This window comes from Achromobacter sp. 77 (assembly GCF_020541125.1).
GTDB classification, from domain to species: Bacteria; Pseudomonadota; Gammaproteobacteria; order Burkholderiales; family Burkholderiaceae_B; genus Achromobacter; species Achromobacter mucicolens.
In genome coordinates, this window is sequence record NZ_CP059848.1 from 2,490,367 (window position 1) to 2,713,640 (window position 223,274).

214 protein-coding genes and 2 pseudogenes (1 of these 216 running past the window's edge) are annotated in these 223,274 nt (G+C 67.1%); 109 read left to right on the plus strand and 107 right to left on the minus strand.

Annotated features, from left to right (window positions below):
- On the plus strand, positions 1–133 hold the 3' portion of the coding sequence (gene ftrA, locus H4P35_RS11480; protein WP_226849090.1) for a transcriptional regulator FtrA. It extends 896 nt beyond the left edge of the window; the window shows 133 of its 1,029 coding nt (coding positions 897–1,029); its start codon lies beyond the left edge, outside the window; it ends in the stop codon at positions 131–133.
- Positions 134–148: 15 nt separating this feature from the next.
- Here ftrA and H4P35_RS11485 read toward each other — a convergent pair whose 3' ends face one another.
- Complete coding sequence (locus H4P35_RS11485) at positions 149–1,327, minus strand: MFS transporter (protein ID WP_226849092.1); 1,179 nt, start codon at positions 1,325–1,327, stop codon at positions 149–151.
- Positions 1,328–1,484: 157 nt separating this feature from the next.
- Between H4P35_RS11485 and H4P35_RS11490 the strand changes: the two genes are divergently transcribed.
- Entirely contained in the window at positions 1,485–2,036 is a 552-nt protein-coding gene (locus H4P35_RS11490; RefSeq protein WP_056316975.1) for a Dps family protein, read from the plus strand.
- A gap of 91 nt (positions 2,037–2,127) precedes the next feature.
- On the opposite strand, the gene H4P35_RS11495 is transcribed toward H4P35_RS11490, so the two are convergent.
- From H4P35_RS11495 to H4P35_RS11505, 3 genes are read right to left on the minus strand one after another with little or no spacing between them, the layout of a single operon-like run.
- A complete protein-coding gene (locus tag H4P35_RS11495; RefSeq protein ID WP_226849094.1) occupies positions 2,128–2,628 on the minus strand; it encodes a RidA family protein in 501 nt (166 codons plus the stop codon).
- A complete protein-coding gene (locus tag H4P35_RS11500; RefSeq protein WP_226849095.1) occupies positions 2,616–3,497 on the minus strand; it encodes a PhzF family phenazine biosynthesis protein in 882 nt (293 codons plus the stop codon). Before H4P35_RS11500 ends, H4P35_RS11495 begins: the two co-directional genes overlap by 13 nt.
- Positions 3,490–4,458: a tripartite tricarboxylate transporter substrate binding protein gene (locus H4P35_RS11505; RefSeq protein WP_226849096.1), complete on the minus strand. Its 969-nt coding sequence runs from the start codon at positions 4,456–4,458 to the stop codon at positions 3,490–3,492. The genes H4P35_RS11500 and H4P35_RS11505 overlap by 8 nt, the downstream gene beginning before the upstream one ends.
- A 219-nt stretch (positions 4,459–4,677) precedes the next feature.
- On the opposite strand from H4P35_RS11505, the gene H4P35_RS11510 reads away from it, so the two are divergent.
- Positions 4,678–5,481: a helix-turn-helix transcriptional regulator gene (locus H4P35_RS11510; RefSeq protein WP_180099292.1), complete on the plus strand. Its 804-nt coding sequence runs from the start codon at positions 4,678–4,680 to the stop codon at positions 5,479–5,481.
- A gap of 26 nt (positions 5,482–5,507) precedes the next feature.
- On the opposite strand, the gene H4P35_RS11515 is transcribed toward H4P35_RS11510, so the two are convergent.
- Positions 5,508–6,008, minus strand: coding sequence for a hypothetical protein (locus tag H4P35_RS11515; RefSeq protein WP_180099293.1), 501 nt, complete (start codon positions 6,006–6,008; stop codon positions 5,508–5,510).
- A 135-nt stretch (positions 6,009–6,143) separates the two neighbouring features.
- Positions 6,144–7,025: a transcriptional regulator GcvA gene (gene gcvA, locus H4P35_RS11520; RefSeq protein ID WP_152384245.1), complete on the minus strand. Its 882-nt coding sequence runs from the start codon at positions 7,023–7,025 to the stop codon at positions 6,144–6,146.
- 127 nt (positions 7,026–7,152) lie between these two features.
- Here gcvA and H4P35_RS11525 point away from each other — a divergent pair, with 127 nt between their 5' ends.
- Positions 7,153–8,136, plus strand: a complete 984-nt coding sequence (locus tag H4P35_RS11525) for a tripartite tricarboxylate transporter substrate binding protein (RefSeq protein ID WP_152384246.1) — start codon at positions 7,153–7,155, stop codon at positions 8,134–8,136.
- A gap of 18 nt (positions 8,137–8,154) precedes the next feature.
- On the plus strand, positions 8,155–9,528 hold the full coding sequence (locus H4P35_RS11530) for an amidase (RefSeq protein WP_226849097.1): 1,374 nt from the start codon (positions 8,155–8,157) through the stop codon (positions 9,526–9,528).
- Positions 9,529–9,546: 18 nt separating this feature from the next.
- Here H4P35_RS11530 and H4P35_RS11535 read toward each other — a convergent pair whose 3' ends face one another.
- Positions 9,547–10,731: an NADH:flavin oxidoreductase gene (locus H4P35_RS11535; protein WP_226849098.1), complete on the minus strand. Its 1,185-nt coding sequence runs from the start codon at positions 10,729–10,731 to the stop codon at positions 9,547–9,549.
- Position 10,732: 1 nt separating this feature from the next.
- Positions 10,733–11,128: a RidA family protein gene (locus H4P35_RS11540; RefSeq protein ID WP_056317001.1), complete on the minus strand. Its 396-nt coding sequence runs from the start codon at positions 11,126–11,128 to the stop codon at positions 10,733–10,735.
- A gap of 147 nt (positions 11,129–11,275) precedes the next feature.
- Here H4P35_RS11540 and H4P35_RS11545 point away from each other — a divergent pair, with 147 nt between their 5' ends.
- Positions 11,276–12,169 (plus strand): LysR substrate-binding domain-containing protein, encoded by an 894-nt coding sequence (locus H4P35_RS11545; RefSeq protein WP_226849100.1) that lies wholly within the window; start codon positions 11,276–11,278, stop codon positions 12,167–12,169.
- Here the strand turns inward: H4P35_RS11545 and H4P35_RS11550 are convergent.
- From H4P35_RS11550 to H4P35_RS11580, 7 genes are all read right to left on the minus strand, one after another.
- Positions 12,159–13,298, minus strand: coding sequence for a diguanylate cyclase (locus tag H4P35_RS11550; RefSeq protein WP_226849101.1), 1,140 nt, complete (start codon positions 13,296–13,298; stop codon positions 12,159–12,161). The two genes, H4P35_RS11545 and H4P35_RS11550, sit on opposite strands and share 11 nt — an antisense overlap.
- A 37-nt stretch (positions 13,299–13,335) precedes the next feature.
- Positions 13,336–13,626, minus strand: a complete 291-nt coding sequence (locus tag H4P35_RS11555) for a hypothetical protein (protein WP_056317005.1) — start codon at positions 13,624–13,626, stop codon at positions 13,336–13,338.
- 72 nt (positions 13,627–13,698) lie between these two features.
- The gene (msrA, locus tag H4P35_RS11560) at positions 13,699–14,412 is read right to left on the minus strand and encodes a peptide-methionine (S)-S-oxide reductase MsrA (protein ID WP_062841317.1); all 714 of its coding nucleotides are present in this window, start codon (positions 14,410–14,412) and stop codon (positions 13,699–13,701) included.
- Between the two features lie 34 nt (positions 14,413–14,446).
- Complete coding sequence (gene msrB, locus H4P35_RS11565; RefSeq protein ID WP_175211473.1) at positions 14,447–14,956, minus strand: peptide-methionine (R)-S-oxide reductase MsrB; 510 nt, start codon at positions 14,954–14,956, stop codon at positions 14,447–14,449.
- Positions 14,957–15,015: 59 nt separating this feature from the next.
- Positions 15,016–15,342 (minus strand): pentapeptide MXKDX repeat protein, encoded by a 327-nt coding sequence (locus tag H4P35_RS11570; RefSeq protein ID WP_226849103.1) that lies wholly within the window; start codon positions 15,340–15,342, stop codon positions 15,016–15,018.
- 41 nt (positions 15,343–15,383) lie between these two features.
- Positions 15,384–16,172, minus strand: a complete 789-nt coding sequence (locus H4P35_RS11575; protein WP_226849105.1) for a molybdopterin-dependent oxidoreductase — start codon at positions 16,170–16,172, stop codon at positions 15,384–15,386.
- 12 nt (positions 16,173–16,184) lie between these two features.
- Positions 16,185–16,811, minus strand: coding sequence for a cytochrome b/b6 domain-containing protein (locus tag H4P35_RS11580; RefSeq protein WP_226849107.1), 627 nt, complete (start codon positions 16,809–16,811; stop codon positions 16,185–16,187).
- Between the two features lie 141 nt (positions 16,812–16,952).
- Here H4P35_RS11580 and H4P35_RS11585 point away from each other — a divergent pair, with 141 nt between their 5' ends.
- Together H4P35_RS11585 and H4P35_RS11590 are read left to right on the plus strand one after the other, a co-directional pair.
- Positions 16,953–17,672, plus strand: coding sequence for a response regulator transcription factor (locus tag H4P35_RS11585; protein ID WP_128828220.1), 720 nt, complete (start codon positions 16,953–16,955; stop codon positions 17,670–17,672).
- Positions 17,669–19,147 (plus strand): HAMP domain-containing sensor histidine kinase, encoded by a 1,479-nt coding sequence (locus tag H4P35_RS11590; protein ID WP_226849109.1) that lies wholly within the window; start codon positions 17,669–17,671, stop codon positions 19,145–19,147. Before H4P35_RS11585 ends, H4P35_RS11590 begins: the two co-directional genes overlap by 4 nt.
- A gap of 8 nt (positions 19,148–19,155) precedes the next feature.
- On the opposite strand, the gene H4P35_RS11595 is transcribed toward H4P35_RS11590, so the two are convergent.
- From H4P35_RS11595 to H4P35_RS11625, 7 genes are all read right to left on the minus strand, one after another.
- Positions 19,156–21,726, minus strand: coding sequence for a PEP/pyruvate-binding domain-containing protein (locus tag H4P35_RS11595; protein WP_226849110.1), 2,571 nt, complete (start codon positions 21,724–21,726; stop codon positions 19,156–19,158).
- Positions 21,723–22,370, minus strand: coding sequence for a TetR/AcrR family transcriptional regulator (locus tag H4P35_RS11600; RefSeq protein ID WP_175155352.1), 648 nt, complete (start codon positions 22,368–22,370; stop codon positions 21,723–21,725). Before H4P35_RS11600 ends, H4P35_RS11595 begins: the two co-directional genes overlap by 4 nt.
- Positions 22,371–22,445: 75 nt before the next feature.
- Positions 22,446–23,405 (minus strand): DMT family transporter, encoded by a 960-nt coding sequence (locus H4P35_RS11605; protein WP_226849111.1) that lies wholly within the window; start codon positions 23,403–23,405, stop codon positions 22,446–22,448.
- Between the two features lie 80 nt (positions 23,406–23,485).
- Positions 23,486–24,355, minus strand: a complete 870-nt coding sequence (locus H4P35_RS11610) for an AraC family transcriptional regulator (RefSeq protein ID WP_226849112.1) — start codon at positions 24,353–24,355, stop codon at positions 23,486–23,488.
- Positions 24,356–24,429: 74 nt separating this feature from the next.
- Positions 24,430–25,728, minus strand: a complete 1,299-nt coding sequence (locus tag H4P35_RS11615; protein ID WP_226849113.1) for an RNA polymerase sigma factor — start codon at positions 25,726–25,728, stop codon at positions 24,430–24,432.
- A complete protein-coding gene (locus tag H4P35_RS11620) occupies positions 25,725–26,132 on the minus strand; it encodes a VOC family protein (protein ID WP_226849114.1) in 408 nt (135 codons plus the stop codon). Before H4P35_RS11620 ends, H4P35_RS11615 begins: the two co-directional genes overlap by 4 nt.
- Positions 26,133–26,173: 41 nt before the next feature.
- The gene (locus tag H4P35_RS11625) at positions 26,174–26,587 is read right to left on the minus strand and encodes a YciI family protein (RefSeq protein ID WP_226849116.1); all 414 of its coding nucleotides are present in this window, start codon (positions 26,585–26,587) and stop codon (positions 26,174–26,176) included.
- Between the two features lie 213 nt (positions 26,588–26,800).
- Between H4P35_RS11625 and H4P35_RS11630 the strand changes: the two genes are divergently transcribed.
- Complete coding sequence (locus H4P35_RS11630) at positions 26,801–26,953, plus strand: hypothetical protein (protein ID WP_172802141.1); 153 nt, start codon at positions 26,801–26,803, stop codon at positions 26,951–26,953.
- Between the two features lie 42 nt (positions 26,954–26,995).
- Here the strand turns inward: H4P35_RS11630 and H4P35_RS11635 are convergent, their stop codons facing one another.
- The 6 genes from H4P35_RS11635 to H4P35_RS11660 form a co-directional block, all read right to left on the minus strand.
- Positions 26,996–27,349: a YciI family protein gene (locus tag H4P35_RS11635; RefSeq protein ID WP_226849118.1), complete on the minus strand. Its 354-nt coding sequence runs from the start codon at positions 27,347–27,349 to the stop codon at positions 26,996–26,998.
- A gap of 90 nt (positions 27,350–27,439) precedes the next feature.
- A complete protein-coding gene (locus H4P35_RS11640) occupies positions 27,440–27,631 on the minus strand; it encodes a helix-turn-helix transcriptional regulator (protein ID WP_056317041.1) in 192 nt (63 codons plus the stop codon).
- Positions 27,628–28,014: a hypothetical protein gene (locus H4P35_RS11645; protein ID WP_226849120.1), complete on the minus strand. Its 387-nt coding sequence runs from the start codon at positions 28,012–28,014 to the stop codon at positions 27,628–27,630. Before H4P35_RS11645 ends, H4P35_RS11640 begins: the two co-directional genes overlap by 4 nt.
- A gap of 180 nt (positions 28,015–28,194) precedes the next feature.
- Positions 28,195–29,283, minus strand: a complete 1,089-nt coding sequence (locus H4P35_RS11650; RefSeq protein WP_226849122.1) for an OmpA family protein — start codon at positions 29,281–29,283, stop codon at positions 28,195–28,197.
- A complete protein-coding gene (locus H4P35_RS11655; protein ID WP_223575682.1) occupies positions 29,280–30,176 on the minus strand; it encodes a motility protein A in 897 nt (298 codons plus the stop codon). Before H4P35_RS11655 ends, H4P35_RS11650 begins: the two co-directional genes overlap by 4 nt.
- Positions 30,177–30,389: 213 nt before the next feature.
- Positions 30,390–30,965 (minus strand): GNAT family N-acetyltransferase, encoded by a 576-nt coding sequence (locus tag H4P35_RS11660; RefSeq protein ID WP_226849124.1) that lies wholly within the window; start codon positions 30,963–30,965, stop codon positions 30,390–30,392.
- Between the two features lie 110 nt (positions 30,966–31,075).
- On the opposite strand from H4P35_RS11660, the gene H4P35_RS11665 reads away from it, so the two are divergent.
- Genes H4P35_RS11665 through H4P35_RS11675 form a run of 3 tightly spaced genes read left to right on the plus strand, consistent with a single transcriptional unit; the run spans position 31,076 to position 33,844 of the window.
- On the plus strand, positions 31,076–32,980 hold the full coding sequence (locus tag H4P35_RS11665) for an NYN domain-containing protein (RefSeq protein WP_226849126.1): 1,905 nt from the start codon (positions 31,076–31,078) through the stop codon (positions 32,978–32,980).
- A 50-nt stretch (positions 32,981–33,030) separates the two neighbouring features.
- The gene (locus H4P35_RS11670) at positions 33,031–33,537 is read left to right on the plus strand and encodes a DUF523 domain-containing protein (RefSeq protein WP_226849127.1); all 507 of its coding nucleotides are present in this window, start codon (positions 33,031–33,033) and stop codon (positions 33,535–33,537) included.
- A complete protein-coding gene (locus tag H4P35_RS11675; protein WP_226849128.1) occupies positions 33,527–33,844 on the plus strand; it encodes a hypothetical protein in 318 nt (105 codons plus the stop codon). The genes H4P35_RS11670 and H4P35_RS11675 overlap by 11 nt, the downstream gene beginning before the upstream one ends.
- A 47-nt stretch (positions 33,845–33,891) precedes the next feature.
- Here the strand turns inward: H4P35_RS11675 and H4P35_RS11680 are convergent, their stop codons facing one another.
- Positions 33,892–34,494 (minus strand): hypothetical protein, encoded by a 603-nt coding sequence (locus H4P35_RS11680; protein WP_226849129.1) that lies wholly within the window; start codon positions 34,492–34,494, stop codon positions 33,892–33,894.
- A 225-nt stretch (positions 34,495–34,719) separates the two neighbouring features.
- Between H4P35_RS11680 and H4P35_RS11685 the strand changes: the two genes are divergently transcribed.
- Positions 34,720–35,325, plus strand: a complete 606-nt coding sequence (locus tag H4P35_RS11685; protein WP_226849130.1) for a TetR/AcrR family transcriptional regulator — start codon at positions 34,720–34,722, stop codon at positions 35,323–35,325.
- A gap of 12 nt (positions 35,326–35,337) precedes the next feature.
- Here H4P35_RS11685 and H4P35_RS11690 read toward each other — a convergent pair whose 3' ends face one another.
- Complete coding sequence (locus H4P35_RS11690; RefSeq protein ID WP_142055566.1) at positions 35,338–36,312, minus strand: tripartite tricarboxylate transporter substrate-binding protein; 975 nt, start codon at positions 36,310–36,312, stop codon at positions 35,338–35,340.
- 435 nt (positions 36,313–36,747) lie between these two features.
- Here H4P35_RS11690 and H4P35_RS11695 point away from each other — a divergent pair, with 435 nt between their 5' ends.
- Positions 36,748–39,165 (plus strand): mechanosensitive ion channel domain-containing protein, encoded by a 2,418-nt coding sequence (locus H4P35_RS11695; RefSeq protein WP_226849132.1) that lies wholly within the window; start codon positions 36,748–36,750, stop codon positions 39,163–39,165.
- Positions 39,166–39,228: 63 nt separating this feature from the next.
- Here H4P35_RS11695 and H4P35_RS11700 read toward each other — a convergent pair whose 3' ends face one another.
- Both H4P35_RS11700 and H4P35_RS11705 read right to left on the minus strand, forming a co-directional pair.
- Positions 39,229–40,629: a GAF domain-containing protein gene (locus H4P35_RS11700; protein WP_226849134.1), complete on the minus strand. Its 1,401-nt coding sequence runs from the start codon at positions 40,627–40,629 to the stop codon at positions 39,229–39,231.
- Positions 40,626–41,117, minus strand: coding sequence for a hypothetical protein (locus H4P35_RS11705; RefSeq protein ID WP_152384274.1), 492 nt, complete (start codon positions 41,115–41,117; stop codon positions 40,626–40,628). Before H4P35_RS11705 ends, H4P35_RS11700 begins: the two co-directional genes overlap by 4 nt.
- A 202-nt stretch (positions 41,118–41,319) precedes the next feature.
- Here H4P35_RS11705 and H4P35_RS11710 point away from each other — a divergent pair, with 202 nt between their 5' ends.
- Positions 41,320–42,060, plus strand: a complete 741-nt coding sequence (locus H4P35_RS11710; RefSeq protein ID WP_152384275.1) for a hemerythrin domain-containing protein — start codon at positions 41,320–41,322, stop codon at positions 42,058–42,060.
- Between the two features lie 43 nt (positions 42,061–42,103).
- Here the strand turns inward: H4P35_RS11710 and H4P35_RS11715 are convergent, their stop codons facing one another.
- Positions 42,104–42,808, minus strand: a complete 705-nt coding sequence (locus H4P35_RS11715; protein ID WP_226849136.1) for a hypothetical protein — start codon at positions 42,806–42,808, stop codon at positions 42,104–42,106.
- A 98-nt stretch (positions 42,809–42,906) separates the two neighbouring features.
- Here H4P35_RS11715 and H4P35_RS11720 point away from each other — a divergent pair, with 98 nt between their 5' ends.
- Positions 42,907–43,686: a hypothetical protein gene (locus H4P35_RS11720; RefSeq protein WP_226849138.1), complete on the plus strand. Its 780-nt coding sequence runs from the start codon at positions 42,907–42,909 to the stop codon at positions 43,684–43,686.
- A gap of 197 nt (positions 43,687–43,883) precedes the next feature.
- Positions 43,884–44,798: an MBL fold metallo-hydrolase gene (locus H4P35_RS11725; RefSeq protein WP_226849139.1), complete on the plus strand. Its 915-nt coding sequence runs from the start codon at positions 43,884–43,886 to the stop codon at positions 44,796–44,798.
- Here the strand turns inward: H4P35_RS11725 and H4P35_RS11730 are convergent.
- The 7 genes from H4P35_RS11730 to H4P35_RS11760 form a co-directional block, all read right to left on the minus strand.
- Positions 44,782–46,182 carry a M20 family metallopeptidase gene (locus H4P35_RS11730; RefSeq protein ID WP_226849140.1) on the minus strand — a complete coding sequence of 467 codons (1,401 nt, stop codon included), beginning with the start codon at positions 46,180–46,182 and terminating at the stop codon, positions 44,782–44,784. The genes H4P35_RS11725 and H4P35_RS11730 overlap by 17 nt on opposite strands.
- Positions 46,179–47,159 carry an ABC transporter ATP-binding protein gene (locus H4P35_RS11735; protein WP_226849141.1) on the minus strand — a complete coding sequence of 327 codons (981 nt, stop codon included), beginning with the start codon at positions 47,157–47,159 and terminating at the stop codon, positions 46,179–46,181. The genes H4P35_RS11730 and H4P35_RS11735 overlap by 4 nt, the downstream gene beginning before the upstream one ends.
- Complete coding sequence (locus tag H4P35_RS11740) at positions 47,156–48,145, minus strand: ABC transporter ATP-binding protein (protein ID WP_226849143.1); 990 nt, start codon at positions 48,143–48,145, stop codon at positions 47,156–47,158. Before H4P35_RS11740 ends, H4P35_RS11735 begins: the two co-directional genes overlap by 4 nt.
- 2 nt (positions 48,146–48,147) lie before the next feature.
- On the minus strand, positions 48,148–49,056 hold the full coding sequence (locus H4P35_RS11745; protein ID WP_081101081.1) for an ABC transporter permease: 909 nt from the start codon (positions 49,054–49,056) through the stop codon (positions 48,148–48,150).
- A 1-nt stretch (position 49,057) separates the two neighbouring features.
- Positions 49,058–49,975, minus strand: coding sequence for an ABC transporter permease (locus H4P35_RS11750; RefSeq protein WP_056317093.1), 918 nt, complete (start codon positions 49,973–49,975; stop codon positions 49,058–49,060).
- 63 nt (positions 49,976–50,038) lie between these two features.
- Positions 50,039–51,640 carry an ABC transporter substrate-binding protein gene (locus H4P35_RS11755; RefSeq protein WP_226849145.1) on the minus strand — a complete coding sequence of 534 codons (1,602 nt, stop codon included), beginning with the start codon at positions 51,638–51,640 and terminating at the stop codon, positions 50,039–50,041.
- 23 nt (positions 51,641–51,663) lie between these two features.
- Complete coding sequence (locus tag H4P35_RS11760; protein ID WP_223575669.1) at positions 51,664–52,422, minus strand: GntR family transcriptional regulator; 759 nt, start codon at positions 52,420–52,422, stop codon at positions 51,664–51,666.
- A gap of 200 nt (positions 52,423–52,622) precedes the next feature.
- Here H4P35_RS11760 and H4P35_RS11765 point away from each other — a divergent pair, with 200 nt between their 5' ends.
- The 3 genes from H4P35_RS11765 to H4P35_RS11775 all read left to right on the plus strand — a co-directional run bounded on the left by H4P35_RS11765 (position 52,623) and on the right by H4P35_RS11775 (position 56,052).
- Entirely contained in the window at positions 52,623–53,819 is a 1,197-nt protein-coding gene (locus H4P35_RS11765; protein ID WP_226849146.1) for an alanine--glyoxylate aminotransferase family protein, read from the plus strand.
- Between the two features lie 22 nt (positions 53,820–53,841).
- Entirely contained in the window at positions 53,842–54,894 is a 1,053-nt protein-coding gene (locus tag H4P35_RS11770) for a serine hydrolase (protein WP_062841539.1), read from the plus strand.
- 147 nt (positions 54,895–55,041) lie between these two features.
- Entirely contained in the window at positions 55,042–56,052 is a 1,011-nt protein-coding gene (locus H4P35_RS11775) for an aldo/keto reductase (protein WP_108696802.1), read from the plus strand.
- Between the two features lie 70 nt (positions 56,053–56,122).
- On the opposite strand, the gene H4P35_RS11780 is transcribed toward H4P35_RS11775, so the two are convergent.
- Positions 56,123–56,692 (minus strand): TetR/AcrR family transcriptional regulator, encoded by a 570-nt coding sequence (locus tag H4P35_RS11780; RefSeq protein ID WP_226849147.1) that lies wholly within the window; start codon positions 56,690–56,692, stop codon positions 56,123–56,125.
- Positions 56,693–56,902: 210 nt separating this feature from the next.
- Between H4P35_RS11780 and H4P35_RS11785 the strand changes: the two genes are divergently transcribed.
- Genes H4P35_RS11785 through H4P35_RS11795 form a run of 3 tightly spaced genes read left to right on the plus strand, consistent with a single transcriptional unit; the run spans position 56,903 to position 62,711 of the window.
- On the plus strand, positions 56,903–58,081 hold the full coding sequence (locus tag H4P35_RS11785; RefSeq protein WP_226849148.1) for an efflux RND transporter periplasmic adaptor subunit: 1,179 nt from the start codon (positions 56,903–56,905) through the stop codon (positions 58,079–58,081).
- Between the two features lie 39 nt (positions 58,082–58,120).
- Entirely contained in the window at positions 58,121–61,270 is a 3,150-nt protein-coding gene (locus tag H4P35_RS11790) for an efflux RND transporter permease subunit (RefSeq protein ID WP_226849149.1), read from the plus strand.
- 4 nt (positions 61,271–61,274) lie between these two features.
- On the plus strand, positions 61,275–62,711 hold the full coding sequence (locus tag H4P35_RS11795) for an efflux transporter outer membrane subunit (RefSeq protein ID WP_226849150.1): 1,437 nt from the start codon (positions 61,275–61,277) through the stop codon (positions 62,709–62,711).
- A gap of 74 nt (positions 62,712–62,785) precedes the next feature.
- Here the strand turns inward: H4P35_RS11795 and H4P35_RS11800 are convergent, their stop codons facing one another.
- Both H4P35_RS11800 and H4P35_RS11805 read right to left on the minus strand, forming a co-directional pair.
- Positions 62,786–64,126, minus strand: coding sequence for an MFS transporter (locus tag H4P35_RS11800; RefSeq protein ID WP_223575663.1), 1,341 nt, complete (start codon positions 64,124–64,126; stop codon positions 62,786–62,788).
- 73 nt (positions 64,127–64,199) lie between these two features.
- The gene (locus H4P35_RS11805; protein ID WP_180099335.1) at positions 64,200–65,861 is read right to left on the minus strand and encodes a GMC family oxidoreductase; all 1,662 of its coding nucleotides are present in this window, start codon (positions 65,859–65,861) and stop codon (positions 64,200–64,202) included.
- A 136-nt stretch (positions 65,862–65,997) separates the two neighbouring features.
- Here H4P35_RS11805 and H4P35_RS11810 point away from each other — a divergent pair, with 136 nt between their 5' ends.
- On the plus strand, positions 65,998–66,852 hold the full coding sequence (locus H4P35_RS11810) for an IclR family transcriptional regulator (protein WP_056317121.1): 855 nt from the start codon (positions 65,998–66,000) through the stop codon (positions 66,850–66,852).
- A 30-nt stretch (positions 66,853–66,882) separates the two neighbouring features.
- Here the strand turns inward: H4P35_RS11810 and H4P35_RS11815 are convergent.
- Positions 66,883–67,311 (minus strand): annotated as a pseudogene (locus tag H4P35_RS11815) (VOC family protein).
- A 102-nt stretch (positions 67,312–67,413) separates the two neighbouring features.
- On the opposite strand from H4P35_RS11815, the gene H4P35_RS11820 reads away from it, so the two are divergent.
- From H4P35_RS11820 to H4P35_RS11870, 11 genes are all read left to right on the plus strand, one after another.
- Positions 67,414–67,758 carry a GFA family protein gene (locus H4P35_RS11820; RefSeq protein WP_226849152.1) on the plus strand — a complete coding sequence of 115 codons (345 nt, stop codon included), beginning with the start codon at positions 67,414–67,416 and terminating at the stop codon, positions 67,756–67,758.
- Between the two features lie 87 nt (positions 67,759–67,845).
- A complete protein-coding gene (locus H4P35_RS11825) occupies positions 67,846–68,253 on the plus strand; it encodes a carboxymuconolactone decarboxylase family protein (protein WP_226849154.1) in 408 nt (135 codons plus the stop codon).
- A gap of 13 nt (positions 68,254–68,266) precedes the next feature.
- Positions 68,267–68,878: an LON peptidase substrate-binding domain-containing protein gene (locus tag H4P35_RS11830; RefSeq protein WP_056317130.1), complete on the plus strand. Its 612-nt coding sequence runs from the start codon at positions 68,267–68,269 to the stop codon at positions 68,876–68,878.
- A gap of 27 nt (positions 68,879–68,905) precedes the next feature.
- Positions 68,906–69,832: a hypothetical protein gene (locus tag H4P35_RS11835; RefSeq protein ID WP_226849156.1), complete on the plus strand. Its 927-nt coding sequence runs from the start codon at positions 68,906–68,908 to the stop codon at positions 69,830–69,832.
- A 156-nt stretch (positions 69,833–69,988) separates the two neighbouring features.
- Positions 69,989–70,669, plus strand: coding sequence for an RraA family protein (locus tag H4P35_RS11840; protein ID WP_226849158.1), 681 nt, complete (start codon positions 69,989–69,991; stop codon positions 70,667–70,669).
- Positions 70,666–71,868 (plus strand): aminotransferase class I/II-fold pyridoxal phosphate-dependent enzyme, encoded by a 1,203-nt coding sequence (locus tag H4P35_RS11845; RefSeq protein WP_056317138.1) that lies wholly within the window; start codon positions 70,666–70,668, stop codon positions 71,866–71,868. Before H4P35_RS11840 ends, H4P35_RS11845 begins: the two co-directional genes overlap by 4 nt.
- A gap of 122 nt (positions 71,869–71,990) precedes the next feature.
- Positions 71,991–72,812, plus strand: coding sequence for an ABC transporter substrate-binding protein (locus H4P35_RS11850; protein ID WP_175155374.1), 822 nt, complete (start codon positions 71,991–71,993; stop codon positions 72,810–72,812).
- A gap of 122 nt (positions 72,813–72,934) precedes the next feature.
- The gene (locus H4P35_RS11855; protein WP_056317142.1) at positions 72,935–73,624 is read left to right on the plus strand and encodes an amino acid ABC transporter permease; all 690 of its coding nucleotides are present in this window, start codon (positions 72,935–72,937) and stop codon (positions 73,622–73,624) included.
- Entirely contained in the window at positions 73,617–74,306 is a 690-nt protein-coding gene (locus tag H4P35_RS11860) for an amino acid ABC transporter permease (RefSeq protein ID WP_056317143.1), read from the plus strand. Before H4P35_RS11855 ends, H4P35_RS11860 begins: the two co-directional genes overlap by 8 nt.
- A gap of 11 nt (positions 74,307–74,317) precedes the next feature.
- Positions 74,318–75,052: an amino acid ABC transporter ATP-binding protein gene (locus H4P35_RS11865; protein WP_062841528.1), complete on the plus strand. Its 735-nt coding sequence runs from the start codon at positions 74,318–74,320 to the stop codon at positions 75,050–75,052.
- Positions 75,053–75,116: 64 nt separating this feature from the next.
- The gene (locus H4P35_RS11870; RefSeq protein ID WP_162256755.1) at positions 75,117–76,073 is read left to right on the plus strand and encodes a LysR family transcriptional regulator; all 957 of its coding nucleotides are present in this window, start codon (positions 75,117–75,119) and stop codon (positions 76,071–76,073) included.
- A gap of 155 nt (positions 76,074–76,228) precedes the next feature.
- On the opposite strand, the gene H4P35_RS11875 is transcribed toward H4P35_RS11870, so the two are convergent.
- From H4P35_RS11875 to imuA, 4 genes are all read right to left on the minus strand, one after another.
- Entirely contained in the window at positions 76,229–76,612 is a 384-nt protein-coding gene (locus tag H4P35_RS11875; RefSeq protein WP_108005591.1) for an I78 family peptidase inhibitor, read from the minus strand.
- A 121-nt stretch (positions 76,613–76,733) separates the two neighbouring features.
- Positions 76,734–79,973 (minus strand): error-prone DNA polymerase, encoded by a 3,240-nt coding sequence (locus H4P35_RS11880; RefSeq protein WP_226849160.1) that lies wholly within the window; start codon positions 79,971–79,973, stop codon positions 76,734–76,736.
- A gap of 1 nt (position 79,974) precedes the next feature.
- Positions 79,975–81,447, minus strand: a complete 1,473-nt coding sequence (locus H4P35_RS11885; protein WP_226849161.1) for a DNA polymerase Y family protein — start codon at positions 81,445–81,447, stop codon at positions 79,975–79,977.
- Positions 81,377–82,081: a translesion DNA synthesis-associated protein ImuA gene (gene imuA, locus H4P35_RS11890; protein WP_056317163.1), complete on the minus strand. Its 705-nt coding sequence runs from the start codon at positions 82,079–82,081 to the stop codon at positions 81,377–81,379. The genes H4P35_RS11885 and imuA overlap by 71 nt, the downstream gene beginning before the upstream one ends.
- 167 nt (positions 82,082–82,248) lie before the next feature.
- On the opposite strand from imuA, the gene ypfH reads away from it, so the two are divergent.
- Positions 82,249–82,953: an esterase gene (gene ypfH, locus H4P35_RS11895; protein ID WP_062841523.1), complete on the plus strand. Its 705-nt coding sequence runs from the start codon at positions 82,249–82,251 to the stop codon at positions 82,951–82,953.
- Positions 82,953–83,735, plus strand: a complete 783-nt coding sequence (locus H4P35_RS11900; protein WP_226849162.1) for an IclR family transcriptional regulator — start codon at positions 82,953–82,955, stop codon at positions 83,733–83,735. Before ypfH ends, H4P35_RS11900 begins: the two co-directional genes overlap by 1 nt.
- A 36-nt stretch (positions 83,736–83,771) precedes the next feature.
- Here H4P35_RS11900 and H4P35_RS11905 read toward each other — a convergent pair whose 3' ends face one another.
- From H4P35_RS11905 to queE, 11 genes are all read right to left on the minus strand, one after another.
- The gene (locus H4P35_RS11905) at positions 83,772–84,566 is read right to left on the minus strand and encodes an SDR family NAD(P)-dependent oxidoreductase (RefSeq protein WP_062841522.1); all 795 of its coding nucleotides are present in this window, start codon (positions 84,564–84,566) and stop codon (positions 83,772–83,774) included.
- Position 84,567: 1 nt separating this feature from the next.
- Positions 84,568–85,545 (minus strand): tripartite tricarboxylate transporter substrate binding protein, encoded by a 978-nt coding sequence (locus tag H4P35_RS11910; RefSeq protein ID WP_062841521.1) that lies wholly within the window; start codon positions 85,543–85,545, stop codon positions 84,568–84,570.
- A 60-nt stretch (positions 85,546–85,605) separates the two neighbouring features.
- Positions 85,606–87,330: a thiamine pyrophosphate-binding protein gene (locus H4P35_RS11915; protein ID WP_226849163.1), complete on the minus strand. Its 1,725-nt coding sequence runs from the start codon at positions 87,328–87,330 to the stop codon at positions 85,606–85,608.
- A gap of 13 nt (positions 87,331–87,343) precedes the next feature.
- The gene (locus H4P35_RS11920) at positions 87,344–88,177 is read right to left on the minus strand and encodes a hypothetical protein (RefSeq protein ID WP_180099347.1); all 834 of its coding nucleotides are present in this window, start codon (positions 88,175–88,177) and stop codon (positions 87,344–87,346) included.
- A 158-nt stretch (positions 88,178–88,335) separates the two neighbouring features.
- Entirely contained in the window at positions 88,336–89,757 is a 1,422-nt protein-coding gene (locus tag H4P35_RS11925; protein WP_226849164.1) for an efflux transporter outer membrane subunit, read from the minus strand.
- Positions 89,758–89,826: 69 nt separating this feature from the next.
- Entirely contained in the window at positions 89,827–90,741 is a 915-nt protein-coding gene (locus H4P35_RS11930) for an HlyD family secretion protein (RefSeq protein ID WP_128829468.1), read from the minus strand.
- 2 nt (positions 90,742–90,743) lie between these two features.
- Complete coding sequence (locus H4P35_RS11935; protein ID WP_226849166.1) at positions 90,744–90,956, minus strand: DUF1656 domain-containing protein; 213 nt, start codon at positions 90,954–90,956, stop codon at positions 90,744–90,746.
- Positions 90,953–93,004 carry an FUSC family protein gene (locus H4P35_RS11940; protein ID WP_180099349.1) on the minus strand — a complete coding sequence of 684 codons (2,052 nt, stop codon included), beginning with the start codon at positions 93,002–93,004 and terminating at the stop codon, positions 90,953–90,955. Before H4P35_RS11940 ends, H4P35_RS11935 begins: the two co-directional genes overlap by 4 nt.
- On the minus strand, positions 93,001–93,474 hold the full coding sequence (locus tag H4P35_RS11945; protein WP_062841515.1) for a MarR family winged helix-turn-helix transcriptional regulator: 474 nt from the start codon (positions 93,472–93,474) through the stop codon (positions 93,001–93,003). The genes H4P35_RS11940 and H4P35_RS11945 overlap by 4 nt, the downstream gene beginning before the upstream one ends.
- A gap of 256 nt (positions 93,475–93,730) precedes the next feature.
- Positions 93,731–94,174, minus strand: coding sequence for a 6-carboxytetrahydropterin synthase QueD (gene queD / locus H4P35_RS11950; protein ID WP_056317193.1), 444 nt, complete (start codon positions 94,172–94,174; stop codon positions 93,731–93,733).
- A 28-nt stretch (positions 94,175–94,202) separates the two neighbouring features.
- Positions 94,203–94,835: a 7-carboxy-7-deazaguanine synthase gene (gene queE / locus H4P35_RS11955; protein ID WP_056317195.1), complete on the minus strand. Its 633-nt coding sequence runs from the start codon at positions 94,833–94,835 to the stop codon at positions 94,203–94,205.
- Between the two features lie 210 nt (positions 94,836–95,045).
- Between queE and arfB the strand changes: the two genes are divergently transcribed.
- From arfB to H4P35_RS11975, 4 genes are all read left to right on the plus strand, one after another.
- Entirely contained in the window at positions 95,046–95,462 is a 417-nt protein-coding gene (gene arfB, locus H4P35_RS11960) for an alternative ribosome rescue aminoacyl-tRNA hydrolase ArfB (RefSeq protein ID WP_062841513.1), read from the plus strand.
- An 8-nt stretch (positions 95,463–95,470) separates the two neighbouring features.
- Positions 95,471–96,163, plus strand: a complete 693-nt coding sequence (locus tag H4P35_RS11965; RefSeq protein ID WP_226849168.1) for a DUF2238 domain-containing protein — start codon at positions 95,471–95,473, stop codon at positions 96,161–96,163.
- Positions 96,164–96,232: 69 nt separating this feature from the next.
- Positions 96,233–96,580 (plus strand): helix-turn-helix transcriptional regulator, encoded by a 348-nt coding sequence (locus tag H4P35_RS11970; protein WP_226849170.1) that lies wholly within the window; start codon positions 96,233–96,235, stop codon positions 96,578–96,580.
- A gap of 51 nt (positions 96,581–96,631) precedes the next feature.
- Positions 96,632–97,687 carry an alkene reductase gene (locus tag H4P35_RS11975; protein WP_226849172.1) on the plus strand — a complete coding sequence of 352 codons (1,056 nt, stop codon included), beginning with the start codon at positions 96,632–96,634 and terminating at the stop codon, positions 97,685–97,687.
- 3 nt (positions 97,688–97,690) lie between these two features.
- Here H4P35_RS11975 and H4P35_RS11980 read toward each other — a convergent pair whose 3' ends face one another.
- Positions 97,691–98,527 carry a CPBP family intramembrane glutamic endopeptidase gene (locus H4P35_RS11980; protein ID WP_226849174.1) on the minus strand — a complete coding sequence of 279 codons (837 nt, stop codon included), beginning with the start codon at positions 98,525–98,527 and terminating at the stop codon, positions 97,691–97,693.
- A 162-nt stretch (positions 98,528–98,689) separates the two neighbouring features.
- Between H4P35_RS11980 and H4P35_RS11985 the strand changes: the two genes are divergently transcribed.
- Positions 98,690–99,064 carry an MAPEG family protein gene (locus H4P35_RS11985; RefSeq protein ID WP_152384304.1) on the plus strand — a complete coding sequence of 125 codons (375 nt, stop codon included), beginning with the start codon at positions 98,690–98,692 and terminating at the stop codon, positions 99,062–99,064.
- A gap of 60 nt (positions 99,065–99,124) precedes the next feature.
- On the opposite strand, the gene H4P35_RS11990 is transcribed toward H4P35_RS11985, so the two are convergent.
- The 10 genes from H4P35_RS11990 to H4P35_RS12035 form a co-directional block, all read right to left on the minus strand.
- On the minus strand, positions 99,125–99,559 hold the full coding sequence (locus H4P35_RS11990; RefSeq protein WP_180099353.1) for a carboxypeptidase-like regulatory domain-containing protein: 435 nt from the start codon (positions 99,557–99,559) through the stop codon (positions 99,125–99,127).
- 128 nt (positions 99,560–99,687) lie between these two features.
- Entirely contained in the window at positions 99,688–100,485 is a 798-nt protein-coding gene (locus tag H4P35_RS11995; RefSeq protein WP_226849176.1) for an NRDE family protein, read from the minus strand.
- Positions 100,486–100,488: 3 nt separating this feature from the next.
- Complete coding sequence (locus H4P35_RS12000; RefSeq protein ID WP_226849178.1) at positions 100,489–102,468, minus strand: FUSC family protein; 1,980 nt, start codon at positions 102,466–102,468, stop codon at positions 100,489–100,491.
- Positions 102,469–102,488: 20 nt separating this feature from the next.
- The gene (locus tag H4P35_RS12005; RefSeq protein ID WP_056317222.1) at positions 102,489–102,971 is read right to left on the minus strand and encodes a YbaK/prolyl-tRNA synthetase associated domain-containing protein; all 483 of its coding nucleotides are present in this window, start codon (positions 102,969–102,971) and stop codon (positions 102,489–102,491) included.
- A 63-nt stretch (positions 102,972–103,034) separates the two neighbouring features.
- On the minus strand, positions 103,035–103,760 hold the full coding sequence (locus H4P35_RS12010; RefSeq protein WP_062841504.1) for a response regulator transcription factor: 726 nt from the start codon (positions 103,758–103,760) through the stop codon (positions 103,035–103,037).
- Positions 103,761–103,891: 131 nt separating this feature from the next.
- Positions 103,892–105,358 carry an efflux transporter outer membrane subunit gene (locus tag H4P35_RS12015; RefSeq protein ID WP_226849179.1) on the minus strand — a complete coding sequence of 489 codons (1,467 nt, stop codon included), beginning with the start codon at positions 105,356–105,358 and terminating at the stop codon, positions 103,892–103,894.
- 4 nt (positions 105,359–105,362) lie between these two features.
- A complete protein-coding gene (locus tag H4P35_RS12020; protein ID WP_128829460.1) occupies positions 105,363–106,508 on the minus strand; it encodes an ABC transporter permease in 1,146 nt (381 codons plus the stop codon).
- Positions 106,505–107,452, minus strand: coding sequence for an ABC transporter ATP-binding protein (locus H4P35_RS12025; protein ID WP_152384308.1), 948 nt, complete (start codon positions 107,450–107,452; stop codon positions 106,505–106,507). Before H4P35_RS12025 ends, H4P35_RS12020 begins: the two co-directional genes overlap by 4 nt.
- Entirely contained in the window at positions 107,449–108,402 is a 954-nt protein-coding gene (locus H4P35_RS12030; RefSeq protein ID WP_217618454.1) for an HlyD family secretion protein, read from the minus strand. Before H4P35_RS12030 ends, H4P35_RS12025 begins: the two co-directional genes overlap by 4 nt.
- Before the next feature lie 2 nt (positions 108,403–108,404).
- Positions 108,405–109,184: a TetR/AcrR family transcriptional regulator gene (locus tag H4P35_RS12035; RefSeq protein WP_226849181.1), complete on the minus strand. Its 780-nt coding sequence runs from the start codon at positions 109,182–109,184 to the stop codon at positions 108,405–108,407.
- A 162-nt stretch (positions 109,185–109,346) separates the two neighbouring features.
- Between H4P35_RS12035 and H4P35_RS12040 the strand changes: the two genes are divergently transcribed.
- The 3 genes from H4P35_RS12040 to H4P35_RS12050 all read left to right on the plus strand — a co-directional run bounded on the left by H4P35_RS12040 (position 109,347) and on the right by H4P35_RS12050 (position 111,815).
- Entirely contained in the window at positions 109,347–110,396 is a 1,050-nt protein-coding gene (locus tag H4P35_RS12040; RefSeq protein WP_226849183.1) for an NADP-dependent oxidoreductase, read from the plus strand.
- Complete coding sequence (locus H4P35_RS12045) at positions 110,393–111,073, plus strand: type 1 glutamine amidotransferase domain-containing protein (RefSeq protein ID WP_056317241.1); 681 nt, start codon at positions 110,393–110,395, stop codon at positions 111,071–111,073. The genes H4P35_RS12040 and H4P35_RS12045 overlap by 4 nt, the downstream gene beginning before the upstream one ends.
- A gap of 142 nt (positions 111,074–111,215) precedes the next feature.
- Positions 111,216–111,815 (plus strand): HD-GYP domain-containing protein, encoded by a 600-nt coding sequence (locus H4P35_RS12050; RefSeq protein WP_226849185.1) that lies wholly within the window; start codon positions 111,216–111,218, stop codon positions 111,813–111,815.
- 4 nt (positions 111,816–111,819) lie between these two features.
- On the opposite strand, the gene H4P35_RS12055 is transcribed toward H4P35_RS12050, so the two are convergent.
- A complete protein-coding gene (locus tag H4P35_RS12055; protein WP_226849187.1) occupies positions 111,820–113,418 on the minus strand; it encodes a glycerol-3-phosphate dehydrogenase/oxidase in 1,599 nt (532 codons plus the stop codon).
- A gap of 92 nt (positions 113,419–113,510) precedes the next feature.
- Positions 113,511–114,302 carry a DeoR/GlpR family DNA-binding transcription regulator gene (locus H4P35_RS12060; protein ID WP_056317250.1) on the minus strand — a complete coding sequence of 264 codons (792 nt, stop codon included), beginning with the start codon at positions 114,300–114,302 and terminating at the stop codon, positions 113,511–113,513.
- A gap of 221 nt (positions 114,303–114,523) precedes the next feature.
- On the opposite strand from H4P35_RS12060, the gene H4P35_RS12065 reads away from it, so the two are divergent.
- The 7 genes from H4P35_RS12065 (at position 114,524) to H4P35_RS12095 (ending at position 121,722) form a co-directional block, all read left to right on the plus strand.
- The gene (locus H4P35_RS12065) at positions 114,524–115,609 is read left to right on the plus strand and encodes an ABC transporter ATP-binding protein (protein WP_226849188.1); all 1,086 of its coding nucleotides are present in this window, start codon (positions 114,524–114,526) and stop codon (positions 115,607–115,609) included.
- Entirely contained in the window at positions 115,609–116,697 is a 1,089-nt protein-coding gene (locus H4P35_RS12070; RefSeq protein WP_056317253.1) for an ABC transporter ATP-binding protein, read from the plus strand. Before H4P35_RS12065 ends, H4P35_RS12070 begins: the two co-directional genes overlap by 1 nt.
- The gene (locus tag H4P35_RS12075) at positions 116,694–117,584 is read left to right on the plus strand and encodes a carbohydrate ABC transporter permease (protein ID WP_056317256.1); all 891 of its coding nucleotides are present in this window, start codon (positions 116,694–116,696) and stop codon (positions 117,582–117,584) included. Before H4P35_RS12070 ends, H4P35_RS12075 begins: the two co-directional genes overlap by 4 nt.
- A complete protein-coding gene (locus H4P35_RS12080; protein ID WP_056317259.1) occupies positions 117,577–118,389 on the plus strand; it encodes a carbohydrate ABC transporter permease in 813 nt (270 codons plus the stop codon). The genes H4P35_RS12075 and H4P35_RS12080 overlap by 8 nt, the downstream gene beginning before the upstream one ends.
- A gap of 27 nt (positions 118,390–118,416) precedes the next feature.
- Positions 118,417–118,725 carry a DUF2160 domain-containing protein gene (locus tag H4P35_RS12085; protein ID WP_056317261.1) on the plus strand — a complete coding sequence of 103 codons (309 nt, stop codon included), beginning with the start codon at positions 118,417–118,419 and terminating at the stop codon, positions 118,723–118,725.
- Between the two features lie 119 nt (positions 118,726–118,844).
- On the plus strand, positions 118,845–120,575 hold the full coding sequence (locus tag H4P35_RS12090; protein ID WP_063953969.1) for an ABC transporter substrate-binding protein: 1,731 nt from the start codon (positions 118,845–118,847) through the stop codon (positions 120,573–120,575).
- A 175-nt stretch (positions 120,576–120,750) separates the two neighbouring features.
- The gene (locus H4P35_RS12095) at positions 120,751–121,722 is read left to right on the plus strand and encodes an alpha/beta fold hydrolase (RefSeq protein WP_226849189.1); all 972 of its coding nucleotides are present in this window, start codon (positions 120,751–120,753) and stop codon (positions 121,720–121,722) included.
- Between the two features lie 68 nt (positions 121,723–121,790).
- On the opposite strand, the gene H4P35_RS12100 is transcribed toward H4P35_RS12095, so the two are convergent.
- A complete protein-coding gene (locus tag H4P35_RS12100; RefSeq protein ID WP_226849461.1) occupies positions 121,791–122,846 on the minus strand; it encodes a sensor domain-containing diguanylate cyclase in 1,056 nt (351 codons plus the stop codon).
- A gap of 111 nt (positions 122,847–122,957) precedes the next feature.
- Positions 122,958–123,854 (minus strand): NAD(P)/FAD-dependent oxidoreductase, encoded by an 897-nt coding sequence (locus tag H4P35_RS12105; protein WP_226849191.1) that lies wholly within the window; start codon positions 123,852–123,854, stop codon positions 122,958–122,960.
- Between the two features lie 248 nt (positions 123,855–124,102).
- On the opposite strand from H4P35_RS12105, the gene H4P35_RS12110 reads away from it, so the two are divergent.
- The 3 genes from H4P35_RS12110 to H4P35_RS12120 all read left to right on the plus strand — a co-directional run bounded on the left by H4P35_RS12110 (position 124,103) and on the right by H4P35_RS12120 (position 127,998).
- Positions 124,103–124,924 carry a glucose 1-dehydrogenase gene (locus tag H4P35_RS12110; RefSeq protein WP_062841487.1) on the plus strand — a complete coding sequence of 274 codons (822 nt, stop codon included), beginning with the start codon at positions 124,103–124,105 and terminating at the stop codon, positions 124,922–124,924.
- Between the two features lie 8 nt (positions 124,925–124,932).
- Positions 124,933–126,753 (plus strand): glycoside hydrolase family 15 protein, encoded by a 1,821-nt coding sequence (locus tag H4P35_RS12115; protein ID WP_175235271.1) that lies wholly within the window; start codon positions 124,933–124,935, stop codon positions 126,751–126,753.
- Between the two features lie 117 nt (positions 126,754–126,870).
- Positions 126,871–127,998, plus strand: a complete 1,128-nt coding sequence (locus H4P35_RS12120; protein ID WP_226849193.1) for an acyl-CoA dehydrogenase family protein — start codon at positions 126,871–126,873, stop codon at positions 127,996–127,998.
- A 26-nt stretch (positions 127,999–128,024) separates the two neighbouring features.
- On the opposite strand, the gene H4P35_RS12125 is transcribed toward H4P35_RS12120, so the two are convergent.
- Complete coding sequence (locus H4P35_RS12125) at positions 128,025–128,417, minus strand: DUF2784 domain-containing protein (RefSeq protein WP_226849195.1); 393 nt, start codon at positions 128,415–128,417, stop codon at positions 128,025–128,027.
- Positions 128,418–128,578: 161 nt separating this feature from the next.
- Between H4P35_RS12125 and H4P35_RS12130 the strand changes: the two genes are divergently transcribed.
- Positions 128,579–128,959, plus strand: a complete 381-nt coding sequence (locus H4P35_RS12130) for a nuclear transport factor 2 family protein (RefSeq protein WP_152384322.1) — start codon at positions 128,579–128,581, stop codon at positions 128,957–128,959.
- A gap of 25 nt (positions 128,960–128,984) precedes the next feature.
- Here H4P35_RS12130 and H4P35_RS12135 read toward each other — a convergent pair whose 3' ends face one another.
- The 4 genes from H4P35_RS12135 to H4P35_RS12150 form a co-directional block, all read right to left on the minus strand.
- Positions 128,985–129,560 carry a restriction endonuclease gene (locus H4P35_RS12135; protein WP_226849196.1) on the minus strand — a complete coding sequence of 192 codons (576 nt, stop codon included), beginning with the start codon at positions 129,558–129,560 and terminating at the stop codon, positions 128,985–128,987.
- A 33-nt stretch (positions 129,561–129,593) separates the two neighbouring features.
- Complete coding sequence (locus H4P35_RS12140) at positions 129,594–129,851, minus strand: RNA-binding S4 domain-containing protein (RefSeq protein WP_226849197.1); 258 nt, start codon at positions 129,849–129,851, stop codon at positions 129,594–129,596.
- A 24-nt stretch (positions 129,852–129,875) separates the two neighbouring features.
- Complete coding sequence (locus H4P35_RS12145) at positions 129,876–130,607, minus strand: DUF502 domain-containing protein (protein ID WP_226849198.1); 732 nt, start codon at positions 130,605–130,607, stop codon at positions 129,876–129,878.
- Positions 130,608–130,754: 147 nt separating this feature from the next.
- A complete protein-coding gene (locus H4P35_RS12150; protein ID WP_056317296.1) occupies positions 130,755–131,222 on the minus strand; it encodes a winged helix-turn-helix transcriptional regulator in 468 nt (155 codons plus the stop codon).
- Between the two features lie 135 nt (positions 131,223–131,357).
- On the opposite strand from H4P35_RS12150, the gene H4P35_RS12155 reads away from it, so the two are divergent.
- From H4P35_RS12155 to H4P35_RS12170, 4 genes are all read left to right on the plus strand, one after another.
- On the plus strand, positions 131,358–132,659 hold the full coding sequence (locus H4P35_RS12155) for a D-amino acid dehydrogenase (protein ID WP_226849199.1): 1,302 nt from the start codon (positions 131,358–131,360) through the stop codon (positions 132,657–132,659).
- Between the two features lie 130 nt (positions 132,660–132,789).
- Complete coding sequence (locus tag H4P35_RS12160) at positions 132,790–133,935, plus strand: DNA repair exonuclease (RefSeq protein WP_226849201.1); 1,146 nt, start codon at positions 132,790–132,792, stop codon at positions 133,933–133,935.
- The gene (locus H4P35_RS12165) at positions 133,932–136,589 is read left to right on the plus strand and encodes an AAA family ATPase (RefSeq protein WP_226849203.1); all 2,658 of its coding nucleotides are present in this window, start codon (positions 133,932–133,934) and stop codon (positions 136,587–136,589) included. The genes H4P35_RS12160 and H4P35_RS12165 overlap by 4 nt, the downstream gene beginning before the upstream one ends.
- A gap of 416 nt (positions 136,590–137,005) precedes the next feature.
- Positions 137,006–137,893 carry a DMT family transporter gene (locus H4P35_RS12170; RefSeq protein WP_226849205.1) on the plus strand — a complete coding sequence of 296 codons (888 nt, stop codon included), beginning with the start codon at positions 137,006–137,008 and terminating at the stop codon, positions 137,891–137,893.
- Between the two features lie 27 nt (positions 137,894–137,920).
- Here the strand turns inward: H4P35_RS12170 and H4P35_RS12175 are convergent, their stop codons facing one another.
- Together H4P35_RS12175 and H4P35_RS12180 are read right to left on the minus strand one after the other, a co-directional pair.
- Positions 137,921–138,889, minus strand: a complete 969-nt coding sequence (locus H4P35_RS12175) for a FapA family protein (RefSeq protein ID WP_226849207.1) — start codon at positions 138,887–138,889, stop codon at positions 137,921–137,923.
- Positions 138,890–139,302: 413 nt separating this feature from the next.
- Positions 139,303–140,289, minus strand: a complete 987-nt coding sequence (locus H4P35_RS12180; protein WP_056317310.1) for a tripartite tricarboxylate transporter substrate binding protein — start codon at positions 140,287–140,289, stop codon at positions 139,303–139,305.
- Between the two features lie 557 nt (positions 140,290–140,846).
- Between H4P35_RS12180 and H4P35_RS12185 the strand changes: the two genes are divergently transcribed.
- The 17 genes from H4P35_RS12185 to H4P35_RS12265 all read left to right on the plus strand — a co-directional run bounded on the left by H4P35_RS12185 (position 140,847) and on the right by H4P35_RS12265 (position 157,396).
- The gene (locus H4P35_RS12185) at positions 140,847–143,762 is read left to right on the plus strand and encodes a monovalent cation/H+ antiporter subunit A (protein WP_226849209.1); all 2,916 of its coding nucleotides are present in this window, start codon (positions 140,847–140,849) and stop codon (positions 143,760–143,762) included.
- Entirely contained in the window at positions 143,762–144,106 is a 345-nt protein-coding gene (locus H4P35_RS12190; protein WP_056317316.1) for a Na+/H+ antiporter subunit C, read from the plus strand. The genes H4P35_RS12185 and H4P35_RS12190 overlap by 1 nt, the downstream gene beginning before the upstream one ends.
- Complete coding sequence (locus H4P35_RS12195) at positions 144,103–145,734, plus strand: monovalent cation/H+ antiporter subunit D (RefSeq protein ID WP_226849211.1); 1,632 nt, start codon at positions 144,103–144,105, stop codon at positions 145,732–145,734. Before H4P35_RS12190 ends, H4P35_RS12195 begins: the two co-directional genes overlap by 4 nt.
- The gene (locus H4P35_RS12200) at positions 145,734–146,216 is read left to right on the plus strand and encodes a Na+/H+ antiporter subunit E (RefSeq protein WP_056317320.1); all 483 of its coding nucleotides are present in this window, start codon (positions 145,734–145,736) and stop codon (positions 146,214–146,216) included. Before H4P35_RS12195 ends, H4P35_RS12200 begins: the two co-directional genes overlap by 1 nt.
- Complete coding sequence (locus H4P35_RS12205) at positions 146,213–146,494, plus strand: K+/H+ antiporter subunit F (protein ID WP_056317324.1); 282 nt, start codon at positions 146,213–146,215, stop codon at positions 146,492–146,494. The genes H4P35_RS12200 and H4P35_RS12205 overlap by 4 nt, the downstream gene beginning before the upstream one ends.
- Positions 146,491–146,832 carry a monovalent cation/H(+) antiporter subunit G gene (gene mnhG / locus H4P35_RS12210; protein ID WP_056317327.1) on the plus strand — a complete coding sequence of 114 codons (342 nt, stop codon included), beginning with the start codon at positions 146,491–146,493 and terminating at the stop codon, positions 146,830–146,832. The genes H4P35_RS12205 and mnhG overlap by 4 nt, the downstream gene beginning before the upstream one ends.
- A gap of 158 nt (positions 146,833–146,990) precedes the next feature.
- Positions 146,991–147,524 carry a hypothetical protein gene (locus H4P35_RS12215; protein ID WP_152384333.1) on the plus strand — a complete coding sequence of 178 codons (534 nt, stop codon included), beginning with the start codon at positions 146,991–146,993 and terminating at the stop codon, positions 147,522–147,524.
- A 91-nt stretch (positions 147,525–147,615) separates the two neighbouring features.
- Complete coding sequence (locus H4P35_RS12220; protein ID WP_056317330.1) at positions 147,616–148,464, plus strand: HAD family hydrolase; 849 nt, start codon at positions 147,616–147,618, stop codon at positions 148,462–148,464.
- Between the two features lie 61 nt (positions 148,465–148,525).
- Positions 148,526–148,975, plus strand: coding sequence for a tRNA adenosine(34) deaminase TadA (tadA, locus tag H4P35_RS12225; RefSeq protein WP_062841205.1), 450 nt, complete (start codon positions 148,526–148,528; stop codon positions 148,973–148,975).
- The gene (locus H4P35_RS12230; protein ID WP_226849213.1) at positions 148,972–150,033 is read left to right on the plus strand and encodes an LD-carboxypeptidase; all 1,062 of its coding nucleotides are present in this window, start codon (positions 148,972–148,974) and stop codon (positions 150,031–150,033) included. Before tadA ends, H4P35_RS12230 begins: the two co-directional genes overlap by 4 nt.
- Before the next feature lie 121 nt (positions 150,034–150,154).
- Positions 150,155–151,759, plus strand: a complete 1,605-nt coding sequence (locus H4P35_RS12235) for an ABC-F family ATPase (RefSeq protein ID WP_056318719.1) — start codon at positions 150,155–150,157, stop codon at positions 151,757–151,759.
- A gap of 182 nt (positions 151,760–151,941) precedes the next feature.
- Positions 151,942–153,168, plus strand: a complete 1,227-nt coding sequence (locus tag H4P35_RS12240) for an MFS transporter (protein WP_226849215.1) — start codon at positions 151,942–151,944, stop codon at positions 153,166–153,168.
- A 105-nt stretch (positions 153,169–153,273) separates the two neighbouring features.
- Positions 153,274–154,044, plus strand: coding sequence for an ABC transporter ATP-binding protein (locus H4P35_RS12245; RefSeq protein WP_062841186.1), 771 nt, complete (start codon positions 153,274–153,276; stop codon positions 154,042–154,044).
- 67 nt (positions 154,045–154,111) lie between these two features.
- Positions 154,112–155,110, plus strand: a complete 999-nt coding sequence (locus H4P35_RS12250; protein WP_056317339.1) for an ABC transporter substrate-binding protein — start codon at positions 154,112–154,114, stop codon at positions 155,108–155,110.
- Positions 155,107–155,880 carry an ABC transporter permease gene (locus H4P35_RS12255; RefSeq protein ID WP_056317341.1) on the plus strand — a complete coding sequence of 258 codons (774 nt, stop codon included), beginning with the start codon at positions 155,107–155,109 and terminating at the stop codon, positions 155,878–155,880. The genes H4P35_RS12250 and H4P35_RS12255 overlap by 4 nt, the downstream gene beginning before the upstream one ends.
- Positions 155,881–155,896: 16 nt before the next feature.
- Entirely contained in the window at positions 155,897–156,727 is an 831-nt protein-coding gene (locus H4P35_RS12260; RefSeq protein WP_226849217.1) for a transporter substrate-binding domain-containing protein, read from the plus strand.
- Between the two features lie 81 nt (positions 156,728–156,808).
- Positions 156,809–157,396: a YigZ family protein gene (locus H4P35_RS12265; protein ID WP_226849218.1), complete on the plus strand. Its 588-nt coding sequence runs from the start codon at positions 156,809–156,811 to the stop codon at positions 157,394–157,396.
- Positions 157,397–157,504: 108 nt separating this feature from the next.
- Here the strand turns inward: H4P35_RS12265 and H4P35_RS12270 are convergent, their stop codons facing one another.
- Together H4P35_RS12270 and H4P35_RS12275 are read right to left on the minus strand one after the other, a co-directional pair.
- Entirely contained in the window at positions 157,505–157,879 is a 375-nt protein-coding gene (locus tag H4P35_RS12270) for a co-chaperone YbbN (protein WP_006388150.1), read from the minus strand.
- A 167-nt stretch (positions 157,880–158,046) separates the two neighbouring features.
- Positions 158,047–159,069, minus strand: a complete 1,023-nt coding sequence (locus H4P35_RS12275) for an LLM class flavin-dependent oxidoreductase (RefSeq protein ID WP_226849219.1) — start codon at positions 159,067–159,069, stop codon at positions 158,047–158,049.
- A gap of 237 nt (positions 159,070–159,306) precedes the next feature.
- Between H4P35_RS12275 and H4P35_RS12280 the strand changes: the two genes are divergently transcribed.
- Positions 159,307–159,660: a VOC family protein gene (locus H4P35_RS12280; protein ID WP_175235280.1), complete on the plus strand. Its 354-nt coding sequence runs from the start codon at positions 159,307–159,309 to the stop codon at positions 159,658–159,660.
- 102 nt (positions 159,661–159,762) lie between these two features.
- Here H4P35_RS12280 and H4P35_RS12285 read toward each other — a convergent pair whose 3' ends face one another.
- Complete coding sequence (locus H4P35_RS12285; RefSeq protein ID WP_175155407.1) at positions 159,763–161,055, minus strand: NCS2 family permease; 1,293 nt, start codon at positions 161,053–161,055, stop codon at positions 159,763–159,765.
- Positions 161,056–161,165: 110 nt separating this feature from the next.
- On the opposite strand from H4P35_RS12285, the gene tsaD reads away from it, so the two are divergent.
- Positions 161,166–162,197: a tRNA (adenosine(37)-N6)-threonylcarbamoyltransferase complex transferase subunit TsaD gene (gene tsaD, locus H4P35_RS12290; RefSeq protein WP_226849220.1), complete on the plus strand. Its 1,032-nt coding sequence runs from the start codon at positions 161,166–161,168 to the stop codon at positions 162,195–162,197.
- 51 nt (positions 162,198–162,248) lie between these two features.
- On the opposite strand, the gene plsY is transcribed toward tsaD, so the two are convergent.
- On the minus strand, positions 162,249–162,887 hold the full coding sequence (gene plsY / locus H4P35_RS12295) for a glycerol-3-phosphate 1-O-acyltransferase PlsY (RefSeq protein ID WP_062841181.1): 639 nt from the start codon (positions 162,885–162,887) through the stop codon (positions 162,249–162,251).
- Between the two features lie 94 nt (positions 162,888–162,981).
- Between plsY and surE the strand changes: the two genes are divergently transcribed.
- From surE to rlmD, 7 genes are all read left to right on the plus strand, one after another.
- Positions 162,982–163,740: a 5'/3'-nucleotidase SurE gene (gene surE / locus H4P35_RS12300; RefSeq protein ID WP_056317363.1), complete on the plus strand. Its 759-nt coding sequence runs from the start codon at positions 162,982–162,984 to the stop codon at positions 163,738–163,740.
- Entirely contained in the window at positions 163,725–164,549 is an 825-nt protein-coding gene (locus tag H4P35_RS12305) for a protein-L-isoaspartate(D-aspartate) O-methyltransferase (RefSeq protein WP_175235283.1), read from the plus strand. The genes surE and H4P35_RS12305 overlap by 16 nt, the downstream gene beginning before the upstream one ends.
- Positions 164,550–164,565: 16 nt before the next feature.
- Positions 164,566–165,423 carry a peptidoglycan DD-metalloendopeptidase family protein gene (locus H4P35_RS12310; protein WP_180099379.1) on the plus strand — a complete coding sequence of 286 codons (858 nt, stop codon included), beginning with the start codon at positions 164,566–164,568 and terminating at the stop codon, positions 165,421–165,423.
- Positions 165,420–166,199, plus strand: a complete 780-nt coding sequence (locus H4P35_RS12315; protein WP_056317371.1) for a 3'-5' exonuclease — start codon at positions 165,420–165,422, stop codon at positions 166,197–166,199. The genes H4P35_RS12310 and H4P35_RS12315 overlap by 4 nt, the downstream gene beginning before the upstream one ends.
- A gap of 192 nt (positions 166,200–166,391) precedes the next feature.
- On the plus strand, positions 166,392–167,057 hold the full coding sequence (locus H4P35_RS12320; protein WP_226849222.1) for a hypothetical protein: 666 nt from the start codon (positions 166,392–166,394) through the stop codon (positions 167,055–167,057).
- A 352-nt stretch (positions 167,058–167,409) separates the two neighbouring features.
- A complete protein-coding gene (locus tag H4P35_RS12325; protein ID WP_152384343.1) occupies positions 167,410–168,162 on the plus strand; it encodes a TorF family putative porin in 753 nt (250 codons plus the stop codon).
- A gap of 230 nt (positions 168,163–168,392) precedes the next feature.
- Positions 168,393–169,886 (plus strand): 23S rRNA (uracil(1939)-C(5))-methyltransferase RlmD, encoded by a 1,494-nt coding sequence (gene rlmD, locus H4P35_RS12330; protein WP_152384344.1) that lies wholly within the window; start codon positions 168,393–168,395, stop codon positions 169,884–169,886.
- Positions 169,887–169,923: 37 nt separating this feature from the next.
- Here the strand turns inward: rlmD and cueR are convergent, their stop codons facing one another.
- Together cueR and H4P35_RS12340 are read right to left on the minus strand one after the other, a co-directional pair.
- Entirely contained in the window at positions 169,924–170,316 is a 393-nt protein-coding gene (gene cueR, locus H4P35_RS12335) for a Cu(I)-responsive transcriptional regulator (protein ID WP_056317380.1), read from the minus strand.
- On the minus strand, positions 170,313–172,595 hold the full coding sequence (locus H4P35_RS12340) for a heavy metal translocating P-type ATPase (RefSeq protein ID WP_226849224.1): 2,283 nt from the start codon (positions 172,593–172,595) through the stop codon (positions 170,313–170,315). Before H4P35_RS12340 ends, cueR begins: the two co-directional genes overlap by 4 nt.
- Before the next feature lie 153 nt (positions 172,596–172,748).
- Between H4P35_RS12340 and H4P35_RS12345 the strand changes: the two genes are divergently transcribed.
- The 3 genes from H4P35_RS12345 to H4P35_RS12355 all read left to right on the plus strand — a co-directional run bounded on the left by H4P35_RS12345 (position 172,749) and on the right by H4P35_RS12355 (position 175,399).
- Complete coding sequence (locus tag H4P35_RS12345; RefSeq protein WP_226849225.1) at positions 172,749–172,949, plus strand: heavy-metal-associated domain-containing protein; 201 nt, start codon at positions 172,749–172,751, stop codon at positions 172,947–172,949.
- Between the two features lie 175 nt (positions 172,950–173,124).
- Positions 173,125–173,853: a glutathione peroxidase gene (locus H4P35_RS12350; protein WP_056317387.1), complete on the plus strand. Its 729-nt coding sequence runs from the start codon at positions 173,125–173,127 to the stop codon at positions 173,851–173,853.
- A 115-nt stretch (positions 173,854–173,968) separates the two neighbouring features.
- Positions 173,969–175,399, plus strand: coding sequence for a dihydrolipoyl dehydrogenase (locus H4P35_RS12355; RefSeq protein WP_226849226.1), 1,431 nt, complete (start codon positions 173,969–173,971; stop codon positions 175,397–175,399).
- A 93-nt stretch (positions 175,400–175,492) separates the two neighbouring features.
- Here H4P35_RS12355 and H4P35_RS12360 read toward each other — a convergent pair whose 3' ends face one another.
- The 3 genes from H4P35_RS12360 to H4P35_RS12370 form a co-directional block, all read right to left on the minus strand.
- Complete coding sequence (locus H4P35_RS12360) at positions 175,493–176,383, minus strand: 23S rRNA (adenine(2030)-N(6))-methyltransferase RlmJ (protein ID WP_226849227.1); 891 nt, start codon at positions 176,381–176,383, stop codon at positions 175,493–175,495.
- A 13-nt stretch (positions 176,384–176,396) separates the two neighbouring features.
- Positions 176,397–177,146 carry a glycerophosphodiester phosphodiesterase gene (ugpQ, locus tag H4P35_RS12365; protein WP_175155415.1) on the minus strand — a complete coding sequence of 250 codons (750 nt, stop codon included), beginning with the start codon at positions 177,144–177,146 and terminating at the stop codon, positions 176,397–176,399.
- A 62-nt stretch (positions 177,147–177,208) separates the two neighbouring features.
- On the minus strand, positions 177,209–178,501 hold the full coding sequence (locus H4P35_RS12370; RefSeq protein WP_226849228.1) for a M20/M25/M40 family metallo-hydrolase: 1,293 nt from the start codon (positions 178,499–178,501) through the stop codon (positions 177,209–177,211).
- Between the two features lie 350 nt (positions 178,502–178,851).
- Between H4P35_RS12370 and H4P35_RS12375 the strand changes: the two genes are divergently transcribed.
- Positions 178,852–180,816: a SurA N-terminal domain-containing protein gene (locus H4P35_RS12375; RefSeq protein ID WP_056317398.1), complete on the plus strand. Its 1,965-nt coding sequence runs from the start codon at positions 178,852–178,854 to the stop codon at positions 180,814–180,816.
- 16 nt (positions 180,817–180,832) lie between these two features.
- On the opposite strand, the gene H4P35_RS12380 is transcribed toward H4P35_RS12375, so the two are convergent.
- Complete coding sequence (locus H4P35_RS12380; RefSeq protein WP_056317400.1) at positions 180,833–181,480, minus strand: arylesterase; 648 nt, start codon at positions 181,478–181,480, stop codon at positions 180,833–180,835.
- Here H4P35_RS12380 and H4P35_RS12385 point away from each other — a divergent pair.
- Complete coding sequence (locus H4P35_RS12385) at positions 181,479–182,156, plus strand: ABC transporter ATP-binding protein (RefSeq protein WP_056317404.1); 678 nt, start codon at positions 181,479–181,481, stop codon at positions 182,154–182,156. The two genes, H4P35_RS12380 and H4P35_RS12385, sit on opposite strands and share 2 nt — an antisense overlap.
- Positions 182,157–182,160: 4 nt before the next feature.
- Here the strand turns inward: H4P35_RS12385 and fabV are convergent, their stop codons facing one another.
- Together fabV and H4P35_RS12395 are read right to left on the minus strand one after the other, a co-directional pair.
- Complete coding sequence (gene fabV / locus H4P35_RS12390; RefSeq protein WP_226849230.1) at positions 182,161–183,351, minus strand: enoyl-ACP reductase FabV; 1,191 nt, start codon at positions 183,349–183,351, stop codon at positions 182,161–182,163.
- A 106-nt stretch (positions 183,352–183,457) separates the two neighbouring features.
- Positions 183,458–184,432 (minus strand): DMT family transporter, encoded by a 975-nt coding sequence (locus tag H4P35_RS12395; protein ID WP_062841165.1) that lies wholly within the window; start codon positions 184,430–184,432, stop codon positions 183,458–183,460.
- A 93-nt stretch (positions 184,433–184,525) separates the two neighbouring features.
- Between H4P35_RS12395 and H4P35_RS12400 the strand changes: the two genes are divergently transcribed.
- From H4P35_RS12400 to H4P35_RS12430, 7 genes are all read left to right on the plus strand, one after another.
- Positions 184,526–185,413 (plus strand): LysR family transcriptional regulator, encoded by an 888-nt coding sequence (locus H4P35_RS12400; RefSeq protein ID WP_180099389.1) that lies wholly within the window; start codon positions 184,526–184,528, stop codon positions 185,411–185,413.
- 344 nt (positions 185,414–185,757) lie between these two features.
- A complete protein-coding gene (locus H4P35_RS12405; protein WP_062841164.1) occupies positions 185,758–186,804 on the plus strand; it encodes a TRAP transporter substrate-binding protein in 1,047 nt (348 codons plus the stop codon).
- Between the two features lie 130 nt (positions 186,805–186,934).
- Positions 186,935–187,555, plus strand: a complete 621-nt coding sequence (locus H4P35_RS12410; RefSeq protein ID WP_226849232.1) for a TRAP transporter small permease subunit — start codon at positions 186,935–186,937, stop codon at positions 187,553–187,555.
- Entirely contained in the window at positions 187,552–188,835 is a 1,284-nt protein-coding gene (locus H4P35_RS12415) for a TRAP transporter large permease (RefSeq protein WP_108005640.1), read from the plus strand. The genes H4P35_RS12410 and H4P35_RS12415 overlap by 4 nt, the downstream gene beginning before the upstream one ends.
- A 68-nt stretch (positions 188,836–188,903) precedes the next feature.
- Entirely contained in the window at positions 188,904–189,587 is a 684-nt protein-coding gene (locus H4P35_RS12420; RefSeq protein ID WP_056317422.1) for a DUF2848 domain-containing protein, read from the plus strand.
- Between the two features lie 90 nt (positions 189,588–189,677).
- The gene (locus H4P35_RS12425; protein WP_108005722.1) at positions 189,678–191,027 is read left to right on the plus strand and encodes an amidase; all 1,350 of its coding nucleotides are present in this window, start codon (positions 189,678–189,680) and stop codon (positions 191,025–191,027) included.
- Positions 191,028–191,056: 29 nt separating this feature from the next.
- Positions 191,057–191,863 carry a putative hydro-lyase gene (locus H4P35_RS12430; protein WP_056317425.1) on the plus strand — a complete coding sequence of 269 codons (807 nt, stop codon included), beginning with the start codon at positions 191,057–191,059 and terminating at the stop codon, positions 191,861–191,863.
- 68 nt (positions 191,864–191,931) lie between these two features.
- On the opposite strand, the gene H4P35_RS12435 is transcribed toward H4P35_RS12430, so the two are convergent.
- From H4P35_RS12435 to H4P35_RS12455, 5 genes are all read right to left on the minus strand, one after another.
- On the minus strand, positions 191,932–193,233 hold the full coding sequence (locus tag H4P35_RS12435; RefSeq protein WP_226849235.1) for an alpha/beta hydrolase: 1,302 nt from the start codon (positions 193,231–193,233) through the stop codon (positions 191,932–191,934).
- 195 nt (positions 193,234–193,428) lie between these two features.
- Positions 193,429–194,499: a porin gene (locus tag H4P35_RS12440; protein WP_226849237.1), complete on the minus strand. Its 1,071-nt coding sequence runs from the start codon at positions 194,497–194,499 to the stop codon at positions 193,429–193,431.
- Between the two features lie 332 nt (positions 194,500–194,831).
- Positions 194,832–196,133, minus strand: coding sequence for a TRAP transporter large permease (locus tag H4P35_RS12445; RefSeq protein WP_226849239.1), 1,302 nt, complete (start codon positions 196,131–196,133; stop codon positions 194,832–194,834).
- Positions 196,126–196,626 carry a TRAP transporter small permease gene (locus H4P35_RS12450; RefSeq protein WP_223575598.1) on the minus strand — a complete coding sequence of 167 codons (501 nt, stop codon included), beginning with the start codon at positions 196,624–196,626 and terminating at the stop codon, positions 196,126–196,128. The genes H4P35_RS12445 and H4P35_RS12450 overlap by 8 nt, the downstream gene beginning before the upstream one ends.
- Positions 196,627–196,633: 7 nt before the next feature.
- Entirely contained in the window at positions 196,634–197,608 is a 975-nt protein-coding gene (locus H4P35_RS12455; RefSeq protein ID WP_226849241.1) for a TRAP transporter substrate-binding protein, read from the minus strand.
- A gap of 293 nt (positions 197,609–197,901) precedes the next feature.
- Here H4P35_RS12455 and nudC point away from each other — a divergent pair, with 293 nt between their 5' ends.
- From nudC to H4P35_RS12470, 3 genes are all read left to right on the plus strand, one after another.
- Positions 197,902–198,672, plus strand: a complete 771-nt coding sequence (gene nudC, locus H4P35_RS12460) for an NAD(+) diphosphatase (RefSeq protein WP_226849243.1) — start codon at positions 197,902–197,904, stop codon at positions 198,670–198,672.
- A gap of 137 nt (positions 198,673–198,809) precedes the next feature.
- Positions 198,810–199,319, plus strand: coding sequence for a winged helix DNA-binding protein (locus H4P35_RS12465; protein ID WP_056317441.1), 510 nt, complete (start codon positions 198,810–198,812; stop codon positions 199,317–199,319).
- A gap of 88 nt (positions 199,320–199,407) precedes the next feature.
- Positions 199,408–203,031 (plus strand): hydantoinase B/oxoprolinase family protein, encoded by a 3,624-nt coding sequence (locus H4P35_RS12470; RefSeq protein WP_226849245.1) that lies wholly within the window; start codon positions 199,408–199,410, stop codon positions 203,029–203,031.
- Between the two features lie 25 nt (positions 203,032–203,056).
- Here the strand turns inward: H4P35_RS12470 and H4P35_RS12475 are convergent, their stop codons facing one another.
- Complete coding sequence (locus H4P35_RS12475; protein WP_226849247.1) at positions 203,057–204,091, minus strand: C45 family peptidase; 1,035 nt, start codon at positions 204,089–204,091, stop codon at positions 203,057–203,059.
- Positions 204,092–204,259: 168 nt separating this feature from the next.
- Between H4P35_RS12475 and glnH the strand changes: the two genes are divergently transcribed.
- The 3 genes from glnH (at position 204,260) to glnQ (ending at position 206,529) form a co-directional block, all read left to right on the plus strand.
- Positions 204,260–205,012, plus strand: a complete 753-nt coding sequence (gene glnH, locus H4P35_RS12480) for a glutamine ABC transporter substrate-binding protein GlnH (RefSeq protein WP_226849249.1) — start codon at positions 204,260–204,262, stop codon at positions 205,010–205,012.
- Between the two features lie 135 nt (positions 205,013–205,147).
- A complete protein-coding gene (gene glnP, locus H4P35_RS12485) occupies positions 205,148–205,804 on the plus strand; it encodes a glutamine ABC transporter permease GlnP (RefSeq protein WP_056317451.1) in 657 nt (218 codons plus the stop codon).
- Positions 205,801–206,529, plus strand: coding sequence for a glutamine ABC transporter ATP-binding protein GlnQ (gene glnQ / locus H4P35_RS12490; protein ID WP_226849251.1), 729 nt, complete (start codon positions 205,801–205,803; stop codon positions 206,527–206,529). The genes glnP and glnQ overlap by 4 nt, the downstream gene beginning before the upstream one ends.
- Before the next feature lie 54 nt (positions 206,530–206,583).
- Here the strand turns inward: glnQ and H4P35_RS12495 are convergent, their stop codons facing one another.
- The 3 genes from H4P35_RS12495 to gmk are packed head-to-tail and all read right to left on the minus strand — an operon-like array spanning position 206,584 to position 209,781.
- Positions 206,584–208,878, minus strand: a complete 2,295-nt coding sequence (locus H4P35_RS12495; protein WP_056317456.1) for a bifunctional (p)ppGpp synthetase/guanosine-3',5'-bis(diphosphate) 3'-pyrophosphohydrolase — start codon at positions 208,876–208,878, stop codon at positions 206,584–206,586.
- A gap of 22 nt (positions 208,879–208,900) precedes the next feature.
- On the minus strand, positions 208,901–209,104 hold the full coding sequence (gene rpoZ / locus H4P35_RS12500; RefSeq protein WP_006219679.1) for a DNA-directed RNA polymerase subunit omega: 204 nt from the start codon (positions 209,102–209,104) through the stop codon (positions 208,901–208,903).
- A gap of 44 nt (positions 209,105–209,148) precedes the next feature.
- Entirely contained in the window at positions 209,149–209,781 is a 633-nt protein-coding gene (gene gmk / locus H4P35_RS12505) for a guanylate kinase (protein ID WP_226849253.1), read from the minus strand.
- Positions 209,782–209,947: 166 nt separating this feature from the next.
- Between gmk and H4P35_RS12510 the strand changes: the two genes are divergently transcribed.
- Positions 209,948–210,718, plus strand: a complete 771-nt coding sequence (locus tag H4P35_RS12510) for an SDR family oxidoreductase (protein WP_056317463.1) — start codon at positions 209,948–209,950, stop codon at positions 210,716–210,718.
- A 118-nt stretch (positions 210,719–210,836) separates the two neighbouring features.
- Here H4P35_RS12510 and H4P35_RS12515 read toward each other — a convergent pair whose 3' ends face one another.
- Complete coding sequence (locus tag H4P35_RS12515) at positions 210,837–211,433, minus strand: C40 family peptidase (protein ID WP_056317465.1); 597 nt, start codon at positions 211,431–211,433, stop codon at positions 210,837–210,839.
- A 374-nt stretch (positions 211,434–211,807) separates the two neighbouring features.
- Between H4P35_RS12515 and H4P35_RS12520 the strand changes: the two genes are divergently transcribed.
- The gene (locus H4P35_RS12520) at positions 211,808–213,307 is read left to right on the plus strand and encodes an AMP nucleosidase (RefSeq protein WP_369818494.1); all 1,500 of its coding nucleotides are present in this window, start codon (positions 211,808–211,810) and stop codon (positions 213,305–213,307) included.
- 229 nt (positions 213,308–213,536) lie between these two features.
- Positions 213,537–215,024 carry an amino acid permease gene (locus tag H4P35_RS12525; protein ID WP_226849462.1) on the plus strand — a complete coding sequence of 496 codons (1,488 nt, stop codon included), beginning with the start codon at positions 213,537–213,539 and terminating at the stop codon, positions 215,022–215,024.
- A gap of 20 nt (positions 215,025–215,044) precedes the next feature.
- On the opposite strand, the gene H4P35_RS12530 is transcribed toward H4P35_RS12525, so the two are convergent.
- Positions 215,045–215,977: a YicC/YloC family endoribonuclease gene (locus tag H4P35_RS12530; RefSeq protein WP_056317471.1), complete on the minus strand. Its 933-nt coding sequence runs from the start codon at positions 215,975–215,977 to the stop codon at positions 215,045–215,047.
- 184 nt (positions 215,978–216,161) lie between these two features.
- On the opposite strand from H4P35_RS12530, the gene rph reads away from it, so the two are divergent.
- Positions 216,162–216,896: a ribonuclease PH gene (rph, locus tag H4P35_RS12535; RefSeq protein WP_056317474.1), complete on the plus strand. Its 735-nt coding sequence runs from the start codon at positions 216,162–216,164 to the stop codon at positions 216,894–216,896.
- 128 nt (positions 216,897–217,024) lie between these two features.
- Here the strand turns inward: rph and H4P35_RS12540 are convergent, their stop codons facing one another.
- Both H4P35_RS12540 and H4P35_RS12545 read right to left on the minus strand, forming a co-directional pair.
- Positions 217,025–218,398 (minus strand): MmgE/PrpD family protein, encoded by a 1,374-nt coding sequence (locus H4P35_RS12540; RefSeq protein ID WP_226849255.1) that lies wholly within the window; start codon positions 218,396–218,398, stop codon positions 217,025–217,027.
- 16 nt (positions 218,399–218,414) lie between these two features.
- A complete protein-coding gene (locus H4P35_RS12545) occupies positions 218,415–219,575 on the minus strand; it encodes an acyl-CoA dehydrogenase family protein (protein WP_062841150.1) in 1,161 nt (386 codons plus the stop codon).
- A 231-nt stretch (positions 219,576–219,806) separates the two neighbouring features.
- Here H4P35_RS12545 and H4P35_RS12550 point away from each other — a divergent pair.
- Positions 219,807–221,192 (plus strand): annotated as a pseudogene (locus H4P35_RS12550) (methyl-accepting chemotaxis protein); the annotation flags it as partial.
- A gap of 198 nt (positions 221,193–221,390) precedes the next feature.
- Here H4P35_RS12550 and H4P35_RS12555 read toward each other — a convergent pair.
- Complete coding sequence (locus tag H4P35_RS12555) at positions 221,391–223,244, minus strand: EAL domain-containing protein (RefSeq protein WP_226849257.1); 1,854 nt, start codon at positions 223,242–223,244, stop codon at positions 221,391–221,393.
- Positions 223,245–223,274: the final 30 nt, after the last annotated feature.

Sequence of the window (223,274 nt, forward strand, 5' to 3'; positions counted from 1 at the left end):
CTTCCGGCGTATCGTGCTGACCAGTCCGGCCGCCTACCGCGAAAAATTTGGCCATAACGCGGCAGCGTTCAAGCGCGGTTCAGGCGTCAGCGGCGATTCGCGCGATGCCATGGCCGTCCCGCGCACGCGCTGAACGCCAACGCCACGTTCAGTTCGCCTCGCGCCGCCGCAGTTTCTCCGAGACCATCACCAATGGTGCGGCCGCGGCGGCGCACAGCGCCATCACCAGAAAGCCGCCCGGGGCGAAGCTGCGGTACAGCGCGCCGCCGAGCTGAATGCTGGCGAACATGAACACGCCGCCCGACAGCATGGCGTACAGCGCGATTGCCGAAGTCTTGCAGGCGGCGGGCGCGCGGCGGGTGATGTACCACATGATGGCGGCATTGTTACCGGCCAAGGTGAAGCACTGAAGCAACTGCAAGCTCGCGATCAGTGTGGGGGCGGTGGTGGCGGACAGGCCCGCCCAACGGATCGCCGTCATGACGGCCGAGGCCAGGATCAGCCACTGCGCACCCGTGCGCGCCAGGATGCGCGGCGCCAGAAAGAAGAACAGGACCTCGCTAGCGACGCCCACCACCCACAACAGCGAAATCATCGCCGTCGACAGGCCGCTCGCGGTCCAGTACAGCGTCGAATAGGAATACAGGAAGCCGTTGCTTGCCTGCACCAGCGAGGCCGCGGCGATGCACAGCAGCAACGGGCGGTCGCGCAGCACTTCGCGCATCGGCACCCGGACGCGTTCGGCCTGGGATTCTTGGGGCGCCGGCCGCGCCGCCCGCGGCAGCATACGCACGCAGGCCAGGCACGCCACGATCAGCAGGATCGACAGCCACATCACCCAATCCGCGTTGAACGTCTTGATCAGATACCCGCCCGCCACCGTCACCGTGGCAAAGCCCAGCGAGCCGCAGGCGCGCATCACCGTGTAGGAATTGCCCTGTCCGCGCCCGCTCGCGATGGCCATGCGGTCCATCAGCGGCAGCACGGCCGGGAACACCGCGTTCAGCAACAGCGTGATGGCCAGCAGCCAGGCTGAAGTCTGGCTAAACGGATAGCACACGAAAAGAACCAGGGACGCCGCGAGCGCCGATGCGATCAGCGCGTGGGCGCGGCCCGTCTGGTCCGCGATGTGCGCCACGATCGGCGTCGATACGATCTTGGGCAGGAACGACGTGGCGACGATCAGCCCGATCAGGGCCGGGTCCAAGCCCCGGCTGGCGAACCACAAGGGCAGGAAGGGAATGCTTACGCCCTGCAGGCCGTAATACAGGAAATAGAACCCGTGCAACGCGATGGCGCCTTGCCCGGCGTCGGGATTGCCGCGCATGGTGGGAAGGGATCAGGGGGATGCGAAGCGGCGTAGCATACTCCTTCGCTGCGCCGGGCATTGGCAAAGCGCATCCGGAGATTTACGCTGTGCCTCGCGGGCGGTTCATGCCGCGCCGCAATCGTGTTGTCCGATTCATTTCACAAAGGTGCGATCCATGGCCAAGAAACTGAATGAGAAGACCACCAAGGCGCTGAAGGTCCGCCGCAAGGCGCCGCTGGCAACGCCCACCGACCTGGCGGCCGACGCCACCCGCGACATCTCCGCCGTGCTGAATCAGGTGCTGGCCGACGTGTTCGCCCTGTACCTGAAGACCAAGAACTTTCATTGGCACGTCAGTGGACCCCACTTCCGGGACTACCATCTGTTGCTGGACGAGCAGGGCGACCAGCTGTTCGCCATGACGGACCCCATCGCCGAGCGCATCCGCAAGATTGGAGGCACGACGCTGCGGTCCATCGGCCACATCTCGCGCTCGCAGCGCATCTCGGACAACGACGCCGACTTCGTGCAGCCGCTGGACATGCTGGCCGAGCTGCGGGAAGACAACAAGGTGCTGGCGGCAACGCTGCGCGAGGCGCACAACGTCACCGACGAGCATCGCGACATCGCCAGTTCCAGCCTGATCGAAAACTGGATCGACGAGACCGAGCGGCGCACGTGGTTCTTGTTCGAGGCCAGCCGTCAGGGCGATTCGACCGGGCACTGACCCTGTCGCCCGGTGGGGCGGTGGTTCAGTCGTACCGGTATCGTCGCGTCAATGCCGCCCGCCAGAAAGCGGGCGGGTCGGCGCCGCGGGATCAGCCGCGGTCGTCCAGCAGCGCGCTGATTTCGATCTCGGCCCAGCTGCGGCCCGGCAGGCTGGTCACGCCCACCGCGCTGCGCGCCGGGCGCGGCATATGCGGGAATGCGGCCTCAAGCACCTGTGACGCGCCGTCCAGCACCGCGCTGTGGTGTTCGAATTCCGCCTCGCTGCGCAGATAGCCGCGCAGTTGCACGATGGCGCGTACGCGGTCCAGGTTGCCGCCGCAGGCCTCGCGCAGGGCGCTCAGCGCGCTCAGCGCCGCGTGCGCGCAGGCCGCCCGGGCCGCGTCCAGCTCGGCGCCCGGCCGGCATGTTCCGACGATGGGTGTGCCGTCCCGCCGGCTGGCCTGGCCGCTGACGCAGATCAGTGTTGCGCCTGACAGTGCCGCCAGGTGGTAGGGCGCATAGGCGCCACGCGGAGCCGGCGCTGCGGGCAGGCGCCAGCCGGCTGCCGCCAGCCGCGACTCGGCCGTACCGCGGCGGGTCACCGCATCCATTGCGTTTCGCCGCTCAGCCAACATCCGGGGGCGCCGGTACGCCGGCGCAGCTGGATTGCCGAGGGCGATCCCATGGCCACGCCCTGGCGGACCGTGTACACACCGTCCGCCCGCACGCCGCCCGTCTCGTTCAGGTATCCCCACAAGGCGGCGGCCGCAATGCCGGTGGCCGCATCCTCGGGGTAGCCAGACGCCTTGGGAAATTGCCGCGCGCTGGCGCCATCGGTCGTCAGCGCATAGGGGTAGAGACCGGTCGAGCCGATGGCCTCGCAGAGGTCCCGCATCGCTTCGAAGTCGGGCGTCAAGGCGTTCAGCTCGGCCACGCCCGGCAACCGTACCAGCGTCTTCACGCGGCTGGTGCTGGCATTGATCATGTGCAGGCCGGGCAAGTCCGGATCGATGCGCAGCACGTCAGCGATCGCGCGGCATTGCGCCGGCGTGAGCGCGGAGGTGGCGGCGGCAGGCTGCGACACCCAGGCGCGATTGCCAGCGTCGTCCCATTCGATATCCACGCTGCCGCTCAGGGTCTGAACACGTGCGCGCGGCGTCGTCCAGCGTCCCCACTGCCGCAGGGCCCAGAGCGTGCCCACGGTTGCGTGTCCACACATCTCCATTTCGTGGCCGGGCACGAAGAATCGCAATTGGCACAGATGGTCATCGCCATCGGCCGGCACGACGAAGGACGACTCGTGGCCGTGGTGCGCGGCCAGGGCCTGCATGTCGCTGGCGGTCATGCCCTGCGCGTCAAGCACCAGCGGCACCGGGTTTCCGCCTTGGCGGGGCTGGGACGTATCGACGAATACGCGCAGCAGGATCGCCTGGCGGGGGGGCGGCTCGGCGGGCGCGGTAGGGAAGGCGGGCTTAGTCAAACGGGACTCCGGTCTTGGTGATGAGGTCGCCCCAGAAGGCAAGGTCGTGTGAAACGGCTTGCGTCAGCGCTTCGGACGTGCCCGGACGCCCGTCCACGCCCTTGGCGGCCAGGTCCGAGGCCACGGCCGGATCTCGCAGTGCCGCGTTGAGTGCGGCATTCATCTTTTGCACGATCGCATCGGGCGTCTGCTTGGGAAAGGCCAGGCCATACCACAGCACCTGCGTATAGGCCGGCATGCCTTGGGAGGCAAAGGTCGGCACACCCGGCAGGATCGGCGTGGGACTTGTGGTGGCCACGGCCACCAGCTTGCCGCTCTGCACGAACGGCGCCAGCCCCACCGGGTTGTCGAACATGATGTCCACCTGCCCGCCGATCAGGTCGGTATACGCGGGGGCCGCGCCGCGATACGGCACGTGCGTGAGGTCCAGCTTCTTGTCCTTCGTGAACATTTCGCCAAGCAGATGCGACACGGTGCCCGCGCCCACCGACGCGAACGTGCCGGTGCGGCGCGCCTTCAAGGCGTCGGTCAGCGTGTCGACCGTGGCCGCCTTCAAGGCTGGTTGCACCGCCAGCACATAAGGCGAGGTGCCGATGAAGCCGATGTAGTCGAAATCCTTTTCCGGGTTGTAGGGCAGCTTCTTGTACAGGCTGGCGCTGAGCGCGGTGGTGCTGGTCGTCACCGCCAGGGCCGTGTAGCCGTCCGGCCGCGCGCGGGCAGCCTGCCCGGATCCCACCGTGCCGCCGGCGCCGCCGGTGTTCTGGATGATTACGGTCTGGCCCAGCTCGCGCGACAACGCGGGCTGCAAGGTGCGCACGACCAGGTCCGTGCCCCCGCCCGGCGGGAAAGGAACGATCAGGGTAATGGGTTTGTCGGGCCATGCGGACTCGGCCAGGGCGCCGGTGGCCGGCAAGGCCAAGGCGGCGGCCGATAGCAATGCGGCGGGCAGTGCGCGGATCATCTACTTCCCCTTGTGCTGGTTTGAATGACCCAGATCGTAAGCAAGACGTCCGGACGGCAGCGAACCGCGGTGCGACATGGAATGATCCCGTACGCGACAGGGGCGGGTGTTGGCGCCCCGCCGCGCTTGCGGGAAAGCCGCCACGCGCCGATACTGGCCGGACGCCCCATTCCGCCGTTGCCAGCGTGGCCTGACTCGGCACTTGTCTTGCCCGCCGTCATGATGCGTTCCGTCCCGCTATCTTCCAAACAAGGCCTGATTGCCCAGACCGGCTTCGCGCTCGCGGCCAGCCGGCAGCCGCGCTACGCGTTTCAATGGCATGAACACGATTGCGCCATGTTGCTGTGGCCGCGCGCTGGCGCCCTGGATAGCGCCTGGCGCGACGAGGAGGGCGCGCGCCGACGTTGCCGGCTGGTGCGCGGGCAGGCCTTGCTGCTGCCCTCCCACGTCCAGCACAGCACGCGCGCAGAAAGCGTGACGCAGCAGCATGGCGAGCTCTATCTGGCGCCCGAATTGCTGCGAAGTTGCGGGGCGGACGGTGTGCTGCAACTGGATGGCGCGGCGCAAGCCATGCTTGATGCGCTATGGATGCCGGCGATGTCGGCGGCAGCGCTGCCGATGCTGGTTCAGGCGCTTATTGCGCAGCTTGACGCCGGCTCCCGCCTGCAGGCCCGCACGCGCGCACCGCAGTTGCCGCTGCCGCTCGCCCGGCAATGGCTGGCGCTGCTGCGCGATCGTCTGGACGCGGGGCTGCCGCTGCCCGCGATTGCGGAGTCGGCCAGCATGCTCGGCGCGACCACGCGCAGCTTGCAGCGCGCCTGCATCGAGACCTATGGGCGCTCTCCCATCACGCTGCGCCGCTTCGTGCTGGCGCAGACGGCGCGCCGGCGGCTTGCGCTTGGCGAATCCGTCGCAAGCGTCAGCGCCGACTTGGGATTTTCCAGCAGCGGGCATCTGGGACGGCTGCTGCGCGCCGTGCACGCCGGCGATGGCGAGTGGGACGTGGAAGCGGAGCAGGTCTAGCGCCGCCGTCCCGCAAGGACCGGGGCTCAGCCCTCCCGGCCGAACCCGCCCGCTGCCCAATCCGACGCCCGCTGCACGTTCAGCTTGTACGTCGGCGGCACGCGGATCTGGGCGAGCTGCTCGCCCATTTCGTCGTAGGCGCTGAGCGTGGCGTAGGGCTCGTCCTCGTCGGGCACGATGTCCAGCTTGACGGTCAGGCGGCCCTCGGCGGCGTCGATCTTCACGCTCTTGTGCAGCGTGGCGTGCAGTTGCTGTTCGTGGCGGCGCAGGACTTCGTTGGCCGTCTTGACCAACGTGTGGAAGGCCGGGGCGTCGAGCGGCTTGGGGTTCTTCTTGTCGCGGCCCATGGTCCAGGGCCCGACCAACGCGGGCTCGGCCTGGCCGTCCAGCGTCATTTCGACGGCCCAGCCGTCGTCGTCTTCGTTCTTGATGATGCGCGCGGTCCAGCCGTCGTCGCGCCAAAGCGTGGCTTGCTGTTCTTTGGGCGCGTCGGAAAGGTCGGTGTCCGGCGTGGAGGTGTCATTCACTGCGGTACGGCTCCTGCAAGGGGTGATGCGCAGCTTGTAGGGGGCTGCGGGCCTGGTTGGCGACCCTGCAATGTAGCCTAACGCGGCAGGCGGACCGGGACATCGGGATCCGCTTTCGGCGAAAGTCCGCCAGCGCTAGATCGCGCAGGAGGCCGCCCACGCGCGGAACTGCGTCAGTTCGGGCGACGGCCGCCGGTAGTCTTCGGGGGGCAGGACAAAATAATAGCTTTGCGCGCCCAGGTCCACGGTCAGGTCGAAGGGCGCCACCAGCCGGCCTTCGTCCAGTTCCTTCTGCACCAGGGGCTTTTGTGCGATGGCCACGCCGTAGCCCTCCAGCGCGGCCTCGTAGGCCAGCGCGGACGATTCATAGCGCAGGCCGCGCGTGACGTCGATCCCGGTCAGGCCGGCGGCCTGCAGCCATATTTCCCAATAGTCGGGGCGCGCCAGTGTATGCAGCAGGATCTCTCCCTTCAGATCGGCGGGCGTGCGCAGCCGCGCGCATTTGCCGGGCACGCAGACCGGCAGCAGTTCATTGACCATCAGCTTGTAGCTCACCAGGCCGCGCCAGCGGCCATCGCCCATGCAGATGCCGGCGTCGACTTCCTCGCGTTCGAAGTCCGGCGCGTCCACGGCCGTGTGGAGCTTGACGTCGATGTCGGGATATTGCCGGTGAAACCCCGACAGCCGGGGCAGCAGCCAGCGCATGGCGACGCTGTGCGGCGCCTTGATGACGAATTGGCGGCGGCGAGAGCGTTCGCCCAGTTCGGACGTGGCGCGCTGCATCCCGCCAAAGCAGCGCGAGATGTCGGCGTGATACGCCGCACCCATGGAGGTGAGCACGATGCGGCGGTGCTGGCGCAGGAACAGCTTGAGCCCCAGGTGTTCCTCCAGCAGACGAATCTGGCGGCTGATGGCGGCGGGCGTCACGCTGAGTTCCTCGGCCGCGCTGGTGATGCTGCCCAGGCGGCCGGCGACCTCGAAACAGCGCAGCGCGTTGAGCGGAGGCAGGGCGGTCATCGCGGCGGTTCAGTTAACAAAAAGTTAAGTGTGCCATAGATAAAGTCGTTTGAACCCCGCCGCGCGAACGCCCAAGATGGCACGGCCGCCCGACTTTGCGGCCAAGAACAGCCATAAGGGGAAATCCATGTTCAGAACGTTGGTTCGACGGATCGGAATTGCCGCCTTCTGCGGCGCCGCGGTGCTGGCCGGGACCGCTTCGGCGGCCGGCTATCCGCAGCGTCCCGTCAGCATCGTGGTGCCGACCACGCCGGGCGGCACCGCCGATATTCTTGCCCGGTTGATCGGCCCCCGGCTCGCGCAGCGCTGGGGGCAGGCCGTCGTGGTGGAGAACAAGCCGGGGGCGGGCACGCTCATCGGCGCCGACTACGTGGCCCGGGCCAAGCCCGATGGCTACACGCTGATGCTGACCTTCAATGAGCTGGCCACGCTGCCTGCCCTGAACCCCAATGCCAAGATCGATGTCGAGAACGGCCTCGCGCGCATCGGCAAGATCGGCAGCTTGCCCGTGCTGGTCCTGACCCGGCCGGGCATCGACGATGCCGACCTGTCCGCGCTGATCAAGCGTTTCCGCGCCGAGCCGGGCAAGTACACCTACGCCTCGAACGGCTCGGGATCGTCTCTTCAGCTGTTTACCGAAATCTTCAAGCGCGAGGCCCAGGTGGACGTGATGCACGTGCCGTACCGGGGCGCGCTGGAGGCCTCGATGGCGGCCATCGGCGGCGAGGTCGACCTGCTGGTGCAGTTCGCGTCGGGCAACGTCATCAATCATGTGAAGGGTGGAAAGCTCAAGGCCTATGCCCTGGCGTCGCCGCAGCGCCTGGAGGCCTTGCCCGACGTGCCGACCGCCGCCGAGGCCGGCCTGCCCGGGCTGCGCCTGGAAGCCTGGTATGGCCTGTTCGCGCCCGCTGGCCTGCCGGACGACATCAAGCAGAAGATCAACCGTGACCTGAATGAGGTCCTGGCCGAGCCCGCGATCCTGGAGCGCCTGAAGGGCATCAATCTGCAGGTGCAGCCGGGTTCGCCCGCTGATTTCGATACGTTCTTCCGCGCCGAATATGCTCGCTGGAGCGCGCTGATTCGCACCCTCGGCATCAAAAGCAGTGAATAAGACCACCGGAGCCATGCCTTGACCTACGATCCCAGCACCCACGCTGCCCTGACTTTTCATGACGCCCGCGCCGCGTTTGCCGACCGCCGCGACACGCCCCGCGACTATCTGGAACGCTGCCTGGAAGTGATTGCCGCGCGGGAGGGCCAGCTCAAGGGCTGGGTCGTCCTGAACGAGGCGGGCGCCCGGGCCGCCGCCGACGCCAGCGCCCAGCGCTATCGTGACGGCCGGCCGCTGTCCGCCATCGACGGCATGCCCGTCGGCATCAAAGACTTGATCGAAACGCGAGACATGCCGACGCAGATGGGCTGCGCCGCTTTTGACGGCAACTTCCCCAAGAACGACAGCGCCGTGGTCCGTGCGCTGCGCGATGCCGGCGCGATCATCCTGGGCAAGACGGTCACCACGGCGCTGGGGTTTCTGGACCCCGGCCCGACGACCAATCCGTTCGATCCGCGGCGCACGCCGGGCGGATCGTCCAGCGGGTCGGCCGCCGTGGTGGGGGCCAACATGGTGCCCATGGCCATTGGTTCGCAACTGGTGGGGTCGGTATTGCGCCCGGCCAGCTACAACGCCAACTGGGCCTTGAAGCCGACGTTCGGCGCGCTCAATCGCGGCGAGCGGTTGGGGCTGAGCCAGGCGCATATCGGCATCCATGCCAATTCCGTCGAAGACATGTGGACGGCGGCGGCGGAAATTGCCCAGCGGGCGGGCGGCGATCCTGGCCATCCCGGCCTCTATGGCCCGCTGCAAGCGCCGGCCGCACGCAAGCCGGCGCGGCTGGTTGCGCTGGAAACCGAGGGGTGGGCGCGCGCCGAACCGCAGGCCCGCGAGGCGTTCGAGGCCACCCTGGACGCGCTCTCGCGGCAAGGCGTGTCGATCATCCGGCGCGGCGATTCGGCGCTGGTCGATGCGCTGGAGCGCGCCATCTCGCAAGCGGCGCCCCTGTCGTTGCGGCTCATTTCCTGGGAACAGCGCTGGTCGCTGGCCAACCTGGTCGCCAATCATCCCGACACGCTCGGCCCCAGCCTGGTGCGGCAACTGGAAAGCGGGCGCGCCATGACGCTGGCGGACTACCGCGAATGCCTGCTGCTGCGCGAACATGCGCGCCAATGCCTGGCGGCCCTGGCCACGCAATGCGACGCGCTGGTCAGCCTGAATGCATGCGGCGCGGCGCCCATTGCGGCGGACATCCGCGACACCCGGTATCCGACGGGCGACGTCTCGTTTGCCTGCGCATCGTCATTGCTGGGTGCACCCGCGATCAATGTGCCGTTGATGGCCGTCGATGGCCTGCCGCTGGGGCTTCAGGTGATGGGATTGCCGCATGGCGACGCCGCGATCGCCGGCATCGGCACCTGGATTTTCCAGGCGTTGCGGCATCCCGGCTGACCCGGCGCGCTGGGGCGTTCAGGCGTGCCCGGCGGCCGCGCTTTCAACACGGCCCGCGCCAGGCGCAGCCGCCGCCCGGTGACGCGCCGCGTTGTCCAGGTCTGCAATCGGCGCCAGCAGTCCCCGGTCAAAGGCCTCGTGCGGCGCGCCCGCGCGCAGTCGGGCAGGCCAGTCGGCGTGCGTGAGCGCCCCGCGCCCCAGCGACACGAAATCCGCGTCCTGGCGCGCCAGCAGGGCTTCGGCCTGGCGCGGATCGTGCAGGGATCCGTTTGCCAGCACGGGTACCCGGACATGGCGGCGCGCCAATGCCGCAAGGCTCGCGCCGCTGTCGCCAAAGGCGGGACGCCAGGCCTCGAATTCGGTGGTGTGCACGTAATCGATGGGCGCCGCGCCCAGCGCGCCGAAGATCCGCGCCGCGTCGTCCAGGCCGCCTTCCCACTTGTGCGTGAAGTCATTCACCTTGCCCTGCGAGGTGCGCACGCCGACCACGAAGGTTCCCGATGTCGATTGGCGCGCCGCCTGAATCACGTCCACCGTCAGCCGCAGCCGGTTCTCCAGACTGCCGCCGTAGCCGTCCTTGCGCCGATTCGTGTGGCGCGTAAGGAACTGATCCAGCAGGTAGCCGTTGGCGCCGTGTATCTCGACGCCGTCAAACCCCGCTTCCTGCGCGCGGCGGGCCGCCTGCGCAAAGCCTTCGACCACCTCGCCGATGTCGTCCAGGTTCATCGCGTGCGGCATCCGGTACGGACCCTGGCCGCGGTAAAAGGTCATCTGCTGCCCGGCGGGCAACACGGCCGATGGGCCTTTCGTCCCGGGACGATGCGGATTGCCTTGCGACAGCGCGCCGGCGTGCATGAGCTGGGCAAAGATCCGTCCGCCTTGCGCATGCACGCGGTCCACCACGGGCCGCCACGCATCGCGCTGCGCGTCGTCGGCCAGGCCGGGCTGGAACAGGTAGCCCTGCGCATGCGCCTTGTCCGTGTAGATGCCCTCGGTGATGATCAGCCCGAAGCCGCCGCGCGCAAACGCTTCGTAGTAGCCCGCCATCTGCGCCGTGGCAAGGCCATCGGCGGTGGCGCTGACCCGTGTCATGGGCGCGACGGCCAGCCGGTTGGGCAGGTCCACGCGGCCCACCCGCAGCGGCGTGAACAGGCCGGCGGGCGCGGGCTGCGCGTCCTGCCGTCGATCGGTAGCGGCGGTCATGTCAGCGGCCCTCCGTGGGGCGGACCGCGGCGATGGCCTCGATCTCGATCATCGCGGCCGGATCGTACAGCGCCTTGATCTCGGCAATCGTGTCGGCCGGGTAGGGCGCCGAAAAGAACTTGCGGCGCAGGGCAACCACGTCGTCGAAATGCCCCATGTCGGTCACGAAGATGGTGACCTTGATGACGTCCTCCAGGCGCGAGCCGCCGGCTTCCAGCGCGCGGCGCAGATTACTGAACGCCTGTTCGCCCTGCGCCAGAAATCCGCCGTCGACGATCTTCCCATCGTCGGCGGCGCCGGCCTGGCCCGAGATGAAAAGCAGATTGCCGAACTGGATGCCCTGCGACAGCAGGAAGGGCGCGTAGTTGTCGGGCTGGGTGATGACCTGTTTGAGCATGATGCGAATTCCTTCATCTATATCCGGACGGGGGTTGTCGGTTGGTGCGCCGCCCGGTAACTGAACTTTAGAATTCCGGCCTGGCCGTGACAAAGGTTCGTTTGTCAGCTATAAGACGAGAAAAATTCATCTATGTGAGCCCCGTCCATGCAACGCCGGTCCCTCCCGCTTTCCGCGCTGCGCGCCTTCGAGGCCGCCGCGCGCCTGGGCAGCTTCAAGGCCGCCGCCGAGGAACTTGCCGTCACCCCGACGGCCGTCAGCCATCAGATCCGCGCGCTGGAAGCGGGAACGGGCCTGGCGCTGTTCGATCGCCAGGTGCGCAAGGTGACGCTGACCGACACCGGGGCGCAGCTTTACCCGGTGCTGCGCGACGGCTTCGACAAATTCGAGGGGACACTGGCGCGCCTGACGCAGCAGCGCACGCGCGCGCAGGTCAGCATTTCCGCGACCAATGCCTTCACCGTGAAGTGGCTGGTGCCGCGCATGGCCGATTTCCGGCGCCGGCATCCGGATATCGATCTGCAGCTGCAGGCCAGCGACGACCTCGTCGACCTGCGCTCGTCCGCCGTCGACATCGCCATCCGCTATGGCCGGGGGCCGTACCCCGGGCTGGCGGTGCAGCCCTTGTTCACCGACCGGTTCGCACCGGTGGCCAATCCCCGCCTGGGCGTCGTCTCGCCCGACGATCTGGCGCGCGTGCCGTTGATCCGCTTTGACTGGAAGCGCGCGCAACCCGACAACCCGACGTGGGAGCGCTGGTTCGCGATCGCCGGGCGTCCGCTGCCGCCGCAGGCCGGGCAGTTGCGGTTCTCGGATGAAGGCCATGCGATACAGGCCGCGGTGGCCGGGCACGGGATCGCGTTGGTCAGCTTGGCGCTGGTAAATGATGAGTTGCAGGCGGGGCACCTGGCGCAGCCGTTCGGGCCCGAGATCGACGGGCACACGTATCACCTGGCGATGTTCGCCGGGCGGGAGGCGTCGGGGGCGGTTCAGGCGGTGGCGGGGTGGCTGAAGGGGCAGGCAAACCCCGTCAGCCCATGATCCGGTTCCGGCCGGCCCGCTTGGCTTGATAGAGCTTGGCGTCAGCCTCTTGATACATCGCTTCCCAGGATTCGAAGCGATCCGTGTGCGCCACGCCCGCGCTGATCGTGACCGGCGCTTGGCCGCCCGGATCCCGCACGGCTTGCTCCACCGCGGCGCGCAGGCGTTCCGCACAGCGCAGGGCCTCGGGCAGATCGGTGTCCGGCAGGAAGATGCCGAATTCCTCGCCGCCGATGCGCCCGAGCACGTCGTGCTTACGCACCGCTTGCTCAAGAACCTTGGCCACCTGCGTGAGCACCTGGTCCCCACTCTGGTGCCCATGCAGATCATTGATGCGCTTGAAATTGTCCACATCGCAGACGATGAGCGCCACCGGGGCGTGTCCGTTCGATTGGAGCGCGCGCACGCGTGTTTCGAAGCCGCGCCGGTTGTAGACGCCCGTCAGCCAATCCTTGTCGCCTTCCTTGCGGACCTCGTCAATGGCGTCGGCTGCAATTGCAATCAGCAGCGTGAGCGCCAGCGCAACGCTGAATACCGCTAGAGAAAGCTGCAACGTTTGCCAGAATGCGGAGTCGGCAAACGCAAGCGCGCCCTGTGGCGCCAGCGTGCCCATGCTGAGCAATGTGCGCGGAACAAAGTGCAGGCCGAAAAGCAGCACCACAAAGAAAAGCGCCTTGTCGATCGGGCGCTGACGCGAAGCGCGCCGCAGGCGCCACGCGGCATAGCAGAACAGCAATCCGAAGCCTGCATTAAGCACGTAAACGCGCACGAGCAGGTTGCGATCGACGTAGAAGAAGTACCAAAGCGCGGCCATGATCGCCGCGCCATAGATGCCATACGCGGTCCAGGGCAGGCGAACGCGTGCGCGTTCAAGCACGCCCTGCACGACCAGGCAAGCCGCCGCCGTGTACAGAAAACCCGAAACCAGCGCGTTGAGTCCCGTGTCGCGGGGCAGGTACAGAACTTGTGAAATCGCTCCGCACGCAAACGTCGCGCAGCCTGCGGCGAGGTGCAGCAGGAACCGTTTGCGATGGAAGAAGAACCAGATGGCGAGGAAGGTAACGCCGAAGATCAATAGCAGCGCAGGTGCGATCAGCGACAGCGTTACTCGGACTTGCGAACCTGCCATCGGGTCCTCGGGTGACGTGGCGGCGCGGCCAGGACGCTCAGGTGGCCAGGAAGCGCGTGACCTCGTCCCAGTCGTTGGTCGACAGGGCGAGGTCCTCGTAGTCGTCAGCTTCTTCGTCGTAGCGCGACACACAGAAGCGCTGGCTCCGGCCGGATTCCCGGTCGGCATAGTTGGCGTAGTCGACGTACACCTTCAGTCCACGCGCCTCGTTCGTAAATGAAGGTGCTGCATCAATATAGCTCGACGAGTCTGAATACCCTTCGGGAAGGGGCGGCAAGGTGGTGATGTCGAAGTCGGGAAACTCGCGACGCAGGCGATCAAGGTTCATATGAGAAGCATATTGAGGCTGGAAGCCTGACATTTTACGTTGCTCGCTGTCAGGCGCCCCGACGTCCCCAATTTAATGCTTTGCACCCACCAGCACCGGCTTGTCGCGCCACCAATCCGGAAACGTCTTTGCCAGGTTCTCGACCTTGGGCACGTCATTGATCACGATGTACAGGCTGTTCGGATTGCGCACCAGATAATCCTGGTGATAGTCCTCGGCGGGATAGAACGCCTGCAGCGGTTCGATGGTGGTGGCCAGCGCTTTGGGATACACCCCTGTCTTGTTGAGCTGCGCGATGTACGCCTCGGCCACCTTGCGCTGGCTGTCATTGGCGGGGAAGACGGCGGACCGGTACTGCGTGCCGTGGTCGGGGCCCTGGCGGTTGAGCTGGGTGGGGTCATGCGCGACCGAAAAGTAGATCTGCAACAGCTGGCCGTAGCTGATCTGCCGGGGGTCGTAGGTGATTTCCACGGCTTCCGCGTGGCCGGTGCGGCCGCTGCCGACGGCGTTGTAGTTGGCCGTGCCGGCCTGCCCGCCGGCATATCCCGATACGGCGTTGCTAACGCCCTTCACGTGCTGGAACACGGCCTGCACGCCCCAGAAGCAGCCGCCTGCGATGACGGCTTTTTCCTGCGTGGCGGTTGCCGCCGCACTGGCTGCCTGGTCCGCGGCAGGCGGCGGGATGATGAAGGCCCGTTCGGCGGCTGGCGTGGCGCTTGACATGAGGAGGCCGCCGGCGGTGGCGAGCGCGGCGCAGAGCTGGCGCAGGGAGGGATGCTTGGACATGATGTCGGGTCCTTTCAGGGATGCAGATCGCGTATCAGGCTTGCGGGGCGAAGGTCATCGCCACGCCATTCATGCAGTAGCGCAGGCCAGTGGGGCGCGGGCCGTCGTCGAACACGTGGCCCAGATGGCCGCCGCAGTTGGCGCAGTGGACGGCCGTGCGGACCATGCCGAAGCTGCGGTCGCGCGTTTCGCCGACGGCGCTGGGCAGGGGCTGCCAGAAGCTGGGCCAGCCCGTGCCGCTGTCGAACTTGGTCGAGGAGGAGAACAAGGGGTGTTCGCAGCCGGCGCAGGCGAAGGTGCCCTTGCGGTGTTCGTCGTTGAGCGGGCTGGAGTAGGGGCGCTCGGTGCCGTCGCGGCGCAGCACCTGGTACTGCTCGCGCGTCAGGCGTTCGCGCCATTGCGCGTCCGTCAGCGTGTAGGGAAACGATGCCGTGGCCGGGGCCGCCTGCGCGCTGCCGCCGCGCGCGGCCAGCAATGGGGCGAGGCCCGCGGCGGCGGCGGCCGCGCCGCCCAGCCCCAGGAAGTGTCTGCGTTTGAGGTTCATGGCGAATTCCGTGCGGGTTCGTTCAGGCGGGGACCGGTTCACGCGGTCCCCGCGCGGGTTTACTTCTGCATGCCGTCCTTGGACATGCCATCCTTGCCCATCGCGTCCTTGGACATTGAATTCTTGGACATGGAATCCTTGGACATCGAGTTCTTGGACATCGAATCCTTCGACATGGAGTCCTTGGACATCGAATCCTTGGACATCGAGCCCTTCGACATGCCATCGCGAGACATCGAATCCTTCTTCATGCCGTCCTGGGACGGCGCCTCCTTGGACATGCCGCTCTTGCTCATGCCTTCCTTGCCCATGGTGTCGGCGGCGTGGGCGGCCGTGGCGCCAAAGGCCAGGCACAGGGACAGGGCGGCGGTGGTCAGTTTGCTCATGATGCGTTCCTTTGTTCAGGGGAAAAAAGAAGGGAATTCACCTAGCTTCCGCCGAACCAGTTGTAGCCCTGGTCCTCCCAGTAACCGCCCGGGTAGGTGTTGGTGACGAAAATTGCCTGGATGTGCTTGGGGTTCTTGTAGCCAAGCTTGGTAGGCATGCGCAGCTTCATGGGGAAGCCGTACTCGGGGGGCAGCGTCCGGCCGTCGTAGGTCAGGGCCAGGATCGTCTGCGGATGCAGTGCGGTGGGCATGTCGATGCTGGTGTAGTAGTCGTCGGCGCACTTGAAACCGACATACTTGGCCGACAGGTCGGCGCCGACGCGTTTCAAGAAATCCGCGAACGGCACGCCGCCCCATTTGCCGATGGCGCTCCAGCCTTCGACGCAGATGTGCCGCGTGACCTGGTCCACCTGCGCCATCGCGCGCAGCTCGTCCAGCCGCCAGCGGCGCTTGTCGGCCACCAGGCCGGTGACTTCCAGCCGAAACGACGCCTCGTCCACCTGCGGCACCTCGTCGATGCCGTAAAAGGCATTGAAGGGAAACGGCCGGGTGATCACGGATTCCGGATAGGTCGGCGCAAGTTTGGCGGGATCGAAGATCCAGCCTTGCACGCGGTCGTTGAAGCGGGAGACGGCCGACAGCGCCTGTTCGACGCTCTCGTCGTCCGACAGCGAGCACCCCGACAGCATGGCCAGGCCGCCCAATGTCAGGCCGCGGCGCAGGAAGGCGCGGCGGGACGGCTGCTCGACGCGCCTATCCAGCAGTTTTCCGGCTTCGCGCAGGATGGCCGGGGCGTCCAGGCCCGGCAGAAGGCGTCGTTTATCGGTCATGGCAGGCTCTCCCTATTTGCCGCGGATCATGGTGAGCAGGCTGCGGGGCACCAGCGCCACCATTGCCAGGTGCACGGCGACAAACCCCGCCAAAAGCGCCATTGCAAAAAAGTGCACGCGCCGCGCGGCCTCATAGCCGCCCATCAGGTCGCGCAACAGGCCGAACTGCACGGACTTCCACAGCACCAGGCCGGACAACACCAGCACGGCGATGTCCACCATCACAAAGAGGTACGCCAGACGCTGCACCTGGTTGTAGCGGCGCGGGTCGGCGTGCGACAGCCGGCCCCGCAGCGCGGCCAGCAGGTCGCGCACGACGCCGCCCGGGCTGACGGGCAGGAATTTGCGCCACAGACGGCCGCTGGCGGCGTTCAACGCCAGATAGATGAGGCCATTGGCCACCAGCAGCCACATGCCGGCAAAGTGCCACTGCAAGGCCCCGCCCAGCCAGCCGCCCAACGTGATGCCGTTGGGAAAGGTGAAATCAAAGAAGGGCGCGGCGTTGTAGATGCGCCAGCCGCTCATGGCCATGATGACCACGGCAAGGGCGTTCAGCCAATGCGTCACCCGCAACCAGCGGGGGTGTATGGCCGGCTGAGGTGCGCCCGGCGCTTGGTCTATTGCGGGTGGAGCCATCATGGCGGTCTCCGGTGAATGTCGTTGGACGCATTCTTCCCCGGCGCCAATACCGAAGTCCTCACGCAAAGTTAAATTAAATGTGAACTTTGGCCCCCGCCGATTGGCGACAATAGGCGCATCGATCACGCCCCAGGTTGCCCCATGGATACGCCCCGCCGCGTACTGATAGTTGAAGACGACGCCCACATTGCCGAACTGCTGCGCCTGCATCTGCGCGACGAGGGCTACGCGGTCGAGCATGCGGCCGACGGCAACGAGGGCATGCGCCTGCTTGAAGAAGGCGGCTGGGATGCGCTGGTGCTGGATCTGATGCTGCCGGGCATCGATGGCCTGGAAATCTGCAAGCGGGCACGCGCGATGGCGCGCTACACCCCCATCATCATCACCAGCGCACGGTCCAGCGAGGTGCACCGCATCCTGGGACTGGAACTGGGCGCGGACGACTACCTGGCCAAGCCGTTCTCGATGCTGGAACTGGTGGCGCGCGTGCGTGCGCTGCTGCGCCGCAGCGATGCCATCGAACGCAACGCGCGCCAGGAGGCCGGCAGCCTGTCCGTCCATGGCGTGTCGATCGACCCCATCGCCAGGACGGTGGACGTGGATGCGCGCCGGCTCGATCTCACGCCGCGCGAATTCGACCTGCTGCACTTTTTTGCGCGGCATCCGGACAAGGTGTTCTCGCGCATGGACCTGCTGAACCAGGTGTGGGGCTACCAGCACGAAGGGTACGAGCACACGGTCAACACCCACATCAACCGGCTGCGCACCAAGATCGAGGCCGACCCGTCGAACCCGCAGCGCATCCTGACGGTCTGGGGCCGGGGCTACAAGTTCGCGGCCGCGCCGGGGGGACAGCCATGAAACGCTTCACCTTGACCCAGCGCCTGTCGGGCGTGTTTGCGCTGCTCTTGCTTGCCTGCTGCGGCGCGTCCGCCTGGCTGCAGATCGCGGCCAACTCGCGCTATGAACAGGAGGTCGTGCAGCGGCTGTCCAGCGGACTGGCGCAGCATATCGCCGGTTCCACCGAACTGATGGACGCCAGCGGCTGGAAGCCGGGCGCGGTCCGGTCGATGTTCGACATGCTGATGACCGTGAATCCCGCGGTTGAGGTCTACCTGCTGTCGAGCGATGGCCGCATCGTGGGCGACGCCGCGCCGCCCGGGCAGATCAAGCGCGAACGCGTGGACCTCGGTCCGGTCAAGCGTTTGCTGGCCGGAGGGATGCTGCCCATCACGGGCGACGATCCGCGCAGCGCCGATGCGCAAAAGGTGTTCAGCGCCGCGCCCGTGCGCGTGGATGGGCGCGAACAGGGCTATGTGTACGTGGTGCTGCAGGGGCAGGCGCATGATGCGCTGGCGATGGATGTGTCGCGCAGTTCGGTGCTGCGCACCACGCTCTGGTCAATCGCGCTGGTGGCCTTGCTGGGGTTGGTGGCGGGGCTGGCCGCGTTTGCGCTCATCACGCGGCCGCTTCGCGGGCTGACACGCGCGGTGCGCGCGTTCGAGGGCGACGACGGCCAGGCGCTGGCCGCGCTGGAGCAGCCGGGCGACGCGTCCGCCCGCAATGGCGACGAGATCGCGGTGCTGCGGCGCACGTTTGCGCAGATGGGACGGCGCATCTCGGAACAGTGGCGGGAACTGACGCGCCAGGACCAGCAGCGCCGGGACCTGGTCGCCAATATTTCGCACGATCTGCGCACGCCGCTGACATCGCTGCACGGATATCTGGAAACGCTGCGATTCAAGGACGAGACGCTTGCGCCGGCCGAGCGCCGCCGCTATCTGGACATCGCGCTGGCGCAAAGCCGCAAGGTGGGGCGGCTGGCGCAGGAACTGTTTGAACTGGCGCGGCTGGAGTCCGGATTGGTGCGGCTGGAGCCCGAGACGTTTTCGCTGCCTGAACTGGTGCAGGACGTCATGCAGAAATTTGAACTGGCCGCCGAGGCGCGCCAGCAGCGGCTGTCCACGGACATTGCGCAAGCGCTGCCGCCGGTGCGTGCGGACCTGGGCCTGATCGAGCGTGTGCTGACGAACCTGTTGGACAACGCGATCCGCCATAGCCCGCCGGGCGGGCGAATCGAATTGCAGCTGGGGCTGGCGCGCAACCGCGTGCGCGTGCAGGTCAGCGATTCCGGCGCGGGCATTCCGGACGAATTGCGCGCCGGACTGTTCACGCGCGCCTCGGCGCTGAACCGGGGGCCTAGCGAGGGCGGCGGGTTGGGGCTGGTCATCGTGCAGCGCATCCTGCAACTGCACCAGAGCGAGATCCGGCTGGTCGACGACGCCGAAGGCGGCGCGGTGTTTCAGTTTGAACTGGCGGCGGCAACGCCCGCCTGAATGACATATCAGCCGGGCGCTTCGCCCGTCACGCGGTGGATGATGCCGCGCACCGCGTCCACCTCCAGCACATCGCCGGTGGCGACGTCTTGCAGGATGCCGTGGACGCTGACCACGGCGGGGATGCCAAATTCGCGCGCCACGATGGCGGCGTGCGACAGATAACCGCCGACTTCCATCACCACCGCGCCCGCGCGCAAAAAGAGGGGCGTCCACGCGGGGTCGGAAGACGCCGCAACCAGGATGCCGCCGGCCGGCATCGCCAGGCCCTCGTCAGGCGAGCGCGCCACGAACGCGCGCCCACGCGCGCGGCCCCCGGCCACCGGCGTGCCGCGCCAGGCGTTCATCGAGCCGGCCGCAGGCGCACGCGCCTCCTGTTCGCAGGCTGGCGGGGTGGCGCCGGCGTGTTCGGTGATGACATCCAGGTCCGGCAGGGCCGACCAGGCCTGCAATTGCGCCCGCCGGGCCGTGGCGCGCCGGCCCAGCGCCGCAGCGCCGATCCGGCCGTCCGCCAGCGCGAAGATCTCGGCCGCATTCAGGTGGAAGACGTCTTCGGGCGCGGCCAGTCCGTGCGGACCGGCGGTGCGGCGACCCAGTTCCAGCGCGCTTCGGCGGGCCGCGGCCAGATACGCCACGAGCACGCTGCGCGCCGCCTCGCGCTGGTTGCCTTCCAGGCGGGAGGCGGCCAGCAGCTTGGCCGCCAGCGGCCGCTGCCAGAAGGGCAAGGCTCGGCGCACGCGGCGCCATGCCGCTTGCGCGGCCTCGCGTTGCCGCGTGCGCAGGGCGGCCGGATCGGCGCCGATCAGGTTCAGCACACTATTCAGCAAATAGCCCGGCGCCTCGCGCCAGCGCGGGTTGCGCAGGTAGGTTTCGTACACGGCGCGGTGGCCGTAGCGGTCCAGGAATTCGGCAAAGGCCGTCTTGAAGGGGCTGACGCCTGGCAGCGCCTCGGCCCACGCGGCGTCGTCGCGGTCCGGCGCGCGAAGCCAGGCAAGCGCCTGCGCGTCCTCGGCCGCCAGTTGGGCCAGCGTCATCAGCGCGTAGCCCTGCTGCGCGGTGACGCTGGGGTCGCCGCCTGCCATCAGGGCGGCGGTCAGCGCATGGCCTTCGCCGGGCACGGCTTTCTCGACCAGTTCCAGCAGCTTGGAAAGCGCGCCGCCCCCCGAGCCCTGCAAAAAGAACAGTTCATCCGCGGCCAGCACGGTTTCGAACTGCTGGCGCAAGCTGGCGCCCAGCTCGGAGTTTGACGCCGGCAAGGGCGCCCTGAGCCATTGCTGCGCGCGGGCCAGCAGCCGGGGCAGGTTGGCGGCGGCGTGACGGCGCAGGGGCGCGGCACGGCGAAGATAGCGCACGATGCGCAGGCCGTGCCGCACGCGCTGGCCCAGGGACAGGGGCGTCACGTGGATCTCGGGCTGTGCGCCGCCCAGCAGCGCGTTCATGTCGCGGGGCTTGACCCCCAGCGCGTCGTAGCCGACCCACTGGATGACCGAGGCATTGAGATAGGCACGGCCATGCAGCAACGCGGCCAGCCGCACGCCGGGCAGGGTTTCGTAGCCGCTCAGTTCGAATCCGCAGGTCAGCATGCGCTGGGCCATGACGCGCCCCGCATCCCATTCCATTGCCGACATCACCTGCGGCAACACTTCGCGCGTGTTGCCGCGCGACCAATAGTCGGGCTGGCCTTGCAATGCGGGATAGGTGTGGCGCGCCGACGCGGTGATGGGCCGGGCCTGCACGATCCAGAATCTCTCGCCGTCCCACGCCCACTCGATGTCGTAGCCGGCGCCGCTGTAGTCCAGCGCGCGGGCAGCGTCGCGAGCCATGTCGCCCAGCGTTTCGGCCTGGGCATCCGTCAGCACGGCCTGCGCGGCGCGTGCGGCGGACGTGTCGCTGCGCTGTGTTCCTCCGTTGGCGGCCGGGGTCGTGGCGAGGCGCTTGGCGCCGATGCGCCGCCGCGCGACGGGCCATGCCTGGCGCAGGTAATCCTCGCGCAGGTGGTAGGCGTCGCCGTCCGCCTCGCCGTTCACCAGCGACTCTCCCAACCCCCAGTTCGCGTGGATGACCATCTCGTCGTGGCGGCCCGTCGCGGGATCGATGGTGAAGGCGATGCCCGAGGCTACCGCGTCGATCATCGGCATCACCACCACCGCCATGCCGCCCGCGCCGTCCGCCGGCAGGTCAAGACGCTGACGGTAAGCCTGCGCCTGGGGCGTAAACAGCGAATCCCAGATGCGCCGCAACGCCTGGTGAACCGCCTCGGGCCCCCGCACGTTCAGGCAGGACAAGTGGATGCCGGCAAACGAGGCGCGCGCGGAGTCCTCCTGCGGCGCGGACGAGCGCAGCGCCAGGGGACGATCCAGCCAGCCGCGTTCGCACAAGGCCTCATGCAGCGTGTTCAACACAGCGTCGGGCACGTCCCGGCCCGGCTGATGGGCGTGGCTGGCCTGGGCGGCCAGCACAAAGCCGTCCGGTACCGGCACGCCGAACTGCGCCAAGCGGCCCAGTTGCCAACCCTTGCCGCCCGCGGCTTGCGGACCGGATTCGGCCGCCGCCGCCCAGTCCAGCACCAGGGGGCTCATGCCGCGCTCCTGCCGACGCCGTCCACGAAAAGGGTGATGGCGGCGTCAAATTCCTGCTTGAGCGATGCGCCGGGCTGGTCCAGCCACCGCAGCAACGCGCCCAGGTAAAGAAACTGAAGGTGGTGCGCCAAGAGGTCCGCGTCCAGGTCGGACCGGGCCTGGTTGGCCGCTTGCGCGTCCTGGATCAACGTCGCGAACACACGCTGCAGGCCGCTGCGCGGATGGCGTTCGTCGTCGCGTCCGGTGGTCTGCATGCTGGCGAAGCGGTAGCGCAGGTAAGGGCCGAGATAGGCGCGGTGCGATTCGGACCAGTGTGCCGAGGCATGCAGCAGGCGCGTCAGCCGCGCGGCAAGCGTGGGCAACGCCTTCAGCGCCGGCCACAATTCGGCCAGGGACGCCGCCAGCTCGGCGTGAAAGCGGTGCGCCAGCAGCGCTTCCTTGACGGGAAAGTGGTTGTAGAGCGTGCCTTTGGACACGTCCGCCTGCGCGGCGATCTGCTCCATCGTGATCGCGTCGTACCCCAGGGCCTCGAAGAGCCGCCATGCCGTCTGCGTCAGATGATCCAGCGTCTGCTGGCGCTTGCGTTCGCGGCGGCCGGCGTCGGCCGCGTCGGCGGCGGGCGAAAGAAAAGAAGAGAAGGGCATGGCGGTTTCAATAATTGAACGACGTTGAAAATTATACGACGTCTAATTATTTGTGCTGGCGGTCGGCAAGAGGCGTCAGGCCGCCGCCGCAGTGGGCTCGGATTTCACGCGTACCGCGCGCAGAACGCCGACCATCAGGCAGCCGATGCCGACAAGCGTCAGCGGCGCTGGCATGGCGCCGCGCAGGATAAAGGCGTACGCCAGCGCGGCCAGTGTTTCAAACACGATGAGCTGACCGGCCAGCGCCGTGGGCAGACGTTGGCTGGCTTCGTTCCAGCACAGCGTGCCCAGCCAGGACGCGAACAGCCCGATGGCGATCATGAGCCCCAGAAACACGTCGGGCCGCGGACCCAGCGGCATATCGAAACGGCTGCCGGCGGCCGACATGCCGATCCACAGCAGCGCGTAGCCCGCCAGCGCCAGCGGCAGCGTGGCCACGCCCTGCGCGGTGGCCCACGTGCGAGGACTTCGGCCGGGATGGTCGCGCAGCCAGTCGGCGTTGCGCAGCGGATACCACGTCCAGCAGGCGACCGCGCCAAGCGCCAGCACGGCGCCGATCGCGTAGCGCGACAGGTCGGCGTCCGGCGCCTGGCGCAGCGCCTGCAGCTCCACCTGATTGACGCAGCCGATGCCGATCGCGATCAGGGCCAGCGACGGCGCCAGCCGCTTCCACGGCAGCCGCCCATCGCGCCGGGCGTTGCGCAGGTTGGCGCTGATGGCGATGACCACGGGCAGCGTGCCGATGATCATGGTCGGGACCGGGCCGCCTGCGCGCTGGATGGCGCTGGCCAGGCACAGGTAATACAGCAGGTTGCCGATGGCGGCGAGCTTGACCGCCTCGATCCAGTCACTGCGGGTCAGGCGGCGCAGGTTGCGCCGGTCCAGCCAGGCGAGCGGAAGGGCGATCAGGCCGAAGGCAAGATAGCGGGCCACGGATTGCAGGGCGGCGGGGTATTCCGGCAGCAGCAGCGGCCCGATGAAGACCAGCCCCCACATCAGGCCCGCGGCCAGAGCGTAAAGGGTTCCAGCCCACATACATTGCTCCAGGTCGTGAATGCGGGCAGTCTAGCCAGCGGCGCGGGGCAGATCTTGTACGAGATTGCGGTGGGGGGCCACTAACCGTGCGCCTGCCTTTGATAGCGCGCGGGGGTGACGCCGTAGCGCCGCGAGAACGCGCGGGTCAGATGGGCCTGGTCGGTCAGCCCGGCCGCGAGGGCGACCTGGGCAGGCGGCATGCCGGCGGCCAGCAGGCGCTTGGCTTCGTACAGCCGCAGCGCCATCAGCATCTGCTGCGGAGTGGCGTGATGCTGCGCCTGGAAGCTGCGCAGGAAATGGAAGGGGCTCAATCCGGCTTGCGCCGCCAGTTCGTGCAGCGTCAGACGCCGCGACAGGTTCGCGCGCAGGTACTCGATGACGTGGGCGAATCGCGGCGCGCCCTGGGCGGCGGCCGGGCGCGGCACGCGGGCATGGGGTCGAAACTGGGCAAGCAGCGCGTGCAGCGCACTGTCGAACGCCAGCGGCTCGGACGCGTTCCACAGCGTATCCAGCAAAGCCGTCACGCGTTGCGCTGCGGGGGCATCATGTCCCACCGCCGCGCCGAACCACCAGCCCGATTCCCCCGTGACCCGCGCGGCAACGTCCGGGTCGATGTAGACCATGCGGTAGCGCCAGCCGCCTTCCGTTTCGGCGCGCCCGGTGTGCAGCTCGTCCGGGTTCATCAGCACCAGCGAGCCGGACGGCGCCAGATGGTCGGCGCCGCGATAACGGAATCGTTCAACGCCGGATTCGATGGCGCCCAGTCCGAAGGCCTCGTGCGTATGCGGTTCGAACGCGTGACGGATGATGTGCGCGCGGTAGAGCTCGACGCCGGGCTGGTGGGCCGGCCGGCGGAATTGCGCGCGGTCATTGGGATGGTCGAACGCCGCCGGCACGCCCGTGATCGGGGGCGCGGCCATATCGGGAGGGGTGGCGTCGAGGGGGGGCATGCGTGGGATTTAAGCACGCCGTCACGGCGGGCCTCCATCCTGAGTCTTAGGCCCCCCGCCTTGGACCCCGCGCCTCAGTTCGCAGGGCCGCCGTCCGACTCCTGCGGCATCTCCTGCGCGCGCGCCAGCAGCAACGCGCGTTCGCGGGCGTTGCGCGTCATCGCCGCCGCGCGTTCGAATTCGGCCCGGGCTTCGGCGCCTCGGCCCAGTTTGGCCAGCAGATCGGCGCGCACGCTGGGCAGCCAGTGGTAGTTCGCCAATGACGGCTCCGAAGCCAGTTGATCGACCAGGTCCAGCGCGGCCTGCGGGCCGAACGCCATGCCGATGGCGACCGCGCGGTTCAGTTCCACCACCGGCGACGGCGCAGCCTGGGCGAGCGCGTCGTACAAGGCCACGATGCGCGGCCAGTCGGTTTCCGCGGGCGTGCGGGCCTGGGCGTGGCAGGCGGCCAGCGCGGCCTGCAGCGCATAGGGACCGCGCGCGCCGCCCAGCGCATCGGCGCGCGCCAGCGCCGCCAGTCCGCGGCGGATCAGCAGCGGATCCCAGCGCCGCCGGTCCTGGTCCATCAAGAGCACGGGCCGGCCCTGGCCATCGGTGCGCGCGTGCAGGCGAGATGCCTGCAATTCCATCAGCGCGACCAGGCCGTGCACTTCGCCTTCGGCCGGCGTCAGTTCGGCCAGGATACGCGCCAGACGCAGCGCTTCGTCGCACAGACCCGGCCGCATCCAGTCGTCGCCCGAGGTTGCGGCGTACCCCTCGTTGAAGATCAGGTAGATGACCTCCAGCACGGACGCCAAGCGCGGCGCGCGGTCGGCCGCCGACGGCACCTCGAACGGCACGTTGGCGGCCGACAGGGTGCGTTTGGCGCGCACGATGCGCTGCGCAATCGCCGATTCCGATGCCAGGAAGGCGCGCGCAATTTCCGCCGTGGTCAGCCCGCCCAGCAGGCGCAGCGTCAGCGCCACGCGCGCCTCGGTGGACAAGAGCGGATGGCAGGCCGTAAAGACCAGGCGCAGCAGGTCGTCGCCGATGTCGTCCTGGCGCGCCGCATCCAGCGCCTCGACGAAGTCGGGCTCCACGTCGGCCTGCAGCGCCTCAAGTTCATGGCCGATCTGCTCGTGCTTGCGGGTATGCAGCGCATCGAGCCGCAGCCGGTCGCGCGCACGGTTCTTCGCGGTGGTCATCAGCCATGCTCCGGGATTGTCCGGCACGCCCGTCTGGGGCCAGCGTTCCAGCGCGGCGACCAGCGCATCCTGCGCCAGCTCCTCGGCCAGTCCCACGTCGCGCACCAGGCGCGCCACGCCCGCGATGACGCTGGCGGACTCGATCCGCCATACCGCTTCGATGGCGCGATGCGTGGCCGCGTTCGTCATGCGCCGGCCGCTTCGCCGGGGACCATGTGAACGAATTCCCAGATATGCCCGTCCAGGTCCTCGAACCCGTGCGCGTACATGAAGCCGTGATCCTGCGGCGCCCGCGGCGCCGTGCCACCAGCCGCCACGGCGCGCGCCACCAGGTCGTCGACCTCCGCCCGGCTCTCGCACGACAGGCAGACCAGCACTTCCGTCGTCTGGGTGGCATCGGCCACCGGCTTGCCGGTAAAGCCCTTGAAGAAGTCCTTCACCAGCAGCATGACGTACAGGTTGTCGCCAACGACCATGCAGGCGCCCTGGTCGTTGGTGAAATCGGGATTGAAGCTGTAGCCCAGTTTCTTGAAGAATGCCTGGGACTTCTGCATGTCGTTGATGGGAAGGTTGACGAAGATCTGTTTGTGCATGGCGTGTCTCGTTGGAATTGTCAGGGGTTGGCTCGTCGGAATCAGAGGCTGGGAGCGGGCATCTGGCGGAAGCGCTCGACTTCCTGGCTGGGTTCGAAGTCATCCAGTTCGAACACCTGGCGCACCTCGATTTCGCAGGGTTGGCCGGGGAAGGGCGACGGAAAGCGCATCGCCCACTGCATCGCCTCTTCGCGCGAGCGCACCTGGATCATCGTGTAGCCGGCGATCAGTTCCTTGGTTTCGGCGAACGGGCCGTCGATCAGGTTGCGTTCGCCGCTGCCGTCATAGCGCACGCGCCAGCCCTTTGATGTTGGCTGCAATCCGTTGGCATCCAGCAACACGCCCGCCTTGACCAACGCTTCGTGATAGGTCGCCATCGAGGCGAGCAGGCTGTCGTCCGGCATCATGCCGGCTTCGCTATCGGGCGTGGCCCGGACGATGATCATGAATCGCATCTGAATCTCCTGGGTAGGCAAGGCCCGGAGGGGCGCTTGCATAGGTACGACGAACGCGGATACCCCGGATCGACATCAACGCTGCAAATTCAGGGATAACCCCTAGCCGATGGGTCGTCACTGCCGACCTAGCACCTCGTTACGAAGGTCCAGCCCTTGTTGCAGGCGCCTCTCATACACTCGCTTCCGTCCCCAACCCTTTGAAGCACAACGATGAAAGTCCTGTTCAGTCTTGCCCTTGTCGCCACCCTGTTGACCGGCTGTGCCGTGTACACGCCACAAGGTTCAGTGGTCGTCGACCCGCACGATGGCGGCGGCCGGGGCGGCTTCTGTCCGCCCGGACAGGCCAAGAAGGGCAATTGCTGATGCAGGCGCCGGCCCGCGCCAGACTGCCGGGCCGGTGCTGCGTCACATGAAGCAGGGCCCCAGTTCCCTGACCTCGACCGTGGCCCACTGCGCGGCCGGACACTCGGCCGCCAGCGCCAGCGCCTCTTCGCGGGTCTCGCAGGTCAGAAGAAAGAATCCGCCGATCATTTCCTTGGCCTCGGCGTAGGGGCCGTCCATCAGCCGGCGTTCGCCATCGCGGATGCTCAGCCGAACGCCTTCGGCGTCGGATTTCAGGGATTCGGCGCGCGTCAGCAGGCCGCGAGACTGCAGGGATTCGGCATATTGCACCATCTGCGCGTAGGCCTCGCGGCCTTCGTCGGGCGTGCGCTGGGCGCGTTGGCCCACCGGTTCTACGATCAGCAGCAGGTAAGGCATGGGGACTCCCAGAGCAAACGGCAGACGCCGCGAACGGCGGGGCTGCTAGGTTACCGCCGGCCCCGCGCGCGCGCCATGGCGGCGGGGGGCTCAGTCTTCCTGGAAGATCGATTCGATCGAGGCCTGAAAAACCCGGGCAATGGCGAAGGCGAGCGGCAGGCTCGGATCGTATCGCCCCGTCTCGATGGCGTTGACGGTCTGGCGCGACACGTCCAGGCGTTCGGCCAGCGCCGCCTGGCTCCAGCCGCGTTCGGCGCGCAATTCGCGGATGCGGTTTTTCATCGATGGCGCAGCGTGTCGACGATGGTCGTGAATGCCCAGACCCCGCCCATCAGCGGCCAGACCACAAACATGCTCAGTTTGGGAAAGCCGGCGATCTCCAGAAAGCCATACGTGAACGTGACCCCCGCCGTGACGGCAGCGGCGATTGCCAGGTGTTCCAGCGTGGTCTTGCGGATGAATTCGTCGGACCGGCGAACGGCGCGCACCACGGCGCGCAGCGCCAGCAGGAATGCCAGCATGGGGGTCAGCAGCACGACGGTGCGCAGCAGGCCGGACGGCATGTCCAGACTGAGCCAAAGCGCGGCCGCCAGCAGCACGACATAGAGCGCCAGCGCGATGCCCAGCTCCTTGAAATAACGGCGCTTGGCCTGGTGTTGATTCATGAAAAGCCCTTGTGGATGTAAAGCGTGCTTGACATTCTGGCGGGGCGCGGGTGGGGTGTCAAGTGTCCTTTACATCAAGCGTCCCTTACATCGCTCGTCCTTCGCGTCGTCCGAGAACGGCGGCGGGCCAATAAAAAAACCGGCTTGCGCCGGTTTCTAAAAAAGGGATCGCTGACGCGATCAAGACTGGGCCGGCGCGGCGGACGCCGGCGCCTTCGCGGCATTCCCGGCGGGCTTTGCGTTCGGGGCCGACGTCTTGCCGCCCGCCGTCTTGGCGACCGGCGTTGCTGCGTTCACCGCGGGCGCGGCGGCCTGGGGCGTTTCGGCCCGTTTGCCTGCGACAGGCGCCTGAGGGGCGGCGGCGGTCTTGGCCTGGGGCGGCGCGATGTCCATGATCAGCTCGACCCGGCGGTTGGCGGCGCGGCCGGCGGTCGTGTCGTTGGACTCGATCGGGCGCGTCTCCGCGTAGCCCACCGCGCGCAGCCGTTGCGGCGCCACGCCGTCGCGCACCAGTTCGCGCAACACGCTGGTCGCGCGGCTGCTGGACAGCTCCCAGTTCGAGGCGAACTGCTTGGTCAGGATGGGCACCGGGTCGCTGTGGCCTTCGACCGACACCTGGTAGTCGTTCTTGTTGAGGATGCCGGCCAGGCGCTTGATCACGTTCAGGCCCTCGTTGCTGAGGGTGGCCTGGCCCGAGGCGAACAGCAGCTCGTTGCTGATGCGAAAGCTGACCGACTGTTCATTGACGATCACATCCACCGAATTGCCCAGGTCCGCCAGGCCCAGCGACTCCTTGGACGGGGCGGTCAGCGGCTTGGCGGCCTCGGCGACCACGACCTCGTCATCGGCCGGGGCGGGCGCGGCTGCCGCGGTGGCCGTGGCGGCTGCGGGCGCTTCGGTCCAGCTGGCCGGGATCTGCACGATCTCGAACTCGGCATACTCGCCGTCGTACTTGGGCAAGCCGCTCGCGGCCAGCGTGCCCACCAGCTCCACGGGCGCTTCGGACTTGGCGTAGCCGCCGCCGTTCAGTGCGACCGCCAGCATCACAACCAGCATCGCCAGCAGCAGCGTGATGAGGTCAAGGTAGCTCAGCAGCCAGTTCTCGGAATCCTGCTCAACGGCATCCTCGACGTGCCAGCGCGCATAGCGGTCCTGGCGATCGCTGTCGCTGGGCCGCCAGCCGCTGGCGGCGGCCGCCTTTTGCGCGCGCAGCTGCGCCTGGCGGGCCTGCTCGATCCGCTGCGCAAGGGAAGGGGAAATCAGGCTCATTGACGCGCGGCAGCGGGACGGGCGATGGACACGGGGGCGGCGGCCGTGGCGCCGGGGGCGGATGCAGCCGGCTTGACCTGGCCTTCGGTCTTGGCCTTGGCCTTGGGCTTGGCGTCGGCGCCGCCGTCATAGATTTCGTCTTCGACGTGCATGACGAAGGAATTCAGGGTCTCGCGCACCATGGCCGGGCCGCGCTTCTCGCACATCATCGAGATGCCCTGCAGCACCATGTTCATGGACTCGACGCGGCGCGCCGTGCGGCGTTCCAGCTTCAGCGCGATCGGCTTGCAGACCAGGTTGGCCAGCAGGATGCCGTAGAACGTGGTCATCAGGCCGATGGCCAGTTGCTGGCCGATGGTCTGCATGCTGCCGTCGCCCAGGACGCCCATCAGGTTGATCAGGCCGACCAGCGTGCCCAGCATGCCGAAGGCCGGGGCAAAGGTGGCCATCACGCGGAACATCTGGGCTTCGGCCTGTTCGCGGGCGCGCAGGCGGGCCACGCGCCACTTCAGGAGTTCGATGATCTGGTCTTCGGGCGTGTTGTCGATGATCAGCTGCACGCCCGTGCGCAGGAAGGGGTTCGACACCTTCTTGAGCTCGTGCTCGACCTTATGCACGTCGGCGTTCATCCAGAGCTGCGCCATCGACACCAGCTCCTCGATGTCGCGCTGCTGGTCGTGCTGGTCGTTGCGGAACACCGTGCGCACCAGCTTGAAGACGCGCACGACTTCCTGCAGCGGGTAGGCGATGAACAGCGCGGCGCAGGTGCCGCCCAGCACGATCGCCAGGCCGGGCAGGTTGAAATACATGCTGGCGTCGTTGGCGGACAGCGCCACGACGATGATGAGCGTGAGCAGGCCGACAACGGCGCCGATGACGGTAGACGGATTCATGGATCTTGCCCGAGAACATGGCATTCCACGCGCGGAAAGCCGGATTGTCGGGAATTCTAGCCAGCGAACGCCCCGATCAATTGGCCGGAAAGCGGGGCGAAATAGGCGGTAAGCGCCGGCTTAATCCGCCAGTCAGGCGGGCGATTTGCTTGCGGCGCTCTGGCGGCCGTCCGACTAACCGAACGCAGCCGCCGGGCGCAAAATGGGGACGGTCTACGGCTTGGTCACGGCATCCTGCTGCGCCAGCCATTCTTCGCGGGTGATCTCCCAGATCTCGGCCAGATGGCGGCCGCTGACGAAGCCGCGCTCTTCGGTGCCCACCAGCCGCATGCCGCTGCGCGACGAGATCCGCCGCGAGGCGGTGTTGGCGATGGCCTTGGGCGCGCGCAGAACGGGTTTGCCCAGCACGCCGAACCAGTAGGCGGTGACGGCGGCGCTGGCTTCGGTCATGTAACCGCGACCCTGGTGGGAAGGGTCCAGCCAGAAGCCGCGGTTGTTGTCAGGATCATCGTCCATCAGGCTGACGACGCCGATCAGCTCGTCCGGCTGGGCGCGCGTGCGGATCGACCAATGCCACTGCGATCCGTGGCGCATGGCCGGCAGCGCGGCATTCACCAGAAACTGGCGTGCCCCGTCGGCCGGGTACGGCCAAGGCACCTTGTCGGCCAGAAAGCGCACGACCTCCCAGTGGGCAAATGTGCGCTGGATGGCGTCCGCGTCGTCCAGGGACAGGGGGCGCAGCACCAGGCGGTCGGTCAGGAGTTCGGCGGGCGGCAGGGCGTCTGGCATGGCGGGCAGAGGGCGGCAGAGGAGAAGATCAAGCGGATATGTATATCATGGGCGGATTCTGGCGGTCGAAGGCCTGGCTTGGCCTTGTCGACCGTGGCATTGGAGAGAACATGAACAACCCCAACGAAAACGTCAGCATGGCGCTTTTCTGCGACTTCGAGAACGTGGCGCTGGGTGTGCGCGACACCAAATTCCAGAAGTTCGACATCCGGCCGGTGCTCGAGCGCTTGCTGCTCAAGGGCAGCATCGTCGTCAAGAAGGCCTATTGCGACTGGGAGCGCTACAAGGAATTCAAGGCGCCCATGCACGAGGCCAATTTCGAACTGATCGAAATCCCGCACGTGCGGCAGTCGGGCAAGAACTCGGCCGACATCCGCCTGGTCGTGGACGCGCTGGACTTCTGCTACACCAAGTCCCACGTCAACACCTTCGTCATCATCAGCGGCGACTCCGATTTTTCGCCGCTGGTGTCCAAGCTGCGCGAGAACAACAAGAAGGTCATCGGCGTGGGCGTCAAGCAGTCCACCTCGGACCTGCTCATCGCCAACTGCGACGAATTCATCTTCTACGACGATCTGGCCCGTGAAGGCCAGCGTACCGCCGAGGCACGGCGCGACACCCGGGGCGCCAGCGCCCAGCGCCGCTCGCCCGACGAGGAGCGCCGCCGCAAGGAAGAGCAGGACGCGCGCAAGACGCGCGCCGTCGAGATGGTGGTCGAGACCTTCGAGGCGCTGATGGCCGAACGCGGCGACAGCGGCAAGATCTGGGCGTCGGCCCTGAAAGACGCCTTGAAACGCCGCAAGCCGGATTTCAACGAGTCCTACTATGGCTTTCGCGCGTTCGGAAACCTGCTGGAAGAAGCGCAGTCGCGCGGCTTTCTGGAGGTCGGCCGCGAAGAGAAGTCCGGCACGTACGTGTACCGCGACAGCACGGGCGACGCGCCTTCGATCCGGGGCGGTCAGGCGCACGGCGCCGGGCCGGTCGACGTTGTGACCGATAACGGGGAAGCGCCGGCCGCGGGCGGACGCAATGCCCGCAAGTCGCGCGGTGGCCGCAAGGCCGAGGGCGGCCGCGCGGCCGGCTCGCAGGGCGAAAGCGCCGATCGGGACGAGACCGGGGCAGCGCCCGAGGCGCTTGCCGAAGGCGCGGATGCCTGGAAGCAGCCCGACGCGCCGCAGCAGACCGAAGGCGGCACGGAGGTGGACGTGTCGCAGGCGCCAGGTCAGGGGGCGGACGCAACGCCTGGGGAAGAATCCCCGGGGGCGCGCCATGCCGGACAGAAGGACAACGCGCGGCAAGGACGTTCGGGCCGCCGGGGGCGGGGCGCGAGAGGCAGCGACGACGCGCGGCAATCGGCTCAGCCCGGGCACGCCGAAGCGGGCTCCGCGCTGCAGGGTTCGACCGAAGCGCGTGCGGCATCCGCGGTGACGGAATCGTCCGGCGGGCAGGCTGCGCCTGAAAACCAAGCGGCCTCGGAAGGGCCGGCTGCGGGAGAAGGACAGACCCCCAAAGGGAGGCCAGCCGCCGACACGGCGCCCCCCTTGATGCGGCCGATGCCCCCGCTGCCGCAATCGGCGCTTGTCTCTGGTCCGCCGCCCGTCGTGAACGTTTCCGAATGGATGTTCGTTGCGCCGCCCGCCAAAACGGAACGCGAACGCCGGGGCGAGGCCTCGGATCCGTTCGCCGGAGCGCGCCGAGGAACCGCCGGGTCCGCTTCCGAGGCCGCTTCGGATGCCGCGCCCGACAAGCCCGCCACGAAATCCGCCGCCAAGTCTGCTGCCAAACCCGCCCGGGGCGCCCGCAAGACGGCGGCCAAGACGGAGGCGGCGGCCGAGACGCAGGGAACGCCCGAGCGCCCGAACGCCTCGGCCCCGGCGCAGTCCGCCCAGCCGGCGCCGTCATCGACGCCTGCCGCCGACATCGGCGCCGACACTGCTGCCCCTGCCAAGCCGGCGCGCAAAACGGCTCGCAAGACCGCGCCGCGCAAGGCCGCAAAGAAGGCCGATTCGGCCTGACCGCAGGGACATCCCGGACCGCCGCCCGCCACGCTTGGCTCCTATCCCAAATGCAACCCGTTCTGGTCAGCTCCTGCCTTCTGGGAAACCCCGTGCGCTACGACGGTCGCGGGGTGCCGCAAGGCGGTGCAGTCCTGACCCGCTGGCTGGCAGAGGGGCGTGTCGTGGCGGTCTGTCCCGAAGTGGCCGGCGGCATGCCGATCCCCCGGCCCCCGGCGGAAATCGAGCCGGGCAGGGACGCGGCCTCGGTGCTGGCGGGCCACGCGCGCGTTGTCGCCGTGACGGGCGACGACGTGACGGCGTCGTTCGTGCACGGGGCGCGCGAGGCGTTGGCAGCCGCGCAGGCCCACGGCATCCGCATCGCCGTGCTCAAAGAGGGCAGTCCGTCCTGCGGAAGCGGCTACGTCTACGACGGCCACTTTGCAGGCCGCCGGCAGCCCGGCGTGGGCGTGACGGCGCAATTGCTGCGCGGTGCAGGCTTGTCCGTGTTCAGCGAACACCAATGGGCTGAAGCGGCGGCGTTCCTGGCCGAACTGGAGGCAGGCGATGCTGGCTGAGGCGGGCGACTGGCTGGTGCTGGCCGGGGTAGCCGGATGCGGCTACCTGGCCTGGAAGGGCACCGTTCGCACCCATCGGGGCGTCGCGTTTGCCCGCGTGGCCGCGATGGCAAGCCTGATCCTGTCCGCCGTCTTCTTTTACGCCTGGTACGCGCAGTACTTGCGGTGGGAGTTCAACGAATTGGGCCGCTACTACGATCCGATCGAACAGGTCGTCTACACGGACTCGGGATTCGTCTGGGTGCTGCCGGCGGGTGTGCTCTTGGCCGTCGGCTTGATATTTGCCGGGCGCGGTTGGCGCCGCTGAAGCGTGCCGTTCGAGCGCGCCGGCCGTTAACCCCGACACCGCGCCTGTCAGTTTGCGCGATATCCGCGGCTGGTCATGCAAGAGTCCAGTGCGCGGTTGTAGGTGTCCACCATGATCTGGGTGGTCCATTGGGTGATGGTGGCGGGATCGTAACCGCTCTGGTTCATGGCCCAACGCTGGCAGTCCGTGGTGGCGTTCGCCTGGGCGGCATTGACCGGGGGCGCGGGCTCGTATTGCACCGGCGCGTACTGCGGGACCGGCGTGGAATACGCAACCGGCGGCGCTTCGTAAACCGGGGCGTTGTAGACCGGCGCGGCTTCATAGACCGTCGTGCCATATACGGGCGCGGCATACAGCGGCGGGCTGGTATAGCCGACCCCAGAGGAATAAACCCCGGTCTGCACGTAGGAAGGCCCTGAATTGGCCGCCAGCAGCAGTCCGATCGACGCCAGCGCAACCGCGCCGCCAATCCACCAGCCGCTGGAACTGCTGCCACCGCCGCCGTGGTGATGGTAGCCGCCACCATGACCGCCGCCGTAGCCACCACCATAACCGCCCCAATTCCCGCCACGCCCGCCGGCCATTGCTGGGGCGCTGGCAACCGCCAGCGCCAATGCCACAACAACCGCCCGGCCCACAAACCGCTTCATGATTTTGCTCCAAAACCGTCCGGCATGGGCAGATTGCCATCAGGCCGGACGATAGGCGTACTGTACTGCGCCGGCGCCTGGGCGGTATGTCCAGAATCGCTACGGGAATTTCAAGTGATTTCAGGCGTGTGACGGCGGCACGGCTGCAAGCCGAAATGGCCAGCGCGCGGCCAGTCTGCGTCGCCTTCGGTAGCGCAAAGCAGGGATCGGTAGTACTTTTCCGCGATGATCACGGCACTACCCGATTCGGCACCGCAGGACAAGCGTCTCACCAAAGGTGAACGCACGCGGCGGCAACTGTTGACCGTCGCCGCGGCGGAATTCGCCGAGCGGGGATTCCAGCACACCCGCGTCAGCGATATCGTCGCCCGCGCCGGGGTGACCCAGCCCGTGTTCTATCAATACTTCACCAGCAAGCAGGCCGCCTATGACCAGCTGGTGGGCCTGTTTGCCCAACGGCTCCGCCAGGCCATCAGCCAGGCCCGCCTGCCCGGCGACCTCGAAGGCGCGGCGCTTGTCGCGCGCATCCGGCAAGGCATCGGCACGCTGCTTGCTATCTTGCAGGAAGACCCCAACCTCACGCGAATCGGCTTTTTCCAGGCCGACGCCGCCGAAGCGCTCAAGGACGAATTGGTGGCCCTGATCGCCGACAACGTCCGCTCAGAACAGCAGGCAGGCCTGTTCCGCCCGGAAATCTCGCCCGAGTGGTTCGGCCAGTCCCTCATGGGCATCATCGAACGCTTCACCCGCCAGCTCCCCGACGCCGCCACGCAGAAAGCGCTGGTCGAGTTCATGACGGATCTGCTGCTGGATGGGATGCGCAGGCGGTGAGGCGCGCAGGTTTTATTCCACCCGAGCCCCCGACGCCGCCACCACCTTCCCGGCCGCTTCGAAATCCGCCTTCAGCAATTCCTGAAACTGCGCCGCCGACTTCGCTTCGGCTTCGACGCCCAGCGAGGCCAGGCGGGCCTGCACCTTGGGGTCGGCCAGCACCTTGTTCACTGCGGCGTTGATCTGGTCGCGGTCGGCGGCGGAGATGCCCGCCGGGGCCAGCAGGCCGAGCCAGGAGTCGAAGGCGTAGCCGGGCAGGCCGCTTTCGGCCACGGTGGGCAGGTCGGGGGCAAAGCGTGAGCGGGTTTTGCCGGTGTAGGCCAGGAACGTGACGCGCGGGTCGTTGCGGTAGGCGGTGACGCCGATGGTGGCGGCGGTGACCGCCTGGACGCGGCCGGCCAGCAGTTCGGTCACGGCGTCGCCCGTGGACTTCATGGGGATGTGCTGCATCTGCGCGCCGGCGGCCGTCAGGAACGACGCCATGCCCAGGTGCGAGGCGCTGCCGTTGCCAGCGGACGCGTAGTCGTAGGCGCCGGGCTTGGCCTTGACGGCCTGGATGAATTCGGCCGTGTTCCTGGTGTTCAGCGATGCGGACGCAAGGATGATGTAGCCGGTGTTGCCGATGTAGGCGACGCCGGTGAAGTCCTTGCCGGGGTCGTAGCTGAGGTTCTTGTACAGATATCCGGCGATGTTGTGGCTGGCGGCGGCCAGGACCAGGGTGTTGCCGTCGGGCTTGGCGCGGGCGACCTGGGCGGTGCCCACGGTGCCGCCGGCGCCGGCGCGGTTTTCAATCACGATCGAGGCGTCCAGGGCCTTGCCCAGTTCATCGCCGATGGCGCGAGCGATGGTGTCCTGGACCGCGCCGGTGCCGTAGGGCACGACGATGCGGATAACGCGTTGATCGGCGTGCGCGGTGGCCATGCCGATGGCGGCCAGGGCAAGGGCGAGCAGGGTGTTGCGGCGTGCAGCTTGGAATCGGGGGGGCATGAAGCGGACTCGTGGTTGGGCGCGCCGCCCGGATTGCGGCGCGGGTAGGGCGGCGTTGGACTCTAATCAATGGGCGCGTCCGCACCAACGAATTAATCGCCGCTTGTTTATTGCCTGCGGCGATAAGGCCGCCCGTCCGGCCCCCGCGCGGCCGTCGGGATAGGGCCCCGGCGCACGGGTCCCGGTCCCGATCGGCACGCCGCTCCCAAAGGGGACAGACCCATGGGCTTTATCATGTGCCAGTGACCCAGCCGCGACTCCGGTCGCCGGCGCTTTTTTTTGCCCTGGCATCCATGCCCTGATCGCAGAGGAGATTTATTAGTGGTTCGATCCGCAACGACAGCATCGCACTCCCTTCCGACCCGCCATCATGCCGCCGTCTCCTGGCGGCGCAGACGGGAAAGGCCATGGCTGGCGGCCTGGCTGCTGGCGGCGATGCTCAGTTGCTTGTCGTTCCTGTGGCAGGCCCCGGCGGTGGCCGCGTTCCCGCTGCTGCCGGCTGCGTCGGCGCAGGAGCCGGCCGCCACGCCTTCGGCGTTGACGCCCGCTGCGCTGGCGGACCTGCTGGACAACCCCGAAGCCCGCCAGGCCCTGATCGACCAGCTGCGGTCGCAGGCGGCCGGCGACAAAAAGGCGCCGGCCGGCAGCTCGACATCACGCGCGGCGCCCGCCACGCCAGCAGCCGCCACGGCGGGCGAGCCGAGTCTGCAAGAGCGCATGGCCGACGGTGTGCAGCGTTTCCTGACCGGCATTGCGGCCGACATGGGGCAGGGTGCCGACGACCTGCGCGCGCTGGCGTCGGGCCAGAACCTGCGCATGGACAGCGGCCAGGCGCGTAGCGCCTTGCTGCCGCTGGCGATGGCCGTCATCGCCACCATCATCGCCTTCATCCTGCTGCGCATGATCGCCATGCGCATCTATACGCGGATCGACCATTGGGTTGCCGAGCACGGTTGCGAAACCGGCACGCCGCCCGCGCGCGGCAAGCCGGCGTCCATGAAGGTGCTGGCGCGCCGCGCGGGCGCGATCATCGGCGCGCTGGCCATCGACGTGGCCGTCGTCCTGCTGGCCGCCATGGCGGGCGGCGCGGCGGCGCTTTGGACCACGCCGGGGCGCGGCACGCTGGACGGGCTGGCCTCGCTGTTTCTGCAGGCATTTGTGGCGGTGGAGATCGTCAAGGTGCTGATCCGCACGGTGTTCGCCGTGCGCCATCCGCATCTGCGCCTGTTGCCGATGTCTGACGAACTGGCCAAGTACTGGAACGCGTGGCTCGTGCGCATCGTGGCGGCGGCCGGTTACGGCACGCTGGTGGTCGGTCCCGTGATGGCGGCGGCGCTGTCGCCCGCATTGGGACGGCTGACGACCATGCTGATCATGCTGGCGGTGTACATCTACGCCGTGCGCGTCATCTGGCAGAACCGGCACGCCGTTCGTGAACGCCTGGACCGCCGCGCGGCTGGCGCCGCCACCTTCATGGGATCGCGCCTGCGCCTGCTGTCGCGCATCTGGCACGTGCTGGGCATCGTCTACTTCACCATCCTGCTGGTAGTCAGCCAGGTCGACCCGACGGACGCGTTGCCCTTCATGGCCCGCGCTACGGCGCAGACGCTGCTGGTCATCGGCGTGGGCAGCCTGCTGATCCTGCTGCTCAATGCCATGCTGTCCAAGCCGATCCGCCTGTCGGACGACCTGCGCCGGCGGCTGCCGCTGCTGGAAGCGCGCGTCAACGCCTACGTGCCGGCCGCGCTGAAGGTGGTGGGCTGGATCATCCGCATCATCATCGTGCTGCTGATCCTGGACGCGTGGCGGGCCTTTGACCTGTCGCGCTGGCTGGCGTCGGACGCCGGCGCCGCCGCGATCAAGGTGGTGCTGAACATCGTCATCGTCCTCCTGATTGCCATGCTGGCGTGGACGGTGATCGCCAGCATCATCGAGCACCGCCTGAGCCAGAGCGAAGAGCGGGGCATGCCCAGCGCGCGCGAGCGCACGCTGCTGGCGCTGTTCCGCAACGCCGCGCTGATCGTCATCGTGACGATGACGCTGATGGTGCTGCTCTCGCAGATCGGCATCGACGTCGGTCCGCTGATCGCGGGCGCTGGCGTGGTGGGTCTGGCCATCGGTTTTGGCGCGCAGAAGCTGGTACAGGACATCATCACCGGGGTTTTCATCCAGCTTGAGAACGGGATGAACGAGAACGACGTGGTGCAGGTGGCAGGCGTTTTCGGCACGGTCGAGAAGATGACCATCCGCTCGGTCGGCATCCGCACGCTGGACGGCGGCTACCATCTGGTGCCGTTCTCGTCGGTGGACGTGGTGGCCAACCACATGCGTGACTTCTCGTATCACCTGGGCGAATACACCATTGCGCACCGCGAAAGCGTGGACGACGCGATCGAGCATCTGCGCGCGGCCTTCGCCGAACTGATGACGGATTCGGTGCTGGGACCGGAGATCCTGGAAGAAATGACCGTGGCGGGCGTCACGGCGGTCAACGACAAGGGCGTGACCATCCGCATCCTCATCAAGACCACCCCCGGCATGCAGTGGGCGGTGCAGCGCGGCTACAACCGGCTGCTCAAGAAGCACTTCGACGCCGCCGGCATCGAGCTGCCGTACCCGCACACGGTGGTGTATTTCGGGCAGGACAAGCGCGGCTTTGCGCCGCCCGCCAACGTGCACCTGCAGGCCGAACGGCCCGACGAGGGCGGGGACGCGCGCGCCGCGGGCCATACGCGCCGCCGCTTGAAGCCGGAAGCGGCCAACGCCGATTCGGCAGAGGTGCTGGGCAACGAGCTGGAGGCCCGCGAAGAGGCCGAAGCCGATCCCGCGCGCACGGAGCCGGCGCGCAGCTGAGGCCACCGAACGGCGATCGCGGCACGGGCAACGACACCTCTGGCGGGTGCCGTTGCCCGTGTATCACGCCGCCGCGTCGTCGGCGGATTCCAGCCGCAGCGCGCGTGCCGCCGTCAGCGTATAGCAGCCGCGCCGCACCTTGCCGATCTGCAGGGGGCCGCCCCAGTCGGCCAGGCGGCGTTGCAACAGCAGCAGGCGCACGCCCAGGTTGTCCTGGATGTCGGGCAGGCCGAGCGACCTGCCCGCCAGCCGCAATTGCCGCGTCGAAAAGTCCCACCGCCCCGTGCGCTGGGCGTCGTTGGCGATCTTCCAGAGGATGGCGCCTGCCACGCCCTTGATGAGGTACTGGTCGTCGATGAAGATCGTGCCATCGCGGGGAAAGTAGCGCAGATGCAGGGCAGGCTCCGTATTCCTGCCTGCGCCCGGGTCTCCCTTCGCGAATGCGTGCCCGGGCGGAACGGCGCGGTGCTGCGTCGGCATGGGCGGCGCCGCGTCCAGTTCCGCGCGTTGCAACGCTACCAGCGTCTGCGCAAGCTGCGCGCCCAGCACCGCCAGCGCGTCCTCGTCGTCATAGCCAAAGAACTGATCGCTTTCGCTTTCGACCAGCAGCGCGCCCACGCTCCGCCCGCGCGCGCGCAGCGGAACGGCCAGTTGGCTGCATGGCGTGGCCAGGCCCGGCAGGGCGATCGGCTGGCCGCCCGTCCAGTGCTTGTCCACGGCGATCTGATGCAGCGTGCGGCCATAGCGGTACATGCGCGCCATATGGCCGATCCGTAGCGCCACGCCTTCGCGCACGGCCACGCCAACCAGGCCCGCTTCGGCCAGCGGCAGTTCGGCGCCGATTCCCTGCTGCGGGTAGCCCATGCTGGCAAGCGCATACAGCGTCTGGCGATCCCCATCCAGCAGCCACAGGATGGCGTGCCGGACAGCCAGATCCTGGCGCAGTCCGTCCAAAGCGACCTGCGGCAGTTGGGCAAGCTCGCCGCATTCGGCCAGGCGGGCCGAAACGGCGCGCGCACCCGCCGCCAGATCGCAGCGCGGCTGCAGCGTGGCTAGCGGCGCGCCCGGGTGCAGGGGCGCGATGTCCAGCACCGCATAGATATCCGCGCCGCGCAGCCGGAATACGTCCTCCATGCCCGAGTGCGCGGCGATGCCCGCCAGTTTGGCCCGCAGCCGCTCGAAGACCGGCCCTTCGGTTTCGGTGCGCACATAGCGCAATTGCAGGCCCAAGCCGCCGCCGGAGCGGGGATCCTCGACCATCAGGCTGGCTCGCCGCGTGGCAAGAATGTTCTTGCGGCTTTGGTTGAAAAACTGGAACGTCAGCGCGACGTGGTTCGTGTCCACGTACTCGACGTGCGACAGCAGATTGACGTGGGGAATGCCGTCGGCAGACACGCTGCAAAGCGTGGGCGGAATGCCGCCGTCCAGAATGCGGCGCACCCCAAGCAGTGTCAGGGCGCTCATGCGTCAGGCTCCAGCGCGATGGCCTGGCCGGCGTCGGGCCCGGGCGTCTGGTTCCACGCACCCGCCACGCTGAAGGTGATGGCCGTCATCGCGTGTGCCGCAATGCCGTACCAGTGGTCCAGGAAGGGCGCGCCGGCAAAGCCGTCGACGTCGGCCAGTTCGCGGGCCAGCGTGTCGCGCCGCAGCATCAGCAGGGCGTCGTGGGATCGCTGCGCAGGCGCGACGCGCGCGTCATGCCCTTTGACGTGCAGGGTGCGGTTGCTGCGCGGAGAGGTGGCCAGCAGGGCGACCTGGGCGGTTTCTCGCACCGCGGCCACCACCCGGGGCGCGGCGCATTCGGCAATCAGCACGAGCAGACGGCCGTCGGGCAGCGCGTCAACGGCCAGGGCGCGGCCGACATGCGGATTGCCGTCCAGATCGCAACTGCCCAGCCGCAGCGAAGGCAGGGCGGACAGGCTAAGGCTCCATTCGGCGGGCAGTCTGGGCACGGCGCGAGGCCTCAAGACGGTTGGACGTCGGCGTGCCGGAAATCATAGGCTGCTTAACAGACTTTTAGCAACGCGCGGCCCGGGCTTTTCCTAGACTGTCTTCGCTGGCTGGCACTCGGGATTGGACCGGCGCCGCGGCCGGCATTCGCACCACTGCTCAACGCGCGAATCCCGCTTTTTCACCGCACAAAAGGTCTACTCCATGAACTGCCTGATTGCTTCCCCGTCCTTTCCGCCGTCCGGCGCCGATGCGCCGCGCGTGGACATCTATGTTGGCATCCACAAGGCGCTGCGCGCCATGATGATGGATACGCTCTTGGCCGTTGGCCGGATCGACGTGCATGACGCCGCCGCCACGCGGGCGGTCTGTGAACGCGTGCTTGCGCTGGCGGACTTGTGCGCCAGCCATCTGGGTCACGAGAACGACTTCGTTCATCCCGCCATGGAAGCACGGCGTCCGGGTTCCAGCGCACGCGTCGCTGGCGAGCATGCCGAGCACCTGGCCGCGATCACGGCGTTGCGCGAGGCGGTGGCGTGCCTGGGCGCCGCACGGCATGCCGCCGCTCGAACGGACGCCGCGCTGCGGCTGTACCGCGGGCTGGCGTTGTTCGTGGGGGAAAATTTCGTACACATGCACGTGGAGGAGTCCCAGCATAATCAGGCGCTATGGTCCTGCTACAGCGACGACGAACTGCGTGCGCTGGAGGGCGCCATCGTGGCCTCGCTGCCGCCGGCCGAGAATCTGTGCGTGCTGCGGTGGATGATTCCGGCCATGACGCCCGACGAGCGGGCCGCGTTGCTGGGCGGCCTGCAGATGGCCGTTCCGGCGCCGGTCTTCGAGGCCGTGCTGCAGGCCATCCAGCCGCACCTGACGCCGCAGGAATGGACCAGGCTGATGCGCGCGTTGGAACCGGATCAGGTTCCCGTTCCGTTGGAAGCGTGAATTCGCGCCAGCCTGGCTTTGCAATCGTTCCGGGTTTGGGGGCCTACCGTCCGGTCTGCACGCCTGCGGCCTGCAAGCGCTCGTTGACGGCCGGGTAGCCGGCGCTCGTCATGTCGGTCTTGCGGATCGCCTGGTCGCAGGCCTTGCGGTCGTCAGGGCAGCCGGATTTGTCCGGCATGTCGCCCGCGACGACGAAGTAGTCGACGACGAACTTTGCCACGTATTTCTTGACCGGCTTGCCTTGAAGGAATGCGGCGATGTCGGCGCGAAACGTGGCGACGGTCTTCTCGGCGATCGGCGCCCAGTCCTGGCATTGCGAGAACGTGGCAACGCCATCGGCCCACGCCAGCTTGGTGCAATTGAGCAGCAGGGCGTCGGCGGGCTTGGTGCCGGCCGGCAGCATGGCGCGGACGGTGGCCCCGCGCGTGCCGGCGAAGGTGACGACGCCGGCTTTCGCGGCGGCAGCGTCGATGGTTGTCTTGATCACGAAGGAATCGTCGATCACGGGCGGCACTTTGTCGTTCGGACCCTTGGCGTAGATGTCCGAGATCTTCTGGGCGTCCACACGCGAATAATCCATCACCCGGCCCAGCAGGCGCCAATCGGCGGCAAGCAGCGCATCATGCTCTTCGCGGATGCCATATTCCAGAACGGCGCGTTCAATCTCGGTGGGCGTGTAGGCAGCGCTGGCCAGCGTGGGCAGCAGGGCGGCCGCAGCGGCGGCGAATGCAAGGGGAATGGTCTTCATGAAGATAGGGCGTAAAGGAATGGTCCGCGAGGGTAACCGAGATAGTGGCCGCCTGTCCCGGTTTGACCACGTTGCGTGCGGTATAAACGAGACCCACCATGTCAGAGCAAGGGAGTCTCGTGTCCAGCAAACTCGGAGCAGGCCGCCTCGTCGCGGCGACCGCCAGCGTCATCCGGCAACACGGCCGCGCGATGTTGGCCGCGGCCCCCTGGTCGTTGGCGGTGTTCGTGCTGACGCTGCCGTTCGCGCTGGTCGTGTCTCCCTTGTATCGGCTTCAGGATTGGCTGATCCTTGCGCTGGCGCTCGTCTGCCTGATCGCCTTCGCGCGCACGACGTACGCGTGGCATCGGGTGGTATTGCTGGGCGAGACCGCGCGTACGGCCGCCGCGCGGGGCGGCAGCCCAGAAGCCCGGCACTTCGTGTTGCTGGGTGTACTGGCGGTTGGCGGCATGGCGATCGCGCGCGCCACGGGCGATCTTCCGTATGTCCTCTACATGCTGATCGGCGGCGGCAACGATGAATTGTTCTACGGCATGCTGATGGCATTGCTGGCATTGGTGTGGCTGCCCGTGCTGTACGGATTGGCCGTGTACGGCCTGAGCCTGCCGCGCGCTGCGGTCACGGGCACGTATGGGTTTGGCGCGGTGCGTGGCGCGATGCGCTATCCGCGGTGGCCGTTGATGCTGGCATTCCTCACGTTGCTGGTCCTGGGCGCGCACGCCAGCAACGACTTGCGTCCGATGCTGTACGACTACGTGGGCGTTCAGGCCCTGCAGGGTGTGCTGGCCGCGGTGGGGTGCGTTGGCGTGATCTTTGTGCTGACGGCGATGACCGCAGTGGCGTATCGGGACTCGGAGATTGGCGCCGAGTTGAATTGAGCAGGTTTGCGCGGCGGGCCAATGCGCCATCGGCATTGGTGCGCATCGCACAACATCGTGCTTCCCGCGCCGTGTCTACCGCGGCTGCGGTGGTGGTCCTACGATGCCTTCACTGTCGATCGACTCGTACCACCCCGCCTGGCGCGCGCCGCTTGCCCGCTGCGCCGCTGCCTGACTGCCATCCTGGAGATAACGCCATGTTTTCCGCAGACACTTTGGACCCCGTCACCCAGACCGCCATCGATCTGGTTCCTTCCCGCTATGCCGTGCAGATCGGCGACATCGATGCGCTGGTTGTCAGCGACGGGGTGCTGCCGCTGCCCACCTCGACGATGGCCACGAATGCCGATCCGGCCGATCTGGCCGACTGGCTCGACCACATGTACATGCCGCCGGACGCATTCGACTGGCCGCTGAACGTGATGGTGGCGCGCAGCGGCGAGCAGACCATTCTGATCGACGCCGGACTGGGCGGCCAGTTCCCGGGCTTTCCGCGCGCGGGGCAGTTTCCGCAACGCCTGCAATCGGCGGGCATTGCGCTCGAATCCGTGACGGACGTGATCATCACGCACATGCACATGGACCATGTGGGCGGACTGCTGGTCCCCGGCGTGAAGGAGCGCCTGCGCAAGGATGTGCGCATCCATGTCAACGCAACTGAAGTGGCGTTCTGGACGTCACCGGACTTTACGCAGACGGTCATGCCCAAGCCAGTGCCCGCCGTGCTGCGCTCGACGGCGACCAGCTTCTATGAAACGTACCGCGAACAGATCCAGGTTTTCGAGGATCGCAAGGAAGTGGCCCCGGGCGTGATCGTGCGCCTGACCGGCGGCCACACGCCCGGCCACTGTGTCGTCGATCTGATCTCGGACGGCGACCGCCTGACGTTTGCGGGCGACGCCGTATTCCCGGTGGCGTTCGATCATCCCGAATGGCACAACGGCTTCGAGCACGATCCGGTGGAGTCGGCCCGGGTTCGCCTTGCCCTGTTCAACGAACTGGCCCAGAACAAGGGCCTGCTCGTGGCGGCGCATCTGCCGTTCCCCTCGGTGGGCCGGGTGGCGAAGGAAGGCGATGCGTTCCGCTGGGTGCCGGTTATCTGGGATTTCTGATCTCGGGCGTATCGCCCGCGCCCAGGTCCCAGTACAGCCCCGTCATCAGGCTGAGCCCCTGCCGCAGCAGTTCGGGCGGCAGGTGCTCATTCGGTGCGTGCTGCGAGCAGCCCGGGTATGAGTGGGGCACCCAGATCGTCTTGAGGCCCAGCACGTCGGTGAATATGTCGTTGGGCAGCGAGCCGCCCAGGTTGGGCAGCAATGCGGTCTTCTGGCCGGAAGTGCGTTCCAGCGACGCAACCGCCCAGCGCACCCAGGCGTCATCCGGGTCGATGCGGGTCGCGCGGAACATGGTTTCGCGGGTCAGGGATATCTGAACCATCGGAAAGCCGTGGCTGTCCAGATGACGGCGCAGGGCCGGAATGAGGTCGTCCGGGTCCACACCCACCACGAAGCGCAGCTGGCAGCGCGCCCACGCGCGCGGCGGGATGGCGTTGACGGGCGTGTCCGGGTTGCCGGTCTTGTAGGCCAGCACCTCGAACGAACACCAGCCGAAGACGCGTTCGGCGGGTGACAGGCCGGGCTCGCCCCAGTCGGGTTCGATCTCAGGCCCGTCCGCGCCGCCATCGACTTCGCAGTCGGCCAGCGCGCGGCGCACGGCCGGCGGCAGTTCCTTGGGCACCCATTCCGGAATGCGGATCTGACCGTTGGGCGTGGCGATGCTGGCGATCGCATGCGCCAGTTGCAGGCCGGGGTTGGAGATCAGTCCGCCCCAGTTGCCGGAATGATGGCCGCCGGCGCGCGCCTCGATGGTGAGGTCGAAGTTCAGGCTGCCGCGCGCACCGAGGAAGATGGTGGGGCGGTTGGCGCTCAGGCGCGGGCCGTCGGAGGCGATCAGCAGGTCGGCCGCCATGAGGTCGCGATGCTCGGTGCACAGTTCGCGCAGGCCCATCGAACCCGTTTCCTCGCCCATCTCGATCAGGTATTTGGCGTTGAAGCCCAGCTTGCCGCGCGTTTCCAGGACCAGCCGCAGCGCCTCCATGTTGATGCTGTGCTGACCCTTGTTGTCGGCGATGCCGCGGCCATACCAGCGGCCTTCGGCCTCGGTCAGCGCCCAGGGCGACAGGCCTTCCTTCCATTCCCGTTCCAATCCGCGGATCACGTCGCCGTGGCCATAGCCCAGCACCGTGGGCAGGTCCGGGTCCTCGATGCGCTCGGCGTACAGGAAAGGGGCCAGCGCCTTCGGATGCGTGAGGGTGCGGCAGGTAAAGCCCAGCGCTTCGAACGCCGGCCGGATTTCCGCTTCCAGGTAGTCCGCCAGCACGGCGGCGCGCTCGGCGTTCTGGCTTTCCGTGGGCAGCGCCAGCCGGCGCGCCAGAAGCGTGCGGAAGGCGCCGGAATCAAAGCACTGCTCGGCCTGGGCGATGGCTTGTGCGCGGGTCATGGCTGGGAAGCTCCGGTGGACGTCGAGGAATGGGTTGGGTAGAGGTGGCAGGCGACGAGCGCTCCATCGCGCAGCGTCAGCGCGGGCCGTTCGGTCTTGCATTGCGGCATGGCATGCTGGCAGCGCGGATGGAAGGGGCAACCGGACGGTGGATGCAGCGGGTCGGGAAACGACAGGCCCAGGCCCATGTCGGGGATGCCCAGCCCCGGCTCGGGGGTAAGCACCGACGCCAGCAGCGCCTGCGTGTAGGGATGGCGCGGGTCGTGAAAGAGGCGGGCGGTGGGCGCGGATTCGACCACGCGGCCCAAGTACATCACGGCCACGTGGGTGGCGATGTGTTCGACCACCGCCAGGTTGTGGCTGATGAAGACGTAGGTCAGGTTGAAGTCGCGCCGCAGATCCATCAGCAGGTTCATGATCTGCGCCTGCACCGACACGTCCAGCGCGGAGGTCGGTTCGTCGCAGATCACGATCTCGGGCTGCATCACCAGCGCGCGCGCGATGGCCACGCGCTGGCGCTGGCCGCCCGACAGCTGCCCGGGCGTGTTGTGGGCCAGCCGCGGCGGCAGGCCCACGCGTTCCAGCATGTCGATGGCCTTGTGCATCTTCGGGTTGGGGATGCCGTGCACCTCCAACGGCAACGACACGATGGAGGCGATGGAGCGGCGCGGGTTCAAGGACGAATACGGGTCCTGGAAGATGGGTTGCACGCGGCGGGCGAGGGCGCGCCGGTCCATTTTTCGGATGTCCTGGCCTTCAAGGCGGATGCTGCCCTCGGTTGGCGGCGTCAGACCCAGCAGCATGCGCGCCAGCGTGGACTTGCCGCAGCCCGACTCGCCAACGATGCCCAGCACCGCGCCCCGGTCGACGGACAGGTCCACGCCATTGACCGCGTGCAGCGTGGCCCGCGGGCGGAACATGCCGGCGCGCACCGTGAATTGGCGGCTGACGGCATCGGCTTGCAGCAGCGCGCTCATGCGGGGACTCCTTCGGCGGTGAGAATGCAGCGCCATTGCTGGCCAGCGGCCTGGCCATGGATGGGAACGGCCTGCCGGCATTGCGGTTGCGCATAACGGCAGCGATCGGCGAAGGCGCAGCCGCGCAGCTCGCCCACCAGCGACGGCACGACGCCCGGGATGGTGCCCAGCGCCTCGCCCGGGGCCGTGCGGCCGGGCACGGGGATACAGCCCAGCAGCCCTTGCGTGTAGGGATGGTGCGGGGTGGCGAAAATGTCGGCCACGGGGCCTTCTTCCACGATCTGGCCGGCATACATCACCGCCACTTGGCGCGCGATGCGCGCCACCACGCCCAGGTCGTGCGTGATCAGCACCATGGCAATGCCCAGTTCGGCCTGCAGGTCCGCCAGCAGCCGCAGGATCTGCGCCTGGATCGTGACGTCCAGCGCGGTGCTGGGTTCGTCGGCAATCAGCAGCTCGGGACCGCACATGAGCGCCATCGCGATCATCACCCGCTGGCGCAGCCCGCCGGACAACTGGTGCGGATACTGGCCCAGACGCTGGCCGGCCGACGCGATGCCGACCTTCTCCAGCAGTTCCACGGCGCGGTCGCGCGCCTGCTGGCTGCTCGCCTTGCAGTGGTGGATGTAGTGTTCGGTGAGCTGTTCGCCGATGGCGTAGGCGGGGTTGAGCGCCGTCATGGGCTCTTGAAAGATCATCGCCATCTTGCTGCCGCGCAGCGCATTGACGCGCCGGCCGCGTGCCTTGGACAGGTCCTCGCCCAGCACGGCCAGCCGGCGCGTGCTGCGCCGGGCAGCCTTGGGCAACAGGCCCATGATGGCCAGCGAGGTCATCGACTTGCCGCAGCCCGATTCCCCGACCAGGCACAGCGTTTCACCGCGCCGGACCTGGAAGGACACATCGCGCACCGCGTGCAGCGGGCCGCGTGGCGTGGCGATGTCGACGGTCAGGCCCTGCACTTCCAGGACGATATCGGTGCCGTTCATGCTCAGGCCCTCTCTTCAGGCGTCAGGAGTTGATGCAGTCCGTCGCCGGCCAGGTTGATCGCGAAGATCAGAAGCGCCAGCGCCGATCCGGGAATGGCGATCAGCCAGAACGAGAAGAACATGTAGGCCTTCGCCTCGGAGATCATCAATCCCCAGGACGGCAGCGGCGGTTGCACGCCCAGGCCCAGGAATGACAGCGAAGCTTCCAGCAGGATGGCGCTGGCCGCTTCCAGCGTGGCGATCACGATCAGTTGCGGCACGACGTTGGGCAGGACCTCGCCCCAGACGATGCGCCAGGTGCTGGCGCCGGCCGCCTGGGCCGCGGCCACGTATTCCAGCGAGCGCACCTGCTGCGTGGCGCTGCGCATGACCACCGCGTAGCGGTCCCACTTGAGCAAACCCAGCACCAGGATCACCACCCACAGCGAGCCGCCGACGATGGCCACGGTGGCCAGCGCCACCAGGATCACCGGCATGGAGAGCCGCGTGGTGATGAGAAACGACACGGCCATGTCGACCTTGCCGCCGAAGTAGCCGGCCGCCATGCCCATCGCCGTGCCGATAAGGCCGGAGATGAGCGCGACGCTGATGCCGATCAGGAGCGAAATGCGCGCTCCGTAGAACAGGCGCGACATGTAGTCGCGTCCCAGCTGGTCGGTGCCCAGCGGGTGCAGCCAGGTGCCTTTCTCGTACCAGACGGGCGGCGCGGTGCGGTAGGCCAGATCCTGGAAATAGGGATCGTGCGGCGAGATCCACGGGGCCAGCAGCGCGATCAGCACGATGACGAGCAGAATGCCGCCGCCGGCCAAAAGCGCCTTGTTGCGCCGCAGGCGGCGCCAGCGCAGCGTGGCCGCGGACAGTTCCAGCGGCGGCGCCGCGGACGTGGCGGGGGTGATCGTAGGCGTATTCATGTCAGGACACCCGGATGCGTGGATCGAGCCACGCGTTGGCCACGTCGGCGGCAAGCGTCAGCAGCACATACAGCACCGACAGCAGCAGCACGATCAGCTGCATGACCGGATAGTCCTTGTACGTGATGCTCTGGTAGGCCAGGTAGCCCAGCCCGTCCAGCGCGAAGATGGTCTCGATGACCACCGAGCCGCCCAGCAGGTAGCCCAGTTGCACGGCGGCCAGCGCCACCACCGGCACGATCGCGTTGCGCAGCGCGTGCTTGAAAATCACCTTGCCGGCCGGCAGCCCCTTGGCGCGCGCGGTGCGGATGTAATCGGCGCCCAGCACCTCGATCATGCCGGCGCGGATCAGCCGCATGAACGCAGGCGCCACGTAATACCCCAGCGCGATCGCGGGCATGACGAAGTGCTGCCACGTGCCGCTGCCCGACACCGGCAGGATGCGCAGGGAGATCGAGAACAGCATGATCAGGATCAGCGCGAAGAAGAAGTTCGGCAGCGCCTGTCCCAGCACGGCAATCGCCAGACAGACGCGGTCGATCAGGCTGCCCTTGTACAGGGCGGCCAGCACGCCCAGCGGAATCGAGATGAACAGCGCGAAGGCCAGCGCGGCCATGCCCAGCTTGAGCGTGGTCGCCAGCTTGGACAGGATGAGCGGCCCGGCTTCGGTCTTGAAGTACACCGAGGTGCCGAAGTCGCCCTGCAGGATGTGCCAGAGCCAGTCGGCGTACTGGACGATGATCGGGCGGTCCAGCCCGTAGGTCTTGCGGATCATGTCGATGTCGGCCTGGCGCGCGCCTTCGCCGGCCAGCGCCAGCGCCGGGTCGCCCGACAGGTGCAGCAGCAGGAACGCCAGAATGGACACGGTCAGCGCCACCAGCGCCGCCAGGCCCAGGCGCCTCAGCGTGAAATAAAGCATAGGACTTCCTCTCTGTTCAGCAGCGCCGGGCGGCCGCGGGGCCGGCCCGGCGCGGGGCGCGCCTTACTTCCAGCTCATGTCCCAGAAGCGCACCAGCTCATCCGAGTAGGGCTTGAAGTTCACGTCCTTGGTGGCGACGTAGTAGGCGGGCAGTGTCCAGAGCGGCACCGCGTAGGCCTTTTCCGCGATGATGTCCAGCGCCTCCTTGTAGGCCGCTTTGCGCTGCTCGCTGTCGATGGTGGTATCGCCCTTTTTCAAGAGGTCGCGCACCTTCGGGTCGCGCGTGATGTCGTCGCTGCCGAAGGCGAAGTACACCGGCGTGGAAGCCGACACGTCGTTCACCAGGTTCGAGCCCCAGGTCTGGTGCGTCAGCGAAGCCTTGTTGGCGCGGATCATGTCGCGCATCGCGGCGTATTGCAGGAAATTCAGCTTGGCGCGGATGCCGACGGCCTGCAGGTAGTTGATGATGGCTTCGGTCTGGTTGCGTTCGCGGTACGCAACGATGTCGATGTCAAAGCCGTTGGGATAGCCCGCCTCGGCCAGCAGCTTCTTGGCCTGCGCGGGGTCGTACTTGTAGGTCGGGGCGCCTTCCTGCGTGCAGCCCACCTGCGACGGGGTGCAGATGGTGTTGATGAGCCCGCCGCCTTCGCCCACGATGTTCTTGAGCATCGACTCGCGGTCGATTGCGTGGATGATGGCGCGGCGCACGCGCTCGTCCTTCAGTTGCGGCGCGGGGGTGCCTTCCAGGATGTTCATCTGCATGAACACGATGCGCATGGTGTTGCCGGTCACCATCTGCAGGTTCGGCATGCCGCCCAGCTGCTCGGCCTGGTCCTTGGGCACGCTCATGATCAGATCTTCCCCGCCGGAGATCACCTCGGCCATCTGGGTCTGGCGGTCGGGGATGAAGCGGATGACCACCTTGCCGATCTTGGGCTGCGCCTTGGGCGAATCCTTGAAATAGTCGGCATTGCGTTCCAGCGTGATGGACTTGCCGGGCTGATAGTCCACGACCTTGTACGGACCGGAGCCCACGGGCTTGGCGTTCATGCCCTTGGGGCCGACTTCCTGGTAGTACTTGGCGGGGTGGATGGCGGCCGTGGTGGACAGGTATTCCTTGGCGCCGGGGAAGGGCTCCTTGGTGGTCAGGCGCACCTTGTATTTGTCGATCTTCTCGACCTTGTCGATCCAGGACACGTTCTGCTGCGTGACCGCCTTGTTCTTCGGGTCGGCCACGAAGTTCAGCGTGTAGACCACCGAGTCGGCGTCGAACTCCTCGCCGTTGTGGAATTTGACGCCCTCGCGCAGCTCGAATTCCATGGTCTTGTCATCGATCTGCTTCCAGCTCTTGGCGAGCTGGCCCTTGTACTCGTTGGTGACCGGGTCGCGGTAGAGCAAGGTGTCCCACACGTTGGCCGCGATGATGACGCCGATGCGCACGTTGTTGAAGTAGGGATCGACACTTTCCGGGGCCTGGTCGTAGGCCATGCGCAAGGTGTCGTCCTTTTTGCCGGCAAGCGCGGGCTGGGATGCCAGTGCGGCGCAGGCCACCAGCGCGGCGGCCAGTGCCTTCAATGGCGTGACGCGGCGCAAGGACAGCGCGGACGCGGCGGGGGTGAAGCGAGAAAGCGTGATGCAGCAAGGTGTGAAGCGACTATCAGCCATGGTGAAGGCTCCTCTTGATGACACTACATGTGTTGCGTATCTATCGTCTCGCTCCGGCTCTTGAGCGCCGCCTCGCATTTGCGCTGCAGGTGCTGCCGCATGATGGCTGCCAGCCGGTCCGCGTCGCGCGCGGCAAGGGCCTCCGCCATTTCTATGTGTTCGCGCATCGCCAGATCCCATTTCTGCCGGTTCTCGTTCGAGACGAAGCGCAGGTTCTGGATCCGCGCGTTCTGCGCGTCGTAAAGCTGCTTGAGCAGGCTGTTGTGCGCGGCCAGGCTGATGCGTTCGTGGATCTCGCGGTTGACGCGAAAGTACGTCGGCAGGTCATGCCGCGCATGGCTGGCCATCATTTCGTAGGTCAGCGCGCGGATTTCCGCGATCTCGACGTCGGTCGCGCGCTCGCAGGCAAACCTGCACGACATCGCTTCCAGCCCGCCGATCACTTCGAACGCTTCGCGGATATTCGCTTCGGACAGGGCTACCACCTGCGCGCCGCGGTTCGGTTCGATCTGCACCAGGCCTTCGGCGGCCAGCAGCCGGAACGCCTCGCGCAGCGGGGTGCGCGACACGCCCAGCAGGTCGCACAGCGCGCGTTCGTTCAAGCGGGTGCCGGGCGGGAATTCGCCCTGGATGATGCGTTCGCGCAGCGATCCGGCCGCCGATCCCGCCAGCGTGCGTCCGTCGCCGGCGGCGCGAACGGCCGCCGGCACCGGGGCGGGCGCAAGATCGGGCGAGGCCACGGCCCCGGCGTGATCCGGCAAGAAGCTAGGATCGCTGCTCATTGGTATACAAAAATTCCCCTTGTTTTCGCAGACTATAAACCTGTCTTTGCTGCGGTTTTGATGGGTGTATACCCTAGGTTATCGACGTAAAAACAATGGGATAGAGTGGCGCAAGCCGCAAGTCCGCCAGGCTGGCGCGCGTCGCATCACGATGCGCGCAGGCCGTACTGGTATACAAACCGTCAACATTGGGGCCCCGCATGCTCACGCTGAACTCCCACCCGTCCGGCCGGCATTTCCTGCAGATTCCCGGACCGACCAACGTCCCCGACCGCGTCCTGCGCGCCATCGACCAGGCCACCATCGATCATCGGGGACCGGAATTCGGCGAGCTTGGCAAAGCGGTGCTGACGGGCATCAAGCAGGTCTTCCAGACCGAATCGCCTGTCGTGATCTTTCCGGCCTCGGGCACCGGGGCGTGGGAGGCGGCGCTGGTCAACACGCTGTCGCCGGGCGACCGCGTGCTGATGGTCGAGACCGGCCACTTCGCCAGCCTGTGGCGCAAGCTTGCCGGGCGGTTGGGGCTGGATGTTGATTGCATCGAAGGCGACTGGCGTCGCCCCGTCGATGCCGGCGTCATCGGCGCGCGGCTGGCCGACGATGCCCAGCACCGCATCAAGGCGGTGTGCGTGGTGCACAATGAGACCTCAACCGGGGTCACCAGCGACATCGCCGCGGTGCGCGCCGCCATCAATCAGGCCGGGCACCCGGCGCTGCTGATGGTCGACACGATTTCCTCGCTGGGCTCCATCGACTACCGCCACGACGAATGGGGCGTGGACGTCACGGTGGCCGGATCGCAGAAGGGACTGATGCTGCCGCCGGGCCTGTCGTTCAACGCGGTGGGGCCGCGCGCGCTGGCCGCGGCCGAGACCGCGCGCCTGCCGCGCTCCTATTGGGATTGGCGCGAAATGCTCGGCCCCAATGCGAAGGGCTATTTCCCGTACACCCCGTCGACCAACCTGCTGTATGGCCTGCATGAAGCGCTGGCCATGCTGGCGGCCGAAGGCCTGCCGCAGGTGTTTGCGCGCCACGAGCGCCACGCCCGCGCCACCCGGCTGGCGGTGGCCGGGTGGGGGTTGGAGCTGCTGAGCCTGGACGCGGCCGCGCACAGCCCGGCGTTGACCGCGGTGCTGATGCCCGACGGCCACAGCGCCGACGCGCTGCGCAAGGTCATTCTGGACCGCTTCGATATGTCGCTGGGGCAGGGGCTGGGCAAGCTTTCCGACCGCATCTTCCGCATCGGCCATCTGGGCCATTTCAATGATCTGACGCTATGCGGCACGCTGGCTGGCGTGGAGATGGGGCTGGCCGCATTTGGCGTCCCGCATCGCTCGGGCGGATTGCAAGCCGCCATGGAATACCTGACCCGCGCGCCCGAACGCGTGGCGGGATGAACACACAACAACGAGGGAACCGATGAATACGCTCATGCAGCAGGCGATCCAGTTCGCCAACGATCACGAATCGACCTGGGATCGCAGCGTCAAAGGCAATTTTGGCGTGCACCTGAACGACCCGCCGCCGTGGAACCGCCTGCTGGGTCCCATCCACGATCGCGGGCCGGTGTCCGGCGTGGTGGTGGTGGACGGCAAGACAGTGGCCTCGTGGGGCGAGCCGGACCGGGCCGACCTGACGTTCAGCGTCGCCAAGCTTTACCTGGCCATTTTGGCGGGCGTTGCGCATGACCGCGGCCTGCTGCCGGATGTGGACGAGCCCGTGGGCAAGCGCGTGCCGGGCATCGGCTTTGACGAAGGCCGCAACGCGTCCATCACGTGGCGCCACCTGCTGCAGCAGACCAGCGAATGGGAAGGCGAACGCTTTGGCGTGTCGGATCAGGCGGACCGCTATCGCGCCGTCACTTTCGGCGTGCCGCCCGACGGCAAGAAGGGCGATGCGCGTCCGTTGCAGGAACCCGGCACGTATTGGGAATACAACGATGTGCGCATCAATCAGCTGTCTTATGCGCTGCTGCATCTGTTCCGCAAACCCTTGCCGGAAGTCTTCCGCGAGGCCGTCACGCGGCCCATCGGCTGCAGCGAGAACTGGCAGTGGGTCGGCTACGACAACGCCTGGGTCGAGATCGACGGCCAGCGCATGCCGTCGGTGCCCGGCGGTTCCCACTGGGGCGGCGGCATGTCCATCAGCGCCAACGACCAGGCGCTGATCGGCCAGATGCTGTTGAACGACGGCCAGGCGAACGGCCGCCAGATCCTGTCGCGCGAATGGTTGCAGGCCATGCGAACCCCCTGCGACATCGCGCCGTACTACGGCTATTTGATCTGGCTGAACCACGAAGGCAAGGTCTTTCCCAGCGTGCCGTCCTCCAGCTTCTTCGGGGTAGGGGCGGGCAGCTCGTTCACGTGGGTGGAGCCAGAGCGCAAGATGGTCGTGATCGTGCGCTGGCTGAATTCGGCCCATGCCGACGCGCTGTTTGGGAAGATCCTGGCGGCGGTGGATGCGGGCGACTGACACCTGCGCAACGAGGCCGGTGCCTGACACCCTCATCCCAGCCGGGGTTTTGCGGCATGTCAGGTTTTTTCGGGCAAGATATCGCGTTCAGCCGCGCGTTGCCGCGTGGCCACGCCGCATCTTTTCATCCGATCAAGGAACCACGCCATGAACTACCGCCGACTGGGAACCAGCAATCTCCGGGTATCGCCGCTCTGCCTGGGCACCATGATGTTCGGAGAGCAGACGCCCGATGACGAGGCCGCGCGCATCGTTGCGTCGGCGCGCGATCATGGCGTCAACTTCATCGACACCGCGGACGTCTACAACGAGGGCCGGTCGGAAGAGGTGGTGGGCAAGCTGCTCAAGGGGCAACGCCATGACTGGGTGCTGGCCAGCAAAATCGGCAATCCGGTCGGCAAGGGGCCGAACCTGGCGCATTACTCGCGCCAGTGGCTGATCCGCGGGGTGGAGCAGAGCCTGTCGCGCATGGATACGGATTTCATGGACATCCTGTACCTGCACCGCGACTACCACGAAGAAAACCTTGAAGAGGCGTTGTGGGCGCTGGGCGACCTGATCCGCGCGGGCAAGCTGCGCAGCTTCGGCCTGTCGAATTTCCGCGGATGGCGCATTGCCGAGGTGATGCGCCTGTGCGAAAAGCTGGGTGTGCCGCAACCGGTGGTGTGCCAGCCGTACTACAACATGCTGAACCGCGGCCCAGAGGTCGAGATCCTGCCGGCGTGCAAGCATTACGGCCTGGGCGTCGTGCCGTACAGCCCGATCGCGCGCGGCGTGCTGACGGGCAAGTACCTGCCGGGCCAGGCGCCGGCGCCGGATACCCGTGCCGGGCGGGGCGACCGCCGCATCCTGGCCACGGAATTCCGCGAAGAATCCCTGCAGATCGCGCAGAAGCTTGTGCAGCATAGCGCCGCGCGCGGGGTTCAGCCGGGCCACTTCGCGACCGCGTGGGTGCTGGCCAATCCTGTCATCACCGCCGTCATCGCCGGTCCGCGCACGCTGGCGCAAATGGACGATTACTACGCGGCGCTGGACGTGACGATCACGCCTGAAGACGAAACGGTCGTGAACGAGTGGGTGGTGCCCGGTCACGCCTCCGCGCATGGCTACAACGATCCGAACTATCCGTTCTACGGCCGTCCGGTGACGGCGGCCTGAGCGGGCGCGCAAGGCGGGCTAGTGCCCGCTGCACCCGTGCGCGCACGGGTGCTGCGATCCGGACCGCCGTTCATCGGCCAGGGGCCGGCTCGGCCGAGATGCCGTGCAGCATCATCTGCTCGGCCACCTGCGCGATGCCCATGCGGGCAATCCGGCCGCGGCGCTCGGCATCCACCATGCTGGTGATGATGGCGATCAATAGTTCGCTCAGCGCGGCGGCGGTCATGTCCACGCGGAATGCGCCTTCGCGTTGTCCGCGCAGAAAAAATGCGTCCAGCGTTTCCTGGTAGCCCGACCAGCTGTTCATGATGTCGGGCTCCAGCTCGGTGTCGGGCTTCCAGTTGTAAATCAGGAACGCGGTCAGTTCCTTGTGCGCCAGGTGTTGTTCGATCAGGTTGCGCAGCGCCGCGCGGGGCGGGGCGGTTTCCAGGTGCGAGTCCGCCAGCGCCTGCTTCATGACCTGCGCGCAATGCGTCATCAGGCGCAGCACCAGCTGGTCTCGCGTCTTACAGAACCGGTACAAGGTCGCCTTGCTGACGCCCACCGCCTTGGCCAGTTCCTGCAGCGTGGCGCGCGGCTGGTCCACCATCGCAAGCGCCAATGCGACAAGCAGCCGCTCGTGGCCTGCCTCTTCAGACATTGTCTCCTCCCCATTTTGGATATCCCTGGGCCGGTATTGGATCATGGCCGATTCACTTTGTACAAACTTTGGCGAATTTTTCAAGTAAGGACTTGTTGATCCGCAATATCAAGCCGAAAAGCGACAAATGAATCAATATTGATTCAAAACGGTCTTTAAGGTAGCATCGGCGTCTCTTTGGATTCAAGACGCGCGGCGCGGGGGTAGTGAATGAAGTGGAATAAAACATGGCAGTTGCCCCTGGCGGTGTTGTCGACGGCAATCCTGGTTGCCGGTTGCGGCGGCTCAGACGGCGGTGAGCCTCAAGCGGCAGGGCCGCGTCCGGTGCAGGCGCTTGCCGTGCAGCCACAGCGCTACACGCTGACCAGCGAACTTCCCGGGCGCGTCGAGCCCATGCGCGTGGCCGAAGTCCGCGCCCGCGTGGCCGGCATCGTGCTGAGCCGCGATTTCGTCGAAGGCGCCGACGTCAAGGCGGGCGACGTGCTGTTCCGCATCGACCCCGCGCCGTTCAAGGCCGCCTTGTCGCGCGCCCAGGGCGAGCTGGCCAAGGCCCAGGCCGCCGTCGCCGATGCCCAAGCCGTCGTCAAGCGCTACACGCCGCTGGTCAAGATCGAAGCCGTCAGCCAGCAGGATTTCGACACGGCCAACACCACGCTCAAGAGCGCGCTGGCCGCCCGCCGGTCGGCCCAGGCCGACGTCGAAACCGCGCAGCTGAACCTGGACTACGCCACGGTCAAGGCGCCCATCTCGGGCCGCATCGGGCGTGCGCAGGTGACCGAAGGCGCGCTCGTGGGCCAGAACGAAGCCACCGTGATGGCGACGATCCAGCAGCTCGATCCGGTCTATGTGGACTTCAATCAGCCGGTCGCCGACATGCTGCGCATGCGCGCGGCCATGCAGGATGGCAGCCTGGGCGAAGGCGAGGGCGCGCGCATCTCCATCACGATCGATGGCACCGACAAGCAGCGCGAAGGGCGCCTCCTGTTCTCGGACATCGCCGTGGACCGCAGCACCGGCCAGGTGGCGCTGCGCGGCGAATTCTCGAATCCCGACGTGCTGCTGTTGCCGGGCATGTATGTGCGGGTGCGCACACATCAAGGCGTGGATCCGGAAGCGATCCTGGTCCCGCAGCGCGCCGTCACCCGCAGCACCGATGGCAAGCCGCAGGTGCTGGTGGTGGGGGCGGATGACGTTGTCGAAACCCGCGCCGTGCAGACCGGCACCATGCGCGGCGGCGATTGGCACATCACCGAGGGCCTGGCCGCTGGCGACCGGGTGATCGTGGGCGGCGTCAGCGCCGCCGTGCCCGGCCAGAAAGTCAGCGTGACGCCCGTGAACGAGCCCAAGGTGGCCACCGCCGGCGATGCCGCGGCTGCCGCCAAGCAATAAGCGGCCCCCATGCATCGCGCGCAAATCCGAGGTTAGACCATGTCCAAGTTTTTCATTGGCCGCCCCAATTTCGCCTGGGTGGTGGCCATCTTCATCTCGCTCGCGGGGCTGCTGGCGATTCCGTCGCTGCCGGTGTCGCAGTTTCCGGTGGTCGCGCCGCCGCAGGTGACCATTGCCGCCACCTATCCGGGCGCCTCCGCCACCGTGCTGGTCGATTCGGTGACCAGCGTCATCGAGGAAGAGCTGAACGGCGCGAAGAACATGCTGTACTACGAGTCGTCCAGCAGTTCCAGCGGCAGCGCGGAAATCACCGTCACGTTCCAGCCGGGCACCGATCCCGACCTGGCGCAGGTCGACGTGCAGAACCGGATCAAGAAGGCCGAAGCGCGCCTGCCCACCGCTGTGACGCAGCAAGGTCTGCAGGTTGAGCAGGCCAGTTCGAACTTCCTGATGATCTACGCCCTGACATACAAGGGCGACGATGCGCACAAGGATGTGGTCGGGCTGTCCGACTACGCCGCGCGCCACATCAACAACGAGATCCGCCGCGTCAATGGCGTGGGCAAGGTGCAGTTCTTCGGCGCCGAAGCCGCGATGCGCGTCTGGATCGACCCGCAGAAGCTGCTGGGTCTTGGCCTGTCCGTGGCGGACGTCAACGCGGCCATTGCCGCGCAGAACGTGCAGGTGCCGGCCGGCAGCTTCGGCAGCCGTCCCGGCGCGCCCGAGCAGGAGCTGACCGCGACGCTGGCCGTGAAGGGCACGCTGGACAACCCCGAGGAGTTCGGGCGCATCGTCCTGCGCGCCAATCCGGATGGTTCGTCCGTGCGCCTGGCCGACGTGGCGCGCCTGGAAGTCGGCCGCCAGAGCTACGACTTCGAAACGCGCCTGAACGGCAAGAAGGCGGTCGGCGCGGCGGTGCAGCTTGCGCCGGGTGCCAACGCCATCGACACCGTCAAGGCCGTGAATGCCCGCCTGAAGGAATTGTCGGCCTCGTTCCCCGAAGACATTGCGTACTCGGTGCCGTTCGACACCTCCAAGTTCGTCAGCGTGGCCATCACAAAGGTGGTGCACACGCTGCTGGAAGCCATGGTGCTGGTCTTCCTGGTGATGTACCTGTTCCTGCAGAACTTCCGCTACACGCTGATTCCGACCATCGTCGTGCCGGTGTGCCTGCTGGGCACGTTCGCGGTGATGTCGGTGCTGGGCTTCTCGGTGAACATGATGACCATGTTCGGCATGGTGCTGGCCATCGGCATCCTGGTCGACGACGCCATCGTGGTGGTTGAAAACGTCGAGCGCATCATGGCCGAGGAAGGCCTGTCGCCGCGCGAAGCCACGGTCAAGGCGATGGAACAGGTGTCCGGCGCCATCGTCGGCATCACGCTGGTGCTGTCGGCAGTGTTTTTGCCGCTGGCGTTCATGAGCGGTTCGGTGGGCGTCATCTACCAGCAGTTTTCGCTGTCGCTGGCGGTGTCGATCCTGTTCTCGGGCTTTTTGGCGCTGACCTTCACGCCGGCCCTGTGCGCCACGTTCCTCAAGCCCATTCCGAAGGGCCACCACGACGAAAAGAAGGGTTTTTTCGGCGGGTTCAACCGCGCGTTCAATCGCCTGACGGGCCGCTTCGAGGCGCTCAATTCCCGCCTGGTGCGCCGCACCGGCCGCTACATGGTGATTTACTTGGCCATCGTGGCCGTGCTGGCCGTGCTGTACATGCGCGTGCCGGAATCCTTCGTGCCGCCGGAAGACCAGGGCTACGTCATCGTCGACGTGCAACTGCCGCCCGGTGCGACGCATGTGCGCACCGACAAGGTGGTGGCCGACGTCGAGCAGCACCTGCTGTCGCTGGACGCCATGGGCGATGCCTTCACCGTCATGGGTTTCAGCTTCTCGGGCACCGGTCAGAACGCGGGCATCGCGTTTCCCACGCTCAAGGACTGGTCCGAGCGGGGCAAGGGCCAATCGGCCGCCGACGTGGCCGACAGCGTGAATGCGCGTTTCGCGGTGATCGACGACGGCGCGGTCATGGCCGTCAACCCGCCGCCCATCGACGGATTGGGCAACTCGGGCGGCTTCGCGCTGCGGCTGCAGGACCGCGGCGGCGTGGGCCGCGCGGCGCTGACCGAAGCGCGGGACCAGCTGCTGGCGCAGGCCAACAGTTCGCCGGTGATCGCCTACGCCATGATGGAAGGCCTGGCCGACGCCCCGCAGCTGCGGCTGGATATCGACCGCGAAAAGGCCGAAGCGCTGGGCGTGGGCTTTGACGTGATCAGCACGGCGATCTCGTCGGCGTATGGGTCGGCCACGGTCAACGACTTTGCCAACGCCGGCCGCCTGCAGCGCGTGGTGGTGCAGGCCGACGTGCGCGACCGCATGACGCCCGAGAGCATCCTGAAGCTGAACGTGCCGAACAAGACCGGCGGCATGGTGCCGCTCAGCGCATTCGTGAAGACGGACTGGGAGAACGGCCCCGTGCAGATCTCCCGCTACAACGGCTATCCGGCGTTCAAGATTGCGGGCGACGCCATGCCCGGCAGCAGCACCGGCCAGGCCATGGCCGAGATCGAGCGCATCGTGGCCGGCTTGCCGGAGGGCATTGGCTACGAATGGACCGGCCTGTCGTATCAGGAAAAGTTCGCGGGGTCGCAGGCGCCGATGCTGTTCGCGCTGGCCTTCCTGGTGGTGTTCCTGCTGATGGTCGCCCTGTATGAAAGCTGGTCGATCCCGGCGTCCGTGATGCTGATCGTGCCGATCGGCGCGCTGGGGTCGGTGCTGGCGGTGACGGTGCTGGGCATGCCGAACGACGTGTACTTCAAGGTCGGTCTCATCACCATCATCGGCCTGGCGGCCAAGAACGCCATCCTGATCGTGGAGTTTGCCAAGAGCCTGCGCGAACAGGGCCACAGCCTTGCCGACGCCGCCATCCAGGCCGCCAAGCTGCGCTTCCGTCCCATCGTGATGACGTCGCTGGCGTTCATCCTGGGCGTGGTGCCGCTGGCGCTGGCCTCCGGCGCGGGCGCGGCCAGCCAGCGCGCGCTGGGCGTGGGTGTGATCGGCGGCATGCTGACCGCCACGCTGCTGGGCGTGATCTTCGTTCCCATCTTCTTCGTGTGGGTGCTGTCGCTGGTGCAGCGCAAGCGGGGCAAGTCCTCGCCCGCCGCCAACGCCGCGCCGCGCACCGTGCAGGAGTAACGCCATGAGGCAGACCTTGTTTCCCCTGCGGCTGTCCGCATTGCTGCTGACCGCGGCGCTGGCGGGTTGTTCGCTCGCGCCCGTCTATGAACGTCCGGCATCGCCCGTGGGCGACCACTGGAGCCTGGCGGCGTCCGGCCCCGGCGAGTCGGCGGCGGCGACGCTGGACTGGCAGTCCTTCATCACCGACGATGCCTTGCGCAAGCTGGTGGAACTGGCGCTGGCCAACAACCGCGACCTGCGCCAGACGCTGCTCGACATCGAGGCGGCCCGCGCGCAGTACCAGATCACCCGAGCGGACCGGCTGCCGGGCATCGACGCGCAGGGCACGGGCACGCGCCAGCGTGTGCCGGCAGACCTGAGCAGCACGGGCGCCTCGTCAGTCCAAAGCAGCTATCAGGCCGGCCTGGGTTTGACCGCCTTCGAACTTGGCCTGTTCGGCCGCGTGCGCAGCCTGTCGGATGCCGCCTTGCAGGAATATCTGGCGACCGAGGCGACCGCGCGCAGCGCGCAGATCAGCCTGGTGGCCGAGGTGATCCAGGCGTATGTGGCGCGCGATAGCGCGCAGCGGCGTCTGGATGTGACGCGCCAGACGTTGGCCAGCCGCGAGGCGTCGCTGGCGCTGACGGCCAAGCGCCGGCAGGCGGGCGCGGCCACCGCGCTCGACTATCAGGAAGCGCTGGGCTTGACCGAGCAGTCACGCGCCGAGCTCGAGCGCACGGATCGCGAGGTCCGCCAGGCCGGCAACGCGCTCGGCCTGCTGGTGGGCATCAGCGACCTGTCGCCGTATCTGCCGGCGCGCACGGCCGATGCGCCGATGCTGGTGCAGGAGATCGCGGCGGGCGCGCCCTCCGCGCTGCTGGAAAACCGGCCGGACATCCTGGCCGCCGAACATGCGCTGCAGGCGCGCAACGCCAGCATCGGCGCGGCGCGGGCCGCGTTCTTTCCCAGCATTTCGCTGACCGGCCTGTTCGGCAGTTCCAGCGCGGACTTGTCGGGCCTGTTCGAATCCGGCCAGCGCGCCTGGTCGTTCACCCCGCAGATCACGCTGCCGATCTTTGCCGGCGGGCGCAACGTGGCCAACCTGGATCTGGCCACCGTGCGCAAGGACATCGCCGTGGCCCAGTACGAACGCACGATCCAGACGGCGTTCCGCGAGGTGTCGGACGCGCTGGTGGCCACCGAGACGCTGCGGCGTGAAGAGGCGTCCCGGCTTGCGCTGGCGCAGTCCAGCCAGGTGGCCCTGCAGCTGTCCGAGGCGCGCTACCGCGGCGGCGTGGACAGCCATCTGCGCTATCTGGATGCGCAGCGCAGCGCTTACACGGACCAGATCGCCTACATCGACGTCAGCGCGCAGCGCCAGGCGGCGCTGGCGACCTTGTTCAAGGCGCTGGGCGGCGGATGGCCGGCCCAGCAGCCGCCGCAGGCGGCACGGGACTGAGCGGCGAAAGGGGGGCAAGGGACGGCCCCCGATTGCGACCCGTGCGGATCCGCTGCGCACGGGCCGCCCGCCGCCTACGCCTTGCGCAGCCCAGCCCGCTGCATGGACGGCTGGCTTGCGTCGTCCACTTCCACAGGCTGCCTGCCGCGCCCGATCAGCCACGCGCAGAAGGCCGACACGACCCCCGCAAACATCACGTACAGGCAGATCAGCCACGGCTGCCCGCCGCCCGTCTTGAGCAATGCGGTGGCGATGATCGGCGTGATGCCGGACGCGAAGATGCCCGAGAACTGGTAGACGAACGAGATGCCGGTGTAACGCACCTTGGCGTCGAAGAGTTCGCAGAACAGCGCGGCCTCCGGACCGTACACGGCGGCGTATAGGATCCCGAACGGAATGATGATGGCCAGCCAGATCAGCATCACGTTGCCGCCGCTGTTGATCATCATCCAGAAGCCGGGGAAGGACGCCGCGGCGGTGATGAGCGAACCCCAGAAGTACACGCGCGTGCGGCCGATGCGGTCGGACAGCCGGCCGAAGAAGGGGATGAAGAAGCACATCACCAGCGCCGCCGCCATCACCCCGATCAGCGCCTCGGTCCGGGTAATCTGGACCGATTGCGTCAGGAACGAGATCGAGAACACCCCAAAGACGTTGAAGAACACACCGTCGATATAGCGCGCGCCCATCCCCTTGACCACGTTGCCCGGATAGCGGCGCATCATGTCCATGAAAGGGATGCGGCTTTCGGCGTTCTGCGCCTTGACCGCCGTGAACTCCGGCGTCTCCTTGATGTTGAGCCGGATGTACATGCCCACGGCCACCATCGCGGCGGACGCCAGGAAGGCGACGCGCCAGCCCCACGCCATGAACTGCTCGTCGGTCAGCAGCACGGACAGCAGCGCCACCGTGCCCGAGGCTAGGCACAGCCCGATCGCCAGCCCGATCTGCGGCAGCGACGCGTAGAAGCCTTTCTTGTCGGGCGGGGCATACTCATAGGCCATGAGCACCGCGCCGCCCCATTCGCCGCCCAGCCCGATGCCCTGGAACACGCGCAAGAGCAGCAGCAGGATGGGCGCCCAGATGCCGATCATCTCGTACGTGGGCACCAGACCGATCAGGAAGGTGGCGATGCCCATGATCATCAGCGTCATCACCAGCATGCTTTTTCGGCCGATGCGGTCGCCGAAGTGGCCGAAGATCAGTCCGCCCAGCGGCCGGGTCACGAAGCCGACGGCGAACGTCGTGTAGGCCAGCATGGTCGAGACCAGCGGATCGCCGGTCGGAAAGTACAGCTTGTTGAATACGATGCCGGCGACGACGCCATACAGGAAAAAGTCGTACCACTCGATGGTGGCGCCGATCAGCGAGGCGGTGACGACTTTGCGCACCGCCGCTTCGTTTTGCTTGGCCATGTCCAGTCTCCTTTGGTGGGTCGGCCGGACAATCTGCGCTGCCGCGGCCGGGTCTGTCTGCGATCTGTGTTTGCTAACCGGGGTCCGTCATCTCCATCCGCGCGGGCGTGCGCACGGTTTGCGCGCGCGCCTGGCGCACGTCCTGCAACATGAAATCCGCCGCGCGCTCGGCCAGCATCACGACCGGCGCGTTGGTGTTGCCAGAGACCAGCGTGGGCATGATCGAGCAATCGACCACGCGCAGCGCCGACACGCCGTGCACGCGCAGGCGTTCGTCGACCACGGCCATGGGATCGCTACGCGGGCCCATCTTCGCGGTGCCCGAAGGGTGGAAGATGGTGGCGCCGTACTCGCGGCAGAAGTGCAGGATCTCGTCGTCTGTCTGCACGTCCGGACCGGGGCGGAATTCGCGTTTCATCAGGCCGGCCAGCGGCTCGGTCGCGGCGACCCGGCGCGCGTACCGGACGGCGGCCACGGCCATGCGGCGGTCCAGCTCCGTCGAAAGGTAATTCGGCAGCATGGACGGCGCCTCGAACGGGTCCGTGCTGCGCAGCCGAACGCGGCCGCGCGAGCTGGGCCGCAGTTGGCACACCGAATAGGTGCAACCCGAGAAGGGATGCACCTTGCCGCCCGCCATGTCGGCCGACAGCGTGGCGAAATGGAACTGGGTGTCGGGCGTGCGGCTGGCCGGGTCAACCCGGCAGAACAGGCCCCCCTGGTTGATGCCCACGGCCAGCGGACCGCTGCGCAGCAGCAGCCATTGCAGTCCCATGCGCAGGCGGCCGTGCAGCGTGCGCAACTGGTCGTTGGTGGTGATCGGGCGCGTGGTCTCGTAGATCAGGCGGATCTGCAGATGGTCCTGCAGGTTTTCGCCCACGCCGGGCAGGTCGCGCACGATGCCGATGCCGAACTCGCGCAGCAGGCTGGCCGGGCCGATGCCGGACAGCTGAAGCAGTTGCGGCGATTGCAGGGCGCCTGCGCACAGCACCACCTCGCGCCGGGCGCGCAGCGTTCGGACCTGGCCATCGCGGCGGTAGCGCACGCCGCAGGCGCGGCTGCCTTCGAACAGCACGGCCATCGCGTGCGCATCGGTTTCGATGCGCAAGTTGGGTCGGTCCTGCGCGGGCCGCAGGTAGGCCACGGCCGTGGAGCAGCGCCGCCCGTTGCGGGTGGTGAGCTGGTAATAGCCCACGCCTTCCTGGTCGCCCGAATTGAAGTCACGGACGCGCGGCACGCCTAGTTTGCCCGCGGCGTCGATTAGCGCTTCGACCAGCGGATGCGGCGTCTTGATGGAGGTGGCGTTCAGCGGACCCTCGGTGCCGCGGGTGGGGCCTGGGCCCAGATCGTTGTTTTCCAGCTTGCGGAACCAGGGCAGGCAGTCGTCCCAGCCCCAGCCCGGGTTGCCGGCTTCGGCCCAGGCGTCGTAGTCGTCGCGCTGGCCGCGGATGTAGATCAGGCCATTGATGGAACTGGAGCCGCCCAGCGTGCGGCCGCGCGGCCAGTAGATGCGCCGGTCCAGCATATTGGGATCCGGGTCGGTGTAGTAGCCCCAGTTCACCACCTTGTGGAACATCGTCTTGCCGTAGCCGATGGGAATATGGATCCAGGGATAGGTGTCCTTCGGACCGGCCTCCAGCAGGCAGACCGAATGCGCGCCGTCCGCGCTCAACCGGTTGGCCATCACGCATCCGGCCGAGCCGGCGCCCACCACGATGTAATCGACGGTATCGGACATTTCCGCGCGGTCTCCCTTATATTTGTTCGGCATGACCGGCCGGTGCAGACTCCGCAATGCGGACCAGGCCGGCATCTGAGGCGATTCTAGGAAGCGCGCGCACAGAACAAAGCACAACACGCGCTGGGGCGGAGAAATGGAACAGAACATGCGGCTTCGGTTTCAAAATCGCAGTGCAGCATCGCAGGAGCCGGCCGATGGCCGGTCCGATGACGCGGGCGGACAGCAGGAGGCCGCGCGTTCGTTGCGGGCGTTGCTGGTGCTGGATCATCTGGCGCGGGCGCAGCATCCGCCTACGCTGGCGCAGCTTGCGCAGCGGCTCGACATGCCCAAGACCACGTTGATGCGCCTCTTGGCGGCCATGCAGCGCGCCGGCTTCGTGGCCGCCACGCCCACCGAAAACGGTTTCGTGCCGGGGCCGCAGGCCACGTCGCTGGCGCTGGCCACCCTGCGCGCCTGCGCCTTCACGCGCGCGTGCCGCGCCGTGCTGACCCAGCTGGTGGGCACGCTGGGCGAAACCTGCAACCTGACCGCGCCCGACGGCGACCGCGTCGTCTACATGGAGCGCGTCGAGACCAATGAGCCGTTGCGGCTCTTTTTCGCGGTGGGCAGCCACGTGCCCATGCACTGCACGGCAAGCGGCAAGCTGTTCCTGGCCTCGATGAACCGCCTGGAGCGCAGCCGCGTGCTGGCCCGCCTGCCGCTCACGCGCAACACACCGCGCACGCTGACCGACCCGGCCCGGCTTGAGGCCGAGCTGGAGCGGCTGGCCGTGCGCGGCATCGGCATCGACAACGAGGAATTCGTGCGCGGCATGAGCGCGGTGGCGGTCCCGGTGCGCGACGGCGAAGACCGCGTGGTCGCGGCGGTGGCCTGCCATGCGCCCACGGCGCGCGTGATGCTGGACGATCTGCTGCGCGCCGTGCCGGTGCTGCAGCGCGCGGCGCAGTCGCTGCACGAGGTGCTGGCGGCGCACCGGCCGGGCGGTTGAACCCGGCGCCGGGCACAGCCGTCCGGGCCATCAGTGGGTCATGCGGCCCCCGCTCACCATCCAGCGCGTGCCATACCGGTCGACCAGCGCGCCGTAGGCTTCTGCCCAGAACGTCTTTTGCAGCGGCATCGTGACGCTGCCGCCTTCGGCCAGAAGGTCGAACACCCGGTGCGCGTCCGACACGGTGGGATACACCAGTGCCAGCGCCACCCCCCGGTTGCCGGGTTAGGGGTGTCCGGCGGTGGCGTCGCTGCCCAGCAAGGTCTGCTCATCCAGCGTCAGGCGCGCGTACATGACGCGCCCGGCGTCCTCGTCGGACAGGATGGGCATGACGGCATCGGCGGGTGCGTCGGCATAACGGACCAGCGCGTCAAGGCGGCCTCCCAGCACGCGTTCGTAAAAGCGCATGGCTTCGGCGCAATTGCCGTCGAAACTGAGGTAGGCGGATAACTGGGGCATGATGGCTCCGGGCGGGGTGAGGTGCGGCGGGTCCGCATGGGCAAGGCGGGCGGCACAGGCCTATGATGGGAGTCTGATCCGATAACGGCCGGGAGACAATCCATGCAACAAGGAAGCTGCCACTGCGGACAGATCGCCTATGAAGTCGATGGCGATGTGTCCCAGGTGCTGGAATGCACTTGCTCGCACTGCAGCCGCAAGGGCTATCTGCTGTGGTTCGTGCCGCGAGCCGCGCTGCGCATCACGTCCTCGACGCAGACGCTGTCCACGTACACCTTCAACAAGCACGTGATTTCGCACCATTTCTGCGCCAATTGCGGCTGCGCGCCGTTCGGTTTCGGCGTGGGCGCCGAAGGCAAGGAGACCGCGGCCGTCAACGTGCGCTGCCTGGAAAATGTGGACTTGAATGCGCTGACCCGCATTCCCTACGATGGCCGCAATACCTGATTGGCCGGCCCCGGCCCCCGACGGATCGAAACAGGGCCGCCGCGAAAGGGCGGCGGCGTCACGATTTTTTCACGATGGAGCGGTGCAATGAGCACGGTAAGGCTGCTGAGCGATGACGAGATCCGTAGAAATCCCGAGGCCTGGGCGGTGTTGGAAGACATCCGCGCCACGCGCAAATCGGACTTCGTCAACAATTTCTGGCGGGCGCTGGCCAACGATCCGCCGCGGATGCGCAGCGTCTGGGAGCAGCTCAAGACGGTAATGATGGCCGAGGGCGAGCTCTCGCCGCTGGTGCGCGAGCTGATCTACATCGCGGTGTCCACGGCCAATGGGTGTTCGTATTGCGTTCATTCCCACACGGCCTCGGCCCGCGCCAAGGGCATGACCGACGGCCAGCATGCGGAACTGCTGGCGGTGATCGCGATGGCGTCGCAGACCAACGCGCTGGCGACGGCGCTGCAGGTGCCGGTGGACGAAGCGTTCCACGTGACATGAACAGGAGGCGGCCATGTCGCTGATTCCCTTGTTTCCATTGTCCAACGCGCTGTTTCCCGACGGCGTGGTGCAACTGCGCATCTTCGAGGTGCGCTATCTGGACATGATCCGCCGCAGCATCGCCGAGAATACCGAATTCGGCATCGTGGGCCTGCTGGCCGGTAGCGAGGTCCGTTCCCCGGAAGGCGAGGAGACGCTGTCGCCAGTCGGCACGATGGCCCGGGTCGAACGCTGGGAGGCGCCCATGCCGGCCCTGCTGGAAATCCGGTGCCGTGGCGCCGGACGCTTTCGGCTGCGGTCCAGCGAGGTGGCAAAATACGGCCTTTGGATGGGCGAGGCCGAGCCCATCCCCGACGATCCGCCCACGCCCGTGCCGGCAACCATGCAGGCCAGCGCCGATGCGCTGGGCCGGCTGGTGGCGCAGTGGCAGCGGGACGGCGTGCCTGCCGAACGTATGCCGCTTGCGCCGCCGTTCCGGCTGGACGACTGCGGCTGGGTGGCGAACCGCTGGTGCGAACTCTTGCCCTTGCCGCCGGACGACAAGGCGACCCTGCTGGCGCTGACCGATCCGGTCTCGCGGTTGGCGGCGATCCAGGACGTGCTGCGCGGACAGGGGCTGGCGTAGAGCGCGGCCCGACTTTATTTGGACACCATGGAAATCAGAGTAGACGAAGGCCTGCGCGCCTATATAGACCCGCTGACCGAGGACGAACACGCCGCGCTGGAGCGCAGCCTGCTGGCCGAAGGGTGCCGCGACGCCCTCGTGCTGTGGGGCGATCTGCTGGTCGACGGCCACAACCGCTACGCCATCTGCGTCAAGCACGACATTCCCTTCAAGACCATCCAGCATCCGCACTTCAAGTCCATCGAGGACGTGCACCTGTGGATGATCGAGAACCACCTGGGCCGGCGCAGCGTGTCGGACTTTCAGCGGGGGGTGCTGGCGCTGCGCAAAAAGGAGATCCTGCTGGCGCGCACCGGGCCTGAGGCCGGGGCGGCGACTGGCGAGGGGGCGACAGAAGGCGCAGCTTCGGAAGGCGCGCCATCCGACGGATCGCCGCCCGACGACTCCCCACCTTGGGACGAGGACGCGCCCGGGGCCGGCGCCGTGCCGATGCGCGGCCATGCCAATCCCGACTGGAAGCCGGCCGTGCCCAGTCGGCAGGCCCTGGCGCGCGCCGCCCGCATCAGCAGCAACACCCTGGGCCAGATCGAAAAGATCCAGAAGTCCGCGGCGCCGGAATTGGTGCGCGCGGTCAAGGAAGGCGCCATCTCCATCAACGCCGCGGCAGCCGTGGCGTCGCTGCCGGCGGAACGGCAGGCTGCCGCAGTTGCCGGCGGCCGCAAGGAATTGCAGCAGGCCGCCCGGGAAGTGCGCCAGGCCAAGGCCCCGCCACCCCGCGAGGCGCCGCCCGAGGAGCCTATCGAGAGCATCGCCGACATGCCGGCCGAGATCGCGCGCCTGCGCCAGTTGCTGGCCAAGCTGACGGACGAGCGTGACCAGCTCAAGAAGAAGGTCATGCACCTGACGGTGGCGTTGTCCGAGGCGCGCAGCGCGTCGGGCGCCGGCGACGACTGAGCGCGGATGCAGGAATAAGGGATAACCCTTAAACGGCGTAATCCACGAAAAATATTCGTGGATCGCTGGGAATTTATATCGTTTTGAGGAAAGGCTTGCGCGGCTTTGTAATGCAGGTTCGCTTCAACGCTCCTTGCATTCACACTGACTTTCCTTATGAATCCCATCGGATATCGCATTCTTTCCCGTACCGCGCCGGCCGTCGCCGCCGACGTGCTGGCCGGCTTTGCCACCATCGGCTCGGCCCAGATCAGCGACTGCATGAACCGTCTGTACGGCGTGTCGGGCCTGCGTCCGCTGCATAACGGCGCACGCCGCACGGTCGGCGTGGCGCTGACCGTCAAGACCCGTCCGGGCGACAACCTGATGATCCACAAGGCGATTTCGCTGGGCGGGGCGGGCGACGTGATCGTCGTGGACGGCGCGGGCGACACCAGCAACGCGCTGGTGGGCGAACTGATGATGATGGACGCGCAGTCGCGCGGGATCGAAGGATTCGTGATCGACGGCGCAGTGCGCGACGCGGACGTATTCGCGCAGGGCGAATTCGGCTGCTTTGCCCGCGACGTGTCGCACAAGGGGCCTTACAAGGACGGTCCGGGCGAGATCAACGTGCCCGTGTCGGTGGGCGGCCAGGTGGTCAACCCCGGCGACGTGGTCGTGGGCGACGCCGATGGCGTGGTGGTGATTCCGGCCGAGCATGCCAACGCCGTGCTGGCGCTGGCGCTCAAGAAGGAAGCCGACGAAGCCGTGGCCAAGGAAAAGCTGCGCGCCGGCACGTACACCAAGCCGTGGCTGGAAAAGACCCTGGCCGAAAAGATGGGAGCGGCCAAATGAGCATCGTCGCCGACCGCATCAAGCGCATCAAGCTTTCGCCCAGCGTCGCCGCGCGCGCCATCATCGCGGAACTGCGCGAACAGGGCCGCCGCATCATCGACCTGACCATCGGTGAGCCCGATTTCTCGACGCCCGAACACATCCGGCAGGCCGCGACGGCCGCCATGAACCGCGGCGAAACCAAGTATCCGCCGGCGCAGGGCACGCTCGCCCTGCGCAAGGCCGCCGCCGCGCACCTGCTGGAAGCGACCGGCGTGACGTACCCGGCTTCGCGCGTCATTGTCAGCACCGGCGCCAAGCAGGTGATCTTCAACGGCCTGGCCGCCACGCTGAACGATGGCGACGAAGTGCTGATTCCCGCGCCGTTCTGGGTGTCCTATCCGGACATGGTCCTGGTCAACGGCGGCGTGCCGGTGACGGTGGAAACGTCGCCCGCCAGCGACTACAAGGTTACGCCCGACGCCCTGGAACGCGCCATCACGCCGCGCACCAAGTGGCTGATGATGAACGCGCCCAGCAACCCGACCGGATCGGTCTACACCGCGGAAGAACTGCGCGGCCTGACCGAGGTCCTTGCGCGTCATCCGCACGTCTGGCTGATGACCGACGACATCTACGCGCGCCTAAACTTCACCGGCGAGCCCACCGTGCATCCGCTGCAGGTGGCGCCGGAACTGGCCGAACGCACCCTCGTGGTTAACGGCGTATCCAAGGCCTACGCAATGACGGGCTGGCGCATCGGCTACGGCGCCGGTCCCGATGAGCTCATCAAGGCGATGGCGATCCTGCAATCGCAAAGCACGTCGGGCGCCTCGTCGGTCAGCCAGGCGGCCGCGCTGCAAGCGTTGACGGGCCCGCAGGACTGCGTCGTGGAGTTTGCCAAGGTGTTTCGCGAACGCCGCGACCTGGCGATCGCCGAATTGTCGGGCACGCCGGGCCTGGACATCGTGGTGCCGCAGGGCGCGTTCTATGTCTTTCCGGACTGCTCGGGCCTCTTGGGCAAGAAGACGCCGGCCGGCGACGTGATCGCCAGCGATACCGACCTGACACATTACCTGCTGCGCGAAGCGGGCGTGGCGGTCATCGACGGTCACGCCTACGGCGCGCCGGGCACGTTCCGGCTGTCGTTCGCGGCCTCGCTGGACGACATCCGGCAGGGTTGCTCGGCGATCCGCGAGGCGTGCGCCAAACTGGCCTGATACCCGATACCCGCCGGACCTCGGCGGTCCGGCGTGATCGATTCAACGCCATCGACTCCACGCCATCGATTCAACGTCCAATTCAGTCTGTTCACCAAACAACCAATCAAGGGGAATGAACCATGAAGCGTCACACTTTCTTTGCCGCCTGCCTGGGCCTGGCTACGCTGGCCGCGGGCGGAATCGCCCACGCCGACCAGCTTGACGACATCAAGGCGCGCGGCGAGCTGGTCTGCGGCACGTTGGGCACGTCGCAACCCTTCAGCTTCCAGGACGCCGCGACACGCCAACTGGTGGGCTATGACGTGGACGTTTGCAAGCTGGTCGCCGACAAGCTGGGCGTGAAGGTCAACTACAAGCTGCTGTCGGTGGCGGCGCGCGTGCCCGAGCTGAACGAAGGGCGCGTGGACATCCTGGCCGCCAACCTGGGCTATTCGCCCGATCGCGCCCAGCAGATCGCCTTCAGCCACTCGTACTACGTCAGCCCGCAAAAGCTGATGGTGCGCAAGGATTCGGGCCTGGATTCGATCGAGGCCCTGAACGGCCGCCGCATCGGCGCGACCAAGGGGTCCAGCTCCGAGCGCGAAATCAAGCGCATTCTGGACAAGTCGCAGGTGATTGGCTACGGCGACAGCTCGGCCACGTACCTCGCCCTGCAACAGAAGAAGGTCGACGCGCAGTTTGCCTCCGAGCTGGTGCTGGTGCGCCTGGTGCTGCAAAGCCCGCCGACCGCGCCGGTCAGCGTCATCCCGAAGGCGGTGTTCGATGAGCCCTGGGGCCTGGGCGTGCGCAAGTCCGAACCGCGTTTCCTGGAAACGGTGAACCAGGCGCTGGACGAGGCCGAAGCCTCCGGCGCGGCGGCCAAGCTGTTCGACAAGTGGTTTGGCCCCGAGACGCCGTACAAGCTGGAACGCAGCTTCAAGATCGGCCCGATTGCCGGCTGAGGCACGGACCCGGGCGTTTCCTTCGCCACTCCCGTCACGGCTTCGGCGCGTCCCGCAAGGCGGCGCGCGCGAAGCCGTGATGCTTGGCGCCGCGCGCCCGATCGCAGGAGATTGACAGGTTTATGAGCTTTCTAGACGCTTCCCAATACCAGCTGCTGCTCAGCGGCATGGCGGTCACCGTGCAGCTGTTCCTGGTTGCATGGGTCATGGCGTTCACCATCGCGGTGACGCTGGTGGTGGTGCGCGCCACCAATCTGGCGCCGTGCCGCTGGCTGGTCGACGCCTATGTGGAATACCACCGCAACGTGCCCCTGCTGGTGCAGGTGCTGTTCTGGTATTTCGGCATGCCCGAATTGCTGCCCGAAGGGTTCCGCATGTGGCTGTACGCGCACAACGCCGAAATGTCGCTGGCGGCGATCGCGCTGGCGCTGGGGTCGGCCGCCTATATCGCCGAAGACATCCGCAGCGGCCTGCGCGCCATTCCGGGCACGCAGTTCGAGGCCGCCCGCGCGCTGGGCGCCAGCTATCTGCAATGCATGCGCTTCGTGATCGTGCCGCAGGCGCTGCGCATCTCCATTCCCCCGCTGGTCGGGCGCGCGCTGCTGCTGTTCAAGAACACCAGCGTGGCCATGGCGATCGGCGTGATGGAGCTGACTTACCAGGCGCGAGAAATCGAAAACGAGACCTACCGCACCTTCGCCACCTTTGGCGCGGCGACGATCATGTACCTGCTGGGATCGTTCCTGATCATGGCTTTCGGATCGCGCATCTACGCCCGTTATCGTCTGAACCGCGGAGGCCACGGTGCTTGATCTGCTGATGCAATACTGGCCCACGCTGCTCGTGGGCCAATACCCCAACGGTCCGCTGGGCGGACTGGCGCTTACCCTGATCCTGGCCGCGCTCGGCCTGGCGATGTCCCTGCCGCTGGCGCTGTTGATCGCGCTGGCGCGTGTCAGTCCCTATGGCTGGCTGCGCACGGCCAGCAAGGCCCTGGTCAATGTGGTGCGCGGCATGCCGCTGCTCATGCTGATCTTCTGGGCTTACTTCGTCGTGCCCAAGATCACCGGGCAGGTGGTCAGCGGCTTCTGGACGCTGATCTTTGCGCTGGTGGTCTATGAAAGCGCTTACCTGTCCGAGGTGATCCGGTCGGGCATCGAGGCGGTGCCGCGCGGGCAGATCGAAGCCTCGCGCTCGCTGGGCGTGGGCTACTGGACGACGATGCGCAAGGTGGTGCTGCCGCAGGCGCTGTTCAACGTGCTGCCCAGCATGACCAGCCAGTTCGTGTCCACCATCAAGGAAACGTCGCTGGGCTATGTCATCAGCGTCAATGAACTGACTTTTGCCGCCAACCAGGTCAACAACCTCGTGCTGACGCAGCCGCTGCAGGTGTTCGGCATTCTGGCCATCATCTACTTCTTGGTGTGCTTCAGCCTGAGCCGCGGCTTGAGCTGGCTGGACCTGCGCATCCGCCGCTCGCGGGCCATGGCTTAAAGGAACAAAACATGATCAATCTCGAAAAAGTGAACAAGTGGTACGGCGAGCATCATGTGCTCAAGGACGTGGACCTGTCGGTGGCGCGCGGCGAAGTGCTGGTGGTCTGCGGCCCGTCGGGGTCGGGCAAGTCGACCATGATCCGCACGATCAACCGGCTGGAGCCCATTGAGAAAGGCCGCATCCTGATCGATGGCCAGGACATCTACCAGAAGGGCGCGAACCTGAACGCCCTGCGCCAGAAGATCGGCTTCGTGTTTCAGCAGTTCAACCTGTTTCCGCACATGAGCGTGCTGGAGAACGTGATCTTCGCGCCGGTGAACATCCGCAAGCAGCCGCGCAAGCAGGCTGTGGAGCTGGCGCGCAGCCTGCTCGATCGCGTGGGGCTGGCGCACAAGATCGACGCCTATCCCGGATCGCTGTCGGGTGGCCAGCAGCAGCGGGTGGCGATTGCGCGCGCGCTGGCCCTGCAGCCGCCGGTCATGCTGTTCGATGAGCCGACCAGCGCGCTCGACCCGGAGATGGTGGGCGAGGTGCTGCAGGTGATGAAGGGGCTGGCCAAGGACGGCATGACGATGGTGTGCGTGACGCACGAAATGGGCTTTGCGCGCGACGTCTGCGACCGCGTGGTGTTCATGGACGCGGGCGAGATCCTGGAGATGGACACGCCCGAGCGCTTTTTCAGCGCGCCTGCGCATCCGCGCGCGCAGCGCTTCCTGGCGGACATCCTGCATCCGCGGGGATGATCCGGGCCGAGCGGCCTCGGTGGTAACGTTGGGGGTTTCCATGCGCTTTTCTTCGACCGCGGCGATGTACACCCTCAAACAGCTGGAGGCCTTTTATTGGAGTTCCGAACTGGGCAGCTTCAGCGCGTCGTCGCGCAAGCTGCACACCACCCAATCGGCCGTGGCCAAGCGGGTGGGCGAACTCGAGGCCTTTGCGGGCGCGCCCCTGTTCGAGCGGCGGGCCAAGAAACTGCTGATGACCCCGCAGGGCCGCAAGCTCTTTGAGCTGGCAAGCCAGATGCTGGAGCTGAACAGCCGGATCGTCCAGAACATGGCCGATCCGGCCAGCTTTGAAGGCGTGGTGCGGCTGGGCGTGACGGAACTGGTCGGCATGACCTGGCTGGCCGGGCTGATCAAGCAGATCAGCCAGCGCTACCCGCGCGTGCAGCTGATGCCCGAGATCGACGGCGGCATCACCCTGTATGAGCGGCTGGAGCAGGACGAACTGGACCTGGCGATCATGCCGGGTCCGTTCTGGGGTTACCAGTACGATTGCACGCATCTGGGCGCGGTCACCAATGTGTGGATGGCCAGCCCGGCGCTGGACATCGATGTCGCCGCCGCGCTGACGCCGCAGGACCTGGCGCCGTACCCCGTCATCTCGCAGCCCACCAATTCGGCGTTATCGCATCTGTATGACGCGTGGTTCGCCGAGCAGGGAATGCCCGTCAAGCGGGTGCTGACGTGCAACAGTCTGGGCATGATGGCCCAGCTGACGATGCTGGGATTGGGGATCAGCTATCTGCCGGGCGCCTACTTTGCGCCGCTGGTGGCGCGCGGGGCGCTGTGCCAGCTGAATGTGCAGCCGGACCTGCCGACCATCAACTACTACGCGGTGCACAAAAAGAACATCGTCAACCCGGTCGTGTCGCGGGTGATCGACATTGCGCGCGAGGAATGCGCCTTCGAGGTGGCGGGGGCGTTCCTGCCGCATGTGCCGCCGGCGGCGCGGCCGCTCGGGGTGGGTGAAAAGGGCGAGTGAAAAGCGCGAGTGGAAAGGGCGGGTTGGCCGATCGGGACCTGGCCGGGGATTGATTGGCAAGGCCAGCGACCGGTGCGGCCGCTGGCCTTGCGCTTGTCTTGGTGCGGCGCCCGGTCCTGCCGCTGAGGCGGCCGGACGCGGGCCGGCTGGCGCCGTCAACCGCAGCGGATTGCCGTCATCACGTCCTTGTCGTCCACGATGAGGTTCAGGCGGGTGTTGTTGTATTCCATGGTGACCACCTGGCCCGGGCGCAGCATGCGCGCGGTGGTGCTGCCGCTGCGCGTGCGCATGTCTTCCATGACGGAGGGCGTGGCTTTCTGGCCGATCTGCGATTGCAGCGCACCGGCGTCGCAGGTCTTGCCGCTGGTGCTGCCGGGCATGGACGAGGATGAACCGTAGGAAGCGCCAGCGCCAGTGCTCGAGGAAGAGGACGCGCTCGAGGAGCTGGATGCCGGCGCGCTGGATGTGCGCGAACCGCCAGTATTGGCGCACGCAGCCAGGCTGGCAACCAGCAGGAAGGGGATCAGCTTGCGGATCATGTAGGACTCCTTACAACGAGCGGACAAAAACCCATGATAGACCAGCGGCGATGTGCTGTGGTCAAGGCGCGGCGGCCCCTGTGCAACCGGGCAACAGCGGCAGGCGGCTGGCCGTGCAGCTTCAGTGGAAATCGCGGCTCTGCGCCGCCAGTCCGCCAAGCAGGTCGGACATATCCACCAGCCGCTGCGCGATCAGGTGGCGCACGCCGTCCACGCTTTGCCAGGCGCCAAAGACCCCCAGCAGGGTGGCGCCCAGCAGTTCGCGGCGCTGGCGTTCGATGAGGTCGGGGCGGACCACCACGTTGACCGGGCCGGTCTCGTCTTCGAGGGTCACGAAGATGACGCCCTTGGAGGTCTGGGGGCGCTGGCGCACGGTGACGATGCCGCAGGCGCGGGCGACGCGTTTGTTGGGATAGCCGTTCAGCACCGAGGCGGGCTGGAAATTGCGGGCGGCCAGTTGCGGGCGCAGCAGCGACACGGGATGGCTGTGCAGCGTCAGGCCCACGCTGCGGTAGTCGGCGGCCACGGTCTGGCTTTCCGACGGGGCGGACAGTTGCGGGGCTTGGGCGTCCACGATCTCGGCGTCGCGCAGCAGGTCGCGGCTTTGCACGCTGGCGGCGGCCTCCCAGCTGGCCTGGCGCCGGTGGCCGGCCAGGGTGCGCAGCGCGTCGCCCGCGGCCAGCGCATTCAGGTCGTGGCGGTTGAGCCCGGCGCGGCGGGCCAGGTCGGCGGTGTTGGCAAAGGGGGCCTCGGCCCGCGCGGCTTCGATGCGGCGGGCAGTGTCCTCGCGCATGCCCTGCAGCAGGCTGAGGCCCAGCCGCACGGCGGGACGGGGCTCGGCGGCGGGCGGCGCGTGGTGATGCGCCCGCCGCCGGGCGCCGGGATGGCCGCCGGGCAGTATTTCCAGCACGGAATCCCAGCCGCTCACGGTGACGTCTGCGGGCAGCACGCACACGCCGTGGCGGCGCGCGTCCTGCACCAGCTGCGCGGGCGCATAGAACCCCATGGGCTGGGAATTGAGCAGGGCGGCCAGGAAGGCCTCGGGTTCGTGGCGCTTGAGCCAGGAACTGGCATATGCCAGCAGCGCGAAACTGGCCGCATGGCTTTCCGGGAAACCGTATTCGCCAAACCCTTCCACCTGACGGAACAAGGCTTCGGCGAAGTCCAGCGTGTAGCCGTGCGCCAGCAGCCCGCCCACCAGCTTGACGCGGAACTTGTCCACGCCGCCCTTGCGCCGCCAGGCCGCCATCGACCGGCGCAGCTGGTCGGCTTCGCCCGGCGAGAAACCGGCGGCCACCACGGCGATCTGCATGACCTGTTCCTGGAAGATGGGCACGCCCATGGTGCGGCTGAGCACGCCGCGCACTTTTTCGCTGGGGTAGGTTTCGTCTTCCTTGCCCTGGCGGCGGCGCAGGTAGGGATGGACCATGCCGCCCTGGATCGGGCCCGGGCGCACGATGGCCACCTGCACCACCAGGTCGTAGTATTCGCGCGGCCGCAGGCGTGGCAGCATGGTCATCTGCGCGCGCGATTCGATCTGGAAAACGCCGATGGTGTCGGCATCGCAGATCATGTCGTAGGTGGGCGCGTCGCCTTCCGGGATGTCCTGCAAGGCCAGCGGCTGGCCGCGGCGCTGGCTGGCCAGTTCCAGCGTGCGGCGCAATGCCGACAGCATGCCCAGCGCCAGCACGTCCACCTTCAGCAGCTTCAGGGCATCCAGGTCGTCCTTGTCCCATTGCACGACGCTGCGGTCTTGCATGGCGGCGTTTTCAATGGGCACCAGGCGCGAGAGCTTGCCGCGTGAAATGACGAAACCGCCCGGATGCTGCGACAGATGGCGCGGAAAGCCCATCATGGTCTGCGCCAGCGACGCCCATTGGCGCGCCACCTGGGACTCGGGGTCCAGGCCGCAGGCGCCCAGCGTGCGCAGCATTTCCTTCTTGCCGTCCCACCACTGGTGGGCGCGGGCCACGGCGTCGATGACGCCCGGGTCAACGCCCAGCGCACGCCCCGTGTCGCGCAGCACGCTGCGCGGCCGGTACGAGATGACCACTGCGGTCAGGGCGGCCCGTTCACGGCCGTATTTGTCGTAGATGTACTGGATGACTTCTTCGCGGCGCTGGTGTTCGAAGTCGACGTCGATGTCGGGCGGTTCGTTGCGTTCCTTGCTGATGAAGCGTTCGAACAGGTTGTTGCCGCGCTGCGGGTCCACGGCGGTGATGCCCAGGCAATAGCACACGGCGGAGTTGGCGGCCGAGCCCCGGCCCTGGCACAGGATGCCGGCGTTGCGGGCGAACTGCACGATGTCGTAGACGGTCAGGAAATAGGCCTCGTAGTTCAGGTCCGAGATGAGTTCCAGTTCCTTGTCGATCTGCGCCGTGATGCCGTCGGGAACGCCCCGCGGAAAACGCCGGGCGGCGCCGGTCAGCGCTTCCTGGCGCAGGTAGCTGGCCGGCGTGTGGCCGGGCGGCACGATCTCGTCGGGGTATTCGTAATGCAGTTCGTCCAGTGAAAACGTGCAGCGGCGCGCCACGGCCAGGGTCTGCGCCAGCGCGTCGGGCGGGTACAGACTGGCCAGGCGCATGCGGCTGCGCAGGTGTTGTTCGGCGTTGCCGGACAGCGCGTAGCCGCATTGCGACACCTGCTGGCGGGTGCGGATGCCGGTCAGCGTGTCGTGCAGCGGCTTGCGCGAACGCACATGCATCTGCACCTGGCCGACCGCCACGATCGGCAGTTGCGAGGCCTGGGCCGCGTGTTCGACGGCGGCGCGGTGCAGGTCGTCGCGCGACTGGTGCAGCAAGGTCAGCCCCACCCACGCCCTCCCCGGAAAGACGCGCGCCAGCCAGCGCGCCTGGTCGGCCATGCGGTCGGCGTCGGTGCCGTAGGCGGGTGTCAGGATGGCCAGGCATTCCGGCAGGTTGCGCAGGTGCGCGTAGCCGGCGGGCGGATCGGCTATATCTTGCGGCGCCAGCCGGTATTCGCCCTTGGGCGCCCGGGTGCGGCCCAGCGTGATGAATTCGGACAGGTTGCCATAGCCCTCGCGGGTCTGCGCCAGCAGGGTCAGGCCCAGCGGCGCGGCGTCGGGCGCGGCGCGCAGCTGGAACGTGGCGCCGATGATGAGCGGCAGCTTGAGGGTCTTGGCTTCGGTATGGGCGCGCACCACGCCGGCCAGCGAGCATTCGTCGGTCAGGGCGAGCGCGGCATAGCCCAGTTCGGCCGCGCGGGCGGTCAGTTCCTCGGGATGCGAGGCGCCTTGCAGGAAGGAAAAATTGGACTGGCATTGCAGCTCGGCATAGCCGGGCAACTGGGCCAGGGTCTCAGCCGGGTCCAGCGGATCGGGGGCGTCGTCGTCCATGCGCATGTCAGGCGTACAGTCCGTGCAGGAACCAGCGCGCGTCCTCGGCGTCGCGTTCGCGGTAGATCCAGTAGCGCGCGCCGGCCGCGTCTTCGGCGACGAAGTAATCGCGCACGGTCAGGGCCGGGTCCCACCACCCGCTTTCGATGCGCTCGGGGCCGCGCATCAGCCGCAGCGCCTGGCCGCCATAGTGGGGGCGATGGCCGGACAGCTTCAGGGGCTGCGGGGTTTCCAGCAGCCAGAACGGCCGGTCGAGCAGCGGCGGCAGGGGGGCGGCGGGACGCGCTGGCGCGGCCAGCGCGTCGGTCCATGCGTTGGCGGCTTCGGGACGATGGTCGGCGGTGGGCCGGGCATGGCGCACCCGGTCGCGGCCCAGCCGCGCCACCAGCAGGTCCAGGAGCCGCGCGTGGTCGGCGGCGGTGCCGCCCGGCTCGGGGAACAGGGTGGTGCTGGCGGCGGGTTGCTCGACGGTGTCGGGCGCGTGCAGCGCCACCGCGATGACGGGGGCTTCCAGCGTGAAGTGGTTCAGTTTTTCGCGCAGCAGATGCAGAAGCTGCGAGGCCTGCCAGATGGGCTGGGCCAGCGCGACCTCCAGTTCGGTCGGCGGGCGGGCGTGGCGGCCGCGTTCGTGATCCATGCTGAGCACCACGCGCCGCACGGCCAGTTGCCGGGCGGTCAGCCAGCCGCCCAGCTGCTCGGCCAGGCGTCCCGCCACCGCCAGCACGGCGTCGGTGTGCTCCATATAGTCCATGAGCTCGATCCGCCGCGAAAACTGGTTGGGCGGTTCGAGCCAGCGGTAGAGTTCGGGCGTCTGGCCGTAGGCGGCGTCCAGCGCTTGCAGCAGATCGGGCGCGCTGCGCCGCTGCAGGCCCGCGCGGGGCAGGGCGCGCAGGTGCGCCAGCGTGTGGCAGCCGATGTCGTCCAGCCAGTTGCGGCGGCCTTGCGCCTGGGGCAGCAGCGACAGGGGCAGGGCATCGAGCCGCCGCGCCAGGGTGGGCAGCTTGAGCGTGCGGCGGGGCACGCCCCGGCCGGCGCGCCGCGCCAGCAGCCAGGCGCCCGTGGCCGTGGGCGCCATGCCCAGCGACACCCGCAGATCCAGCGCGCGCAGCGTGGCGGCCACCCGCCGGCTCAGCGCCCGCGGTCCGCGAAAGAACATCAGGCTGGCGCCCACATTCAGCAGCACGGTGTCGCCGTCGGCCAGCGCGATTTCGGGGGTGTACTGCAAGAGGGCCAGCGCCGCGCCCTGCAAGGCGTCGGCTTCAGCCTGCGGCTGGCGGGGCAGCAGTTCCACGCCAGGCGCGATGGCCGCCGCGCCCGCGCGGCGCATGCCGGGCGTCACGCCGGCCTGGCGGGCGGCGGGCGTCAGGGCGGCCACACGTTCCTGGTCCAGAACGGCGAACGCCTGCTGTTCATGCGGCCAGTGCGGGCGTATGGCGTCCAGCGGCAGGCAGCGCAGGTATGCGGCGATCCAGAGGCGCATGGCGGGGAGAAGAGGGGGTAAGGGCGCCGGGCTCCAGGCCCACGTACAGCGGGGTGTCGCAGACAGGCCCCCGGCGCTTCAGTATGTGTACGGACAGGCCGCCCGGCGCGGGCGCCAGCGCCAGCCGCAAGGCGGCGGGCGTGGCGCTTTGGGCGGCGCGGGACGGGCGCACGGCGATGAACAGCAGGTCGCTGGCCTGGGCCGCCAGGTGCAGGCGGCGCAGGGATTCCGGGCGCACGTGGGGCAGCCAGCAGATCAGCGCGCCGCAACTGGCGTTCTTCAGGATCTGTTCGCTGGCCCACAGCGCATCCACCGGTTTTTCGGGCGCCACCCACAGCAGTTGCCGGGGATCCAGCCGCCAGCTCATCCAGCTGGCGATGTGCGGAACATGCGGAGGCTGCACCAGGGCAATGGGACGCCGCGTTTCCAGTTGGGCCAGCGCGGGACGCAGCAGGCGGATTTCTCCGATGCCGGGGTGGGGAGTCAGCAGCTCGACGAGCGATCCCAGCGGCCAGCCGTTATCCGGCAGTTCGGCCGATAGCGCCGCATGCCCGGTTGGCAGGGTGCGTGCGGCGCCTTTGGCCAACTGCGTGGCGCGCCACAACGCGGGATGGATACGTTCGGGGGACTGCATGGCAAAAGCGCCCGGTGTTCAATACCTGGATAAATATACAGTATTGTACCGGGCTTTGCGCCAGCAGGACGTATCGAAAAGTGGCCCGGGACGGCCAGGCGCGGCGCATTTTACAATCCCGCAATCGGGGCGCATTCCACGGTCCCAGCCCAGCACGGAGCAGTTTCATGGCGTCTTCCAGTTCTATCGAATTCCTTCCCGATCCGGGCGTCGACGTGCGCCAGCTCTTCATCCTGCTGCACGGCGTGGGCGGATCGCCCGCCAACCTGGAGCCCCTGGCTCAGGCCGTGCGCGCGGCCTTTCCGAGCGCGGCGGTGCTGATCCCCGAAGGCTTCGAGCCCTTCGATGGCGGCGGCGCAGGCCGGCAGTGGTTCTCGGTGCGCGGCGTTACCGACGACAACCGCGTCGACCGCGTGGCCCAGGCCCTGCCGCGCCTGGAAGCCTACGTGCACGATGCGCAGGCCCGTTTCGGCCTGCTGCAGTCCGACACCGCGCTGGCCGGCTTTTCGCAGGGCGCCATCATGGCGCTGGAACTGGTGCAGGCCCACGACGGCATGGCTGGACGCGTGATCGCGTTTTCGGGCCGCTACGCGCAACTGCCCAAAAGCGCCCCGCAGTACACCACCATCCATCTGCTGCACGGCGCCGACGATCCGGTCATGAGCGTGTCGCAGGCCCAGGCGGCCCAGGCCCGCCTGGCCGAACTGCACGGCGATTCCACCATCGACATCGCCACCCACGTCGGCCACGAACTGCATCCCGCCCTGATCCAGCGCGCCATCGTGCGCCTGCAGACCTGCGTGCCGCTGCGCAGTTGGGAAGCGGCGCTGGGGCTGAACCAGACGCCGCCGGATGGGACGACGGTGCATTGATGGCGCCCCGCGCGAGCGACGCCGTCGGCGGCGCGCAAAGCATTTTCCGCGTGCTGCGCATCCTCAAGTACGTCGGGGCGGCCCCGGCGCGTGGCGTGGGCCTGACGGACGTGGTGCGCGATGTCGGCCTGACGCCGCCCACCGCGCATCGCATGCTCACGGCGCTGCTGCAGGAAGGCTTCCTGTCGCTCAATCCGCGCCTGAAGACCTACAGCCTTGGCCGCGAGTCCTACATCCTGGGGCTGGCGGCCGAAAGCCGGCACGGCATCAAGGCCATCGCCGAATCGGCCGTGCTGAGGCTGGCGCATTCCACGGGCGACACCAGCTTCCTGTCGGTGCGCTCCGGGCACGAAGCGGTCTGCGTGGACCGCAAGACGGGCGACTTTCCCATCAAGATCCTGACGCTGGAAGTCGGCCACCGCCGCCCGTTGGGCGTTGGCGCGGGCAGCCTGGCCTTGCTGGCGTTCCTGCCCAATGACGATATCGAACGCGTGCTGGCGCGCTACGACGCCAGCGCGGCGCCCGACCTGCCATCGACCGACATGCTGCGCGAGGACATCGCCGCCGCGCGCCGGAACGGCTACGCGTTGAACCCGGGCCGCATCATTCCGGACATGCTGGGCGTGGGGGTGCCGGTGCTCGACCGCGAGCAGCACGTGGTGGCGGCGCTGAGCGTGGCAGCCATCCGGTCGCGCCTGTCCGGCGCGCGCCTGGCCGACGTGGTGGCCGCGCTGCAGCGCGCGGCGGCGGAATTGTCGGCGGACCTGGCCCCGCGCGTCTGATCGCGCCCCGGCCAGTCCGATCCCGCCGGCTTTGCGCTAGCGTCCGGCGCAGGCCTTGCCGCCATCGACCGGCAGGCACACGCCGGTGATGTACTTGGCCTCGTCGCTTGCCAGAAACAGCGCGGCATGGGCCACGTCCCAGGCGTCGCCCATCCGCCCCATGGGGCTGGCGGCATTGCGCCGCCGCCGCATTTCCTCGACGTCATCGAACTGGCCCGCGATCTGTTTGTAGATCAAGGGGGTGTCGATGACGCCGGGCAGCACCGCATTCACGCGGATATTGTCCGGCGCGTAACGCACGGCCAATGACCGCGTCAGGTGGTTCAACCCGGCCTTGGCGGCGTAGTAAGAGGTGTACGGATAGGAATTCACCTGGATCGAGGCCAGCGACGAAATGTTGACGATGCTGCCCGCGCCCTGCGCCAGCATGGCGGGCAGCACATGCTTGCACGTCAGGAACACGCCGGTCAGGTTGGTGTCCAGCACGCGATGCCAGCTTTCTTCGGTGGCCTCGATGGGGTCGCCCATCTCCGTGATGCCCACGTTGTTGTGCAGCACGTCGATGCGCCCGGCGGCCGCCAGCACGGCGGCGACCGCCGCCTGGATCTGCCCGGAGTCGGTCACGTCGGCGGTCAACGCCTGGCAGCGGCCGCCTTCGGCTTCGATGATGCCGCAGGTTTCGCGGGCGGCCTCCGGCCGCAGGTCCACGGCAAATACCCACGCGCCTTCGCGTGCGTATAGGGCCGCCGCGGCCTTGCCGTTGCCCCATCCCGGCCCGGACGAGCCCGCGCCAAACACCAGCGCCACCTTGTCTTTCAGCCGCTGACCCATGTCATTCCGCCGAGATGTGCGCAAAGTCGGCGACCTTCTTCCACTTGGCCACGTCGCCCTGGATCATCGCGGCAAATGCCTCGGGCTTGTCGGCGACCACATACGCGCCCACGCCCGCGTACTTGGCCTGCACGTCCTTGTCCGCCAGCGCCTTGCGGGATGCGTCGTTCAGCTTGGCCAGCACGTCCTTGGGCAGGCCCGCGGGCGCCAGCAGGCCATTCCACATTTCCGCGTCGTAGTCCGGCAGACCCACTTCCGCGAACGTGGGCACGTCCGGCAATTGCGGCAGGCGGGACTTGGCGGCCACCACGATCGGGCGCAGATTGCCCGACTGGATGTGCGCCATCGATGACGCGGCCGTATCCCACAGGATGGGCACCTGGCCGGCGATGACGTCATTGAGCGCGGGACCCGTGCCGCGATAGGGCACGTGCATCATGTCCAGGCCCGACAGCGACTTGTAATACTCCATCGCCATGTGGGTGGCGCCGCCGTTGCCGGACGAGGCGTACGAATACTTGCCCGGGGCGCCCTTGATCAAGGCGGTGAACGACGCATAGTCCTTGGCCGGGAAGTTCTTGTTCACGACGATCACGCCAGGCACGCGGATGATCTGCGTGACCGGCGTGAAGTCCTTCACCGCGTCGTAGGGCAGGTTCTTGTACACGGCAGGGTTGGTGCCGTTGGTGCTGGACGTGCCCAGCAGCAGCGTGTAGCCGTCCGGGGCGGCCGAGGCCACGGCGCGGCTGCCCACGGTGCCGCCCGCGCCGCCGCGGTTCTCCACCACGACCGGCTGGCCGATCTGCTTGGCCAGCGCTTCGGCAAAGATGCGTCCGACCACGTCCGAGGTGCCGCCCGGCGGGAAGGGCACGATCAGGCGGATGGGACGGTCGGGGTAGGTGGCCTGCGCCGCGGCGGCGCCCGCCAGCGACAGGGTTGCCGCGGCGGCCGCGAGCTTGATCCAGGTTCTGCGCTTCATGAGGTTTGTCTCCTTGCTTGATATTGTTTTGTGTGTCGAACCGGGCGATGCGCGCCGCCCTCAGGCGATGCGGTCGCCCGGCTTGATTTTGGCCGCGCGGCTGTCCACGCCCGGCAGCATGTGCGCGGGGTCGCGCGTGACCACCACGTCAAGAATGGTGGGACGGTCCTTGCAGGCGTAGGCCTGCGCCAGCGCGGCGGGCAGTTCCGCGGGATCCTCGACGCGGATGCCGTTGCACCCCAGCGCACGCGCCACGTTGGCGTAGTTCGTGTCCACCAGATCCGACGACTGGTAGCTGCCCGCGCCGTACATCAGGTGCTGCAACGCCTTGATGTAACCCGACGCGGCGTTATTGACCACCACGAGCGTGAAGGCGAGCTTCATGCGCACCGCGGTTTCCAGTTCGCCCAGCGACATGTTGCAGCCGCCGTCGCCGGTCAGACTGACCACCTGGCGGCCGGGGGCCGCCGCGGCCGCCCCGATCGCGCCCGGGATGCCGTAGCCAATGGACGCAAAGCCGCGGTCGGGCACAAAGCCGCGGCCGGCGCGCTTGGTGTCGAACAGCAACCCGCCCCAATGCGCGGCGAAGCCGCCGTCGGCCACCAGGATGCCGTCCTCGGGCAGCGAGGCATTGATCTCATGCATCAGCCGCGCCATGCCCACGGGGCGGTCGCCGGAAGTCAGCTTTGCGTTGACCGATTCGCGCCACGCGTGCATGGCCTGGCCCACCTCGTCCACGTAGTCCTGGCGGGCAGGCGCGCCGTGGGCGGCCAGGCGCGCGTCCAGGTCCTCCAGCGTGGCACGCACGTCGCCCCACAGGCGCAGGGCGGGAGTGGTGGTGCGGTCGAATTCCTCGGCCACGATATCCAGATGGATGATCGGCGCGCCCGCAGCCAGCAGGTCGTAGCGGCGGGTTGCCACTTCGCCCAGCTTGCAGCCGACGACAAAGAGGCAGTCGGATTTGGCGATCAGGTCGTTGGCAATGCGGCTGTAGCGGCCGAAAAGCCCCGCGTTCAGCGGATCGCTGCAGGCGATCGCGCCCTTGCCGCTCATGGTGTGGGCGACGGGAATGCCGAATTTGCGTGCGAAGGCCTGGACGGTATCGGCGGCATCGCTGATGTGCACGCCGCCGCCGCACAGCATCAGCGGGCGGGAGGCCCCCGCGAGCATGCTTGCCGCTTGGGCCACGTCGTCAGCCGACGGACGGCAGCGCAGGGCGGGCGAGCGCCGGTAGTTGGGGCTGGAATAAAAGTCGTCGGCATCGAACGCATGGACCGCGTGCGCGATGTCTTCGGGCACGTCCAGCACCACGGGGCCCGGGCGGCCGCTGGTGGCCACGGCAAACGCGCGCCGCACCAGCTCGGGAATGCGCTCGATCATCTCCACGCGCAGCACGTCTTTCACGACCGGGCGCAGCACCTCCAGCTGCCGGGCCTCCTGCGTCATGTTCTTCCACGAGTGCATGCGATGCGAGTCGCCGACCAGCGCGACCAGCGCCGTGCCGGCGTTGTAGGCTTCGGCCAGGCCGGTCACCAGGTTGGTCGCGCCAGGGCCCAGAGTCGCGTCGCACACGCCCGGGCGGCCGCTTACCTTGGTGTAGGCGTCGGCCGCGAACACCGCGCAGCGCTCGTCGTTGATCAGGTTGTGATTCAGGTTCAGGCGGCGCGCAGCGTCGTAGAACGGCAGGAGCTGGAAGCCGCCCATGCCGAACATCAGGCCGACGTCGTGCGCGGCAAACATGCGGGCGAGGGCTTCGCCTCCGGTGATTTCCAGTTTTTCCGACATGCGGGTAAGGCTCCTAGTGGGTGTCGCGCCCGGCGAGCAGGGCGTCGATAAAGGTTTTGAGCGGTGTGCCGACGCGGCAGCCCAGGTCGCGGGCGCGGGCGTTGGCCGAGGAGATGGTCCCTTCCTCGTAGCAGGAACGGGCGTCGCCGATGCGCGCGGTGTGCGCCGAGACGGTCAATGCGGCGATGCCGCGCTGCTGCAGCAAGGGCAGGCGTCCTATGCCGGCGCAGTCCTTGCCCATGCCCGCGTCGTTGAAGGTGACCAGGCGCGGCGACGCCCGGACGCCATCGGACTGCAGGCCGGCCAGCCGTTCTCCGTGAGAGGCGGTGACGGCGATGAGGCCGTCGTCCTGCGCATCCACAAGCGACACGGAATCGGCGCCCACGACGAGCGGGGCGCCGTCCGGGCCGGCCTTGATGACGATGCGGGATTCCTGGATGGCGGTGGGGCGGCTGGCGTTTGGCTGGGCGTGCGCGAGCCGCGCAGCGGCTTCGGAGACGGTCATGCCCGGCTCGCAGCCCAGGTCCTGGGCAAGCGCGTTCACAAAGCTGATGACGCCGTGGCGCGCCATGTCTGCGCCATCGCCGATGCGGCAGCTGCGGTAGCTGGCGGTGGCGGCGGGCACGCCCCAACGTTGCAGGTCGTCCAGACCCGCAATGCCGGCGCGCTGCCAGCCCACGCCGGCATCGTTCAGCACGACGGCCCGCACCTCGCCCCGTGCCGCGCAATAGGCGGCATAGCTGCCGCCGTGCGACCCGGCGATCACGACGCGTCCGGCGTCCTCCTGCGTCAGCTTGGTGATGCTGTCCAGCACCCGCGCATCCCGGATACTTTCCGGATATTCCATATTATGAATTGTCCCCGTCCTGCAGTGCTGGCCCCGTGGGACAGGCCTGGCACTGTCGAATCGTTTGGTGTTGTTATTGCGTTCGGGACGATTCTAGGGGCGCGGGTTTTATGGAATCAATGCGATCCCCATAATATGGAATTGATTTTGCGGCCGGCTTACGGCTCCCAGCCTCCGCCCAGAGCCAGAAACACCGCGATCTGGTCGCTGGAGAGCTCCGCCTGCGAGGCCGCCAGCGCGCTTTCATTGCTGGCCAGCGTGCGCTCGGCGTCCAGCACGGTCAGGTAGTCCGTCTTGCCGTACTGGAACAGGCGCCGCGCCTGCGAAGCCGCTTGCGCGCTCTGGTCGCGGGCCGCGCGCAGGGCGGTGTCGCGGTCCAGTTGACGGGCGTAGACGACCAGCGCGCTTTCGGTTTCGCGCAAGGCATTGAGCACGGTCGCGTCAAAGCGGGCGGCGGCGGCCTTGGTGTTGGCTTGGGCCTCGGCGATGCGCGCTTGCGCGGCGCCCGTGTTGGGCACCGTCCAGGAGATGAGCGGGCCCACGCTCCAGCTGAAAGTGCCGCGGTCGCCAAACATGGCGGCCGGACCACCCGATGCGGCGGACAGGCCCAGCGTGATCTTGGGATAAAGGTCGGCCGTGGCGACCCCGATGCGGGCCGTGGAGGCGGCCAGGGTGCGTTCCGCCTGGCGGATGTCGGGACGGCGGCGCAGCAGCTGCGCGCCATCGCCCACCGGGATGGTTTCGGTCAGCTTGGGCGCGCTGGCGCATTGCAGTAGCGTGGGCGAGATCTCGCCGGGCGTCTGGCCGGTCAGCGCCGCCAGGCGATACAGGGCCGTGCGCTGCTGGGCCTGGAACGGCGGCAGGTTGGCCTGCAATTGTTCAAGCTGGCTGCGCGCCCGCGTGACGTCCAGCGTGGTGCCCCGGCCGGCACGCTGCAGGCGGCTAACGGCGTCGACCGATTCGCGCTGCACCTGCACGGAATGCTGCGCCGAGGCCAGCTGCATGCCCGCCGCGCACAGGTTGGCGTAGGCGCGCGCGGTCTCGGCCGCAACCGTGACGCGCGTGGCGTCGTACGCGGCTTGCGCGGCCTGCGCGTCGTCAGTAGAGGCTTCCACGGCGCGGCGGATCTGGCCGAACAGGTCCAGTTGATACGACACGCTGGCGCCGGTGGAGTAGGACCAGCGGTTGGGCGGATCGATGCCGGGCTGAAGCTCCTGCAAACCGGAGACGTGGCCGAACGTGGGCGAGGCATTCACGCCGATCGTTGGCTGCTGCTGGGCCTTCGTTTCCTGCACCGCGGCCTGGGCGCGTTCAAGGTTGGCGCTGGCCACGCGCAAGTCGGTGTTTGCGGCCAGGGCTTTTTCGACCAGGCCGTCCAGCACCGGGTCGTTGTACAGACGCCACCAGTGGCCAGGGACCGCCTCTTGCCGGTACAAGTCTTCCTGCGCTTGCACGAAGGAGGATTGCGCGCTCGGCCGCTGGGACACGGCCTCGCGCGGCACCTGGTAGTCGGGGCCCACGGCGGCGCATCCGGCCAGCGCGAGGGCCAGCGTCAGCGGAAGGAGAAATCTGGTTTTCATGGCAGGTACGGCTTGGCGTCGATAAGGGATTCAAGGGTTTTCGGAAAGCAGGGCGGTGCGGGCCGCTCCTCAGGAAGCGTGAGGCGCGGCGGCCGCGGCCTGGGGCGGGCGGTCGTCGACCGAGACGGTGGCGGTCTGGCCGGCGACCAGCCGCACGCCCTCGGGCACGTCGTCGATCTTCACGCGCACCGGAATGCGCTGCGCGAGGCGGACCCAATTGAAGGTCGGGTTCACGTTGGGAAGCAGGTTCGCGCCGGTGCTGCGGTCGCGGTCCGCGATCCCCATGGCGATGCTTTCCACATGGCCGCGAATGTGGCGCGATTCGCCCATCAGCGTCACGGTGACGGGGTCGCCTTCGTGGATGCCGGGCAGCTTGGTTTCCTCGAAGTAGCCCTCGACGTAGAACGACCCGGCGTCCACCAGCGCCATCACGCCGTGGCCGGCCGTGGCGTACGAACCGGCGCGCAGGTCCAGGTTGGTGATGCGGCCATCGCTGGCAGCCACGACGCGGCTACGTGCGAGGTTCAGGCGGGCAGTGTTCAGTTGCACCTGCGCCTGGGCGAGCGCGGCTTCGGTCTGCTGCACCTTGGTCTGGCTTTGTTCGACGGCTTCGGCCGCAACCAGCTGGCCCAGCGAGCGGTTGCGCTTGGCGTCGCGCAGCGCCTGGTCGTGCGCCACCTGCTGCGAACGCACGGAGGCCTGGGCCTGGTCGTACGCCAGCTGGAAGCGGGCGCGGTCGATCTCGAACAGCAGGTCGCCGGCCTTCACGTCCTGGTTGTCGTGCACGGGCACGCTTGTCACCAGGCCGGACACGTCGGGCGCCACCTGCACCACATAGGCCTTGACGCGGCCATCGCGCGTCCAGGGCTCGACTTCATAGTGATCCCAAAGCTGCCAGCCGGCGTAAGCGGCGGCGGCGACGACAACGGCCGTCACTGCGAACTTGCCGATAGCAGCAGGGCGAAGGGCATTGGGGAGTTTCATACCTATCTCTGAAGAAAACAAGGGGAAATGAGGGAGACGCCGTACAGCAGCACCACGAAGAGCGCCAGATCAAAGAGCGCGGGGTGCCACACCAGGCGATACAGCCCGGCGCGCGCCAGCACGCGCCGCACCGCCCAGGCCACGCCCAGGGTGACGACGCCCAGCACGAGCAGCCAGGGGAAGTAAATGCCGTAGAGATTGAATTCGCCGATCATGATGCGTGGCCCTCCAGCGTGGGATGGGCGGGTTGGAAGTCGGGCGCGTCGGGAAAGAAGGCGCGGCGGATGCCGACCAGCGCCACCACGGCTCGGTCGCGCGCGTGGGGCCCCTGCGGCGTGGCAGCCACGCTGCATAGCGCGCGGTCGATCTGCGCCAGGAACTCGGTTGACTTGTCTTGCGTGCGCCCCGACGAACGCAGCCGGAAGAACTGCGCCAGGCTGTCGAGCACCGGCTGGATCGTGGATTCGGCCATCGGCAGATGGCGGCGCGCCCGCTGCAGTTCGGTAATGTCGCGGCCCACGCGCAAGTCCTTTAGCGCATCGGCGGCCACGAGGTCGTCGGGCCGCTTGGCCAGCGCCAGGCGCGGCTGCAACAGGCCGATGCGGTCCAGCATGCGGGCGGCATAGGTGTGGCGCGACGGCGCGCGGGGCGCGCTGGCCAGCGTCGCCAGCTCTTTCCAGTTGGCGGCCTGGATGCGGCGCGCACTCCAGTCGGCGCTGACCGTGCGGAAGATGGCGGCGATGATCGCGGCGGTGGCCACGCCGATGCACTGCGCGACCTGCGTGTCGATGAAGGACACGACGTCGGCCGTGTTGGTGTCTTGCAGCGCCATCGTGCCCAGAAATCCGAACAGCATGGCCATGGCCTTGCCGGTGCTGGCCGGGCGGGCAATGAAGACGCCCAGCACGAACGCGGTCGGCAGCATGGACAGCGCCAGCATCTCGAAGGAATGAATGGCCGGCATGATGCCCAGCAGATACAGCGCCGACAGCGGAATCGAATACACCGTGTAGGTCAGGAACTGCATGATGCCGGGCACGGGATTGTCCTGCGAGGCGAAAAAGCAGCTGAAGATCGCGGCCATCAGCGCGGCGGTGGCGCCGTTGCTCCATGCCGTGCCGATCCAGAAAAGGCAGCACACGGAAATGGCCAGGCCGGCGGCCAGCGCCGACAGCAGCGCCATGCCGTGGTCGCGATGCAGCGCGGCATTGGGATCGCGGGCCGTGCGCGGGGTGCGCACCGGCGCGCCCTGCAACCCCGCGCGGATGTCGCGGCGCAGGGCCAGGCATTCGTCATAGGTGTCGATCAGCTCGCGCAGGCGGGTCATCAGGCTGGCCAGCAGCGCGTCGCGCCAGGTCGAGCGGCTGTCGATCCCGGGCGTCAGCCGGGTGACCGCGGCGCGCAGTTGGACGGCGGTTTCGTGCGAGGCCTGCGCGCCGGCATTGATCCATTCCGAAATATCGGCCAGCAGCGCCTGCACCGGTTCGGGCAGCGTCTGGCCGTTGGCTTGCAAGGCGCGCATGCGGTCTTCGACGGCGGACACGGCCGGCGTCAACGCCGCGATCTGGTCCTGCATGGCGCGCACGGCGCCCGCCGTCCAGCGCAGGTTGCTGGTGTCAAAGGGAACGTGGGTGGACAGCAGGCGCAATTGCGTAATGTCGTTGGCCAGCACGCGGCGGTCCTTGTCGCGCTGTTCGGCGGTCTTGCCGCTCAGCGTGTCGTGCATCCAGTTGCGCGCATCGCGCACGGCCTTGTCCAGTTGCAGCGTCAGCGCGGGCGCCAGGCCGCGCGGCAGGACGATGCTGTGGATCAGCGTGGCGCACACGATGCCCAGGCTGATTTCCTCGACGCGGGCGAGCGCCGTGTCAAAGACCAGGGAGGGGTCGGTGACGCTGGGAAAGCCGATCATGGCGGCGGTGTAGCCGGCCAGCATGAACAGATAGGACCGCGGCGTGCGGTCCAGCACCGACATGTACAGGCAGGCGCCCACCCACAGCACCATCGCGCCGGTCATGACGACGGGCGAGTTCGACAGGCGCGGCACCATGTAGACGGTGGCCGCCGACCCGGCGAAGGTGCCGATCAGGCGGTACAGGGCCTTGGAACGCACCGCGCCGGACCAGGGCTGGGCCACGACATAGGCGGTGGTCATTGCCCAGAACGGACGCGGCAAACCAATGCTGTAAGCCAGATAGAGCGCCATGATGGCGCTCAGGTAGCTCTTGAGCGAGAAGAGGGTTTCGCGGACGTTCGGCAGTTTCATGGCCGCGCGTCCTCTTGCGCGCCGGCGCCGCTGCGGCCCAGCGACACCTTCAAGGCGTCGAAGACGCGCAGGCAGGCCTCCAGATCCGATTCGCTGACACCCTGGAAGACGCGGCGGCGCAGTTCGACCAGCACCTCTTCGACCTGCGCGCGCAGCGCATGGCCGGCGTCGGTCAGATGCAGGGTGCGTGCGCGGCGGTCGTGGGGATCTTCGCGGCGTTCCATCAGGCCGGCGGCCACCAGTTGGTCCAGCACGCGCACGAGAGAGGGGCCTTCAACGCCCAAAGCTTCGGCCAGCGCGCCTTGACGAACCCCGTCGCCAAGTCGGCCGGCCAGGATGACGGGCCACGCGGTTGCCTGGGAGAGTCCGTAGTCGGCAAGCGCCTTGTCGGCAGCGCCGCGATAGGCGCGCGACAGCACCATCAGGTTGGCGGTGGTGGCCATGAGCTGGGAGTCGGAAGGAGTAAGCATGGAATCGATTGTATCCTATCTATTAGCTTACTAATGATTGAAAATGGCGACTCTCTCGATAGATTTTCTCAATTGGGAAAATAACGGGGCGGTTTTCCGTGAGTGGAAAACTGGGGGCGCACGGCGCTGTCTTGACGCGTCATTCGGTGAAGGCCCGGTGTATGACACCCGGGAAACGCCGGTCCGATGCGAGGATTTTCTCAGCGGGTGTCAGACACCGCATGAAGCTTCCGACACCCGTACTCCCCGTCAGGGATCAACCGTTGCAGTCGGCCCAGCAGTTCGGCGTTTCGTACAGACGCACGCGCGTCAGGCGCAGTTCAGCGCCGTAGTGGCCGTGGTAGTGCGGCGCCAGCGTTTCAAACACGATGGTGGCCAGGTTTTCGGCGGTGGGGATGCGGTCCAGCACGACGGTCTTGTGCCCGGGCAGCGTGTCCAGGAAGCCGCGCACGGCGGTGTCGCCTTCGAAGACCAGGAACGCGTGATCCCAGACGTCCACGATGTGGGTCTTGGCGATGTGCTTGATCTCGGAGAAGTCCATGACCATGCCGTTGTCGGACTCGCCGGGCGCCTGCACCACGTCGCCCGTCAGGGTGATTTCCAGCACATAGCGGTGGCCGTGCAGGTTGCGGCACTGGCTGCGGTGGTCGGGAATGCGGTGGCCGGCGTCGAACTCGAGCCTGCGGGTCACGGAAATCATCGTGCGCTCCGCGAGGCGTGGGGGTAAATCATGGAATGCCTATGTATTTGTGGGTTTGCAGGCTGAGCCGCCATTGCGGATGCTGCATACAGTACTGGACGGCCTGCTCGGTGTTGGCTGCGCGCGCCGGACCGTCCATGGGTTGCAGGAAAAAGTGTTCGAAATCCAGGTGCGCGAAAGCGTCGGGCAGGGCGTTCAGTTGCGGGTAGACCAGCTTGAGCTCGTTGCCGCGTTCGACCACGACCGGGGCCGTGCCCTTGGGGCTGACGCAGATCCAGTCCACGCCGGCGGGCGGCTTGATCGTGCCGTTGGTTTCGATGGCGACGGTGAACCCGCGGGCGTGGATGGCGTCCAGCAGCGGCGTGTCCAGTTGAAGCAGCGGTTCGCCGCCCGTGAAGACCACGTAGCGGTTGTCGGCGCCGGGGCCCCAGGCCGCGGCGATGGCGTCGGCCAGCAGATCCGCCGTGGCGAATTTGCCGCCGCCGTCGCCGTCGGTGCCGATGAAGTCGGTGTCGCAGAAGGTGCAGGCGGCGCTGGCGCGGTCGCTTTCGCGGCCGGACCACAGATTACAGCCCGCGAACCGGCAGAATACCGCCGCGCGGCCTGCATGGGCGCCTTCGCCTTGCAAGGTCTTGAAGATTTCTTTGGCGGAGTAAGTCATGGGGGATGCGGGCGGCTGGCCGCCCCGGATTCGAGCAAAAGCGCATCATTTTACTTGGCGCGGCCGATATCCGCCGAAAGACCCTGCGCCACGCGGGTTCGCCGCCGGCGGCAGACGGGTGCGCCGGGCCCGGAAAATCGCGGGATCCGCATGCGCGCCGTTCTCCGTGACTGCTGCGCGAAGCCTGCCGGCCCTGTAGACTTGCCGCCTATGTTTCACGTCCAAGACTCGCTATTCATCGACGAGCGCGACCTGACCTTCACCATGATCCGCGCCCAGGGCGCCGGCGGGCAGAACGTCAATAAGGTCTCCAGCGCCGTCCACCTGCGCTTCGATGTGCGCGCTTCCCGCCTGCCGCTCGAGGTGCAGGATGCAGTGTGCGCCCTGAACGACCACCGCATCTCCAAGGAAGGCGTGATCGTCATCAAATCGCAGTCGTTCCGCAGCCAGGAAAAGAACCGCGCCGAGGCCATCGAGCGCCTGGTAGGCATGGTGCGGTCGGCCATCCGGGTGGACAAGCCGCGCCGCGCCACCAAGCCGACGCGCGCCTCGCAGCGCCGGCGCGTGCAGCGCAAGGTGCTGCACGGCGAGGTCAAGCGGCTGCGCGGCCGGGTGCAGGGCGATTAGAGGCCGCCATGTTCGACGCGCGCCGCCGTTACCTGCTTTCCCTGGCTGGGGTGTTTGCCGTCATCTGGGCGGCGCTGGCCATCGATCCGCACGACCGCTCGGCCTGGGCGCTGGAAAATGCGCTGGTGCTGGGCCTGGGCATCGTGCTTTTTGCCACGCGGCACGCGTTCGTGTTCTCGCGCGTGTCGTACACGTTGATCTTCCTGTTCCTGTGCCTGCATACGATCGGGGCGCACTATACGTATTCCCTGGTCCCGTACGACGAGTGGTGGCGCGCCTTGACCGGGCGCACGCTCAACAGCCTCTTGGGCTGGGAACGCAATAACTTCGATCGCGTCGTGCATTTTTCGTATGGCCTGCTGCTGGCCTATCCGATCCGCGAGATCTTCCTGCGCGTGGCCGAGGTGCGCGGGTTCTGGGCGTACTTCCTGCCGATGGACGTCACGCTGTCGACCTCGGCCCTGTACGAACTGATCGAGTGGGGCGCTGCCGAGTTCTTTGGCGGCGACCTGGGCGCGGCGTATCTGGGAACGCAGGGCGATATCTGGGATGCGCAGAAGGACATGGCGCTGGCGGCGCTGGGCGCGGTCATCGCCATGGCCATCACCGCCCTGGTCAACCGGAAAGCGCGGCGCGACGTCGCGCGTGACTGGGCCGACAGCCTGAAGCCCGAACGCCGGCGGCCTGCCGAAAATCCTTGAAGTCCATAGGGGCATGACGACATATCGATTAAACCCGATATATGATTCGATAAATTGCGATATACCAATATGACCGCAACTTCCTCACTCACCGGGCAGGACGCCACGCAACCCGCGATCGACGCAGACGCCATTCTCAAGGCGCTCGCCAATCCGGTCCGCCGCGACATCCTGACCTGGCTGAAGACGCCGCATGCCCATTTCGAGGAGCGCCCGGGCCACACCTTTGAACACGGGGTGTGCGCGGGCCATATCGATGATCGCTGCGGACTGTCCCAGTCGACGGTGTCGTCGCATCTGGCCGTGCTGCAGCGCGCCGGCCTGATTTCGGCGACCAAGGTGGGGCAGTGGGTCTTTTTTCGTCGCAATGAACCCGCGATTGCCGCGTTTCTGCGGCAGTTGAACCAGGATATGTAGCCCGTCTGCCATACCCGCAAGCGCCCCATTGCCGGGACGAAAGGATGTTTCATGAACCCGTTGTTTGAACCGCTGAAAGTCGGCGACCTGACGCTGCGCAACCGCGTCGTGATGGCGCCGCTGACCCGACAGCGCGCCAGCGCCGGCCGCGTGCCCAATGACCTGATGGTCGAGTACTACACCCAGCGCGCCGGGGCCGGCATGATCCTCACGGAAGCCACCGCGGTCACGCCGCAGGGCGTCGGCTACGCGGATACGCCGGGGCTGTGGTCGCCCGAACAGGTCAAGGGCTGGCGCAAGGTGACGTCCGCGGTGCACGACAAGGGCAGCGTGATCGTCGCGCAGCTCTGGCACGTGGGGCGCATTTCCGACCCGATGTTCCTGGACGGCGAACTGCCGGTCGCACCCAGCGCCATCGCGGCCAAGGGCCATGTCAGCCATGTCCGTCCCAAGCGCGCCTACGTGACGCCGCGCGCCCTGGAAACCGCGGAGATCCCCGGCGTGGTCGAGGCTTACCGCCACGGCGCGCAGATGGCGATGGAAGCGGGCTTCGACGGCGTCGAAGTGCATGCCGCCAACGGCTACCTGCTGGACCAGTTCCTGCAGGACAGCACCAACCATCGCACGGACCAGTACGGCGGCTCCATTGAAAACCGCGCGCGCCTGCTGCTCGACGTGGTCGACGCCTGCGTGGCGGTCTGGGGCGCGGGCCGCGTCGGCGTGCATCTGTCGCCGCGCGCGGACGCCCACGACATGGGCGATTCGGATCTGCCCGGCCTGTTCGGCTATGTGGCGCGTGAACTGGGCAAGCGCGGCATCGCGTTCCTGTGTGCCCGCGAACACGAAGGTCCGGACAGCCTGGCGCCGATGATGAAGGCCGAATTCGGCGGCGTGTTCATCGCCAACGAAAGCTACACGCGCGAAACCGCCGAGGCCGCCGTGGCCGCCGGCCGTGCCGACGCCGTGGCGTTTGGCGTGCCGTACATCGCCACGCCTGATCTGGCCGAGCGTCTGCAGCAAAATGCGCCGCTCAACACGCCGAACCCGGCCACGTTATACGCATCGGGCCCGGAAGGCTATACCGACTACCCGGCAATGGCGGCCTGACGTTCAGAGCGCGGCGCGCATCGGATAGGTAAACCATCCGAAGTGCGCCGCGTTCAGGCCCAGATGCGCCAGCACGGCGGCGGCCAGGCCGCCGTAGCGGTAGGCCACGCCGTATCCCACCCCCGCCAGCGCCGCCAGCAGCATCCACTGCCAGCCTCCGGCGTAGTGCGCCAGCCCGAACAGCGCGGCCGCCACGGCCAGCGCCGCCCAGGCGCCCCACGGATGATGACGCCACCATTGCGTCAGACGCTCCTGCACATATCCTCGAAACAGCGCCTCTTCGGCCAGCGTGACGAGCAGGGCGTTGTTCAGCAGCCAGATCCAGCCGGACGCGGGCCACTTGGGCGCCCATCCCACCACGCCCAACGCCAGCGCCAAGCCCAGGCAGGCCGTCACTGCGCCCGCGCACGCCAGCAACGCCGCCTGCAAGGTCAGCCGCGCATGCGCCGCCGCCATCGGCGGGGCCAGCACCAGCACCACCCAGAACCCCACAAGCGGCTTGTCCAGGTTCAGATACATGCCGAACGGCACGGCGTCCGGACTGAGCGGCGCGGGCGCAATGACGCGCAGGTTGTGAAAACCGGGCAACAGATGGGCAAAGAGCAGCACGGCCACGGCGACGAAGAGCGCATGACCGGCCGCGCGCGATGCCGGCCCCGCGCCGGCGCGCACCAGCGCGGCCGCGGCGAGCAGCAGTGCCGGACCCGCAAGCGCCACGGGATCGACGACGCCGTCGGCCAATGCCCAGGCCCACGCCACCGCCAAGGGGACTAGCGCCCAGCGGCGCGTGCCAGGCGGCCACAAGAGGGCGGCGGCCAGGAACAGGGAAAACCACGGCATGACGTGCGGCATCGGCGGGTGGGAGGCTATCGCGAAGGCCTGAGTGTACGCGCGCGCCCGCGCCGGCTTTGCCTTGCCGGTGATTTCAGGCGACCATGCGGCAGCGGCGGCACATGCCCCGCATATCAGGCGGACCTTGTGCCGCCAGCAATGGAGTCAGGAATGAAGACAATCGCGTGGTTGATGCTGGCCGCGGCGCTGCTGCCGTTCGTGTGCACGATCATCGCCAAGGCAGGCGGCAAGAAGTTCGACAACAACGATCCGCGCGCGTGGCTAGCGCGGCAGGAAGGGTGGCGCGCGCGGGCCAATGCCGCGCAGGTCAACACATTCGAAGCGTTGCCGTTTTTCTACGCCGCGGTATTGTTCGCGCTGTACAACCAGGCCTCGCCCGCGCACGTTGCCACGCTGATGGCGTGCTGGCTGGGCACGCGGCTGGGATACCTGGCGATGTACCTGGCGAACTGGGGCGCGCTGCGCTCGCTGGTCTGGGCGGCGGGCGTGGGGTTCGTGATCGCGATCCTGTTCGCGGGCGTCTGAGCCTGCGGCGCACGACCCAAGGAGACTGGCCGCGGCGTTACGCGCCGCGGCCGCCCGGCATCACTTCCACTCGAACATGGCGCGCGCGGTGCCCGTGCCTTGCACCGAGACCTCACGCTCCTGCGCCTGGCCGTCGTACGTGGCCGATATCTTGTAGCTGCCCGCAGGCAGCTTCACCAGCATGTAGGGGCCTTGCGACGTGGTCTGCAGCACGGCCTTGCCTTGGGCGTCCCGAATGGCGACGGTCACGTCGGCCACGTAATCGGCCTTGCCGCCGCGTTGGGCGGCAAAGGTCAGCGCCAGCGGATAGCTGCTGGACGCGGCCTTCATGGCTTCCGATTCGTCGATGCCGATGCCGCCGCTGACGTACTCCACCGTGCCCTGATGCTGCACGGGCGGCATGCCTGCCTGGGCGGTGGACAGGACGCCTGCAATGGCCATGCTGCCCAGGGCCATGGCGGCGGCCATCGTGCAGCGTTCAAAACGTTTGTTCATAGAATTCTCCTGCAGGAAAACCGGCGGGGCAGCGCGTTGTGGCTGCCCCCGGCGGTAGCTTGCAACGATTCGACTTGGCCGCGCAAGGCGAGTTCGCGTCCGTCCGCCTCGGAAATCAACCGTTTGTATCAGGCGCTGCGCGCGGAGCCGCCGCCGGCCTGCCGCCAGCAAAACGTCAGCTGGCTCACGCCGCTGACCGAGCCATCCGGCGCGAAGCGCCGTTCCTCCAGCTGCCCGGCGCCGCCGCCATGCAGCGCCATCACGCTGGAGCTGCGCGTGCCATACGTTGGGCTGACGATGAACGGGCTGCTCAGCAGCCGTTCGCGGTCCGGCGGCAGGCCGGTGGCGGGCAGGTCTGCATCGTCTGCCGGGCTGCGGTCGGCGAGCGCGGCGAACAGCGCGGGCAGGTCCGGCTGCGGCTGGTGGTGCAGCACGGCGGTGAACGCGGCCTTGGTTCGCGCCAGCTTGGGCCAAGGCGTGTCCAGCAGGTGATTGGACAGGGCATAGACGCCGGGGGCCAGCGCGCGCGGCCCGCCGTCGCGGTTGCTCAGGTACCACGCCTGGCGGGCGTCGCCCACGATCAGGTTGAAGCCGTTATAGGCCTGGTCCACGTCATGCACCGTTTCCAGATACGCCTGCGGCGTCATGGCGCCGCGCAGAAAGTCCTCGACCAGCGCGCCGCGCGACGGCGCGTCGTCCAGATGCCGGCCAGGCTCGCGAAAGTTGGTGACCAGCGCGTAGCGCCCCTCGGTCGTCGCGCCCATCCACGTGCCGCCCGCCTGGCCGTCGCGCCCGGCGTAGATGGTCGGGGCGTCCGGCCATTGCGCGGCGGGCAGGGTGGATCGCGCGTGGAACTCGTCGCGGTTCGCGGCAATCAGGACGGGGATGCCGGGCAAGGAGTGCAGGGCCAGTACGGCAAGACACATGATTCAGACCTGATGAAGGGGGGAGGGATTGGCAGGGCGGCCGGGCGCGGCGGTGAAGTCGGGTCCGGCCAGCGTGGCGCGCAAGGCTTCGATCTGCGCGGCGACGTCGCGCAGCGCAGGCGAAGGCGTCGAGATCGCATCGCCAGGCACGGGCAGGCCCTGTTCGACGGAGGCGGCAATGCGATCCAGGGCGGCGGCCAGTTGGGCGACCTCGGCGGCGGGCGGCGCGGCCTGGCCGTCGGGCAGCGACCAGGCCGTGTCCGAGACGGCGTTGGCCACGCGTTCCAGCGCCACTTCGACCGGCCACCAGGCCAGCGCGCGGCGGCTGACCAGCCGGGGCTCGGACAGCCCGCGCTGCAGGGCGATGCGCAGGTCCGACAGACGCGAGTAGGCGCGGGCGCGCAGGTCGTGCCGGTTGTCGGGATCGGCCTGAAAGACCGTGTTCAGGTAAGCCGCCAGCGTGAACGTGGCCGAGGACACGGCATGGTCCAGATTGCTGCGTTCGATCCGGATCCAGGGCAGATAGCCCACCAGCAATACGATGGCCGCCGCGACGCCCACGTCCACCAGCCGAGCCAACGCAATGGCCCAGCTTCCCGGTTGCAGCGCGCCGATCAGCAGCATGAGGATGGGCAGCATGATGGCCGAAAACAACCCATAGTTGCGCCGTATCGACCACGGCAGCAGCGCGGCCAGCGCGGCAACCGTCAGCAGGCTGGCAAGGCCGCCCCGATCCAGCGCGAGGACGGTGGCGCTGATGCCCACGCCCACCACGCTGCCCGCGCAGCTTTGCAGCGCGCGCGCGAACACCGAGCCGAAGTTGGGCTTGAACACCACCACGACGACGAGCGGCACCCAGTAGGACCGCGGCAGCGCGGCTGCCAGGGCGACAGCCTCGGCGGCGAGCAGGCACAGCCCCAGTCGCACGAGATACCGCACCGTCGTCGGTCCGGGCCGGTACGTGCGGACCAGCACGCGCCACGGGGTACGCGCGCGCGCGGGCTGAAGCGTCGCGAAGGCGTCGGGCTGCGCGGCGCGGGCGCCGTTCAGCAACAGTTGCACCTGCTCCAGCGCCTCGGCCAGTTGCGGCATGCCGGCCCGGCGCAGGGCGGCAATGTCGTCGCGCGCGTCCGGTCCGGCATCGTTTTCGACCCGGTCGGCCACGTGGTTCATGACGCGCGCGCACTCGGGCGGCAGTACCCGGCCGGCGCGCGCCAGCGTCAATGCGGCGTTGGTGAGCGGCGTGCAGGCCTGCAACTGCGCGGCCAGGCGGGCCAGCCGCGGCGTCGGGCCGGCCGACCGGCCACGCGCGGCCAGCACGGTGTCGTAGGCGGCGGTCATGGCCGCTTCCATGTCGCGGCGCGCGGCCATGACCCGGGAGGTGCCGATCGCCGCGAACATCGCCGCCAGCTTGCGGTAGGCCTGCGCCACCGCGGCCCGCTCCGGCGCGATGGGGTTCACCACCCACCCGGACAGCGTGAGCGCCAGGCCGAACAGCCCGCCCGCGCCCACCAGCACCGGCGGCAGCCACGGCGGCAGCGTGGAGGTCAAACTGGAGCCGACGATGACGTAGGTGGCAAATTGCAGCGTGGCGACGGCGGCGATGTTGTTGAAGGTGCCGACCAGGCTGGCCGCCAGCACCAGCACCATCATGGCCGCGGAGGTCCACAGGCCGTGCCCGGCGATCAGGTTGCCCAGCAGGTAACCCAAGGCGCCGCCGAACACCGTGGACCCGATCGAAAGCGCCCGGTTGCGGTAGGGGCCGCCGTTGTCGCCCGTGATGGCGGGCAGCGCGCCCAGCGCCACCAGCGCGGCCGCCGCGCCCTGGTCCAGCGCCATGCCCACCGCCGTCGGCAGGCCGATGGCCAGCGCGGCGCGCAGCATCACCCACGGATTCACCGGCGACGGCTCCATGTGCGCCAGGCTCATCAGCCAGCGCATGTTCGAGGCGTGCGCGACGCGGCTTATGGATGGGCGGGACACGGTGGCCTCATGGGCGGCTGTCAGGCCTTGATGAGCGGCGCCTCTTCAGGCGCGGCCAGGCGGAAGTAGTCGTCGGTGTTCAGCAGGATGGACGCGTCCAGGCGTCCCGCGTTGAACACGATTTCGGCGTGGCGTTCGCGCAGGCTGGGGTCCACCAGCAGCGTCAGGTCCGGATTGAAACTGAAGGGCGGAATCGCGCCGATCTCGCAGCCGGTCAATTCGCGCGCCAGGTCCTGCGACGCGAGCGAGGCCTTCTTGCCGCCGGCCGCCCGCGCAATGGCGTCCAGGTCGGCCTGCTTGTCCGCGGGAAAGACGGCCAGCACGTTCTTGCGCAGGTTGGAAGAGATCTTTACGCGGCAGACCAGCGCCTTGGCGCCCTGGCTGACCTCGGTGCCGCGAATGGCGGCGACCTCGACGGAACGCCCGGCCGCGGCATGTTCAAGCAGGCGGTAACGGGCCTGGTTCTGGATGAGCAGGGCTTGCAGGCGTTCGAAGACTTCCATGGGACTCGGGGCAGAAGCGGCCGGGGGTCGGCCTTGTACGCGAAATCATACGCCCGCGGCGCGCTAGATTTCCCCGGTGAATGCGTAGCCCCAGCCCCACACGGTACGGATGGGCAATTCCACGTCGACGTCCTGGGCCTTGCGCCGCAGGCGGCTGACGACGACGTCCGTGCGGCGGACGGATTCGCGGCCGGAATGCGGATCGATGCCCGGCGGGTCGCCGCGCGGCATGCGCTTGTCGGGCGAGCCGGTCAGCTTGAGCAGGAAGTCGCGTTCGGCCTGGGTCAGCGCCAGGCGCGTGCCGTGGGGGCTGACGAGCGTCCAGGCCGCGTCCAGGAATTGCCACTTGCCGGTCGGTTCGGCGGGCGCCGCGGCCACGGCCGGGCGCGGCTCGGCCTCGGGGGCGCGGCGGCCGGCGGCGGTGGGCACGCGGCGCACCAGCGCCTGCAGGGCGGCCGCGATCTCGCCCGTGGCGACGTCGGGCGAAAAACAGGCGTCGGCGCCGCAGTGCAGGCCCAGGATGCGGTTCTCGGGGGTGTCGAAGGCGGAAATGGCGACGATGCCGGCGGTGGTGTCCATGGCGCGCAGACCTGCGACGGCCATGCAGAGATCGGTAAATTCGGCTTGCATCACGAGAAGCGGGGTGCGGCGGGCCTGGAACAGGCGGAACAGTCCGTTGGAGTCTTCGCAAGGACGCGGCGAGAACCCCATTTCGGCCAGTTCCTCGCTGCGGCGCACGCGCTGGCCGGCGTCGGGAGCGAAGACGATCAGGTCTAATAGGTCATTCATGAATCGGTGTAAACATCATGCAGCTTGAGCACAGGCATGATGCAACGGTTACACCGCTTTCCAAAAAGCGCTCAACGACACTTTCCTACCCGAATTCTCGGCCATGGGCGCGGGAATCGCCTTTTGGCGGCTCACGGCACGGCGGCAACCGCCTCATTCCACCATCCGCCGCCCAGCGCTTGTAACAAGGCCGCCGTGTCGGTGTAGCGCGCCGCGTCGGCCTCGATGCGCGAAATCCGCGTCTGTAACACCTGCCGCTGGCTGTCCAGCAGGCTCAGGTGGCTGATGCCGCCGGCCTGGTAGCGGCCTGCGGCGATGCGGCCGGCGTCGTCCGCGCGGCGCCAGGCGTCGTCATAGGCCGCGAAGGCCTCGCCGTCCGTCTGCAGCGCGCGCAGCGCATCGGCCACCTGGCGGAAACCGTCGAGCACGGTCTGCCTGTAGGCCGCGGCGGCCGCGTCATACGCGGCTTCGGCCGAGCGCGTGCGCGCGCGCAGCTCGCCGCCGTGAAAGAGCGGCTGGACAAGGCCCAGGCCAAGATTCCAGACATTCACGCCATTGGCCAGTTCGTTCGCGCCCGTGCGCTGGGAACCGAAGCTGGCGGTCAGCGTGAACTGCGGATACAGGTTGGCCGTGGCCACGCCCACGTCGGCCGATGCCTTGTGCCACAGGGCTTCGGCGGCCAGGATGTCTGGCCGCTGGCGTGTCAGTGCCGAGGGCACGCCCGTGGGCACATCCGGCGGCAGCGTCAGGTCCGCCAGGCGCAGCGGGGGCGATTGCAGGCTGGCAGGCGGCATGCCCAGGTAGGTCGCAAGCTGATGGGTCACCTGGGCCAGCTGGTATTCCAGCGGCGGCAGGGTGGCGCGCGTCTGCGCGACCAGCAGCTCCTGGTTGCGCAGGTCGGCCAGCGCGATGCCGCCCGCCTCCAGCCGTTTCCGGATGATGTCCTGCTGGTTCACCTGAGCGGCCAGCAGATCGCGCGTGGCCGCCAGCCGCTCGGCCAGGTCCGCCTGGCGGATGGCGGCGGTGACGACGTTGGCCGCCAGCGACATGCGTGCCGCCTGCAGTTCGTGGGCCTGGTAATCCATCTGCGCGGCCAGGCTTTCCAGCGCGCGGCGGTTGGCGCCGAACACGTCCAGCGTGTAGGACACGTCGATGGAGGCGTTGTAGAGCGTGAAGGGCGGGGGCGGCTCGGCGACCGGCACGCCATAGGCCGCCGGATCCACCTTTTTGCGGGCTGCCGACAGGTTGCCGTCCACCGCGGGCAGCATTCGCCCGCCGGTGTCGGCGGCCAGGTCTTCCTGCGCCTGCCGCAACCGCGCGCGCGCCTCATCCAGCGTGGGGCTGGCGTCGAGCGCCTGGCGCACCAGCCGGTCCAGCGGCTCCGACTGGAACAACCGCCACCACTGCCCGGGGATGTCGGCGCCCGCCTGCAGGCGCTGCTGGCCCGGCGGCAGCGCGTCCTGTCCGGGCGTATAGGACGCCACTTCGGGCGCGGCCGGCTTGTCGAAGTCGGGGCCGACCGCGCAGGCGGCCAGCAGGGCGCAGAGCGCCGAGACGGCCAGGGGGCGGGAAGCGGGCAGGTAGCGGGCGCGGAGCATGGGATCAATCCAGGGTGCGGCGGTAGAACTTCACGGCTGCGGTCATCACGATGACGGTGAACAGCATCAGCGGCCAGATGTTGGGCCACAGGTCCCACCAGCCGTTGCCCTTGAGCAGGATGCCGCGGATCAGCCGGTTGAAATACGTCAGCGGCAGCAGGTTGCCCAGGTGCTGCGCCCACATCGGCATGCCCTGAAACGGAAACATGAAGCCGGACAGCAGCATGTTCGGCAGGAAATAGAACATGGTCAGCTGCATGGCCTGGAGCTGGTTCTGCGCCAGCGACGACAGCGTGATCCCGACCGTCAGGTTGGCCGCGACGAACAGCAGCGCGGCCAGGTAGACGGACAGCAGGCTGCCCATGACGGGCACGTGGAACACGAAATGCGCCGCCGCGAGGATGATGGTGGCCTGGATGAGACCGATGGCGATGTAGGGCACGATCTTGCCGGTCATCACCTCGATCGGCCGCACCGGCATCGCCAGCAGGTTTTCCATGGTGCCGCGCTCTCGCTCGCGGGTCATCGCCAGCCCGGTCATCATCACCAGCGTCATGGTCAGGATCACGCCCATCAGCCCCGGCACCGTGTTGTATTGCGAGATCTGTTCTTCGTTGTAGAGCTGGTGGATGCGCACATCGAAGGGCGGCTGGCCGCCCGCCAGGCTTGCCAGCGGCCCGGTCAGGTCCTTCTGCGCAACGGCCTGGGTGAGCTGGGTGGCCGCGCCCAGCGCCATGCCCGTGGCCATGGGGTCGGTAGCGTCCGCCTCGATCAGCAGGGCGGGGCGTTCGCCGCGCAACAGGCTGCGGGTGAAGTCAGGCGGAATGGTCACGACGAACAGCACGCGGCCCTGCGCCAGGGCGGCGCGGCCTGCTTCCTCGGTGTCCAGTTCCTCGACGATGTGAAAGTAGTCCGACGAACGCATCGCCGCGATGAAGCTGCGCGTGAACGGGCTGTGGTCCGAGGCGATGATGGCGGTGGGCATCTGGCGCGGGTCGGTATTGATGGCGTACCCGAAGAGCGCCAGCTGCATGATGGGCAGGCCGACGATCATGCCGAAGGTGATACGGTCGCGGCGCAGCTGCAGGAATTCCTTGAGCACCATGCTCCACCAGCGCGACCACGAAAAGCCGTTCAGGCGCGCGGTCATGGCTGGCTCGCAAAGTTGTCGGTGGACCGGTTCATCAGGTAGATGAAGACGTCTTCCAGGCTCGTGTCCACGCGTTCCAGCCGCAGGTTCTGGCCCGCGATGGCCGCGCGCAGCGTGCTTTCCAGCTGCGCCGCGTCCTTGCCGCTGACATGCAGCGCCGACCCGAATGCGACCGTCTGGTCGACGCCGGGCGCGCCGCGCAACTGCTGGCCCAGCGGAACCAGGTTGGCGCCGTGGATTGCCCAGGTGGTCAGGTCCTGTTCGGCGATGACCTCGTCGGCGGTGCCCTGCGTGAGCAGCTTGCCGTACGAAATGTAGGCCAGCTTGTGGCAGCGTTCGGCCTCGTCCATGTAGTGGGTGCTGACCAGCACCGAGATGCCGCGCGCCGCCAGTTCATGCAGCTGCTCCCAGAAATCGCGCCGCGCCGTCGGGTCCACGCCGGCGGTGGGCTCGTCCAGCAGCAGCAGCCTTGGCTGGTGCAGCAGGCAGGCGGCCAGCGCCAGCCGCTGCTTCCAGCCGCCGGACAAGGATCCCGTCAACTGTCCCGCGCGGCTTTGCAGCCCCAGATCCTGCAGCGCGCGGTCCACGGCCTCCTTGCGCTGGTCCATGCCGTACATGCGCGCCACGAAATCCAGGTTCTCGCGGATGGTCAGGTCCTCCCAATACGAGAACTTCTGCGTCATGTAGCCCACGTTGCGCTTGATCTGGGCGCTGTCGCGCAGGATGTCGTAGCCCAGGCAGGTGCCGCTGCCCGAATCCGGCGTGAGCAGGCCGCACATGAGGCGGATGCAGGTCGTCTTGCCGCTGCCGTTGGGGCCCAGGAAGCCGAAGATTTCGCCCTCGCGCACCTGCAGCGTCACGTCGTTCACGACGTGCTTGTTGCCGAAGTGCTTGTTCAGGCCGTGAACGTCGATGACGTTGGTGGCGGAGCCGGGGGCGCTCATGGCAGCGTGGCCTCCACCGGCTGGCCCGGATGCAGCCGCGCCGCCACGTCGGCGGCGGGGCGCGCTTCCACCATGTACACGAGCTTGCTGCGGCTTTCGCGGCTGTAGATCACGGGCGGCGTGTATTCGGCCTGATCCGATACGTAGTCGATGCGCACGGGTATCGGATCGCCGCAGCCATCGCAGCGCAGCGTGGCCTGTTGCCCGATCTTCAGCGACCCCACGACCGTCTCCGGCACAAAAAAGCGCACCTTGATGTTGCCGGGCGGCAGCAGGCTGACGACCGGGCTGCCGGCGGGCACCCATTCGCCCACCCGGTACATCGTGTCGAACACCCGGCCCGCGGACGGCGCGGCCAGCTGCTTCTGGGCCAGCGTCCATTCGGCTTGCGCCAGCGCGGCGTCGGCCGCCTCCACTTGGGAGGCCTGCGCGCGCCGCGCGTCGTCGCGCCCCGGCAGCCGGTTCACCTCGACCTGCGCCTGCAGTTCGCGCACGCGCGCCGCGTCCGACTGCGCCTGCTCGCGGCTGTCGTCCAGCTGCGAACGCGGGATGCCGCCGATGCGGAACTGCGCATTGTCGCGGGCAAGCTGCGCGGCGGACCGCCGGCTGGCCGCCTGCGCCTGCGCCAATTGCGCCAGGCTGACGTCGACTTCGGGGGGCCGCTTTCCGGTGGCGATGTCCTCCAGCTGGGCGCGCGCCGCCGACAGCTCGGCCTGGGCCTGATCGCGCGCGGCGGCTTCGCGCGTGGCGTCCAGTGTGTAGAGCGGCTGGTTGGCGTCGACCTGCTGGCCGCGCCGCACCGCCAGCGTGTCCAGGCGCCCCGGCTCGGACGAGGCCACATAGACGTAGTCGCCCTCCACGTAGCCCTGGTAGAAGGCCTGGTCGTGGTTGCCGCAACCGAAAAGCGTCAGCAAGGCCAGGGAAGCGGGCAATAGGCGGAGGGTGCGCATGGTCAGCGTCCTGAAGACGAGGAGGTTGGCGGCGTGGTTGGCGCAAAAAGGCCGCCGGTCAGCATGGCGATCGCGTGGCGCGCGATCGCGTCGTTGTCGATGGTCTGCGCCACCGGGTCGTTCTGCCAGATGCGGCGCCATAAATTCGACGTGGCCAGCGGCAGCAGCGTCATGCCCAGAATGGACAGGAACACCAGGCGCGGTTCCACCCCCGGCGTGATGGCGCCGCGCCGCTGGCATTCGGCAATGAGGCCAGCAAACGCCTGAAGCCGGTCCGACGGCAGATGGTGCAGCACGCGATCGCGCAGCTGGCCGCCTTCGTTGACGACTTCGTGCATCCACAGCGACGGCAGCCACGGCTTATCCGTCGCGCTCTGTACCACGCGGCCCACGATTTCGGTGATGAAGCCGCGCGCCGTCGACGCCGGATCGGGCAGGGAGGCCGCGGGCGTGCCGCCAGCGGCCGGCCCATCAGCAGCCGGGCCACCGGCGGCTCCACCCGGCCCAAGCGGCACGGGCGCCCAGACATAGCCGATGACGGGCACGATCCGCTCCAGCACCACGGCGTCGATCAATTGGTCGCGGCTCTTGAAGTAGTAATGCAGCATCGCCGGCGTGACGCCCGCGCGCTGCGCGATGTTGGCGATCGTGGTGGCGGCCACGCCCTGCGCGGCGAACAGCTGCGTGGCCAGATCCAGCAGATTGGCGCGCGCGGTGGCGGTGTCCGGACGCGGCGGACGCCCGGGACGGCGAGGGGGCAAGGGGTGGGAAGCTGCAACCATGCGGCGAATTCTAATTAAAGAATTAATTAATTAAAAGAGGGATCGATCATCAGGGTTTCAGCGGCTGCCGGCGGCGTGCGATGGTGTAATGGTCCGGTTCCCCACCACGCCGCCCGGGCGTGTCGCGAGGCCCGGCCGGCTCCATGAAGGAGGCCGCACACCATGCCCCAATCCGCTTCAACCAACCGCCGTATCGTGCTTGCCGCGCGGCCGCACGGCGAGCCCGCCGATACCGACTTCCGCCTGGAAACGGGCGAAGTCCCCCAACCGGGCCCGCGCCAGGTGCTGCTGCGCACGGTCTACCTGTCGCTCGACCCCTACATGCGCGGCCGCATGAGCGATGCCCCGTCCTACGCCGAGCCCGTGCAGATTGGCGAACCGATGGTCGGCGGCACCGTCACGCGCGTCCAGGCCTCGAATAATCCGCAGTTTCCGGTCGGCGAATGGGTGCTGGCGCAGACCGGGTGGCAGGACTACGCCGTGTCCGACGGCGCGGGCCTGCTGCGCCTGGGCGCCAATCCCGAAAACCCGTCCTGGTCGCTGGGCGTGCTGGGCATGCCCGGCTTTACCGGCTACATGGGACTGCTGGATATCGGCCAGCCCAAGGCGGGCGAAACCGTCGTCGTGGCCGCGGCCAGCGGCGCGGTGGGCGCGGTGGTGGGCCAGATCGCCAAGATCCACGGTTGCAAGGTCGTGGGCATTGCGGGCGGACCGGACAAGTGCCGCTACGTGGTCCAGGAGCTGGGCTTTGACGAATGCCTGGACCATCGGCAGCCGGACCTGGCGGGCCGACTTGCCGCGGCCGTGCCGCAAGGCATCGACGTGTATTTCGAAAACGTCGGCGGCGCCGTCTTCGATGCCGTGCTGCCGCTCTTGAACCCGCGCGCCCGCGTGCCGGTCTGCGGACTGATCTCGGCCTATAACGCGACCAGCCAACCCGAGGGCCCGGACCGGCTCGCGCTGCTCATGCGCACCATCCTGACCAAGCGGCTGAAAATGCAGGGGTTCATCATTTTCAACGAGTACGCGCACCGCTACGGTGAGTTCCGCGACGCCATGCTGGACCTCATCAAGCAAGGCCGCATCAAGTATCGTGAAGACGTGGTCGACGGCCTGGAGAACGCCCCGCGCGGGCTGATCGGGCTGCTCAAGGGCGAAAATGCCGGCAAACGCATTGTGCGGGTCGGCCCTGACGAATGGAGCGCTACATGAACATCCTGATCGTGCTGACTTCCCACGACACGCTGGGCAACACGGGACGCAAGACGGGCTTCTGGCTTGAAGAGTTTGCGGCGCCGTATTACGCGTTTCTGGACGCCGGCGCCAAGCTCACGCTGGCCTCGCCGCTGGGCGGCCAGCCGCCCCTCGATCCCAAGAGCGACGATCCCGACGCGCAGACGGACGACACGCGCCGCTTCAAGCAGGACAGCGACGCGCAGCGCGTGCTGGCATCCACGCGCCGGCTGTCCGAGGTGCAGGCCTCGGACTACGACGCGGTCTTCTATCCCGGCGGCCACGGCCCGCTGTGGGACCTGGCCGAAGACAACAATTCGGTGGCGCTGATCGAAACCATGCTGGCCGCCGGCAAGCCGGTATCGGCCGTGTGCCATGCGCCCGGCGTGTTGCGCCACGCCAAGACCGCCGACGGCAAGCCGCTGGTGCAGGGCAGGCAGGTCACGGGCTTTTCCAACGCGGAAGAAGCGGCCGTGCAGTTGACCGATGTCGTGCCATTCCTGGTCGAGGACGAATTGAAAAAGCTGGGCGGGCTGTACAGCAGCGGGCCGGACTGGCAGCCGCACGTGGTCAGCGATGGCCTGCTCATCACGGGGCAGAATCCCGGCTCGTCGGTGGGCGTGGCGCGCGCGCTGCTGGAGCGCCTGAAGGACTGACCGCCGCCGGGCGCGCAGGGCAGGACACGGGCCGGGCCGCACGCCAAGCGCGATGCGGCCCGGCATTGTGGCGGATTGTGTCAGAATCCCGCCTTTCTGAACTGAGCGCGCCGTCATGCCGTTGCGGCGCGCGTGCTTTCCAATGCCCCCCGACGTCCCCGGTCTTCCAGCAGGAACTTATGAAGCGGCGCTTTTCGCCGCCATGCAGGCGCGCGACCCGGCCACCGGCCGGCATTGCAAAAGGGTGGTGGCGCTAAGCGTTGCGCTGGCCCGGGCCTGCGGGCTGCCGCAGGATGAACTGGATGTCGTCTCTGTGGCGGCACGGCTGCACGACGTGGGCAAGATCGGCACGCCCGACCGCGTGCTGCATAGTCCGCATCGGCTGGAAAAGGAAGACTGGGAAATCATGAAGGCGCACGCCGCGGCGGGCGCCTTCATCATCCTGCAGACCGCGATGCCGCAGCGCGAAGCCATTGCGCTGGCGGTGCGGCACCACCACGAACACTTCGACGGCTCCGGTTATCCAGATGGCCTGTCGGGCCATGCCATTCCGCTGCATGCGCGCATCATTTCGGTGGCCGATTCCTACGACGCGCTGGGCGATGCGCGGCCTTACCATCCGGCGCGCACCCACACGCAGATCATGCGGATCCTGAACCAGGAGGCGGGATCGAAATGCGATCCCGACCTGCTGCGCGTCTTCGAATCGATGATCGGGGGCAGCCCGCTGCGCGTGCCGTAGCGGTTTACTTCAAGCGGTAGTTCGCAGCGACAGTGGCCAGATCTTGCAGCGTGCGCTGCTGCCAGGCCGCGTCGTGGCCCAGTTCCTCGGCCAGGATGCGCGCGACCTCGGGCGCGGCCAGCATGGCGGCCTCGGCGTCCAGGAACAGCGCGCGGTTGCGGCGCGCCAACACGTCTTCCGCGCTGCGCGCCAGTTCGTAGCGCGCGGCAAAGCGCACATGCGCCTCGGACAGGCCGCTGGCCTTGACCAGCATGCGCCCCGCGCCGGGCAAGGCTTGCAGCGTCGCCAGATCGTTGCCGTAGTAGCTGTCAGGCGTGCCGGCGTGTTCCTGCGACGGCGCCAGGCCGCCGGCGCCGTGCAGCGGCAGCGACTCGGTGCGGCACGAGGCCTGCGTCAGCAACTGGTGCTGGATCGCGGTATCCACCACGTCCTGCGCCATGCGCCGGTACGTCGTCCATTTGCCGCCCGTCACCGTCACCAGGCCGGCCTTGGACACCAGGATCGTGTGCTCGCGCGACAGCTTCTTGGTGGAGGCTTCGCCGGTCGCCTTGACCAGCGGGCGCAGGCCGGCCCAGACGCTGGTCACATCATCGCGCGTCGGCTTGCGGCTCAGATAGCGCGCCGCGGTGTTCAGGATGAAATCCACGTCCTGCGCGCCCGCGTCGGGATCCAGCGGCAGGTCCTGGCGCGGCGTGTCGGTGGTGCCGACGATGGTGTGACCGTTCCAGGGCACCACGAACAGCACGCGGCCGTCGTCGGTCTTCGGGATGAGGACGGCGCGCTTGCCGGGCAGGAAGTCGTGCGGCAGCGTCAGGTGCACGCCCTGGCTGGGCGCCACCATCGTCTGCGCGTTTTTGTCCTCCATGCGGCGCACTGCATCGACCCACACGCCGGTGGCGTTGACGACGCAGCGCGCGCGCAACGTGAAGGTCGATCCGCCGACCACATCCGTGGCCGTGACGCCGTCCACCTTGCCATTCGTCATGGTCAGTCCGGTGGCGCGCACGTAGTTCACCGCCGTGCCGCCCAGGTCAAAGAGCGTGCGCATCAGGCTGATCGCCAGGCGCGCGTCGTCGAACTGGCCGTCGTAATACAGGACGCCGCCCTTCAGGCTGCGTCCGTTGACGGTTTCGGCCAGGGTGGGGGCGCTGGCCAGCGTCTCGCGGCGCGACAGCCAGCGGCTGGGCGCCAGGTTCAGTTTGCCCGCCAGCATGTCGTACATCTTCAGGCCGATGCCGTAGAAGGGCTGATCCATCATCGTGTAGGCCGGCACCACGAAACCCAGGGGCCAGACCAGATGCGGGGCGTTGCGGTTGAGCAGGCCGCGCTCGTGCAGGGCTTCACGCACCAGGCTGACATTGCCTTGCGCCAGATAGCGCACGCCGCCGTGGACGAGCTTGGTGGCCTTGCTGGACGTGCCCTTGGCAAAGTCGGCGCCTTCGATCAGCAGCGTCCGGTAGCCGCGCGCGGCGGCATCCACCGCCGTGCCAAGGCCGGTCGCGCCGCCGCCGATGACGATGACGTCCCAGGAATGCGTGTTGTCCAGCGTGTTGAGCAGGCGGCTGCGTTCGGGCGGGGTGACGGAGGCGAGGGGTTGGTTCATGTTCTTTGGGGGCGGCGTGGCCGCGAGGTAAATGCTTCGATATTCGTGCCGGCAGCGCGCAAGCGGAGGGTGGGGCCGCTGCGGCGCACGGGTCAGGGTGTCGGTTTGGGCAGGTTCGGCGCCGCGGCGACGTCACAGCGCACGCCCGAATCCAGCAACACTTGTGCCAGCGGCTCCTGGGGATGCGCGTCCGTGAAGAACCGGTCGATCTGCGAGATATGCGCCAGTTCCACCATGGCCTGGCGCTTGAACTTGCTGCTGTCGGCGGCCAGCCAGACTTCGCGCGATTGCTCGATGATCGTGCGGGCCACGCGCACTTCGCGAAAGTCGTAATCGCGCAGCGTGCCGTCGGCCTCGATGCCGGAAATGCCGATCAGTCCAATGTCGACCTTGAACTGGCGGATGAAATCCATGGTGGCTTCGCCCACGATGCCGCGGTCGCGCGAACGCACCACGCCGCCGGCCACGATGACTTCGCAATCCGGGTTGTCGGACAGGATGTCAGCCACGTGCAGGTTGTTGGTGATGACGCGCAGCCCGCGATGGCGCAGCAGCGCGCGCGCAATGGCTTCGGTGGTGGTGCCGATGTTCAGGATCAGCGAACAGCCATCCGGCACCGCGCGGGCCACGGCCTCGGCGATGCGTTGCTTGCCTGCGGCATGCAGGCCTTGGCGCTTGCGGTACGCGATGTTCTCGATGGTGGACGCTTCGATGCGCACGCCGCCATGAAAGCGCGACAAGAGGCCGGCTTCGGAAAGGATGTTGACGTCCCGCCGCACGGTCTGCAGCGTCACGTCGAAGCGTTTGGCGAGCTCTTCGATCGAGGCGGAGCCCTGGGCCCGCACCATTTCGATCAGCGCGCTCTGTCGTGGATTCAGTGTCATGTTCGAATGATAAAACAACAAAAGCGAAAAATAATGACGCACCGCAAGATTGTTTTTTGTTCGCTTCTTCGGTAAAACGCACAAAAAACGAAAGCCATCTGAAAGAGTATGCTCATCCTGTTGCATCGGCGTGTGATCGCGCCAGCGCAAAGGGCGGGACGCTGTGCCGAATACCGAAGTCCGTAGAAAACAGGGACGTATAACTAGGTTGAGGAGACTAGATGCAGCTGACCTTGGACGGGATAGCTTTGCGGGCCGGCTCGCAGACGCACCTGTATCCCATGAGCCTGGCCCCGGTTCCCGGCGCCATGACCGTCCTGCTGGGGGCCACCCTGGCCGGCAAGACCTCACTGATGCGCATCATGGCCGGGCTGGACCGGCCCACCGAGGGCAGCGTGCGGGTTGACGGCGCCGATGTCACCGGCGTGCCGGTCCGCCAGCGCAACGTGGCCATGGTCTACCAGCAGTTCATCAACTATCCGTCCATGTCGGTCTACGACAACATCGCCTCGCCGCTCAAGCTGCGCGGCGAGGCCAATACCCGCGACAAAGTCCACGCGATGGCGGCGCGCCTGCACATCGATCATCTGCTGGACCGTTACCCGTCCGAACTGTCGGGCGGCCAGCAGCAGCGGGTGGCGCTGGCCCGGGCGCTGGCCAAGGACGCCCCGCTGATCCTGCTGGACGAGCCGCTGGTCAACCTGGACTACAAGCTGCGCGAGGAATTGCGCGACGAACTGTCGGAATTGTTTGCGCAGGGGCGGTCGACCGTGGTCTACGCCACGACCGAACCCGGCGAGGCGCTGTTGCTGGGCGGCCACACCGCCGTGCTCGACGCGGGCGAACTGCTGCAGTACGGTCCCACGGCCGACGTCTTCCACCGGCCGAATTCGATCCGCGTGGCGCGCGCGTTCAGCGATCCGCCGATGAACCTGTTCGCCGCCCGCCGCGACAACGGCGGCTTCGTCCTCCAGGGAGACGTGGCGGTGGCGCGCGCGCTGCCGCCGGGCGCCGAGGCCGGCATCACGGCCGGCCTGCGGGCCGGGGCCCTGGACGTGGAGGCCCGGCCCGGCCACGTGGCGCTGCCTGGCCGGGTGACGCTGGCTGAAATTTCAGGTTCCGACACCTTCGTGCACGCCGAGACGGCCGCAGGCGACGTCGTGGCCCAGCTGCCCGGCGTACATCGCTACAAGCTGGACGAGCGGGTGCAGCTGTACTTCGATCCGGCCCAGACCTATGCCTTCGGCGCGGACGGCGCGCTGCTGGCCGCACCGCGCCAGCCGGCCGGCGCGGGGGAGGTGGCCTGATGGCGCAGATCGAGCTGGACCTGTCCCATTCCTATGTCGCCCATCCCCAGTCCGATGACGACTACGCGCTGCTGCCGCTGCAATTTACTTTCCGCGACGGCGGCGCCTACGCGTTGCTGGGGCCCTCCGGCTGCGGCAAGACCACGCTGCTCAATTGCGTGTCGGGCCTGCTGCGGCCGTCGCACGGGCGCATCCTGTTTGACGGCCAGGACGTCACCGACAAGACGCCGCAGGCGCGCAACATCGCCCAGGTGTTCCAGTTTCCGGTGGTGTACGACACCATGACGGTCGCCGAGAACCTGGCGTTTCCGCTGCGCAACCGCGGCGTGCCGCCCGAGCGCATCCGCGAGCGCGTGGGCCGCATCGCCGAAATGCTGGAAATGTCCAACGTCCTGGATCGCCGGGCCAGCGGCCTGACGGCGGACGCCAAGCAAAAGATTTCGCTGGGCCGCGGGCTGGTGCGCAGCGACGTGTCGGCCATCTTGTTCGACGAACCGCTTACCGTTATTGACCCGCAGCTCAAGTGGGAGCTGCGGCGCAAGCTCAAGGAAATTCACCACGAATTCAAGCTGACGCTGATCTACGTGACCCACGACCAGACCGAGGCGCTGACCTTTGCCGACCAGGTGATGGTGATGGCGCGGGGCCGTGCGGTGCAGGTGGGTAGCGCGGACGACCTCTTCGAGCGGCCCGCGCACACCTTCGTCGGCCATTTCATCGGCTCGCCCGGCATGAACTTCCTGCCCGCGCAGTGGCGCGATGGCGCACTGAGGGTGGGGCAGCGCCGCATGGACGGCGTGCCCGAGGCCGTGGCCGCCAAGCTGCGGGACGCGGGGCCGGTCAAGCTGGGCGTGCGGCCCGAATACCTGCGGCTGGCCGAGGCCGGGGCGCCCGGCGCCGTGCCCATGCGCGTGGAGCGCGTGCAGGACGTGGGCACCTACACGTTGCTGGTGGCCGACTTCGAGGGCACGGCCGTGCGCGCCCGGCTGGGCAGCAACATCGTCACCGAAGGCAAGGGCGGCACGGTGTGGCTGTCCGTGCTCAACCCGCATACCTGCTTCTACCGCGACGAGGTGCTGATCCCATGAAACCCACCGATCACCGGGCCTGGTTCCTGGTCATGCCGGTCGTGCTGTGCGTGGCGTTCTCGGCCATTCTGCCGCTGATGACCATCGTCAATTATTCGGTCCAGGACATCATTTCGCCGGAGCGCCGCGTGTTCGTCGGCACCGAGTGGTTCGCCGCGGTGCTGCAGGACGAGGAGCTGCACGGTGCGCTCTTTCGGCAGATCGGGTTCTCGTTCGCGGTGCTGCTGATCCAGATCCCGCTGGGCATCCTGCTGGCGCTGTCGATGCCCGCCAGCGGCTGGCGCGCGTCGGCCGTGCTGGTCATCATCGCGCTGTCGCTGCTGATTCCGTGGAATGTCGTCGGCACGATCTGGCAGGTGTTCGGCCGCACCGACATCGGCCTGCTGGGCGCCACGCTGTCGTGGCTGGGCGTGGACTACAACTACACGGGCAATGACGTCGACGCCTGGGTCACCGTGCTGGTCATGGACGTGTGGCACTGGACGCCGCTGGTGGCGCTGCTGTGCTACGCGGGGCTGCGCGCCATCCCCGATGCGTACTACCAGGCCGCGAGGATCGACGGCGCCTCGCGCTTTGCCGTCTTCCGCTATATCCAGCTGCCCAAGATGCGCGGCGTGCTGATGATCGCGGTGCTGCTGCGCTTCATGGACAGCTTCATGATCTACACCGAGCCCTTCGTGCTGACCGGCGGCGGCCCGGGCAACGCCACCACCTTCCTGTCGCAATACCTGACGCAGAAGGCCGTGGGCCAGTTCGACCTGGGCCCGGCGGCGGCGTTTTCGATCATCTATTTCCTGATCATCCTGCTGCTGTGCTTCATCCTCTACAACTGGATGCAGCGCGCGGGCACCACGGGCGGCTTCGACGAGGAGCGGGCAAATGCGTGAGAAATCCTCCTGGTGGCGCGGCGCCTTCCTGACGCTGTACCTGGTGTTCGCCATCCTGCCGCTGTACTGGATGCTGAACATGTCGTTCAAGTCCAACACCGAGATCGTCAGCACGCTGACGCTCTGGCCGCGCGACTTCACCTTCGAGCACTACCGCACCATCTTCACGGACCCGGCCTGGTATTCGGGCTACATCAACTCGCTGATCTACGTCGTCATCAACACGGTCGTCTCGCTGGGCGTGGCGCTGCCGGCCGCCTACGCGTTCTCGCGCTACCGCTTCATCGGCGACAAGCACGTGTTCTTCTGGCTGCTCACCAACCGCATGACGCCGCCCGCCGTGTTCCTCTTGCCGTTCTTTCAGCTCTACAGCTCGTTCGGTTTGATGGACACGCACCTGGCCGTGGCGTTGGCGCACCTGGTCTTCAATGTGCCGCTGGCCGTGTGGATCCTGGAAGGCTTCATGTCGGGCGTGCCGCGCGAGATCGACGAGACCGCCTACGTGGACGGCTATTCGTTCCCGCGCTTTTTCCTGACGATCTTCCTGCCGCTCATCAAGTCGGGCGTCGGCGTGGCGGCGTTTTTCTGCTTCATGTTCAGTTGGGTGGAACTGCTGCTGGCGCGCACGCTGACCTCGGTCAATGCCAAACCGATCGTCGCGACCATGACGCGCACCGTGTCGGCTTCCGGCATGGATTGGGGCGTGCTGGCCGCGGCGGGGGTGCTCACCATCGTGCCGGGCGGCATCGTCATCTGGTTCGTGCGGCACTACATCGCGAAGGGCTTCGCGATGGGCCGCGTGTAGGCATCTGGACAACAGGAGGGCGCAGCCATGTTCAGCTGGATGGTGTGGACCACCCCGGTCGCCGTGTTCTTCAGCTGCATCGTCCTGATGCTGGTCGGCATGACGATCTGGGAATTGAAGTCGCCCACGCAGGAGCGCAAGGGCTTTCTGCCCCTGCGCACCACGCGTGGCGACCGGCTGTTCATTGGCCTGATGGCCGCGGCGTGGCTGAATCTGGCGTTCCTGGGATTTGGCCAGAAAGCGGTCGAATGGTTTTCGCTGGATCAGCCGCCATCGGTGTGGATCAGCTTCGTGCTGTCCATGCTGCTGCTGGCCTTCATCATGAAAAAAGGGTGAGAGAAGGGCGCCAGACCCTTCGTTGGTTTCGGGCAGTCAGGTAAAGGACTATCGGCCAGCGTCTTCCCCGGCCAGCGGTCCGCAGCACGATAGGGGAAGACTTATCGAGGAGACAGGTCATGAAATTGCGCATGCACGCCATGGCGGCCGCTATCGCCCTGATCGGAACGTCAGGGGCTTGGGCCGGCGAGCCGGAGGCGAAGAAGTGGGTCGATTCGGAGTTTCAGCCGTCGTCGCTGTCCAAGGAACAGCAGATGGCCGAAATGAAATGGTTCATCGATGCCGCGGCCAAGCTCAAGGCCAAGGGCATCAATGAGGTCAGCGTGGTGTCCGAAACCATCACCACGCACGAGTACGAATCCAAGGTGCTGGCCAAGGCTTTTGCCGACATCACAGGCATCAAGGTCAACCACGACCTTATCCAGGAAGGCGACGTCGTCGAAAAGCTGCAGACGTCCATGCAGTCCGGCAAGTCCATCTACGACGGCTGGATCTCCGATTCCGACCTGATCGGCACGCACTACCGCTATGGCGCCATCCTGCCGCTGTCCGATTACATGGCCGGGGCGGGCAAGGAATGGACCAATCCCGGATTGGACCTGAAGGATTTCATCGGCACCAAGTTCACCACGGCGCCCGACGGCAAGCTGTACCAGTTGCCGGACCAGCAGTTCGCCAACGTGTACTGGTTCCGCGCCGACTGGTTCGCCCGCCCGGATCTGAAGGAAAAATTCAAGGCCAAGTACGGCTATGAGCTGGGCGTGCCCACCAACTGGTCCGCGTACGAAGACATCGCCACGTTCTTCTCCAACGACGTCAAGGAGATCGACGGCAAGCGCGTCTACGGCCACATGGACTACGGCAAGAAAGACCCGTCGCTGGGCTGGCGCTTCACCGATGCGTGGCTGTCCATGGCGGGCGCGGCCGACAAGGGGCTGCCCAACGGCATGCCGGTGGACGAGTGGGGCATCCGCGTCGCCGACGACAAATGCACGCCGGTCGGCGCGTCGGTCTCGCGCGGCGGGGCCACCAACAGCCCGGCCGCCGTATACGCACTGACCAAGTACATCGACTGGATGAAGAAGTTCGCGCCGCAGCAGGCCATGGGCATGACCTTCTCGGAGGCGGGGCCCGTGCCGGCGCAGGGCCAGATCGCGCAGCAGATCTTCTGGTACACCGCCTTTACCGCCGACATGACAAAGAAGGGCCTGCCGGTCGTGAACGACGACGGCACGCCGAAGTGGCGCATGGCCCCGTCGCCCTATGGTCCGTACTGGAAGGACGGCATGCAGAACGGCTACCAGGACGTGGGATCGTGGACGTTCTTCAAGTCCACCAACCCCGACAAGATGGCGGCCGCCTGGCTGTACGCGCAGTTCGTCACGTCCAAGTCGGTGTCGCTGAAAAAGTCGATCACGGGCCTGACCTTCATCCGCGACAGCGACATCAACAGCGAGTTCTTCACCAAGAACGCGGCCAACTACGGCGGCCTGATCGAGTTCTACCGCAGTCCGGCGCGCGTGGCCTGGACGCCGACCGGCACCAACGTTCCGGATTATCCGAAGCTGGCGCAGCTGTGGTGGAAGAACGTCGCCACCGCGGTCACGGGCGAAAAGACCCCGCAGGCGGCCATGGACAATCTGGCGAACGAAATGGATCAGGTGATGGCGCGGCTTGAACGGGCCGGGATGGCCCAATGCGCGCCCAAGCTCAATCCCAAGAGCGATCCCAGCAAGTGGCTGTCCGACCAGCACGCGCCGTGGAAGAAGCTGGCCAATGAAAAGCCCAAGGGCGAAACGATCCCGTACGACCAACTGCTGTCGGCGTGGAAGGCCGGCAAGGTGCGGTAAGCGCCTGACTTTCCGTCAACGCATTTGGCGTCGACGCATTTGCCGTCAACGCATGAACGCCACAGGCTGCCTGTGGCGTTCTTTTTTGCACGCCCAGGCCTCGCGCCGCCGGGGAATCGTGCATGTCACAATCTCGCCATCCGCGCGTCGCGCGTCTCTAAGAATTCTTTACTGCATGCCCGTTCCCAAGCTCGCCGTCTCCCTGGTTTCTGCTGCGCTGGCCCTGTCCGCCGGCATGGCGCACGCCGCCGGTTTTCAACGCCTGAACCTGCCCATGGACCAGAACGGTCCCGGCCTGCAAGGCGCGGTCTGGACGCCCTGCGCCGAACCGGCCGGCGAAATCAAGGTGGGCCGCATCACCATCCAGGGCGTGCAGGGCTGCAAGCTGCCCGAAGGCCGCTACCCGCTCATCGTCATGTCGCACGGCTCGGCGGGCTCGTATCTCAGCCACCATGACACCGCCGCCGCGCTGGCCGATGCGGGCTTCGTGGTGGCGGCGATCAATCACGTGGGCGACAACGCGCAGGACAAGTCGCGCCAGGGCTATCTGTCCATTTTTTCCACCCGGCCGCGCGAAGTGCGTCGTCTGATCGACTACATGACCGGCACGTGGCCCGACAAGGCAAGGCTGGATCCCAAAAAAATAGGCTTCTTTGGTTTTTCACGCGGCGGTTATACGGGCCTGGTCCTGGCGGGTGCGGCGCCGGACCTGGCGGCGGGGTTGGCAATCTGCGCGAGCCAGGCATCGTTGCCCATGTGCCGCGAGATCGCGGCGGGCCGGGTGCCGCAGCAACCGTATCCGCAGGACGCGCGCATCAAGGCGGCGGTCATTGCCGATCCGCTCAATGTCTTTCCGCAAGAGGCGCTCAAGCGCGTGTCGCTGCCGATCCAGCTTTGGGCTTCAGCGCAGGGCGGCGATGGCGTCAGCCCCGCCAGCGTGCAGGCGGTGCGCGAGGGCCTGGGCGCCGCGCCCGACTACCAGATGGCCGACGGCGCCGGACATTTCGCGTTTCTGGCGCCGTGCGGCGCCGAACAGGCCGAGGCATCTCCCGGCATCTGCCGCGATGAGGCAGGCTTTGACCGCACCGCATTCCATCAGGACCTGAACGCCCGCGTGGCGGCGTTCTTCAAGGCGCAACTGCAATAGGCGCGCGCCCGCGCGTCAACGCGGGTTTGCGCGCCGGCGCATCGAAGGCCGATGCGCCGCGCGGCCAATCAGTGAATGGTGCGCGCCGCGCGGCGCGCCTGCTTGATTTCATACATCCGCGCATCGGCCAGCCGGACGGCCGCTTCGGCGTCCAGTCCGGCCGGGTCCAGCGCCACCACCCCGGCGCTGGCGCCCTCATAGGCCACCGTGGTTTCGCCCAGCGGATAGCGACCCATCGTGGCGGCCAGGATGCGCTCTTCCATGGCGCGCGCCGCTTCTTCGGCTTCGGCCTGTTGCGCCACGCCGCCAGCATCCGGCCGCTTGCGAATGAGCGCGGGGCCGGGCCCGATCAGAACGAATTCGTCACCGCCCACGCGTCCCAGCATGTCCGATCCGCGCAGCGTCGCGGCCATGCGCCGCGAAACTTCCTGCAGAAAGGTGTCGCCCGCCTGGTGGCCGTACGTGTCGTTGATGCTTTTGAACCCGTCCAGGTCGATGACGCCGACCAGCACGCTGCCGTGTTCGCGCACGGCCCGCGCCAGCAGCCGGTCCAGCGCTTCGTAAAGCGCGCGCCGGTTGGGCAGGCCCGTCAGCGTGTCGGTCAGTGCATACGACATGAGCTGCACGTTGGCGGCATGCAGTTGCTCAACCAGCATTTCGCGCTCTATGAAACTGGCGATCACGCTGGAAAACAGTTTCAGCACCGCTTCGGCCTCGGGACTGATTTCGTGGCGGCGGGCGCTGGCGGCGCACAGCGTTCCGTACAAGGCGCCATCGTCGGCGCGCACCGGTGTGCTGACGTAGGTCTGTATGCCCAGTTGCCGGGCCGCGTCCGAGTCGGGCCAGCACTGCGCGACGTTGCTGGTGCTCATGCGGCCTTCGTCCAGCGCGCGCTTGCACAGCGTGTCGTCCCAGGGCACCGACAGGCCTTCCGGGATCTGCAGGTGTCCCACGTTGCGCGCGTAGCGTACGCGTTGCAGCTCGGCCTTCAGGTCGACCGAGGTAAGGTATGTCGATTCAAGCCCGGTTACGGCGCCCAGCATGTCCAGCAGCGGGCGGGTCAACTGCTCGACCGACTTGGCGGCGGGCAGGGTAGTGGAAAGTTCGGCGAGGATGGGATCCAGCACGGCTGCTCCTGGATGCATGGTCGGATGAACATGCGGCCCGTGCTCCAGGCGGAGAGCGGGCCGGCAATCCCGCCATTATGCACGGGCCAGGGCCCCGTCTGCATGACGTCATGGCATGACCAGCGAGCGGTGCGCGCACACGCCCGCCATGACGCCCGAGGCGCTGGCCAGCGTGGCGTTGGACATCGGCGTCGACGCGTCGCCCGCGGCGAACACGCCGGGCACGGTGGTCTGCTTCATGTCGTCCACGCGAATGACGGGTCCCAACGGCCCCTCGTCGAATTCGCAGCCCAGCTGTCCGGCCAGCGGGCTGGCCATGTGCACGCGGCTGGCGACAAACAGCGCGCGTAGCGGCAGCTCGCGGCCGTCGGCCAGCACCACGCCGGTCAGGGCTGGCGCGTCGCCCAGCAGCGCCACGACGGGCGTGCGTTCCACGTGGACGCCGCGCGCGCCAAGATGGCGGGCATCCTCGGGCGACGGTTCGAACTGGCCCTGCGTGAAGTAGGTGGTCGGCCCCCAATCGGGCAGCAGCATCGCCTGGTGGACCGACATCGGATGCGCGGCCAGCACGCCCAGCGGTTCGCCCGCCACCTCGAAGCCGTGGCAATACGGGCAGTGCAGCACGGTCTGGCCCCAGCGCGCCTGCAATCCGGGCAGTGGCGGCAGTTCGTCGCGCATGCCGGTCGCCAGGATCAGGCGCGCGCCGCGCACCTGCTCGCCGCCCGCCATGACGACGGCAAAGCCGCCGTCCTGCGCCAGCGCCTGGATCGCCTCGCCGTCCAGGAACGACACGGTCGGATAGCGCGCAAGCTGCGCGCGGGCGTTGGCCACGATCTCGTGCGGCGGCACGCCGTCTTGGCCCAGAAAGCCGTGCGCATGCGCGGCGTAGCGGTTGCGGGGCCGGGCGGCATCGACAAGCAGCACCTGCCGGCGGGCTCGCGCCAATTGCATGGCGGCGGACAGGCCGGCAAAGCTGCCGCCGATGATGATGACGTCGTAGTGCATGAAAGATCCTCCGGAACGGGCTGAACTCAGGGGGCTGAAAATTGAGATTTCGATACTTTGAAAGTTGCATGATAGAAGTCGGCGGCTTATTACGCAACTTATGGTGTTGCATTAGGGCGTTGCCTTGAGGAATGCCGCTTGCTGTCCGTCGCCCGGAAACGGCCGGGTTGCGCCGGCCCCTTGCGCGGGACTACCCTGGATTCCTCTACACCGGCGGCCGGCCCATGCCGACCGCCAAGGAGACTGGCATGCAGCACACGACTGACCTGAACGGCCGCGTGGCCGTGGTGACGGGCGCGTCGTCCGGTATTGGACGCGCCGTGGCAATCGGCCTCGCGCAAGCGGGTGCGCGGGTGGTGGTGAACCACCGGGCTGGCGGCGATTCGCAGGCCCGCGGCGCGGCGGTGGTGGAATCGATTCAGCGCAGCGGCGGCACGGCGGTGGCGGCGGCCGCGGACATCAGCCGCGAAGCCGACGTCGACCATCTGTTCGAGCAGGCAATGCAGCATTTCGGCCGGGTGGACATCCTGGTCAACAACGCGGGCGTTGAGCACCCGTCTCCCATCGCCGACATGACGCTCGCGGACTGGCAGCGGGTGATCGACGTCAATCTGACCGGGCACTTCCTCTGCGCCCGCGCGGCGGCCCGGGCTTTCAAGTCGCAGCCCCCGGATCCTGCCCGCCAGAAGCTGTCCGTGGGCAATATCCTGTTCATCAGTTCGGTCCACGAAGTGATCCCGTGGGCGTTTCAGGTGAACTACGCGGCCTCCAAGGGCGGCATTTCGCTGCTGATGAAATCGCTGGCCCAGGAACTGGCGCCGGACCGGATCCGGGTCAACTCCATTGCGCCCGGCGCCATTCGCACCGCGATCAACCAGCCGGCGTGGGACACGCCGCAGGCGCTGGCCAAGCTGCTGGAACTCATCCCTTATGGCCGGATCGGCGAGCCCGAGGACATTGCGCAGGCCGCCGTCTGGCTGGCGGGCGATGCGTCGGATTACGTCACCGGCACCACGCTCTTCGTGGATGGCGGCATGACGCTGTATCCCGAATTCCGCGGCGCGGGTTGAGGACCGGCATGTCCAAACCGCTCGAGGATTACGGCCTGATCGGCAACATGCTGTCCGCGGCGCTGGTCGCGCGGGACGGTTCGATCGACTGGTTGTGCCTGCCGCACTTCGATTCGCCCGCGTGCTTTGCCGCGTTGCTGGGCGACCAGAGCCATGGACGCTGGCTCATTGCGCCGCACGGCAAGGTCCGCGCCACGTCGCGCCGCTACGTGCCCGACACCGCAGTGCTGGAAACCCGTTTCGAAACCCGCACGGGATCGGTGCTGGTGCAAGACTTCATGCCGCTCAGCGACGACGACGAGCGGGTGGATGTCGTGCGCATCGTGCGCGGCGAGTCCGGCCATGTGCAGATGGACATGGAGCTGATCCTGCGCTTTAACTACGGCCAGAGCGTGCCGTGGGTGCGGCGGCGCGACTACGGACTCAACGCCATCGCCGGGCCGGACGCCGTCGAGCTGCACACGCCCATCGAGCTGGAAGGCCATGACATGAAGACGACGGCGCGCTTTGCGGTGCATCCCGGGCGCGTCGTGCCGTTCACCCTGTCGTATCACCGCTCGCACCGCACGCCCCGGTTCGTGCCCGACCGGGTCGAAAGCATGGACCGCACCGTCTCTTGGTGGCAGGAGTGGTCCAAGCGCTGCCATTGGGACGGACCGGGCGACGGCACCCGTGACGCGGTGGTGCGCTCGCTGATCACGCTGAAGCTGCTGACATTCCAGCCCACCGGCGGGATCATCGCCGCGCCGACGACCTCGCTGCCCGAACAGCTGGGCGGCGGCCGCAATTGGGATTACCGGCATTGCTGGCTGCGCGACTCGGCGCTGACGCTGTACGCCTTGCTCAACGCCGGGTATCGCGAGGAAGCCGAGGCATGGCGGCAATGGCTGCTGCGCGCAGTGGCCGGGCACCCCGACCAGTTGCAGATCATGTACGGCATCGCCGGCGATCGCTGGCTGCCGGAGCTGGAAATCCCCTGGCTGCCCGGCTACGAGGGCAGCCGGCCCGTGCGCCGGGGCAACGGTGCGGCCGGGCAGAGCCAACTCGACATCTACGGCGAGCTCATCGACACCTTGTATGCGGCCCGCGTCGCCGACCTGGCGCCGCTGGCCGAGGCCTGGCGCCTGCAGAACGTGTTGCTCAAGCCGCTGGAGCAGCGCTGGCGCGAACTGGACCACGGCATCTGGGAGGTGCGGGGCGAACGCCGCGCCTTCACGCATTCGCGGGTGATGTGCTGGGTGGCGTTCGACCGGGCGGTCAAGGCCTGCGAGCGCTGGGGATTGAAGGGGCCGGTGGAAGTCTGGCGCCGGATTCGCGAACGCATCCACAAGGACATCTGCGAAAACGGTTTTGACCGCACGCGCGGCTGCTTCGTGCAGAGCTACGGCTCGCGAGCGCTGGACGCCAGCCTGCTGCTGATCCCGCAGGTGGGCTTTCTGCCGCCCAACGACCCGCGCGTGACCGGCACCGTGCACGCGATCGAGCGCGAGCTCATGCACGGCGGGCTGGTGCGCCGATACGCCGTCCAGGATACCGACGATGGCCTGGAAGGCGAGGAGGGCGTGTTCCTGGCCTGCAGCTTCTGGCTGGCGGATGCTTACGTGATGCAAGGGCGGCTGGGCGATGCGCAGCGGCTGTTCGACCGCCTGCTGTCGCTGCGCAACGACTTGGGGCTGCTGTCCGAGGAATACGACGTGGTGCGGCGCCGGCTGGTGGGCAATTTTCCGCAGGGCTTCTCGCACATCGGACTGGTGAACACGGCTTACAACCTGAGCCGCGCGATGGGACCGGCGCAGCAGCGCGCGGAACAGGATGCGCCCCGGGCCTAGCCTGCGCCGGTGTATTCTCGCCATCACGCGGCGCGTTCCGTCATGCGCCGCGCGTGCACCCCACAAGAATCGCGCGCCGCGGCTTGCCTGCCGGTTGGCGCAGCAGGAGAGACAAGCATGCTTTTGACCGACGAACAGCAAAGCGTCCAGGAGATGGCGCGCCGGTTTGCCCAGGAGCGCCTGGCGCCCAACGCCGAGCGGTGGGACCGCGAGCATCACTATCCCGCCGATGCCATCGCCGAGATGGCGCAACTGGGCTTTTTCGGCATGCTGGTGCCGGAAGCGTGGGATGGCAACGACAGCGGCTACCTCGCGTACGCGGTGGCGCTGGAGGAAATCGCCGCGGGCAGCGGTGCCTGCTCCACCATCATGAGCGTGCACAACTCGGTCGGCTGCATGCCCATTCTGAAGTTCGGCAATGACGAACAGAAGGCGCAGTTCCTGCGTCCGCTGGCGCGCGGCGAACACATCGGCGCGTTCGCGCTGACCGAGCCGCAGGCCGGGTCCGACGCCAGCAGCCTGCATACCCGCGCGCGGCGCGACGGCGGCGACTACATCCTGAATGGCGCCAAGCAGTTCATCACGTCGGGCCGCAACGGGCAGACCGTCATCGTGTTCGCGGTCACCGACCCGGACGCGGGCAAGCGCGGCATCTCCGCGTTCATCGTGCCCACCAGCACGCCCGGCTACAAAGTGCTGCGGGTGGAAGACAAGCTCGGGCAGCACGCCTCCGACACCTGCCAGATTGCCTTTGAGGACATGCGCATTCCGGCCGCCTGGCGGCTGGGCGAGGAAGGCGAGGGCTACAAGATCGCCCTGTCCAACCTGGAGGGCGGCCGCATCGGCATCGCGGCGCAATCGGTCGGCATGGCGCGCGCCGCCTTCGAATGCGCGCGCGACTACGCCCGCGACCGCCAGGCCTTCGGCAAACCGATCATCGAACACCAGGCCGTGTCGTTCCGGCTGGCGGACATGGCGACCCAGATACACGCCGCGCGCCAGATGGTGCTGCACGCCGCGGCCTTGCGCGAAGCGGGCCGGCCGGCGCTGACCGAGGCCTCCATGGCCAAGCTGTTTGCGTCCGAGATGGCCGAGAAGGTCTGCTCGGCGGCGATCCAGACGCTGGGCGGCTATGGCTACCTGAAGGATTTTCCCGTCGAGCGCATCTATCGCGACGTGCGCGTCTGCCAGATCTACGAAGGCACCAGCGACATCCAGCGCCTGGTGATCGCGCGTAGTCTGTAGCCCAACGGGAAGCGCGGCGGCGTGCGCTACTTGTGGGCCGCCGCGGCCCCGTGGCGCGCGCCGGCCCGGCGCCGCGCCCACACGGTGTAGATGACAAGGTTGCCCACGATGAGCAGCGCCGCCAGCAGCATCTGCGTGGGGCGGGTGATGCCTTCGGGGTAGATGATGCCCAGGATGTAGTGTTCGATGAAGCCGCCCGCGTAGCCTTCCTGGCCGGCCCGCTCGCGCAGCGACACCTCCAGCGGCGTCAGCGGGCAGATCCAGCCCATGCCGATCACCAGCGCGCCCCAGGCCAGCGCCGGCAGATGCCAGAACGCCATGCGCGGTCTCCACAACGCCAAGAGGCCGCCAAAGACCACGAACGCGACGAACAGTCCATGGATGACCAGCACAAGGTCGGCAAGGAGGCGATAAGTCATCTCGGAAATCACAGACGGGGTTGCGCCGCAAACAGGCGGCAGGTGAATTAAAGCGCATGCGCGCGGGGCGCGCGTACGGCAATGGCAACAAGGCAAGACGCCTGATGACCGAATAGAATGCGGGCGTGTTGTCATCCCAAGATCAGCCCGGAACCCACGCCATGCACGCTTCGATCACCGCCGCAATTCAGGCCGCCGAGGAACGGCTGCGCCAAGCCATGCTGTCCTCGGACATCGCCGCGCTCGAGGCGCTGCTGGACCCGGATCTGCTGTTCGTCAATCACATGGGCTGGACGGTCACGCGCGAAGACGACCTGGACGCCCACCGCGGCGGACTGCTCAAGATTCATGCGTTGGATCTGTCCGAGCAGTGCATCCTGCCGCGGACCGATTGCGCGGTGGTGTCGGTGCTGGCCCGCATCTCGGGCAGCTACAACGGCGTGCCGGCCAACGGCACGTTCCGTTTCATGCGGACCTGGACGCCCGATTCTGCGTCGGGCGCGTGGCGCGTCGTGGCGGCCACGTCGGTCATGGTGGTGTAGGCCGCGCCCGGCGGCTTTCAGACTTTCAGACTTTCAGGTCGCGCAGCAGCTTGGACAGTTCCGGCGCCGTCATCAGGGAGACGCCCTGCGCCTTCGCGTATTGCAGCGCGTTGTCGGATACGTCGCCCAGCGCGATGTAGATGGCTTCGCGGGCGCCGCGCTTTTCGCGCACGGCCTGCAGTTCGCGCAGCGGCTCCACGCCGTTCCGGGCGGCCTTCCAGCGTTTGGCGCTGACGATCGCCACGTGGCCGTCCTTGCCCAGCGCGAAATCGGCGCCGGGCGTCTGCAGGCGCTCGACCTCGCAGCCGTCGCGCCGGAACCCGGCTTCAACGGTCCGTGAAAAGTCGGCCCACGACATCGCGGCCACCGCTTCGGTGACCGCCTGCACGCGCGCGCCGGACGGGGCGCGCAGTTGCTTGTAGGCCGCCATCAGGGAAATCACGGCGAACGGCACCGCGGCAAAGACGCCCATCGCGGCATACTCCAGCGGCAGCGCGGCAAAGCCGCCGGCGATGAGCAGCACGGCCACGCCGGCGCTCATCCACCACGGCGAGCGCAGCAGCACGGCAAAAATGGAGTTCTGGGACATCTTGAGTTTCATGAGGGCTCGCGGCGAATGGGGATCAACAGGAAATCAGGCGCTTTCGCCCGCGTCGTCATGCTGGCCGGCAAAGGCACGGACCACGATGCGCACACCGCCGCAGGTCACGATCTGGCCATCGCGGATCTTGGCCGTCTTGCGTGTTTCGACCACGCCGCCGACGCTGACCTGGCCGTCCGCCACCAGCATCTTGCCGGCGCCGCCGCTGTCGCACAGGCCGGTCGCCTTCAGCAGCTGGTTGATCTCGATATAGGGGCTGCCTTCGGCGAGCGTGAATTCGATGATGGACATGGTGGGGCTTTCGAAACGGCGGGGTCAGGCCGGGCCGTTGCCGGGGGTGCCGGGATTGGCCGGGGCGGCGGGGTTGGCTGGCGAAGCGGCAGCCGGGGCAGCGGCGGGGGCTTCCGCGGGCGCTTCAACGGGCGCCTGCGGGCCGGCGGGAGGCACGGGGCGGTTGTTGCCGGTTTCGGCGCGCGCCATCCAGGCGATCAGCGACGAGCGCATGGCTTCCTCGACCGACATCTGGATGGGCTGCACCCATTCCTGCGGCACGAAGACGGTGTAGCCGCCGATCATGTAGCCCATCGGCAGGTAGACCGCGACGCGGTCGCCCTGGGTGAACCCTTCGGGCAGGCCGTCCGTGCCGCGGCGGGTTACCAGGCCCACCAATTCCAGTTGCTGGCCCGGGATGCGCAGGACAACGACCTGCTGGGCGGTGTTCTTGGAACTGGGCGAAAAGTAGTCGGCAAAGCTCTTGAGCGACGAATAGATGCTCTTGACCACCGGCAGGTTGGTAAACGGCATCTCGACCAGCGTCAAAACGCGCTGCACGCGCTGCTTGGACACGAGATAGCCGATGGCCAGGATGCCCAGGATCCCCAGCGCCAGACCCATGCCCGGCACGTAGAAGCCGCCGATGAAGGGACGCAGGAAGGTCAGCGCCACGCCTTCCGTCCAGGCCAGAAAGAGATACAGCAGGTAGATCGTCAGCGCCAGCGGCAGGACGGTGATCAGGCCGCGAAAGAAGTATTTATAAAGACGGGTCATAGGCAAGAGCAAAAATAGGGTCGGACGAACGCATTGGTTCGCCGGGAGGGCCGCAGCATAGCAGCCGCCAACGGTTTTTTCGGTAACAACCCGCCGGCCGCAGGTGGCCGGGGCAGGGCGCATCCCATCTTTTAGTGTGAACAGGCCCTAACGGTCCACCGGCAGAAAGAGCGTCTCCTTGATTTCCTCCATCACGATGTAGCTGTGCGATTCGGCGGAGGCGGGCAGGCGCTTGAGGATTTCGCCCAAAAGACGGCGGTACTCGTTCATTTCGGTCAGGCGGGCCTTGACCAGATAGTCGAAGTCGCCCGACACCAGGTGGCACTCCATGACTTCCGGGACGTACAGCAACTCTTTCTTGACCTTGTCGAAGACGTCGCCCGATTTGGCCGACAGCTTGATTTCCAGGAAGACGAGCAGGTTCTTGCCCAGCGCCGCCGGATTGACGCGCGCATGGTAACCCGTGATGACACCCTCGCGCTCCATGCGCTTGACGCGGTCGGAGCAGGGAGTGGCCGACAGGCTGACGCGCTCTGCCAATTCGGTGACCGAAATGCGGCCTTCGCGCTGCAGGATATCGAGGATTTTGAGGTCGATTCGGTCGAGGTCGCGCATTTCACTTTTGCGGATCAAAAAAACGGGGTGGCCCGAGAAAAAGCACTGGTAAAGCAAAATCTTCAGTGTTTTTCACTGCCGGAGGGGTCATAGACTACCGAAATTCCCAGACAAAACCAACTATCGGAAAGAATCATGCATGTGATCGTCCTTGGCAGCGGCGTCATCGGCACCACCACTGCCTATTACCTGGCCCGGCAGGGCGCCAAAGTGACCGTGCTGGACCGCCAGCCCGCGGCTGCGCAGGAAACCAGCTACGCCAATGCCGGGCAGGTCTCGCCCGGCTATTCCACCCCGTGGGCGGCACCCGGCATTCCGCTCAAGGCGATCAAATGGCTGTTTCAAAAGCACGCGCCCTTGGCGATCCGCCTGGACGGCAGCCTGTACCAGCTGAAATGGATGGCCGCCATGCTGGCCAACTGCTCGGCCGACCGCTATGCCGTCAACAAGGAACGCATGCTGCGCCTGTCCGAGTACAGCCGCGACTGCCTGCGCGAACTGCGCGCTTCCACCGGCATCCACTATGAAGAACGCGCCCGGGGCACGCTGCAGCTGTTTCGCACCGATGCCCAGATGGAGGCCGCGCGCCGCGACATCGCCGTGCTCGAAGAGGTGGGTGTCCCCTACGAACTCCTGGACCGTCACCGCCTCGTGACCGCCGAACCCGCGCTGGCCAATTCCGCCCACAAGCTTTCCGGCGGTCTGCGCCTGCCCAACGACGAAACCGGCGACTGTCAGCTCTTCACCCGCCGGCTGGCCGACCTGGCGGCCGAACTGGGCGTGGATTTCCGCTTTGGCCAAAGCGTCACGGGGTTGAACACGGCCGGCGGCCAGATCACCGGCGTGCGCGTGGGCAACGAGGTCCTGACGGCCGACCGCTACGTGGCGGCCTTCGGCAGCTACACCCGCGGTTTCCTGGAACCCCTGGGACTGGACCTGCCGGTGTATCCGGTCAAGGGCTATTCGCTGACCATCCCCATGAAGGACGAGGCCGCCGCGCCGGTGTCCACCGTTCTGGACGAAACCTACAAGGTCGCCGTCACGCGCTTTGACCAGCGGATCCGCGTGGGCGGCATGGCGGAACTGTCGGGCTTCGACCTGCGCCTGAAGGACGCCCGCCGCAAGACGCTGGAACTGGTCGTCAACGACCTGTTCCCGGGTAGCGGTCACGTCGCCCAGGCCGAATTCTGGACGGGCCTGCGTCCCATGACGCCGGACAGCACGCCGGTTGTCGGCGCCACGCGCTACGGCAACCTCTATCTGAACACGGGCCACGGCACCCTGGGTTGGACCATGGCTTGCGGTTCCGGCAAGCTGGTCGCCGACCTCGTCATGGGCCAGCGTCCCGCGATCAGCACCGACGGGCTTGGCCTGTCGCGCTATGACCGGCGCGCCGCTTCCCGTCAGGAACTGGTGCTGAACGGCAAGGGCGCCTGATCCGCCCACCGCGCCGTTGCCGGCGCACCCCCCGACGGGCCGCTTCGATGCGGCCCGCGTCTTTTTGTGTGTGCTGAATTGAGCACGGCGAGGGCCCGGAAGGCCCGTCGCTTTATGCCAAAATCGCCGCATGACCCATTTCCTGCACACTGCCGACTGGCAGATCGGCCGTCAGTACGGCCAGTTTGAAACCGACGATGCCGCCATGCTGGCCGAGGCCCGCTTCGAGGTCGTGGCCCGCATCGCCACCCTGGCCGCCGAGCGCCGCGTGGACGCCGTGCTGGTCGCCGGAGACGTCTTCGACACCCAAGCGGTGTCGGATCGCACCATCCGCCGGCTTTTTGCCGCCATGTCTGCCTACACCGGGCCCTGGGTCATGATCGCCGGCAACCACGATGCCGCGCTGGCCGACAGCGTCTGGAGCCGCGCCATGCAGCTGGGCTGCATTCCCGCCCACGTGCATGTCCCGCTTGTCACCGGCGTCGTCGATCTGCCGCAAGCCAGCCTCGCCGTGCTTGCGGCCCCGCTCACGCAGCGCCATACCTACGACGACGTCACGCAGGCCTTCGACACGCTGGAAACGCCAGCCGGGCGCATCCGCGTGGGCCTGGCGCACGGCAGCGTTGCCGGCCGCCTGCCCGACACGATCGACGCCACCAATCCCATCGCGCCCGATCGCGCGGACCGCGCCAGTCTGGATTACCTGGCGCTGGGGGATTGGCACGGCTGCCTGTCCATCGACGCCCGCACCTGGTATGCCGGCACGCCCGAACAGGACCGCTTCCGGGGCAACGAGCCCGGCTACGTGCTTGACGTGCAGATCGGCGCGCCGGGCATGGCGCCCGTGGTTGAACGCATCGCCACGGGCCGGTACCGCTGGTCGGCCTGGACCGAGACGCTCAGCCTCTCGTCGGACGCGCAGGCGCTGGCCGAGCGCATGGCAGCGCTGCGCGCCGATGATGTGTTGCGCCTGGATGTGCAGGGCCACGTCAACCTTGAAACCTGGGACGCGCTGCAACAGGCGGTGGGAGAAGCCGCCGCGCAGGTGCGGGCCTTGCTGCCGGATCTGTCGGGCGTGCGGCTCGAACCCGACGAGGCCGACCTGGCGCAATTGCGCGCCAGCGGCTATGTGGGCGAGGTCGCCGCGCAACTGCAGGCGCTGCAGGCAGCCCAGGCAACGAATGCCGAAGAGGACCCGTCCGCCGTGGCCAGCGAGGCCTTGCGCCTGCTGCTGCGCTTCCAGCGTGAAACCGCTGCGCCGGGAGCCGCCAAATGAAGATCTCCCGCATCGCTCTCGAAGAATTCCGCAAGTTCCGTCAGCCGTTGTCGCTGGACAATCTGCAGGACGGCCTGAACCTCTTTGTCGGTCCCAACGAGGCCGGCAAGAGCACGATCGCCGCCGCCATCCGTGCCGCGTTCCTTGAACGCTACAGCACCAGCAAGGTTGCCGACCTGGCGCCGCACGGCGAGTCGGGCGCGCGCCCCAGCGTGGAGCTGGCCTTCACGCACGCGGATCACTCGTATGTCCTGAAAAAACAGTTCCTGTCCAAGGCCCGCTGCGAACTCGTCGTCGACGACGGCGCGCAGCGGCTGGACGGCGAAGAGGCCGAAAACGCGCTGGCGGTCTTGCTGGGCTTTGAACTCCCCGGACGCGGCCAGAGCAAACCCGACCTGGCCGGCGTGCCGGGCCTGCTCTGGATACGCCAGGGCGACGGCCAGAACCTGCACGAAGCGGCGGGCTACGCCGGCTCGCATCTGCGCGATGCCTTGACGCAGCTCTCCGGCGAGCTGGCCTCCAGCGACGGCGATCGCCTGTTCGACCGCGTCTCGGCTGAGCGCGCCGCGTTGCTGGACGCGCGCAACGGCCGGCCCAAGGGCAGCTACAAGGAAGCCGAAGACGCGCTTGCGCGCGCCACGTCCGAGCGCGACGCGTGCGCGCAGGCCATGGCGCAACTGAACGCCGACGTCGACCGCCTGGCCGAGTTGCGGCGGGATCACGAACGCGCGCAGGCCGAGCAGCCCTGGAAGGATTTCGAGACCAAGGCCGTGCAGGCCCGCGCACGGCTGGCCGCGCTGGCCAAGGAACGCGAAGCCTTCGACGGCTTGCAACGCGAGCAGGCGCAGGCAGCGCAGACACTTGCGTTGCTGCAGGATCAGGTCCGGCGCGATCAGCAGGACGACGCCGACTACCAGTCGCTGCTGCGCGATGCGCGCGCCGCGCACGCGCATGTGCAGGCACTGCAGGAGCCGCTCGTGCGCGCCCAGCAGCAGCGGCAATCGCATGCGGCCGCCCTGGAGGCCGCGCGCCGTCGCGTGGCGCAGCTTCAGGCGCAAGCCGACCGCCGGGATCTGGACCGCCAGCTGGCGCAACTCACGCCCGAGATCGAACGCCTGGACACCGCCCTGATCGCGGTCACCCACCTCATCGAACAAGGATCCGCGCTCAAGACCGAGGCCGTGCGCCTGGAGATCTCCGACGCCGAAATCGAAGCCCTGCGCAAGGCCAGCCGCGAACTGGGCAATCTGCAATTGCAGCAACAGGCCGTGGCCACGCGCCTGCGCTACCGGCTCGATGCCGGCGCGCAAGCCTTGCTCGATGGCAAGGCGGTCAGCGGCTCGGGCGAGGTCCTGCTGACGGCCGCGGCCGAACTCGACCTGCCCGGCGTCGGCCGCCTGCAGATCGAACCCGGCGGGCAGGATCTGCCGGCCCTGCAGCGCGACCTGGCGCGCGCGGAGTCGGCATGTGCCGCGTTGCTCAAGCGGGCGGGCGTCGACACCCTGACTGACGCCGAGCAACGCCACGCCCGCTACACCGCGTTGCAGCGCGAGCTGGACGGCATGCGCAAAACCCTGGGCATTCATGCGCCGCGCGGCGTGGATGCGCTGCGCACGCAGCGCGACGAAGCGCTGGCGCGTCTCGCCCAGTTGCAGGAACGGCTGTCCAAACTGCCCCCCGCGCAGGACCTGAACGATGGTGTGCCCGGTGATGTCGCGGACGCAGACGACGACGGTCTGCCGGACGCCCTCCAGGCCCTGCGCGAAGCCGAAGCGGTGGCGGCCCAGGCGGAAAAGGCGGTTGCCGATGCGCAGCGCGCGCTGGACGCCGACACGGCCCGCGCCCAGTTGCTGGAAGGGCAGGCGGCTGCGCGGGGCGCCGAATTGCAGTCCGCTGAACGCGTGGCCCAACGGCAGGCGCGCGCCGGCCGGCTCGCTGAAGTGCGCAGCGCCCACGACCAGCTCGACGCCCGTGTGCGCGAGGCCCGGGCCGCGCTGGCCGAACACCGGCCCGAACTGGCCGAGCAGGACGTGCAGCGGTTCGAGAAATCCGCCGCCATCGAACGCGATGCGCAGCACAAGCGCCACGGCGACATCCTGCAGCTGCAGGGCAAGCTGGATCAGGCCGGGGCGCAGGGGCTGGGCGAACGCCTGTCCGAAATGCAGGCGGCCTGCGAGCGCCTGCAACGGCGCCGCGACGAGTTCGCGCGGCGTGCCGCCGCGCTGGACCTGCTGCAAAAGCTGCTGGCCGACAAACGCGCCGCGGCCACGCAGCGCCTGCAGGCGCCGCTCGCCCGGCGCCTCAACCACTATCTGGCGCTGCTCTTTCCCGACGCCGCGCTGCGACTGGACGATGCGCTGCTGCCCACGGCGCTGCGCCGCGGCGACGGCGAGGATCTGCTGGAGGCGCTCAGCTTTGGCACGCGCGAGCAACTTGGCATCCTGGCGCGCTTTGCCTACGCGGATCTGCTGCGCGAGGCCGGCCGGCCCACGCTGCTGCTGCTGGACGATGCGCTGGTGCACACCGACGACGCGCGTCGCGACTTCATGAAACGGGCGCTCTTTGACGCCGCCACGCGGCACCAGATCCTCATGTTCACCTGCCACGGCGAGGCATGGCGGGACATGGGCGTGGAGCAGCGTCGGATCGGATAGCGCCCACGCCGATGCTTGACGCTTCGGCCCGCGGCCGGTAGGCTGCTCCGATGCCTGATCACACGCCTCTCGCCATGCTTGCCCGCGCCGTCCGCGCCGGTCTTGCCTGCGCGCGCGTGCCGGCTTTCTTCTCTGCCGGTTCTCCGCCGGCAGTCTCTCCTGTCAAGAACGCGGCGCCGCCGCCGCCCGCCTCGCCGCCCAGCGGTGTGGTGTCGGGCGTGTGCCCGCCAGGGTTGGCTTTGCGCCGTCCCGTGTCGGCCGTCGTCGACTGACCTGCCGCTTTCCCTTCTCCCGCCTGACCCCTCGCGCCGCGCCGCAAGCCGCATGACGTCTGCCGTCTGAGCAGCGCGCGCCCGAGAGCGCGCGTCATCGCGCGCCGGGCTGGAGTCTGTTGCCATTCAGACAGGTGATTTCTCATGTCCATCAACCGAAGCGCGTGGACTGCCCGCGAGTCCACCACCTTGTTCGTGCTGCTGTGGAGCGGCGGCGCGATCTTCGCAAAATGGGGGCTGTCGCACGCCTCCGCCTTTGGATTTCTGTTATGCCGCTTCCTGCTTGCGTTGGCGGCGCTGCTCCTGATCTGCGCACCCGGCCGGCGATGGCTGCCCCAGCCCGGCACGCGCATTCAGGTGGCCGCGACGGGCGCGCTGCTGATCGGAAGTTACTCCATCTGCTATCTGCTCGCGCTGGATCATGGCGTGACGCCGGGCGTGCTGGCCACGTTGCTTGGCGCGCAACCCATCCTGACGCTGGCGCTGACCGAGCGCCGCTATGCCCCGGCGCGTCTGGCAGGGCTTTGCCTGGCGCTGGCCGGCCTGGTGCTGGTGGTATATCAAAGCATCGCGCTGACCCGCTTGTCCGTGGCTGGCATCGCCTACGCCTGCGCCGCGCTGGCCAGCATGACGGGCGGCGCCTTGCTGCAAAAGCGCGTCCGGCAGGCGCCAATGGCGGTGATGCCATTGCAGTACGCGGTCAGCCTCGTGCTGTGCCTGCTGTTTGCGCCATTCCAGCCGCTGCATGCCGACTGGAGCGTCGGCTTTATCGTGCCGCTGGTCTGGATGGGCCTTGTGATCTCGGTGGGCGCCACACTGCTTTTTTACCGCATGATCCAGGCGGGCAATCTCGTCAACGTGACCAGCTTGTTCTACCTGGTGCCGGTGGGCACGGCCGCGCTGGATTACGTGATCCTGGGCAATCGCCTGCCGGCGCTCAGCCTGGCGGGCATGGCCGCGATCCTGACGGGGCTGATGCTCGTCCTGCGCCTTCCGGCGTCGGGAAACGATCAGGGGCAGCAGCAGCGATAGCGCCCTCGGCAGACGCTGGCACGGCTTTCAGGCGCGGGGGCCGCCGCCCGGGACCGTGCCGTTTGCCGCGCCGACGTCCATCCAGCCGCTCCACGGCGGTGTGGCGTCCGTCGGGGGCGCGTCAAGCGCGCCGTCCGGCCCCGCCCAATGACCGCTCACGAGCTGAGCAGGCCGCGTCTGCGCCACGACCCGCGCGCACAGGTCCCACGCGTCCAGCCGCACGCTCAGGCCGGCATAGACGCCGTGTCCCGGGCCGGCCGCGATGATGCCCGCCGCGTGCACGCCTTCGCCCGCCCGGATGGCGCCTTCCGCGCGGATGTCCTCGCCGGCGATCATGCCCCACCCGCAGGCTAGATGATCGGCGCACTGGATGGATCCGCCTGCCTGTATTCCGCAGGCGGCATGGATTTCCTGTTCCGCGCGGACGCTGCCGCCCGCCTTGATGCCTTGCCCGCATTTGATGGCGCCTTGCGCGCTGATGTCCTGCCCGGCATGCAGGTGGCCGGTCACGGCCAGATCCTGGCCCGCGCAGATGTCCCACTTGGCGCGCACGTTGCCGGCGCAGTCCAGGCGGGCGGTCGTCTCGATGCCCCAGTCGGCCGCCACGTCGCCGCCTGCCCGCAGGTTGCCGCCGCTGGCGATGTTGCCGCCGGCCGTGATGTTCTCGCCCGCGACGATCGATTCGCCCGCCCGGATGCCGCCGCCCGTGACAATGCTGCGTCCGGCGCGCACCACGGTGTCCACGTTGATGCCCATTCGCACTTCCAGCGTCCCCGCGAACACGATGGCGTTCGCGTCCAGCGTGTCCAGGCGCAGCACGGCGTCGGTCGGGCCGAACTGATCCAGCAGCCAGCAGGCATCGCCGACGCGGCCGTCGGCGACGAGCGCGTCGAGCACGGCCTGGTAATCCCCCTGGCCGTTGTGGTCGCGAAGGAACCATTTGTAGCCGCCCGCGCAGGGGTTCTTGGCTTTGACGAATTTCTTGGTGAGTTGCATGGCGCTGAATCGAAGACGGTGCGTGGCCGCCGCGCCAGCTCTCGTGAAGGCGTGCGCAGGCGAAATGGGGACGGGCGCCCGCCACGCGGCAGTGCGCCCGCCGGCCGGTTTCAGGCTGCGGCGCGCGTGGATGTGCGCAGGCAGCCGGCAACGGGCCGGAGCAAGGAAATCAGAAAGGGGAAGGGCGGGCGATTAGCCGGGCTTGGACCGCGCGTAAGCGGAACGCGCGGCGACCTCCTGCGAACTCAACAGCGTTGAGCGCAGGGCGCAGAGGGCGCAGGTGACGCAGGGAAGGGAGGATATATCGGATTGCACGGGGCAGATGCTACCACCCGGGCAATTGCCGTCAAGCGGCGCAGGAGGCGAAAAAGGGCGCCAACCGGCGTTGGCGCCCTTCATGTCGAACTGGGGTATCAGTTCGTCAGGACGATGTTGCGGTCCTTGGCGATGCGCTGGCGCAGTTCAAGTTCGCGCTTGATCTGCGCGGCGTATTCGGCCGGCGTGTTGCCGTCCACCAGCGAGCCGCCGTCGGCCAGGCGCTGGGCGATCTTCGGATCCTTCAGCGCCTTGACCGCTGCGGCGTGGACGCGGTCGATCACCGCTTGCGGCGTGCCGGCGGGCGCCACCAGGCCGTACCACGCCATGTTGTCCATGTCGGGCAGGCCGCCTTCGGCGAACGTCGGCACGTCGGGCAGGGCGGGCAGGCGCTTGGGCGCCGCCACAGCCAGCGCGCGCAGCTTGCCCGCCTGGATGTGCGGCATCGAGGAGGGCAGGTTGTCGAACTGCACATTGACCTGGCCGGCGATGACGTCGTTCAGCGCCGGGCCCGATCCGCGGTAGGGCACGTGGACCATATCGGTCTTGGTCAGCGACTTGAACAGTTCGCCGTCCAGGTGGCTGATGCCGCCCGCGCCCGACGAGGCATAACTGTACTTGCCGGGGTTGTTCTTGAGCAGGGTGATGAATTCAGCCAGCGTCTTGGCGGGCACGCTGGGGTTGACCGTCATGACGTTGGGCACATTCACCATGTTGGTGATCGGCGCAAAGTCCTTGAGCGGGTTGTACGGGTTCTTGGGATTGGTGGCCGGATTGGTGGCCATGGTGCTCACCGTGGCCACGCCCAGCGTGTAGCCGTCGGGCGCGGCGCGCACCACGGCGTCGGCGCCGATGGAGCCGCCACCGCCGCCCCGGTTTTCAACGACCACGGGCTGGCCGAGCTCACGGCCCAGGCCTTCAGCCACCACGCGGGCCACGATATCGGTGGTGCCGCCCGCTGCGAACGGAACGATCAGCCGGATGGGTTTATTGGGGTAGGGATCGGCGGCCTGAGCGGCGGAGGTCAAGCAGACGCCAGCGATGGCAAGGGCCAGGGCGGCTTTGGCATGTGACAACACGTTCAAGAGTCTTCTCCATATTGTTGTTCCGAGCCGGCCGGCTTCTTGGACCGGCTTCGGTGAAGCGCGCATTGCCGGGGGTGCCGGCAAGCCAACGCCTCGTGGCCGCAATTCCACACAGGTATGTCCCCACGGTCAACTTGGGATTGACCCTGTCATGATGAAAGGCAAAAATTTTCAGACGTTTTCCATTTCCGCGAAGATGGCGGAAGTTACAGGAAAAAGTGTGTCTGACAGCCAGTTGAACGCCTTTCGATACGCTTTCAGTGCGCAAACGCTGCGCAGTCATCATGCTGTCATTAGCTGAGTACTCACATAAATCTCTGCATAACTTACAAGAATCTGATATTTTTCGGATGAGATTCTTGCCCGGTCTTGCAAGAAAGCTATTGCGTTTGTTTCTGTCTGCGCCGTTCAATTGGCGTTGGTTGATGTCCCCACGGGGCAACGTGTAGTGCAGCGACGCACCGGGCCAGGGTTCCGTCCGTTTTTCAATCCCCGGTCTGTTTCGTCTCTCGCTGCCTTGCGCTGGCGGGAGGGGGCCCGGACATTTTCGGAACGCCATGTCGCTGATCCTGATCCTCGCTCTGCCGTTCGCCGGCAGCCTGTGCGCCGCGCTGCTGCCTTCCAACGCCCGCAACGCCGAGGCGTGGCTGGCTGGCCTCATCGCCCTCGTCTGCGTGGTTCTGATCGCGACCCTGTATCCCGACGTCGCCAACGGCGGCGTCATCAGGGCCGACATTCCGTGGGCGCCCGCCCTCGGACTGCAATTCACCCTGCGCATGGACGGCTACGCCTGGCTGTTTGCGCTGATCGTCTCGGGCATGGGCGCGCTGGTGGTGCTGTATGCGCGCTATTACATGTCGCCCGAAGACCCGGTGCCGCGTTTCTTCTCCTTCTTTCAAGCCTTCATGGCCGCCATGCTGGGCGTGGTGCTCTCGGGCAACCTGATCCAGCTTGTGCTGTTCTGGGAAATGACCAGCCTGGCGTCCTTCATGCTGATCGCCTACTGGCACCACCGCCTGGACGCGCGCCGGGGCGCCCGCATGGCGCTGACGGTCACCGGGGCGGGCGGGCTCTGTCTGCTGGCCGGGGTGCTGATCCTGGGCCACATCGTCGGCAGCTACGACATGGACCGCGTCCTGGCGTCGGGCGACCTGGTCCGGGCCGACCCCTGGTATCCGGCCGTGCTGGTGCTGGTTGCGCTGGGCGCGCTGACCAAGAGCGCGCAGTTCCCGTTCCATTTCTGGCTGCCCAACGCCATGGCCGCGCCCACCCCGGTGTCGGCCTACCTGCATTCGGCAACGATGGTGAAGGCGGGGGTCTTCCTGCTGGCGCGCTTCTGGCCCGTGCTGTCGGGCACGGACGAATGGTTCTGGATCATCGGCGGCCTTGGGCTCATCACCCTGGTGCTGGGCGCTTACGCAGCCATTTTCCAGCAGGACATGAAAGGGGTGCTGGCCTATTCCACGATCAGCCACCTGGGCCTCATCACGCTGCTGCTGGGCCTGAACAGCACCCTGGCGCTGGTGGCGGCCATTTTCCACATGATCAACCACGCCACGTTCAAGGCGTCGCTCTTCATGGCGGCAGGCGTGGTCGACCACGAAACCGGCACCCGCGACCTGGGCAGGCTGTCCGGCCTGTACAAGGCGATGCCCATCACCGCCACGCTGGCGATGGTGGCCGCCGCCTCGATGGCGGGCGTGCCGCTGCTGAACGGCTTCCTGTCCAAGGAAATGTTCTTTGCCGAGACCACCTTCGTCAGCGCCGACCGCTACGTGCAGCTTGGCCTGCCGCTCTTGGCCACGATTGCCGGCGCGTTCAGCGTGGCGTACTCGCTGCGCTTCATCCTGCAGGTGTTCTTCGGCCCGCCGGCCACCGACCTGCCGCGCGAACCGCACGAACCGCCGCGCTGGATGCTGCTGCCCAGCGCGCTGCTGGTCCTCATGTGCCTGCTGGTCGGCATCGTCCCCAGCCTGACCGTGGGTCCGTTCCTGGCCACCGCGGCGCAAAGCATCCTGGGCGAGAACATGCCCGACTACAGCCTGGCCGTCTGGCATGGCTTCAATCTGCCGCTCGCCATGAGCCTGGTCGCCACCACGGCGGGCGTGCTGCTGTACCTGGCCCTGCGTGCCCATCAGCGCGCCAATCCGGGCCGCGTGCCGTTCATCTACCGCCTGGACGGCCGCCGCACGTTCGAGGCGCTGCTGGACGGTTCCAGCGTTGCCGCCGCGTGGCTCTTGCGCTGGGTGTCGTCCACGCGCCTGCAGGTGCAGATGGTGCTGATCGTGGTCGGCACGCTGTTCGTTGCGTGGCTGCCGCTGCGCGCGGGCGGCTGGCTGGACGGCGCCGTGCGCCTGACGCCCGTCGACCCGGTGTTCGCATTGCTGTGGGTCGTAGGCGGCACGTGCGCGCTGGCCGCCGCGTTCCAGGCCAAGTACCACCGCCTGGCCTCGCTGGCGCTGGCCGGCGGGGCAGGGCTGATCACTTGCCTGACCTTTGTCTGGTTCTCGGCGCCCGATCTGGCCCTGACCCAGTTGTCCGTCGAAGTCGTGACGCTGGTGCTGCTGCTCCTGGGTCTGCGCTGGCTGCCGCGGCGCATCGTGCAGGACGACGAAGAAAGCCTGAAGGCCACGCTGATGGCGCGCGGGCGCCGCTTGCGCGACCTGCTGCTGGCGGTGGCGGCCGGTACGGGCATGTCGGCGCTGGCCTATTCGGTGCTGGCGCGGCCCCAGACCAATCCCATTTCGTCCTACTTCGTGGACCGGGCGCTGCCCGACGGTGGCGGCACCAATGTGGTCAACGTGATCCTCGTGGACTTCCGCGGTTTCGATACGTTTGGCGAAATCACCGTGTTGGGCATCGTGGCGCTGACCGTCTACGCGCTGCTGCGCCGGTTCCGCCCGGCCGCCGAGAGCGCGGACATTCCGCGCCAGCAGATGGACCAGGACGGCGGCATCCCCGACGCGCCCGACATCAAGTCGGTGGTGCCCGCGGGCTCGATGATGGTGCCGGCCGTGCTGGTGCGCCTGCTGCTGCCGGTTGCCGCGCTGATTTCCGTGTACTTCCTCTTGCGCGGCCACAACCAGCCGGGCGGCGGCTTCGTCGGCGGCCTCATCTTCGCCACCTCCGTCATCCTGCAATACATGGTGGGCGGGGTGTACTGGGTCGAATCCCGCAGCCGCCTGAATCCCCAGAACTGGATCGGCATCGGGCTGCTGTCCGCAGGCATCGCCGCCGTGAGCGCGTGGCTGGCCTACAAGCCGTTCCTCGCCGCGCTGGCCTGGGACGTCGCGCTGCCGTTGATCGGCCATGTCCACGTGTCCAGCGTGCTGCTGTTCGACCTGGGCGTCTACATGCTGGTCGTGGGATCCACCGTGCTGGTGCTGGTGGCGCTTGCTCACCAATCGCTGCGCGCGCAACGCAAGGCCGCCGCCGAACTCCAGGCGGCCGCCGCTCAAACAGGAGAAGCCTGATGGAATTGATATACGCAGCCGCGATCGGCGTGCTGGCGGGCTCGGGCGTGTGGCTGCTGCTGCGGCCCCGGACGTTCCAGTTCATCATGGGCCTGTCGCTGGTCTCCTATGCGGTCAACCTTTTCATCTTCGGCATGGGCCGGCTCACCTCGGGCAAGCCGCCTGTGGTGGATCCCGCCATGGCGCATGATCCTTCCTGGTATGCGGATCCGCTGCCGCAGGCGCTGGTGCTGACCGCCATCGTCATCGGATTTGCCACCACCGCGCTGTTCCTGGTTGTGCTGCTCGCCTCACGGGGCCTTACGGGTACCGACCACGTTGATGGACGGGAGTCCCAATCTTGAGTTTCTGGCTTCAACATCTTCCGGTTCTGCCCATCATCATTCCGCTGGTCGCGGGCGCGGCGATGCTGCTGCTCGCCGACACCAACCGCTATGCGCGCGGCGGCATCGCGCTTCTGTCGACGCTTGCCCAATTGGCGGCCGCGATTTCCCTGTTGTTCGTGGCTGGCGGGGGCGTACCCGGCGTCTGGGAAAACGGGGTAGGGGCCTACCTCGTGGGCGATTGGCCGGCGCCGTTCGGCATCGTGCTGGTGGTCGACCGCCTGGCCGCAGTCATGCTGACGCTGACGGCGGTGCTGGGGCTGGCCACACTGGTCTACGCGCTGGCGCGGTGGGACCGCGCGGGCGTGCATTTCCACTCGCTCTTCCAGTTCCTGCTGATGGGCCTGAATGGCGCCTTCCTGACCGGCGACCTGTTCAACCTGTTCGTGTTCTTCGAGGTGCTGCTGGCCGCGTCGTACGGCTTGCTGCTGCATGGGTCCGGCGTGGCGCGCGTCAGCGCCGGCCTGCAGTACATCGCCGTGAATCTCGTGGCTTCGTTCCTGCTGCTCATCAGCATTGCGCTGATTTACGGCGTGACGGGCACGCTCAACATGGCCGACCTGGCCTTGCGCGCGGGCAATCTGACGGGCGCCGAGCGCATGCTGTTCGAAGCGGGCGCCGCCATCCTGGGCGTGGCGTTCCTCGTGAAGGCGGGGGCCTGGCCGCTCAACTTCTGGCTGGTCAAGGGCTATGGGTCGGCTGGCGCACCCATCGCGGCCATGTTCTCCATCATGACCAAGGTCGGCATCTACGCCTTGCTGCGCATCGGCTCGCTGCTGTTGCCCACGGGCGCGCCCGCCGCCTTCAGCCTGGACTGGATGTTCGCCGCCGGACTGGCCACGCTGCTGTTCGGCGCCCTGGGGCTGTTGGCCACCCAGCAACTGGAAAAAATGGTCGGCTACTGCGTCATCGTGTCGGCCGGCACGCTGCTGACCGCGCTGGGCATGCCGGGCGTCACGCTCACCGGTCCCGCGCTGTTCTACCTGATCAGTTCGGTGCTGACGACGGGCGCGTTTTTCCTCTTGGCCGAGCTGATCGAACGCACCCGCAGCTTCGGCGCGAACGTGCTCGCGGTTACGCTCGACGCCTTCGATCTGGATGATCCGACCTCTGTGAACCGATCGGACGACGTGGTCGGTGTGGCGATCCCCGCCGCGATGGCGTTCCTGGGCTTGGCCTTCATTTCGTGCGCCTTGCTGGTGACCGGCTTGCCGCCGCTGTCCGGCTTTGTCGCGAAGTTCTCGCTGTTGTCGGCGGCCGTCTCGGCGGCCACCGAATCGGCGCCGCCCATGGACGCCTGGATTCTTGTGGCGGCCGTGCTGGTGTCGGGCCTGGCTGGCCTGATCGGCCTGGGCCGCACCGGCATCCGTATTTTCTGGGCCAGCGACGACCGCAGCACGCCGCGCCTTCGCGTGATCGAGGCGGGTCCGGTCGCGGCGCTGGTGTTGCTTTGCGTGGCCCTGGCCGCGGGCGCCGGCCCAGTGTCCGCCTACCTGGACGACGCGGCCCGTTCGCTTGACCGGCCCGCGTCCTACATCGACGCCGTCATGTCCGCGCAGACCGTGCGCGGCGTCAAGGGAGGAAGCTGATGCGCCGTCTTTACTTCCTGATCCTGCCCACGCTGCTGTTTGTCCTCTGGCTGGTGCTCAACGAAAGCCTGTCCGCGGGGCAGATCGCGCTGGGCATCGCGCTGGCGCTGTGGTTCACGTGGGCCGCCTCGCGCCTGCGTCCGCTGCGGGCGCGCCCGCGCCGTCTCTGGAAAGTGATACCGCTTTTCCTGCGCGTGACGCTGGACATCATCAAGTCCAACATCGCGGTGGCGCGGCTGATCCTGAATCCGCGCCGCAACGAATTCTCACCCGGGTTCATCCTGATCCCGCTCACCATGCGCGATCCGCATGGTCTGGCGATGCTGGCCTGCATCGTCACCTATACGCCCGGCACCGTCTGGGTGGACCTGACCGAGGACCACAGCCTGAAACTGCACGTGCTCGACCTGCAGAACGAAGACGAGTGGATCGAGCTGGTGCAGCAGCGCTATGAGCGCCCGTTGATGGAGATGTTCGAATGAATTCCGTACTGTATTGGGCGGCATCCTTTGCCTTGCTCTGCTTTGCGCTGGGCATGGTGTTTGCCACCATCCGCCTGTTGCGCGGCCCCACCGCCCAGGACCGCGTCCTGGCCCTGGACACGCTGTACATCAACGGCATGCTGACGATGCTGGTGTTCGGCATCCGGTCCGGCACGTCCGTGTACTTCGACATTGCGCTGCTGATCGCGCTGTTCGGTTTCGTGGGCTCCACTGCAATGGCGCGCTTTCTCCTGCGCGGCGAGGTCATCGAGCCATGATGGACGTCGATATCCCGCTGTGGGCCGGCATTCCGGCCTGCATCCTGCTGGTGCTGGGGGGGCTGCTGGCGGTGACCGGTTCGGCCGGCCTGCTGCGCTTTCGCACGTTCCAGTCGCGCATCCATGCGCCCACGCTGGGCAACACGATGGGCTGCGCCTGCGTGCTGGCGTCTTCCATTCTCGTCTTCTCGGCGCTGTCGGCGCGGCCCGTGTTTCACGAGGTCATCATCACGTTGCTGTTGATTGTGTCCTCGCCCGTCACGGCCATGCTGCTGATGCGCGCCGCGACCTATCGCAACCGCCTCACCAAGGCCGAAGCGGACAAAGACGCGCGCTGAATTAGGGGGGGCGACCCCGATTGGCGTTGAAACGTAACCTTACGAATTCACGTCGCTGGTTATGTCCCCCATCGCCAGGTCATGGGATAGTGATGTCAGTGGGCGACACGGCGCAAGACCGAGCCGCCCGGGTTCAATCTCTTCTAAAGGAGCTGACCATGACTTCTGTTTCCCTGCCTACGAAGCGCCTCGCCGCCATGCTGTGCACGACCGGTCTGATGCTTGCCGCCGGCGCCGCGCACGCGCAATCCGGCAACGCCGACTCGTCGCAGTCGCGCTACCAGCAAGACGTCGCGGCTTGCAAGAGCGGCACGACCGGCCAACCGCTGGACACCTGCCTGCGTGAAGCCGGCGCGGCGCGCCAGGAGCGTAACCGCCAGAATCTGCGGGACGACAGCCCTGAACAACTTCAGCAGAACATGCTGGCCCGCTGCAGCCGCCTGCCGGAAGCCCAGCGCCAGAGTTGCGTCACCCAGATGACCTCGCCCAGCAATGTGCGCGGTAGCGTCCAAGGCGGCGGCGTGCTGCGCGAAACCGTGATTCAAGTGCCCGCCGGCACCGCACCGGGGATGGCCCCGGCCCCTGGCATGGCACCCGCACCTGGAATGGCTCCCGCTCCGGGCATGGCGCCGGCCCCCGGCATGGCCCCCGCGCCGGGCACGGGAACCATGAGCGCGCCGATCCGCCAGTAAGTCGCCGGCGTCATATCGGGCATGGCGTGAGGGGGCAGCCGCCGCCGCAATCAGGCAAAATGGCGGCTGTCGCCTCTTCTCACGCATATTCATGTCCGACGTCATCGCCCTGATTTTCGACTTCGACGACACGCTGGCTTCGGACAGTACGTCCGGCTTTCTGGACAGCATCGGCGTGGACACGGCCTCGTTCTGGAAGGAAGAGGTCGATCCCTTGCTGTTCCAGCAGGACTGGGATCCCGTCCCCGCCTATCTCTACAAGATGATCGAACTGTCCCGCCAGGGACGGCACGGGCTCATCACGCAGCAGCGCCTGAAGGACTGGGGCGCGCGCCTCGATCTGCACGACGGCGTATCGACGCTGTTCCAGCGGCTGCGCGCGGCGGTGCGCGCCGAGCATCCGCAGGTGCAGCTTGAGTTCTACCTGATTTCCAGCGGCATCGGCGACGTGGTGCGCGCCACGCCCATTGCGCATGAATTCACCGAGATCTGGGCCTCGGAATTCGTCTATGGCGACGATGGCGGCATCGCGTTCCCGCGGCGCGTCGTCAGCTTCACCGACAAGACCCGCTACCTTTTCCACATTCAGAAGGGCATCATCGGCCGCGATTTCCGCAACAAGCCGTTCGAGGTCAACCGCAAGATTCCCGAGGACCGGCTGCGCATCCCGTTCGACCAGATGGTCTTCGTGGGCGATGGCTACACGGACATCCCGTGCTTTTCGCTGATCCGCCGCGCGGGCGGCTTCGCTTTCGGGGTCTGGGACCCCAAGCACCGCGACAAGCGCAGCCGCGCCTGGGGCTTCATCGAGGAAGGGCGCGTGTCCAACTTGAATCAGGCCCGCTACGACGAGCAGGCCGAGCTCTATCAGTGGCTCGAAGAGGCCGTCACCAGCCTGGCCGGCCGCATTGCGCTGAAGTCGCGGGTGTACCGTGGCTGACCCGGCCGTGCTGGCCGCGCCCGCGGTGGTCCCGCCCTGGACCGAGCAAGACGCCCGATTCATGACCCTGGCGCTGGAACAGGCCCAGGCGGCCTACGACATCGGCGAGGTGCCGGTGGGCGCGCTGGTCGTCTCCGCCCAGGGCGACATCCTGGGGCGCGGCTACAACCGCACCATCATCGACCACGACCCGACCGCGCACGCCGAGATCGTCGCCTTGCGCGGCGCCGCGCGTCAGCTTGAAAACTACCGGCTGCCCGGCATCACCGTCTACGTCACGCTCGAGCCCTGCGTCATGTGCATCGGCGCCATGCTGCACGCGCGCCTGGCCCGTGTCGTGTTCGGCGCCTACGATCCCAAGACCGGCGCCTGCGGCAGCGTGCTGGACGTCGGGTCCGTGCCCAAGCTCAATCATCACACTTCAGTCACCGGCGGCGTGCTGGCCGAACCCTGCGGCGATCTGCTGCGCCGGTTCTTCCGCGAACGCCGCGCCAAGGAATCCATCGCATGAGTACCCCCAAAGCCGCCAAGCCTGCCGCCAAGCCCGCCACCAAGGCGCGCCGCGCAAAGGCCGATGTCCCCGCGGCCCACGATCATCCGCACGATCACGGCCCGGACTGCGGCGACGCATGCGGCCACGATCACGACCACGGCCACCATCACGGCCCGCAGCCGGACGCCCGCGGCATCTACCTGATTTCCCCGTCGTCCGCCGTGCGCGATCCCGCCACCGTGACGCTGGCGCGCGAAAGGCTGGCGCAGCAGGGCTTCAAGACGGCGCTGGACCGCACGGCGCTGGCCGAACACCAGCGGTTCGCGGGCACGGATGCGCAGCGTCTGGCCAGCCTGACCCGCGCGGCCAAGCAGAAGCTGCCGATCGTCATGGTGACCCGCGGCGGTTACGGCCTGGGCCGGCTGCTGCATGCCATCGACTGGAAGGCAATGGCCGACAGCGGCAAGCGTTTCGTCGGCATGAGCGATTTCACCGCCTTCAACCTGGGCCTTCTGGCGCAGACCGGCGCCGTCAGCTATACCGGCGCCACCGCGGTTCGGGACTTTGGCGGCAAGAAGGTTGACGACCTGACCGAGGCGCTGTTCGGCGAGGTGATGCGCGGCGAACTTGAGATCCTCAGCTTCGAAACACAGGACGCCGACCCGGTGGACGCGCGCGGCATCCTGTGGGGCGGCAACCTGGCCATGCTGACATCGCTGCTGGGCACGCCCTACATGCCGAAGATCCGCGGCGGCATCCTGTTCCTTGAAGACGTGGCCGAGCATCCGTACCGGGTCGAGCGCATGCTGATCCAGCTGTGGCAGGCCGGCATCCTGGCGCGCCAGAAGGCGATCGTGCTGGGACGTTTTACGGATTACAAGCTGGCCCCGCACGACAACGGGTACGATCTGCACGAGGTCGTGGCCTGGCTGCGCAGGACGGTCAAGGTGCCGGTGATTACCGGCCTGCCGTACGGCCATGTCGATACCAAAGCCACCCTGCCGATCGGCCAGAAGGTCGGGATCGCCACCGAGAAGGGCCTGGCGCACCTGGTGCTGGACGAACACCATCACTAAAGCGCGATCCGGCGGCCGGCGTCGGTTGCGATCGAAGTCCCAAATAGGGGCCGCATCGAGTTTGCTACACTAGCAGGTTTTCCCGCATGCGCCTTCGGGCGCCTTCAAACGTACATACACCGTGATATCCACCGCCAATCTCACCATCCAGTTCGGTCCCAAGCCCCTTTTCGAGAACGTCAGCGTCAAGTTCGGGGAAGGCAACCGGTACGGGCTGATCGGGGCCAATGGGTCCGGCAAGTCTACGTTCATGAAGATCATCGGCGGCGATCTCGAACCCTCCGGCGGCAACGTCGCGCTTGAGCCGGGCGTGCGCCTGGGCAAGCTGCGCCAGGACCAGTTCGCCTTCGAAGACGTGCGCGTGCTTGATGTGGTGATGATGGGCCACACCGAAATGTGGCAGGCCATGTCCGAGCGCGACGCGATCTACGCGAATCCGGAGGCGACCGAAGACGACTACATGCGCGCCGCCGACCTGGAAGCCAAGTTCGCCGAGTACGACGGCTACACCGCCGAAGCCCGCGCAGGCGAACTGCTGCTGGGCCTGGAAATCGCCGTCGACCAGCACAACCTGCCGATGCGCGAAGTGGCGCCGGGCTGGAAGCTGCGCGTGCTGCTGGCGCAGGCGCTGTTCTCGAACCCCGACGTCCTGCTGCTGGACGAACCCACCAACAACCTGGACATCAACACGATCCGCTGGCTGGAAAACGTGCTCAACGGCTACCAGAGCACGATGATCATCATCAGCCACGATCGTCACTTCCTGAACCAGGTGTGCACGCACATGGCCGACGTGGACTACGGTGAAATCCGCATCTACGCCGGCAACTACGACGACTACATGCTGGCTTCCACCCAGGCCCGCGAGCGCCTGGTCGCCAACAACGCCAAGGCCAAGGAACGCGTCGCTGAATTGCAGGACTTCGTGCGCCGCTTTGCCGCCAACAAGTCCAAGTCGCGCCAGGCTACGTCCCGCCTGAAGCAGATCGACCGCATCAAGGCCGACCAGGTCGTGGTCAAGCCCTCGTCGCGCCAGAATCCGTACATCCGCTTCGAGCAGAACAAGGTCATGCACCGCCTGGCCGTCACCGTCGAAAACCTGACCAAGGCCTACGACGCGCCGGTCATCACCAAGTTCTCGGCCATGGTCGACGCCGGCGAGAAGATCGCGATCATCGGCGCCAACGGCGTGGGCAAGACCACGCTGCTGCGCCTGCTGGCGCAGGACCTGCAGCCCGATTCGGGCACGGTCAAATGGTCGGACAATGCCGACCTCGGCTACATGGCCCAGGACGTTTCCGACCAGTTCCTGCAGACCGACATCAACCTGCTGGACTGGATGGGCGACCACCGCCAGCCGGGCGACGACGATCAGTCGATCCGTTCGGTGCTGGGCCGCCTGCTGTTCTCGGCGGACGACCTGCCCAAGGCGCCCAAGGTGCTGTCCGGCGGCGAAAAGAACCGCATGACCTTCGGACGCCTGATGCTTGGCCGGCACAACGTCATGCTGCTCGACGAGCCGACCAACCACCTGGACATGGAATCGATCGAATCGCTGCAGTTCGCGCTGGAAAAGTACGAAGGCACGCTGGTGTTCGTGTCGCATGACCGCGAATTCGTGTCGGGCCTGGCCACGCGCGTGATCGAGATCCTGCCTTCGGGCGAGATCGTCGACTACCGCGGCGGCTACGAAGACTACCTGTCCTCGCGCGGCATCGAGGCCTGATTCCCGGACGGTTCGCCTGAAGCGGCGCACGGACTCGTGCGCCGCTTCTGCATTTGAGCCCGCGTGCCTTCTGGCCTGCGGCCCAGCGCGCGGTGCGCGCATTCAGCCGGCCGCAAACCGCGCTGCGCTATCATCCGCCCCGATCCTGGCGCCTGTCCGGCCAGGCCTGCCTTCGTCCCCAAATGTCTCCCTCTCAGCATGCCGCGCCCGATGGCGCGCAGATCGGCACGTTCACCCTGACGGCCCGCATCGTAGCCATCGCCTTCTTCACCTTCATCTGCTATCTGGCCATCGGCCTGCCGCTGGCCGTGCTGCCGGGGTACGTGCACGGCAACCTGGGCTATGGCTCCGTGCTGGCGGGCCTGGCGATCAGCGTGCAGTACGTGGCGACCTTGCTCAGCCGCTCGCACGCCGGCCGGATGGCCGACATGGTCGGCCCCAAGCAGACCGTCGTCATCGGCATGGCCGCCTGCGCGATCAGTGGCGTCTTCCTGCTGCTGGCTTATGCCTTCGAGCGCACCGCCTGGCTGAGTCTGGCGGCCATCATCCTGAGCCGTCTGGCGCTGGGCTTCGGCGAGAGCTGGGTGGGCACCGGTTCGGCCACCTGGGCCATTGCGCGGGTAGGGCCGCTGCACACGGCACGCGTCATTTCGTGGAATGGCATCGCCACCTATGGCGCGCTGGCGCTCGGCGCGCCGCTCGGCGTGCAGCTTGAAAAGTACTGGAGCATGGGCGCGCTGGGCGGTGCAGTGCTGCTGCTGGGGCTGGCGGGTCTGGGTCTGGCCATGGTGCGTCCTGCCGTGGCCATCGTGGGCGGCCACCGGATGGCCTTCAAGAGCGTGGTGCTGCGGGTGTTTCCGCACGGCATGGCGCTGGGCCTGGGGTCGGTGGGTTTTGGCACGTTGGCGGCATTCGTTGCGCTGTATTACGCCAGCGCCTCCTGGGAGGGCGCCGCGAATGCGCTCAGCGCGTTCGGCGGCGCATTCATCGGCGTCCGGCTGCTGTTTGCCGGCACGATCACCCGTTTTGGCGGCTTCCGGGTCGCGCAGGTGTCATTCGTGGTGGAGGCCGCCGGACTGTTGCTGCTGTGGCTGGCGCCCAACCCAGGCATGGCGCTGCTGGGCGCCGCGCTTACCGGCAGCGGCTTTGCGCTGGTGTTTCCGGCCATCGGCGTCGAAGCCGTGGCGCGCGTGCCGGCCGGCAGCCGCGGCGCCGCGCTGGGCGCCTATTCGGCCTTCCTGGATCTCGCCTTGGGCGTGACCGGTCCCATCGCCGGCTACATCTCCAGCGGATTCGGCTATCCGGCGATCTTCCTGGCGGCCTCCCTGTCGGTCACGATGGGCTTGCTGATTGCGTTCGGATTGCAGCGGGCCGCCACCCGTGGACAGGCGACGGCCTCGTCAGCGTGATCCTTATTACTGGAAGAAGTTAAGACATTCGATATTGATCGTTTGGATTCATATAACGAATTGTTAGATTTGAGGCTCGTTTTCTCGCGCCCTGACGATTCGTCCATGAACCTTATTTTCGACAACGTCCACAAGCAGTTCGGCGACTTGCCTGTCGTCGACGGCTTTACCAGTGAATTCAAGACCGGCGAGCTGGTCGCGCTGGTCGGTCCGTCCGGCTGCGGCAAGTCCACCTTGCTGCATCTGGCGGCAGGGCTTGAAATGCCCACGCAGGGCAGCGTGCTGGCCGACGGCACTAAGGTCGCCGGTCCCCATCCCAGCCGCACGCTGGTGTTCCAGGAACACGCCCTGTATCCCTGGCTGACCCTGGAAGACAACGTGGCGCTGGCGCTGGAATTCCAGAACACGCCCAAGAAGCGCGCCCGCGAGGCGGCGCGCGAATGGCTGGCGCGCGTCAGCCTGGCGGGCTTCGAACACTACTATCCCCATCAGGTATCCGGCGGCATGCGCCAGCGCGCCGCGCTGGCCCGCGCGTTCATCGCGCAGCCGCAGACCATGCTGATGGACGAACCCTTCGGCGCGCTGGACGCGCTGACCCGCCTGGCCCTGCAGGACGTGCTGCGCCAGCTCATCGCGCAGGAAAAGCCCACCGTGCTGCTGGTGACCCACGATGTCGACGAGGCCTTGTTCCTGGCCGACCGCATCGTCGTCTTCAGCCCGCGCCCGGCGCGGGTGCTGCGCGAATTCAACCTGGCACATCGCGCCAAGACGCACGACCTGTCCGACCTGGCCGCTGAAAAGCGCGAGATCCTGCGCCTCTTGGGCATCGGGGTCGGTGGCGCGGACGCGCACTCGGACATCGCGCTGGCGGCTTGATCCTTCATACCAATACCCTGCGGCCACGCCCGGGCGCGGCCGCTTCCTGAATTTCCTGGAGCTCCTGATGAAACTGAAGCAATGGTTGTCCCTGCCGCTGGCCGCGGCGCTGCTGGCGGCTGCCCCCGCGATGGCCGCCGAGAAGTTCCGCGTGGGTTACCTGCGCGTGATGGATGACGCGCAGGCCATCGTCGCGCAAGAGGGCGGCTATTACAAAAAGGCCGGCCTGGATTCCGAACTCATCGAATTCAAATCGGGCACCGACCTCATCAAGGCCATCGTCGGCGGCCAGCTCGACATCGGCGTGCTGGGCTTTACCAACGCGGTCGCCTGGGCCTCCAAGGGCGCGGACCTGAAGGTGGTGGGCGGCGCGCAGCAGGGCTATCACTCGCTCATCGTGCGCGACGATTCGGGCATCAAGGACATCGCCGGCCTGAAGGGCAAGACGTTGGCCTCGCAGGCCGAAGGCAGCACCGCTGACGTGGTGCTCAAGGGCGTCGTACTCAAGTCGGGCAACCTGACGGCCGACGACGTCAACGTCATGGGCGTGAGCCCGGCCGTGGCTGTGCAGTCGCTGGTGGGCAAGCGCGTGGACGCCGCCTTCCTGTTCGAACCCTACGACCGCATTGCGCAGCTGATCGCGCCGGTCAAGCAGATCTATGAAGTGGGCGAGGCGTGGCCGTTCCCGTGCATGGTCGTGATCACGTCGGGCGAAACGCTGGCCAAGCGCAAGGACGACGTCTGGAAGGCGCTGGACGCGCAAAATCAGGCCATTACGCTGCTGCAGAAGGAACCCGCGCAGGCGTCCAAGCTGATCGCGTCCTACTTCATTGCCGAGCCCACGCTCAAGACGCTGAACCGTGGCGAGCTGCCGCGCGAAACGGTCATTTCCGAAGCCATCAGCACGCAGGTGTTCACGCCCAAGCTGACCGAGAAAGACACGGCGCGCATGCAGGAAATCGCTGACATCCTGCAAGCCCAGGGATCGCTCAAGACGCGCGACGGCAAGCCGTACGACGTCTCCAGCATCGTCGACCTGTCCTGGCAAGAGGCTCGCAAGCTTTGAGCGCGTCTACCCGAGTGACCGGCGCCCGCAAGCATCTTGCGGGCGTTTTGGGCGTCCTGTTCATTCTGGCCATCTGGCAATTGGCGGCCTTCGCGCTGCCCGACTTCCTGATGCCCGGCGTGCCCGCCGTGGTCGAACGTCTGTTCGAAGACCTGGGCAAGCAGTCGTTCCACCAAAGCCTCCTGGGCACGCTGGGACGCCTGGGCGCGGGTTACGGGCTGGCCCTGGCCGCTGGTGTCGGCTTCGGCCTCGTGGCAGCCGTGCTGTTCTTCTTTCGCGAAGTGCTGCGCAGCGCCATCGTCATCCTGCAGTCGATTCCGTCCATCGCGTGGGTGCCGCTGTTTCTCATCGTGATGGGCTTTGGCAATACGCCCATCATCGTGGTCGTGGCGCTGGCGGCGTTTTTCCCGGCCGCGCTCAGCGTGATGAACGCGACCGAATCCGTGCAGCGCGTGCACGTGTCGGCAGCGCGCGTCATGGGCGCGACCCGCTGGGGGCTGATCAAGCGGGTGTATCTGCCCGCGGTCATGCCCGAACTCATCACCGGCGCGCAACTGGCCTTCGGCAATGCCTGGCGGGCGCTGATCTCAGCTGAAATGCTGATCGGCTTCGGCAAGGGGCTGGGCCGGTCGCTGGCGTATTCGGGCGAAATCGCCGACATGACGGGGGTCATGACCAACATCCTCGTCATCGCCGTGCTGGCCGCCCTGATCGACCAGTTCGTGCTTGAAAACCTCAAGCATCGTCTGCTGCGTTACCAGTACGTGTAAGGTCGCAAAGCCCGTCATGTTGTCCTGCATCCGCCCATTCGTCCTTGCCGCCGGCCTGCTGGCCGCGGGCTTGGCGCAAGCTCAGTCCGACGCTCAGCCCGCGGTGCAGTCCAAGGTCTTCGCGGCGGCCAGCACGCGCGGAGAACTGGTCGTGGGCGTGCCGTACCTGGCTCCGCCGCCCGTCGCGGGCGCCAAGATCCGCACGCCGGAAGGGCTGGATACGGCCATCACCGAAAGGCTGGGCGCAAGCCTGAAACTGCCCGTGCGTCTGGTGCAGGTGCCGGCGCGCGACGCCGCCCGCGCGCTCGCCGCCGGCGACGTGGATCTGGTGCTGGCCGACAATGCCGACGGACAGCCGCAGACCGTTGCGGTGCAAGCCACCGGCTATGCCGCTCGGCCCAAGGCGGTGATCCGCAGCGACACGCGGCTGCGCAAGCCCGCCGACGTGCAGGGCCGCAGCGTGTGCATGGCCGAGGCGGCCACCCAGGCCCAAGCCCTGGCGCAAAGCTGGGGCGCGACGGTCAAGACCTATCGCGTGCCGTCGGACGCGCTGGTTGCCGTGCGCGAAGGCGAGTGCGACATCGGCCTGGTCGACGACGCCGTGTGGGAGCCCCTCATGCGCTTTCCGGAATGGAAGAAATTCTCCTCGACGCTTGCCGCGGATGGCGCCCGCCACGAGCGGGTGTGGCTTGTGCCTGCGCGGGACGAAGCCTCGCGCGCCTGGCTTGGCCAGGAGATGCGCGCCTGGGACCGCGCCGGCGCGTGGAAGGCCATGACCACGAAATGGGCGCGCGACGTCGCCTTCGACGTCTATCTGGATCAGGAAGTCCCCGACTGCCACGGCTGATGCGGCCTCATGGCCACTGCGCGCGGCCACCCCCGCCCCGGGGCATGCAGCCGCGCGATCCGCGCACTTACAATGCCGGGCATGACGCACACGTTGACCGCTCCCTGCACCTACCAGGAAGACATCAAGAAAAGCCGCTTTGCCGCGTATGCCGCGCCGGTCGCCACGATCGACGACGCCATGCGCTTCTTTGCCGAGCATAGCGATCCCGAGGCCACGCACAACTGCTGGGCGTACCGCATCGGACAGGAATACCGCTTCAATGACGATGGCGAGCCCGGCGGCACGGCCGGCCGGCCGATCCTGCAAGCCATCGAAGGGCAGGACATGGACCGCGTCGCGGTGTTGGTGGTCCGCTGGTATGGCGGAATCAAGCTCGGTGCGGGCGGACTGGTGCGGGCTTACGGCGGATGCGCGGCCAATTGCCTGCGGTTGGGAGAGCGCACCGAAATCGTCGACCTTGCGACCGTGCGCTGCGCCTGCGGCTTTGCGGACATGGCGCTGCTGAAATCGCGGCTGGCGCAGGCAGGCGCCGCCATCGGGCAGGAAGACTACAACGCCGACGGCGTCGTGCTCACGTTCACGGTGCCGCGCGCGGCCGTGCCGGACCTGGAAGTCACCGCCGCAAACATCACGCGCGGCCGGTCCGGATGGGAAGTGGTGTCCTAGCGCAGCCGCGCGCGAGGGCGCAGGCCGGGATGCGCCACGGCTTGCGCAACGTTGGGGCTGCACTGACCTAGTGCAAAAGGAAGGGGCCCGATGAGGGCCCCTTGGTGTTTACGCGTCCTGGCTGTCTTGCGCCGCGGCGATTTCTTGATGGACCTTTTCCATGTCCACTTCCTTGATCTTGGCGAGCAGCTCATTGAGCTGACCGCCCGACAAGGCGCCCGGTTGCGAGAACAGCAGGACCTTTTCGCGGAAGACCATCAGCGTGGGAATCGAGCGGATGCCCAGCGCGCCGGCCAGTTCCTGCTCCACATCGGTGTTCACCTTGGCGAACGTGACGTCCGGATGCTCGGTGGCCGCCTGCTCGAAGACCGGGGCAAAGCCGCGGCACGGGCCGCACCAGGGCGCCCAGAAATCGACGATCAGGGTGCCGTCGGGCGTGATGGCTTCCTGGAAGCTGTCTTTGGTGAGTTCAACAATACTCATGTGGAATCCTTGCCGCGGGGCGGCGAAAAGCAGTGGCTGAAAACGCCGGGTTTCCGTCCCGGCGTATTGCGGCGACGCGTAGTTGCCAGGTGCTTGATAGGCAATAGTAGAACCGGTGAAGGCTGCGTCGCAATGGTTGGCGCTGTGCAAAGCGCGGTTTGCGGCCCTCAGGCCGCGGATTGAGTCGAGACGCCCGCGCCGTTTTTCAACGACGCGACGATCTCGAACGAGCGCAGGCGGTCTGCGATGTCGTAGAAGTCGGACACGATCATGACCTCGTCGGCTTGCGTTTCCGCGACCAGCGCTTCGAGTTTGCGCTTGACGGTGTCCGGGCCGCCCACGATCGCAGCGCCCAATCTTTGATTGACCGCTTCACGCTCCCATTCGTTACACAAGCCGTCCATGCTTTCGACGGGCGGCTGCAACTGCAGACGATGGCCGCGCACCAGCGACAGGAACTTCAATTGCTGCGTGGTGGACTGGAAGCGGGCAGCTTCGTCAGATTCCGAGGCAATGACCGGCACGCCGATCATGGCGTAAGGGCGCGACAGCGTCTTGGAAGGCTTGAACAAGTGACGGTACAAGCGCATCGCGGCCATGCCTTCCGGCGAGAAATGGCCCGCGAACGAGAAGGGCAGGCCCAATTCGGCCGCCATGCGCGCGCTGAAGTCGCTCGACCCGAGCAACCAGATCGGGATGTCCAGGCCTTCGCCGGGAATCGCACGCACGGGCTGGCCTGGCCGCGAAGGCGCAAGGTATGCGCGCAGTTCCTCGACCAGCGCGGGAAACTCCAGGCCGCTGCGCGGGCTGCGGCGCAGCGCCTGCTGCGTGGCGCCATCGCTGCCCGGTGCGCGGCCCAGGCCCAGGTCGATGCGTCCGGGGTACAGGGTTTCAAGCGTGCCGAATTGTTCGGCGATGATCAGCGGCGCGTGGTTGGGCAGCATGACGCCGCCCGAACCGACGCGCAGCGTGCGGGTGTGGCCGGCCACGTGTCCGATCAGGACGGCCGTGGCGCTGCTGGCCACGCCGTTGATGTTGTGGTGCTCGGCAAGCCAGAAGCGGTTGTAGCCCAGCTGCTCGACATGCTGCGCCAGCGCGACCGTATTGCGGAAGGCGTCCGCGGCATCGCGGCCCTGCACAATCGGGGCCAGGTCCAGCACGGAAAAGGGGACGTTCGCCAGGGCGCTCATGCGGGCGCCTTTACCGGGTCAATACAGGCGTGCAGCGCGGGGAAGGGGGAAGGGCGCAAAATGAACTCCATATGCTGATCTACATGGGGAGTGTATCGGCGAATTCAACGGCGCCTGCCAGCAACCATGCCCTTGGCCGGGTTGATTGAATTTTTCGATCCCTACAATAGCCAAAGAAAAAACGCGGCTTTTCGGCCGCGTTTTGGGTCACATGCCATACAGACACAGGAGGCTCGGATGGGCGCAAGAGGCAAGAACAACCAGATCGACAACATCGAGTTCAACGTGGCGGACATTGCCCGCAGCAAGCGCTTCTATGGCGACGTCTTCGGCTGGACCTTCACGGATTACGGTCCCACCTACACCGAATTTTCCGATGGCCGTCTGACGGGCGGCTTCACGACCGGCGAAGCGGTGCGGCCCGGCGGTCCGCTTGTCATCCTGTACGGCGACGATCTGGCCGCAATCCGGCAGCGCATTTTGACCGCGGGCGGGCGCATCAGCCGCGACGAATTCACGTTTCCGGGCGGCAGCCGCTTCCATTTCACAGACCTGGACGGCTACGAATTGGCAGTGTGGACTGCACAATGAGGTGTCAGACACCTGCCCAAGGTGTCTGACACCCTGCCAGACGTGACCGCCAGGTTGGCAAGGCGCCGCCAGGGTGTCTGACACCTTGCCAAGCCACTCTGCTTATTCCGGGAAGAACGCGTAGCGGATCACGAACAGCACGGCCACGAGCCACGTGGCCGGGTGCACGTCGCGCATCTTACCCGTGGCGGTCTTGAGCACCACGTAGCTGATGAAACCGAAGGCGATGCCGTTGGCGATGGAATACGTGAACGGCATGACCAGCGCGGTCAGCGCGGCCGGCGTGGCCTCGCAGACGTCGTTCCAGTCGATGTCGATGAGCTCGCGCATCATCAGCCCGGCGACGTAGAGCAGGGCGGGGGCGGTGGCGTAGGCCGGCACGGCGCCCGCCAGCGGCGAGATGAACAGCGCGGCCAGGAACAGCAAGCCCACGATCAGCGCGGTCATGCCGGTGCGGCCGCCGGCCTGCACGCCGGACGCGCTCTCGACATAGGCCGTGGTGCTGCTGGTGCCCAGCATCGAGCCGGCAACGATGGCCGTGCTGTCCGCGAACAGCGCACGGCCCAGGCGGTTGGGCCGGTCTTCGGGCACCAGGCCCGCGCGCTTGGCCACGCCCACCAGCGTGCCGGTCGCATCGAACACCTCGACCAGCACGAACACCAGGATCACGTGCACGAACCCGGAGTGCAGGGCGCCCATGATGTCGAGCTTGAAAAGCGTGGGCGACAGGCTGGGCGGCGCCGAGAAAATGCCCTTGAACTCGTTGTAGCCCAGCAGCATCGACAGCACGGTGACGACGATGATGCCGATCAGGATGGCGCCGCGCACGCGCAGCGCGTCCAGGGATGCGATCACGAAAAAGCCCAGGATGGCAAAGAGCGGACCGTGCGTCGTGAGGTTGCCCAGCGTGACCTTGGTGGCCGGATGCGCGACCACGATCCCGGCGCTCGATAGCGCGATAATGGCCAGGAACAACCCGATGCCGGCGGCAATGGCGCTGCGTAGCGAATGCGGGATGCCCTTGACCAGCCAGACCCGGATGCCGGATATCGTCAGGAAAAGGAAGATGACACCCGATATGAACACGGCGCCCAGCGCCTGCTCCCAGGTGTATCCCATAGTCTTGACCACGGTGAAGGCGAAAAACGCGTTCAGGCCCATGCCGGGCGCCATGCCGATCGGCCAGTTGGCAATGAATGCCATCACCAGCGACCCCAGCGCGGCGGCCAGGCACGTGGCGACGAACACGGCGTCGCGGTCCATGCCGGTCGAGGACAGGATGTCCGGATTGACGAAGATGATGTACGACATCGTCAGGAATGTCGTCAGGCCGGCAACGACTTCCGTTCTTGCGGTCGTGCCGTGCTCACGCAGCTTGAATAGCTTCTCCAGCATTCGAGTCCCCAGGGTTTTTGCAGGATTTTCAGGTTGTGTCGGGCGGAGGCGCATGCCCCGTCCCATTCAAGAACAGGCGTATTTTCGCATCAGTTGTAAACTCTGCCGCCATGATCATTCTCGGCTTTGAAAGCTCCTGCGACGAAACCGGCGTCGCAGCCGTCTGTACGGAACGCGGCCTGCTCGCGCACGCGCTGCACACCCAGATCGCCATGCACCAGGAATACGGGGGCGTGGTGCCGGAACTTGCCTCGCGCGACCACATCCGGCGCGTCATTCCGCTGACCCGCCAGGTGCTGGAAGAGGCGGGCATCCAGATGTCCGATGTCGGGGCGGTGGCCTATACGGCCGGCCCCGGCCTGGCCGGCGCCTTGCTGGTCGGCGCGAGCGTGGCGCAGGCGTTCGCCTGGTCCCGCGGCCTGCCGGCCATCGGCATCCATCACCTCGAAGGCCATCTGCTGTCGCCGATGCTGGCCGATCCCCGGCCCGAATTCCCCTTCATCGCCTTGCTGGTGTCCGGCGGGCATACCCAGCTCATGCGGGTGGACGGGGTGGGGCGCTACGAACTCCTGGGCGAAACGCTGGACGACGCCGCGGGCGAGGCCTTCGACAAATCCGCCAAGCTGATGGGCCTGGGGTATCCGGGCGGACCCGCGCTGTCCCGGCTGGCCGCCAGCGGCGATGCGTCGCGCTTTGACCTGCCGCGCCCCATGCTGCATAGCGGCGACCTGGATTTCAGTTTCAGCGGTCTGAAAACGGCCGTCCTGACCCGGGTCAAGGCGGCCGAACAGAACGGCGGCCTGGACGATCAGACCCGCGCGGACCTGGCGGCCGCCACGCAGGCGGCCATCGTGGAAGTGCTGGCGGCCAAGTCCATCCGCGCCTTGAAGCAGACCGGCCTGCGGCGGCTGGTGGTGGCCGGCGGCGTGGGGGCTAACCAGCTCCTGCGCGCCAAGCTGGATGCCGCGCTCAAGCCGCTCAAGGCGCGCGCGTACTTTCCGCCCCTGGAGCTGTGCACCGACAACGGCGCGATGATCGCCTTCGCGGCGGCCGAGCGGGTCAAGGCGGGATTGGCGACGCTGGACGCCAGCGCGCACAGCTTCACGGTCCAGCCCCGCTGGGATCTGGCCGATATCGCCTGAAATGAAACGGGCGGCCAAGGCCGCCCGTTCTATCAATACCCGTTCGGGGAATTATTTCTTCTTGCTGCCAATGCGGCTTTCGGTCCCCTGGATCAGGCGGGCGATGTTGGCGCGATGGCGGTAGAAGAGCAGGATGCCGATGACCGCCAGGGCCACGCCCAGCGCGGGCTGCGCCTGCCAGGCCAGGCCCGACCCGAACACGTAGTACACCGGGGCAAAAAACGCGGCGACCAGCGACGCCAGCGACGAATACCGGAAGAAAATGGCGACGATCAGCCAGGTCGCAGCGGTAGCCACGGCCAGCCAGGGCTGGATCGCCACCAGCACGCCCAGCGCGGTGGCCACGCCCTTGCCGCCCTTGAACCCCAGGAACACGGGGTACAGGTGGCCGATGAAGGCCGCGAGCGCCACGCAGGCCAGGGCGACGGGACCGATGCCCGGCGCCAGCTTTTCAGCCAGCCAGATCGCAAACCATCCCTTGGCGGCGTCCCCCAGCAGCGTCAGCGCGGCGGCGGTCTTGTTGCCGGTGCGCAGCACATTGGTGGCGCCGGGGTTCTTGGACCCGTAGCTGCGCGGGTCCTGAAGGCCCATCAGCTTGCTGACGACCACGGCGAACGGCACCGAGCCGATCAGGTAGGCCAGCACGACGAGCGCAATGGTAAACGCCAGGGAAGGTTCGGTTATCGCCATGGAAAGGGAGTCCGTTGTTGTAGTAATGGCTGCGGATTCTACCGCGGGTACAATCCGCAGCGTCACCCGCGTTTTATTTTCTTTCGGATGCACAATGCGAATTCTGGTTTCGAACGATGATGGCTATTCGGCCCCCGGCCTAGAGGCGCTGGTGGCGGCGCTGGAAGGGCTGGGCGATTTGACCGTCGTCGCCCCCGAGACCAACCACAGCGGCGCCTCCAACTCGCTCACGCTGAACCGGCCGCTGTCGGTGCGCACCGCCTCCAACGGCTTCATCGCGGTCAACGGCACGCCGTCCGACTGCGTCCACGTCGCGCTGACGGGTCTCATGGACGCGCGTCCCGACCTCGTCGTGTCGGGCATCAACAACGGCGCCAACATGGGCGACGACACCCTCTATTCGGGCACCGTCGCCGCAGCCAGCGAAGGCTATCTGTTCGGCATTCCCGCCATCGCGTTCTCGCTGGCGGAAAAAGGCTGGGAGCACATCGAATCGGCCGCGCGCGCAGCCCGCCTGGTCGTCGAGCGCCATCTGGCCCAGCCCCTCGCGGCGCCGGTGCTGCTCAACGTCAACATCCCCAACCGCCGCTTCGAAGACATGCACGGCTTTGCGGTCACGCGGCTGGGCAAGCGGCATCCGTCGCAGCCCGTCGTGCGCACGACCACGCCCTACGGCGACACGGTCTATTGGATCGGGCCGGTCGGCCTGGCCGCGGACGCCACGCCCGGCACGGACTTCCATGCCGTCGAGCAGGGCACCGTGTCAGTCACGCCCTTGCGCCTGGACCTGACGCAGCACAGCCAGCTTGACGAGATCCGCACCTGGGCAGAGCCGCTATGCGCAAACGGATAAGCCAGCCGGACCTCACCCCCGGCGCGGCCAGCCGCGCCAGCCCGGCCCGCCATGACGCCGGCCGGCTCGGTCCGGGCTACACGCCGGCCAACAGCAACACGCGAATTTCCGCCGCCACGCTGCCCCGGCAAGCGCAGGCCCCGCTGCCGCAGGCGGGCAGCAATTTGGGTCTGAACTCCGAACGGTTGCGCCAGGCCATGGTCCAGCGTCTGCGCACCCAAGGCATCACGGACGAGCGCGTCCTGAACGCCATGGCCGCCGTGCCGCGCCACCTGTTCGTTGACGAGGCGCTTGCCAGCCGCGCCTACGAAGACGCGGCCTTGCCCATCGGCCACTCGCAAACCATTTCCCAGCCGTGGGTCGTCGCGCGTATGATCGCGGCTGCTTGCGAAGACCGCGCGCCCACCCGTGTGCTCGAGGTCGGAGCCGGTTGCGGGTATCAGGCCGCAGTGCTCGCGCAGTTCGTGCGCGACGTCCACACCATCGAACGCATCCGCGGTTTGTACGAGCTGGCGCGCGAGCATTTACGCGCCTTGCGGCTCACCACAAGGATCCGCCTCATCTATGGCGACGGCACCTTGGGGCTGCCCGGCGTGGCGCCGTTCGATGCTATCGTTGTGGCTGCCGCAGGTCTGGCCATCCCGCAAGCGCTGCTGACGCAGCTTGCTCCGGGAGGCCGTCTCATCGCTCCCGAAGGGGGCTCGAACCAGCGCCTGGTTCTGATCGAACGCACGGGCGCGGCAAGCTGGAAACGAACCGAACTAGAGGCCGTGCGCTTTGTGCCGCTACGGTCCGGAATACAATCTTGAGCAACAGGAGAAACGTATGCTCAACGGGCAGTTGCAACTGACCGATATGAATTTGGGCGCGTCCATGACGCGCCTGCGCCGCCCGCTCTTTGCAGTGGGGGTCCTCAGCCTCGCCATCCTGGCCGGCTGCGCATCCAAAGGTACTCGTGCCCCCGTGGTCGACATGACCGGCGGGCAACCCGCGCCGACGGCGACGTCCGGCAGCTATGTGGTCAAGCCGGGCGACACGCTCTACAAGATCGCCCGCGCCAACAACGTCGACATCGAAAACATCAAGCGCTGGAACAACATCAGCGATCCCAACCAGATCTCGGTGGGGCAGGTGCTGCGCATGTCCGGCGGCGCCACCGGTGGCGCGCAAACCGCGCCGATCTCCGGCGCCCGCCCGCAGCCGCGTCCGCTGGACCAGCCCGAAACCCCCGTGGCCACCACGCCCGCGCCCGACGCCACCCCCACCGCGCCTCCGGCGCCCGTGGACACCAAGCCGGCGCCGCGCGCGGCCGATGCGGGCGTCATCAACTGGGCCTGGCCGGCCAACGGCCAGATCGTGCAGGGCTTTAACAGCAGCAGCAAGGGCATCGATATCGCCGGCGCGCTGGGCGACCCGATCACCGCCGCGGCCGATGGGCTGGTCAAGTACAGCGGCAACGGCGTGCGCGGTCTGGGCAACCTCATCATCGTCGAACACCAGAACGGCTTCATCACGGCGTACGCGCACAACCGCTCGCTGCTCGTGAAGACCGGCCAGACGGTCAAGCGCGGCGCCAAGATCGCCGAGCTGGGCCAAAGCGATACCACCTCGCCGCGCCTGCACTTCGAGATCCGCCGCCAGGGTACGCCGGTCGACCCGATGCAATACCTGCCGCCCAAATGACGCCCACCCTGGTATTCGACCTCGAAACCATCCCGGATGCCGACGGGCTGCGCAAGCTCAACGGCTGGGGCGCCGACGTGCCCGACCAGGAAGTGGTCGAGCGCGCGCTGACGGCCCGGCGTGAGGCCGTGGGTCATGACTTCCTGCCCCTTCACCTGCACAAGGTGGCGGTGGTGGGCTGCGTGTTCCGCGACGACCAGGGGTTTCGCGTCAAGACGCTGGGCCAGCCGGACGATCCCGAGGCGGCGCTGCTTGCGGGTTTTTTCAAGACCATCGAACGCTACACGCCTCGCCTGGTCAGCTGGAACGGCTCGGGCTTCGACCTGCCCGTGCTGCATTACCGCAGCCTGATCCAGGGCGTGCCCGCGCCGCGCTACTGGGACATGGGCGAAGAAGACCGCGACTTCAAGTTCAACAACTACATCTCCCGCTACCACACGCGGCACGTCGACCTGATGGACGTGCTGGCCAAGTACAACGGCCGCGCCAACGCGCCGCTCGACGAACTGGCCAAGCTGTGCGGCTTTCCCGGCAAGCTGGGCATGGATGGCAGCAAGGTGTGGGAGGCCTGGAGCACGGGCCGCGCCGACGAAGTGCGGGCATATTGCGAAACCGACGTCGTCAATACATGGCTGGTCTACTGCCGCTTCCGCTTCCTGCGCGGCGAACTGGACCGCACGGCCTACGAGGCCGAAATCGCGCTAGTGCGCGACACGCTTGGCGCCAGCGACGCCCCGCACTGGAAGGAATACATGGCGGCCTGGGACGCGGGCTGACCCGCGCCAGCCGCTCACTGATGCCGACCCATCGTGTGGATGGGACAGCATGCGGACGGGGCCTTCGAGGGGCCCCGTTCTCGCGTCTGCGGGGCAAGCAATCGACTGAAACAAGACGGCCGCAAACGAAACCTGGATGAAACCAGCGGGATCGCACAATGGCCTCGCTTTCTTCACTTCCAGGAGACCTACATGTCCCGATTCGCTATCCGCTCCAATCTGGCCGTCCTTGCAATCGTCGCCGCGTCCAGCGGTTTCGCGGCTGGCTCCGCCATGGCCGCGCCGCCTCCGCCCGCTGATGGCGGTCCGGCCGCCATGCACGAAGGCCATCGCGGCGGTGGTTTCCACAAGGGCATGCGCGACGGCCTGCTCATCCCCGGACTCGGCCCCGTGTCCAAGGCACAGGTTGCCGAGCTGAAACTCGACGCCAAGCAGGAGGCCCTTTTCAAGACCGCCCAGGACAGCCAGCGCAGCCTGCACGAAGCCATGCGCGCCGCCGGCGGCAAGCGCCACGACTTGCTCAAGGCGCAGCTGGACAGCGGCAAGCTCGATCCTCGCGCCCTCATCGACCAGTCGGAGAAACGCCGCGACGCGTTCGAGCCCCAGGCCAAGCAGGTTCGCGACCAATGGCTGGCCGTCTGGGATAGCCTGAACGACACGCAGCGCGCCCAGGTGACCAAGATCGTCAAGGAGCGCGAAGCGCGCATGGCCGAACGCCACGCCAAGATGGAAGGCCGCGCGGACGGCAAGGGCCATCCCGGCATGCGCGGCGCGGACGGCCGCCCCGGCATGCGTGGCGCGGACGGCCGTCCCGGCACGCCGCCGCCCCCGCCGCCTGCCGCGCCCCAGGCCAACTGAGGCGGAAAGTCCCAGGCCATCACACTGGCCGCAACGTGGGGCAACGCTCCACTTGAACGCACCCCGGCACGCTTCGCGCGTGCCGGGGTGCTTTTTTTCCAGGCGGGCCAGGCCAGGCCGGGCCGGATTTCCCCGTTTTGACGCATTGGCCCTGGCTGCGCCCCATAACAGGGCACCAGCATGGTGCATTGCCAGCGCCCGACGGACGCTGCGGCGGGTTGCGCAATGGAGCCGAAACCTGGCACGGACATTGCTTGAAGGGATTTGAGCCGGTTTTACCTGCACAGGCCGGCCAGCCGGATGCGCCGCGCGCCGTCCGCTCTCCCGACTATCCGATCAGGACCTTCGCACCATGAATAAGACGTTGCTAGCCTTGCCCCTCGCGCTTGCCGCTTGTTTTGCAGGTGTGGCGCAAGCCGAACCCACCGACCTGGGTGGCGGCTTTTCGCTCAGCGGTAACGCCACCATAGTCAGCGATTACCGCTTCCGCGGCTACTCGCAGACCGACTTCCGTCCGGCCGTGCAGTTGGGCTTTGACCTGAACCACAGCTCGGGCTTCTACCTGGGCAACTGGAACTCCAACGTCTCCAACTTCGTGTTCACCGACGGCAATCTGGAAATGGATTTCTACGGCGGCTGGAAGGGCGATGTCGGCGGCGGGTTCACGTTGGATGCGGGCGTGCTGCATTACTACTATCCCGGCTCCACCTCGCCCAAGGGCGGCAACTACAACAACACCGACCTGTACCTGGGCGCGTCCTACGGCAACTACAGCCTCAAGTATTCGTACACGCCCAGCGACTTTTTCAGCACGCCGGACAGCAAGGGAACCTGGTACCTGGACGGCACGGCCACGTTCGACCTGGGCGACGGCTGGGGACTGCTGGGCCACCTGGGCTACCAGAAGCTGAAGAACCAGACCAACATGGACGGCGACTCGATCGGCCATTACGTCGACTACAAGCTGGGCGTGACCAAGGACCTGAAGGGCTGGATCCTCGGCCTGGCCGCCGTCGGCGCCACCAAGGACAACTGGCTGCCCACCAAGTACGGCCATCCGTCCGGCCGCATCGGCGCCGTCTTCTCGGTGGCGCGCGCATTCTGATATCCGTGGCGGCGCCGTCAAAAGCGCCGGCCTTTTGGGGGTTGCTCCGGAACGCCGCCTGGCCTGGCGGCATTCCGGAACAGCCCCTTTTTTTTGCGCGTGCGATGTGCGGCTAGACGCCGGGCAGGGCGGGTTGGCCCCGGCCGCTCCGGCCCCGTCAAACCCGATTTCCGGGAATACGCGAAGTCCTTCTACAATCACGGGTTGCGTGCAATTCTGGACTGCGTGAGATGTCTGACGTTTTGAATATCGAATCCCTGGACCTGGAAGCCAGGGGGATCGCCCGCCGCGACGGGAAGGTCATTTTCGTGGAAGGCGCCTTGCCGGGCGAACGGGTCACCGCGGTCACGCTGCGCCGCAAGCCCTCCTACGAGACGGCTCGGGTGGACGAGGTACTGCATCCTTCGTCGCAACGCGTGGTGCCCCGCTGCCCGCATTTCGGCGTCTGTGGCGGCTGTGCCATGCAGCATCTGGAACCCACCACGCAGGTGGCCATCAAGCAGCGCGCGCTGGAAGACACCTTCTGGCATGTCGGCAAGCTGCGTCCGGCGCTCATCCTGGCGCCGCTGCAGGGCCCGACCTGGGGTTACCGCTACCGCGCGCGTCTGTCCGTGCGCGTGGTGCCCAAGAAGGGCGGGGTGCTCGTGGGCTTTCACGAACGCAAGAGCAGCTACGTGGCCGACATGCGCGAATGCCATGTGCTGCCCCGCCACGTCAGCGATCTGCTGATCCCGCTGCGCGAAATGATCGCCTCGATGTCCGCGCCGGACCGCATGCCGCAGATCGAAGTGGCGCTCGGCGAGGGCGTGACGGCGCTGGTGCTGCGGCATCTGCTGCCGCTCACCGACGGCGACATCGCGATCCTGCGCGCCTTTGCGGCCAAGCACGACGTGCAATGGTGGTTGCAGGCCAAGGGCCCTGACACGGTGCACCCGCTGGAGCGCGAGCACAACGACACGCTGTCCTACACCATGCCGGAATTCGGCCTGCGCATGCCTTACCGTCCGACCGACTTCACGCAGGTGAACCACGCCATCAACCGGGCGATGGTGTCGCGGGCGCTCAAGCTGCTGGAAGTGCAGCCCACCGACCGCGTGGCCGACCTGTTCTGTGGCCTGGGCAACTTCACGTTGCCGCTGGCCACGCAAGGCCGAGAGGCCGTCGGCGTGGAAGGCAGCAAGGCGCTGACCGATCGCGCGTTCGACGCGGCATCGCGCCACGGCCTGGGCGATCGCACCAGCTTCGCCACCCTGAACCTCTTCGAAGTCGACGCCACTTGGCTGCGCAGCCTGGGCTACTTCGACCGCATGCTGATCGATCCGCCGCGCGAAGGCGCGCACGCGGTGTCGCAGGCGCTATCCGACCTGTCGTACGAAGAACGTCCGCGCCGCATTGTCTACGTGTCCTGTAACCCGGCCACGCTGGCGCGGGACGCGGCCATCCTGGTTCACGAAGGCGGCTACGTGCTCAAGAGCGCGGGCGTGATCAACATGTTCCCGCACACCGGCCATGTGGAATCCATCGCCGTGTTCGAGACGCTGGACGCGCAGGGCGTGCTGGAAGCGAAAGCGCGCGCCCGTGAGCGTGCGGCCAACGCGGCAGCCGAAGCGGCGGCTGCCGAGCAAGCCAGGCTAGCCGCGGCGGCCGAAAAGGCGGCGGCCAAGCAGGCCGCCACCGAGGCCTACGAGGCGCGCGTCGCCGCCGAGGCGCAGCCGGGTCAGTAAGGCGCGGCGGCGGGTAACGCCCCGCCGCCTGGCATCATCAGTGCGAGCAGCCCAGGTTCTCCAGGATGGGGCAATCGGGCCGCTCGTCCCCGTGGCAGTGTTGCGCCAGATGCTTGAGCGTGGCCGCCATCTCCCGCAGGGACTCGGCCTTGCGCTCCAGCTCATCGACGTGCTCCAGCGCAATGCGCTTCACATCCGCGCTTGCCCGGCTGCGATCCTTCCAGAGCGCCAGCAACTCGTTCATCTGCTCCACCGAAAACCCCAGGTCGCGCGCGCGGCGCACGAAGCGCAGCGTGTGCAGGTCCTGGTCGCTGTAGACGCGATAGCCCGAGTCCGTGCGCACCGCGGGCCCGATAAGGCCGATGCTCTCGTAGTACCGGATCATCTTGGCCGAAATGCCGGACTGCTTGGCGGCTTGTCCGATGTTCATGCTTGCCTCCAGCGGGGGCGGAAGGCCTTCAGACGCAGCGCATTGCCCAGGACGAACACGCTGGACAGCGCCATCGCGCCCGCCGCAAAGATGGGCGAGAGCGACAGCCCGAAAGCCGGGTACAGGGCGCCCGCGGCCAGCGGGATCAGCGCCGCGTTGTAGGCAAATGCCCAGAACAGGTTCTGCCGGATATTGGCCAGCGTCGCGCGGCTGAGCGCGATGGCGTTTGGCACGCCGTGCAGGTCATCGGCCATCAGCACCACGGACGCCGCCTCGATCGCCACATCCGTGCCCGTGCCGATCGCAATGCCGGTATCGGCCGCGGCCAGCGCCGGCGCATCGTTGATGCCATCGCCCACGAACGCCACCTTGCGTCCGCCCTCGCGCAGCGCCGCGATCGCCTGCACCTTGCCGTCGGGCAGGACCTCGGCGCGAACTTCGTCGATGCCAAGCTGGCGCGCGACCGCCTGTGCGGTGTGGCGGTTGTCGCCGGTAATCATGGCGGTCTTCAGGCCTTGCGCGTGCAGCGCGGCAATCGCGGACACCGCCGATGGCTTGACCGGATCCGTCACGGCCATCATCGCGGCGGCCTCACCGTCGATGGCGACGTAAATCGGCGTCTTGCCTTCGTTGCCCCAATCCGTGGCGCGTGCACCGAACGCGCTGACATCGATGCCGCGTTCGGCCATCAGGCGCGCCGCGCCCGCCAGCACCTTGCGGCCCGCCACGGTGGCCTCCACGCCCGCGCCAGTGATCGCCGCAAAGCCTTCGGCGGAAAGCAGTTCCAGCTTGCGTTCGGCGGCGGCCGCCACGATGGCCAGCGCGATCGGATGCTCGGAGCGCGCCTGCACCGATGCCACCCATTGCAAGACCTGCTGGGCGTCATGGCCCGGCGCGGGTTCCAGTTCGGTCAGCGTGGGCTTGCCCAGCGTGAGGGTGCCGGTCTTGTCGAAGGCCACCACGTCGACGTCGCGCAGCGTCTGCAAGGCGTCGCCCTGGCGAAACAGGACGCCCATCTCGGCCGCGCGTCCCGTGCCCACCATGATGGACGTGGGCGTCGCCAGCCCCATGGCGCAGGGGCACGCGATGATCAGCACGGCCACCGCATTGACCAGCGCGTGCGAGAGCGCGGGCTCCGGTCCCAGGAAGAACCAGACCAGGAAGGTGAGCAGGGCGGCCGCCATGACCGCCGGGACGAACCAGGCGGTCACCTGGTCCACCATCGCCTGGATCGGCAAACGCGCGCCCTGGGCCGCTTCGACCATGCGGATGATCTGGGCCAGCATGGTGTCCGCACCCGTGTGCGTGACGCGCAAGGTGAAGCTGCCCGAGGTGTTCAGCGTGCCGCCCGTTGCCTGCATCCCGGGCCGCTTTTCGACCGGCACGGGCTCGCCCGTCAACATGGACTCGTCGACGTAGGAATTGCCTTCGACGATGTCGCCGTCCAGCGGAATCTTCTCGCCGGGCCGCACCATCACGATGTCGCCGGTGCGCACGCGTTCGATCGCAATATCCTGCGTCTGGCCGTCACGTAGAACCCGCGCGGTGCGCGGCTGCAGGCCGATCAGCCGCTTGATGGCCGCGCCGGTCTTGCCCTTGGCGCGCGCTTCGAGCATGCGGCCCAGAAGGATGAGCGTGACGATGACGGCGGCCGCCTCGAAGTACACGTTGCGGGCGGTCTGCGGCAGCAGGCCGGGCGCAAACGTGGCCACGACCGAATAGCCCCACGCGGCGCCGGCGCCCAGCGCCACCAGCGAATTCATTTCGGGCGCGCGGCGCCACAGGGCGACCAGCCCCTTGGTGAAAAACTGCCTGCCTGGCCACACCAGCACGGCGGTGGTCAGCACGAATTGAAGCAGCCAGCTGTTCTGCTGGCCGATCGTGCCGAGCACCCAATGATGCATGGCGGGAATCAGGTGCGATCCCATCTCCAGCGCGAACACCGGCAGCGTCAGCGCGAGCGCCACGAAGAACGCCTGCTGCAGGCGGTGCGCCTCGGCGTCGCGGGCCTGCGACTGCCGCTCGGCGTGGTCGTCCTGGGCTGCGATGGGATGGGCTTCATAGCCCATCTTCTCCACGGCGGCGACCAGCGCCTGCGGCTGGGCAGCAGCAGGGTCGAATGAGACCCGCGCGCGCTCGGTGGCGAGGTTGACTTGCGCCTGCGCAACCCCGGGGACATTCGTCAGGGCTTTTTCCACGCGCTTGACGCAAGATGCGCAGGTCATGCCTTCAATGGCAAGTTCCAATTCGGAGATGGGGGGTGGGTTTGCTGCGCGCATGGCTGTCTCTGTCTGAATGGGAACACTCAGTTTCATCCTTCCCATCATGGGAAGGTCAAGCGCCATTCTACGCTTGACCTTGCCATAATGGGAACGTTTAACCTGCCCGTCATGGTGGCCGTGCGCCACCTTTGACCCTTCCGGAGAAAAACCATGACCATCGCGTTTCAAGTGCCTGACATGACCTGCGGCCATTGCGTCAAGACGATCACCAGCGCCGTCAATGACGCCGTCCCGGGCGCCGTTGTCGCCGTCGACCTGCCCACGCATCGCGTAACGATCACGGGAACCGACCAGGCCGACAAGGTCGAGGCGGCCATTCGCGACGCCGGGTACGAGCCCGCGCGACTCTGATGCGGCCCATCGCGGCCTTGTGATAGCTTTCGTATTTCTATAGAGATTCAATCATTGTCTATAACTATTGATCAATTGAATTAATTAAATTGGATTGTTTGATAGCTCGGATTTATGATTCTTCTCATGGCGGATCGAAACCGCCAATTTATTTAGCCACCAAGGAGAAATTCGAATGCTGCAAAACCGCGAAGGCCAACGTGTTCCCAATGTGACGTTCCCCGTTCGTGAGGACAACACGTGGAAGAAGGTCACGACCGACGACCTGTTCAAGAACAAGACGGTCGTGGTCTTCTCGCTTCCCGGCGCGTTCACGCCGACCTGCTCGTCCACCCACCTGCCGCGGTACAACGAACTGGCCCCCGCGTTCTTTGCCTCGGGCGTGGACAGCATCGTCTGCGTGTCGGTCAACGACACCTTCGTCATGAACGAATGGGCCAAGGATCAGGAATCGGCCAACATCACGCTGCTGCCCGACGGCAACGGCGCCTTCACCGAAGGCATGGGCATGCTGGTCGACAAGAGCGACCTGGGCTTTGGCAAGCGCAGCTGGCGCTATTCCATGCTGGTCAAGGACGGTGTCGTCGAAAAGATGTTCATCGAGCCGGAAAAGGAAGGCGACCCGTTTGAAGTCTCGGACGCCGACACGATGCTGGCTCACGTCGCGCCGTCGGCCAAGAAGCCGGACCAGGTGGTCGTGTTCTCCAAGCCGGGCTGCCCGTTCTGCGTCGAAGCCAAGGCGCTGCTGGACAGCAAGGGCTACGCCCCGATCGAGATCCCCCTCGAAAACAAGGTCCGCGGCCGTGTGATCGGCGCGGTGTCGGGCAAGGGCACGGCGCCCCAGGTGTTCATCAACGGCGCCCTCATCGGCGGCCTGGAAGACTTGAAGGCGCACTTCGCCTGATTACCTGGCGATGGGGCCGGGCAGGGGGCGTACCCCCCTCCCGGAGCAAAGCGCGGCGCACGTCGCCGCGCTTTGCTCGACACTGAAAAACTTGCATCACAGGGGGTTCCCAATCATGAAGACGCTGCACACCGACATTGCCGTCATCGGCGCCGGCACCGCAGGCCTGGCTGCCTATCGCGCGGCCAAGGCAGCGGGCAAGCGCGCGCTGCTCGTCGAAGGCGGCCCTTACGGCACGACCTGCGCCCGCGTTGGTTGCATGCCGTCCAAGCTCTTGATCGCCGCCGCCGAGGCCGCGCATGCGGCGGCGCACACGGAAGGTTTCGGTGTGCATGTCGGCGGAGAGATCACGGTGCACGGCGCCGAGGTCATGGACCGCGTCAAGCGCGAACGTGACCGTTTCGTGGGCTTCGTGGTCGATGGCGTCGAGAACATTCCCGCCGAGGACAAGGTACGCGGCTACGCGAAGTTCGTGTCCGACACGGTGCTGCGGGTGGATGACCATACCGAAATCCAGGCCTCGCGCGTGGTGATCGCCACCGGCTCGCGCCCGTCGGTGCCGCCGCCGTTTCGCGCACTGGGCGACCGGCTCGTCGTCAACGATGACGTGTTTGCGTGGGACGATCTGCCGAACCGCGTCGCGGTTTTCGGGCCCGGCGTGATCGGGCTGGAACTGGGGCAGGCGCTCGCCCGTCTTGGGGTGGAAGTTCGTGTCTTCGGCATGAGCGGCAGCCTGGGCGGTATCAGCGATCCGCAGGTGCGCCAGACCGCGCGCAAGATCTTCCAGCGCGAGTTCTACCTGGATACGGACGCCCGCGTCCTGGAGACGACCCGCGTCGGCGACGAAGTCGAAGTGCGTTACGTCGCGCTGGACAACAGCGAGCGCACCGAGCGCTTCGACTACGCGTTGGTCGCCACAGGCCGCCGCCCCAACGTCGACGGCTTGGGCCTTGAGAACACGTCGCTGGCGCTGAATGCGCAGGGCGTGCCGCAGTTCGACCGGTTGACGTTGCAGGCCGGCAGCTCGCCGATCTTTATCGCGGGCGACGCCAACGCCGACGCGCCGTTGCTGCACGAGGCCGCCGACGAGGGCCGCATCGCCGGCGAAAACGCGGCGCGTTTTCCCGATGTGCGCCAGGGCCTGCGGCGTGCGCCGCTGGGCGTGGTGTTCTCGGATCCGCAGATCGCGCTGGTTGGCGCGGGCCATGCGAAGCTGGTGCCGGGCACGTTCGTCATCGGCGCGGTCGATTTCAGCGACCAGGGCCGTTCGCGCGTGATGCTCAAGAACCGCGGCATGCTGCACGTGTATGCCGACATCGAAACGGGCCGCTTCCTGGGTGCCGAAATGATCGGCCCCAGCGCGGAACACATCGGTCACCTGCTGGCGTGGGCCGTGCAGCAAGAGCTCACGGTGGCGCGCATGCTGGAAATGCCGTTCTACCATCCCGTGATCGAGGAAGGCCTTCGCACCGCGTTGCGCGATGCGGCTTCGAAGCTGGCGCTGGCGCAGGAAGCCTTGCGCGATGCCGACGTCGAAACGGTCTGAGCCGGCGCAAGCCCACAAGTAAAAAGGGCCGCGCCATGAAGGCGCGGCCCTTTTGCCGTCTGCGCGATCGCACCGCCGCAAGCGGGCGGCCCGTCAGTCGTCCGATTGCTTCTTGGGAACGGGGAACGGGTTCTCGCGGTATTGCAACGTGAAGCCAGCCCGCTCGTCCTGCGCCAGTTCGCGCGCCAGGTACGGCATGGCCTGTTTCAGCGCATCGTGCAGCGTCCAGGGCGGATTGATGAGGAACATGCCGCTGCCGTGCAGGCCATAGCCGTCGATGGTCGCTTTCTTGACCGTCAGCGTGGCGTGCAGCCAGCTCTTGACCTTCAGGTTCTCGAAGTGGCGCGCCATTTCGCTGGCTTCTCGCCGTTGCACCAGGGGATACCAGATGGCATACGTGCCGGTGGCAAAGCGCTTGATGCACTCTTTGACCGTGACGAGCGTGCGGCGGTAGTCGTGCTTGTCTTCATACGAGGGATCGATCAGCACCAGGCCGCGCCGCGTGGGCGGGGGCAGCAGCGCCTTGACGCCTTCGAAGCCATCGTCGCCATAGATGGTGGTCTGGCGCTGCGCGGCGCGGCCCTGGTGTTCCAGGTTGCCGACCAGCGTGTCGATTTCGGTGGGGTGCATCTCGAACAGGCGCAGGCGGTCGGACGGACGCAGCGCGTCCAGCGCCAGCCAGGGCGAGCCCGGGTAACGGCGCAGCCGGCCGTTGGTGTTGTAGTCGCGGATGCGTGCAACGTAATCGGCCAGCAGCGGCGGCAGGTCCTTGGCTTCCCACAGGCGGCCGATGCCGTCCGCAAACTCGGACGTCTTGGCGGCCCAGTCGCTGTCCAGACTGTAAAGGCCGGCGCCGGCGTGGGTGTCGACGACCCAATACGGAGCGTCTTTATTGTTGAAGTAGTCCAGGGTGTGGACCAGGATGGCGTGCTTGAGCACGTCGGCGTGGTTGCCGGCGTGAAAGGCGTGGCGGTAGCTGAACACGGGGCTGTCTGCCTCAGGCGGCGGGCCGGATGGCGGCCAGCTCGTCGGTGAAAATGCCGTCGATGCCCCAGTCGAGCAGCAAACGCGCGCGCTCGGGGTCATTGACGGTCCAGGCCGCGATGCGGTAGCCGGCGGCGTGCACGGCGTCGATCAGTTCGCGGGTGGCGTCCTTCTGGTTGATGTTCAGGGCGACGCACTGGTACTTGGCAAGCCGTTCACGCCAGTCGGCCGGCACCTTTTCCACCAGCAGCGCGCGCGGCAGTTCGGGCGCGGCCTCAAGGGCGGCTTGCAAGGCTTCCTCGGCAAACGAGGACAATAGCGGCGCCGTATCGGCGCCTTGCCACCATTGGCGGGCCGCCAGGGCGACGGCGCGGCCGGTCTCGGCCTCGCGGCCGGGGCAGGGCTTGATCTCGACGTTGCTGGCAATGCCGTTGGCCAGCGTGTAGCGCGCGACGGCGGCAAAGGTGGGCAGCGGTTCGCCCGCGTAGGCGGGCGAATGCCAGCTGCCGAAGTCCAGCTGGGCCAGCTCGGCGAACGTCTTGGCGGCCGCGGGGCCGGTGCCGTTGGAGGTGCGGTCGACGTCGTCGTCGTGCATCAGCACCGGCACGTTGTCGCGGCTGAGCTTCACGTCGTATTCGAACATGGTGAAGCCGTTTTCGGCGCCCACGCGCATGGCGGCCAGCGTGTTCTCCGGGGCCAGGCGGCCGCCGCCGCGGTGCGCGATGTAACGGGAGTAGGGCCAGGAGGGAAGGGTTGCGGTCATTTCGGTGCTGCTTCGGGGTTCTTTTGGGACAGGTTGCAAGGATACCTTGTCTTGGCCCGCACCTACTTCAGCGGCGCCTTGTCCTCGGAGACGTCCATGATCATGCGCGTGGCCAGATACAGGCGCGGCACGATGCTGCCGATCAGGACATACTCGGCGTCATTCGAATGCGCGCCGAAGCCGCTCAGCCCCATCCCCTCGATGACGGGGCCGCGGGCCTTGAGCGCCGCAAAGGCGGCGTCCGTGCCGCCGCCGCTGGCCCGGTCCACCACCTTGAGCGGCAGGTCCAGTTCCTGGTAGATCTTCACGCCGTGCTGGGCAAGCGCGCGCGACGCGGCCGTCGCTTCCAGCGGCGGCCGGCGGACCTCGAATTTGACGCTGACCTTGGACTCGGGCAGCAGCTTCTTCTGAACTCGTTCCTCCAGCGTGCGCGCCAGCGCGTCGAAATCCGACACGCGCAGGGCGCGGGCGTCGCCCTGCGCGGTAGCCAGGCCGGGAATGACGTTGCGGTTGGTGCCAGCCTGGGCGACCGTCCAGTTCAGTTTTAGTCCCTCGTCGGGCTTGGACAGGTCGTCCAGCTGCAGCAGCTGATGGGACAGCTCATAGAGCGCATTGACGCCGCCCTCTGGCCGCGCGCCCGCATGCGAGGTCTTGCCTTGCACCGTCAGGTACGCCGCCCCGATGCCGCTGGTGGCCAGCGTCAGGCGCGGCTCCATGCCGCCGCCCTCGAACGAAAAGACGGCATCCTGATCGGCGCCCAGACGGGTGATGGTGCTGCGAGCCCCCGGCGAGCTGATCTCCTCGTCCCCGTTGATCAGAACGGTCAGGGTGCCGTAGTCGGAAAACTTCAGTGTCTTGAGCAGGGCGATGGTGTGCAGGATGGCCGCCACGCCGTGCTTGTCGTCGGCGATGCCCAGGCCGTAAGCCTTGTCGCCATCGATCCGGAAGGGCTGATCCTTCAGTATCCCGTTGCGGTACACGGTATCCATATGGGCGATCAGCATGATCTTCTTGCTGCCGCTGCCCTTGAACTGGGCGTGGACCATCGGACCGACCTTGTCAGGCGTGTCGTCCAGCCGGAAGACATCCGTCGGCGCGATGATCTCCACGGTGCCGCCCAGCGCTTGAAGCCGGTCACGGATCAGTTCGGCGATGCGTTCGACGCCCTCGACGTCCTTGCTGCCCGACTCGATGTTCACCAGATCGCGCATCGTGTCGAGCACCGCCTGCTGCTGGCCCTTGGCCGCGTCCAGCACCTCGGCGACCGGAGCGGCCTGCGCGGCATGGGCGCAGCCCAGGAACGCCAGGGCGACGCAGGATTTCAGAAAAGGCAGGCGGGAAGGCATGAACGGCATCGTGAGTGACCCTTTTAGCGCGCGGGAGGGAGACCGGCCTTACGCCGCCCTGGCAGTGGGGGCCCGATTGGCGGGGCAGCCCCAGCCCACGATACGAGCGCCGGGCGGGGCGGGTAATGGGGGTTTCCCGGGTTGACGGGGGCGAGACGGGCGGGGACGGAACAGCCGCCGCCATGGCCGTCGCGGGGCGGGAGAACCGCGGGCCTCCGTAATGAATGAGAAATGGTAAAATCCGCCCGCTGATCCCGGTAATAACCGGTATGGGAATAGGGGCGAATCCACTTCGCCTTTTTTTATGCGTTTTCGTGCGGCCCCGGGCATCCATCCCGGAGCGCGGCAACAGGGATTCCATGTTCGAATTTATTCGCAGCCATCGGCGCTGGATGCAGTTCATCCTGCTGATCTTGATCGTGCCTTCCTTCTTCCTGGTCGGGATTCAAGGCTATGACAGCTTCATGAACCGGGAGCCCGAGCTCGCGACGGTGGCTGGCCAGCCGATTTCCCGCGCCGAGTTCGACCAGGCGCACCGCAACCAGCTCGACCAGTTCCGCCAGCGTCTGGGCACGCAGTTCGACCCGGCCGTGATCGACACGCCCGCGTTGCGTGAAGGCCTGCTGAACCAGCTCATCAACCAACGCCTGCTTGCCAATGTGGCCGCCGACAACCGTTTCTCGGTGTCCGACGAGACGCTGCGCAACACGATCGCCGCCATCCCGGAAGTCCAGGACAACGGCCGGTTCTCGCCCGAACGCTATCGCCAGGTGCTGGCCGCGCAGGGCATGTCGCCGACCTCGTTCGAAGCCGGCCTGCGCCGTGACCTGGCCATCGCCCGGGTGCTCGAGCCCGTGGGCCAATCGGCCCGCGCGCCGGCCGAAGTGGTGGCCGCGCTGGAATCGGCGCTGACGCAGACGCGCACGGTGCAGTTGCGCAATTTCTCGGCAGCCGACTTCCGTTCGCAGGTCACCGTCACCCCGGCCGACATCCAGGCCTGGTACGACGCCAACAAGCAGCAGTTGCAGGTGCCGGAACAGGTGCAGGTCCAATACCTGGTGCTGGACGAAGCGGCCGCCACGCAGGGCGTGCAGGTCAAGGACGAAGACCTGGCTGCTTACTACGAACAGAACAAGAACCGCTTTGGCCAGCCCGAGCGCCGCCGCGCCAGCCACATCTTCATCGAACTGCCGTCCGGCGGCTCCGAAGATGCCCGCAAGGCCGCGCGCGCCAAGGCCGAAGACATCGCCAAGCAAGCCGCTGCCGACCCCAGCAAGTTCGCTGAACTGGCCGCCAAGAATTCGCAGGATTCGGGCTCGGCCGCCAAGGGCGGCGACCTGGGCTGGATCGCGCCGGGTTCGCAGGCGGGCCCGTTGGACAAGGCCATCTTCGGCCTTGCCGCCAATCAGGTGTCCGGCGTGGTCGAAAGCCCGTTTGGCCTGCACATCCTGAAGGTCACGGAAATCAGCCCGGCTGCCATCAAGCCGCTGGCCGAGGTCAAGGACCAGATCACCGCCGAAGTCCGCAAGCAGATCGCCGCGCAACGCTTCTCGGAAATGGCCAGCCAGCTGAACAAGCAGGTCTACGACCAGCGCGACAGCCTGCAACCGGCTGCCGACGCCGTCGGCCTGAAGCTGCGCACCGCCTCCGGCGTGACCCGCGAAGGCCTGTTGCCCGCCGCGAAGGCCGGTCCGGGTTCCGCTGCCGACAGCCCGGACGCCGCGCTGCTGGACAACCCGCGCGTGCGCCAGGTGTTGTTCTCGCCCGACGTGCTGCGTGAAAAGCAGAACTCCGGCGTGATCGAACTTGCCCCCGACACGATGCTGGCCGTGCGCGTCGCCGCTGTCGAGCCGGCACACGTGCCGCCGCTGGACAAGGTCAGCGACGTCATCCGCGCCAAGCTGCTGGACGAGCGCTCGGCCGAGGCCGCCAAGAAGGCAGGCGAGGCTGCGCTGGCCGCCAACAAGGCAAATCCTGCCGCGGCGCCGGAAGGCTTTGGTCCCGCCGTCACGGTGTCGCGCCAGAATCCGCAGGATCTGTCGCGCCCGGTGCTGGACGCCGTGATGCGCCTGCCGTCGGCCGCGCTGCCGGCCTTCACGGGCGTGCAGTCCGGCGTGGACTACACGCTGGTGCGCCTGGAAAAGGTGGAAGCGGGTCAGACCGAAGCCGCCGACAAGGAGCGCCTGGCGCAACAACTGTCGGGCGCCTGGGGCCAGGCCGAAAACGAAGCCATGATCCGCATGCTGCGCGAGCAGTACAAGGTGAATGTGCTGCCGGCCGCCGCCGACGTCATTCGCGGCGATCAGGCCCAGGCCGCGGGCTGATCGCCGCAGGCAATCCTCAGTTCAACAGGGGCCGCAGCGTCGGCCACACGTTGTCGAGCAATTGAGGCTGGGCATCCTCGTTCGGATGGATGCCGTCAGCCTGGAACATCGCCCGGTTCGTTGCGATACCTTCCATCAGGAAGGGCACGAGCCGGGCGTTTTCGTCTTTGGCGACCTTGCTGAACACCGCGGCAAAGCGTTGCGCGTAATCCCGGCCATAGTTCGGCGGGATCTGCATCCCGACGATCAGCACGTCGGCGTCGGCCTTGCGGGCCGCCTGCGCCATCGTTCGCAGGTTCTGCTCGGTCATGTTCAGGGGCAGGCCGCGCAGCGCGTCATTGGCGCCCAGCTCCAGCACGACGACGGCGGGGGCGTGCTGGCGCAGCAGCGCGGGCAGGCGGGCCACGCCGCCGCTGGTCGTGTCGCCGCTGATGCTGGCATTGACGACCTTGAACTTCGGGTATTGTTCGGAAACCCTTTCAGACAGCAGGGGCACCCAGCCGGTGCCGCGCTTGATGCCATACTCGGCCGACAGGCTGTCGCCCACCACCAGTACGGTGCGCGGCGAGGAACCCTGGGCCGCGGCGGCGGTCTGAGCGTGGGCGGGCGCCGCCGCGGCGGTCGCAAAGGCAGTCACGAGAAGCAGACGGGAAAATAGGCGCATGGATAGCAATAACTCAATCGTGGTGAAAGGGCTGGGCAAGCGGGTGGCCGATGCCGGCGGGTCGCTTTCTATCCTGGAAGGAATCGATTTTACGGTCGCCGCGGGCAGTGCCGTGGCCATCACCGGCAGTTCCGGTTCGGGCAAGTCGACTCTGCTGGGACTGCTGGCCGGCCTGGATGTTCCCAGTGCGGGCAGCGTACACCTTGCGGGGCAGGACCTGTTTGCCTTGGACGAGGACGGCCGCGCGCGCCTGCGCGCCAATCATGTGGGCTTCGTGTTCCAGTCGTTCCAGCTGCTGCCGAATCTGACCGCACTGGAAAACGTGATGCTGCCGCTGGAACTGGCGGGCCAATCGGCGCGCGAGGCCGCGCAGGCTATGCTGGAGCGCGTCGGGCTGGGCGCGCGCCTGCACCACTACCCGCGCACGCTGTCGGGCGGCGAGCAGCAACGGGTGTCGCTGGCCCGGGCCTTCGTGGTGCAGCCGGACCTGCTGTTTGCCGACGAACCCACCGGCAGCCTGGATGCCGCCACTGGCGTGACGGTCATCGACCTGATGTTCGACCTGCACCGCGAACAAGGCACGACGCTGGTGCTGGTCACGCATGACCCGCAACTGGCGGCGCGCTGCGGGCGGCAACTGGTGCTGGCGGCCGGCCGCATGGTGCCGGCTGATTAAGGCGCTAGGCCAATTCGCGGATCGGCACCACCGGATCGACGTCTGCGTCGTAATCGACGCCGTCGATTTCAAAGCCGAACAGCCGCAGGAAGTCGCGCTTGTAGCCGGCAAAATCGGTCAGCGTATACAGGCTGGCCGTGTCGACCTGATCCCATAGCGTCTGCACCCGCGCCTGCACCTTCGGATCTAGTTCCTTGTAGTCGGCGCGCAACCGGCCCTCGTCGTCCAGGATGGGGGAAGGGCCGCACAGGCTGTCGCGATACAGTCCATACACCTGTTCGATGCAGCCTTCGTGCGTGCCGTCTTCCTTCATGACCTTAAAGAGCAGCGACAGGTACAGCGGCATCATGGGGATCGCCGAACTGGCCTGCGTCACCACGGCCTTGAGCACCGACACGCGGGCATCGCCGCCGCGCGCGGACAGCTTGGCGCGGATGTCCAGCACGCGCTGGTCCAGGTCTTTCTTGGCCGCGCCGATGGACCCGTTCCAATAGACGTCGTGCGTGATCTTTTCGCCCAGATAGGTGAAGGCGGTGGTGGTGGCGCCTTCGGCCAGCACACCGGCTTGCAGCAGCGCATCGATCCACATCTGCCAGTCTTCCCCGCCCATCACGGCGACGGTGGCGTCGATCTCGTCTTGCGAGGCCGGCTCCAGCACGCCGTCCTTGATGAGTTCCTTGTCGGTATCCAGGCCGCGCAAGGTCACGGACTTGCCGATGGGCTTGAGCGTGGAGGTGTGGACCTGCCCCGTCTTCGGGTGCGTGCGGCGCGGCGCGGCCAGGCTGTAGATGACCTGGTCGACCTGGCCCATGTCCGCCTTGATGGCGTCGATGGTGCGCTGCTTGATCTCATCGGAAAACGCGTCGCCGTTGATGCTCTTGGCGTACAGCCCCTCGGCTTGGGCGAACTTGTGGAACGCGGCGCTGTTGTACCAGCCCGGCGTGCCCGCCTTGCCGGAGTCGCCCGGCCGCTCAAAGAATACGCCCAGCGTCTGCGCGCCACAGGCGAAAGCCGCGCTGATGCGCGCGGCCAGGCCGTATCCCGTCGACGCGCCCAGGACCAGCACGCGCTTCGGTCCCCCGGGCACCGGTCCTTGCGCCTTCACGTAGTCGATCTGTTGCTTCACGTTGGCTTCGCAGCCGGCAGGATGGGTGGTGACGCAGATGAAACCGCGCACGCGGGGCTTGATGATCATGGGAGCCTCTTGTTGGGGATACGCCAGGGGCAGATGCCGGATCGGGCATCAGGCGAAGCGCATTGTACGGGAGGCGGCAGGCCGGTGATGGGGACAGCGCCGCCGCTCAGCGCCGGGCCGTCGTGCCGGCGGCCGCCTGGGCCAGCGCGGCGCCCAGCGCGCGGCTGCGCCGCCATTCGATCATGCCGATGCCCACGCCGCTGGCGCAGATGATCGCAATGCCCAGCCAGGTGAGCGGGTCGGGAAAATGCCCCCACACCAGCCAGCCCACCGACGTGGCGCTGATGATCTGCAGGTAGATGAATGGCGCCAGCGTGGAGGCCGGGGCGCGGCGGTAAGCGGCAATTTGGAACAGGTGGCCCACGCAGCCGGTGATGCCGGTCGAGATCAGCACCATCCAGTCGAACGCCGACAAGGCCTGGAGCACGGGCAGGGCGGGCGGCAGGATGAAGGGCAGGGCGAGCGTCAGGCAGATCGTGCCCACGGCGCCGCTCCAGATCAGCGAGGTGAACGGATCGTCGCCGGCCACGCGGCGCGTGGCGATGAATTGCGCGGTAAAGCAACAGGCGGTCAGCAGGCCGAATATCGTGCCCACCGGGTGCAGGCCGCCGCCGGGGCGGATGACGATCAGGACACCGACGAAGGCGATGCCTGCGGCGACGAAGCGCGACATGCGCGCCGGTTCCTTCAGGATCCAGGGCGCCAGCGACAGCACGAGCAGCGGCGCCAGGAAATTGATCGAGGTGGCTTCGGCCTGGGGAATGTAGCTGAGGGTCGTGAAGAACATCAGCGTGGCCAGGAACATCGAGCCGCCGCGGATGAGCTGCTCGCGCGGCTTGGTGCTGCGCAGCACCCGCACGCCGCGCGCGGGCAGCACCAGCGCCAGGACGAGCACCAGATGGATGGCGTAACGGACCCACGACAGCACCAGCAAGGGCACGCCCGCGTTCATGACCCATTTTCCGCTCGCGTCCAGGCACGACAGGGTCCACATCGACAGCACGAGCAGCAGCACGCCGATCATCGGGCCGCGTGCGGTGGACGCGCCGGAGCGCGGGCGACCGTTATCGGCCGGGGACATGGCGGGTACTCCTTTCAGCGTACACAGGGCATGGCGCCTTTGGGGCGATGAGCGGCTGACATGATACGCTCATCCCGCCGGGGGAAAAGGCCAATGATAGAACTACGCAACGTCGAAACTTTTTTTTGGGTCGCCACACTGGGCAGCTTTCGGGCCGCATCGGACAAGCTCAACACCACGCAGCCCGCCGTCTCGCAGCGCATCGCGTCGCTCGAGGCCGATCTGGGCGTCAAGCTGTTCGAGCGCGACGCGCGCGGGGTCAAACTGACCGCCAAAGGACACGAACTCTTGTCGCATGCCGAACGCATGCTGCAGGTGCGGCGCGACATGTTCGAGGCGGCGCGCGAGCAAAACGTCATGTCCGGCACCGTGCGCATCGGTGTCGCCGAGACCATTGTGCAGACGTGGCTGCCCGCGCTCATCGAATTGATCCATGCGACCTATCCGGCACTGGTGCTGGAGATCGAAGTGGACACCACGCACGTGCTGCGTTCGCACCTGATGTCGCGCCAGATCGATCTGGCCTTCTTGATGGGGCCGGTGCTGGAGGCGCGCGTGGAGAACCTGCCGCTCTGCACGTATCCGCTGGCGTGGGTGGCCAGCCCGCTGCTGGATCTGGGGCCGGAGCCCTTGACGCTGGCCAGGATCGGCAAGCTGCCGATCATCACGTATCCCTCCAACAGTTCGCCTTACCGCGTGGTGCGCGACATGCTGACCCGGGCCGGCGTGACCTCGCCGCGCATGTACGGCAGCGCTTCAATGTCCATGGTGGTCCGCATGACGCAGGACGCGATCGGCACCAGCGTCATCGCGCCTGTGTTCCTGGGCAAGGAACTGGCCCGCGGCGAGTTGCGGATTCTGCAGGTGCAGGCCGACCCGCTGCCTGAGCTGAGCTTTACCGCCACGTGGGTGCAGGGCCCCGACAGTCATGCCGTGCGCGTCATTGCGCAGATGGCGCAAAAGGTCGCCGCGCAGGCCTGAGCGGGCAAAACAGCCGTAGGTGTTTTCCCGAGCCAGCGGCGTTGCGAGCTGCCCTGGGGCGTGTCCGCCAGGCTCTGTTTTGCACCCCGTCGATGGCCGCTAGGCCGCGCCAGTACGTCGTTTGCGGCTGATGGCGTTGCTTGGCGCCGCGAGACCCAAGAAAAATTTATACCCCCACATCGGAACATACGATTGGACGCTTGCCGCCCCTGGCGATGCAATGGCGCTCATAACGACGTAGGGCCTGGATATACCGATCCTTGACCACCGATTCCTACCGGCGCGCGACCAGGACAACGGGATCCCGCGCGCGACAGACGATCCCGCCAGCCAGGAGTTTTTCCATGAAGAAGTCTCTTGTTTTTGCCGCCGTCGCCGCCAGCTTGCTGGCCGGCGCCGTCCAGGCCCAGGACCTGCCCAAGACCCATCTGAAGATCGTGGGTGGCCTGTCGAACCTCACCGCCTACAACGACTACGAAAAGCCGTTCTGGACCAAGACCATTCCCGAGCAGTCCAAGGGGCAGGTCACGGCGGAGATCAAGGGCTTCAATGAAATGGGCTTGAAGGGGCCCGAGCTGCTGCGCCTGATGTCACAGGGCGTGATCGAATTCGGCACCGCCACGCTGTCTTACTTTGCCAGCGACAATCCGATCAACGAGGCCATCGACCTGGCTGGCCTGGCGCCCGACGTCAAGACCGCTCGCGCCGTCACCCAGGCTTTCGAACCCGTTTACGCCAAGCTTTACGGCGAAGGCAACAACGTCAAGCTGCTGGGCATCTCCACCTATCCGGCGCAAGTGCTGTTCTGCAATGCCGAGATCAAGGGCCTGGCGGACATCAAGGGCAAGAAGGTCCGCACGAGCAGCCGCACCACGGCCGAGTTCGTCGAGGCGCTGGGCGGCTCGAGCGTGACGATGGCCTTCGGCGAAGTCGTTCCCGCGCTGCAGAACAAGGTTGTCGATTGCGCCATCACGGGTTCGCTGTCGGGTTATTCGGCCAAGTGGTACGAAGTGTCCACCCACCTGGTCGCGCTGCCGATCAACTGGAACCAGCAGATCCACGCCGTCAACCAGAAGGCCTGGGACAAGCTGGATCCGAAGGTCCGCACGTTCCTGCAAGCCCAGATCACGACGCTGGTCGACAACATCTGGGATGCCGCCGCCCGCCAGACGCAGGAAGGCTATGACTGCAACACCGGCGCGGCTGCATGCCCGTTCCCGGTCAAGGGCAAGATGGTCCTGGTGCAGCCGTCCGAGGCCGACAAGGCGCTGCTCAAGAAGGTGGCGCAAGAGGCCGTCCTGCCCAAGTGGGCCGCCCGCTGCTCGGCGCAGTGCGTCAAGGACTGGAACGCCACCGTCGGCAAGACGCTGAACCTGACCGCCAGCAAGTAAGCGCCAGAAGGCGCCGGCCTTTGGGGCCGGCGCCAATTCCGGCCTGTGCGGCGCGCGGCAACCGTGACCCTGCATTCGGGTCGGCGGTGGCCGCCCGCGACGCCGGGTCGAGCCACCAGAGGTTCCCTTCATGACACAAACCGAACACTTCCGCCTGCTCGGCGGCCTGTTGCGGCGCGCCGAGAGCTTCTCCCGCGCGGCCGTGTGGGCCGGCGGCGCCCTGACGGTGGCTAGCGTGCTGCTGATCTCGTTCGACGTGCTGGCCCGCAAATTCCTGGGCTTCACGACCGGGGGCGCGGACGAGTTGTCCAGCTACGCCTTTGCCATCAGCACATCCTGGGCGCTGGCCTTTGCCACGCTGCAACGCGCGAACGTGCGCGTCGACGTGCTTTATCAATTTCTGCCGGTGCGCCTGTCGGCGGTGCTGGACTGGATCTCCATGGTGGCGCTGGCCGTCTTCATGGTGTTCCTCACGTATTACGCCTACGACGTGGTGGTGACCTCGTGGACCCAGAAGTCGGCAGCCAACACGCCGCTCGCCACGCCGCTTTGGATACCGCAAGGCCTGTGGTTGCTGGGCCTGGGTTGGATGTGCATCACGGTCGCGCTGATGCTGGCGCGCGCGTCGGCCGCGCTGGTCACGGGCGACATCGAACTGGTCAAGCAGATCTGCGGCGTGCGTTCGGCGCAGGAAGAGGCTGAAGAAGAAGCCGCCGCTGGCGAGCGCATGGTGAAGGGAGAAGCCGCATGATTGCCACCGCCTTGACACTGCTGCTGGTCCTGATCGGCCTGTCGATCCCCGTGGGCGCAGCCCTGGGGGTGCTGGGCTTGATCCTGGACCCGATGTTTTCGATGCTGCCGCTGACGCGGGCCATCGGCGAAATTTCGTGGAGTTCGAACAACGAGTTCCTGCTGGTCGCGATTCCGCTGTTCATCATGCTGGGCGAGGTGCTGCTGCGCGCGGGCTTTGCCGAACGCATGTACAGCGCGATGAGCCTGTGGCTGTCGTGGCTGCCGGGCGGATTGATGCACGCCAACATTGGCGCCTCGACCCTGTTCTCGGCGACCTCCGGCTCCAGCGTGGCAACGGCCGCCACCGTGGGTACTGTCGCCATTCCGCAGATCCGCAAGTACGGCTACAACGAGCCGCTGTTCCTGGGCAGCCTTGCCGCGGGCGGCACGCTGGGCATTCTGATCCCGCCGTCGATCAACCTGGTCATCTATGGCGTGCTGACCAATTCGTCGGTGCCCAAGCTGTACCTGGCCGGCATCATTCCGGGCTTTGCCATGGCGGCGCTCTTCATGCTGACGGTCGTGATCGCCTGCGTGGCCAAGCCCTCGTGGGGCGGCAAGAAAATCCGCGCGACCTGGGGCGAGCGCATCGCCAGCCTGGTGCACCTGGCCCCGCCGCTTGGCATCTTCTTCCTGGTGGTCGGATCGATCTACGCCGGCCTGGCGACGCCAACCGAGGCGGCCGCGCTGGGCGTGCTGGGCGCCTTCATCCTGGCAGCGTGGTTCCGTCGCCTGACGTGGTCGATGCTGCGCGAGGTGCTGGAGGGCACGATGCGGTCCACCGCGATGATCATGCTGATCGTCATCGCCGCCAGCTTCCTGAACTTCATCATGTCCGCCACCGGTTTGACCGACGCGCTGACCAAGTCCATCACCGGACTGGGCTTGTCGCCCGGCTGGATGCTGCTGATCGTGGTGATCTTCTACCTGGTGCTGGGCTGCTTCATGGAAACGCTGTCCATGATGATCACGACCATCCCCATCGTGGCGCCCATCATGATCGCGCTGGGTTACGACCCGATCTGGCTCGGCATCGTGATCATCATCCTGGTTGAGGCCGCGCTCATCACGCCGCCCGTCGGGTTGAACCTGTTCGTGGTGCAAAGCCTGCGCAAAAGCGGCGCCATGAGCGCGGTCATTGTCGGCAGCTTGCCGTTCGTGGCCGCCATGTTCGTGATGCTGGCGCTGCTGGCCTTCTGGCCTGACCTCGCCCTGTGGCTGCCGCGCGCCTTCGGTTGATGCGCTCTTGATACCGGCGCGGCCCAGCGGCCGCGCCATTCCCCATCCCCCTTATTCGCAGGACTGATATGAAAGCCGTATTCCAGATCGACGACGCCAATCCCCGCCAGGTGGAAGTGACCTTCAACAGCGTGATCGTGGCCGGTTGGGCCGGTCGCGACATGGCCGCCATCGAGCATCACATCGAAGAGCTGGCCGCCATCGGCGTGCCGCGGCCCAGCAGCGTCCCGCTGTACTACCGCATCGCGGAAAACCAGCTCACGCAGGCATCCAACGTGCAGGCGCTGGGCGAGGAATCGTCGGGCGAAGTCGAGACCTTTGTGTTCGCGGTCGATGGCGAGATGTACGTCAGCATCGCGTCCGACCACACCGACCGCAAGCTGGAGACCGTCAGCGTCGCGATGTCCAAGCAGGTCTGCGTCAAGCCTGTGGGCGCGCAAGCCTGGCGGCTGGCGGACGTGGCAGGGCACTGGGACGAACTCATCATCCGTGCCTACATCGTGGAAAACGGCGAGCAGGTGCTGTACCAGGAAGGCCCGCTGTCCACCCTGCGCACGCCCCAGGATCTGATTGCCGGCTACACGGGCGGCGGCGCCGTCCTGCCGGAAGGCGCGGGCATGACCTGCGGCACCGTCGCTGCCATTGGCGGCATCCGCCCGGCCGCCGACTTCACGATGGAGCTGCACGATCCGCGCCTGAACCGCACGCTGCGCCACCGCTATCATGTCGAGTCGCTGCCCGTGGTGGCCTGATCGCCAGCTTGCCGGGCATTGAACCCGGGCGCATTCCCTGCGAAGGCGCCCGTCCGAACATTTACGCCGCCAGGCGGCATTAGGACAATGATGGTTTCGACCTTGAATGATCTGACCACGGCCCTGCGCGAGGGCCGCAGCACCTCCGTCGCGTTGACCGAAGCCGCACTGGCGCGCGCGCAGGATCCGGCGGGCGAGGGCGCCCGCGCGTTCACCAAGCTTTATGCCGAGTCCGCGCTGGCGCAGGCGCGCGCGTCCGACACGCTGCGCGCGGCCGGCATCGTCCGGTCCGCAATCGAGGGGCTGCCCATCAGCATCAAGGACCTTTTCGACGTCCAGGGCGAAACCACGATGGCCGGTTCCGTGGCGCGCGAAGGCGAGCCCGCCGCCGAAGAGAGTGCCGAGGTCGTGCAGCGTTTGATCGCAGCCGGCGCCGTCATCATCGGCCGCACCAACATGACGGAGTTCGCGTACTCGGGCCTGGGCATCAATCCGCATTACGGCACGCCGCTCAATCCGTATGACCGCGCCACCGGCCGCATTCCGGGCGGCTCGTCGTCCGGGGCTGCCGTGTCGGTTGCCGACGGCATGGCCGTTGCCGGGATTGGATCGGACACGGGCGGTTCCGTGCGCATCCCCGCCGCGCTGTGCGGCTTGACCGGGTTCAAGCCCAGCGCGTGGCGCGTGTCCATGCAAGGCGTGCTGCCCTTGTCGGCAAACCTGGACTCCATCGGTCCCATCGCCGCCAGCGTCCGTTGCTGCGCTGAGCTGGACGCCATTTTGTCGGGCGATGCGGGGCCGTTGCCGCAGGCGTTGCCGGTGCGCGGCCTGCGCCTGGCCATCCCGACGACCTTGGCGCTGGATGCCATGGACAAGCACGTGTCGGACACCTTTGCGGCGGCCGTGCAACGCCTGGAAGCGGCCGGGGCCTTGGTCGACCGGATCGAGATTCCGGAGTTCGCCGCGCTGGCTTCCATCAACAGCAAGGGCGGCTTCACGGCCGCCGAGGCCTGGGCCTGGCACCAGGACCTGATCGCGCGTGCGGGCAAGCGTTACGATCCGCGCGTGGTGTCGCGGATCATGCGCGGGCAGGACATGTCCGCGGCCGATTACATCGCGCTGCTCGATGCGCGCGAGGCCTGGGTCGCGGCGGTGGATCACCGCATCGCCGGCTATGACGCGCTCATCATGCCCACGACACCCATCGTGGCGCCGCCGGTGGCCGATCTGCAGGCCTCCGACGAGGCCTACTACGCCGCCAATGGCCTCATCCTGCGCAATCCCACCCTCATCAACTTCCTGGATGGCTGCGCGCTGTCCCTGCCGTGCCACGCACCGGGCACCGCGCCCGTGGGCCTGATGATCGCGGCCAGCAACGGGGCGGATCGCCGTGTCCTGGGCATCGGCTTGTCCGTGGAAGACCTGTTCGCCGGCCGCTGACCGGCAATCTTTTCGCAACGAGAGAATGCATGCCTGACGTAGATAACGTTAGAACCAGCCTGGCGCTTGCGCGTCAGGCGCGGCTGGACGCCCGCAGCGGACGCCTGACGGGCCCCACGGCGAATCTGGCGCCGGGACACGTGCAGGCCAACCTGGCGATCCTGCCGCGCGCCCTGGCGGCGGACTTCCTGCATTTTTGCCAGCGCAACCCCAAGCCGTGCCCCTTGCTGGCCATGTCCGAGCCCGGCGACCCGGCGTTGCCGGAGCTGGGCGCGGACATCGACATCCGCACCGATATTCCGCGATACCGGGTCTGGAAAGACGGCGAGCTGGTGGCCGAGCCGACGGACGTGCGCGACCTGTGGCGCGACGATCTCGTGTCGTTCCTCATCGGCTGCTCGTTCTCGTTCGAAGAGGCGATGCTGGACAACGGCTTGCCCGTGCGCCACATCGAACAGGGCAGCAATGTGCCCATGTACCGCACCAACATCGCGACGCAGCCCGCAGGCGTATTCGGCGGTCCGCTGGTGGTGTCGATGCGGCCCTTGAAAGCCGCCGACGCCATCCGTGCCATTCAGGTCACGTCGCGGTTCCCGTCGGTGCATGGCGCGCCCGTGCACATCGGCGACCCGGCGCTGATCGGCATCGCGGATATCGGCAGCCCCGATTACGGCGATCCCGTCGAGATCCGGCCGGGCGAGATGCCGGTCTTCTGGGCCTGCGGCGTGACGCCGCAGTCCGTGGTGGCGGCGGTGCGCCCCGAGTTCTGCATCACGCATGCGCCCGGGCACATGCTGGTCACCGACCTGATCAACAGCCGCATGGCGGTGTTCTGATCCGAGCCGGTCGCGGGGGTCTGCGACCGGTCCTCCGCTACCGGCCCTCCGCCTCCGGTCGTCCCCCCTCAGCGCGTGAGCATCAAGGCTTTGACGCGCTGGTCGTAATCGGGCGGAAACGTCCAGAATCGCATTCCCTGCTGGGTATAGCCCTCTTGCAGGCCGCGTTCGGCCGGGGCCTTGTGCCACAGGAACTGCATCAGCACGTCGCTGCTGACCCAGGCGTTGCCGAACCAGAAACTGTGCGCGCGGCGGTTCAGGTCCGGAATGGCCCGGGGATCCACCCAGATCATGTCGAAGTTCAACTGCTGCGAGGCGGCGTTGATGAACTGGACCTGCTCCTCGGTCAGGTCGTCGGCGCTGGGCCGGCCCGCGCGTGACGCGCGCTGGTGGCGCGCCGCAAAGCGCAGGGCGCGGTCGTCCAGGTTGGCGCCCAGGCTGACGCGTTCGGTCAGGTCGATGTATTGGCGCAGGTCGGTGACGAAGCGGTACGTGTCTTCATCCGGGGCCGCGAAATAGATCTGCCCAAGCCGCAAGCGTGCCCGCAGCGCCTCGCGGGTCTCCCCGTTCTTCGGCTGGGCCAGCGTCGCGAGTCCTTCACTGGCAATGCGCGCACCGGCGCTGAAGGCAAGCACGTTGATGTGCTCGGCTTTCGTGTTGCGTGCAAGCAGCTCGATCAGACGGGCAAACGCGGGCACGGACTGCCGCGCCGCGCGCACGTCCGTGGCATAGGCAAGCAGGCTGGCCGCCGAAGGCCACAGAAACACCAGCACCACGGCCTGCCGTCCCGTGAAGTGATGGAACTGCGCGGCCTGCGCGGTGCCGCGCCATACGGCGTTATTGAAGCCATGCACGTAGATGATCAGGTCGCGGTGCCGGCTGACCGCCAAGGCGTCGTTGATGAGCGCGAAATAAGCCTGCGCCTCGGGCGAGCTTTCCGCGTCGCTTTGCGGGCCTAGCGCAACCAGCTCTTCTATGCGTTCCAGGCTGAGCACGGGCCGGCCGCGCTGGCTGTCCGAGGTGGACAATTGGCGCAACTGGTCCCAGTCCAATGTGCCGTCGCCGATCTGCACCTTGGCCACGCCCAGGCGCAGCGTGTCGCTGGGAAAGATCGAATAAAAGGGTTGGCGCGATTCGAGAAAGACGGCGCGGTTGGTGGCGTACAGCAGGGGAATGGCGGTGATGTCGGCCGCGGCCTTGTGCGCGAAGGGATCGACCTGACCGGTCGTGAACTTGACCGGCGTGGGCATCAGCTGCACCGGCGATGAACAGGCCGCCAGCAGCACGCTGACCGTCACCGCCATGGCCGTCCATGCCGTCCGCCGCAGGCGGTCAAGCGGGACAAGCGCGCAGGCATCGAGAAGACTCATACGGCGGGCCCGGTTCATGGTGAGGAAGCGGCGCCGCGGGGGGATGGCGATGAACGCGCGGGGCCGGGGACATTCCACGGAAAACGGCAAGGCACGCGTGGGATTGTCGCCGTGGTCCAGGCGGCAATCAAGGGGGAGGGGAGTGTCTGACACCCTTGGAAGACGGCGTTACATGGGTGTCAGACACGTCGGAGGTTAAAAGATGTGCCTGAACCCCACCGCTGCGCCAAGCTGGTTGCTCTTGCCTGCGATTTCGCCGCTGGCGGCGTCGCTGACCTTGTTCCAGTCGACGGTGCCGTACAGTTGGGACCGCTTGGACAGCGAGTATTCGGCCACGGCGACCAGCGCGTAGCGTTTGCCCTTGTCGCCTTCCACGACCACGTTCTCGCTGCGGTCGTAGTAGGCCGCGCCCGTGATGGCCCAGCGCGGGGTGGCTTGCCAGGTCACGCCGGCGAAGTAGCCGTCGTCCTTGCGGTCCAGACTGGCGGTGGTGGTGCCGCCCATGACGCCATTGACCCAGCCGGTTTCATCGCGGCCGTTGAAGTACCCTGCGAAGACCTTGGTCGATTCAAATTGGTAGGACGCGTTCAGGTTCCAGACGCGCTGGCGTTCGTCGGAATCGGTGGCGGCGTACGTCTGCTGCCAGGCCGCGCCCAGGCCGAGCTGGCCGATCGTGTAGCGCAGGCTGGCGCCGTACTGCTGGCCGGCCTTGCGGTCGTCCCAGTCTTCGCCGTTGGCCCACGACGCCACGACGGACAGGTTGCCGAACGTGTTGGCGTACTTGGTCATGTTGTTGGTGCGCACACGCGACATGGCGGCGGGCAGCCAGGCGTTCTGCTCGTAGTTGCCGACGGTCAGCGGGTCGAAGTAGTCGGCCAGCAGGTCGAACATGGGCGTGTTCTGCAGGCCCAGCGTCAGCGTGCCGATGCTGCCGCCGTCAAGGCCAACGTACGCCAGGCGGCTGAACGCCTTGGACGGATCGGAACCATTGCCGTTCTGCAGATTGATGCCGTTTTCCAGGCGGAAGAAGGCGCGGTTGCCATTGCCCAGGTCTTCCGAGCCGCGCAGGCCCCAACGGCTGTTGGAGATGGCGCCGTTCTCCATGCTGATGCGGCTGCCGTCTTGGCCAACGGCCCCGGAGCTGGTGCTCAGGTAGCGGATGCTGACGTCAGCAATGCCGTACAGGGTGACACTGGTTTCCGCGTGGGCCGCGCCGGCGGCCAGGCCCAGGCCGGCTGCCGCCAGCGATAGGGTGAAGCGTTTCATGTTGGACTCCTCCAGGTGTAGCTCATTTATGGTTGCGCCGCGCTTGTGGCGTGGCTTGCCGCGCCCGGCGAGTTGCCGGGCGCCTGGCCGCTGCACCGACGCCATGAATGGGCGCGGGTCCGGAGCAGCAGCCAGCTTTGCAGTGTTGCGTCCTGCCGGTGCCGCACAGGAACGCCTGGGGATTCTAAGTAAGTTGCCGTGCGCAGAATATCGAAAAGATTCGGCGTTTTCCCGGGTTTACAGGCCGGCAAGCGCGCACCGCCTGAATAACGGACGGACGGAAAAGAAAAACCCCGTTCGCGGAACGGGGTTTTTGTGGTGTTGGCGCGACGTTACAGCGTCATGTGTAGCGGCAGCCAGGTGGCGATGCCAGGCACCAGATAGAGCAGCAGCACGGCCACGATCATCAGGATGAACATCGGCAGCGAGGCGCGCGCGATGTAGGGCAGTTCACGCCCGCTCATGCCGGACAGCACGAACAGATTGAACCCCACGGGCGGCGTGATCTGGGCCATTTCCACCACGAACACGACGAAAATCCCGAACCAGATCAGGTCGATGTTTGCGGCCTGCACGGTCGGCAGCAACACCCCCATGGTCAGCACGACGATCGAAATGCCATCGAGGAAGCAGCCGAGCACGACAAAGAACACCATCAACGCCATGATGAGGCCAAACTGCGACAGGCCAAGTCCGCCAATCCATTCCGCCAACGCGCGCGGCAGGCCGATGTAGCCCATCGCCAGCGTGAGGAACTGGGCGCCCGCCAGGATCAGCGCGATCATGCAATACAGACGGGTGGCGCCCAGGAGGGACTGCTTGAAGGTGGAGCCGTTAAGCGACCCCTGCAGCGCCGACAGGATCAGCGCGCCCACCACACCCACCGCCGCCGCTTCCGTGGCGGTGGCGATACCAGTGTAGATCGATCCAAGGACCGCGCCGATCAGCAGCAGCACCGGAATCAGATGGCGCGAGCGTGACAGCTTCTGCATGAACGTCAGGCCCGGATCCGCCGCCGGCACTTCGCCGGGATTGCGGATCGCCCACCAGGCGATATAGCCGCTGAACAGCAGCGCGAGCAGGATGCCTGGAATGATGCCGGCGATGAACAGCTTGGCGATGGACACATCGGCCGCCACGCCGTACACGATCATGATGATCGAGGGCGGGATCAGCAGACCGAGGGTGCCGGCGCCTGACAGCGTGCCGAGAATCTTCTCCTCGGGGTAGCCGCGGCGCGTCAGCTCGGGGATGGTCATCTTGCCCACCGTTGCGCACGTGGCGGCCGACGAGCCTGACACGGCGGCAAAGATCGCGCAGCCGATAACGTTCGTGTGCAACAGGCGCCCCGGCACCCGGTTCAGCCAGGGGGCGAGCCCCTTGAACAGGTCTTCGGACAGCCGTGTTCGGAACAGGATTTCACCCATCCACAAAAAGAGCGGCAGGGCGGTCAGCGTCCAGCTGGACGAGGCGCCCCAGATCGTGACGGCCATGGCGTCGCCGGCCGGGCGGCTGGAGAAGATCTCCATGCCGATCCAGGCAGTGCCCGCCAGGGTCAGGCCGACCCAGACCCCGCAGCCGAGCAGGACGAAGATCGAGACGACCAATAAGGTGATGACGAGAAGTTCATTCATGGGTTTGCTGCGAGGTTGCGGCGGCGGCGCCGCGCGAACGGCGGACCAGTTCGTCGACGAGTGCGATGAAGAACAGGATCGTGCCCACGGCCATGGTCGTTTGCGGGATCCAGAGCGGCGTGGCGTCGTTCGACGTGGAAATGTCGTTGAACAGCCAGGAGTCGTAGGTGAGCTTGACGCTGAAGAAGGCGAAGGCAGCGGCCAGCAGGCAACCCACGGCCAGGGCGAAGATGTCCAGCCGGCGGCTGCCAGCGGGATTCAGCGAATTGAGCAGCAGCGTCACACGGATGTGCTCGCCGTGCTTGAACGTGCTGGCCAGCGCAAGAAAGCCCGCGGCGGCCATGAAGTAGCCGGCGTAGGCGTCAGTGCCGGGAATGTTGAAGCTGAGCTGGCGGGCGATGATCGCCGCCAGCACCGAGACGAGCACACCTATCGTGCACAGGCCGGCCAGAAGGCCGGCCGCGCCGTACAGGTTATCCAGAAAACGGCGCATGGCGATATCACTGCTTCTTGTAGGCGTCGATCATGGCCTGGCCGTCCGCGCCAGCCTTCTTGAGCCAGTCGTCCAGCATGCGCTTGCCGATCACGCTCAGGCCTTCCTTGAGCTCAACCGTGGGCTGGATGGTTTCCATGCCGTTCTTGGCCAGTTCGGCCTGATACCACTTGTTCTTTTCCTGCGACAGCTTCCAGCCGCGCTCTTCGGCTTGCGCGGCAGCCTTCTTGAGCGCTTCCTGCGTGTCGGGGTCCAGCGCGTCAAACGCCTTCTTGTTGACGATGATGGCGTTCTTGGGCAACCAGGCCTGCGTGTCGTAGAACTTCTTGATGTACTCGTACGTCTTGGTGTCGTAGCCGGTGGACGCCGACGACATGTACGAATCGATCACGCCGGTGGCCAAGGCCTGCGCCAGTTCGGCCTGCTGCACGGTGACGGGCTGGGCGCCGACCAGTTCGGCGATCTTGGCCGTGACCGGGCTGTAGGCGCGCCACTTCAGGCCCTTCATGTCGCTGATCTGCTTGATGTCCTTGTTGGCGAAGATGCCTTGGGGCGGCCACGCCACGGCGTACAGCAAGGTCATGCCTTGCGAAGCCAGCTTCTTTTCCAGGAACGGCTTCTGGGCCTGGTACAGCTTGAACGATGCGTCGTAGCCGGTGGCCAGGAAGGGCAGGCCGTCCAGTTCGTAGATCGGGTCTTCGTTGGCGAAGTTGGTCAGCAGGATTTCGCCGATCTGAGCCTGGTTGCCTTGCACAGCGCGCTTGATTTCCGGCGCCTTGTACAGCGAGGCATTGTTGTGCAGCGTGATCTTGAGCTTGCCTTGCGACAGCGAGTCGACGTCCTTGATGAAGGTCGTCAGGTTCTCGACGTGGAAGTTGCTCGCCGGGTAGGCGCTGGGGAGGTCCCACTTGGTCTGGGCCTGTGCGCCCGCGCTGAATGCCAGGACGATGCTGCCGGTGAGCAGCGAGATTTTCTTGTACATGGTGGTCCTTCTTTGCGAATGGTGAAGTCGGGTCTGACCCGATAGGCATTGCGAAAAAAAGCATGCGCGGCGCGGCATCGCGCCGCCCGAGCGCCGTGCCATTCTATGTTGCTGTGCGGTAACAAAGCGCGGGAAATCGGCGTTTTACGGGTAATTCCTAGGAAGGGAATGTTGTTCATTGGTTGAAGGTTCAATGACGCCGCGAGGTCCGCGCCCGGTGCGGCGCGCAGACCGGCTGTCAGCGCGTTTTTCTTCTAAGATTGCGGGATCGATGACGCGCCGAAGAGGGTCGTGTGAATTTCGTTTTCCGCCGTGATGAATTGCTGGTCGAGGTGTCGTCCAGCGTGTTGCCGGATTCGGCGTTGTGTGAACGCATCGGGCTTGGCGCCGCGGCCTTGCAGCCGGTCTGGATGCAGGCGGGGTCGCCGTATCGCACGGTTTGTGTCGACCCCGGCCTCGAAGCGCCCGAGGGTTACGCCTTCAAGAAACTGCGCTCGCTGTTCGGCGTGTTCGACGACGAAGGCATGGCGCTGGCCGGCCGCGCCTATCAAATCGCCGAATGGGCGCGAACCCACCGGTTCTGTGGCGCTTGCGGCACGCCTGCCGAGCGTGTTGCACACGAATTCTGTTTGCGATGCCCCGCGTGCGGCCTGTCCGCATACCCGCGCATCTCGCCGGCGATGATGGTGCTGATCCGCAAAGGCGACAGCATCCTGCTGGCGCGTCACGCCAACGCGCCGACTGCCCGGTACACCGCGCTGGCCGGCTTCGTCGAGCCCGGCGAAAGCATCGAGCAGACTGTCCATCGCGAGGTCTTCGAAGAGGTCGGGTTGAAAGTTGGCAACCTGCAGTATTTCGGCAGCCAGCCCTGGCCGTTTCCGCATTCGCTGATGGTCGCGTTCACTGCGGACTACGTCTCTGGCGACATCCGGGTCCAGGAAGACGAAATTGCAGACGCCCGCTGGTTCGGGCCGGGCGACGCCATGCCCGAGATCGCGGCGCGCATTTCGATTGCCGGCTGGATGATCCGGGCCAATCTGCCCATGGGGTGGAACGCGCCCTGACGGCTTTACCGCGGCCTTGATCGCTAGGGGTATTCCCTCGAAACGAGGGATTTTTTGCCGTCCGCCGCCATTTTTTATTGATGAAATATAGATAAATTATTAGTATTTCATCCAATTAATCTTCGCTTGCGCCCTTTATGAGCCCCACCTTGATAGCGTCGTCGGCACATCTTGCCGGCGGCAGCGCGCCCGACCTGTCCGAAGTGGAATTCGGGCTCATGATTGCCAGCCACGCCTTCGACCGCTGGACGGTGCGATGCATGGCTGCGGCGGGTCTGCCCGACCTGACGCCCACCGACGTGATGGTGTTCCACCATGTCTACCATCGTGAGCGTCCGAAGAAGCTGGCCGATATCTGCTTCACGCTCAATGTCGAAGACACCCATATCGTCAGCTATGCGCTCAAAAAGCTGGAACGTCTTGGCGTGGTGCGCGGCGAGCGCAGCAGCAAGGAAGTCTTCTACAGCGTCACCCCCGAAGGCGCGGCGATCCTCAAGCGCTATGGCGAAATCCGCGAGCAATGCCTGACCGCCGGCCTGGACGGCCCGGGCGGGGGCGGTCTTGAATTCAGCCGGCAACTGGCGCACACGCTGCGCGCGCTTTCCGGCCTGTATGACCAGGCGGCCAGGGCCGCGACCTCTCTCTGAATCCAACATCCGGGGCAGGGCCCCGATTCATCCGCAACCCGACCGCGGCCGAACGCGCTGCGGCGGTCTCTTGTTTTCGAGGATACCTATGAAGTGGCAATTCTGGATTGACCGTGGGGGCACCTTCACCGACATCGTGGCGCGACGCCCCGATGGCACGACCACCACGGCGAAGATGCTGTCGGAAAACCCCGAGCAATACCGCGACGCGGCCGTTGCCGGCATCCGCAAGCTGCTGGGCATCGCACCCGGACAGCCCGTGCCCGCCGACCAGGTCGAGTGCGTGAAGATGGGCACCACGGTGGCCACCAATGCGCTGCTCGAGCGCAAGGGCGAGCGCACATTGCTGGTCACCACGCGCGGATTCCGCGATGCCTTGCGCATCGCCTACCAGAATCGCCCGCGGCTCTTTGACCGCAACGTGCTGCTGCCCGAGATGCTGTACGAATCCGTCGTCGAGGCGGACGAGCGCGTGGCGGCCGACGGCGAAGTGATTCGTCCGCTGGACGAAGCCAGCCTTCGCCGTGACATGCAGGCGGCTTTCGACAGCGGCATCCGCGCGGTGGCCATTGTGTTCATGCACGCGTGGCACTCCACCGGCCACGAACAGCAGGCCGCGCGCATCGCCGCCGAGATCGGATTCACGCAGGTGTCCGTGTCGCACGAGGTCAGCCCGCTGATCAAGTTCGTCTCGCGCGGCGACACGACCGTGGTGGACGCGTATCTGTCGCCCATCCTGAAGCGCTACGTGGACCAGGTGGCCGGCGAACTGCCCGGCATCCGTCTCATGTTCATGCAGTCCAGCGGCGGCCTGACCGATGCCCACCGTTTCCGCGGCAAGGACGCGATCCTGTCCGGGCCGGCCGGCGGCATCGTCGGCATGGTTCGGACCAGCGAAATCGCAGGCTTTCCGAAGGTGATCGGCTTTGACATGGGCGGCACGTCCACCGATGTGTCGCACTACGCGGGCGAGTTCGAACGCGAATTCGAAACCCAGGTGGCCGGCGTGCGCATGCGCGCGCCCATGATGAGCATTCACACGGTCGCGGCCGGCGGCGGCTCCATCCTGCATTTTGACGGCGCGCGACTGCGCGTCGGGCCCGATTCCGCGGGCGCCAATCCGGGCCCGGCGTGCTATCGCCGCGGCGGCCCGCTGGCCGTCACGGACTGCAACGTGCTGCTGGGCAAGATTCAACCCGAATTCTTCCCGAACGTGTTTGGCCCCGAGGCAAACGAGCCCCTGGACCGCGACGCCGTGGTCGAACGCTTTTCCGCCATGGCTGCTGAAGTGCTTGCGGCCACCGGCCGCGAGATGTCGCCCGAGCAGCTGGCCGAGGGCTTCTTGCAGATCGCGGTGGGCAACATGGCCGAAGCCATCAAGCGCATCTCGGTGCAGCGCGGCCACGACGTGACCGAATACGCGCTGACCGTGTTTGGCGGTGCGGGCGGCCAGCACGCCTGCCTGGTGGCGGACGCGCTGGGTATGACGACGGTCTTTGCGCACCCGCTGGGCGGCGTGCTGTCGGCCTATGGCATGGGTCTGGCGGATCAGACGGACATGCGCCAGAAGACCGTCGAAAAGGTGCTGGACGCGTCCCTGATGGGCGAACTGAAGGCGGAACTGGATGTCCTGGCGGGCCAGGCGGTCGGCGAACTGCGCCGCCAGCATGTGGCCGAGGCGGACATCTCCGTGCAGCGCCGCCTGCACCTGAAGTATCGCGGCACCGACACCGCGCTGGAAGTGGCGTTCTCGGATCTGGCGCAGGCGCGCAGCGATTTCGAGGCGGCCTATCGCCAGCGCTATTCGTTCCTGATGCCCAACCGCGAGCTGGTGGTCGAGACCATTTCGGTCGAGGCCACGGGTGGCGGCGAGCGGGTGGGCGAAGCGGCCACGTCGCGTACCCGCGAAGGCGCGCTGGCGGCCCGCCGCGTGGTCAGCATGTACAGCGCGGGCGCCTGGCGCGATACGCCGCTATACGTGCGTGAAGACATGGCTGGCGGCGACGTGGTCGCGGGACCGGCCATCATTTCCGAGCCCAACCAGACCACGATCGTGGAACCGGGCTGGCAGGCCGAGCTGACGTCGCAGGATCACTTCGTGATCCGCCGCGTCGAGGCGCGTCCCGAGCAGCGCAAGGTCGGCACGCAGGCCGACCCCGTCATGCTTGAAGTGTTCAACAACCTGTTCATGTCGATCGCCGAACAGATGGGCTACCGCCTGCAGAACACGGCGTATTCGGTCAACATCAAGGAGCGTCTGGACTTCTCCTGCGCCATCTTCGACGCGCAGGCGCGCTTGATCGCCAACGCGCCGCACATGCCCGTGCATCTGGGTTCCATGGGCGAATCGGTGCGCACGGTCATGAACGCCAATGCCGGCAAGATGCAGCCGGGCGACGCGTATGTGGTGAACGACCCGTACCACGGCGGTACGCACCTGCCTGATGTCACGGTGATCACGCCAGTGTTCGACAAGGCGGGGCGCGAGATCCTGTTCTACGTGGGATCGCGCGGCCACCATGCCGATATCGGCGGGACCACGCCGGGCTCCATGCCGCCGGACTCCAAGACGGTCGAAGACGAAGGCGTGCTGTTCACGAACTTCCAGCTCGTCAAGAACGGCGAGTTCCGCGAAGACGCGGCGCGCGAGATCCTGGGATCGGGCCGCTGGCCGGCGCGCAATCCGGACCAGAACATCGCCGACATGCACGCGCAGATCGCCGCCAACGAAAAGGGCGTGCAAGAGCTGCTGCGCATGTGCGATCACTTCGGCCTGGAGGTGGTGCGCGCCTACATGGGCCACGTGCAGGACAACGCCGAAGAGGCGGTGCGCCGCGTGATCTCGGTGCTCAAGGACGGCAGCTACGCGTACCCGCTGGACAACGGCGCAGTCATCCGCGTGGCGGTGCGTGTGGATACCGAGGCGCGCAGCGCCGTGGTGGATTTCACGGGCACGTCGCCGCAGCTGGACAACAACTTCAACGCGCCCGGTGCGATTGCCGTGGCCGCGGTGCTGTATGTGTTCCGCACGATGGTCAATGACGACATCCCGCTGAACGACGGCTGCCTCGTGCCGCTGACCATCATCCTGCCCGAAGGGTCGATGCTGCGCCCGAACCCGCCCGCTTCGGTGGTCGCGGGCAACGTGGAGACCTCCATGTGCATCGTCAACGCGCTGTACGGGGCGTTGGGGGTGCTGGCCGCCAGCCAGGGCACGATGAACAACTTCACGTTCGGCAATGCGCGTCATCAGTACTACGAGACCATTTCGGGCGGCACTGGCGCCGGTCCGGTCCGTATCGACGCGGCCGGCCCGCACGACGAGGGCTTTGCGGGTACATCGGTGGTGCAGGCGCATATGACCAACTCGCGCCTGACCGATCCGGAAGTGCTGGAGTTCCGATTCCCGGTGCGTCTGGAGTCCTACGAGATCCGCAAGGGCTCGGGCGGCGCGGGCCGGTATCCGGGCGGCGACGGCGGCGTGCGCCGCATCCGCTTCCTGGAAGACATGACCGCGGCCATCCTGTCGAACAACCGGCGTTATGCGCCGTTCGGTCTGGCCGGCGGCCAGCCGGGCGCCATGGGCCGCAATACGGTTGAACGCGCGGACGGCACCATCGAGGAACTCGGTCCCCAGGACAGCGCGCAACTGCGGCCGGGCGATGTGTTCGTCGTGGAAACGCCGGGAGGCGGCGGCTACGGCGCGCAGTAATGCCCGCCGCGGTGTCCGGTCCCGTTCATTCGGGATCGGACATCACGTCCAGCGCGATATCCGCGCGCGCCTTGCGGTCGTAAACACGCAGGACGACGGCCTCATCGGTGATTTCGAACATCGCAGTGGCCAGCGTGTTCTCGTCGTCGGGGTCGTCCTTTGCCGTGCGCAGGATCGGCAGCTTGCCCTGGGTATCGAGCAGTGCGGCAAGCATGTCGGCGTGGGTCGATTCCGGCAACCACCCATCCACCAGGCCTTCGATCCGGTTCTGCCGCGCCCGCGACGAGTCGGTGACGAGTTGCGCCTGGCCTCGCGTGGCGGCGTGCACCATGTGATTGGCATGGCCGTAGCGCCGGCCGACTTCCTGGATGGACACCGATCCCGGCGTCACCTCGGCGCTGAGCACGCGCGCATCTCCCGCCGCGCCCAACAGATGATGAAATCCGCCCGCGTGGGGCTGCTCGCGCAATAGCGTCACGGCCTCGTCCAGCGTCGTGCAGTCCAGCACGGCTCGCGCCAGGAACATGCGCGGCACGCCCGCATGCCGCTGCCGGGTACGCAGGTTGTTGATGGTTTGCACCAGGCCCGCGCGGTTCGCGGCAAAGGTGTGGCCGGGCAGGGAGCCCGGGTAATAGAAGCTCAGATAGCCGGGCGCATCGTCCAGCGCGACATCGACCAGGTGGCAGCGGCCATACAGAAAGGGATCGCCGTCCTCGTTGTGGCCGATCCAGCGCGATCCGTCTGCCGCCCGCATGGCGACTGACGTGCAGCCATCCGTGGTGCTGTGCAGCAGATCGCCCCGGCAATGCCATAGCAGCACGTCCCTGACCGGCATGCGCAAGCCTTCGGCCAGGCCTTCAAGTTCTTCCCAGATCTGCGGTAGGGCGGCCTGCGCCTGTTGGGCCAAGTCATCGACGAACGGGTGCCCGCGCCACGGGCGCAGGGCGCTCCAGGTGCCGCTCTGGTCCAGATAGGTCCCCATGATGGGGCGGGCCAGCTTGCCCAGCGCCAGGCCGACCTGGCGGCGGTTTCCAGCGATGCGCACATATTTGTAGGCCATCGAAAACCTCCGGATGTCTCGCGGATTGTAAGGGGTCCGCCACCCGCCCGGGCGCGGATTGTTGCGTTAAGATCGTCGGTAAGTTGCGCTGGCGATCCCGGCGCGACCCAGGAATCATGCCCTTACAACAAGCCCGGGGTGCCCTGCGCTCCCCAAGAGGAGAGTTTCATGATCAAACGTAAAGTCGCCGCCGCAATGGTGGGCCTGTCCCTGACCCTGTTCGGCGCCACTTCCGCCGTCCAGGCCCAGGGCAAGGAATTGGTGGTGGCCACCGATACCGCTTTCGTGCCGTTCGAATTCAAGCAGGGCAACACTTACGTCGGGTTCGACGTGGACCTGTGGGCGGCCATCGCGAAGGAACTCAACCTCAAGTACAAGCTGCAGCCGATGGACTTCGCCGGCATCATTCCCGGCTTGCAAACGAAGAACATCGACGCCGCGCTGGCCGGTATCACGATACGCGACGATCGCAAGAAGGTCATCGACTTCTCGGATCCCTACTACGAAAGCGGCCTGGCCATCCTGGTCGGCGAAAAGAATACCGACATCAAGGACGCCAAGTCCCTGGCCGGCAAGACCGTTGCGGTCAAGACCGGCACGGCGACGGTGGACTTCCTGAAGGCGCAGGTGCCCGACGCCAAGCTCAAGCTGTTCCCGAACATCGACAACGCCTATCTCGAACTGGCAACCGGCCGCGTCGATGCCGCCGTGCACGATACGCCCAACGTCCAGTATTACGCCAATACCGCGGGCAAGGGCCGCGTGAAGGTGGTCGGCTCGGTCAAGAGCGGCGACTTCTACGGCATTGCGTTCCCCAAGGGCAGCGAACTGGTGCCCGAGGTCAACAAGGCGCTCGCCACGCTGAAGGCCAACGGCGAGTACGACAAGATCTACACCAAGTGGTTCGGCAAGAAGCCCTGACCGGCTCGGCAAGCGGCATTTTCTACGGACGCGCCGCCTGAACCGCGGTCAAGGGCGCGGCGACAGCCGCCACCCTTGCCGCGGGCGCGTCCGCCATGATGTGGGCGCGCCCGCGCGCGCCATTGGGGGAAGATCGTGGAGTTTGACTGGGCTGTCATCGAGGACGCGTTACCCAATCTGCTGACGGGTACGCTCATGACCATCAAGATCACCTTCTGGGGCCTGGCGGGCGGTTTCCTGCTCGGCGCGCTTTCGGGCGTGACGCGGGCCTACGGAAACGCGGTGCTCTCGGGCATCACGCAGGTGTATGTCGCGGTCATCCGCGGCACGCCGATCGTGGTGCAGGTCATGTTCATCTACTTTGCGCTGCCGCTGTTGGCGGACATCCGGGTGGACGCCGAATTCGCGGCGATCGCCACCCTCATCATCAACTCCGGGGCGTACATCTCGGAAATCGTGCGCGGATCGCTGCTGTCGGTCCACAAGGGGCTGAAGGAAGCAGGGCAGGCAATGGGCCTGCCCTTTTACAAGATCCTGCTGCACATCATCGGGCCGGTCGCCTTCCGGCGCATGATTCCGCCGCTGGGCAACCAGTGCATCATCAGCCTGAAGGATTCTTCGCTGTTCATCGTGATCGGCGTGGCGGAGCTGACCCGGCAAGGACAGGAAATCATGGCCAGCAATTTCCGGGCGGTCGAGATCTGGTCCGCGGTGGCGATCATCTACCTGATCCTCACGGGCCTGATGGCGTTGACCCTGCATCTGGTCGAAAAGAGGATGCGCATCATATGAGCATGGTTGAATTTCATAACGTCACCAAGCGCTTTGGCGAATCGACGGTGCTGAACGGCATCTCGCTCAACATCGATGCCGGGGAGGTCGTGGTGGTGGTCGGGCCGTCCGGGTCGGGCAAGTCGACCTTCCTGCGCTGCATCAACGTGCTGGAGACGATCAACGACGGCGATCTGCTGGTGGACGGTCTGAGCGTCAAGGGCGATGCGGCGACGGTGCGCGAGATCCGGCGCGAAGCCGGCATGGTGTTCCAGCAGTTCAATCTGTTCCCGCAGATGACGGCGCTGGAAAACGTCATGTTCGGACCCATCCATACCCGCGGCCAGAGCCGCGCCGAGGCGCGCGAGCTGGCCGAGAGCCTGTTGGCCAAGGTGGGCCTGGCCGAACGCATGAAGCACTATCCGGCCGAACTCTCCGGCGGGCAGCAGCAGCGCGTGGCCATCGCCCGCGCGCTGGCCATCATGCCCAAGCTGATGCTGTTCGATGAGCCCACGTCCGCGCTGGACCCCGAGCTGCGCCATGAGGTGCTCAAGGTCATGCGCGATCTGGCCGAGGAGGGCATGACGATGGTGGTCGTCACGCACGAGATGGAATTCGCGCGCAAGGTCGGCAGCCGGCTGATCTTCATCGATGGCGGCAAGATCGCGCACGACGGACCGCCGGAAGAATTGCTGAGCAATCCGCCCAGCCAGCGTCTGAAGGACTTCCTGCAGCACGTGACCTGAAAAGAAAAAGGCGTCCGGTTTGTAGCCGGACGCCTTTTTTCTTGGGGCCGCGCCTCAACCCTTCACGCGGACGATCTTCTGCACTTGCGGCACGTGCCGGATGGCTCGGATGACTTGCGCCAGGTGCTTGCGGCTGTCGACCTGGATGGTCAGGTGCAGCGACACGGTGGCGACGGCATCGTCGTGCATCGTGACATGCACGATGTTGGCATCGGCCGCGGTGACTTCCGCCGCCAGCCGGCCCAGCACGCCGCGTTCGTTGCGGGTGACGATGTCCAGGCGCGTGGCCAGATGCTTGGCCGTTTGCGCATCCCAACCCACGTTGATCCAGCGCTCGGGTTCGCGCAGGCGCTGGCGCAACGCGACGGGGCAATCGGCCGTGTGCACCACCAGCCCATGACCCATGCGCATGCCGGCCACGATCGGGTCGCCCGGCAGCGGGCCGCAGCAAGGCGCAAGTTGCACCGCCTGGCCTTCGTTGCCCTGGATCAGGATGGGAGCGCTGCGTGCCGAGGTCAGTTCGTCCACCGCGGCCGCCGTGGTGGCGACAAGCTGGTGTTCCGGCGCGAAGCGGCGGGCAACCACCGCGGCCAGCCGCTTGCCCAGGCCGATGTCGGCCAGGATTTCCTCGCGCGAGCTGGCGCCGGTGCTGCGCGCCAGCTTTTGCCAGCCGGGGTCGTCGGTGGCGGGCAGCGGCATGTGCAGTTCCTGCATGGCCTGGGCCAGCAACCGTTCGCCGAAGGCCACGGACTCTTCGTACTTGACCGTGCGCAGGTAGTGGCGGATTTCCGAGCGCGCGCGGCCCGTGCGCACATAGTTCAGCCATTGCGCATTGGGACGCGAGGCTGGCGACGTGACGATCTCGACGGTGTCGCCGCTGCTCAGTTCGGTGCGCAGCGGCACGAATTCGCCGTTGACCTTGGCCGCGACCGCCTGGTTGCCGATGTCGGTGTGGATGGCGTAGGCAAAGTCGACGGGCGTGGCGCCGCGGGGCAGGGAAATGATCTTGCCGCGGGGCGTGAACACGTACACGGCGTCAGGGAACAGGTCGACCTTGACGTGCTCGAGGAATTCGCCGGAATCGCCGGTCTGGCTCTGGATGTCCAGCAGCGACTGCAGCCACTGGTGCGTGCGCTTTTGCAGGTCATTGAGCGTCAGGTCCGCGCCCTTGTACAGCCAGTGCGACGCCACGCCTTCCTCGGCGACATGGTGCATGTCGCGCGTGCGGAACTGGAATTCCACCGGGGTGCCGTACGGGCCGACCAGCGTCGTGTGCAGGGACTGGTAGCCGTTCACCTTGGGGATGGCGATGTAGTCCTTGAACTTGCCGGGCACCGGCCGGAACAGCTGATGCAGCGTGCCCAGCGCCAGATAGCACTCGGGCAGCGTATGGACCACGATGCGGAACCCGTAGATGTCCAGCACGTCCGAGAAAGACTTCTTCTGGTCGACCATCTTGCGGTAGATGCCGAACAGGGTTTTTTCGCGGCCGCTGACCTCGGCTTCGATCCCGGCGGCCGGCAGGGCGGCGCGCACGGAATCGGCGATCTTGGTGATGACCTCGCGGCGGTTGCCGCGCGCCGCCAGGACCGCCTTGTACAAGACTTGGTAGCGATTCGGGTACATCGCGGCAAAGCACAGGTCCTGCAGCTCGCGGAACAGCAGATTCAGGCCAAGCCGATGCGCGATGGGCGCATAGATGTCCAGCGTTTCGCGCGCGATGCGGCGGCGCTTTTCGGGATTGACCGCGTCCAGCGTGCGCATGTTGTGCAGGCGGTCGGCCAGCTTGATGAGGATGACGCGCACGTCGCGCGCCATCGCCAACAGCATTTTCCGGAAGCTCTCGGCCTGTTGCTCGGCCTTGGTGGCGAAATCCAGGCGATCAAGCTTGGACAGGCCATCGACCAGCTCGGCGACTTCCGGCCCGAATTTCTCGGCCAGCTCGTGCTTGGCGATGCCCTGGTCTTCCATCACGTCGTGCAGCAGGGCGGCAGACAGCGCGTTGACGTCTAGCTTCCAGCCTGCGCAGATTTCGGTGACGGCGATGGGATGAGAGATGTAGGGCGAACCGCTGGCGCGGAATTGCCCAAGATGCGCCTGGTCCGCGAAGCGATAGGCTTCGCGCACGCGCTCAACATCGTTCTTGTCGAGATAGCTGCCGATGATTTCGGTCAGCGGCGCCAGCGAGGCGACCGGAGATCCGGTCGCGTCCGCCGCTTCTTGCGCGGCGACGGACGGTGGCGTGGGGGAATTCTTGTCTTTCTTGCCCGTGCGGCGCCCGAGACGGGAGCCGGCACGCAGTGCGGCAAGCAGACCAGATGAAGCGTACTTCAGCCCGGGAAAAGCCATGCTTGCAGCCCCCCGGCGCGTATCAGGTGGGAACTTTACGCAGCATTTCAACGCCGGTGAGGCCGCCAGCGATTTCGCGCAAGGCAGTGACCGTGGGCTTGTCTTTGCTGTCCAGGCGCGGGGCGTGGCCTTGCGCCAATTCACGGGCGCGGTACGTCGCGGCCAGCGTGAGCTTGAAACGATTGGGGATTTGATTCAGACAGTCTTCGACAGTGATGCGAGCCATTAGGACACCTGGTGCTGATGGATGATGGAGAGAATGCGTTCGGCTCAGTGTTCGGCCGGGATGCCAAGTTGCGCAAACAACTCGGCGTGGCGGGCGGCCTGAGACGAAAAGCGCAGCCGAGCGGCGCTGACGATTTGGATCAGCTCCGACAGGGCTACGCTAAATTCTTGATTAATAATAACATATTCGCATTCAGGCGCGTGGGCGATTTCGCCGCCTGCCGCCATGAGCCGGCGGGCGATCACGTGCGGCTCATCCTGGCCGCGCGCCTTCAGGCGGCTTTCGAGCTCGTCGATGGACGGCGGCAGCACGAAAATGCCGATCGCGCGGGGAAAACGCTGCTTTACCTGGCGCGCGCCTTGCCAGTCGATTTCCAGGAGCACGTCGCGTCCCTGGGCGGTGGCCTCGTCGATGCGGTCGCGCGGGGTGCCGTAGAAATTGCCGTGGACCTCGGCCCATTCCAGCAGGTTCTGGCCTTCACGCATGCGCTTGAAATCGTCCAGCGACACAAACCGGTATTCGCGGCCGTCTTCCTCGCCGGGGCGGGGAGCGCGCGTGGTGCAGGAGATGGAAAGCAGGATGGAGGGGTCTTGGGCAAGCAGGGCCTTCACGAGGCTGGACTTGCCGGCGCCGCTGGGCGCGACGACCATGAAGACGTTTCCGGGAGTGGCGTGCATGAATGAATGTGACCGGCGTGTGATGCTGAGACTCGAAGAATAGCAAATCGCGCGGGTGGCCGCGCGCGCCGGAATGTTGAAAGTGTGTTGCGCTTGGAACCTTCGCTTGCAGCATCCGTAAAGCGATTCGGGTAGGATTTCGCGCATTCATAAGACGGAGAATCCGATGAACACGAACGAGATCGATCCGCCCCGCGTCGCCCTGGTCACGGGCGCCGGTACCGGCATAGGCCGCGCAGTCGCGCTGGAATTCCTGGCGCAGGGTTACCGGGTCGTGCTGGCTGGCCGCCGGCGCGAGCCGCTGGAAGCCACCCGAACGGCGGCGGGCGAGGACGGGTTGCGGGCGCTGGTCGTGCCCACGGACGTGTCCGACGAGCAGGCGGTCCGCGATCTCTTCGACACCGCCCAGCGCGAATACGGCCGTCTGGATGTGCTGTTCAATAACGCGGGGCGGGGCGCTCCGGCCGTGCCGATCGAGGAATTGCCGGTTGCCGTGTGGCGCGAGGTCGTGGACACCAACCTGACCGGCATGTTCCTGTGCGCGCAGGCGGCCATCCGCATCATGAAGGCGCAGCATCCGCGCGGCGGCCGCATCATCAATAACGGCTCGATTTCCTCGCATGCGCCCCGGCCGTTCTCCATCGCCTATACCGCCACCAAGCATGCGGTGACGGGGCTGACCAAGTCGATTTCCCTGGATTGCCGCCCGTACAACATCGCGTGCGGCCAGATCGACATCGGCAACGCCGCCACTGAAATGACCGAGCGCATGGCCGCGGGCATCCTGCAGGCGGACGGCAGCACCAAGGTGGAGCCGCGCATGGACGTCGCTCACGTGGCGCAGGCGGTCGCCGCGATGGCCCGTCTGCCGCTGGATGCCAACGTGCAGTTCATGACGCTCATGGCCACCAACATGCCCTTCGTGGGCCGGGGCTGAACCGGCTGGGTGGCACGCCTGGCCAGGAAGGCCAGCCACGAGAACGCCGGCATGCGCATGCCGGCGTTTTTTTTGATCTCCCCCGGCGCCGGTCAGACGCCGTCCAACGGCCCCGCGCTTAGCGCGACGCTTGGGCCAGCAATTGCTTGGGCGGGGTATCCAGGTAGGCGCGGGCGCCCAGGTAGCGCTTGGACCAGTAGGCGGTCTTCATGTCGTCCACCCGGACTTTCGTGCCGCGGCGCGGCGCGTGGACGAACTTGTTCTGCCCAATATAGATGCCGACGTGGGACGTCACGCCGCGTCCGCGGGTGGCAAAGAACACCAGGTCGCCGGGGCGCAATTCCTTCTTGGCCGAGACGGTCTTGCCTTCGCTGCGCTGGGCGCGCGCGGTGCGGGGCAGTTCCAGGCCGGCGATTTCACGGAAGACATACAGGACGAGGCCGCTGCAATCGAAGCCGTCGGCGTCGTCGCCGCCCCAGCTGTAGGGCGTGCCGATCGCCTCCAGGCCGGCCTGCACAACGCGTTCGCGAAGCGTCAGGACCGTGGGCTCTTGCGCCAGGCGCAGGCCGCTGAGGGTGGGGCGGGCTTGTTCGGCGGCCAGCGAGGCGTGGGCGGCGCCGGGAATCCAGGACAGCGTCAGGGCCAACAGGGGCGCTGACAGAAATGCGGGCGTGCGGAATTGGGTAAAGCGAAACTTTCGCGTGGGCGGCGTCATTACGTCACTTCAAAAAATCGGAGTGGGCGGCATGGCTTTGCCTTGATAGGCAAGCCGGCGGAAAGGGGAGCGGTTTACAGGCGGAACGCAAGAAACGCCTCATGATTATAGTGTAATAATGTTTCATTACATTTGTAGTGCAATGCAGCATAATCCACCGCCCGCTGTTACCGCACGCCCACCGCGCGACGTAACAGCATTGGCAGTTCTGGCGCGTGCGCGGCTGGGCGGCAACCATACGGCCGCCAATAACGCCGCATGACATTTCAATGTCCATCGCCTCGGGCATAATCGACCGCATCGGCCCGGCGGCGTTGCTGCCGCGCGCGGCCGAGGTTGCAGGCAAGACAAAAAAGAAGGCGGAGTAAAGCTCAATGATGAACGCAGTGCACCCTTTGTCCTCCATGAACCGGCCCGAGGCCTTGCCCTTCGAACCCTTCCAGGACGCCGTGTCCGCCGTCGACCGGCTGGTTGAAATCTATGCGCGCAACACCGCGTTCCTGCGTACCGCGTTCCGCGAGGTCCTGAAAGGCACTGGCAACGGCAGCGCGCGATTCCGCGCCTACTATCCGGCCATCCGCATCGTGGTGGAAACCTACGACCCCATCGACACCCGGCTTTCGTATGGCCACGTGGCCGAACCGGGCTACTACCAAACCACTGTCACCCAGCCGGCGCTGTTCCGCGACTACCTGATCGAGCAGGTTGGCCAGTTGCTGCAGAATCATCGGGTCGCGGTCGAAGTGGGCGAGTCCGATTCGCCGATTCCGCTGCATTTCGCCTTTCCCGAGGGCGCCTACGTGGAGGGCGAGCACCTCGAGGCGCTCAAGCGTCCGCTGCGCGACCTGTTCGACGTGCCGGACCTGGCGGTCACGGATGATGCCATCGTCAATGGCTCGTGGCGCGGCAAGGACGGCGAGCCCAAGCCGCTCGCGCCTTTCACGGCGCAGCGCGTGGACTATTCGCTGCACCGGCTGCAGCACTACACCTCGACCGCGCCGACGCATTTCCAGAATTTCGTGCTGTTCACCAATTACCAGTTCTACGTGGATGAGTTCTGCGCCCGGGCCCGCGCCCTGATGGCCAGCGGCAACGAAGACTATGAAATGCTGGTCGAGCCCGGCAACCGCATCACGCGGCGCGGCGAAAGCGGTCCTGGCGATGAAGTCCAGCCGGTGCGCCTGCCGCAGATGCCCGCCTATCACCTGGTGCGCGGCGATCATTCCGGCATCACGCTCGTCAATATCGGCGTGGGGCCGTCCAACGCCAAGACAATCACCGACCACATCGCCGTGCTGCGCCCGCACGCCTGGCTGATGCTGGGCCATTGCGCGGGCCTGCGGGATTCCCAGCGGCTGGGCGACTATGTCCTGGCGCACGGCTACGTCCGGGAAGACCATGTCCTGGACGACGATCTGCCCACCTGGGTGCCGGTCCCGGCGCTGGCGGAGGTGCAGGTGGCGCTGGAGCAGGCGGTCGAAGAAGTGGCCGGGCTGTCCGGGTGGGACTTGAAGCGCATCATGCGCACGGGCACCGTCGCCACAATCGACAACCGCAACTGGGAGTTGCGCGACCACGTCGATCTCGTGGAACGCTTTGCGCAGTCGCGCGCGATTGCGCTGGACATGGAATCGGCCACCATCGCGGCCAACGGCTTTCGTTTTCGGGTGCCTTACGGCACCTTGCTGTGCGTGTCCGACAAGCCGCTGCACGGCGAACTGAAATTGCCGGGCATGGCCAGCGCTTTCTACCGGCGTCAGGTCAACCAGCATCTGGAGATTGGCATCCGGGCGCTGGAGCGCCTGCGCGACATGCCGCCCGAGCGGCTGCATTCGCGCAAGCTGCGCACGTTCATGGAAACAGCGTTTCAATAAAGGGGCCGCTGCCGGAAGGCTGAACGGCTGATCCGTCCCCCGCAGCCTGCGATTTTTCATGTCGGGGCCGATTGCGCTATTCTCGCGCGTTGCTCGGTAATCCCAGGGCGTTCGCGCGGCGTTGCGCGAGCGTCATCCAGACGTGAAGGAACGCATTTTGGCTCCATCGGAACACGATGACCGCCGCTCCGGCGGCACGCGCAAAGCGCACGCGGGCAGGCCGTCCGAATTGCGGCGCACGCTGTCCGCGCGCCACCTGACCATGATCGCGGTGGGCGGGTCGATCGGCACCGGCCTGTTCGTGGCATCCGGCGCGACCATCGCCAAGGCCGGCCCGGGCGGCGCGCTGCTGGGCTACGTGCTGATCGGCATCATGGTGTATTTCCTGATGACCAGCCTGGGCGAACTGGCGGCCGCCATGCCCGTGTCGGGCTCGTTTTCAACCTACGGCGCGCGCTATGTCGAGGATGGTTTCGGCTTCGCGCTGGGGTGGAACTATTGGTACAACTGGGCGGTGACCGTCGCGGTCGACCTGGTGGCGGCGCAGCTCGTCATGGCGTACTGGTTTCCCGACGTGCCCGGTTTTTACTGGAGCGCGTTGTTCCTGGCGATCACATTCGGTCTGAACGCCATGTCCGCCCGCGGCTTTGGCGAAGCGGAATTCTGGTTCGCGCTCATCAAGGTGATTGCCGTGCTGGCCTTTGTCACGATGGGCGTGATGATGCTGCTGGGCATCATCCGTGGCGGCGAGACGGGCGGCTTGGCCAATTGGACGGTGGGCGACGCGCCGTTCGCCGGCGGCTTCGCCGCGCTGATCGGCGTGGCCATGGTGGTGGGATTTTCCTTCCAGGGCACCGAACTGATCGGCATCGCCGCGGGCGAATCGAAGGATCCGGCGCGCAATCTGCCGCGCGCGGTGCGTCAGGTGTTCTGGCGCATTTTGCTGTTCTACGTGGCGGCCATCCTGGTCATCGGCCTCTTGATTCCCTATACCGATCCGCACCTGCTGCGCAACGACGTCGAGGACATCAGCGTCAGCCCGTTCGCGCTGATTTTCGAGCGCGCCGGCCTGTTGGGCGCCGCGTCCGTCATGAACGCCGTGGTGCTGACGTCGGTGCTGTCCGCGGGCAATTCCGGCATGTACGCGGCCACGCGCATGCTCTACAGCCTGGCCCGGGAAGGCAAGGCGCCGCGCATCTTTGGCCGCATCTCGCGCGGCGGCGTGCCGCTGTGGGCGCTGCTGGCCACCACCGTCGTGGCGGCGCTGTGCTTTTTCACGTTCATCTTCAGCCCCAACGCCGTCTATATCTGGCTGCTCAATACCTCGGGGATGACGGGATTCATCGCGTGGCTGGGCATCGCCATCAGCCACTACCGTTTCCGCCGCGGCTACGTGAAGCAGGGCAACAGCCTCGCGGATCTGCCTTATGTGTCCCCGTTCTTTCCCTTCGGACCGATTTTCGCGTTCGTGCTGTGCCTGATCATCACGCTGGGCCAGAACTACCAGGCATTCCTGCAGGACAAGATCGATTGGGGCGGCGTGGTCGCCACCTACATCGGCATTCCGCTCTTCCTGCTGATCTGGGCGGGCTACCGGCTGACGCGCGGTTCGCGGTTCGTCAGCTACCGCGACATGCGCTTTCCGGACGCTCGCGCCCGCAGCCAATACCTGGATTCGGCGCTGCGGGGCGAACCGGCGATCGGCGAGAGCCGGTAAAGCGGGGGGCGTGGCGCCCCTTACTCGATATTCTGCGCCTGCTCGCGCATCTGCTCGATCAGCAGCTTCAGGTCCATGGCGGCGCGGGTGACTTCCATGCTGCCTGCCTTGGAGCCCAGCGTGTTGGCTTCGCGGTTCATTTCCTGGAACAGGAAGTCCAGCCGCTTACCCGCGCTGCCGGCGCTCTTCTTGCCGGCCGCCGCCTTGCCGCCGCCGTCCGAGAGCAGATGACGCAGTTCTTCCAGGTGAGAACGCAGGCGTGACAGTTCCTCGGCTACGTCGATGCGCAGGGCAAAGAGGTTGGCCTCCTGGGACAGGCGCTCGGACAGTTCGGCGCCGGAAATATGCGTGAATCCGCCGGGGAACGCGGATTCCACGCTTTCACGCAGCTTGGCGGCCTGCCGGTCGCGGTGGTCGGCCAGCAGTTGCGGCAGATGCGCCTGCACGATGTCCACCACGCGCGCGACGCCGTCGGCGCATTCGCGCATCATGCCGGCCAGGCGCTCCCCTTCGCGCTCGCGGCCTTCCTGGAGCTGGGTCAGCGCTTGCTGGGCGGCCTGCAGGCAGGCGGCGCCCCAGATCTGCGGATCCAGCGCATCGTTGCCGCGCTGGCCGGGCCAGTTGAAGAGTTCGGCGAGGCGCGGGGAGGCGATGTCCGGGATGATGCGGCGCGCGGCCTGCAGCTGTTCGGCCAGGCTGTCGAGCCAGGCGGGATCCAGCTTGGACAGATCGGTATTGGCCGCACGGGTAAAGGACACGCGGATTTCGACCTTGCCGCGCGCCAGGTTTGCCGTCAGCAGTTCGCGCAGCGGCGTTTCCACGTGGCGCAGCTCGTCGGGCAGGCGGAAATACAGGTCGAGAAAACGGCTGTTGACGCTGCGCAGTTCTATGGCGAGAGTGCCTTGTTCTAAGTCTGCTCGGGCGTTGCCGAAGGCGGTCATGCTGCGGATCATGGTGTGCGAGTCCTGGTAATTCCTGAGATGGGAGCCGGTTGCGCCGGGGCCCGCGGCGCCCAGGGTCTGAGCTGCGGGTCTGTGTTTTCAACCGGATACATCGCGGCAGGATACTCCAAGCGCGATTGTCCCGGCGCGCCTGCCCGTACAATGCCGCGAATCGAAGCCAAGTCTGGAGCCCGTTGTGACCACCATCCCCACCATCGCCCGGCCGTCGGGCCGCGCCGCCGACCAACTGCGTCCGTTCAGCCTGGAGCGCGGGTTCACGCGTTACGCCGAAGGCTCCGTGCTGGTGAAGGCGGGCGACACCCACGTGCTGTGTACGGCAAGCGTCCTGGACAAGGTACCGCCTTTTCTGAAGGGCAAGGGCGAAGGCTGGGTAACGGCTGAATACGGCATGTTGCCGCGGGCCACGCACACGCGCGGCGACCGCGAGGCCGCGCGCGGCAAGCAAAGCGGCCGCACGCAGGAAATCCAGCGCCTGATCGGACGCAGCCTGCGCGCCGTGTTCGACATGAAGGCGCTGGGCGAACGCACCCTGCACCTGGACTGCGATGTGCTGCAGGCCGACGGCGGCACGCGCTGCGCCAGCATCACCGGGGCCTGGGTGGCGGCCGCCGACGCGGTGGCGCTGCTGATGAAGCGCGGCGACCTCGCCGCCAGCCCGATCCGCGACGCGGTGGCCGCGGTATCCGTGGGCCTGGTGCGCGGGCAGGTGGTGCTGGACCTGGACTACCTGGAAGACTCGGCGTGCGACGCTGATGTGAATGTCATCATGACGGGCAGCGGAGCCTTCGTGGAAGTGCAGGGCACCGGCGAAGGCGCCACGTTCACCCGCGGGGAGCTGGACACGATGCTGGTGCTGGCGGAAAACGGCATCGCCAATCTGGTGAAGGCGCAACGCGCCGCGCTGGCGTAAGACACGCGAATTGGGCGCCGTGCGAACACGGTGTTTCGTGCGAACACGGTGTCTGACACCCTTGTGAGACAGTCGGCAATTGACGGTTGTGCCCGCAGGGTGTCAGACACCTTGCAGAGACGCCCGAATTAGCGCGGCAGCAGCGTCTCAACCTTGCCCAGCTTCTCCAGTCCCCAGATTGTCGCGATCAGGCCGCGCAGTTCCTGCTCTGTCGCCGCGTCGGCGTAGCGGCCCAGGCTGAGCGTCTTGTCCTCGATTTCGGGGCGGCTGAGCGTGTTGCCGGGATCGCCTTTCGGTTCGTCCACGCGGCCATGCAGCACGCGGCCGTCGCGGGTGTAGACCGTGACCTTGCCGATCCAACGTTGCGGATAGGCGCCGTCGACTTCCGGGTCGAGGGCCATTTCGACTTTGCCGCGGAAGGCGGCCACGCCGGGGTCGTCGAGGCCTGCGTCGAACTCCGCGAGACCCGCGCGGCCCTGGCGCGCGATCAGCGCCAGCACCGTGCCCATCGAGAACTTGGATTGGTGCACCGTTTGGGGATTGACGACGGGGCCAAGGACGTCGATGGCGCCCTGGTGGACATGCGCCACGACGCGCTCGACGTCGGGCTCGGTGAGGTCGTTGTCGCGTAGCGCCTGTTGCAGCGCGTCCGCCGCCGGATGCGTGTGCCGGCACGAGGCATGGAACTTGAATGAGGTTTCGGCGAGCGCCCAGCGCTGTCCCAGACGGTCGCACAGGCGGCTGGGATCGGCGTCCGTGGACATGCCGGCCGCCATGCCTTGCGGGCCTTCCAGGATGTGGCGGGCGCCCGTGAAGCCTTCGCGCGCCAGGTAGGCCGCGGTGATGCCGTCGGCGGCGGCCTTGGCGGTATGCAACTGCTTGGAGTCGGCGGCGTCGCGCAGGAATTCCCACAAGCCTGCGGCTTGCGTGCCCGCCGAGCCCAGCGCGTGCAGCATCTGTTCGGGGGACAGGCCCAGCAGCCGCCCCGTGGTGACGGCGGCAGCCAGGGTGCCCGCCGTGCCCGTGGTGTGGAAGATCTTGTAGTGCGAGCGCCCGAGGAACTCGCCCACGCGAATGCCGACCTCATAGCCGGCGACGGCGGCGGTAAGCAGATCGCGCCCCGACGACCCCAGCGCCTGCGCAACGGCCAGGGCGGGAGGGAACACCACGGCGGCTGGGTGAAAGACCGAGCCGTTGTGCACGTCGTCCTGTTCGACCACATGCGCGGCCGCCGCGTTGACCATGGCGGCAAAAAGCGGCGTGGTGTGGCGGCGGGTGATCAGGACTTCGCTGGGGCCATCGGCCGGACCCATTGCGGCGGCATAGCGGTCGATCGCCTGGACCGCGCGGGCCGACGCGCCGGCAAGGATGGACGCCAGGCAATCGAGGAGCAGGTCTTCGGCGCGGCGCAGGACCGGGGCAGGGATGTCTTCGTAGCGCAGGTTGGCGGCAAAGGCGGCAAGTTCGGCGCTCAGGTGCGGGGTGTCTTTGTCTGCGGTCATGTCGGAAGTTGGCATGTCAGAAGGAGCGGGGCAGGCCCAGGATGTGTTCGGCGACGTACGACAGGATCAGGTTGGTCGAAATGGGGGCCACCTGATAGAGGCGCGTCTCGCGGAACTTGCGCTCGACGTCGTATTCGGTGGCAAAGCCGAAGCCGCCGTGGAACTGCAGGCAGGCGTTGGCCGCTTCCCAGGACGCGTCGGCGGCCAGCAGCTTGGCCATGTTGGCCTGGGCGCCGCAGGGTTCGTGGGCGTCGAACAGCCGGCAGGCTTCATAGCGCATCAGGCTGGCTGCCTCGACGTTGATGTGCGCGCGCGCGATGGGGAACTGCACGCCCTGGTTCTGGCCGATCGGGCGGCCGAAGACCATGCGTTCCTTGGCGTACGCGGTGACCTTGTCGACGAACCAGTAGCCGTCGCCGATGCATTCGGCGGCGATCAGGGTGCGTTCGGCGTTCAGGCCGTCGAGGATGTACTTGAAGCCCTTGCCTTCTTCGCCGATCAGGTTTTCTTCCGGGATTTCCAGGTTGTCGAAGAAGAGCTCGTTGGTCTCGTGGTTGACCATGTTGGGGATCGGGCGGATCGACATGCCGTGCTTGACCGCATGGTGCAGGTCGACCAGGAAGATCGACATGCCTTCGGACTTGCGCGTGACCTGATCGAGCGGCGTGGTGCGCGCCAGGAGGATCATCAGGTCCGAGTGCTGCACGCGCGAAATCCAGACCTTTTGGCCATTGATGACATAGCGGTCGCCGCGCTTGACGGCGGTGGTCTTGATCTTGGTGGTGTCGGTGCCGGTGGTGGGCTCGGTGACTCCCATCGACTGCAGCCGCAGTTCTCCGGCGGCGATGCGGGGCAGGTATTCGCGCTTCTGGGCCTCGGATCCGTGGCGCAGAAGCGTGCCCATGTTGTACATCTGGCCGTGGCACGCGCCGGAGTTGCCGCCGCTTCGGTTGATCTCTTCCATGATGACCGAGGCTTCGGTCAGGCCCAGGCCCGAGCCGCCGTATTCCTGGGGGATCAGGGCGGCCAGCCAGCCGGCTTCGGTGAGGGCGCGCACGAAGTCCTCGGGGTAGCCGCGTTCTTCGTCGACCTTGCGGAAATACTCGGAGGGAAACTGCGCGCAGAGGTCGCGGACGGCTTCGCGGATGTCCTGGTAGGCGTGGGAGGCTTGGGGCATGTGACTGGCTTTTCTGATTGAAGGAATGGTTCGGGACAGGATCGAATGTGCCGCAAGGCCGCGCATGTGCCAATTCACAAATCATTAATACAGGGTTCCTGATCGCAAAAGCGCCGCTTCATGACGGCAGTGCGACACGTCCCATCCGAGGTTGTGTCAAGAAATTGCCAAACTGGGTGTCCATAATCCGTTGCACTGCCGCACGGGCGGCCACGCAACACACGGATGGATATGCGAAAAAATCTGAGGGTAACGACGGCGCTGTCGGCCATTCTTGCCTTGTTCGTTGTGCTGTTCGCGCTTGCCGCGGCAGCGGGCATCACGGTCCTGCGCGACAATCGCGCGGATATCGAGGCCCTGGGGCGGGGCAGCATCGAAAGGGCGAGCGATCTGGCCGACATGACCAGCCGTCTGTTCCAGGCGCGCGCGGCGCTGACCGACGCCAAGACGGCGATGGAAGGCGGGCTGGAAGACGCGCGCAACGCGTCGCTGGCTCAGGCCGATGGACTGCTCAAGCAGGCCGCTGCCAGTCTGGCGCGCCTGCGCGCCAACCCGGACGACAGTGCCCAGGGCGCGCCGCTGTTTGCCCAGGTCCTGACGGCGTATGCCGCCTTTGCCGACCAGACGCTGGTGCCGATGCGCACCGCGATCCACGGATGGAACGGCATCGAGGTCAACCGCCTGACGGACAAGGCGCTGCCGGCCAGCGGGGCTGCGTATGTGAAGCAGGCCGAGGCCTACCAGGCCTACGCCCGCGAACAGGGGCAGGAGGCGGTGGCCGGCGCAAGCCGCACGCTTGAACGGGTGACCGTGGTGGCGGCGGCCGTGCTGGGTTTCGTCCTGGTGCTGGCAGTGCTGATCCGGCTGGGATTCCGCCGCAGCATCGTGCGGCCGCTGAACGAGGCCGGGGCGCACTTTGACCGCATTGCGGACGGCGACCTGACGGGCGTGATCACGCAACGCGGCGACAACGAAATCGGCGTCCTGTATTCGGCGATGCGCCGCATGCAGACCGGGCTGTCGGCCGCCGTGGCCTCGGTCCGTCTGGGTGTGGAAGAGATCCACACCGGCTCGGGCGAGATTGCGGCGGGCGGCGCCGATATGTCGGACCGCGCGGCGCGCCAGGCTGGCTCGCTGCAGGAAGCGGCGGCCAACATGACGCAACTGGCCCATACCGTTCAGATGACCGCCGGCAACGCGGACCTGGCAAGCCGCCAGGCGGCAAGTGCCACGCAGCTGGCGCAGCGCGGCGGCCAGGCCGTCGATGAAGTGGTGCACAGCATGCAGGGCATCGCCGATAGCGCGCGGCGCATCGGGGAGATCGTGGGCGTGGTGGACAGCATTGCGTTCCAGACGAACATCCTTGCGCTCAACGCAGCCGTGGAAGCGGCGCGCGCGGGCGAGCAGGGCAAGGGGTTTGCCGTGGTGGCGGGCGAAGTGCGGTCGCTGGCGCAGCGCAGCGCCCAGGCCGCGCGCGAGATCAAGGGCCTGATCGAGGATTCGGCCGCGCGCGTGGATGCCGGCGTGCGTCATGTGAATCTGGCGGGCGACACCATGCGCGACATGGTGTCCTCGGTCGATCGCGTGACGCAGATCGTGACCGAGATCTCCAATGCCACCGCCGAGCAGGCCGCCGGCATTGCGTCGGTCAACCATGCGGTGGCCGATATCGAACGAGCCACGCAGGAAACGGCCGCAATGGTCGAACAGACGGCGGCTGCCGCGGCGGCGCTGGAATCCCAGGCGCAAGGACTGCGCCGGGCCGTGGCCAAATTCCAGATCGCGCAGGGGGCGCAGGCCGCGGCGCGCGAGGCCTCAGCCGGTGAGTTGCGGCAGGGCGGCGCCGGTGTAGCGCTCGGCCACGAGCGACAGATTCCCGTGTTTGACCTTGTGCTTGACATGGGCGGCCGCCGAGGCGATGTCCTCAGGGCGGATGCGCTCGCATAACGAGGGCGTGACGGTCAGGGCGCCCACGCCCAGCGTCACGAACGGAAAGAAGCGCGGCACGCCGTAACGGTCTTCGGCCTCGATGCCGCCGTTGCGGCGGCCCTGTTCGTCATACAGGGCCACGGCTTCCTCGTTGAATTCGGCAATGATGCGCTCGATGCGCGCCATCCAGTCGGGGCTGCGCAGCAGCACCACGAAGTCGTCGCCGCCCACGTGTCCCACGAAATCGCGCTGCGGATCGCAGTGCCGCTTGATGACATCGGCGGTCAGCATGATCATGTCGTCGCCGCGCCAATAGCCGTACACGTCGTTGAAGGGCTTGAAGTTGTTCAGGTCGCCGTAGCAGATGGTGAAGTCGGCGGCGTCTTCGAGCAGCGTGGCGATGTGCCGGCTGATGGGGATGTTGCCGGGCAGGGACGTCAGCGGATTGGCGTAGCGCGCCGCCTCGATCCGCATCTCGGTCACCGAGCGCACCAGCGTTTCGCCGGTGGCCAGGCCGTCGTAGCGGCCGTCGCGCGTGATGATGAGCCCGTCCATCAGGTAGCGCTGGTCTTCGGAAATCAGCACGTGGCTCAGCTGGTCGATGGACACGTTGACATCCACCAGCACCGGCTCGGCGTTCATGAAGGTCGAGCAGGCGTCGCGGCCGAAGAGCTCGCGCGTGTAGCGCTGGGCGTAGTGTTCCGAGAAGTCGCGCCGGTTGATGATGCCGACCGGACGGTTGTCGGCGTCGATCACTGCCACGGCGTGCAAATTCTTGTGCTCGATGAAAAGACGATGCACGTCATCGTTGGTGTGCTTGGTCAGCAGCGCGGCCGGCGCTTCGACGCGCAGGCTGACGGCGGTGCCGCCGGCGGCGCGTTGCGACACCGGCGCCGACGTGCGGGAACGCAGCGAATCCCGCAGCGGCGGCGTCAGTTCGGTCAGCAGGATTTCCTCGGGCATGCCCAGGAACCAGCCCTGTGCGTAGCGGATATCCAGCTCGCGCACGACGGCCAGGTCTTCGGCGGTTTCGATGCCTTCGGCGATGACCGATGTGCCCAGATGCTGGGCCACCTTCAGGATGGCCCGCACCATGTTCTGCTTGCGCTCATCGTGGCCGATGCCGTCAAAGAAGTAACGGTCGATCTTGACCAGCTCGGGCTGGGTTTCCGCCCAGAGCTGCAGGTTGGAATTGCCGACCCCGTAATCGTCCAGCGCGATGCGCATGCCGGCTTCGCGCAGGCACGCAAACGCGTTGTGCAGGTCGGCCATGCGGTCGGACAGGGGATCCTGTTCGGTAAGTTCGACAACGATGCTGGCGGGCTCGAGGGCGCAATCCTTGAGCAGCCGCGCGGGCATGTCGTAGCCCCAGAGGGTCCAGTAATGGAGCAGGGCAGAGCCGGACAGGTTCAGGAACAGCTTGCCGGCGGCGTCGTTCTGTTCGAACCCCCGCGCGCCCGCGCGAAAACTGGCCAGTTCAAGCTGCGGGTGCAAGCCTTGACGGCGCGCCTCGGCGAACAGGGCATCGGGATAGTGCAGGGGCGTGTCGGCGGGACCGCGGATCAGGCTTTCGTGCCCATAGATCCGGCTGTGGGACAGGTCGATCACCGGCTGGAAGCGCGGACGCAACAATCTTTCGCGCAGGATGCCAGCCAGGCTGGCGTGGGCGGGCGCTCCGCCGGGAAGCTGATGGGGAGCACGGGCCGCCGCAGGCCGTGGCAAAGCGTGAATGGAGTTCATCGCCGGGGCATTGAGAAACGATCAGTGACA

Bases quoted from the DNA above. Each gene is read 5' to 3' on its own strand.
- H4P35_RS11485 (WP_226849092.1), bottom strand. From the start codon at position 1,327: ATGCGCGGCAATCCCGACGCCGGGCAAGGCGCCATCGCGTTGCACGGG.
- H4P35_RS11490 (WP_056316975.1), top strand. From the start codon at position 1,485: ATGGCCAAGAAACTGAATGAGAAGACCACCAAGGCGCTGAAGGTCCGC.
- H4P35_RS11495 (WP_226849094.1), bottom strand. From the start codon at position 2,628: ATGGATGCGGTGACCCGCCGCGGTACGGCCGAGTCGCGGCTGGCGGCA.
- H4P35_RS11505 (WP_226849096.1), bottom strand. From the start codon at position 4,458: ATGATCCGCGCACTGCCCGCCGCATTGCTATCGGCCGCCGCCTTGGCC.
- H4P35_RS11510 (WP_180099292.1), top strand. From the start codon at position 4,678: ATGATGCGTTCCGTCCCGCTATCTTCCAAACAAGGCCTGATTGCCCAG.
- gcvA (WP_152384245.1), bottom strand. From the start codon at position 7,025: ATGACCGCCCTGCCTCCGCTCAACGCGCTGCGCTGTTTCGAGGTCGCC.
- H4P35_RS11525 (WP_152384246.1), top strand. From the start codon at position 7,153: ATGTTCAGAACGTTGGTTCGACGGATCGGAATTGCCGCCTTCTGCGGC.
- H4P35_RS11535 (WP_226849098.1), bottom strand. From the start codon at position 10,731: ATGACCGCCGCTACCGATCGACGGCAGGACGCGCAGCCCGCGCCCGCC.
- H4P35_RS11540 (WP_056317001.1), bottom strand. From the start codon at position 11,128: ATGCTCAAACAGGTCATCACCCAGCCCGACAACTACGCGCCCTTCCTG.
- H4P35_RS11545 (WP_226849100.1), top strand. From the start codon at position 11,276: ATGCAACGCCGGTCCCTCCCGCTTTCCGCGCTGCGCGCCTTCGAGGCC.
- H4P35_RS11550 (WP_226849101.1), bottom strand. From the start codon at position 13,298: ATGGCAGGTTCGCAAGTCCGAGTAACGCTGTCGCTGATCGCACCTGCG.
- H4P35_RS11555 (WP_056317005.1), bottom strand. From the start codon at position 13,626: ATGAACCTTGATCGCCTGCGTCGCGAGTTTCCCGACTTCGACATCACC.
- msrA (WP_062841317.1), bottom strand. From the start codon at position 14,412: ATGTCCAAGCATCCCTCCCTGCGCCAGCTCTGCGCCGCGCTCGCCACC.
- msrB (WP_175211473.1), bottom strand. From the start codon at position 14,956: ATGAACCTCAAACGCAGACACTTCCTGGGGCTGGGCGGCGCGGCCGCC.
- H4P35_RS11570 (WP_226849103.1), bottom strand. From the start codon at position 15,342: ATGAGCAAACTGACCACCGCCGCCCTGTCCCTGTGCCTGGCCTTTGGC.
- H4P35_RS11575 (WP_226849105.1), bottom strand. From the start codon at position 16,172: ATGACCGATAAACGACGCCTTCTGCCGGGCCTGGACGCCCCGGCCATC.
- H4P35_RS11580 (WP_226849107.1), bottom strand. From the start codon at position 16,811: ATGATGGCTCCACCCGCAATAGACCAAGCGCCGGGCGCACCTCAGCCG.
- H4P35_RS11585 (WP_128828220.1), top strand. From the start codon at position 16,953: ATGGATACGCCCCGCCGCGTACTGATAGTTGAAGACGACGCCCACATT.
- H4P35_RS11590 (WP_226849109.1), top strand. From the start codon at position 17,669: ATGAAACGCTTCACCTTGACCCAGCGCCTGTCGGGCGTGTTTGCGCTG.
- H4P35_RS11595 (WP_226849110.1), bottom strand. From the start codon at position 21,726: ATGAGCCCCCTGGTGCTGGACTGGGCGGCGGCGGCCGAATCCGGTCCG.
- H4P35_RS11600 (WP_175155352.1), bottom strand. From the start codon at position 22,370: ATGCCCTTCTCTTCTTTTCTTTCGCCCGCCGCCGACGCGGCCGACGCC.
- H4P35_RS11605 (WP_226849111.1), bottom strand. From the start codon at position 23,405: ATGTGGGCTGGAACCCTTTACGCTCTGGCCGCGGGCCTGATGTGGGGG.
- H4P35_RS11610 (WP_226849112.1), bottom strand. From the start codon at position 24,355: ATGCCCCCCCTCGACGCCACCCCTCCCGATATGGCCGCGCCCCCGATC.
- H4P35_RS11615 (WP_226849113.1), bottom strand. From the start codon at position 25,728: ATGACGAACGCGGCCACGCATCGCGCCATCGAAGCGGTATGGCGGATC.
- H4P35_RS11620 (WP_226849114.1), bottom strand. From the start codon at position 26,132: ATGCACAAACAGATCTTCGTCAACCTTCCCATCAACGACATGCAGAAG.
- H4P35_RS11625 (WP_226849116.1), bottom strand. From the start codon at position 26,587: ATGCGATTCATGATCATCGTCCGGGCCACGCCCGATAGCGAAGCCGGC.
- H4P35_RS11630 (WP_172802141.1), top strand. From the start codon at position 26,801: ATGAAAGTCCTGTTCAGTCTTGCCCTTGTCGCCACCCTGTTGACCGGC.
- H4P35_RS11635 (WP_226849118.1), bottom strand. From the start codon at position 27,349: ATGCCTTACCTGCTGCTGATCGTAGAACCGGTGGGCCAACGCGCCCAG.
- H4P35_RS11640 (WP_056317041.1), bottom strand. From the start codon at position 27,631: ATGAAAAACCGCATCCGCGAATTGCGCGCCGAACGCGGCTGGAGCCAG.
- H4P35_RS11645 (WP_226849120.1), bottom strand. From the start codon at position 28,014: ATGAATCAACACCAGGCCAAGCGCCGTTATTTCAAGGAGCTGGGCATC.
- H4P35_RS11650 (WP_226849122.1), bottom strand. From the start codon at position 29,283: ATGAGCCTGATTTCCCCTTCCCTTGCGCAGCGGATCGAGCAGGCCCGC.
- H4P35_RS11655 (WP_223575682.1), bottom strand. From the start codon at position 30,176: ATGAATCCGTCTACCGTCATCGGCGCCGTTGTCGGCCTGCTCACGCTC.
- H4P35_RS11660 (WP_226849124.1), bottom strand. From the start codon at position 30,965: ATGCCAGACGCCCTGCCGCCCGCCGAACTCCTGACCGACCGCCTGGTG.
- H4P35_RS11665 (WP_226849126.1), top strand. From the start codon at position 31,076: ATGAACAACCCCAACGAAAACGTCAGCATGGCGCTTTTCTGCGACTTC.
- H4P35_RS11670 (WP_226849127.1), top strand. From the start codon at position 33,031: ATGCAACCCGTTCTGGTCAGCTCCTGCCTTCTGGGAAACCCCGTGCGC.
- H4P35_RS11675 (WP_226849128.1), top strand. From the start codon at position 33,527: ATGCTGGCTGAGGCGGGCGACTGGCTGGTGCTGGCCGGGGTAGCCGGA.
- H4P35_RS11680 (WP_226849129.1), bottom strand. From the start codon at position 34,494: ATGAAGCGGTTTGTGGGCCGGGCGGTTGTTGTGGCATTGGCGCTGGCG.
- H4P35_RS11685 (WP_226849130.1), top strand. From the start codon at position 34,720: ATGATCACGGCACTACCCGATTCGGCACCGCAGGACAAGCGTCTCACC.
- H4P35_RS11690 (WP_142055566.1), bottom strand. From the start codon at position 36,312: ATGCCCCCCCGATTCCAAGCTGCACGCCGCAACACCCTGCTCGCCCTT.
- H4P35_RS11695 (WP_226849132.1), top strand. From the start codon at position 36,748: ATGCTCAGTTGCTTGTCGTTCCTGTGGCAGGCCCCGGCGGTGGCCGCG.
- H4P35_RS11700 (WP_226849134.1), bottom strand. From the start codon at position 40,629: ATGAGCGCCCTGACACTGCTTGGGGTGCGCCGCATTCTGGACGGCGGC.
- H4P35_RS11710 (WP_152384275.1), top strand. From the start codon at position 41,320: ATGAACTGCCTGATTGCTTCCCCGTCCTTTCCGCCGTCCGGCGCCGAT.
- H4P35_RS11715 (WP_226849136.1), bottom strand. From the start codon at position 42,808: ATGAAGACCATTCCCCTTGCATTCGCCGCCGCTGCGGCCGCCCTGCTG.
- H4P35_RS11720 (WP_226849138.1), top strand. From the start codon at position 42,907: ATGTCAGAGCAAGGGAGTCTCGTGTCCAGCAAACTCGGAGCAGGCCGC.
- H4P35_RS11725 (WP_226849139.1), top strand. From the start codon at position 43,884: ATGTTTTCCGCAGACACTTTGGACCCCGTCACCCAGACCGCCATCGAT.
- H4P35_RS11730 (WP_226849140.1), bottom strand. From the start codon at position 46,182: ATGACCCGCGCACAAGCCATCGCCCAGGCCGAGCAGTGCTTTGATTCC.
- H4P35_RS11735 (WP_226849141.1), bottom strand. From the start codon at position 47,159: ATGAGCGCGCTGCTGCAAGCCGATGCCGTCAGCCGCCAATTCACGGTG.
- H4P35_RS11740 (WP_226849143.1), bottom strand. From the start codon at position 48,145: ATGAACGGCACCGATATCGTCCTGGAAGTGCAGGGCCTGACCGTCGAC.
- H4P35_RS11745 (WP_081101081.1), bottom strand. From the start codon at position 49,056: ATGAATACGCCTACGATCACCCCCGCCACGTCCGCGGCGCCGCCGCTG.
- H4P35_RS11750 (WP_056317093.1), bottom strand. From the start codon at position 49,975: ATGCTTTATTTCACGCTGAGGCGCCTGGGCCTGGCGGCGCTGGTGGCG.
- H4P35_RS11755 (WP_226849145.1), bottom strand. From the start codon at position 51,640: ATGGCTGATAGTCGCTTCACACCTTGCTGCATCACGCTTTCTCGCTTC.
- H4P35_RS11760 (WP_223575669.1), bottom strand. From the start codon at position 52,422: ATGAGCAGCGATCCTAGCTTCTTGCCGGATCACGCCGGGGCCGTGGCC.
- H4P35_RS11765 (WP_226849146.1), top strand. From the start codon at position 52,623: ATGCTCACGCTGAACTCCCACCCGTCCGGCCGGCATTTCCTGCAGATT.
- H4P35_RS11770 (WP_062841539.1), top strand. From the start codon at position 53,842: ATGAATACGCTCATGCAGCAGGCGATCCAGTTCGCCAACGATCACGAA.
- H4P35_RS11775 (WP_108696802.1), top strand. From the start codon at position 55,042: ATGAACTACCGCCGACTGGGAACCAGCAATCTCCGGGTATCGCCGCTC.
- H4P35_RS11780 (WP_226849147.1), bottom strand. From the start codon at position 56,692: ATGTCTGAAGAGGCAGGCCACGAGCGGCTGCTTGTCGCATTGGCGCTT.
- H4P35_RS11785 (WP_226849148.1), top strand. From the start codon at position 56,903: ATGAAGTGGAATAAAACATGGCAGTTGCCCCTGGCGGTGTTGTCGACG.
- H4P35_RS11790 (WP_226849149.1), top strand. From the start codon at position 58,121: ATGTCCAAGTTTTTCATTGGCCGCCCCAATTTCGCCTGGGTGGTGGCC.
- H4P35_RS11795 (WP_226849150.1), top strand. From the start codon at position 61,275: ATGAGGCAGACCTTGTTTCCCCTGCGGCTGTCCGCATTGCTGCTGACC.
- H4P35_RS11800 (WP_223575663.1), bottom strand. From the start codon at position 64,126: ATGGCCAAGCAAAACGAAGCGGCGGTGCGCAAAGTCGTCACCGCCTCG.
- H4P35_RS11805 (WP_180099335.1), bottom strand. From the start codon at position 65,861: ATGTCCGATACCGTCGATTACATCGTGGTGGGCGCCGGCTCGGCCGGA.
- H4P35_RS11810 (WP_056317121.1), top strand. From the start codon at position 65,998: ATGGAACAGAACATGCGGCTTCGGTTTCAAAATCGCAGTGCAGCATCG.
- H4P35_RS11820 (WP_226849152.1), top strand. From the start codon at position 67,414: ATGCAACAAGGAAGCTGCCACTGCGGACAGATCGCCTATGAAGTCGAT.
- H4P35_RS11825 (WP_226849154.1), top strand. From the start codon at position 67,846: ATGAGCACGGTAAGGCTGCTGAGCGATGACGAGATCCGTAGAAATCCC.
- H4P35_RS11830 (WP_056317130.1), top strand. From the start codon at position 68,267: ATGTCGCTGATTCCCTTGTTTCCATTGTCCAACGCGCTGTTTCCCGAC.
- H4P35_RS11835 (WP_226849156.1), top strand. From the start codon at position 68,906: ATGGAAATCAGAGTAGACGAAGGCCTGCGCGCCTATATAGACCCGCTG.
- H4P35_RS11840 (WP_226849158.1), top strand. From the start codon at position 69,989: ATGAATCCCATCGGATATCGCATTCTTTCCCGTACCGCGCCGGCCGTC.
- H4P35_RS11845 (WP_056317138.1), top strand. From the start codon at position 70,666: ATGAGCATCGTCGCCGACCGCATCAAGCGCATCAAGCTTTCGCCCAGC.
- H4P35_RS11850 (WP_175155374.1), top strand. From the start codon at position 71,991: ATGAAGCGTCACACTTTCTTTGCCGCCTGCCTGGGCCTGGCTACGCTG.
- H4P35_RS11855 (WP_056317142.1), top strand. From the start codon at position 72,935: ATGAGCTTTCTAGACGCTTCCCAATACCAGCTGCTGCTCAGCGGCATG.
- H4P35_RS11865 (WP_062841528.1), top strand. From the start codon at position 74,318: ATGATCAATCTCGAAAAAGTGAACAAGTGGTACGGCGAGCATCATGTG.
- H4P35_RS11870 (WP_162256755.1), top strand. From the start codon at position 75,117: ATGTACACCCTCAAACAGCTGGAGGCCTTTTATTGGAGTTCCGAACTG.
- H4P35_RS11875 (WP_108005591.1), bottom strand. From the start codon at position 76,612: ATGATCCGCAAGCTGATCCCCTTCCTGCTGGTTGCCAGCCTGGCTGCG.
- H4P35_RS11880 (WP_226849160.1), bottom strand. From the start codon at position 79,973: ATGCGCATGGACGACGACGCCCCCGATCCGCTGGACCCGGCTGAGACC.
- H4P35_RS11885 (WP_226849161.1), bottom strand. From the start codon at position 81,447: ATGCGCCTCTGGATCGCCGCATACCTGCGCTGCCTGCCGCTGGACGCC.
- imuA (WP_056317163.1), bottom strand. From the start codon at position 82,081: ATGCAGTCCCCCGAACGTATCCATCCCGCGTTGTGGCGCGCCACGCAG.
- ypfH (WP_062841523.1), top strand. From the start codon at position 82,249: ATGGCGTCTTCCAGTTCTATCGAATTCCTTCCCGATCCGGGCGTCGAC.
- H4P35_RS11900 (WP_226849162.1), top strand. From the start codon at position 82,953: ATGGCGCCCCGCGCGAGCGACGCCGTCGGCGGCGCGCAAAGCATTTTC.
- H4P35_RS11905 (WP_062841522.1), bottom strand. From the start codon at position 84,566: ATGGGTCAGCGGCTGAAAGACAAGGTGGCGCTGGTGTTTGGCGCGGGC.
- H4P35_RS11910 (WP_062841521.1), bottom strand. From the start codon at position 85,545: ATGAAGCGCAGAACCTGGATCAAGCTCGCGGCCGCCGCGGCAACCCTG.
- H4P35_RS11915 (WP_226849163.1), bottom strand. From the start codon at position 87,330: ATGTCGGAAAAACTGGAAATCACCGGAGGCGAAGCCCTCGCCCGCATG.
- H4P35_RS11920 (WP_180099347.1), bottom strand. From the start codon at position 88,177: ATGGAATATCCGGAAAGTATCCGGGATGCGCGGGTGCTGGACAGCATC.
- H4P35_RS11925 (WP_226849164.1), bottom strand. From the start codon at position 89,757: ATGAAAACCAGATTTCTCCTTCCGCTGACGCTGGCCCTCGCGCTGGCC.
- H4P35_RS11930 (WP_128829468.1), bottom strand. From the start codon at position 90,741: ATGAAACTCCCCAATGCCCTTCGCCCTGCTGCTATCGGCAAGTTCGCA.
- H4P35_RS11935 (WP_226849166.1), bottom strand. From the start codon at position 90,956: ATGATCGGCGAATTCAATCTCTACGGCATTTACTTCCCCTGGCTGCTC.
- H4P35_RS11940 (WP_180099349.1), bottom strand. From the start codon at position 93,004: ATGAAACTGCCGAACGTCCGCGAAACCCTCTTCTCGCTCAAGAGCTAC.
- H4P35_RS11945 (WP_062841515.1), bottom strand. From the start codon at position 93,474: ATGCTTACTCCTTCCGACTCCCAGCTCATGGCCACCACCGCCAACCTG.
- queD (WP_056317193.1), bottom strand. From the start codon at position 94,174: ATGATTTCCGTGACCCGCAGGCTCGAGTTCGACGCCGGCCACCGCATT.
- queE (WP_056317195.1), bottom strand. From the start codon at position 94,835: ATGACTTACTCCGCCAAAGAAATCTTCAAGACCTTGCAAGGCGAAGGC.
- arfB (WP_062841513.1), top strand. From the start codon at position 95,046: ATGTTTCACGTCCAAGACTCGCTATTCATCGACGAGCGCGACCTGACC.
- H4P35_RS11965 (WP_226849168.1), top strand. From the start codon at position 95,471: ATGTTCGACGCGCGCCGCCGTTACCTGCTTTCCCTGGCTGGGGTGTTT.
- H4P35_RS11970 (WP_226849170.1), top strand. From the start codon at position 96,233: ATGACCGCAACTTCCTCACTCACCGGGCAGGACGCCACGCAACCCGCG.
- H4P35_RS11975 (WP_226849172.1), top strand. From the start codon at position 96,632: ATGAACCCGTTGTTTGAACCGCTGAAAGTCGGCGACCTGACGCTGCGC.
- H4P35_RS11980 (WP_226849174.1), bottom strand. From the start codon at position 98,527: ATGCCGTGGTTTTCCCTGTTCCTGGCCGCCGCCCTCTTGTGGCCGCCT.
- H4P35_RS11985 (WP_152384304.1), top strand. From the start codon at position 98,690: ATGAAGACAATCGCGTGGTTGATGCTGGCCGCGGCGCTGCTGCCGTTC.
- H4P35_RS11990 (WP_180099353.1), bottom strand. From the start codon at position 99,559: ATGAACAAACGTTTTGAACGCTGCACGATGGCCGCCGCCATGGCCCTG.
- H4P35_RS11995 (WP_226849176.1), bottom strand. From the start codon at position 100,485: ATGTGTCTTGCCGTACTGGCCCTGCACTCCTTGCCCGGCATCCCCGTC.
- H4P35_RS12005 (WP_056317222.1), bottom strand. From the start codon at position 102,971: ATGGAAGTCTTCGAACGCCTGCAAGCCCTGCTCATCCAGAACCAGGCC.
- H4P35_RS12010 (WP_062841504.1), bottom strand. From the start codon at position 103,760: ATGAATGACCTATTAGACCTGATCGTCTTCGCTCCCGACGCCGGCCAG.
- H4P35_RS12015 (WP_226849179.1), bottom strand. From the start codon at position 105,358: ATGCTCCGCGCCCGCTACCTGCCCGCTTCCCGCCCCCTGGCCGTCTCG.
- H4P35_RS12020 (WP_128829460.1), bottom strand. From the start codon at position 106,508: ATGACCGCGCGCCTGAACGGCTTTTCGTGGTCGCGCTGGTGGAGCATG.
- H4P35_RS12025 (WP_152384308.1), bottom strand. From the start codon at position 107,452: ATGAGCGCCCCCGGCTCCGCCACCAACGTCATCGACGTTCACGGCCTG.
- H4P35_RS12030 (WP_217618454.1), bottom strand. From the start codon at position 108,402: ATGCGCACCCTCCGCCTATTGCCCGCTTCCCTGGCCTTGCTGACGCTT.
- H4P35_RS12035 (WP_226849181.1), bottom strand. From the start codon at position 109,184: ATGGTTGCAGCTTCCCACCCCTTGCCCCCTCGCCGTCCCGGGCGTCCG.
- H4P35_RS12040 (WP_226849183.1), top strand. From the start codon at position 109,347: ATGCCCCAATCCGCTTCAACCAACCGCCGTATCGTGCTTGCCGCGCGG.
- H4P35_RS12045 (WP_056317241.1), top strand. From the start codon at position 110,393: ATGAACATCCTGATCGTGCTGACTTCCCACGACACGCTGGGCAACACG.
- H4P35_RS12050 (WP_226849185.1), top strand. From the start codon at position 111,216: ATGCCCCCCGACGTCCCCGGTCTTCCAGCAGGAACTTATGAAGCGGCG.
- H4P35_RS12055 (WP_226849187.1), bottom strand. From the start codon at position 113,418: ATGAACCAACCCCTCGCCTCCGTCACCCCGCCCGAACGCAGCCGCCTG.
- H4P35_RS12060 (WP_056317250.1), bottom strand. From the start codon at position 114,302: ATGACACTGAATCCACGACAGAGCGCGCTGATCGAAATGGTGCGGGCC.
- H4P35_RS12065 (WP_226849188.1), top strand. From the start codon at position 114,524: ATGCAGCTGACCTTGGACGGGATAGCTTTGCGGGCCGGCTCGCAGACG.
- H4P35_RS12070 (WP_056317253.1), top strand. From the start codon at position 115,609: ATGGCGCAGATCGAGCTGGACCTGTCCCATTCCTATGTCGCCCATCCC.
- H4P35_RS12075 (WP_056317256.1), top strand. From the start codon at position 116,694: ATGAAACCCACCGATCACCGGGCCTGGTTCCTGGTCATGCCGGTCGTG.
- H4P35_RS12080 (WP_056317259.1), top strand. From the start codon at position 117,577: ATGCGTGAGAAATCCTCCTGGTGGCGCGGCGCCTTCCTGACGCTGTAC.
- H4P35_RS12085 (WP_056317261.1), top strand. From the start codon at position 118,417: ATGTTCAGCTGGATGGTGTGGACCACCCCGGTCGCCGTGTTCTTCAGC.
- H4P35_RS12090 (WP_063953969.1), top strand. From the start codon at position 118,845: ATGAAATTGCGCATGCACGCCATGGCGGCCGCTATCGCCCTGATCGGA.
- H4P35_RS12095 (WP_226849189.1), top strand. From the start codon at position 120,751: ATGCCCGTTCCCAAGCTCGCCGTCTCCCTGGTTTCTGCTGCGCTGGCC.
- H4P35_RS12105 (WP_226849191.1), bottom strand. From the start codon at position 123,854: ATGCACTACGACGTCATCATCATCGGCGGCAGCTTTGCCGGCCTGTCC.
- H4P35_RS12110 (WP_062841487.1), top strand. From the start codon at position 124,103: ATGCAGCACACGACTGACCTGAACGGCCGCGTGGCCGTGGTGACGGGC.
- H4P35_RS12115 (WP_175235271.1), top strand. From the start codon at position 124,933: ATGTCCAAACCGCTCGAGGATTACGGCCTGATCGGCAACATGCTGTCC.
- H4P35_RS12120 (WP_226849193.1), top strand. From the start codon at position 126,871: ATGCTTTTGACCGACGAACAGCAAAGCGTCCAGGAGATGGCGCGCCGG.
- H4P35_RS12125 (WP_226849195.1), bottom strand. From the start codon at position 128,417: ATGACTTATCGCCTCCTTGCCGACCTTGTGCTGGTCATCCATGGACTG.
- H4P35_RS12130 (WP_152384322.1), top strand. From the start codon at position 128,579: ATGCACGCTTCGATCACCGCCGCAATTCAGGCCGCCGAGGAACGGCTG.
- H4P35_RS12135 (WP_226849196.1), bottom strand. From the start codon at position 129,560: ATGAAACTCAAGATGTCCCAGAACTCCATTTTTGCCGTGCTGCTGCGC.
- H4P35_RS12140 (WP_226849197.1), bottom strand. From the start codon at position 129,851: ATGTCCATCATCGAATTCACGCTCGCCGAAGGCAGCCCCTATATCGAG.
- H4P35_RS12145 (WP_226849198.1), bottom strand. From the start codon at position 130,607: ATGACCCGTCTTTATAAATACTTCTTTCGCGGCCTGATCACCGTCCTG.
- H4P35_RS12150 (WP_056317296.1), bottom strand. From the start codon at position 131,222: ATGCGCGACCTCGACCGAATCGACCTCAAAATCCTCGATATCCTGCAG.
- H4P35_RS12155 (WP_226849199.1), top strand. From the start codon at position 131,358: ATGCATGTGATCGTCCTTGGCAGCGGCGTCATCGGCACCACCACTGCC.
- H4P35_RS12160 (WP_226849201.1), top strand. From the start codon at position 132,790: ATGACCCATTTCCTGCACACTGCCGACTGGCAGATCGGCCGTCAGTAC.
- H4P35_RS12165 (WP_226849203.1), top strand. From the start codon at position 133,932: ATGAAGATCTCCCGCATCGCTCTCGAAGAATTCCGCAAGTTCCGTCAG.
- H4P35_RS12170 (WP_226849205.1), top strand. From the start codon at position 137,006: ATGTCCATCAACCGAAGCGCGTGGACTGCCCGCGAGTCCACCACCTTG.
- H4P35_RS12175 (WP_226849207.1), bottom strand. From the start codon at position 138,889: ATGCAACTCACCAAGAAATTCGTCAAAGCCAAGAACCCCTGCGCGGGC.
- H4P35_RS12185 (WP_226849209.1), top strand. From the start codon at position 140,847: ATGTCGCTGATCCTGATCCTCGCTCTGCCGTTCGCCGGCAGCCTGTGC.
- H4P35_RS12190 (WP_056317316.1), top strand. From the start codon at position 143,762: ATGGAATTGATATACGCAGCCGCGATCGGCGTGCTGGCGGGCTCGGGC.
- H4P35_RS12200 (WP_056317320.1), top strand. From the start codon at position 145,734: ATGCGCCGTCTTTACTTCCTGATCCTGCCCACGCTGCTGTTTGTCCTC.
- H4P35_RS12205 (WP_056317324.1), top strand. From the start codon at position 146,213: ATGAATTCCGTACTGTATTGGGCGGCATCCTTTGCCTTGCTCTGCTTT.
- mnhG (WP_056317327.1), top strand. From the start codon at position 146,491: ATGATGGACGTCGATATCCCGCTGTGGGCCGGCATTCCGGCCTGCATC.
- H4P35_RS12215 (WP_152384333.1), top strand. From the start codon at position 146,991: ATGACTTCTGTTTCCCTGCCTACGAAGCGCCTCGCCGCCATGCTGTGC.
- H4P35_RS12220 (WP_056317330.1), top strand. From the start codon at position 147,616: ATGTCCGACGTCATCGCCCTGATTTTCGACTTCGACGACACGCTGGCT.
- tadA (WP_062841205.1), top strand. From the start codon at position 148,526: ATGACCCTGGCGCTGGAACAGGCCCAGGCGGCCTACGACATCGGCGAG.
- H4P35_RS12230 (WP_226849213.1), top strand. From the start codon at position 148,972: ATGAGTACCCCCAAAGCCGCCAAGCCTGCCGCCAAGCCCGCCACCAAG.
- H4P35_RS12240 (WP_226849215.1), top strand. From the start codon at position 151,942: ATGTCTCCCTCTCAGCATGCCGCGCCCGATGGCGCGCAGATCGGCACG.
- H4P35_RS12245 (WP_062841186.1), top strand. From the start codon at position 153,274: ATGAACCTTATTTTCGACAACGTCCACAAGCAGTTCGGCGACTTGCCT.
- H4P35_RS12250 (WP_056317339.1), top strand. From the start codon at position 154,112: ATGAAACTGAAGCAATGGTTGTCCCTGCCGCTGGCCGCGGCGCTGCTG.
- H4P35_RS12260 (WP_226849217.1), top strand. From the start codon at position 155,897: ATGTTGTCCTGCATCCGCCCATTCGTCCTTGCCGCCGGCCTGCTGGCC.
- H4P35_RS12265 (WP_226849218.1), top strand. From the start codon at position 156,809: ATGACGCACACGTTGACCGCTCCCTGCACCTACCAGGAAGACATCAAG.
- H4P35_RS12270 (WP_006388150.1), bottom strand. From the start codon at position 157,879: ATGAGTATTGTTGAACTCACCAAAGACAGCTTCCAGGAAGCCATCACG.
- H4P35_RS12275 (WP_226849219.1), bottom strand. From the start codon at position 159,069: ATGAGCGCCCTGGCGAACGTCCCCTTTTCCGTGCTGGACCTGGCCCCG.
- H4P35_RS12280 (WP_175235280.1), top strand. From the start codon at position 159,307: ATGGGCGCAAGAGGCAAGAACAACCAGATCGACAACATCGAGTTCAAC.
- H4P35_RS12285 (WP_175155407.1), bottom strand. From the start codon at position 161,055: ATGCTGGAGAAGCTATTCAAGCTGCGTGAGCACGGCACGACCGCAAGA.
- tsaD (WP_226849220.1), top strand. From the start codon at position 161,166: ATGATCATTCTCGGCTTTGAAAGCTCCTGCGACGAAACCGGCGTCGCA.
- plsY (WP_062841181.1), bottom strand. From the start codon at position 162,887: ATGGCGATAACCGAACCTTCCCTGGCGTTTACCATTGCGCTCGTCGTG.
- surE (WP_056317363.1), top strand. From the start codon at position 162,982: ATGCGAATTCTGGTTTCGAACGATGATGGCTATTCGGCCCCCGGCCTA.
- H4P35_RS12305 (WP_175235283.1), top strand. From the start codon at position 163,725: ATGCGCAAACGGATAAGCCAGCCGGACCTCACCCCCGGCGCGGCCAGC.
- H4P35_RS12310 (WP_180099379.1), top strand. From the start codon at position 164,566: ATGCTCAACGGGCAGTTGCAACTGACCGATATGAATTTGGGCGCGTCC.
- H4P35_RS12315 (WP_056317371.1), top strand. From the start codon at position 165,420: ATGACGCCCACCCTGGTATTCGACCTCGAAACCATCCCGGATGCCGAC.
- H4P35_RS12320 (WP_226849222.1), top strand. From the start codon at position 166,392: ATGTCCCGATTCGCTATCCGCTCCAATCTGGCCGTCCTTGCAATCGTC.
- H4P35_RS12325 (WP_152384343.1), top strand. From the start codon at position 167,410: ATGAATAAGACGTTGCTAGCCTTGCCCCTCGCGCTTGCCGCTTGTTTT.
- rlmD (WP_152384344.1), top strand. From the start codon at position 168,393: ATGTCTGACGTTTTGAATATCGAATCCCTGGACCTGGAAGCCAGGGGG.
- cueR (WP_056317380.1), bottom strand. From the start codon at position 170,316: ATGAACATCGGACAAGCCGCCAAGCAGTCCGGCATTTCGGCCAAGATG.
- H4P35_RS12340 (WP_226849224.1), bottom strand. From the start codon at position 172,595: ATGCGCGCAGCAAACCCACCCCCCATCTCCGAATTGGAACTTGCCATT.
- H4P35_RS12345 (WP_226849225.1), top strand. From the start codon at position 172,749: ATGACCATCGCGTTTCAAGTGCCTGACATGACCTGCGGCCATTGCGTC.
- H4P35_RS12350 (WP_056317387.1), top strand. From the start codon at position 173,125: ATGCTGCAAAACCGCGAAGGCCAACGTGTTCCCAATGTGACGTTCCCC.
- H4P35_RS12355 (WP_226849226.1), top strand. From the start codon at position 173,969: ATGAAGACGCTGCACACCGACATTGCCGTCATCGGCGCCGGCACCGCA.
- ugpQ (WP_175155415.1), bottom strand. From the start codon at position 177,146: ATGACCGCAACCCTTCCCTCCTGGCCCTACTCCCGTTACATCGCGCAC.
- H4P35_RS12370 (WP_226849228.1), bottom strand. From the start codon at position 178,501: ATGCCGTTCATGCCTTCCCGCCTGCCTTTTCTGAAATCCTGCGTCGCC.
- H4P35_RS12375 (WP_056317398.1), top strand. From the start codon at position 178,852: ATGTTCGAATTTATTCGCAGCCATCGGCGCTGGATGCAGTTCATCCTG.
- H4P35_RS12385 (WP_056317404.1), top strand. From the start codon at position 181,479: ATGGATAGCAATAACTCAATCGTGGTGAAAGGGCTGGGCAAGCGGGTG.
- H4P35_RS12380 (WP_056317400.1), bottom strand. From the start codon at position 181,480: ATGCGCCTATTTTCCCGTCTGCTTCTCGTGACTGCCTTTGCGACCGCC.
- fabV (WP_226849230.1), bottom strand. From the start codon at position 183,351: ATGATCATCAAGCCCCGCGTGCGCGGTTTCATCTGCGTCACCACCCAT.
- H4P35_RS12395 (WP_062841165.1), bottom strand. From the start codon at position 184,432: ATGTCCCCGGCCGATAACGGTCGCCCGCGCTCCGGCGCGTCCACCGCA.
- H4P35_RS12400 (WP_180099389.1), top strand. From the start codon at position 184,526: ATGATAGAACTACGCAACGTCGAAACTTTTTTTTGGGTCGCCACACTG.
- H4P35_RS12405 (WP_062841164.1), top strand. From the start codon at position 185,758: ATGAAGAAGTCTCTTGTTTTTGCCGCCGTCGCCGCCAGCTTGCTGGCC.
- H4P35_RS12410 (WP_226849232.1), top strand. From the start codon at position 186,935: ATGACACAAACCGAACACTTCCGCCTGCTCGGCGGCCTGTTGCGGCGC.
- H4P35_RS12415 (WP_108005640.1), top strand. From the start codon at position 187,552: ATGATTGCCACCGCCTTGACACTGCTGCTGGTCCTGATCGGCCTGTCG.
- H4P35_RS12420 (WP_056317422.1), top strand. From the start codon at position 188,904: ATGAAAGCCGTATTCCAGATCGACGACGCCAATCCCCGCCAGGTGGAA.
- H4P35_RS12425 (WP_108005722.1), top strand. From the start codon at position 189,678: ATGGTTTCGACCTTGAATGATCTGACCACGGCCCTGCGCGAGGGCCGC.
- H4P35_RS12430 (WP_056317425.1), top strand. From the start codon at position 191,057: ATGCCTGACGTAGATAACGTTAGAACCAGCCTGGCGCTTGCGCGTCAG.
- H4P35_RS12435 (WP_226849235.1), bottom strand. From the start codon at position 193,233: ATGAGTCTTCTCGATGCCTGCGCGCTTGTCCCGCTTGACCGCCTGCGG.
- H4P35_RS12440 (WP_226849237.1), bottom strand. From the start codon at position 194,499: ATGAAACGCTTCACCCTATCGCTGGCGGCAGCCGGCCTGGGCCTGGCC.
- H4P35_RS12445 (WP_226849239.1), bottom strand. From the start codon at position 196,133: ATGAATGAACTTCTCGTCATCACCTTATTGGTCGTCTCGATCTTCGTC.
- H4P35_RS12450 (WP_223575598.1), bottom strand. From the start codon at position 196,626: ATGCGCCGTTTTCTGGATAACCTGTACGGCGCGGCCGGCCTTCTGGCC.
- H4P35_RS12455 (WP_226849241.1), bottom strand. From the start codon at position 197,608: ATGTACAAGAAAATCTCGCTGCTCACCGGCAGCATCGTCCTGGCATTC.
- H4P35_RS12465 (WP_056317441.1), top strand. From the start codon at position 198,810: ATGAGCCCCACCTTGATAGCGTCGTCGGCACATCTTGCCGGCGGCAGC.
- H4P35_RS12470 (WP_226849245.1), top strand. From the start codon at position 199,408: ATGAAGTGGCAATTCTGGATTGACCGTGGGGGCACCTTCACCGACATC.
- H4P35_RS12475 (WP_226849247.1), bottom strand. From the start codon at position 204,091: ATGGCCTACAAATATGTGCGCATCGCTGGAAACCGCCGCCAGGTCGGC.
- glnH (WP_226849249.1), top strand. From the start codon at position 204,260: ATGATCAAACGTAAAGTCGCCGCCGCAATGGTGGGCCTGTCCCTGACC.
- glnQ (WP_226849251.1), top strand. From the start codon at position 205,801: ATGAGCATGGTTGAATTTCATAACGTCACCAAGCGCTTTGGCGAATCG.
- H4P35_RS12495 (WP_056317456.1), bottom strand. From the start codon at position 208,878: ATGGCTTTTCCCGGGCTGAAGTACGCTTCATCTGGTCTGCTTGCCGCA.
- rpoZ (WP_006219679.1), bottom strand. From the start codon at position 209,104: ATGGCTCGCATCACTGTCGAAGACTGTCTGAATCAAATCCCCAATCGT.
- gmk (WP_226849253.1), bottom strand. From the start codon at position 209,781: ATGCACGCCACTCCCGGAAACGTCTTCATGGTCGTCGCGCCCAGCGGC.
- H4P35_RS12510 (WP_056317463.1), top strand. From the start codon at position 209,948: ATGAACACGAACGAGATCGATCCGCCCCGCGTCGCCCTGGTCACGGGC.
- H4P35_RS12515 (WP_056317465.1), bottom strand. From the start codon at position 211,433: ATGACGCCGCCCACGCGAAAGTTTCGCTTTACCCAATTCCGCACGCCC.
- H4P35_RS12520 (WP_369818494.1), top strand. From the start codon at position 211,808: ATGATGAACGCAGTGCACCCTTTGTCCTCCATGAACCGGCCCGAGGCC.
- H4P35_RS12530 (WP_056317471.1), bottom strand. From the start codon at position 215,977: ATGATCCGCAGCATGACCGCCTTCGGCAACGCCCGAGCAGACTTAGAA.
- H4P35_RS12540 (WP_226849255.1), bottom strand. From the start codon at position 218,398: ATGACCGCAGACAAAGACACCCCGCACCTGAGCGCCGAACTTGCCGCC.
- H4P35_RS12545 (WP_062841150.1), bottom strand. From the start codon at position 219,575: ATGCCCCAAGCCTCCCACGCCTACCAGGACATCCGCGAAGCCGTCCGC.
- H4P35_RS12555 (WP_226849257.1), bottom strand. From the start codon at position 223,244: ATGAACTCCATTCACGCTTTGCCACGGCCTGCGGCGGCCCGTGCTCCC.